The sequence below is a fragment of the Bradyrhizobium barranii subsp. apii genome (assembly GCF_011516635.5).
GTDB classification, from domain to species: Bacteria; Pseudomonadota; Alphaproteobacteria; order Rhizobiales; family Xanthobacteraceae; genus Bradyrhizobium; species Bradyrhizobium barranii.
Map to the genome: position 1 here is coordinate 5,037,166 of NZ_CP096255.1, position 223,415 is coordinate 5,260,580.

General features: G+C 63.8%; 212 protein-coding genes, 2 tRNA genes and 11 pseudogenes (2 of these 225 only partly in view). 115 read left to right on the forward strand and 110 right to left on the reverse strand.

All coding sequences use genetic code 11. From position 1 onward, the window contains the following. Both HAP41_RS23890 and HAP41_RS23895 read left to right on the forward strand, forming a co-directional pair. A protein-coding gene (locus HAP41_RS23890) for an MIP/aquaporin family protein (RefSeq protein WP_071917433.1) crosses the window boundary here: on the forward strand, nucleotides 1-142 show its 3' end. The gene continues 668 nt to the left of window position 1, outside the view; only the last 142 of its 810 coding nucleotides appear in the window; its start codon lies beyond the left edge, outside the window; its stop codon occupies nucleotides 140-142. A 12-nt stretch (nucleotides 143-154) separates the two neighbouring features. Further along, nucleotides 155-442 (forward strand): MarC family protein, encoded by a 288-nt coding sequence (locus HAP41_RS23895; RefSeq protein WP_166096758.1) that lies wholly within the window; start codon nucleotides 155-157, stop codon nucleotides 440-442. 3 nt (nucleotides 443-445) lie between these two features. Here HAP41_RS23895 and HAP41_RS23900 read toward each other — a convergent pair whose 3' ends face one another. Genes HAP41_RS23900 through tnpA (HAP41_RS23915) form a run of 4 tightly spaced genes read right to left on the reverse strand, consistent with a single transcriptional unit; the run spans nucleotide 446 to nucleotide 3,431 of the window. After that, nucleotides 446-1,048, reverse strand: a complete 603-nt coding sequence (locus HAP41_RS23900; protein WP_166055583.1) for a plasmid pRiA4b ORF-3 family protein — start codon at nucleotides 1,046-1,048, stop codon at nucleotides 446-448. Beyond that, on the reverse strand, nucleotides 1,045-2,610 hold the full coding sequence (gene tnpC, locus HAP41_RS23905) for an IS66 family transposase (protein WP_166055670.1): 1,566 nt from the start codon (nucleotides 2,608-2,610) through the stop codon (nucleotides 1,045-1,047). Before tnpC (HAP41_RS23905) ends, HAP41_RS23900 begins: the two co-directional genes overlap by 4 nt. Before the next feature lie 51 nt (nucleotides 2,611-2,661). Next, nucleotides 2,662-3,015, reverse strand: coding sequence for an IS66 family insertion sequence element accessory protein TnpB (gene tnpB / locus HAP41_RS23910; RefSeq protein ID WP_166065968.1), 354 nt, complete (start codon nucleotides 3,013-3,015; stop codon nucleotides 2,662-2,664). Further along, nucleotides 3,009-3,431 (reverse strand): IS66-like element accessory protein TnpA, encoded by a 423-nt coding sequence (gene tnpA / locus HAP41_RS23915; RefSeq protein ID WP_166055731.1) that lies wholly within the window; start codon nucleotides 3,429-3,431, stop codon nucleotides 3,009-3,011. The genes tnpB (HAP41_RS23910) and tnpA (HAP41_RS23915) overlap by 7 nt, the downstream gene beginning before the upstream one ends. 98 nt (nucleotides 3,432-3,529) lie before the next feature. Between tnpA (HAP41_RS23915) and HAP41_RS23920 the strand changes: the two genes are divergently transcribed. Then, entirely contained in the window at nucleotides 3,530-3,931 is a 402-nt protein-coding gene (locus HAP41_RS23920) for a MarC family protein (protein ID WP_248577109.1), read from the forward strand. Between the two features lie 339 nt (nucleotides 3,932-4,270). Here the strand turns inward: HAP41_RS23920 and istB are convergent, their stop codons facing one another. From istB to HAP41_RS23935, 3 genes are all read right to left on the reverse strand, one after another. Then, complete coding sequence (gene istB / locus HAP41_RS23925; RefSeq protein WP_166063422.1) at nucleotides 4,271-5,032, reverse strand: IS21-like element helper ATPase IstB; 762 nt, start codon at nucleotides 5,030-5,032, stop codon at nucleotides 4,271-4,273. Nucleotides 5,033-5,048: 16 nt separating this feature from the next. After that, the gene (istA, locus tag HAP41_RS23930) at nucleotides 5,049-6,590 is read right to left on the reverse strand and encodes an IS21 family transposase (RefSeq protein WP_166096740.1); all 1,542 of its coding nucleotides are present in this window, start codon (nucleotides 6,588-6,590) and stop codon (nucleotides 5,049-5,051) included. 128 nt (nucleotides 6,591-6,718) lie between these two features. Further along, on the reverse strand, nucleotides 6,719-8,176 hold the full coding sequence (locus HAP41_RS23935) for an outer membrane protein (protein ID WP_224580759.1): 1,458 nt from the start codon (nucleotides 8,174-8,176) through the stop codon (nucleotides 6,719-6,721). Between the two features lie 951 nt (nucleotides 8,177-9,127). Here HAP41_RS23935 and HAP41_RS23940 point away from each other — a divergent pair. Then, entirely contained in the window at nucleotides 9,128-10,144 is a 1,017-nt protein-coding gene (locus HAP41_RS23940; RefSeq protein ID WP_166105819.1) for a SphA family protein, read from the forward strand. A 282-nt stretch (nucleotides 10,145-10,426) separates the two neighbouring features. Here HAP41_RS23940 and HAP41_RS23945 read toward each other — a convergent pair whose 3' ends face one another. After that, the gene (locus tag HAP41_RS23945; protein ID WP_166096733.1) at nucleotides 10,427-11,431 is read right to left on the reverse strand and encodes an ATP-binding protein; all 1,005 of its coding nucleotides are present in this window, start codon (nucleotides 11,429-11,431) and stop codon (nucleotides 10,427-10,429) included. A 181-nt stretch (nucleotides 11,432-11,612) separates the two neighbouring features. On the opposite strand from HAP41_RS23945, the gene yajC reads away from it, so the two are divergent. From yajC to HAP41_RS23975, 6 genes are read left to right on the forward strand one after another with little or no spacing between them, the layout of a single operon-like run. Next, nucleotides 11,613-11,987 (forward strand): preprotein translocase subunit YajC, encoded by a 375-nt coding sequence (yajC, locus tag HAP41_RS23950; RefSeq protein ID WP_071913636.1) that lies wholly within the window; start codon nucleotides 11,613-11,615, stop codon nucleotides 11,985-11,987. A 46-nt stretch (nucleotides 11,988-12,033) separates the two neighbouring features. Further along, nucleotides 12,034-13,638: a protein translocase subunit SecD gene (gene secD / locus HAP41_RS23955; RefSeq protein ID WP_071913639.1), complete on the forward strand. Its 1,605-nt coding sequence runs from the start codon at nucleotides 12,034-12,036 to the stop codon at nucleotides 13,636-13,638. Nucleotides 13,639-13,649: 11 nt separating this feature from the next. After that, complete coding sequence (gene secF, locus HAP41_RS23960; protein WP_028152341.1) at nucleotides 13,650-14,669, forward strand: protein translocase subunit SecF; 1,020 nt, start codon at nucleotides 13,650-13,652, stop codon at nucleotides 14,667-14,669. Nucleotides 14,670-14,729: 60 nt separating this feature from the next. Continuing rightward, nucleotides 14,730-15,113 (forward strand): Mth938-like domain-containing protein, encoded by a 384-nt coding sequence (locus HAP41_RS23965; protein WP_028152342.1) that lies wholly within the window; start codon nucleotides 14,730-14,732, stop codon nucleotides 15,111-15,113. After that, on the forward strand, nucleotides 15,110-15,973 hold the full coding sequence (locus tag HAP41_RS23970; protein ID WP_166096729.1) for a phytoene/squalene synthase family protein: 864 nt from the start codon (nucleotides 15,110-15,112) through the stop codon (nucleotides 15,971-15,973). Before HAP41_RS23965 ends, HAP41_RS23970 begins: the two co-directional genes overlap by 4 nt. A 45-nt stretch (nucleotides 15,974-16,018) precedes the next feature. Then, nucleotides 16,019-17,263 (forward strand): threonine ammonia-lyase, encoded by a 1,245-nt coding sequence (locus HAP41_RS23975; RefSeq protein ID WP_166096727.1) that lies wholly within the window; start codon nucleotides 16,019-16,021, stop codon nucleotides 17,261-17,263. Nucleotides 17,264-17,274: 11 nt separating this feature from the next. Here HAP41_RS23975 and HAP41_RS23980 read toward each other — a convergent pair whose 3' ends face one another. Further along, complete coding sequence (locus tag HAP41_RS23980; RefSeq protein ID WP_166096725.1) at nucleotides 17,275-18,453, reverse strand: aminotransferase class V-fold PLP-dependent enzyme; 1,179 nt, start codon at nucleotides 18,451-18,453, stop codon at nucleotides 17,275-17,277. Between the two features lie 201 nt (nucleotides 18,454-18,654). Here HAP41_RS23980 and HAP41_RS23985 point away from each other — a divergent pair, with 201 nt between their 5' ends. The 5 genes from HAP41_RS23985 to HAP41_RS24005 all read left to right on the forward strand — a co-directional run bounded on the left by HAP41_RS23985 (nucleotide 18,655) and on the right by HAP41_RS24005 (nucleotide 23,826). Continuing rightward, nucleotides 18,655-19,611, forward strand: coding sequence for a LysR family transcriptional regulator (locus HAP41_RS23985; protein WP_224517269.1), 957 nt, complete (start codon nucleotides 18,655-18,657; stop codon nucleotides 19,609-19,611). Between the two features lie 113 nt (nucleotides 19,612-19,724). Then, entirely contained in the window at nucleotides 19,725-20,918 is a 1,194-nt protein-coding gene (locus HAP41_RS23990) for a CaiB/BaiF CoA transferase family protein (protein WP_166096723.1), read from the forward strand. Beyond that, nucleotides 20,915-21,856 carry a hydroxymethylglutaryl-CoA lyase gene (locus HAP41_RS23995; RefSeq protein WP_166096718.1) on the forward strand — a complete coding sequence of 314 codons (942 nt, stop codon included), beginning with the start codon at nucleotides 20,915-20,917 and terminating at the stop codon, nucleotides 21,854-21,856. The genes HAP41_RS23990 and HAP41_RS23995 overlap by 4 nt, the downstream gene beginning before the upstream one ends. 39 nt (nucleotides 21,857-21,895) lie before the next feature. Then, nucleotides 21,896-23,230 carry an MFS transporter gene (locus HAP41_RS24000; protein WP_038944190.1) on the forward strand — a complete coding sequence of 445 codons (1,335 nt, stop codon included), beginning with the start codon at nucleotides 21,896-21,898 and terminating at the stop codon, nucleotides 23,228-23,230. Between the two features lie 122 nt (nucleotides 23,231-23,352). Then, nucleotides 23,353-23,826, forward strand: coding sequence for a VOC family protein (locus HAP41_RS24005; RefSeq protein ID WP_166096715.1), 474 nt, complete (start codon nucleotides 23,353-23,355; stop codon nucleotides 23,824-23,826). A 12-nt stretch (nucleotides 23,827-23,838) separates the two neighbouring features. Here the strand turns inward: HAP41_RS24005 and HAP41_RS24010 are convergent, their stop codons facing one another. The 4 genes from HAP41_RS24010 to HAP41_RS24025 all read right to left on the reverse strand — a co-directional run bounded on the left by HAP41_RS24010 (nucleotide 23,839) and on the right by HAP41_RS24025 (nucleotide 27,303). Beyond that, nucleotides 23,839-24,402: a CAP domain-containing protein gene (locus HAP41_RS24010; RefSeq protein ID WP_166096708.1), complete on the reverse strand. Its 564-nt coding sequence runs from the start codon at nucleotides 24,400-24,402 to the stop codon at nucleotides 23,839-23,841. 91 nt (nucleotides 24,403-24,493) lie between these two features. Beyond that, nucleotides 24,494-25,588, reverse strand: a complete 1,095-nt coding sequence (locus tag HAP41_RS24015; RefSeq protein WP_166096705.1) for a serine/threonine protein kinase — start codon at nucleotides 25,586-25,588, stop codon at nucleotides 24,494-24,496. An 8-nt stretch (nucleotides 25,589-25,596) separates the two neighbouring features. After that, nucleotides 25,597-27,024, reverse strand: coding sequence for a methylenetetrahydrofolate--tRNA-(uracil(54)-C(5))-methyltransferase (FADH(2)-oxidizing) TrmFO (trmFO, locus tag HAP41_RS24020; RefSeq protein WP_166096699.1), 1,428 nt, complete (start codon nucleotides 27,022-27,024; stop codon nucleotides 25,597-25,599). A 126-nt stretch (nucleotides 27,025-27,150) separates the two neighbouring features. Further along, nucleotides 27,151-27,303: a DUF1127 domain-containing protein gene (locus tag HAP41_RS24025; RefSeq protein ID WP_007590701.1), complete on the reverse strand. Its 153-nt coding sequence runs from the start codon at nucleotides 27,301-27,303 to the stop codon at nucleotides 27,151-27,153. Between the two features lie 640 nt (nucleotides 27,304-27,943). Here HAP41_RS24025 and HAP41_RS24030 point away from each other — a divergent pair. Beyond that, on the forward strand, nucleotides 27,944-28,270 hold the full coding sequence (locus tag HAP41_RS24030) for a hypothetical protein (protein WP_028152352.1): 327 nt from the start codon (nucleotides 27,944-27,946) through the stop codon (nucleotides 28,268-28,270). A gap of 60 nt (nucleotides 28,271-28,330) precedes the next feature. Here the strand turns inward: HAP41_RS24030 and HAP41_RS24035 are convergent, their stop codons facing one another. Beyond that, a complete protein-coding gene (locus HAP41_RS24035) occupies nucleotides 28,331-29,155 on the reverse strand; it encodes a lytic murein transglycosylase (protein ID WP_166096696.1) in 825 nt (274 codons plus the stop codon). 135 nt (nucleotides 29,156-29,290) lie between these two features. Then, entirely contained in the window at nucleotides 29,291-30,199 is a 909-nt protein-coding gene (locus HAP41_RS24040) for a DUF2189 domain-containing protein (RefSeq protein WP_063983141.1), read from the reverse strand. Nucleotides 30,200-30,531: 332 nt separating this feature from the next. Here HAP41_RS24040 and HAP41_RS24045 point away from each other — a divergent pair, with 332 nt between their 5' ends. After that, nucleotides 30,532-30,930, forward strand: coding sequence for a DUF3597 domain-containing protein (locus tag HAP41_RS24045; RefSeq protein WP_028156132.1), 399 nt, complete (start codon nucleotides 30,532-30,534; stop codon nucleotides 30,928-30,930). 55 nt (nucleotides 30,931-30,985) lie between these two features. On the opposite strand, the gene HAP41_RS24050 is transcribed toward HAP41_RS24045, so the two are convergent. Continuing rightward, a complete protein-coding gene (locus HAP41_RS24050; protein ID WP_014495087.1) occupies nucleotides 30,986-31,255 on the reverse strand; it encodes a GNAT family N-acetyltransferase in 270 nt (89 codons plus the stop codon). Nucleotides 31,256-31,359: 104 nt separating this feature from the next. On the opposite strand from HAP41_RS24050, the gene HAP41_RS24055 reads away from it, so the two are divergent. Together HAP41_RS24055 and HAP41_RS24060 are read left to right on the forward strand one after the other, a co-directional pair. Next, complete coding sequence (locus HAP41_RS24055) at nucleotides 31,360-32,295, forward strand: tetratricopeptide repeat protein (RefSeq protein WP_166096692.1); 936 nt, start codon at nucleotides 31,360-31,362, stop codon at nucleotides 32,293-32,295. Nucleotides 32,296-32,497: 202 nt separating this feature from the next. Next, nucleotides 32,498-32,896 (forward strand): SPW repeat protein, encoded by a 399-nt coding sequence (locus HAP41_RS24060; RefSeq protein WP_166096688.1) that lies wholly within the window; start codon nucleotides 32,498-32,500, stop codon nucleotides 32,894-32,896. Nucleotides 32,897-32,943: 47 nt separating this feature from the next. On the opposite strand, the gene HAP41_RS24065 is transcribed toward HAP41_RS24060, so the two are convergent. From HAP41_RS24065 to HAP41_RS24075, 3 genes are all read right to left on the reverse strand, one after another. Continuing rightward, nucleotides 32,944-33,219, reverse strand: coding sequence for a GNAT family N-acetyltransferase (locus tag HAP41_RS24065; RefSeq protein WP_135213723.1), 276 nt, complete (start codon nucleotides 33,217-33,219; stop codon nucleotides 32,944-32,946). Between the two features lie 11 nt (nucleotides 33,220-33,230). Further along, nucleotides 33,231-33,746, reverse strand: coding sequence for a DUF3828 domain-containing protein (locus tag HAP41_RS24070; RefSeq protein ID WP_166096683.1), 516 nt, complete (start codon nucleotides 33,744-33,746; stop codon nucleotides 33,231-33,233). A gap of 92 nt (nucleotides 33,747-33,838) precedes the next feature. Beyond that, on the reverse strand, nucleotides 33,839-34,201 hold the full coding sequence (locus tag HAP41_RS24075; protein ID WP_014495092.1) for a hypothetical protein: 363 nt from the start codon (nucleotides 34,199-34,201) through the stop codon (nucleotides 33,839-33,841). Nucleotides 34,202-34,295: 94 nt separating this feature from the next. Between HAP41_RS24075 and HAP41_RS24080 the strand changes: the two genes are divergently transcribed. The 3 genes from HAP41_RS24080 to HAP41_RS24090 all read left to right on the forward strand — a co-directional run bounded on the left by HAP41_RS24080 (nucleotide 34,296) and on the right by HAP41_RS24090 (nucleotide 37,376). Further along, nucleotides 34,296-34,793, forward strand: a complete 498-nt coding sequence (locus tag HAP41_RS24080) for a hypothetical protein (RefSeq protein ID WP_166096681.1) — start codon at nucleotides 34,296-34,298, stop codon at nucleotides 34,791-34,793. 105 nt (nucleotides 34,794-34,898) lie between these two features. Beyond that, the gene (locus tag HAP41_RS24085) at nucleotides 34,899-36,506 is read left to right on the forward strand and encodes an acyl-CoA synthetase (protein WP_166096678.1); all 1,608 of its coding nucleotides are present in this window, start codon (nucleotides 34,899-34,901) and stop codon (nucleotides 36,504-36,506) included. Between the two features lie 9 nt (nucleotides 36,507-36,515). Then, nucleotides 36,516-37,376 carry a PCC domain-containing protein gene (locus tag HAP41_RS24090; RefSeq protein WP_166096675.1) on the forward strand — a complete coding sequence of 287 codons (861 nt, stop codon included), beginning with the start codon at nucleotides 36,516-36,518 and terminating at the stop codon, nucleotides 37,374-37,376. A 16-nt stretch (nucleotides 37,377-37,392) separates the two neighbouring features. Here the strand turns inward: HAP41_RS24090 and HAP41_RS24095 are convergent. Further along, a pseudogene (locus HAP41_RS24095) lies at nucleotides 37,393-38,787 on the reverse strand (DUF1217 domain-containing protein); the annotation flags it as partial. A 124-nt stretch (nucleotides 38,788-38,911) separates the two neighbouring features. Here HAP41_RS24095 and HAP41_RS24100 point away from each other — a divergent pair. Further along, entirely contained in the window at nucleotides 38,912-40,255 is a 1,344-nt protein-coding gene (locus HAP41_RS24100; protein WP_166096673.1) for an IS1380 family transposase, read from the forward strand. Between the two features lie 161 nt (nucleotides 40,256-40,416). Here HAP41_RS24100 and HAP41_RS24105 read toward each other — a convergent pair. Then, nucleotides 40,417-41,091 (reverse strand): annotated as a pseudogene (locus HAP41_RS24105) (DUF1217 domain-containing protein); the annotation flags it as partial. A gap of 265 nt (nucleotides 41,092-41,356) precedes the next feature. On the opposite strand from HAP41_RS24105, the gene HAP41_RS24110 reads away from it, so the two are divergent. From HAP41_RS24110 to HAP41_RS24120, 3 genes are all read left to right on the forward strand, one after another. Beyond that, entirely contained in the window at nucleotides 41,357-42,124 is a 768-nt protein-coding gene (locus tag HAP41_RS24110; protein WP_135213716.1) for an AAA family ATPase, read from the forward strand. A 954-nt stretch (nucleotides 42,125-43,078) separates the two neighbouring features. After that, entirely contained in the window at nucleotides 43,079-43,648 is a 570-nt protein-coding gene (locus tag HAP41_RS24115; protein WP_166096670.1) for an SRPBCC family protein, read from the forward strand. Nucleotides 43,649-43,650: 2 nt separating this feature from the next. Further along, nucleotides 43,651-44,604 carry a YVTN family beta-propeller repeat protein gene (locus HAP41_RS24120; protein ID WP_135213715.1) on the forward strand — a complete coding sequence of 318 codons (954 nt, stop codon included), beginning with the start codon at nucleotides 43,651-43,653 and terminating at the stop codon, nucleotides 44,602-44,604. A gap of 82 nt (nucleotides 44,605-44,686) precedes the next feature. Here HAP41_RS24120 and HAP41_RS24125 read toward each other — a convergent pair whose 3' ends face one another. The 7 genes from HAP41_RS24125 to HAP41_RS24155 form a co-directional block, all read right to left on the reverse strand. Further along, complete coding sequence (locus HAP41_RS24125; RefSeq protein WP_166096666.1) at nucleotides 44,687-45,622, reverse strand: nucleoside hydrolase; 936 nt, start codon at nucleotides 45,620-45,622, stop codon at nucleotides 44,687-44,689. 37 nt (nucleotides 45,623-45,659) lie between these two features. Continuing rightward, a complete protein-coding gene (locus tag HAP41_RS24130) occupies nucleotides 45,660-46,301 on the reverse strand; it encodes an HAD-IA family hydrolase (protein ID WP_135213713.1) in 642 nt (213 codons plus the stop codon). Nucleotides 46,302-46,445: 144 nt separating this feature from the next. Further along, a complete protein-coding gene (locus HAP41_RS24135) occupies nucleotides 46,446-46,778 on the reverse strand; it encodes a hypothetical protein (protein ID WP_135213712.1) in 333 nt (110 codons plus the stop codon). Nucleotides 46,779-46,823: 45 nt separating this feature from the next. Continuing rightward, on the reverse strand, nucleotides 46,824-49,802 hold the full coding sequence (uvrA, locus tag HAP41_RS24140; RefSeq protein ID WP_166096661.1) for an excinuclease ABC subunit UvrA: 2,979 nt from the start codon (nucleotides 49,800-49,802) through the stop codon (nucleotides 46,824-46,826). Nucleotides 49,803-50,106: 304 nt separating this feature from the next. Then, a complete protein-coding gene (locus tag HAP41_RS24145; protein WP_166096658.1) occupies nucleotides 50,107-50,862 on the reverse strand; it encodes an outer membrane protein in 756 nt (251 codons plus the stop codon). A 144-nt stretch (nucleotides 50,863-51,006) separates the two neighbouring features. Further along, entirely contained in the window at nucleotides 51,007-51,696 is a 690-nt protein-coding gene (locus HAP41_RS24150; RefSeq protein ID WP_166096657.1) for an outer membrane protein, read from the reverse strand. Nucleotides 51,697-51,929: 233 nt separating this feature from the next. Continuing rightward, the gene (locus HAP41_RS24155) at nucleotides 51,930-52,691 is read right to left on the reverse strand and encodes an outer membrane protein (protein ID WP_166096656.1); all 762 of its coding nucleotides are present in this window, start codon (nucleotides 52,689-52,691) and stop codon (nucleotides 51,930-51,932) included. Nucleotides 52,692-53,140: 449 nt separating this feature from the next. Between HAP41_RS24155 and HAP41_RS24160 the strand changes: the two genes are divergently transcribed. From HAP41_RS24160 to gyrA, 3 genes are all read left to right on the forward strand, one after another. Further along, entirely contained in the window at nucleotides 53,141-53,647 is a 507-nt protein-coding gene (locus tag HAP41_RS24160) for a single-stranded DNA-binding protein (RefSeq protein ID WP_166096655.1), read from the forward strand. Nucleotides 53,648-53,849: 202 nt separating this feature from the next. Further along, nucleotides 53,850-54,248, forward strand: a complete 399-nt coding sequence (locus tag HAP41_RS24165) for a DUF2306 domain-containing protein (protein WP_166096654.1) — start codon at nucleotides 53,850-53,852, stop codon at nucleotides 54,246-54,248. A 168-nt stretch (nucleotides 54,249-54,416) separates the two neighbouring features. Next, the gene (gene gyrA, locus HAP41_RS24170; protein WP_166096653.1) at nucleotides 54,417-57,155 is read left to right on the forward strand and encodes a DNA gyrase subunit A; all 2,739 of its coding nucleotides are present in this window, start codon (nucleotides 54,417-54,419) and stop codon (nucleotides 57,153-57,155) included. 88 nt (nucleotides 57,156-57,243) lie between these two features. Here gyrA and HAP41_RS24175 read toward each other — a convergent pair whose 3' ends face one another. Genes HAP41_RS24175 through HAP41_RS24185 form a run of 3 tightly spaced genes read right to left on the reverse strand, consistent with a single transcriptional unit; the run spans nucleotide 57,244 to nucleotide 59,880 of the window. Further along, nucleotides 57,244-57,438, reverse strand: coding sequence for a hypothetical protein (locus tag HAP41_RS24175; protein WP_166096652.1), 195 nt, complete (start codon nucleotides 57,436-57,438; stop codon nucleotides 57,244-57,246). Further along, nucleotides 57,435-58,598 carry a PepSY-associated TM helix domain-containing protein gene (locus tag HAP41_RS24180; protein WP_166096651.1) on the reverse strand — a complete coding sequence of 388 codons (1,164 nt, stop codon included), beginning with the start codon at nucleotides 58,596-58,598 and terminating at the stop codon, nucleotides 57,435-57,437. The genes HAP41_RS24175 and HAP41_RS24180 overlap by 4 nt, the downstream gene beginning before the upstream one ends. Before the next feature lie 4 nt (nucleotides 58,599-58,602). Beyond that, nucleotides 58,603-59,880 (reverse strand): TonB-dependent siderophore receptor, encoded by a 1,278-nt coding sequence (locus HAP41_RS24185; protein ID WP_349770475.1) that lies wholly within the window; start codon nucleotides 59,878-59,880, stop codon nucleotides 58,603-58,605. A 247-nt stretch (nucleotides 59,881-60,127) separates the two neighbouring features. On the opposite strand from HAP41_RS24185, the gene HAP41_RS24190 reads away from it, so the two are divergent. Further along, the gene (locus HAP41_RS24190) at nucleotides 60,128-60,367 is read left to right on the forward strand and encodes a hypothetical protein (RefSeq protein ID WP_248577110.1); all 240 of its coding nucleotides are present in this window, start codon (nucleotides 60,128-60,130) and stop codon (nucleotides 60,365-60,367) included. Here the strand turns inward: HAP41_RS24190 and HAP41_RS24195 are convergent, their stop codons facing one another. From HAP41_RS24195 to HAP41_RS24205, 3 genes are all read right to left on the reverse strand, one after another. Further along, entirely contained in the window at nucleotides 60,368-60,901 is a 534-nt protein-coding gene (locus HAP41_RS24195) for a TonB-dependent receptor plug domain-containing protein (RefSeq protein ID WP_248577111.1), read from the reverse strand. Between the two features lie 468 nt (nucleotides 60,902-61,369). Further along, nucleotides 61,370-63,223 carry a potassium transporter Kup gene (locus HAP41_RS24200; RefSeq protein ID WP_166096648.1) on the reverse strand — a complete coding sequence of 618 codons (1,854 nt, stop codon included), beginning with the start codon at nucleotides 63,221-63,223 and terminating at the stop codon, nucleotides 61,370-61,372. 192 nt (nucleotides 63,224-63,415) lie between these two features. Then, nucleotides 63,416-63,673, reverse strand: a complete 258-nt coding sequence (locus tag HAP41_RS24205) for a hypothetical protein (RefSeq protein WP_135213706.1) — start codon at nucleotides 63,671-63,673, stop codon at nucleotides 63,416-63,418. A gap of 249 nt (nucleotides 63,674-63,922) precedes the next feature. Here HAP41_RS24205 and coaD point away from each other — a divergent pair, with 249 nt between their 5' ends. From coaD to queA, 5 genes are all read left to right on the forward strand, one after another. After that, on the forward strand, nucleotides 63,923-64,420 hold the full coding sequence (coaD, locus tag HAP41_RS24210) for a pantetheine-phosphate adenylyltransferase (protein WP_085404698.1): 498 nt from the start codon (nucleotides 63,923-63,925) through the stop codon (nucleotides 64,418-64,420). 37 nt (nucleotides 64,421-64,457) lie between these two features. Next, a complete protein-coding gene (locus HAP41_RS24215; RefSeq protein ID WP_063983168.1) occupies nucleotides 64,458-65,033 on the forward strand; it encodes a peptidylprolyl isomerase in 576 nt (191 codons plus the stop codon). A 9-nt stretch (nucleotides 65,034-65,042) separates the two neighbouring features. Beyond that, nucleotides 65,043-65,453: a UCP034077 family protein gene (locus HAP41_RS24220; RefSeq protein WP_063983169.1), complete on the forward strand. Its 411-nt coding sequence runs from the start codon at nucleotides 65,043-65,045 to the stop codon at nucleotides 65,451-65,453. Beyond that, on the forward strand, nucleotides 65,450-65,914 hold the full coding sequence (locus HAP41_RS24225; protein ID WP_071913717.1) for a peptidylprolyl isomerase: 465 nt from the start codon (nucleotides 65,450-65,452) through the stop codon (nucleotides 65,912-65,914). The genes HAP41_RS24220 and HAP41_RS24225 overlap by 4 nt, the downstream gene beginning before the upstream one ends. 143 nt (nucleotides 65,915-66,057) lie before the next feature. Then, on the forward strand, nucleotides 66,058-67,131 hold the full coding sequence (gene queA / locus HAP41_RS24230; protein WP_166096647.1) for a tRNA preQ1(34) S-adenosylmethionine ribosyltransferase-isomerase QueA: 1,074 nt from the start codon (nucleotides 66,058-66,060) through the stop codon (nucleotides 67,129-67,131). 96 nt (nucleotides 67,132-67,227) lie between these two features. On the opposite strand, the gene HAP41_RS24235 is transcribed toward queA, so the two are convergent. From HAP41_RS24235 to HAP41_RS24250, 4 genes and pseudogenes are all read right to left on the reverse strand, one after another. Continuing rightward, on the reverse strand, nucleotides 67,228-68,265 hold the full coding sequence (locus HAP41_RS24235; protein ID WP_166096646.1) for an aspartate-semialdehyde dehydrogenase: 1,038 nt from the start codon (nucleotides 68,263-68,265) through the stop codon (nucleotides 67,228-67,230). 218 nt (nucleotides 68,266-68,483) lie between these two features. Continuing rightward, on the reverse strand, nucleotides 68,484-69,086 hold the full coding sequence (locus HAP41_RS24240; RefSeq protein WP_166105817.1) for a PepSY domain-containing protein: 603 nt from the start codon (nucleotides 69,084-69,086) through the stop codon (nucleotides 68,484-68,486). Nucleotides 69,087-69,337: 251 nt separating this feature from the next. Continuing rightward, nucleotides 69,338-70,084 carry a TetR/AcrR family transcriptional regulator gene (locus HAP41_RS24245; protein WP_166105815.1) on the reverse strand — a complete coding sequence of 249 codons (747 nt, stop codon included), beginning with the start codon at nucleotides 70,082-70,084 and terminating at the stop codon, nucleotides 69,338-69,340. Between the two features lie 135 nt (nucleotides 70,085-70,219). Beyond that, nucleotides 70,220-71,373, reverse strand: a pseudogene (locus HAP41_RS24250) (patatin-like phospholipase family protein). Nucleotides 71,374-71,616: 243 nt separating this feature from the next. Here HAP41_RS24250 and tgt point away from each other — a divergent pair. Continuing rightward, nucleotides 71,617-72,765, forward strand: a complete 1,149-nt coding sequence (gene tgt / locus HAP41_RS24255) for a tRNA guanosine(34) transglycosylase Tgt (RefSeq protein WP_038932997.1) — start codon at nucleotides 71,617-71,619, stop codon at nucleotides 72,763-72,765. On the opposite strand, the gene HAP41_RS24260 is transcribed toward tgt, so the two are convergent. Next, a complete protein-coding gene (locus HAP41_RS24260) occupies nucleotides 72,766-72,984 on the reverse strand; it encodes a hypothetical protein (protein ID WP_028152106.1) in 219 nt (72 codons plus the stop codon). It lies immediately after the preceding gene. A gap of 223 nt (nucleotides 72,985-73,207) precedes the next feature. Between HAP41_RS24260 and cysK the strand changes: the two genes are divergently transcribed. Next, complete coding sequence (cysK, locus tag HAP41_RS24265) at nucleotides 73,208-74,185, forward strand: cysteine synthase A (RefSeq protein WP_166096645.1); 978 nt, start codon at nucleotides 73,208-73,210, stop codon at nucleotides 74,183-74,185. Between the two features lie 3 nt (nucleotides 74,186-74,188). Next, the gene (locus HAP41_RS24270) at nucleotides 74,189-74,428 is read left to right on the forward strand and encodes a BrnA antitoxin family protein (protein ID WP_028152108.1); all 240 of its coding nucleotides are present in this window, start codon (nucleotides 74,189-74,191) and stop codon (nucleotides 74,426-74,428) included. A gap of 43 nt (nucleotides 74,429-74,471) precedes the next feature. Here HAP41_RS24270 and HAP41_RS24275 read toward each other — a convergent pair whose 3' ends face one another. The 5 genes from HAP41_RS24275 to solA all read right to left on the reverse strand — a co-directional run bounded on the left by HAP41_RS24275 (nucleotide 74,472) and on the right by solA (nucleotide 78,975). After that, the gene (locus tag HAP41_RS24275) at nucleotides 74,472-75,224 is read right to left on the reverse strand and encodes an amino acid ABC transporter ATP-binding protein (protein ID WP_038955459.1); all 753 of its coding nucleotides are present in this window, start codon (nucleotides 75,222-75,224) and stop codon (nucleotides 74,472-74,474) included. A gap of 11 nt (nucleotides 75,225-75,235) precedes the next feature. After that, nucleotides 75,236-76,078 carry an amino acid ABC transporter permease gene (locus HAP41_RS24280; protein WP_166096644.1) on the reverse strand — a complete coding sequence of 281 codons (843 nt, stop codon included), beginning with the start codon at nucleotides 76,076-76,078 and terminating at the stop codon, nucleotides 75,236-75,238. Next, nucleotides 76,075-76,818, reverse strand: a complete 744-nt coding sequence (locus HAP41_RS24285; protein ID WP_166096643.1) for an amino acid ABC transporter permease — start codon at nucleotides 76,816-76,818, stop codon at nucleotides 76,075-76,077. The genes HAP41_RS24280 and HAP41_RS24285 overlap by 4 nt, the downstream gene beginning before the upstream one ends. Before the next feature lie 98 nt (nucleotides 76,819-76,916). Next, nucleotides 76,917-77,729, reverse strand: a complete 813-nt coding sequence (locus HAP41_RS24290) for a transporter substrate-binding domain-containing protein (protein WP_135213698.1) — start codon at nucleotides 77,727-77,729, stop codon at nucleotides 76,917-76,919. 76 nt (nucleotides 77,730-77,805) lie between these two features. Further along, nucleotides 77,806-78,975 carry an N-methyl-L-tryptophan oxidase gene (gene solA / locus HAP41_RS24295; RefSeq protein WP_166096642.1) on the reverse strand — a complete coding sequence of 390 codons (1,170 nt, stop codon included), beginning with the start codon at nucleotides 78,973-78,975 and terminating at the stop codon, nucleotides 77,806-77,808. Nucleotides 78,976-79,166: 191 nt separating this feature from the next. Here solA and HAP41_RS24300 point away from each other — a divergent pair, with 191 nt between their 5' ends. Next, nucleotides 79,167-80,060 carry a LysR family transcriptional regulator gene (locus HAP41_RS24300; RefSeq protein ID WP_231142047.1) on the forward strand — a complete coding sequence of 298 codons (894 nt, stop codon included), beginning with the start codon at nucleotides 79,167-79,169 and terminating at the stop codon, nucleotides 80,058-80,060. Nucleotides 80,061-80,127: 67 nt separating this feature from the next. On the opposite strand, the gene HAP41_RS24305 is transcribed toward HAP41_RS24300, so the two are convergent. Both HAP41_RS24305 and HAP41_RS24310 read right to left on the reverse strand, forming a co-directional pair. Further along, entirely contained in the window at nucleotides 80,128-81,555 is a 1,428-nt protein-coding gene (locus HAP41_RS24305) for a caspase family protein (RefSeq protein ID WP_135213696.1), read from the reverse strand. A gap of 205 nt (nucleotides 81,556-81,760) precedes the next feature. Continuing rightward, complete coding sequence (locus tag HAP41_RS24310) at nucleotides 81,761-82,636, reverse strand: DMT family transporter (protein WP_166096641.1); 876 nt, start codon at nucleotides 82,634-82,636, stop codon at nucleotides 81,761-81,763. Nucleotides 82,637-82,783: 147 nt separating this feature from the next. On the opposite strand from HAP41_RS24310, the gene HAP41_RS24315 reads away from it, so the two are divergent. After that, nucleotides 82,784-83,182: a RidA family protein gene (locus HAP41_RS24315; protein WP_038955466.1), complete on the forward strand. Its 399-nt coding sequence runs from the start codon at nucleotides 82,784-82,786 to the stop codon at nucleotides 83,180-83,182. 59 nt (nucleotides 83,183-83,241) lie between these two features. Here HAP41_RS24315 and HAP41_RS24320 read toward each other — a convergent pair whose 3' ends face one another. The 3 genes from HAP41_RS24320 to HAP41_RS24330 all read right to left on the reverse strand — a co-directional run bounded on the left by HAP41_RS24320 (nucleotide 83,242) and on the right by HAP41_RS24330 (nucleotide 84,860). After that, nucleotides 83,242-83,787, reverse strand: coding sequence for a hypothetical protein (locus tag HAP41_RS24320; RefSeq protein WP_085404715.1), 546 nt, complete (start codon nucleotides 83,785-83,787; stop codon nucleotides 83,242-83,244). Then, nucleotides 83,732-84,076: a hypothetical protein gene (locus HAP41_RS24325; RefSeq protein ID WP_166096640.1), complete on the reverse strand. Its 345-nt coding sequence runs from the start codon at nucleotides 84,074-84,076 to the stop codon at nucleotides 83,732-83,734. Before HAP41_RS24325 ends, HAP41_RS24320 begins: the two co-directional genes overlap by 56 nt. Before the next feature lie 196 nt (nucleotides 84,077-84,272). Next, complete coding sequence (locus HAP41_RS24330; protein WP_085404716.1) at nucleotides 84,273-84,860, reverse strand: formyltransferase family protein; 588 nt, start codon at nucleotides 84,858-84,860, stop codon at nucleotides 84,273-84,275. Nucleotides 84,861-85,051: 191 nt separating this feature from the next. Between HAP41_RS24330 and HAP41_RS24335 the strand changes: the two genes are divergently transcribed. Both HAP41_RS24335 and HAP41_RS24340 read left to right on the forward strand, forming a co-directional pair. Then, nucleotides 85,052-85,336 (forward strand): hypothetical protein, encoded by a 285-nt coding sequence (locus tag HAP41_RS24335; RefSeq protein ID WP_166096639.1) that lies wholly within the window; start codon nucleotides 85,052-85,054, stop codon nucleotides 85,334-85,336. A 337-nt stretch (nucleotides 85,337-85,673) separates the two neighbouring features. Next, on the forward strand, nucleotides 85,674-85,907 hold the full coding sequence (locus HAP41_RS24340; protein WP_063986360.1) for a hypothetical protein: 234 nt from the start codon (nucleotides 85,674-85,676) through the stop codon (nucleotides 85,905-85,907). 5 nt (nucleotides 85,908-85,912) lie between these two features. Here the strand turns inward: HAP41_RS24340 and HAP41_RS24345 are convergent, their stop codons facing one another. Then, the gene (locus HAP41_RS24345) at nucleotides 85,913-86,215 is read right to left on the reverse strand and encodes a hypothetical protein (RefSeq protein ID WP_063983186.1); all 303 of its coding nucleotides are present in this window, start codon (nucleotides 86,213-86,215) and stop codon (nucleotides 85,913-85,915) included. Between the two features lie 206 nt (nucleotides 86,216-86,421). Here HAP41_RS24345 and HAP41_RS24350 point away from each other — a divergent pair, with 206 nt between their 5' ends. Continuing rightward, nucleotides 86,422-86,634 (forward strand): hypothetical protein, encoded by a 213-nt coding sequence (locus tag HAP41_RS24350; protein ID WP_166096638.1) that lies wholly within the window; start codon nucleotides 86,422-86,424, stop codon nucleotides 86,632-86,634. Nucleotides 86,635-86,640: 6 nt separating this feature from the next. Here the strand turns inward: HAP41_RS24350 and HAP41_RS24355 are convergent, their stop codons facing one another. Then, nucleotides 86,641-88,686, reverse strand: coding sequence for an acetoacetate--CoA ligase (locus HAP41_RS24355; RefSeq protein ID WP_166096637.1), 2,046 nt, complete (start codon nucleotides 88,684-88,686; stop codon nucleotides 86,641-86,643). Between the two features lie 292 nt (nucleotides 88,687-88,978). Beyond that, a complete protein-coding gene (locus tag HAP41_RS24360) occupies nucleotides 88,979-89,203 on the reverse strand; it encodes a hypothetical protein (protein ID WP_166096636.1) in 225 nt (74 codons plus the stop codon). Between the two features lie 256 nt (nucleotides 89,204-89,459). On the opposite strand from HAP41_RS24360, the gene HAP41_RS24365 reads away from it, so the two are divergent. From HAP41_RS24365 to HAP41_RS24375, 3 genes are all read left to right on the forward strand, one after another. After that, nucleotides 89,460-90,179: an outer membrane protein gene (locus tag HAP41_RS24365; protein ID WP_166096635.1), complete on the forward strand. Its 720-nt coding sequence runs from the start codon at nucleotides 89,460-89,462 to the stop codon at nucleotides 90,177-90,179. A gap of 190 nt (nucleotides 90,180-90,369) precedes the next feature. After that, nucleotides 90,370-91,455 (forward strand): AI-2E family transporter, encoded by a 1,086-nt coding sequence (locus tag HAP41_RS24370; RefSeq protein ID WP_063983192.1) that lies wholly within the window; start codon nucleotides 90,370-90,372, stop codon nucleotides 91,453-91,455. 97 nt (nucleotides 91,456-91,552) lie between these two features. Further along, nucleotides 91,553-91,945 (forward strand): NUDIX hydrolase, encoded by a 393-nt coding sequence (locus HAP41_RS24375; RefSeq protein WP_028152127.1) that lies wholly within the window; start codon nucleotides 91,553-91,555, stop codon nucleotides 91,943-91,945. Between the two features lie 137 nt (nucleotides 91,946-92,082). On the opposite strand, the gene HAP41_RS24380 is transcribed toward HAP41_RS24375, so the two are convergent. The 3 genes from HAP41_RS24380 to HAP41_RS24390 form a co-directional block, all read right to left on the reverse strand. Next, a complete protein-coding gene (locus tag HAP41_RS24380) occupies nucleotides 92,083-92,325 on the reverse strand; it encodes a hypothetical protein (RefSeq protein ID WP_063983193.1) in 243 nt (80 codons plus the stop codon). A 193-nt stretch (nucleotides 92,326-92,518) separates the two neighbouring features. Then, nucleotides 92,519-92,761 carry a hypothetical protein gene (locus tag HAP41_RS24385; protein WP_028152129.1) on the reverse strand — a complete coding sequence of 81 codons (243 nt, stop codon included), beginning with the start codon at nucleotides 92,759-92,761 and terminating at the stop codon, nucleotides 92,519-92,521. Nucleotides 92,762-93,434: 673 nt separating this feature from the next. Beyond that, nucleotides 93,435-93,725, reverse strand: a complete 291-nt coding sequence (locus tag HAP41_RS24390; protein WP_166049901.1) for a hypothetical protein — start codon at nucleotides 93,723-93,725, stop codon at nucleotides 93,435-93,437. A gap of 97 nt (nucleotides 93,726-93,822) precedes the next feature. Between HAP41_RS24390 and HAP41_RS24395 the strand changes: the two genes are divergently transcribed. Further along, complete coding sequence (locus HAP41_RS24395) at nucleotides 93,823-94,191, forward strand: hypothetical protein (RefSeq protein WP_049807936.1); 369 nt, start codon at nucleotides 93,823-93,825, stop codon at nucleotides 94,189-94,191. An 87-nt stretch (nucleotides 94,192-94,278) separates the two neighbouring features. Here the strand turns inward: HAP41_RS24395 and HAP41_RS24400 are convergent, their stop codons facing one another. After that, nucleotides 94,279-94,449, reverse strand: a complete 171-nt coding sequence (locus HAP41_RS24400) for a hypothetical protein (RefSeq protein ID WP_166096634.1) — start codon at nucleotides 94,447-94,449, stop codon at nucleotides 94,279-94,281. A 271-nt stretch (nucleotides 94,450-94,720) separates the two neighbouring features. Here HAP41_RS24400 and HAP41_RS24405 point away from each other — a divergent pair, with 271 nt between their 5' ends. Together HAP41_RS24405 and HAP41_RS24410 are read left to right on the forward strand one after the other, a co-directional pair. Beyond that, nucleotides 94,721-95,389: a hypothetical protein gene (locus HAP41_RS24405; RefSeq protein WP_166096633.1), complete on the forward strand. Its 669-nt coding sequence runs from the start codon at nucleotides 94,721-94,723 to the stop codon at nucleotides 95,387-95,389. 428 nt (nucleotides 95,390-95,817) lie between these two features. Next, the gene (locus tag HAP41_RS24410; protein ID WP_166096632.1) at nucleotides 95,818-96,042 is read left to right on the forward strand and encodes a hypothetical protein; all 225 of its coding nucleotides are present in this window, start codon (nucleotides 95,818-95,820) and stop codon (nucleotides 96,040-96,042) included. Between the two features lie 351 nt (nucleotides 96,043-96,393). Here HAP41_RS24410 and HAP41_RS24415 read toward each other — a convergent pair whose 3' ends face one another. Together HAP41_RS24415 and HAP41_RS24420 are read right to left on the reverse strand one after the other, a co-directional pair. Beyond that, a complete protein-coding gene (locus tag HAP41_RS24415) occupies nucleotides 96,394-96,681 on the reverse strand; it encodes a hypothetical protein (protein WP_166096631.1) in 288 nt (95 codons plus the stop codon). 188 nt (nucleotides 96,682-96,869) lie between these two features. Continuing rightward, complete coding sequence (locus tag HAP41_RS24420) at nucleotides 96,870-97,142, reverse strand: hypothetical protein (RefSeq protein WP_166096630.1); 273 nt, start codon at nucleotides 97,140-97,142, stop codon at nucleotides 96,870-96,872. A gap of 474 nt (nucleotides 97,143-97,616) precedes the next feature. On the opposite strand from HAP41_RS24420, the gene HAP41_RS24425 reads away from it, so the two are divergent. After that, nucleotides 97,617-97,814, forward strand: coding sequence for a hypothetical protein (locus HAP41_RS24425; RefSeq protein WP_224580757.1), 198 nt, complete (start codon nucleotides 97,617-97,619; stop codon nucleotides 97,812-97,814). A 364-nt stretch (nucleotides 97,815-98,178) separates the two neighbouring features. On the opposite strand, the gene HAP41_RS24430 is transcribed toward HAP41_RS24425, so the two are convergent. From HAP41_RS24430 to HAP41_RS24440, 3 genes are all read right to left on the reverse strand, one after another. Continuing rightward, nucleotides 98,179-98,254 (reverse strand) — tRNA-Lys (locus tag HAP41_RS24430). A gap of 327 nt (nucleotides 98,255-98,581) precedes the next feature. After that, nucleotides 98,582-101,251: a glycosyltransferase gene (locus HAP41_RS24435; RefSeq protein ID WP_166096629.1), complete on the reverse strand. Its 2,670-nt coding sequence runs from the start codon at nucleotides 101,249-101,251 to the stop codon at nucleotides 98,582-98,584. Nucleotides 101,252-101,465: 214 nt separating this feature from the next. Continuing rightward, a complete protein-coding gene (locus tag HAP41_RS24440) occupies nucleotides 101,466-102,062 on the reverse strand; it encodes a beta-1-3, beta-1-6-glucan biosynthesis protein (protein WP_135213684.1) in 597 nt (198 codons plus the stop codon). Between the two features lie 222 nt (nucleotides 102,063-102,284). Here HAP41_RS24440 and HAP41_RS24445 point away from each other — a divergent pair, with 222 nt between their 5' ends. Continuing rightward, a complete protein-coding gene (locus HAP41_RS24445) occupies nucleotides 102,285-103,949 on the forward strand; it encodes a glycoside hydrolase family 17 protein (protein ID WP_135213683.1) in 1,665 nt (554 codons plus the stop codon). On the opposite strand, the gene HAP41_RS24450 is transcribed toward HAP41_RS24445, so the two are convergent. Beyond that, on the reverse strand, nucleotides 103,909-104,289 hold the full coding sequence (locus HAP41_RS24450) for a hypothetical protein (protein WP_028147889.1): 381 nt from the start codon (nucleotides 104,287-104,289) through the stop codon (nucleotides 103,909-103,911). The two genes, HAP41_RS24445 and HAP41_RS24450, sit on opposite strands and share 41 nt — an antisense overlap. 146 nt (nucleotides 104,290-104,435) lie before the next feature. Beyond that, on the reverse strand, nucleotides 104,436-105,806 hold the full coding sequence (locus tag HAP41_RS24455) for a hypothetical protein (protein WP_166096627.1): 1,371 nt from the start codon (nucleotides 105,804-105,806) through the stop codon (nucleotides 104,436-104,438). A 171-nt stretch (nucleotides 105,807-105,977) separates the two neighbouring features. Between HAP41_RS24455 and glmU the strand changes: the two genes are divergently transcribed. Continuing rightward, nucleotides 105,978-107,345 (forward strand): bifunctional UDP-N-acetylglucosamine diphosphorylase/glucosamine-1-phosphate N-acetyltransferase GlmU, encoded by a 1,368-nt coding sequence (glmU, locus tag HAP41_RS24460; protein ID WP_166096626.1) that lies wholly within the window; start codon nucleotides 105,978-105,980, stop codon nucleotides 107,343-107,345. A 206-nt stretch (nucleotides 107,346-107,551) separates the two neighbouring features. On the opposite strand, the gene HAP41_RS24465 is transcribed toward glmU, so the two are convergent. Beyond that, nucleotides 107,552-107,770 carry a hypothetical protein gene (locus tag HAP41_RS24465; protein WP_071913760.1) on the reverse strand — a complete coding sequence of 73 codons (219 nt, stop codon included), beginning with the start codon at nucleotides 107,768-107,770 and terminating at the stop codon, nucleotides 107,552-107,554. A 220-nt stretch (nucleotides 107,771-107,990) separates the two neighbouring features. On the opposite strand from HAP41_RS24465, the gene glmS reads away from it, so the two are divergent. The 3 genes from glmS (at nucleotide 107,991) to HAP41_RS24480 (ending at nucleotide 111,640) form a co-directional block, all read left to right on the forward strand. Further along, complete coding sequence (glmS, locus tag HAP41_RS24470) at nucleotides 107,991-109,817, forward strand: glutamine--fructose-6-phosphate transaminase (isomerizing) (protein ID WP_166096625.1); 1,827 nt, start codon at nucleotides 107,991-107,993, stop codon at nucleotides 109,815-109,817. Nucleotides 109,818-109,906: 89 nt separating this feature from the next. After that, nucleotides 109,907-110,677, forward strand: coding sequence for a DUF502 domain-containing protein (locus HAP41_RS24475; RefSeq protein WP_135213679.1), 771 nt, complete (start codon nucleotides 109,907-109,909; stop codon nucleotides 110,675-110,677). Nucleotides 110,678-110,782: 105 nt separating this feature from the next. Next, nucleotides 110,783-111,640 carry an NAD(P)-dependent oxidoreductase gene (locus HAP41_RS24480; protein WP_135213678.1) on the forward strand — a complete coding sequence of 286 codons (858 nt, stop codon included), beginning with the start codon at nucleotides 110,783-110,785 and terminating at the stop codon, nucleotides 111,638-111,640. A gap of 28 nt (nucleotides 111,641-111,668) precedes the next feature. On the opposite strand, the gene HAP41_RS24485 is transcribed toward HAP41_RS24480, so the two are convergent. After that, a complete protein-coding gene (locus HAP41_RS24485) occupies nucleotides 111,669-112,106 on the reverse strand; it encodes a P-loop NTPase family protein (protein ID WP_224580756.1) in 438 nt (145 codons plus the stop codon). Nucleotides 112,107-112,406: 300 nt separating this feature from the next. Between HAP41_RS24485 and panE the strand changes: the two are divergent. Continuing rightward, nucleotides 112,407-113,335, forward strand: a pseudogene (panE, locus tag HAP41_RS50375) (2-dehydropantoate 2-reductase). Here panE and recG read toward each other — a convergent pair. Beyond that, the gene (recG, locus tag HAP41_RS24500) at nucleotides 113,332-115,440 is read right to left on the reverse strand and encodes an ATP-dependent DNA helicase RecG (protein WP_135213676.1); all 2,109 of its coding nucleotides are present in this window, start codon (nucleotides 115,438-115,440) and stop codon (nucleotides 113,332-113,334) included. The pseudogene panE and the gene recG sit on opposite strands and share 4 nt — an antisense overlap. A gap of 185 nt (nucleotides 115,441-115,625) precedes the next feature. Here recG and HAP41_RS24505 point away from each other — a divergent pair, with 185 nt between their 5' ends. The 3 genes from HAP41_RS24505 (at nucleotide 115,626) to HAP41_RS24515 (ending at nucleotide 120,858) form a co-directional block, all read left to right on the forward strand. After that, nucleotides 115,626-115,916: an FAD assembly factor SdhE gene (locus HAP41_RS24505; RefSeq protein ID WP_028147879.1), complete on the forward strand. Its 291-nt coding sequence runs from the start codon at nucleotides 115,626-115,628 to the stop codon at nucleotides 115,914-115,916. Further along, nucleotides 115,913-119,431, forward strand: coding sequence for a transcription-repair coupling factor (mfd, locus tag HAP41_RS24510; RefSeq protein ID WP_166096624.1), 3,519 nt, complete (start codon nucleotides 115,913-115,915; stop codon nucleotides 119,429-119,431). Before HAP41_RS24505 ends, mfd begins: the two co-directional genes overlap by 4 nt. Before the next feature lie 296 nt (nucleotides 119,432-119,727). Next, nucleotides 119,728-120,858, forward strand: coding sequence for an acyl-CoA desaturase (locus HAP41_RS24515; RefSeq protein WP_166105811.1), 1,131 nt, complete (start codon nucleotides 119,728-119,730; stop codon nucleotides 120,856-120,858). 55 nt (nucleotides 120,859-120,913) lie between these two features. Here HAP41_RS24515 and HAP41_RS24520 read toward each other — a convergent pair whose 3' ends face one another. The 3 genes from HAP41_RS24520 to HAP41_RS24530 form a co-directional block, all read right to left on the reverse strand. Beyond that, complete coding sequence (locus tag HAP41_RS24520; protein ID WP_166096623.1) at nucleotides 120,914-122,137, reverse strand: GGDEF domain-containing protein; 1,224 nt, start codon at nucleotides 122,135-122,137, stop codon at nucleotides 120,914-120,916. Nucleotides 122,138-122,221: 84 nt separating this feature from the next. Beyond that, nucleotides 122,222-123,724, reverse strand: coding sequence for a class I adenylate-forming enzyme family protein (locus HAP41_RS24525; RefSeq protein WP_166096622.1), 1,503 nt, complete (start codon nucleotides 123,722-123,724; stop codon nucleotides 122,222-122,224). 4 nt (nucleotides 123,725-123,728) lie between these two features. Continuing rightward, the gene (locus tag HAP41_RS24530) at nucleotides 123,729-125,576 is read right to left on the reverse strand and encodes an extracellular solute-binding protein (protein ID WP_166096621.1); all 1,848 of its coding nucleotides are present in this window, start codon (nucleotides 125,574-125,576) and stop codon (nucleotides 123,729-123,731) included. 270 nt (nucleotides 125,577-125,846) lie between these two features. Between HAP41_RS24530 and HAP41_RS24535 the strand changes: the two genes are divergently transcribed. Then, nucleotides 125,847-126,671 (forward strand): invasion associated locus B family protein, encoded by an 825-nt coding sequence (locus HAP41_RS24535; protein WP_166096620.1) that lies wholly within the window; start codon nucleotides 125,847-125,849, stop codon nucleotides 126,669-126,671. Nucleotides 126,672-126,767: 96 nt separating this feature from the next. Here the strand turns inward: HAP41_RS24535 and hspQ are convergent, their stop codons facing one another. Beyond that, nucleotides 126,768-127,100 carry a heat shock protein HspQ gene (gene hspQ, locus HAP41_RS24540; protein WP_014495177.1) on the reverse strand — a complete coding sequence of 111 codons (333 nt, stop codon included), beginning with the start codon at nucleotides 127,098-127,100 and terminating at the stop codon, nucleotides 126,768-126,770. 106 nt (nucleotides 127,101-127,206) lie between these two features. On the opposite strand from hspQ, the gene HAP41_RS24545 reads away from it, so the two are divergent. Beyond that, complete coding sequence (locus HAP41_RS24545; protein ID WP_166096619.1) at nucleotides 127,207-128,160, forward strand: AEC family transporter; 954 nt, start codon at nucleotides 127,207-127,209, stop codon at nucleotides 128,158-128,160. Between the two features lie 6 nt (nucleotides 128,161-128,166). Here the strand turns inward: HAP41_RS24545 and HAP41_RS24550 are convergent, their stop codons facing one another. Beyond that, nucleotides 128,167-129,351, reverse strand: a complete 1,185-nt coding sequence (locus tag HAP41_RS24550; RefSeq protein ID WP_166096618.1) for a UbiH/UbiF family hydroxylase — start codon at nucleotides 129,349-129,351, stop codon at nucleotides 128,167-128,169. Between the two features lie 87 nt (nucleotides 129,352-129,438). Between HAP41_RS24550 and pcsA the strand changes: the two genes are divergently transcribed. From pcsA to HAP41_RS24565, 3 genes are all read left to right on the forward strand, one after another. Then, nucleotides 129,439-130,206: a phosphatidylcholine synthase gene (pcsA, locus tag HAP41_RS24555; protein WP_071917447.1), complete on the forward strand. Its 768-nt coding sequence runs from the start codon at nucleotides 129,439-129,441 to the stop codon at nucleotides 130,204-130,206. Continuing rightward, nucleotides 130,203-130,937: a TerC family protein gene (locus HAP41_RS24560; protein WP_063983222.1), complete on the forward strand. Its 735-nt coding sequence runs from the start codon at nucleotides 130,203-130,205 to the stop codon at nucleotides 130,935-130,937. Before pcsA ends, HAP41_RS24560 begins: the two co-directional genes overlap by 4 nt. 81 nt (nucleotides 130,938-131,018) lie before the next feature. Then, entirely contained in the window at nucleotides 131,019-131,993 is a 975-nt protein-coding gene (locus HAP41_RS24565) for a quinone oxidoreductase family protein (RefSeq protein WP_014495182.1), read from the forward strand. A 105-nt stretch (nucleotides 131,994-132,098) separates the two neighbouring features. On the opposite strand, the gene HAP41_RS24570 is transcribed toward HAP41_RS24565, so the two are convergent. Together HAP41_RS24570 and HAP41_RS24575 are read right to left on the reverse strand one after the other, a co-directional pair. Then, nucleotides 132,099-133,289 (reverse strand): acetylornithine transaminase, encoded by a 1,191-nt coding sequence (locus HAP41_RS24570; RefSeq protein ID WP_135213668.1) that lies wholly within the window; start codon nucleotides 133,287-133,289, stop codon nucleotides 132,099-132,101. A gap of 287 nt (nucleotides 133,290-133,576) precedes the next feature. Continuing rightward, a complete protein-coding gene (locus HAP41_RS24575) occupies nucleotides 133,577-134,734 on the reverse strand; it encodes a tetratricopeptide repeat protein (RefSeq protein ID WP_224580755.1) in 1,158 nt (385 codons plus the stop codon). Nucleotides 134,735-134,858: 124 nt separating this feature from the next. Here HAP41_RS24575 and HAP41_RS24580 point away from each other — a divergent pair, with 124 nt between their 5' ends. From HAP41_RS24580 to HAP41_RS50070, 5 genes and pseudogenes are all read left to right on the forward strand, one after another. Then, nucleotides 134,859-135,800 carry a hypothetical protein gene (locus HAP41_RS24580; protein WP_063986364.1) on the forward strand — a complete coding sequence of 314 codons (942 nt, stop codon included), beginning with the start codon at nucleotides 134,859-134,861 and terminating at the stop codon, nucleotides 135,798-135,800. Nucleotides 135,801-135,842: 42 nt separating this feature from the next. Next, on the forward strand, nucleotides 135,843-136,610 hold the full coding sequence (locus HAP41_RS24585) for an SH3 domain-containing protein (RefSeq protein ID WP_166096616.1): 768 nt from the start codon (nucleotides 135,843-135,845) through the stop codon (nucleotides 136,608-136,610). A gap of 142 nt (nucleotides 136,611-136,752) precedes the next feature. Then, nucleotides 136,753-137,184, forward strand: a complete 432-nt coding sequence (locus HAP41_RS24590; RefSeq protein ID WP_166096615.1) for a MerR family transcriptional regulator — start codon at nucleotides 136,753-136,755, stop codon at nucleotides 137,182-137,184. After that, nucleotides 137,117-137,536, forward strand: a complete 420-nt coding sequence (locus tag HAP41_RS24595) for a carboxymuconolactone decarboxylase family protein (RefSeq protein ID WP_014495189.1) — start codon at nucleotides 137,117-137,119, stop codon at nucleotides 137,534-137,536. The genes HAP41_RS24590 and HAP41_RS24595 overlap by 68 nt, the downstream gene beginning before the upstream one ends. Further along, nucleotides 137,533-137,658 (forward strand): annotated as a pseudogene (locus HAP41_RS50070) (hypothetical protein); the annotation flags it as partial. The gene HAP41_RS24595 and the pseudogene HAP41_RS50070, both read left to right, overlap by 4 nt. Before the next feature lie 206 nt (nucleotides 137,659-137,864). On the opposite strand, the gene rimO reads toward HAP41_RS50070, so the two are convergent. Continuing rightward, nucleotides 137,865-139,190 (reverse strand): 30S ribosomal protein S12 methylthiotransferase RimO, encoded by a 1,326-nt coding sequence (rimO, locus tag HAP41_RS24600; RefSeq protein ID WP_166096614.1) that lies wholly within the window; start codon nucleotides 139,188-139,190, stop codon nucleotides 137,865-137,867. 111 nt (nucleotides 139,191-139,301) lie between these two features. On the opposite strand from rimO, the gene HAP41_RS24605 reads away from it, so the two are divergent. The 5 genes from HAP41_RS24605 (at nucleotide 139,302) to HAP41_RS24625 (ending at nucleotide 145,256) form a co-directional block, all read left to right on the forward strand. Then, on the forward strand, nucleotides 139,302-139,892 hold the full coding sequence (locus tag HAP41_RS24605) for an ANTAR domain-containing response regulator (RefSeq protein ID WP_027536156.1): 591 nt from the start codon (nucleotides 139,302-139,304) through the stop codon (nucleotides 139,890-139,892). After that, nucleotides 139,889-141,052, forward strand: a complete 1,164-nt coding sequence (locus tag HAP41_RS24610) for a CmpA/NrtA family ABC transporter substrate-binding protein (RefSeq protein WP_166096613.1) — start codon at nucleotides 139,889-139,891, stop codon at nucleotides 141,050-141,052. The genes HAP41_RS24605 and HAP41_RS24610 overlap by 4 nt, the downstream gene beginning before the upstream one ends. Nucleotides 141,053-141,385: 333 nt before the next feature. Beyond that, complete coding sequence (locus HAP41_RS24615; RefSeq protein WP_166096612.1) at nucleotides 141,386-143,167, forward strand: NirA family protein; 1,782 nt, start codon at nucleotides 141,386-141,388, stop codon at nucleotides 143,165-143,167. Continuing rightward, nucleotides 143,164-144,771 (forward strand): sulfite reductase subunit alpha, encoded by a 1,608-nt coding sequence (locus HAP41_RS24620; protein ID WP_166096611.1) that lies wholly within the window; start codon nucleotides 143,164-143,166, stop codon nucleotides 144,769-144,771. The genes HAP41_RS24615 and HAP41_RS24620 overlap by 4 nt, the downstream gene beginning before the upstream one ends. A gap of 332 nt (nucleotides 144,772-145,103) precedes the next feature. Then, nucleotides 145,104-145,256 (forward strand): hypothetical protein, encoded by a 153-nt coding sequence (locus HAP41_RS24625; RefSeq protein WP_014495196.1) that lies wholly within the window; start codon nucleotides 145,104-145,106, stop codon nucleotides 145,254-145,256. Here the strand turns inward: HAP41_RS24625 and HAP41_RS24630 are convergent, their stop codons facing one another. The 3 genes and pseudogenes from HAP41_RS24630 to HAP41_RS24640 all read right to left on the reverse strand — a co-directional run bounded on the left by HAP41_RS24630 (nucleotide 145,257) and on the right by HAP41_RS24640 (nucleotide 147,821). After that, a complete protein-coding gene (locus HAP41_RS24630; protein ID WP_166096610.1) occupies nucleotides 145,257-146,027 on the reverse strand; it encodes a LamB/YcsF family protein in 771 nt (256 codons plus the stop codon). A 32-nt stretch (nucleotides 146,028-146,059) separates the two neighbouring features. After that, a complete protein-coding gene (locus tag HAP41_RS24635; protein ID WP_166096609.1) occupies nucleotides 146,060-147,097 on the reverse strand; it encodes a 5-oxoprolinase subunit C family protein in 1,038 nt (345 codons plus the stop codon). Continuing rightward, nucleotides 147,094-147,821: pseudogene (locus tag HAP41_RS24640) on the reverse strand (5-oxoprolinase subunit B family protein). Before HAP41_RS24640 ends, HAP41_RS24635 begins: the two are co-directional and overlap by 4 nt. A gap of 258 nt (nucleotides 147,822-148,079) precedes the next feature. Here HAP41_RS24640 and HAP41_RS24645 point away from each other — a divergent pair. Together HAP41_RS24645 and HAP41_RS24650 are read left to right on the forward strand one after the other, a co-directional pair. Further along, nucleotides 148,080-148,778, forward strand: a complete 699-nt coding sequence (locus tag HAP41_RS24645) for a ribonuclease activity regulator RraA (RefSeq protein ID WP_166096608.1) — start codon at nucleotides 148,080-148,082, stop codon at nucleotides 148,776-148,778. An 18-nt stretch (nucleotides 148,779-148,796) separates the two neighbouring features. Continuing rightward, nucleotides 148,797-149,201, forward strand: a complete 405-nt coding sequence (locus HAP41_RS24650; protein WP_014495201.1) for a (R)-mandelonitrile lyase — start codon at nucleotides 148,797-148,799, stop codon at nucleotides 149,199-149,201. Between the two features lie 142 nt (nucleotides 149,202-149,343). Here the strand turns inward: HAP41_RS24650 and HAP41_RS24655 are convergent, their stop codons facing one another. Both HAP41_RS24655 and HAP41_RS24660 read right to left on the reverse strand, forming a co-directional pair. Further along, on the reverse strand, nucleotides 149,344-149,700 hold the full coding sequence (locus HAP41_RS24655) for a hypothetical protein (RefSeq protein ID WP_166096607.1): 357 nt from the start codon (nucleotides 149,698-149,700) through the stop codon (nucleotides 149,344-149,346). A gap of 182 nt (nucleotides 149,701-149,882) precedes the next feature. Further along, the gene (locus HAP41_RS24660; RefSeq protein WP_166096606.1) at nucleotides 149,883-150,770 is read right to left on the reverse strand and encodes a DUF2147 domain-containing protein; all 888 of its coding nucleotides are present in this window, start codon (nucleotides 150,768-150,770) and stop codon (nucleotides 149,883-149,885) included. 318 nt (nucleotides 150,771-151,088) lie between these two features. Between HAP41_RS24660 and HAP41_RS24665 the strand changes: the two genes are divergently transcribed. Next, complete coding sequence (locus HAP41_RS24665; RefSeq protein WP_321576649.1) at nucleotides 151,089-151,982, forward strand: alpha/beta hydrolase family protein; 894 nt, start codon at nucleotides 151,089-151,091, stop codon at nucleotides 151,980-151,982. A gap of 16 nt (nucleotides 151,983-151,998) precedes the next feature. On the opposite strand, the gene HAP41_RS24670 is transcribed toward HAP41_RS24665, so the two are convergent. After that, nucleotides 151,999-152,781: a transporter substrate-binding domain-containing protein gene (locus HAP41_RS24670; protein ID WP_166096604.1), complete on the reverse strand. Its 783-nt coding sequence runs from the start codon at nucleotides 152,779-152,781 to the stop codon at nucleotides 151,999-152,001. 113 nt (nucleotides 152,782-152,894) lie between these two features. On the opposite strand from HAP41_RS24670, the pseudogene HAP41_RS24675 reads away from it, so the two are divergent. Next, nucleotides 152,895-153,399: pseudogene (locus HAP41_RS24675) on the forward strand (DUF1993 domain-containing protein). Here HAP41_RS24675 and HAP41_RS24680 read toward each other — a convergent pair. The 6 genes from HAP41_RS24680 to HAP41_RS24705 all read right to left on the reverse strand — a co-directional run bounded on the left by HAP41_RS24680 (nucleotide 153,396) and on the right by HAP41_RS24705 (nucleotide 159,516). After that, a complete protein-coding gene (locus HAP41_RS24680; RefSeq protein ID WP_166096603.1) occupies nucleotides 153,396-153,878 on the reverse strand; it encodes a hypothetical protein in 483 nt (160 codons plus the stop codon). The pseudogene HAP41_RS24675 and the gene HAP41_RS24680 overlap by 4 nt on opposite strands. A gap of 168 nt (nucleotides 153,879-154,046) precedes the next feature. Beyond that, complete coding sequence (locus tag HAP41_RS24685; RefSeq protein WP_166096602.1) at nucleotides 154,047-155,036, reverse strand: hydroxyacid dehydrogenase; 990 nt, start codon at nucleotides 155,034-155,036, stop codon at nucleotides 154,047-154,049. Nucleotides 155,037-155,070: 34 nt separating this feature from the next. Continuing rightward, on the reverse strand, nucleotides 155,071-156,171 hold the full coding sequence (locus HAP41_RS24690) for an ABC transporter ATP-binding protein (protein ID WP_071913821.1): 1,101 nt from the start codon (nucleotides 156,169-156,171) through the stop codon (nucleotides 155,071-155,073). 6 nt (nucleotides 156,172-156,177) lie between these two features. After that, nucleotides 156,178-157,089, reverse strand: coding sequence for a carbohydrate ABC transporter permease (locus tag HAP41_RS24695; RefSeq protein WP_071913823.1), 912 nt, complete (start codon nucleotides 157,087-157,089; stop codon nucleotides 156,178-156,180). After that, nucleotides 157,089-158,027 carry a carbohydrate ABC transporter permease gene (locus HAP41_RS24700; RefSeq protein WP_063983244.1) on the reverse strand — a complete coding sequence of 313 codons (939 nt, stop codon included), beginning with the start codon at nucleotides 158,025-158,027 and terminating at the stop codon, nucleotides 157,089-157,091. The genes HAP41_RS24695 and HAP41_RS24700 overlap by 1 nt, the downstream gene beginning before the upstream one ends. Before the next feature lie 148 nt (nucleotides 158,028-158,175). Next, complete coding sequence (locus HAP41_RS24705; protein WP_063983245.1) at nucleotides 158,176-159,516, reverse strand: ABC transporter substrate-binding protein; 1,341 nt, start codon at nucleotides 159,514-159,516, stop codon at nucleotides 158,176-158,178. A 483-nt stretch (nucleotides 159,517-159,999) separates the two neighbouring features. Between HAP41_RS24705 and HAP41_RS24710 the strand changes: the two genes are divergently transcribed. Beyond that, nucleotides 160,000-160,779: a Spy/CpxP family protein refolding chaperone gene (locus HAP41_RS24710; protein WP_166096601.1), complete on the forward strand. Its 780-nt coding sequence runs from the start codon at nucleotides 160,000-160,002 to the stop codon at nucleotides 160,777-160,779. A gap of 111 nt (nucleotides 160,780-160,890) precedes the next feature. Further along, nucleotides 160,891-161,268 (forward strand): response regulator, encoded by a 378-nt coding sequence (locus HAP41_RS24715; RefSeq protein WP_063983247.1) that lies wholly within the window; start codon nucleotides 160,891-160,893, stop codon nucleotides 161,266-161,268. A 95-nt stretch (nucleotides 161,269-161,363) separates the two neighbouring features. Here HAP41_RS24715 and HAP41_RS24720 read toward each other — a convergent pair whose 3' ends face one another. From HAP41_RS24720 to glk, 3 genes are all read right to left on the reverse strand, one after another. Continuing rightward, nucleotides 161,364-161,519: a hypothetical protein gene (locus HAP41_RS24720; RefSeq protein ID WP_166096600.1), complete on the reverse strand. Its 156-nt coding sequence runs from the start codon at nucleotides 161,517-161,519 to the stop codon at nucleotides 161,364-161,366. A gap of 146 nt (nucleotides 161,520-161,665) precedes the next feature. Beyond that, nucleotides 161,666-161,869, reverse strand: coding sequence for a hypothetical protein (locus HAP41_RS24725; protein ID WP_014495215.1), 204 nt, complete (start codon nucleotides 161,867-161,869; stop codon nucleotides 161,666-161,668). A 139-nt stretch (nucleotides 161,870-162,008) separates the two neighbouring features. Further along, nucleotides 162,009-162,995: a glucokinase gene (gene glk, locus HAP41_RS24730; protein WP_166096599.1), complete on the reverse strand. Its 987-nt coding sequence runs from the start codon at nucleotides 162,993-162,995 to the stop codon at nucleotides 162,009-162,011. A 257-nt stretch (nucleotides 162,996-163,252) separates the two neighbouring features. Between glk and pncA the strand changes: the two genes are divergently transcribed. The 9 genes and pseudogenes from pncA (at nucleotide 163,253) to HAP41_RS24775 (ending at nucleotide 173,892) form a co-directional block, all read left to right on the forward strand. Further along, complete coding sequence (pncA, locus tag HAP41_RS24735) at nucleotides 163,253-163,888, forward strand: bifunctional nicotinamidase/pyrazinamidase (RefSeq protein ID WP_166105809.1); 636 nt, start codon at nucleotides 163,253-163,255, stop codon at nucleotides 163,886-163,888. A gap of 7 nt (nucleotides 163,889-163,895) precedes the next feature. Continuing rightward, nucleotides 163,896-165,011, forward strand: coding sequence for an alpha/beta fold hydrolase (locus HAP41_RS24740; RefSeq protein WP_166096598.1), 1,116 nt, complete (start codon nucleotides 163,896-163,898; stop codon nucleotides 165,009-165,011). A 151-nt stretch (nucleotides 165,012-165,162) separates the two neighbouring features. Further along, complete coding sequence (locus HAP41_RS24745; RefSeq protein WP_166096597.1) at nucleotides 165,163-167,196, forward strand: NAD(+) synthase; 2,034 nt, start codon at nucleotides 165,163-165,165, stop codon at nucleotides 167,194-167,196. A 472-nt stretch (nucleotides 167,197-167,668) separates the two neighbouring features. Further along, the gene (locus tag HAP41_RS24750; protein WP_063983251.1) at nucleotides 167,669-168,484 is read left to right on the forward strand and encodes a sugar phosphate isomerase/epimerase family protein; all 816 of its coding nucleotides are present in this window, start codon (nucleotides 167,669-167,671) and stop codon (nucleotides 168,482-168,484) included. Between the two features lie 30 nt (nucleotides 168,485-168,514). After that, complete coding sequence (locus HAP41_RS24755; protein WP_166096596.1) at nucleotides 168,515-170,152, forward strand: ABC transporter substrate-binding protein; 1,638 nt, start codon at nucleotides 168,515-168,517, stop codon at nucleotides 170,150-170,152. 3 nt (nucleotides 170,153-170,155) lie between these two features. Next, nucleotides 170,156-171,139, forward strand: a complete 984-nt coding sequence (locus HAP41_RS24760) for an ABC transporter ATP-binding protein (RefSeq protein ID WP_166105807.1) — start codon at nucleotides 170,156-170,158, stop codon at nucleotides 171,137-171,139. After that, a pseudogene (locus HAP41_RS24765) lies at nucleotides 171,136-172,125 on the forward strand (ABC transporter ATP-binding protein); the annotation flags it as partial. The gene HAP41_RS24760 and the pseudogene HAP41_RS24765, both read left to right, overlap by 4 nt. Before the next feature lie 19 nt (nucleotides 172,126-172,144). Next, entirely contained in the window at nucleotides 172,145-173,035 is an 891-nt protein-coding gene (locus HAP41_RS24770) for an ABC transporter permease (protein ID WP_175618413.1), read from the forward strand. Beyond that, nucleotides 173,032-173,892 (forward strand): ABC transporter permease, encoded by an 861-nt coding sequence (locus HAP41_RS24775; RefSeq protein ID WP_166096595.1) that lies wholly within the window; start codon nucleotides 173,032-173,034, stop codon nucleotides 173,890-173,892. The genes HAP41_RS24770 and HAP41_RS24775 overlap by 4 nt, the downstream gene beginning before the upstream one ends. A 33-nt stretch (nucleotides 173,893-173,925) precedes the next feature. Here the strand turns inward: HAP41_RS24775 and HAP41_RS24780 are convergent, their stop codons facing one another. Together HAP41_RS24780 and HAP41_RS24785 are read right to left on the reverse strand one after the other, a co-directional pair. Then, nucleotides 173,926-175,302 carry a SagB/ThcOx family dehydrogenase gene (locus tag HAP41_RS24780; RefSeq protein ID WP_166105803.1) on the reverse strand — a complete coding sequence of 459 codons (1,377 nt, stop codon included), beginning with the start codon at nucleotides 175,300-175,302 and terminating at the stop codon, nucleotides 173,926-173,928. A 95-nt stretch (nucleotides 175,303-175,397) separates the two neighbouring features. Beyond that, entirely contained in the window at nucleotides 175,398-177,644 is a 2,247-nt protein-coding gene (locus HAP41_RS24785) for a TOMM precursor leader peptide-binding protein (protein WP_166096594.1), read from the reverse strand. A gap of 917 nt (nucleotides 177,645-178,561) precedes the next feature. On the opposite strand from HAP41_RS24785, the gene HAP41_RS24790 reads away from it, so the two are divergent. The 3 genes from HAP41_RS24790 to HAP41_RS24800 all read left to right on the forward strand — a co-directional run bounded on the left by HAP41_RS24790 (nucleotide 178,562) and on the right by HAP41_RS24800 (nucleotide 182,028). Beyond that, a complete protein-coding gene (locus HAP41_RS24790) occupies nucleotides 178,562-179,431 on the forward strand; it encodes a VOC family protein (RefSeq protein WP_224580753.1) in 870 nt (289 codons plus the stop codon). Between the two features lie 201 nt (nucleotides 179,432-179,632). Beyond that, nucleotides 179,633-181,483: a dihydroxy-acid dehydratase gene (gene ilvD / locus HAP41_RS24795; RefSeq protein ID WP_166096592.1), complete on the forward strand. Its 1,851-nt coding sequence runs from the start codon at nucleotides 179,633-179,635 to the stop codon at nucleotides 181,481-181,483. A 221-nt stretch (nucleotides 181,484-181,704) separates the two neighbouring features. Then, nucleotides 181,705-182,028 carry a hypothetical protein gene (locus HAP41_RS24800; protein WP_071913852.1) on the forward strand — a complete coding sequence of 108 codons (324 nt, stop codon included), beginning with the start codon at nucleotides 181,705-181,707 and terminating at the stop codon, nucleotides 182,026-182,028. A gap of 349 nt (nucleotides 182,029-182,377) precedes the next feature. Here the strand turns inward: HAP41_RS24800 and HAP41_RS24805 are convergent, their stop codons facing one another. Then, a complete protein-coding gene (locus HAP41_RS24805) occupies nucleotides 182,378-182,899 on the reverse strand; it encodes a GNAT family N-acetyltransferase (RefSeq protein ID WP_063986368.1) in 522 nt (173 codons plus the stop codon). Between the two features lie 151 nt (nucleotides 182,900-183,050). Here HAP41_RS24805 and HAP41_RS24810 point away from each other — a divergent pair, with 151 nt between their 5' ends. Genes HAP41_RS24810 through fabI form a run of 4 tightly spaced genes read left to right on the forward strand, consistent with a single transcriptional unit; the run spans nucleotide 183,051 to nucleotide 188,270 of the window. Continuing rightward, a complete protein-coding gene (locus tag HAP41_RS24810; protein ID WP_166096591.1) occupies nucleotides 183,051-185,273 on the forward strand; it encodes a DUF3141 domain-containing protein in 2,223 nt (740 codons plus the stop codon). 29 nt (nucleotides 185,274-185,302) lie between these two features. Continuing rightward, nucleotides 185,303-186,265 (forward strand): phosphate acetyltransferase, encoded by a 963-nt coding sequence (locus HAP41_RS24815; protein ID WP_166096590.1) that lies wholly within the window; start codon nucleotides 185,303-185,305, stop codon nucleotides 186,263-186,265. 5 nt (nucleotides 186,266-186,270) lie between these two features. Further along, nucleotides 186,271-187,485, forward strand: a complete 1,215-nt coding sequence (locus HAP41_RS24820) for an acetate/propionate family kinase (protein ID WP_166096589.1) — start codon at nucleotides 186,271-186,273, stop codon at nucleotides 187,483-187,485. After that, complete coding sequence (fabI, locus tag HAP41_RS24825; protein WP_166096588.1) at nucleotides 187,482-188,270, forward strand: enoyl-ACP reductase FabI; 789 nt, start codon at nucleotides 187,482-187,484, stop codon at nucleotides 188,268-188,270. The genes HAP41_RS24820 and fabI overlap by 4 nt, the downstream gene beginning before the upstream one ends. Nucleotides 188,271-188,276: 6 nt before the next feature. Here the strand turns inward: fabI and HAP41_RS24830 are convergent, their stop codons facing one another. The 5 genes from HAP41_RS24830 to HAP41_RS24850 form a co-directional block, all read right to left on the reverse strand. After that, the gene (locus HAP41_RS24830) at nucleotides 188,277-188,735 is read right to left on the reverse strand and encodes a MaoC family dehydratase (protein ID WP_071913863.1); all 459 of its coding nucleotides are present in this window, start codon (nucleotides 188,733-188,735) and stop codon (nucleotides 188,277-188,279) included. A 13-nt stretch (nucleotides 188,736-188,748) separates the two neighbouring features. Then, nucleotides 188,749-189,399, reverse strand: a complete 651-nt coding sequence (locus HAP41_RS24835) for a 3-oxoacid CoA-transferase subunit B (RefSeq protein WP_166096587.1) — start codon at nucleotides 189,397-189,399, stop codon at nucleotides 188,749-188,751. A 4-nt stretch (nucleotides 189,400-189,403) separates the two neighbouring features. After that, nucleotides 189,404-190,051: a CoA transferase subunit A gene (locus HAP41_RS24840; RefSeq protein ID WP_063983266.1), complete on the reverse strand. Its 648-nt coding sequence runs from the start codon at nucleotides 190,049-190,051 to the stop codon at nucleotides 189,404-189,406. Nucleotides 190,052-190,144: 93 nt separating this feature from the next. Next, the gene (locus HAP41_RS24845) at nucleotides 190,145-190,741 is read right to left on the reverse strand and encodes a hypothetical protein (protein WP_166096586.1); all 597 of its coding nucleotides are present in this window, start codon (nucleotides 190,739-190,741) and stop codon (nucleotides 190,145-190,147) included. Continuing rightward, complete coding sequence (locus HAP41_RS24850) at nucleotides 190,738-191,664, reverse strand: alpha/beta fold hydrolase (RefSeq protein ID WP_166096585.1); 927 nt, start codon at nucleotides 191,662-191,664, stop codon at nucleotides 190,738-190,740. The genes HAP41_RS24845 and HAP41_RS24850 overlap by 4 nt, the downstream gene beginning before the upstream one ends. 132 nt (nucleotides 191,665-191,796) lie before the next feature. On the opposite strand from HAP41_RS24850, the gene HAP41_RS24855 reads away from it, so the two are divergent. The 9 genes and pseudogenes from HAP41_RS24855 to HAP41_RS24890 form a co-directional block, all read left to right on the forward strand. Beyond that, the gene (locus tag HAP41_RS24855) at nucleotides 191,797-194,304 is read left to right on the forward strand and encodes an alpha/beta hydrolase (protein WP_166096584.1); all 2,508 of its coding nucleotides are present in this window, start codon (nucleotides 191,797-191,799) and stop codon (nucleotides 194,302-194,304) included. A gap of 9 nt (nucleotides 194,305-194,313) precedes the next feature. Further along, entirely contained in the window at nucleotides 194,314-195,177 is an 864-nt protein-coding gene (locus tag HAP41_RS24860; protein ID WP_166096583.1) for an alpha/beta fold hydrolase, read from the forward strand. 27 nt (nucleotides 195,178-195,204) lie between these two features. Further along, the gene (locus tag HAP41_RS24865; protein ID WP_166096582.1) at nucleotides 195,205-195,555 is read left to right on the forward strand and encodes a phasin; all 351 of its coding nucleotides are present in this window, start codon (nucleotides 195,205-195,207) and stop codon (nucleotides 195,553-195,555) included. Nucleotides 195,556-195,604: 49 nt separating this feature from the next. Next, complete coding sequence (locus tag HAP41_RS24870; protein ID WP_166096581.1) at nucleotides 195,605-195,781, forward strand: hypothetical protein; 177 nt, start codon at nucleotides 195,605-195,607, stop codon at nucleotides 195,779-195,781. Between the two features lie 16 nt (nucleotides 195,782-195,797). After that, nucleotides 195,798-195,932 (forward strand): hypothetical protein, encoded by a 135-nt coding sequence (locus tag HAP41_RS50075; RefSeq protein WP_256478221.1) that lies wholly within the window; start codon nucleotides 195,798-195,800, stop codon nucleotides 195,930-195,932. A gap of 24 nt (nucleotides 195,933-195,956) precedes the next feature. Then, nucleotides 195,957-196,457: a MarC family protein gene (locus tag HAP41_RS24875; RefSeq protein ID WP_224580752.1), complete on the forward strand. Its 501-nt coding sequence runs from the start codon at nucleotides 195,957-195,959 to the stop codon at nucleotides 196,455-196,457. Nucleotides 196,458-196,504: 47 nt separating this feature from the next. After that, on the forward strand, nucleotides 196,505-196,963 hold the full coding sequence (gene tnpA / locus HAP41_RS24880; protein ID WP_166073826.1) for an IS66-like element accessory protein TnpA: 459 nt from the start codon (nucleotides 196,505-196,507) through the stop codon (nucleotides 196,961-196,963). Further along, complete coding sequence (gene tnpB / locus HAP41_RS24885; protein WP_166073804.1) at nucleotides 196,956-197,309, forward strand: IS66 family insertion sequence element accessory protein TnpB; 354 nt, start codon at nucleotides 196,956-196,958, stop codon at nucleotides 197,307-197,309. The genes tnpA (HAP41_RS24880) and tnpB (HAP41_RS24885) overlap by 8 nt, the downstream gene beginning before the upstream one ends. A 52-nt stretch (nucleotides 197,310-197,361) precedes the next feature. After that, a pseudogene (locus HAP41_RS24890) lies at nucleotides 197,362-198,066 on the forward strand (transposase); the annotation flags it as partial. A gap of 39 nt (nucleotides 198,067-198,105) precedes the next feature. On the opposite strand, the gene HAP41_RS24895 reads toward HAP41_RS24890, so the two are convergent. The 4 genes from HAP41_RS24895 to tnpA (HAP41_RS24910) are packed head-to-tail and all read right to left on the reverse strand — an operon-like array spanning nucleotide 198,106 to nucleotide 201,091. Continuing rightward, the gene (locus HAP41_RS24895) at nucleotides 198,106-198,708 is read right to left on the reverse strand and encodes a plasmid pRiA4b ORF-3 family protein (RefSeq protein WP_166055583.1); all 603 of its coding nucleotides are present in this window, start codon (nucleotides 198,706-198,708) and stop codon (nucleotides 198,106-198,108) included. After that, on the reverse strand, nucleotides 198,705-200,270 hold the full coding sequence (tnpC, locus tag HAP41_RS24900; RefSeq protein ID WP_166055670.1) for an IS66 family transposase: 1,566 nt from the start codon (nucleotides 200,268-200,270) through the stop codon (nucleotides 198,705-198,707). Before tnpC (HAP41_RS24900) ends, HAP41_RS24895 begins: the two co-directional genes overlap by 4 nt. 51 nt (nucleotides 200,271-200,321) lie before the next feature. Further along, nucleotides 200,322-200,675, reverse strand: coding sequence for an IS66 family insertion sequence element accessory protein TnpB (gene tnpB / locus HAP41_RS24905; protein ID WP_166065968.1), 354 nt, complete (start codon nucleotides 200,673-200,675; stop codon nucleotides 200,322-200,324). After that, nucleotides 200,669-201,091, reverse strand: coding sequence for an IS66-like element accessory protein TnpA (gene tnpA, locus HAP41_RS24910; RefSeq protein ID WP_166055731.1), 423 nt, complete (start codon nucleotides 201,089-201,091; stop codon nucleotides 200,669-200,671). The genes tnpB (HAP41_RS24905) and tnpA (HAP41_RS24910) overlap by 7 nt, the downstream gene beginning before the upstream one ends. 89 nt (nucleotides 201,092-201,180) lie before the next feature. On the opposite strand from tnpA (HAP41_RS24910), the pseudogene tnpC (HAP41_RS24915) reads away from it, so the two are divergent. The 5 genes and pseudogenes from tnpC (HAP41_RS24915) to HAP41_RS24935 form a co-directional block, all read left to right on the forward strand. Further along, nucleotides 201,181-202,056 (forward strand): annotated as a pseudogene (gene tnpC / locus HAP41_RS24915) (IS66 family transposase); the annotation flags it as partial. A gap of 98 nt (nucleotides 202,057-202,154) precedes the next feature. Next, complete coding sequence (locus tag HAP41_RS24920; RefSeq protein ID WP_248577112.1) at nucleotides 202,155-202,418, forward strand: MarC family protein; 264 nt, start codon at nucleotides 202,155-202,157, stop codon at nucleotides 202,416-202,418. Between the two features lie 622 nt (nucleotides 202,419-203,040). Continuing rightward, nucleotides 203,041-204,066 (forward strand): NAD(P)-binding domain-containing protein, encoded by a 1,026-nt coding sequence (locus HAP41_RS24925; RefSeq protein WP_206706233.1) that lies wholly within the window; start codon nucleotides 203,041-203,043, stop codon nucleotides 204,064-204,066. After that, a complete protein-coding gene (locus HAP41_RS24930; protein WP_206706234.1) occupies nucleotides 204,063-204,659 on the forward strand; it encodes a hypothetical protein in 597 nt (198 codons plus the stop codon). Before HAP41_RS24925 ends, HAP41_RS24930 begins: the two co-directional genes overlap by 4 nt. 204 nt (nucleotides 204,660-204,863) lie before the next feature. After that, on the forward strand, nucleotides 204,864-205,055 hold the full coding sequence (locus HAP41_RS24935) for a hypothetical protein (RefSeq protein ID WP_063983274.1): 192 nt from the start codon (nucleotides 204,864-204,866) through the stop codon (nucleotides 205,053-205,055). A gap of 211 nt (nucleotides 205,056-205,266) precedes the next feature. Here HAP41_RS24935 and HAP41_RS24940 read toward each other — a convergent pair. The 9 genes and pseudogenes from HAP41_RS24940 to HAP41_RS24980 all read right to left on the reverse strand — a co-directional run bounded on the left by HAP41_RS24940 (nucleotide 205,267) and on the right by HAP41_RS24980 (nucleotide 215,921). After that, nucleotides 205,267-206,102 (reverse strand): annotated as a pseudogene (locus HAP41_RS24940) (IS5 family transposase). After that, complete coding sequence (locus HAP41_RS24945) at nucleotides 206,039-209,440, reverse strand: AAA family ATPase (protein ID WP_166096580.1); 3,402 nt, start codon at nucleotides 209,438-209,440, stop codon at nucleotides 206,039-206,041. Before HAP41_RS24945 ends, HAP41_RS24940 begins: the two are co-directional and overlap by 64 nt. An 808-nt stretch (nucleotides 209,441-210,248) precedes the next feature. Beyond that, entirely contained in the window at nucleotides 210,249-210,509 is a 261-nt protein-coding gene (locus HAP41_RS24950) for a DUF3551 domain-containing protein (protein ID WP_071917452.1), read from the reverse strand. A 75-nt stretch (nucleotides 210,510-210,584) separates the two neighbouring features. Next, complete coding sequence (locus HAP41_RS24955; protein WP_166053956.1) at nucleotides 210,585-211,931, reverse strand: IS5 family transposase; 1,347 nt, start codon at nucleotides 211,929-211,931, stop codon at nucleotides 210,585-210,587. Nucleotides 211,932-212,338: 407 nt separating this feature from the next. Then, a complete protein-coding gene (locus tag HAP41_RS24960; protein ID WP_166061603.1) occupies nucleotides 212,339-213,565 on the reverse strand; it encodes an IS91 family transposase in 1,227 nt (408 codons plus the stop codon). A 20-nt stretch (nucleotides 213,566-213,585) separates the two neighbouring features. Continuing rightward, nucleotides 213,586-214,446: a tyrosine-type recombinase/integrase gene (locus HAP41_RS24965; RefSeq protein ID WP_029085027.1), complete on the reverse strand. Its 861-nt coding sequence runs from the start codon at nucleotides 214,444-214,446 to the stop codon at nucleotides 213,586-213,588. Between the two features lie 448 nt (nucleotides 214,447-214,894). Continuing rightward, nucleotides 214,895-215,167 (reverse strand): hypothetical protein, encoded by a 273-nt coding sequence (locus HAP41_RS24970; protein ID WP_166096579.1) that lies wholly within the window; start codon nucleotides 215,165-215,167, stop codon nucleotides 214,895-214,897. 42 nt (nucleotides 215,168-215,209) lie between these two features. Then, nucleotides 215,210-215,470, reverse strand: a complete 261-nt coding sequence (locus HAP41_RS24975) for a hypothetical protein (RefSeq protein WP_166096578.1) — start codon at nucleotides 215,468-215,470, stop codon at nucleotides 215,210-215,212. Nucleotides 215,471-215,831: 361 nt separating this feature from the next. Beyond that, a tRNA-Ser gene (locus HAP41_RS24980) sits at nucleotides 215,832-215,921 on the reverse strand. Between the two features lie 469 nt (nucleotides 215,922-216,390). Here HAP41_RS24980 and HAP41_RS24985 point away from each other — a divergent pair. The 5 genes in view from HAP41_RS24985 to HAP41_RS25005 are tightly spaced (at most 18 nt apart) and all read left to right on the forward strand, a layout consistent with a single transcriptional unit that may run on beyond the window. Next, on the forward strand, nucleotides 216,391-218,481 hold the full coding sequence (locus HAP41_RS24985) for a tyrosinase family protein (protein WP_224580750.1): 2,091 nt from the start codon (nucleotides 216,391-216,393) through the stop codon (nucleotides 218,479-218,481). An 18-nt stretch (nucleotides 218,482-218,499) separates the two neighbouring features. Further along, a complete protein-coding gene (locus HAP41_RS24990) occupies nucleotides 218,500-220,779 on the forward strand; it encodes a LodA/GoxA family CTQ-dependent oxidase (RefSeq protein ID WP_166096576.1) in 2,280 nt (759 codons plus the stop codon). Continuing rightward, the gene (locus tag HAP41_RS24995; RefSeq protein WP_014495276.1) at nucleotides 220,776-221,192 is read left to right on the forward strand and encodes a hypothetical protein; all 417 of its coding nucleotides are present in this window, start codon (nucleotides 220,776-220,778) and stop codon (nucleotides 221,190-221,192) included. Before HAP41_RS24990 ends, HAP41_RS24995 begins: the two co-directional genes overlap by 4 nt. A 2-nt stretch (nucleotides 221,193-221,194) precedes the next feature. Further along, nucleotides 221,195-222,328: a tryptophan 7-halogenase gene (locus tag HAP41_RS25000; protein ID WP_175618085.1), complete on the forward strand. Its 1,134-nt coding sequence runs from the start codon at nucleotides 221,195-221,197 to the stop codon at nucleotides 222,326-222,328. A 10-nt stretch (nucleotides 222,329-222,338) separates the two neighbouring features. Then, nucleotides 222,339-223,415: the 5' portion of a multicopper oxidase family protein gene (locus HAP41_RS25005; protein ID WP_166096575.1), read on the forward strand. Its footprint extends 1,131 nt past the window's final position; only the first 1,077 of its 2,208 coding nucleotides appear in the window; its start codon is at nucleotides 222,339-222,341; its stop codon lies off the right edge, out of view.

Below are 223,415 nucleotides of genomic sequence, written 5' to 3' on the forward strand. Positions count from 1 at the left end.
GTATGTCGCAGGTCCACTCGTGGGTGCAGTTCTCGCAGTGGGTGCAGCATGGGTGCTCCGCGGTGCCGGCGGCGGCCGCGCGGGCTCAGGTGCGGCACAGGGGAGCCTTTTCACCGAAGTCGAGCACCCGGAGAAAGGGTGAGGCGCAGGCATAATGGGTCATGAACTCTCGCTGTTCGTGGGTACGTTCGCGACCTTGCTCGCGATAATAAATCCGTTCGAGGTCCTGCCGGTCTATCTGAAGATGCTGGAAGGCAAGGACGCCGCCACACATCGCAAGGTGGCATGGAAAGCTTGCCTCTATGCGCTGCTTCTATCTCTCTTTTTCTTGATCTTCGGAACGCTGATCCTACGCTTGTTCGGCGTGCCGCTGAGCATGGTCCGCATCGTCGGCGGGATCATCCGTAAGCGTAGCTCTGCGGCCCTTTTGAATGGCGCTTGACGCCTATTTTGTTCGCGTGGCGCGTCGCCGCGGCTTCCTTGTGTCGGACAACGCGTTGACGGCGGCTTCGAGTGCCTTCCGGTCGACGACGTTGGGATCGAACCGCTCCGGGCCCCAGAGGCGCATGTGTCCGTGCTCGGGATGGGCGGGGTCGCTGATGGCGGCGAGGTATTCGGCATAGCCTGGCGCACCGCCGACGTCTTCCGGAGGACAACGACCGGCGGCCTCGAGCAGGAAGGGAAGCCCCTCCGTCGTGGTGTTCTCGAACCATTTTTCGAGCTTGATCACATGGTCCCAGCTGTCGCCGAAGTCATAGAGATAGTGGATCGTCTTGGCGCCGGTCTCGCGAACGATATCGCACAGCCGCGCTTTGCGGGCATCCATGGGCTGGTGACCGTAATCATTGTCGGGGTCGGGAATCCCCCAATGTGCCTCACCAGCAAAGAACTCGAAGAGGTGACTGTTCGTCCAGCCGAATGCCTCCTGAAGCGTCAGATGCAGCCGATCAAGGCGCAGGGTGACGGGTACGACAAGGCGACGCATCACCTCCGGCTTCACATCCTTGAGGGTCACCTTGATCCGGACCGCGGTCGTGTTCAGGCTCATGCCGCCAGCCTCGGATCGCGTGTATGCATCGTATAGGTCGACGCCCAGGGAAGCAGTTCGTCCAGTCGCGCTGCAGGCCAACCATTGACGAGCTTGGCGAGAACGTCAGCGAGCCAGTGCTCGGCACTGACGCCATTGAGCTTACAGGTCTCAATGAGCGAAGCCAGCAATGCCCAATTCCCGGCGCCTTCGTCGCAACCGGCAAAAAGAGAGTTCTTGGCGTTGAGCTTGATCGGTCGCATCGCACGCTCGACAGCATTCGTGTCCATTTCGATGCGCCCATCATCAAGATAGAGCGTCAGGCCGTCCCAATGACGTAGTGCATAGCGCAAAGCCTTCGCCGTGTCGCTCTTCTGCGCAAGGTGATCGAGCTTGGCCTCAAACCACTGCTTCAAGGCTGCAACCAGAGGCCGGGTATGCGCTTGTCGGCCAGCACGGCGCTCGTCCGCAGATCGGCCGCGGAGGGCCTTCTCGACCGCGTAAAGCTGGGCGATGCGCTCAAGAGCCTCGCGGGCAACCGGAGCTGGCGCAGGCGCAGCCTCCCGCTCGATCTTCACAAACTGGCGCCGCAGATGCGACCAGCAGAAGGCGAGCGTCCCGGACAGGGCGTCCGCACGCGTCTCTCGGGTCATGGTCTTGTAAGCCTGATAGCCGTCGCAGTGGATGATGCCGCGATAGCCCTCCAGCAGCCGCAAGCCATGAACGGCGCCGCGGCCCGGTGCATAGGCATAGACTACCCCAGGCGGATCAGGTCCGGCCCAAGGCCTGTCATCGCGTGACAGCGCCCAGAAGTAGCCGGTTTTTGTTCTGCCGCGCCCCGGATCCAGCACCGGCGCCGGGGTCTCATCGACACAGAGCTTCGAGGAGGCGAGCAGAAGCTGGCGCAGACGATGCCACACGGGCTTCAATTCCTGGGCGGCATAGCCGACCCAGAAGGCGAGCGTGGAACGATCCAGCGCTATTCCGTGCGTCGCCAGCATCTGCGCCTGGCGGTAAAGCGGCAAATGCCAGTGATACTTGGCATCGATCACATGCGCGACCAGCCGCTCGGTGGGCAATCCTCCCCTGATCAATCGCTCGGGAGCCGCGTGCTGCAGGACGACGCCATGACAGGCGCGGCAGGCCAGCTTGGGACGGCGGGTGATGATGACGCGATACTGCGCCGGAACGACGTCGAGCCTCTGGCTCTCATCCTGACCAATCTCGAAGAGGTTGCCCTTACAAGACGGGCAGCAGCTCTCGGCCGGCATCATAGTCTCGATGACGCGCGGCAAATGCTCCGGCAGCTGACCACGGTTGGCTCTGCGCGCGGCAGCTCTCTTCTCGCCTGTTTTGGGATTGGCACGATTCTCGGCGGCTTCGAGAGCCGCAACGGCCTGATCGATATCCTCCAGAACAAGCTGCAGCTGATCAGCGTCCAGCTTTTCCGAGGACCGACCGAACTGCGCATCTTTCGCAAGCTTGAGCAACCGCTCGAGCCGGGCGCAGCGATCCAGCAGAGCCGCGGCAAAGGCACGCAACTCGGCTGGATCGCTCGGTAGCTCATCAGGCAAATCACTCATTGGCCCGAGCTTGCCATGCTTCGCGTCACGATGCAGCGATGATTTGCATTTTTACGCAAGCGCTTTCGGCTGCGGGATCCGAGGCGCGTGCATGCGCGTCCAATCCATGCCGGCCAGCAGTGCTGACAGCTGGGCCCCATTCATCCGCATCACACCGGCCACGATGGGTGGCCATTTGAAGCCGCTGCCATCGAGCCGCTTCCAGTACATCACAAGGCCGCTGCCATCCCAGACGACGATCTTCACCCGATCGGCGCGCTTCGCACGGAACACCACCGCCACGCCCTTCATCGGGTCATGGCCCAGCGTATCCTTCGCCAGCAGCGCCAAGCCCTCTGCACCCTTCCTGAAGTCCACAGGTTGCGTCGCCACGTAGATCATGAGGCTCGCCGGCATCGTCAGCATGAACGTGTCCGTCGCAGCGCAATGAACACATCGCTCAACGCAGCAAGGCCAGGCGCCCCGCGCACCTCCACGCGCGCGCCCTGGAACTCAACCGTAACAATGGCTGCTTCCGGCGAACCGGAGGGCTCTGCGGCCGCAGGCAACGCTAATTCCGACACCACCGGCACGAACGACAGCGTGTCCGCCGACGCCGGCAATACCAACTGGCCCAAACGCGCCCGGCGCCGCCAATCATGCACCTGCTGGGGCCGGCAGCCATGGCGACGAGCGACGTCTGTTACAACCGCCCCCGGTTCGAGGCTTTCCGCCGCAATCTGCGCCTTCAAATCATCCGGCCAGCGCTTTCGACCTGCGCCAGCGAACACTTCAATACGCGGTGACAACGGTCGTCTTATGTCGTCAGAATGGTCGTCCATTGTGAGCACCCTTCCAGAAGATGACTCTTCTAACGGTGCTCTCAAGACTCCGCACAAACAATCAGACGGGCCTCGGCGCTACGCTTACGATCATCCTGATGAAGATCGGCTTTGAACTATTTTCACCATCCGCTTCCGGTGGCGTGATTCCGGCCAGCGGCGCGGATCAGAGCGGTAACATAGCTTTCGTGCCGCTTGCGATGCCGCTCATGTGCGGACCAGGCGCTATCGCCACCATCCTCGGCATGACTGCCACGATTAAGCGATCATCAGCGGAACTGGCCTCTTTCATAGCGATCGTCGTGGCTATTTTCGCGACGATGGTCGTCACCTACCTGTGTCTGGCATATGCCGGGAAACTTTTCGACAAGCTCGGCGCAATGGGGATCGATGCTATCACCCGAATAGTTGGCTTCTTCGTCTCTGCGATGGGCGTTGCGCTGATCTTCGACGGTATCATCGAGGCATTGCAGACGCATGGTGTGACGATTCTGCGTTGAACTAGCTGTTGGTGGCGCCACGCAAATTCCGGGGCGATCTTGACCTCGGATGTATTCTGCCAATCGGAGATTTGTTCTGAACCGAACCGAGTCCGAGGTGGACCGTATTACGCGGCGTCGGGAAGTTGTCCGCCCACAGTACAAAGGACGCGATCATCCACTTCGGACACCGAGACACAAGTCTCGTTGCGCACCAGGTTGCCGTGTCAATTAACCGGGAACAGCAACGCGACAGTAGTTTGCATATTTCAGTGATCGTGAGCAGCGATTTCGCGCGATCATGAGCGCCGAATTCAGACGATCGTGAGCAGCCTCGCTCCGGCCGAGGCGGTGATAGGGTCAGCGTTCTGGCTGCTCGTCAAGGGTGATGGTTTTGGCGTTGCGTTTTCGCATGCTTTCGCCAGCAAGCTGGAGGCGGTGAGCGTTGTGGACGAGGCGATCCAGAATCGCGTCGCCTAGCGTGGGATCTCCGATAACTTCGTGCCATGTGTCCACAGGGAGTTGGCTGGTTACGATGGTGGAGGAGCGGCCATGGCGATCGTCAAGGATTTCCAGTAGATCGCGCCGCTCGGCAGCGGTGAGCACCGACAATCCCCAATCATCCAAAATCAGAACCTGGGCGCGGCCAAGGGTTTTGAGCAAGCGGGCATAACGTCCATCGCCCCGCGCGAGCCCCAACGCTTCGAACAATCTTGGGACGCGGTGATAGAGGACCGAGCGATTATCTCGGCAGGCCTTGTGGCCGAGGGCACAGGCTAACCAACTTTTGCCCAATCCGGTCGCCCCGGTTATGAGCAAATTCTCGTGGCGATCGATCCAGTCGCCGCTGGCGAGCTTGGCGAAGACGGCCCGGTCGATACCCCGCGGCGTGCGCAAATCGACGTCCTCCACGCAGGCATTCTGGCGGAGCGAGGCCAGCTTGAGGCGCGTGGTGAGCCGCCTGGTGTCGCGTTCCGCCGCTTCCCGGTCGACCAGCAGGCCGATGCGATCTTCGAACGGCAAGGCTTCGAGATCAGGCGATCGTCGCTGCTCCTCGAAGGCCTTGGCCATGCCGCTCAAGCCGAGCTCGATCAGGCGTTCGTGGGTGGGATGGTTGAGCATACAGGTCTCCTTGGCTTCAGTGAAAATAATCGCGGCCGCGGATGTTGCCGTGGCGCAGGGGTTGGTGTTCGGAGGGCTCGTCGAGAAAGGTACGATCCAGACCGTTCTGGAGGATGGAGCGGATCGAGGCGACGGATCGCGCCTTGATCAGAATGCCGCGCCGGCAGGCCGCTTCGACGCGCTCCGCGCTGTAGCTTTTGACCAGTGACAGAATGCCGAGGCAGGTGCGAAAGCCTTGCTCGGGATGCGGCCGGGCCGCGATCACGGCCTGGAAGAAGGCGGCGGTCGACGGACCGATCCGCTCGCCGGCGACGATCACTCCGGCGGGCGTCCATTGACCGTAGCGCCGATGGGCGCTGGGCATATGGTCGGCGATGGTGGTGTGGCCCCGCCGGTTGGGCGCGCGGGCGTGGCTGGCGATCCTGCGGCCGTTGTGGAAGATCTCGACCGTTCTGTCATCGATGCGTGCGTCGACAAGCTCACGGATGAGCCGATACGGCGCGGAATACCAGTGTCCATCGATCTCGATATGATAGTCGGGGCCGATCCGGCATCGCTTCCAGCGTGCGAAAGCGTAAGCCTGGTCCGGCAGCTTTGTAAGCTTGGGCTTGTCGAGCTCGGCGAACAGTTCGGCGCGACTGGCGCCAAAGTCGCGCATCTGCCTTGCATTGAGTTCGACGACGAGTGTTTTGATGGCTGCGTTCAGCTCCGCCAACGAAAAGAAGCGTTGGTTGCGCAGCCGCGCCAGAATCCATCGCTGGGCGACTTGCACCGCAACTTCGACCTTTTCCTTATCTTTTGGGCGCCGCGGCCGGGCTGCGAGAATGGCCGTGCCGTAATGGCTCGCCATCTCGGCATAGGTTCGGTTGAGGCCGGGATCGTGGCGGTCGGGATTGGTGACGGCGGCCTTGAGATTGTCGCAGACTACGAATGTCGGCACGCCGCCGAGGAAGGCGAAAAGATTGATGTGGACCCGGATCCAGTCGGCGAGCCCCTCGCTTGGACAGGCCTCGGCATAGGTATAGTTGGAGGCGCCCATCGCCGCGACGAACAGCTTCATCGACTGCACTTCCCCGTTTGAGGGATCGATGACGTCGATGGTGTCGCCGGCGAAATCCACGAAAACCTTCTCGCCGCCCAGATGCGTCTGCCGCATCGAAGGCCGGGCTCGCCCCTTCCAGGCCTCGTACGTCGTGCAGAACCAGGTGTAGCCGAAGCCATCGGGATGGGTGGCGCGATACTCGTCCCACAGCAGCCGACGGGTCACGTTGCGTCGGCGCAGCTCCTTGTCGACATAGCCCCAGTCGGGAACGGCCCGCTGGGGGCTCTGCGACGCAGGCCTCGGCGCCGGGAAAAGCAGCAGCTCCAGGTCCTCGTCGCTCATTCCGGCCGGCAACGGCCACTTCAGCCCGGCAGCCCCGGCTCGGCGTAGATAGCTGTGCACGGCGCCGTTGCTGATGCCCAAGGTGCGCGCGATGGCTCGCTCCGGCAAGCCTTGAACATGTTTTAAGCGGAGAACCTCTTTGATCCGGCGCATCGACAATCTCTGGGTGGGCATCGGCCTTCCTCGTTCACTGACGAGGCAGTTCCTAAGCCGGTTGAGTTGTCGGCCGAAGCGGGCTGAGTTGCTGAAAAGCTGCTCACGATCCCGCGAAATCCGTGCTCACGATCGTCTGAAATCTCTGCTCACGATCCCCTGAAATCCGTGCTCACGATCCCGCGAAACATGCAAGTAGTTCGCAGGGACCAGGCCGGAGCGCCGGTCGGACGTATCACGTTGTAATAGGCTTGAATCGATGCGTTGATCGGTTGATCACCCACTCTGAAAACCCGACCGATACCGCCGCCGACCGGCACTGTCCACCGCTCCCCCGACGCCGCGAGCCAATCCGCGGTGATGATGGGTGATGTGTTCAGGTACCAGCCGTGCGCCATGTTGTAGTTGGCGAAGGGCTGGGCGAGGAAGGCGTTGACAGGCGGTCGCAGCGGATTGCCGCCGACCGACCACTGGTTATTGAGCAATACACCGATCACCCAATGTGGCGGCGTGACCACTAACACGGCCGTTGGGCCGAACAAGAATTTACCGGTCCCGAGGATGGGATCGTTTGCGGACGGAACGGTGAAGACTGGTCCCACGCCCCAGATCAGCGGCCCGGGATGCACGGGGGACACAAACAACGATTGAGTAATGTCGCCAATCCCGTTGGTGTTGCTGTCGAAGAACGGACTTGGCTGGCTCACCAACGGAATGATGGTACGTGAGATTACGTTCCAGTCATCGTTTAAATGCATGGGCACGACGGGTTGAATGTTGAGTACTTCCTGGGTGCGATTGAATGGTCCGGTATTGAAATTGGTGTTGCTCTGAAACGGCACGCTGACCAAATCCGCGATCGGGTTTTGTGATTTCTTCTGTAGATCTTCGTCGTCCGAAGGCTCGTGGGAATGCTTCGGCGCCTCGGCCTCCGCAGGAAGGCCGCTTTCGAATTTATAATTGATGCCAGCTTTGACCATTTGAAGGTCGCGGTTCAAAGCGACCGAGGGGACGGTGGGAGAACGCCAGTTCGATAGCCCAAGATAATCGTATTCGAGTTTGACGGTCCAATGCGACTTGAAGCCGTATTCGATGCCAGCGCCCGCCAACCAGCCGGTGTTCGTGCTGGTCCCGTTCCAAGCGGCGCCGGGGAGGTTCAAAGTAGCGCTGCTGTTGACCCAGCCGCCGCCAAGCTTGGCGAATACGAGCCATCGATCATCCACGAGGCCGACACGGCCCGCCACGGTGCCGATCCAGTGCTGGTCTACAAAGGCTAATGTCGGAGCAGGAAAGACCGGATGACCGAAGCCGGCTCCATCGAACTCACCTTCGACACCAAACAGAAAGTGGCCGGCCTGGAAGTTATAGCCCGCCTGCACGCCTCCAACGAATTCGGTCAGGCCGCCATACAGATTGTTGCCGGGAATGTTCAGGCTGCCGTTGGACCATCCCCCACCGAAGTTGGCACCAACATAAAACCCTCCCCAATTGTACAATGGTGCCGCGATTGGTGCTTTGTATATCGGAGCTTTGACAGGCAGATCGGACGCAAGAGCGGGTCCGCTCAACAATCCTGCCGCGATGCAAATGAGGAAAACTCTCTGCACTGTCGCCTCCTCAAGGTCGGCCACAACTCGCAAACATATGACCAAGAAGGTCTCTGACCAATCAACTTGTTTGACCTGCATCAAGCCTAGCTTGCAATGTCGATGCAGGTGACATTTCGGCAACAACGAAATTGAGGATCTTCGTGCCGCTTCGTGTTCTTTAAGTGAACATTGTTGTCTGACTTTGCGATCGTCTCCTGTTTGAGAACGCGCTGGGCGATCTGGCAGTGAAGCATTGGAATTTGTGCCCATGGCGGTCATCAGCACCGCAATAGAAGTTTCGGCTAGCGAGGAGGTTGCTGCGTAGCCGGCTTCCCCACGCCTTGGCCGTACAGGGCCTTGGCGTAATCGCCTCTGGCGTGAGCATCGACGGCATCCTCGAATGGGCGATCGGCCACGGGTGCGGCGAAGACTGGCGCTAGAACGACGCCGACGAGCGTGAGCTTGAGGTTCATCGTCTGGCAACTTTGCTCTTGGTCACACTCGATTACCAATAAGCAGTCGTGAGGCTCAATATGCGACCTAGCAACGGCTGGCATCGCGTTGCAGCAAGAGACGCCGGCGAACGGCGATGCGAGCTTGTTTTTTTTCACTCGTTGGTGGGGGTCCGAAAATAGAATCGGTGGCACAAACTGCATACCCAACATTTCCAGCTATGAGAGGGTTGCAGTAGATCTGCCGTGGCGCCCGATCGGACTTGGGTTACCGAATGTGGCTCTTTGGTCGCAGCATTGATCTTTCTTGCGATAGATCTATCCCCGTTGAATTTTACATGATGAGCCCCGATCGCCCCGGGGGTACGCTGTCGCCGGATTGTATTCGGAGGTAACACATCTTACGAGGCACGACATGACAGTGAGCATTGCACTGGCGGCGGGGCAGAGTGAGCGATCGAAATCAGCACGTCGCCGCAGACTTGGCGTTGCTGCATTCGTCTTGACGTCCGCGATCATGGGTTTTTCCCATTGCGCGTTGGCCGATGAAGGCGGCGTCAGCTTCTGGGTCCCCGGTTTTTTTGGAAGCTTGGCGGCTACACCGCTGCAGCCGGGTTGGTCGCTGACGAATATCTACTATCACACCTCCGTATCCGCCGGCGCCGACGTCGCGCGTGCGCGTGAATTCACGCTCAATAGGGTTCCGGTCAACGGCACCCTCAATGCAAATCTGAATCTGAACGTCAACGCCACGGGCGATCTTGGCTTTGTGCTCCCGACCTATGTATTCGCGACGCCGGTGCTCGGCGGTCAGGCGTCGGTGTCCCTCCTGGGAGCCTATGGTGTCGTCGGCACCAGCTTGGCAGGGACTTTGTCCGGTGTGATCTCGGCGCCGCCGCTCGCCGCTGTTCCCTTCGCGCGGTCCGACACCATCAGCGACACCACATGGGGCTTTGGGGATGTGGCGCCGGTATTCCAATTGCGCTGGAACGCCGGCGTCCACAACTACATGACCTATATCATGGGCGACATCCCGGTTGGCGCTTACCAATCCACGCGCCTGTCGAATATAGGCATCGGACACGGCGCGATCGACGCCGGCGGCGGCTACACCTATTTCAATCCGCAGACCGGCCACGAATTCTCCGGCGTGCTCGGCTTCACCTACAATTTCAAGAACACCGCAACGCAGTATCAGAATGGCGTCGACATGCACTTCGACTGGGGTGCATCGCAATTCCTGTCGAAGCAGGTCATGGTTGGCCTCGTGGGCTATGTCTACAAGGAACTCGGCTGCGACAGCGGTTCAGGTGACCGTGTCGGCTGCTTCCAGTCCCAAGTGGTCGGCATCGGCCCCCAGATTGGATTCCTGTTTCCGGTCGGCGACATGCAGGGCTATCTCAATTTAAAGGCTTACGGTGAGTTCGCTGCGGAAAACCGGCCATCAGGCTGGAATACCTGGGTCACCTTCTCTATCTCGCCGCCCGCGCCCGGAGCACCTCCGACGACAAAGCCCATCGTTAGAAAATTCTAGCAGCTATCAAGCTGCGGCTGTCAGTTTGCTGATCATTCTTTGCAACACGCGGGCAACCGGTGGCACCTGGTCCCCGTCGAAGCTCGCTCCGGTGACCACCACCGAGGCCGTAGTGCCGGCGCGTAGCAGGCGTCGCCTTCGCGCGCGATTCCTTTGCGATCTCGCCCGCCGCGCCTGAAAGTACCGTCACGCCGACCCGGCACATGGTGACGAAGCAAGGCACGCGCCCTTGACCCCCGCCTTCGAGGAAGTGCGGCACGTAGCCGGGTGGCGATCCGACCGCTAATTCACCGTCAGCTTCACGCCGAGCCGCCCCGCAAGCTCCTGCACGAACTGCCAGGCAACGCGGCCCGAGCGGGAGCCGCGCGTCGTCGACCATTCCAGCGCCTCGCGCTCCAGCGCCTCGTCATCGACCTCAATGCCGAAATGGCTGCAATAGCCCCGCACCATGGCGAGATATTCGTCCTGGCTGCAGCGGTGGAAGCCGAGCCACAGGCCGAAGCGATCCGACAACGAGACCTTCTCCTCGACCGCTTCGCCGGGATTGATCGCGGTCGAACGTTCGTTCTCGATCATCTCGCGCGCCAGCAGATGGCGGCGGTTGGAAGTGGCGTAGAGGATGACGTTCTCGGGCCGGCCCTCGATGCCGCCTTCGAGCACCGCCTTGAGCGACTTGTAGGACGCATCATTGCCGTCGAAGGAGAGGTCGTCGCAGAACACGATGAAGTAGAAGGACGAGGCGCGCAGCTGCTCCATCAGCGCGGGCAGGCTCTCGATGTCCTCGCGGTGGATCTCGATCAGCTTCAGCTTGTCGGAGGGCTTGCGTTCCGCGTTGATGCTGGCATGCGCCGCCTTCACCAGCGACGACTTGCCCATGCCGCGCGCACCCCAGAGCAGGGCATTGTTGGCCGGCAGGCCGTTGGCGAAACGCTCGGTGTTCTCCATCAGGATGTCGCGCATCCGGTCGACGCCCTTCAGCAGGAACAGCTCGACGCGGCTGACCCGCGGCACCGCAGCGAGGCGGCCGTCGGGGTGCCAGACATAGGCGTCCGCCCGCTCGAACGATTCGCGTTCGACGGCCGGCTTGCCCTGGGCGGCGAGGTGCGCCGCGATCGTCTCCAGCGCGCGGACGATACGATCCTGGGAGAGGTCCGGGGCTGCCTTGGCGACTGCCTTGTCAACTGCCTTGGGTGTTGCCTTGGGACGTTTTGCCGCGACGCGGGCTGGCATCCTGGCAGGGGTACGGGGGCCTTTGCCGGCCGGGCTTTTGCTTGGTTTTTTGGGCATGTCCGAAGTTCCTGAGAATGCAGCCTTATCGGGCCTGAGGCCGCGCCGCAAGATGGCCAAATCGACGGTCTGGCAGCGTTGCAATTGGGGCAATGGCCGCTATAGTCCGCGCGAATTTGACCGAACCGGTCGCCTTTGAGGGCCTGACCGGTTTTCCCCCGTTTCCACGAGGATCGTCCGAATGTTCATTACCCCTGCGTATGCCCAGGCCGCGGGCGCCGGCGACACCAACAGCATGTTGATGTCGCTGCTGCCGTTCGCCCTGATCTTCGTGATTATGTACTTCCTGATTCTGCGCCCGCAGCAGAAGAAGGTGCGCGACCATGCCGACCTCGTGAAGAACATCCGCCGCGGCGACACCGTCGTGACCTCGGGCGGCCTCGTCGGCAAGGTCACCAAGGTCGTCGACGACGACCAGATCGAGTTCGAGATTTCCGACGGCGTGCGCGTGCGGCAGATGCGCCAGATGATCTCGGGCGTGCGCGCGAAGGGCGAGCCGGCGAAGGAATCCAAGGATAGCAAGGAAGCCGCCAAGGACGACGCCGCGTCGAAGTGAGCGCTTCCGCGAGCATCCCAATCTCCTGATCTGACAGGTCCAGTCGATGTTGTATTTCACGCGGTGGAAGGCGCTCGGGATTATCCTGACGGCGCTGATCGTGTGCCTCTGCGCGGTGCCGAACTTCTTCCCTGAAGCGCAGGTCAAGACCTGGCCCGCCTGGGCGCAGCGCCGGCTCGTGCTCGGCCTCGATCTCCAGGGGGGCTCCTATCTGCTGCTCGAGGTCGATTCGAGCTATGTGAAGAAGGAGAGGCTGGACCAGGTCCGCGACGACGTCCGCCGGACGCTGCGCGATGCCAAGATCGGATTCACCGGCGGCGTGACCGTGCGCAACGACGCGGCCGAGGTTCGCATCACCAAGGAATCCGACGTGCAGCCGGCGCTCGCCAAGCTGCGCGAGCTGTCCCAGCCACTGGGCGGACTGATGGGATCCAGCGGTCAGCGCGACCTTGAGGTGACCGATGCCGGCGGCGGCGTGATCCGCCTGGCGATTCCGCAGGCTGCGATGCTCGACCGCATGCGCAAGACCATCGAGCAGTCGATCCAGATCGTCGAGCGCCGCGTCAACGAGCTCGGCACCGTCGAACCGGTCATCCAGCGCCAGGGCAACGACCGCATTCTGGTGCAGGTCCCCGGACTTCAGGATCCGACCCGCCTGAAGGAATTGCTCGGCAAGACCGCGAAGATGGAATTCCGCATGGTCGATGCGTCCGTGCCGCCGGATCAGGCTCAGCAGGGCAGGTTGCCGCCGGAATCCGAGCTGCTGATGAGCGCCTCGCCGCCGCCCACGCCCTATGTGGTCAAGAAGCAGGTGCTGGTCGCCGGTGGCGACCTGACCGACGCCCAGGCGAGCTTCGATCAGCGGACGGGTGAGCCGGTCGTCAGCTTCAAGTTCAACACCTCGGGCGCGCGCAAGTTCGCGCAGGCCACGCAGGAAAACGTCGGGCTGCCCTTCGCGATCGTGCTCGACAACAAGGTGATCTCGGCGCCCGTCATCCGCGAGCCCATCACCGGTGGTCAGGGCCAGATCTCCGGCAATTTCACGGTGCAATCGGCCAACGATCTCGCGATCCTGTTGCGCGCCGGCGCGCTTCCGGCCCCGCTCACGGTGGTCGAGGAGCGCACCGTCGGTCCGGGCCTCGGCCAGGACTCGATCGAGAAGGGTGAGCTTGCGGCTTACGTCGGCTCGATCCTCGTCATCATCTTCATGCTGCTGACCTACCGGCTGTTCGGCGTGTTCGCGAACATCGCGGTGGCGATCAACGTCGCCATGATCTTCGGCCTGTTGTCGCTGCTCAACGCCACGCTGACGCTGCCCGGCATCGCCGGCATCGTGCTCACCGTCGGCATCGCGGTCGACTCCAACGTGCTGATCTACGAGCGCATCCGTGAGGAGCTGCGGGGTGGCCGCAATGCGATTTCGGCGATCGACGCCGGATTCAAGCGGGCGCTTGCGACCATCCTCGATTCCAACATCACCACTTTCATTGCCGCCGCCGTGCTGTTCTACATCGGCACCGGCCCGGTGCGCGGCTTTGCCGTGACGCTCGGCATCGGCATCATCACCACGGTGTTCACCGCCTTCACGCTGACCCGGCTGATCGTAGCCTGGTGGGTGCGGTGGAAGCGGCCGCAGAGCGTGCCGATCTAGGAGCTAAGACCGTGACTCACTACGTTCTCATCGGGCTTGGCATTCTCATTGCCGTTCTCACCGTGGTCGCAGCGCTCGGGCTGCTGCCGTCGCTGCGCATCGTCCCGGACGATACGCATTTCGACTTCACGCGCTTCCGCCGGATCAGCTTCCCGATCTCGGCGGCGCTGTCGATCGTCGCGATCACGCTGTTCTTCACCCATGGCCTGAATTTCGGCATCGACTTCCGCGGCGGCACGCTGCTGGAAGTGCAGGCCAAGTCCGGCGCCGCCGACATCGCCGCGATGCGGACGACGCTCGATGCCTTGCATCTCGGCGAAGTCCAGTTGCAGCAGTTCGGCGGCCCCGAGAACGTCCTGATCCGCGTCGCGGAGCAGCCGGGCGGCGACGCTGCCCAGCAGGAAGCCGTGCAGAAGGTGCGCGGCGCGCTCGGCGATTCCGTCGAATATCGCCGCGTCGAGGTGGTGGGACCGCGCGTGTCCGGCGAGCTGCTGGCCTACGGCATGCTCGGCCTGATGCTCGCGATCGTCTCGATCCTGATCTACCTCTGGTTCCGCTTCGAATGGCAGTTCGCGCTCGGCGCCATGATCGCTAACGTGCACGACATCGTGCTGACGATCGGCTTCATGTCGATCAGCCAGGTCGATTTCGACCTGACCAGCATCGCGGCCCTTCTGACCATTCTGGGCTATTCGCTCAACGACACCGTCGTCATCTACGACCGTATCCGCGAAATGCTGCGCCGCTACAAGAAGATGCCGATGCCGCAGCTGCTCAACGAGTCGATCAATTCGACCCTGTCGCGTTCGATCATCACCCACTTCACCGTGACGTTGGCGCTGCTGGCTCTGCTGCTGTTCGGCGGCCATGCCATCCACAGCTTCACCGCGGTGATGATGTTCGGCGTGGTGCTGGTCGGCACCTATACCTCGATCTTCATCGCGGCCCCGATCCTGATCTATCTCGGCGTCGGCGAGCATCGCGAAGATGCGCCCGATACGGCTACGCCGGCGAAGAAAAACAAGGCATGATCCGAACCGCATGCCCTCGCAGGCGTTTGCGAGGGCAGTAAGCTCATTCGGACGAAGCACATGGCCGGCGATCCCAACGCACCGCATTTTCCCCGCTCGGCGCCGATCGAAGCCTATGGCAAGGGCGGCTTCGCCTTTGCCGGCATGTCGCATCGGGGATCGCTGCTCTGCCTGCCCGACGCGATCTGGGCCTGGGACGTGACGGACCCGACGAAGATCGACCGCTATTCGCTGGATCGCGTCTTCACGGCGGCCAACAGCATCGACACGCTTCTGATCGGCACCGGAACCGGCGTCTGGTTGCCGCCGCCGGACCTGCGGCAGGCGCTGAAGGCGGTGAGGGTGGTGCTGGATACGATGCAGACCGGTCCCGCCGTGCGCACCTACAACATCATGATCGGCGAGCGGCGCCGCGTCGCGGCCGCGCTGATCGCCGTGCCATGAGCAGCGCTGCGCCTCCGGCCGATTCCGTCGCCTTCTGCGCCGGCCTCGTGCGCAGCCATGACTTTCCGCGCTATGCCGCAACGCTGTTTGCGCCGGCCGCCGAGCGCCAGGCGCTGCTGGCGCTCTATGCCTTCAATGTCGAGATCGTCCGCGTCCGCGACCAGGTGAGCCAGCCCTTGCCCGGCGAAATCCGCCTGCAATGGTGGACCGACATGCTGTCGGGCCACGTCCACGGCAGCGCCGAGGGCAACCCGGTGGCGGCGGAGCTATTGCGTGCGATCAGCGATTTCGACCTGCCGGTCGAGCCGTTGTCGCTGCTCGCCGACGAGCATCAGTTCGATCTCTACAACGATCCGATGCCGACCATGGCGGCTCTGGAGGGCTATCTGGACGCGACCTGTTCGGCATTGTTTGCCCTCGCGGCGCGGGTCATGGCGCCGCCTTCGGAGGCGGCCGAGCATGTCGCAAGGCATGCCGGGCTCGCCCAGGGCATCGCGCAGGTGATTGCGAATCTGCCGCGCGACTCGGCGCACCGGCAACTGTTCCTGCCGCAGCAGCTGCTGGCGGCCCATGGCTGCGAGATGGAGGACGTGTTCGCCGGCAAGGAGACGCCGAATCTGCATGCGGTGCTGGGCCAGCTCGTGGGCGAAGCCGAGCAGCATTTGACGACGGCCTTGTCGCTGTTGCCGGAGGTGCCGGCGCCGGCACGGCCAGCGTTTCTGCTGCTGAGCCAGGTGCGGGGTGACCTCAAGCGCCTGTCGCAACCCGGGCGCAATCCGTTTGCGCCGCAGCCCCCGTCGCGGCTGCGCACGCTATGGACGCTGTGGCGGGCTTCACGTTCCCGGGAATTTACCAAATAGCGGCCGGCTTATCGCCTCAAACGGCCAAATGCTCTATGCTGTCCTATGGCTGAGTTGTCCCAAAATACATCCCCCGATCTCAGTGGCTTGCCGGTCGCTCTGGGCGACATCCATGCCGCCGCCGACACCATCCGCGGCGCCGTCGTCGAGACGCCGTGCAGCTACAGCCGCACGCTGAGCAACATCTGCGGCTGCGACATCTGGCTGAAATTCGAAAACCTCCAGTTCACCTCCTCGTTCAAGGAGCGGGGTGCGCTCAACCGGCTGACCGCGCTGACGCCGGAGGAGCGTGCGCGCGGTGTCATCGCGATGTCGGCGGGCAACCACGCGCAGGGCGTCGCCTATCACGCCAAGCGGCTCGGCATTCCCGCCACCATCGTCATGCCGGTCGGCACGCCCATGGTGAAGGTCGAGAACACCAAGCACCACGGCGCCGAGGTGGTGGTGACGGGCGCGACGCTGGAGGAGGCGGCCACGTATGCGCGCAGCCATGGCGAGGCCCGCGGCATGATCTTCGTCCACCCCTACGACGACCCGCTCGTCATCGCGGGGCAGGGCACTGTCGGGCTCGAGATGCTGAAGGCGGTGCCGGAGCTCGATACGCTGGTGGTCCCGATCGGCGGCGGCGGCCTGATCAGCGGTATCGGCATTGCCGCGAAATCGATCAAGCCGACAGTGCGGATTCTTGGCGTCGAGGCCTGGCTTTACCCCTCGATGTACAACGCCATCCATGACGGCAATCTGCCGGCGCGCGGCGACACGCTCGCCGAAGGCATCGCGGTGAAATCGCCGGGCAAGATCACGACCGAGATCGTCCGCCGCCTCGTCGACGACATCGCGCTGGTGAACGAAGCCGAGCTCGAGCGTGCGGTCGCGACCCTGATCTCGATCGAGAAGACCGTCGTCGAGGGCGCCGGCGCCGCCGGGCTTGCCGCGCTGATGTCCGATACGTCCCGCTTCGCCGGCCAGAAGGTCGGCCTCGTCCTGAGCGGCGGCAACATCGACACGCGGTTGATCGCATCCGTCCTGACGCGTGAGCTGGCGCGGGAGGGTCGGCTGACCCAGTTGTCGCTCGATATCCCCGATCGGCCGGGGCAATTGGCTGCCGTCGCCTCACTGCTGGCCGAGGCCGGCGCCAACATCATCGAGGTCTCGCATCAGCGGACCTTCTCCGACCTGCCGGCCAAGGCGACGCTGCTTCAGCTCGTCATCGAGACCCGCGACAGCGCGCATCTGGACGAGGTCATGGCCAAGCTCGGCGCATCCGGACTGAGCGCGCGCTGCACCTGAGCGGCGCGCCGCTATCGCGGCGCCAAACCCGCGAGGTGGCCGATCAGCCGGTCGATCTCGGCTTCCGTGTTGTAGTAATGCGGGGAGGCCCGCACGACCGGTGGCAGCGAGCGGATTTCGGCATCGATACGGGTGCTCCCCGGATCTGAAGCGCCGATGGTGATGCCTGCCGCAGCGGCGCTTCTGACGATGGCGTCCGCCTCATACCCATCCAGCGTGAAGCTGACGATGGCGCCCGGTGCGCGTCCGAGGTCGCGAATAGTCACGCCGCGAACGGAGGCGAGGCCGCCGCGAAGACGGTCCGCAAGCAGACGGCAGCGCTGTTCGATCGGGCCGAGACCGATATCGAGCGCGTAATCGACGGCGGCTCCGAGACCGAGCCGCGCTGCGTAATTGTTCTCCCAGGTCTCGAAACGGCGGGCATCGTCACGGAGCCGATATTCACCGCGCGAGACCCAGGGCGCGGCGAAGTGATCGATCATCGGCGGCTCGAGCCGTTGCATCATCGCGCGGCGGACGTAGAGAAAGCCCGTGCCGCGCGGGCCGCGGAGGAATTTGCGCCCCGTCGCCGACAACATGTCACAGCCGACGGCTTCGACGTCGACCGTCATCTGGCCGACCGCCTGGCAGGCGTCGAGCAGATAGGGAATCCCGTGCGCCCGCGCGATCTTGCCGATCGCCGCCGCGGGATTGACCAATCCGCCATTGGTCGGAACCCAGGTGATGGCGATCAGCTTCACGCGTTCGTCGATCATGCGCTCGAGCGCATGGACGTCGAGTTCGCCGCTGGCATCGCTCGGCACGACATCGATGATCGCGCCCGTGCGCCTTGCGACCTGAAGAAACGCGACGTAGTTGGCAGCGTATTCCGCTTCTGCGGTCAGAATCCGATCACCCTGGCGAAACGGAATCGCGTAGAACGCCATCTGCCAGGCAATTGTCGCGTTCTCCATGAGGGCGATCTCGTCGGGGGCGGCATTCAGCACGCGCGCTACGGAGCCGTAGACCGCATCGAGCCGATCGGACTCGCGGTCGGCAGCGGCATAACCTCCGATCTCGCCCTCCAGATCGATGTGGTCCTTCATTGCCGCGACGACGGCAGTTGGCATGAGGGCCGCGCCGGCATTGTGGAGATAAGCGAGGCGGGAGGCGGCCGGGGTGTCGGAACGTATCCGGTCGATGTCGATCAATGCTGGTCTCCGCCTCTGCTGTCCCGATCCCATGAATTAGGCGCGTTGACGAGCGCGAGCAAGCTCATGTGCAGCTTGGAACAAAATGGCGGATTATTGCCTCGTCTTGGTATCGGATTCCAAATCGGCGGCCGTTCTCCCCGGATTTTGAGAAACCCGGTGACTTCGGACGTTATATCTTCCCGGATCGGGAAACAGACCATGCAAGAGAAGACGCAATCCCGCTCAATGACCGGGACGCCCAGGACCAACATCACCCGACGGATCGACCTCACGACCCTCAGGCTGTTCATCGCCATCTGTGAGGAGGGCAATTTGACGCGCGCCTCGCAGCGCGAGGCGATCGCGCCCTCTGCTGTCAGCAAACGCATGCATGACCTCGAGGAGGTACTCGAGGTCGCGCTGTTCGAGCGGCATCCGAACGGCATGGCGCTGACGCCGGCCGGTGAATCGCTGCTGCATCATGCGCGCGTGACGCTGCTCAACGTCGAGAAGATCGCCGTCGACATGGCCGAGCATGCACGCGGCGTGCGCGGGCATGTACGGATGCTGGCCAATCTGTCGTCGATCGTCGAATTCCTTCCCGACGATCTGCCCGGCTTCTTTCGCTCCCACGAGCTGGTGCGGCTCGATCTGCAGGAGCGCCCCAGCGCCGATGTCGTTCGCGGCGTCGAGGAGGGCGTGGCCGAAATCGGCATCTGCTCGGCAGACGTGTCGACGCGCGGGCTGGAGCGGTTCTCCTATCGGCGGGACCGCCTCGTTATCGTGGTGCGATCCGATCATCCGCTAGCGTCGGCAAGAGACGTTTCGTTCGCCGACACACTCGACTACGACCATGTCGGCCTGTTTGCGACCAGCTCGATCTATCTGCGCTCGCAATACACCGCGCAGCAGATCGGCAAGTCGATCCGGTTGCGGGTCCACGTCCCGGGTTTTGATGCGGTGTGCCGGATGGTGCAGGCCGGCATGGGCATCGGCCTCATTCCCGACCGTGCGTTCGAGGTCCTCAGTCACGGCATGAATCTGACGGCCGTTGAGTTGAGCGACGACTGGGCCGATCGCGAACTGGTGCTGGTGGCCAGGGATCCCGCGGGATTGTCGGCGACAAGCCAGTTGATGCTCGATCATCTGCGATTGCCCGGAACCAAACCTCACTGATGGCGGCCTTCGTGTCGTTCGTCATCCGCGAACGCGTGTTCATCAAAGGATATTGGACTTAGGGGCCTGCGCTCGGCGACACCACGATCAAAGACGATCGAGGAGCGCCAGACGTGGACGGACCATTATCCGGAATACGAGTCGTCGAATTCGGAACTTTGATCGCGGCACCATTTGCCGCGCGGCTCTTTGCTGAGTTCGGCGCCGAGGTCATCAAGATCGAGCAGCCTGGCAGTGGCGATCCCCTGCGCAGATGGCGCAAGCTGCATCAGGGCACCTCGCTCTGGTGGTACCTGCAATCCCGCAACAAGAAATCAATCGCGATCGATCTGAAATCGCCTGATGGACGCGACGTCGCACTGCGTCTGGCCGCGCAAGCCGACGTCGTGATCGAGAACTTCAAACCGGGCAGCCTCGAGAAACTCGGCCTCGGCTGGGATGTGCTCTCAAAGCTCAATCCGGACCTGACACTGGTCCGCATCTCCGGCTACGGGCAGACCGGCCCTTACCGCGACCGCTCCGGGTTCGGCGCGATCGGCGAAGCTATGGGTGGGCTGCGCTTCACCACCGGCGATCCCGACAGTCCGCCGGCCCGGGTCGGCATCAGTATCGGCGACAGCCTTGCGTCGCTTCATGGCGTGATCGGCGCGCTGATGTCGCTGCTTCGTGTCAAGACGGGGCAGGGGCGAGGGCAGGTGGTCGACGTCTCGCTCTACGAGAGCGTGTTCAACCTGATGGAGAGTCTCGTCCCCGAATATGACCTCATGGGTCATGTCAGGACCCGTACCGGCGGCGCCCTGCCGGGCATCAGTCCATCCAATACATATCCCAGCTCCGACGGGCGCCATGTCGTGATCGCCGGCAACAGCGACGCGATCTTCAAGCGCTTGATGCTGGTCATCGGGCGGCCGGACCTTGCCGACGATCCGGCCCTTGCCAGCAATGACGGACGTGTCCGCGGCAACGCCTTGCTCGATGCTGCCATCGCTGCATGGACCTCGGAGCGAACGATGGACGAGATCCTCGCACGCCTCGATGCGGCCGACGTTCCCGCGGGCCGGATCTATTCTGTCGCGGACATCGTCGAGGACCCCCATTACGCCGCCCGTGACATGATCCTGCCGACCGAGCTGCCGGGCGACGTCACCGTAAAGATGCCGGGCATCGCGCCAAAGCTCTCCGACACCCCGGGCGCCGTCAAATGGCCTGGCCCGACGCTGGGACAGCATACCGACGAGGTGCTCGCAGGCCTCGGCTTGCAGGCAGGCGATATCGCGCAGCTGCGCCGGAGCGGAGCGGTGCAATGACGGCAACGGCACCGGACATCCTGATCCAGGAGGTCGCTCCGCGCGACGGCCTTCAGATCGAAGCGAAATGGGTCGAAACCAGCGAAAAAATCCGGCTGATCAATTCGCTCTCTGCGATCGGCTTCAGTCGCATCGAGGTCTCGTCATTCGTGTCAGCGGCGGCCGTGCCGTCGCTGCGCGACGCCACGGACGTCTTCACCGGCATCGAGCGGCGGCCATGCACGATCTATACGGCGCTGATCCCGAACCGGACGGGTTCTGAGCTGGCGCTGGCCGCACGCGCCGACGAGCTCAATTTCGTGATGTCGGCGAGCGAGACGCACAACCGTGCCAACATGAACATGACGCATGCGGTGTCGCTGGCGTCGCTCGGCGAGATCGTGAAGCCGGCCCATGCAGGCGGCGCGTTGGTCAACGCGACGGTTGCGACGGCGTTCGGCTGTCCGTTCGAAGGCCTGCAGCCTCTCGAGAAGGTGCTCGATATCGTCAAGCGCTATCTCGATCTCGGGGTCGACGGCGTCACGCTCGCCGATACCACGGGCATGGCCAATCCCAATCAGGTCTCGCAGCTGGTGGCCGAGGTCTTGATGCTGGTCCCTGCGGACATGCTCACGCTTCACTTCCACAACACGCGCGGTCTTGGGCTGGTTAACGTCCTCGCGGCCTATGACACCGGCGCGCGCCGCTTTGACGCCGCGCTGGGCGGCCTCGGCGGATGTCCATTTGCGCCGGGTGCCACCGGCAATGTCTGTACCGAAGACCTCGTCAATCTCTGCCACGAGACGGGCTTGCGAACCGGTCTCGACCTGCAGCGCTTGATCGATCTCTCGTTCCGGTTGCCTGGACTGGTCGGACATGAGGTGCCGGGACAGGTCGCCAAGGCCGGCCGTCCCCTCGATCTGCATCCCATACCCGAGCGGCTGCGACGCTCGGGCTGATCGACCGCTATCAAAATTCAAAACACATTGGAGGAAACCATGACGATTGCCACGGCGGCGACTGCCGACCTCGATACTGGACTCACAGAGCATCAGGTCATCAAGAAGATTGCGTGGCGGCTGATGCCGCTGATCATTGTCTGCTACTTCTTTGCGTTCTTCGACCGCGTCAACATCAGCTTCGCCAAGGCTGCGCTCCAGGCCGATCTCGGCCTCAGCAACACCGCCTACGGATTTGGCGCCAGCCTGTTCGTCGTTGGTTACGTCCTGCTGGAGGTGCCGAGCAACATGCTGCTCTATCGCTTTGGCGCGCGGCGCTGGATCGCCCGCATCATGATTTCCTGGGGGCTGGCGACGGCGGCGATGGTCTTCGTTCATAGCGAGTGGCAATTCTATGCGCTGCGCTTCGTGATCGGCGCCATGGAGGCGGGATTTGCGCCCGGCATTCTCTATTACCTGACACTCTGGTTTCCAAAATCGCATCGCGGCCGCATGACGTCGGTGTTTTTTCTCGCCACTGCATTTTCGGGGATCATCGGCGCACCGATCTCGGGTCTCATCCTCAACTACCTGAACGGGCTGCACGGTCTGGCCGGTTGGCAATGGCTGTTTCTGGCCGGCGGCATTCCCTGCGTTGCGCTGGGCTTCGTTGTGCTGCTGCGCTTCGACGACGGGATCGAGCAGGCCGAATGGTTGAGCGACGACGAGCGCCGGTTGATCTCGGTTCAGCTGGACCGCCAGAAGAGCGAGATCGGCGAGCATTCGGCATGGCGCTCGCTGCTCATGCCCGGCGTGCTGCTGCTCGGATTCATCTACTTCCTGATCCAGATCGCCTCCTACGGCCTCAATTTCTGGGCGCCGGACCTGATCAAGGCGGCCGGCGGAGGCAGTGCAGCCGCGATCGGCTTCCTGACCGCCGTACCCTATATCTGCGGCGCCATCTGCATGATCGTCGTAGGCCGATTGTCGGATGCATCGGGCGAGCGCCCGAAATTTGTCGCAGCCTTGATTCTGACCGCGGCCGTGGGCTTCTTCGCGTCCGGTGCATTCGACAGGAACGTCGTCACGCTGGTTGGCGCGCTCGCCATTCTTGGTGCCGGCGTGGTTGCGGCCATTCCGACATTCTGGACGCTGCCTCCGAAAATTCTCACCGGTGCGGGGGCGGCGAGCGGGATCGCGCTCATCAACACGCTGGGGCAGGTCGGCGGCATCGTCAGCCCGGTCATGGTTGGCTCGGTCAAGGATGTGACCGGCAGCACCACACCCGCGCTCTATGTCATCGGCGGCTTGTGCGTGCTCTGTGCGTTGCTGCTGCTGACGGTTCTTCCGCGAGACCTGAAAGCCAGGGACGTGGCGGAACCCCGGGTCGCATAGGCCGCGGCATTGGCGCGCCTTGGTGAGGCGCATTCAAGAGGGTATCCAGGCGAAAGACATCACACCGCCGTCCATTCTCAATGGATGGCGGTGTGATGGCCCGGAACCGAAGGGGACGCGCAATGGCGAAGAACACGATTTGCCTCTGGTACGACAAGGACGCCGAGACGGCCGCCCGCTTCTATGCCGAAACATTTCCCGATAGCGCCGTAAGCGCCGTCCATCACGCGCCCAGCGATTACCCCTCCGGCAGGGCGGGCGATGTGCTGACCGTCGAGTTTACGGTTGCCGGCGTTGCCTGTCTCGGCCTCAACGGCGGTCCGATTTTCAAGCACAACGAGGCTTTCTCGTTCCAGATCGCGACCGACGATCAGGAGGAGACCGACCGCTACTGGAACGCCATCATCGGCAATGGCGGGCAGGAGAGCGCCTGCGGCTGGTGCAAGGACAGATGGGGCCTCTCCTGGCAGATCACGCCGCGGGTGTTGACCGAGGCACTGGCGGCCGGCGGTGCCGAGGCAAAGCGCGCCTTCGATGCAATGATGGGGATGACGAAGATCGATGTCGCCGCGATCGAGGCCGCGCGCCGCGGCTGAAATTATCTCGCCTCAGATACAGAGGCCGAGCAGCTTGACGTGGCAGCCGCTGGATTTGGGCTTGCTGGCGGGCGCGGCCTCGCGCTTCACGGCAACCAGCGGCTCCTCGTCCTTCTTGCCTTTACCTTTGCCCTTGCCCTTCGGCTCGTAGTCGCCCGCGATCACCATGGCCCAATAGGTTCGCTTGCCGCGGGCATTCTTGGCGCTGGCGATGCCGACGCGGGAGGCGTTGTGCAGCAGCAGGTTCTTGCGATGCCCGGATGAGTCGATCCACTGTCCCAGCGTCTTCTCGAAATTGTCGTAGCCGTAGGCGATGTTCTCGGCCGCGCGGCCCGCGCCGGCCGGTGCGACGCGCCGGTTGAACGGGCCGAGCGCGTCGTGGCTGAGGTCGTCCTTCGCCGCCATCGCGCGGGCCTGGTCCATGGCGATGCGGTCGAGGATCGAATCGCGGACGACGCGGACTTCACCGTTCTTAAGGCGAAAGCTGGAGATCAGCTCGGCCGGGGAGTCGGCCATCGCGGGCGCGGCCGCGAGCAGCAGAAGGCCAGCGATCACGCTGCCAACCACACGATGCATCATCATCCCCCGAATGCCCATGACCCGCCGCCCAAATGCTCCGATCGCTTCTCTATCGCCAATGTGGACGCTTCAAGGCGCGAGCAACCCGTCAGCTCGCCGGCAGGTCGGCCTCGAAGTTGAAACGGTCCCGCAGGTTCTTCCGCTGTTCCAGGATGTCCTTGAGGAAGGCGCGGTCCTGGTCGTTCTTCATCATCGGCTCGATCAGGTCGAGCTGGTTCATGGCGACCAGTTGCAGGATCTCGGTTCGCGGCTTGCCGCTGGTATCGCGGGGCAGCGCGTGTACGACCTGGATGTGCTCCGGCGGCTTGGGACCCTTGGCGGCCGAAAGCTCGCTGCGAAGCTCGCCTTCAAGCGAGGCCTGATCGGCCTCGACGAAGGCATAGAGCCCGACGCCGGAGCGGCGGTCGGCGAAGGCGACGATGGCGGTGTCGCGCACGGCCGGGTTCTTGCGGATCAGCTCGGCCAGCACCGGCGCGTCGTTGACCAGCCGGCGGCCGCCACCCTCGCGGTCGGTGAAGTTGAACAGGCCGCGCGTGATCGCGCGATAGACCTTCTTGCCGGTCGCGAGCCACAGGCTGGCGGCGAATGATTTCTTCGCCAGGATCTTTCGCTCGCGCGGCGTCAGCGCCTCGGGTGCATAGGAACGCTTGTGCTTGAGCAGATGCCGCAGGTCCTCATAGGCGAGGAGGCGGTAGAGCCGGCCACGTCGGTTGAAGCAGGCCGCGAGCTGGAAGTCGGTCACGTAGGCGCGGCCGTCGCGGCCGACCAGCCAGTTCTGCTCCTTGGCGAGATCGTTGTGGCAGATGCCGGCGCGACGCAACCGGCGTAGCGCCACCTTGGCCGAGCGGAAATAGGCGAGGTCGCCATGCGGCTTGGCGAGATGGAGCGCGACGCCGTCGACAAAGCCGCGCACGAGTGCCCGGCGGCCGGCCCACAGCAAATCGGGGCCGACATTGAGGCCTTTGGCCAGCGCCAGCGCGTGCTTCTCACGCGCGAAGAGGTGGCGCGCCAGGGGAAATGACCACCACGGCACTTCGTCGAGCCGGCGCAGCACGGCGTCGACCTCGCCGCTGTCACCGCGGAAGCGGCCGCGCTCGACGGTCGAGAACACGTCGCGCTTGAGCAGCACGCCCTCGGTCCAGCGCGCCGACAGTGTCGCGGCGTCGTCTTTGGGAAGACTCATCGAAAAACTCACGCGGCTGCGGCGATGCGCAGGTGATCGGCGATCCAGCGATCGAGATCGGCGAGCGCCAGCGCGCTCATCGCCTGCTTCTTGGCCACCGTTTTCTCGTTGCCGCGCAGGCGGGTGCCGTCGGGCTTCTTCGTCGGAGCATTCGCAAGCGGCGGGAACAGGCCGAAATTGATGTTCATCGGCTGGAACGAGCGCGTACCGGGCTCGATGGTCTCGATATGGCCGCCGGTGATGTGACCGAGCAGCGATCCCAGTGCCGTCGTAGCAGGCGGGCTCGCCAGCGTTTCGCCGCGCGCATCCGCTGCCGCATAGAGACCGGCGATCAGGCCGACGCTGGCGGATTCCACATAGCCCTCGCAGCCGGTCATCTGACCGGCAAAGCGCAGCCGCGGCTGCGCGCGCAGGCGCAGCTGGCCGTCGAGCAGCTTTGGCGAATTGAGGAAGGTGTTGCGATGCAGGCCGCCGAGGCGGGCGAATTCGGCCTTCTCCAGCCCCGGAATGCTGCGGAAGATGCGCTGCTGTTCGCCGTATTTCAGCTTCGTCTGGAATCCGACGATGTTGTAGAGCGTGCCGAGCTTGTTGTCCTGGCGCAGCTGCACGATGGCGTAGGCCTTCGTGGTGGGATCGTGCGGATTGGTGAGGCCGACCGGCTTCATCGGGCCGTGGCGCAACGTCTCGGGGCCGCGCTCCGCCATCACCTCGATCGGCAGGCAGCCGTCGAAATAGGGCGTGTTGGTCTCCCATTCCTTGAACTCGGTCTTCTCGCCCGCGATCAGCGCGGCGACGAAGCCGTCATACTGCTCCTTGGTCATGGGGCAGTTGATGTAGTCGGCGCCGGTGCCGCCGGGACCGACCTTGTCATAGCGCGACTGGAACCAGGCCACCGACATGTCGATGGACTCGCGATGCACGATCGGCGCGATCGCGTCGAAGAAGGCGAGCGCGTTCTCGTCGGTGAGCTCGCGAATGGCGTCCGCGAGTGGCGCGGAGGTGAGGGGGCCGGTCGCAACGATGACGTTGCTCCAGTCGGCCGGCGGCAGGCCTGAAACCTCGCCGCGGGCGATCTCGATCAGGGGGTGGTCGTTGAGCGCCTTGGTGACGGCCGCCGAGAAGCCGTCGCGGTCGACCGCGAGCGCGCCGCCGGCGGGCACCTGGTTGGCGTCCGCCGCGCGCATGATCAGCGAGCCGAGCCGGCGCATTTCGGCGTGCAGCAGGCCGACAGCGTTGTTAGCGGCGTCGTCCGAGCGGAACGAATTGGAGCAGACGAGCTCGGCGAGCCCATCGGTGCGGTGCGCTTCGGTCATGCGGTCCGGCCGCATCTCGTGCAGCACCACGGGCACGCCGGATTGGGCGACCTGCCAGGCGGCTTCGGAACCGGCAAGGCCGGCGCCGATCACGTGCACAATGTTGGATTGGGGTCCTGTCATGGGGCGGACAGGTAGCGCTTTTCGGCGGTCAGTGGAATCGCCGAGATGGAGTTTTCTGCCATCAGAAACGACAACGCCCGCACGAGGCGGGCGCTATCGGTTCGTCCGGTGAAGGGCTGAACGAAATCAGCCCTGATACTGACCGGCGGCAACGCGCGGGATGTCCGAGCGATCGAGGCCGATGTCGGCCAGTTCGCGATCGCTGAGCTGGGACAGCTCGGCAACATTGCGCTGATAGTCCCGGAAAGCCTGGATCATGCGGATGAGCGAGAGCAGCATTGGTAGTCTCCTGTAGTTCGATTCAGCCCTTGCCCGAGCCTCATCGTTGAAATGAATATAGGTGAGAGTGGTGCAGTGCGAAAGTTCCGATGTTGCGATGCAGCTAAGCGCGAGGTGCATAGCGGTGGTAACGGACGATTAACCCGGGAGCACTCTCGCCTAAAGGGTAGGCGAAATAGGGAATGCTTTGCCATAAATCACCGTGAATTCACGGGTTTACTGCAACCACTCTCGCTACCGGTGAAATGGAAATAGGTAGGGTTCCAACTGTTCTCAAGGCGATCAGTCAGCGCCTGCGCCCAAGTCTCGCATGCGCGAATCGCATGATAGCGGAACTATAGATATGAATATAAATTCATTCATATGTGGGGCACTATGCGACCGGGTCCCGACGATCCAACTCGCTTTGGGCTGGCGGATCACCAGACGGCCAGGCGTGAAGCCTGCCGAAACCCACCAAGCCTCGTTTCAGACCGCAACCGCCTCTCTGGTGCGGTGCACACACGCCGAGCGTGTGGCGTTCATTACAAGGGTGTAATGAAAATCAGAAATTTTGCATGGTGCCTCTGCGCCGCACGCAACATCACGCAATTCTCGCGAGGAATTTATTGCGGCAAGTTGCCGCGCCCGGAGGAAAGTCATGTCGCAGATTCTGGCAATGTCGCTGGTTCTGTCCCAAGAACAAGAGAAGGAAAGTAACATCATGACGAAGTTACTCGGGGTTATCGCAATTGCCGCCGTCGCGTTCGCCGTCGCGCCGGCCCAGGCTGCCAAGCACGCCATGGGCGGTTGCAGCTCGGCCAACCTGGAGAAGACGGAGACCGCGATCGAGAACATGGCCGACGGCGACAGCAAGTTCGTAGCGCAGAAGGAGATCGCGGCTGCGCAGGACGCGCTTCTCAACGGCAAAATGGGTGTGTGCGGCGCGCACCTGAACAAGGCGATGAACGCCACCATGGGGAAGTAAACGCACCAAGAGAGGGCCGATCGCCGGGCGATCGGCCCTACGCGTCTTGTCGGGCGCTATTTAAGGGGCGCGTGCGAGCTGGGTCGCGAAATAGGCGACGGTCTTGGAGTAGACTTCGCTCTTGTTCCACTGCTGCAATACCGCAAAATTCGGACTGCCCGGCTGCCAATCCTTGCCGCGCTGCCAGCCATAGCCGGCGAGATAATTGGCGGTGGAGGCGAGCACGTCGGGCGCGTTGTGCAAGAGGTCGCGCTTGCCATTGCCGTCGAAATCGACGGCGTATTTCATCCAGGACGACGGCATGAACTGGGTCTGGCCGAGCTCGCCGGCCCATGCGCCCTTCATGTCGGCGGGGGCGAGGTCGCCGCGCTGGACGATGCGTAGCGCATCCAAGAGCTCGGCACGAAACTGTTCGGAGCGGCGGCAATCATAGGCCAGCGTTGCCAGCGAGCGGATGGTGGCGAACTTGCCGGTGTTGACGCCGAAATCGGTCTCGAGACCCCAGATCGCGACCAGCACCTCGCCCGGCACGCCGTAGGTCTGTTCGATGCGGGACAGCACCGAGCCGTACTGCTTCATCATGTTGGAGCCGCGCTGCATACGCGGCGGCACCATGCGGCCGGAGAACTCCTCGAAGGTCTGGGTGAAGACTTTTTGCGAGCGGTCCCGGTTGAGCACGCTCTGATCGAGCGTCACGCCGGCAAGCCCGGCGGCAACGGCCTGCTGCGAGACGCCCTTGGCCGTGGCGTCGGCTTTGAAGTCCGCGAGCCAGGCGTCGAAATTGCCCGAGCCGCAGGCAACAGCGGCGAGGGCTGGCTGGGCGGTTAGGATTGACGCGGAAAGGGCGAGGGCTGCGAGAGCGAGACGAGAAATCGTCGGGGTCATCAGATGAAATGGATTCCGTGAAGTGATCTGACCGGCGGGCGCAATTTCGATTGTAACCGCGGCCAAAGCAAGGCGTATGACAGCACGCAATCCTGCCCGAGCCGAGCCCGGACAGGATCGCATGTCACGATACCGTCAGGCGTCCGTCCGATTGCGCCAGGGGAAGAGGTTGGCGGGGAAGTCGGCGGCCGGCTTGCGCGGGCGATGCGGCGGGGGCGGCACCGGACGTGCGCCGGGCTCCGAGACGATCACCTTGCGGTAGAGGTGCCAGGTGGCATGGCCGAGCAGGGGGATCACCACGGCAAGGCCAAGGAACGCCGGAATCGTGCCGAGCGCGAGCAGCACCGCCACGATCAGGCCCCAGGCTGCCATCGGCACCGGGTTCTTGGCGACGACGCGCAGCGACGTCACCATCGCCTCGAACGCGCCGGCATGGCGGTCGAGCATCAAGGGGAACGACACGGCGCTGATGCAGAGCGCGGCAAGTGCAAACAGGAAGCCGGTGCCGCAGCCGACCAGGATCAGCCACCAGCCTTGCTGGGTCGTCAGCACGCGCGTCATGAAATCAGAGATCCCGGTCGCGCCCTCATAGCCGAACGCCGCGACATAGATCGCCTGAGCGGTCGCAACCCAGGTCACGAACAGAGCGAGCAGCAGGGTGCCGAGACCGAGCATGGCGCCGAACGAAGGCGAGCGCAGCACCTCCATGGCATTCCAGGCGCTGGCCTCCTCATAACGTTCGCGCCGGCTGGAGAGCTCATAGAGACCGAGCGCGGCGAACGGGCCGATCAGCGCGAAGCCTGCGGCCAGTGGGAACAACAGCGGTAGCACCGAATAGCCCATCACCGCGCGGGCGAGCACGAGGCCCAGCACCGGATAGATCACGCAGAGGATGATGGCGTGGCTCGGCACCGCCTTGAAATCTTCCCAGCCGCGCCTGAGCGCGTCGTGCAGATCGGACAGTTGGATGGTTCGGATCACCGGTCCAGCCGCATCCGCGGGCTGGGCCACAGTGGGGACATTGCCCGGGTAGAGTGTGGCCATGGTCGCTAGCTCCCTTGCCATGCAGCCGAATTCGGCGCCGGCAACGGCGCAAGCGGCCGCTTTTCTGAGTTTCGCGATTCCGGCCAGACGCGAATTCCGGACGTCATCGCGAACTGAAAGTGGAGCGTACGCCCATTTCCGAGTCCTGTCCCACACGCTTGGTTGAGATTCGATGCCGCACCGCAACCTCAACGATGTCATTCGGTCGTCATTTCGCCGCAGATAAGCTGATGCTGGTTGTCGGTTCGCAGAACTTCGCGGGCGTAACGCAGTAACTTCGTTTATAAGTGCCACTCAAGGCCCTTCCAACGGATCCTTTTCGGGGAGAAGACATGAGCATTTTCGGGAAAATCATGGGCGCGATCTTCGGCAGCCATCCGGCTTCCGCCGCACCCGCAGGTGGCGCACCCTCGGGTAGCGCGCCCGCCAGCGCCGCGCCGGGCGGATCGGCGCCTGCTGCCGCGCCGATGGCAACCGTGGACGTTGCGGCCATCGTCGACAAGCTGGTCGCTGCCCAGAAGGAGAAGCTGGAATGGCGCACCTCGATCGTCGACCTCATGAAGGCGCTCGACATCGACTCCAGCCTTGCCGCGCGCAAGGACCTCGCCAAGGAGCTCGGCTACAGCGGTGACATGAACGACTCGGCGAGCATGAACGTCTGGCTGCACAAGCAGGTGATGTCCAAGCTCGCCGCCAATGGCGGCAAGCTGCCGCCGGAGATCAAGCACTGACCGATTGTTCGGTCGTAAGCCAAGGGGGCCCGCGATCTCGCGGGCCCTTTTGCATTCAGGCGACGAGGTCTGCTTCCTCCGGATGCCTGTCGAGATAGTCGACGACGAAGCCGCAGCCGGCGATCACCTTCTTGCCGTCACGGCGGATCAAGTCCAGCGCGCCCTTGACCAGCTCGGATGCAATGCCGCGGCCGCGTAGCGCGCGCGGCGTCTCGGTATGGGTGATGATCACGGCCGACGGCGTCAGCCGGTAATTGGCGAAGGCGATTTCGTTGCCCGCATCGAGCTCGAAGCGACTCCTGTCCTTGTTGTCCCGTACCGCCATGCCAGATCCCTTCGAAGCGCTGCGTGTTCTCTGATCTAGGCGCCTGAACCGGCCCTTGCCAAGGTGCGACCAAGGGAGGTTGCCGCAGGGGAGATATCCGGAAAATGCGTGTCCCGCTCAGCCTCTTGGCGCTGCTTGCGGCGCTCGTCTCGACCGCGCCTGTGTCGGCTGCGGCCGAAGGCGCCCCGGCCTGGGAGGCCTGCGTCGGGCTGACCAGCACGCCGGACGCGCGGATCAAAGCCTGCTCGACCGTGATCGATACCAGGAGCGAGAGCGGGCAGAGGCTCGCCGGCGCCTATTGCAATCGCGGCCATGGGCTCACCGAGAAACGCGAACTCGACGCCGCGCTGTCCGATCTCGACGAGGCAGTCCGGCTCGATCCCGGCTATGCCTGCGCCTACAACAATCGCGGCCGCGTCTACGGCTTCAAGCGCGACTATGATCGTGCCATCGCCGAATACGACCAGGCCATCAAGCTCGATCCGTCGCTGGCGCTGGCCTACAGCAACCGCGGGGAGGCCCGTTTCAACAAGGGCGACCTCGACGGCGCCATTGCCGATTTCGACGCGGCGATCGAGCGCGATCCCCACTATGTCACCGCCTACGCCAACCGCGGCTTCGTCTACGCCCGCAAGCACGACACGGCGCACGCGCTTGCGGACTACAGCATGCGGATCAAGCTGGCACCGGATCTGATTGCCTATATCGACCGCGGCAACGTCTACCGCGACAGCGAGCAGCTCGATCAGGCCGCCGCCGACTACGGCGAGGCGATCCGCGTCGCGCCGACCGACGCACGCGGCTGGCGCAATCGCGGCATGATCCGGCTCTATCGGGGCGACAACAAGGGCGGCCTCGCCGACTACGACAAGGCGCTGCAATACGATCCCTCCGACGTGTTCTCCTGGAACAACCGCGGCCAGGCCAGGCTGCGCCTCGGCGACAGGCAGGGCGCGATTGCCGACTTCAGGAAGGCGCTGGAATTGCGTCCAGGCCTGCCGTCCGCCCATGATGCACTGCAGAAGCTTGGGGCTCTGTAGCGAGCGTTCGATCAACGCGTGAGCCATAATTCGCTAATGCCGCCTCGCTGGCAAAAAACATCAGTCCGTCTTGCAATCGTGCACCCGGTTCCCCACGTCTCGTTACAGGACATACGCCCGAATGCGGCCGGCACGGTCGCTAGACATTCGGAGTGTCATGATCGCCAGCCGCTGACGTATGCCTCTTTTGGAGGAGGGTACGATGTCGGACTTTAGTTTCATCAAAACTCATCGAACATGGGAAGATTGGTGCGGGGTGCTGCTCGGCGCGCTGATTGTCGCATCGCCGTGGTTCCCCATCCAGGATCACTCGCCGATCGTCGAACGCCAGACGATGATCTTGAACACGGTCGCAATCGGCCTCGTCGTATTTGGCCTGAGCCAGCTCGAATATGTCGCGTTGCAGCGCTGGCAGGAGGTGGCGACGATCCTGGTCGGGCTGTGGCTTATCGTCTCGCCCTATGTGTTCGGTTATTCCGGCGAAGGTTTTCTCCGGATCTACCATACGAGTCTGGGAGCGGTAGCGGTGATCCTCGGCGTGCTCCAGCTGTGGCAGGACTGGGATCTGAGTGACCAGGATATGCTGAAGCATGGGCAATAGGCGGTAGATTTGAGCAGGCCTGCCGCGCGCTCGGCGGCCTGCGCTCGCTATCTCTTCACCAAATCCGCATACTCCGGATGTTTCTCGATCCACGCCTTCACGAACGGGCATTGCGGGATCAGTTTCAAGCCGGCCGCGCGGACCCGGTCGAGCGCGCCTTGCACCAGCTTCGAGCCGACGCCCTTGCCACCGAGCTCTTTCGGCACGTCGGTATGCTCGAAGGTGATGACGTTGCCGTCGAGCTTGTAGTGTTCAGTCGCGAGATGGCCCTCCACCTCCAGCTCGAAGCGATGATCGGCCTTGTTATCGATGACGTCGCTCATGGTGTCTCCCGTCAGGTCTTCAACGAGTCCGCCAGCATCTTGCGGATCGACCAGGCCTCGCCGTCGGACGAGCCCTTGATGTCGTCGATCCGCCAGCTGTTGGCCTCGCGCACGAAGTCATAACGCACGATCTGGTCGGCGGGTTTGCGGTCGTTGCGATGGCCGGCGATGGTCACCGCGATCGTCGCCTTGTCGGCCTCCATCTTCTCTGCGTCAACCTTGAAGGATTTCACGTCCGGTTCCTGCGAGTTGGTGACAGGATCGAAATCGACCGGACCAACGTCGCCCTTCGGCGTATGCGCATCCGCCTTGGCCCACAGCGCGACCAGCGCCCTCGAGAGATATCTTGTTTTGGCCGCCTTGTTCTCGATGACGAAGGCGCCGCCGCCATCGCCTTTGCCCTTGGCTGCGCGCGTGTAGATGGCGGTCAGGATCGCGACGGGATCGCTGGAGGCAGGCATCACGGCGAATGCCGGGGCGGCGGTGGCAAGCAGAGAGGCGGCGACGAAGGTCCGACGGGTGAGCATGAAATGTCCCTGAGATAATGACGTGCGACCGCATGGCCGGAGCGGCCGGCGTCAGCGCGTATCTCTGTAGACCGATGGCGCGGCCGCTCGGTTCAATCGGTCGCTTTGGCGAGCCTGGAATCTTCAGATTGCGGCTGCGGGCGGAGGCAACCCTGGCAGATGACGAGGGAGCGGGTGACCTTGGCGTCCTGCTCGGCCTCGATCCCGTCCTGGGCCTGCCACCATTCCTTCGAATAGGGCTGAAGTCCGGCTTGCGACCTGTTGCGCTCGGAGCCGGCGTCGGCGCGCGTGGCACGCGGAGCCCCGGAACGTGGCTGGTTGGGATCCTCGCCGGCGCCGTCCCAGGCATAGCGCGCAGGCTTGAAGGCGGGGTCGGCGGAGAGGTGCGCCTGAGGCGCCACGGCACATCCGGCGAGCGCCAGCGACAACAGGAGGAAGGCGGGCGCTTTGACCATGATGCGGCACTCTGTACGCGAGAACTGGCTGAGGTTGCGCCGATCATGTTTAAAATTCCCTGAACGGTCGCGGCCGCGCCGGCGACAAACGCGAATGCGATATCTGATCCTCCTGCTCACACTGCTCGCCACCGCTGCGCGCGCCGATGATGCAAAACCGTTCAATCCGGCCGATTATCCGCCCGGCGTGCAGCAGGCGCTGCGCTACGCCAATGAGGAATGCGACAGCCAGGACGGTGGCCTGGTGACCTTCGCGCCGGACACCGTGCGCAAGATCGACCTGACCGGGGACGGCCGTGAGGATTACATCGTCGATTTCCGCGACACCAAATGCGGGGAGCGCGAGACCACCTATTGCGGAACCGGCGGCTGCGTCATGAACGTCCTGGTGACTCTGCCCGATGGCAGCGTGCGCCCCGTGTTCGACGGCTATGTCCGCAGCTACAGGATTTTGCCGCCGCCGATGAAGCGTGGCGCGGCGCGCACCATTCGTTTCGATCTGCACGGCAGCTATTGCGGCGGTTTCGGTGCGCAGGCCTGCTGGAAGGAGAAGGCCATCACGGCGACGCCGTTTGCGTTCAAGCAGCCGTAGGGCAGATGCGCGACCGGCGGCCTTGCTACACCGCATTCGATGGCGATAAATGGGCTGCAAGGAGCGGGCGGCTCGTGCGCCGCCCGCCGTCGAAGAGGAAGCCCGATGCAGCCCCTGCGCATGTCCCGCCGCGTCATGAATCTCGCTCACATGCTGACCCAGAATGCGCGGCGGCATGGGTCGCGTCCTGGTTTCGTCTGGGGTGACAAATCCTGGACCTGGCGCGAGATCGATGCGCAGGTCTCGGCGCTGGCCGCCGCACTCGCCGCGCGCGGCATCGCCAAGGGCGACCGCATCCTCGTCCATTCCAAGAACGGCGACGAGATGTTCTTCTCGATGTTCGCCGCGTTCCGGCTCGGTGCGGTCTGGGTGCCCACCAATTTCCGCCTGATGCCGGATGAGGTCACCTATCTCGCGCAGGCCTCCGGCGCGAAGGCGTTCCTGTGCCACGTCGATTTTCCCGAGCACGCCTCAGCCGTGAAGGGCGGTGCGCTGGAGTTCACCTGGAGCGTCGACGGCAAGGGCTCGTTCGGAGAGCGCTCGGTGGCGGAAGCCATCGCCTCGCAGGCCGGTGCAAGCGTTGCGAACGTCGCCGTCGAGCACGATGATCCCTGCTGGTTCTTCTTCACCTCCGGCACCACCGGCCGCTCCAAGGCCGCGGTGCTGACCCACGGCCAGATGGGTTTTGTCGTCACCAACCATCTCGCCGATCTCACCCCCGGCGTCACGGAAGCGGATGCGTCGCTGGTGGTGGCGCCGCTGTCGCACGGCGCCGGCGTCCATCAGCTGGTGCAGACCGCCCGCGGCGTATGCACCGTCCTGCTGCCGACGGAGAAATTCGACATCAACGAGGCGTTCCGCCTGATCGAGGCGCATCGGGTCAGCAATCTCTTCACGGTGCCGACGATCCTGAAGATGATGGTCGAGCATCCGGCCGCCGACAAATACGATCATTCCTCGCTGCGTCACGTGATCTATGCCGGCGCGCCGATGTACCGCGAGGACCAGAAGGCCGCGCTGAAGAAGCTCGGCAAGGTCATCGTGCAGTATTTTGGCCTCGGCGAAGTCACCGGCAACATCACCGTGCTGCCGGCGGCGCTGCATGATCCCGAGGACGGACCTTATGCGAAGATCGGCACCTGCGGCTTCGAGCGCACGGCCATGCAGGTCTCGATCCAGGACGACGAGGGCAGCGAGCTGGCCGCCAACCAGAGCGGCGAGATCTGCGTGATCGGGCCTGCCGTGCTCGCCGGCTACTACGACAACCCCGAGGCCAATGCCAAGGCGTTCCGCGACGGCTGGTTCCGCACCGGCGACCTCGGCCACATGGACGAGGAAGGGTTCGTCTACATCACGGGACGGGCCTCCGACATGTACATCTCCGGTGGCTCCAACATCTATCCGCGCGAGATCGAGGAGAAGATCTTGACGCATCCCGCGGTCGGCGAGGTTGCCGTGCTCGGCGTGCCCGATGCGACCTGGGGCGAGGTCGGCGTCGCCGTCTGCGTCGCGCGCGAAGGCGAGAAGCCGGTGAGCGAAGCCGAGATGGCTGCGTTCCTCCTGCCGAAGGTGCCGCGCTACAAGATGCCGAAGCGATTCTTCTTCTGGGAGGCGTTGCCGAAGTCCGGCTATGGCAAGATCCCGAAGCGCATGGTGCGCGATGAACTCGAGGCGCGCGGGCTGCTCGATCTCGACAACAAGCAGGTGGGCTGAGCATACGCGATGCGAAGTATCAAGCAGCCGGGCGCGCCTGTCGCCGAACGCATCCAATGGGTCGAGGCGAGGGGGCGCGCATTCTCGTTTAGGGTCGAAGCGGGTCTGCCGCTGCTCGAAGCCGCGCGGCGTGGTTTTGCGGCAGAGGGGTTTGCCAGTGGCGTGCTGAATTTTGGCAGCGCTGCACTCGGACCATTCGCATACGTGATGCCGGCGCTGTCGAAGACAGGTGAGAACGCGGCGTTCTACAGTGACACTTTTCGCCCCAGCGGCGTGACGCGGACGAAACTCGGCTGCATGACGCTCGGAATGCGCGATGGCGCCCCGTTCTTTCATTGCCACGGGCTCTGGACGGAGGCGGACGGCAAGGCAAGCGGCGGCCACATGCTGCCGGACGAGACTGTTGTCGCCGAGCCGTTCGAGGTCGAAGCGTTCGGCATCGACGGCGCGATGTTCACCGCGGAGCCCGATCCCGAGACCAATTTCAAGCTGTTCGGACCGGTGCCCGGCGTGAGCACCGGCGCGCGCACCACAAGCCGCGCCTTCGCGCTGCGGCTGCGGCCCAACCAGGATTTTGCCGGCTGCCTCGAAGCGTTCTGCCGCGCGCATGGCATCGCACGCGCGAAGATTCACGGCGGCGTCGGTTCGACCATCGGCGCGCGCTTCACCCATGGCGGGGTGACCGAGCCGTTCGCGACCGAGCTCGCCGTGACAGCGGGGACGATCGCACAGGGCAGTTCGGGCGCACCGGAGGCGGCGCTCGACATTGCCCTGATCGACTACACTGGCGGCATTGCGGAGGGCCGTCTGATCCGTGGGGATAATCCCGTGCTGATGACCATGGAGCTGGCGCTCGAGGTGTTGGGCTAGTACCGGCGAGCGATCATCAGTGAGCACGCAGCTTGGCGATGGCCAAGAACGTGGATTCACTTATCCCCGATATGCCTGAGCTCGATCCTTGAAAGAGGTTGAGCAAGGGAGATTGACGCTGGCCGATGCTCTCGCCGTTTCTGACGTCATGCATGGCGGAGAACCGGCTCAACAGTTTTTCAACCTTCGCCGGATCGGAAAGATCCTTGATCTTCATGAATTTGTCCACGACCTTGGCTTGCTGATCGATCTGCATCGAGGCCATCGAGTCAGGCAAATCGAAGGTGGTCCTGAACACCTCCGAAAGAGCCTTGTCGGCAAGGATGTCGTATGCGGACGTGATTTCTCCCGCCTTTCGCTGGAAATAGAGCGCAAGGCGTACGCCGGGATTCGTATCCCCCTGCTGCTGCTCCAGGCTTTGCTGGAGATAGTTCGCCTGTGTTTCCCGGAATTGATCTCTCTTCTGAGGACCCATCATCGGGAGGCGCGCGACGTTACCCTTGCTGTCGAAGTTGAACGATGCCACGATTTCGGCAAAGCGAGGATCGCTCTGCGTGTTCGCGAAGCTCTTTGGGTTGTTCAGGTCGGAGCTGAAGATCTTCTTGAGAAATTCGGTGCTGACCTTCTTGGGTTCCAAACCCTTGGCCAAGAGAATGAAATCGACCATCGGCCTGTTTGCGAGAAGGTCGGAAACGCTGTCGATGCCTGCGATTGCCTCTTGATAAGCCGTCGCATCTTTCGTGGCTAGTGCCCGAATTGCCTTCTCCTGCTGAGGGCTTGCCTGTTTCAGCGCGGCAACGACGTATTCTCTCGCGATCTGAAGGACCTGAGCCGAGTCTTGAGCCACCAAGGGGGTCGTCAGATTGCCTTTTGCGTCGAAGTTGAAGGCGCGTGCGAGCTCTACGTACCGATTGTCCTTGAGGGTATAGACGTAGCTCTTGGGGTCGTTGACGTCGCTTTCGAGGACTGCCTTGATCGTCGCCTTCGAGACCATTCCGGGATCGAGGCCGACGGCGCCCAGCGCAAAATCATACACGCTAGGTGTCGATACGAACGCCTGGACTGAATTGATCTTGCTGAGGTCCGTTCTGAATTGCTTGATCGCCAAAGCTTCGTATATCGGGCTTGCCGCCGAATAGACGGCGGCCTTGCTGTCGTCGAACCGCTTTTTCGTGATCGCGACATTTGCGGCAGTCTGGGCGGACACGCCTGACGGAAGCGACCCGTCGGGCGAGAACTCGAACGCGCCGGCCAGGTCTACAAACCCGCCAATCGTCGCTATCTGGTCACTGAGGCTGGAAATGCTTTTCGTATATGACTCCAGGTGACTTTTTTCGACCAGGATCTGGATGTTAAACTGGGTCACGTCGGCGCCCGGTTGCGATAGTTGGGCCTTGTAACCGGTTATCTTTAGCCCGCCTTATTCGCGAGAGGGCGCCTGAGAGGCTGGCGAGCGTGGTGTAAAGCGCTGATGCGGCGTAGGATTCGGTTGCGAAGCCAACCCCATCACCTCAACCGCGAACGCCACGCCCGCCATGACCGATGATACGATTCTGCCCTTCTCGTTTCCAGCCGTTCACGCCAAGAAAGTCACAGCTGCCTTCGATGGTGGACGCCTAACCTCGAATGGGGGCGTGATGCTTCTGGCGATGGCCGAGCGGCGTCTCGGTTTGGCCGACAATTTGGCCCGGGTGTTCCCGGATCGGCGCGATCCGACGCGGGTCGTGCACAGCCTTGTCGATATGTTCCGCGCGCGCATGTTCGCGATCTGCTGCGGCTACGAGGACGCCGACGACCTCGATCATCTGCGGTCCGATCCCGCATTCAAGCTGGCCTGCGGACGGCTGCCGGACAGCGGTCGCGATCTGTGTTCCCAACCGACGCTGTCGCGTCTGGAGAATGCTCCGCGCCTGCGCGACGTGATCCGACTGACCTACACTTTGGTCGACGCATGGATGGATAGCTACCCGCGCGAGCCGGCATCCGTCACGCTCGACATCAATGATACCTGCGATGTCGTCCACGGCCATCAGCAGCTCTCGCTGTTCAACGCTCATTATGACGAACGCTGCTTCCTGCCGATCCACGTCTACGACACGGAGAAGAGCCGGCCCGTGGCGGTCGTGCTGCGGCCCGGCAAGACGCCGGGCGGCGTCGAGGTGCGTGCCCATCTGCGCCGCCTGATACGGCATATCCGGACGCGGTGGCACAAGACGCGAATTACGTTCCGTGGCGACGGGCACTATGCTCGGCCGGAGGCCATGACCTGGTGCGAGAACAACGGCATCGACTACATCTTCGGTCTGTCCGGTACCAAGCCTCTCGCCAGAAAAGTCGACGAGGTCGCCGACGACATTCGCACGCGACGCGCCATCGAGAACCTGCCTGTTCTGCGCGGCTATACCGAGACGCGCCACAAGGCAAAGTCCTGGGATCACGAACGGCGCACTGTCGCCCGTATTGAGGCGACGATGCTCGGCCTCGACATCCGCTTCGTCGTCACCAGCCTCGATGTCGGCTCGGCCGAGTGGATCTACGACAGCCTGTATTGCGCGCGCGGCCAAGCCGAAAATCTGATCAAGCTGCATAAGACGCAGCTCGCCTCCGATCGCACCAGTTGCCGTTCGGCGCTCGCCAACCAGGTCCGTCTCGTTCTCCACACCGCCGCTTATTGGTTGATGCTTACCGTGCGCGGCGCCATTCCCAAAGTCCGGGAATTGGCCGCCGCCGAGTTCGCGACGCTGCGTCTTCGTCTCTTGAAAATCGCAGCCCGGGTCGTCGAAACCGCGAGCCGCATTCGCCTTGCGTTCGCCGCGGCATGCCCCGAAGCCGACCTCTTCCGCAGCTTGCCCGGCGCGCTGCTCCCGCTCGGCCCGTAACCGACCGGGCCTGCGCCCGCTCACCCGCCCCACTCCTCCAACGCGTACAAAACAGCTTGATGTAGAACCCGGTGACAAAAGGCCGGACGGTCACCCACGCCAGCCGCCAGCCCCAGTCAGACGTCAAGAACGACCGTGCTCTCGTGAATAGATCGGGTTAGATCAGCGGCGCTGGCGTCCGATTTGGCTTGAGCAAGCTGGGCGTTGAGGCCGGTCAACTGAGAAGCGAAGGTGGTGTTGACGTAGCTATTTGGATCGGACGGATCGCTGCGCAAGACCTGACTTATCGTGTCACCCGGCCACTTGCTTTGATCGATCCCGTATGCCGAGTAGACATAGTTGCGAAGACGGTCGTTGTTCAGGAGTTGGTCTGCACTGCTGATCTTGCCGATTTCAGCGCTGTAGTAATTCGAGTCTGCGGCAAGCGCATCGACCTGGCTCTTCTTGGTCGTCGTGTACAGACCGATCATCTCGTCGGTCTGGTCTCCCGATTGGGCAACTGGCGTGGCACTGCCATTGAAGGAGAATGCCGCGGCAAACTCCCGGTAGCGCTTGTCTACCAACTTGTTGACGAAGCTCTTTGGGTCGGAGAGGTCGCTCTCCAGCACCTTCTTCATGAAAGCCTTGGCGTAGGCCATGTCTTCCAGGCCATATGCCTTCATCGCATAATGATACAGGCGATAATCTTTCATAAGATCATCGACGGTCCGCACCTTGCCGATGTTGGCTTTGTAATAGGCGGATTCTCGCGCGACATCGGGTTGCTGTTCAACCCGCGTCAGGGACTGCTTGAGATGGTGCGCAATGTAGTTGTAGCTGAAATACGTTGATACCATCGCGCATTCCTCGCGGCTCTACGGTCCTGGACTTCCGTCAATCATTGCCGGGTCGCGGGGTGGGGGCTGGCCTCATGCCAGCAAGCTGTCTCGCAGCAACGTTTTCTTAAGGCGATTCTTCGCTGCAATCTTAGGTTTTAATTTGCGTCCAAGTGACGCATGCCGGGTTTTGTTGCTGTATGTTTCTCAGGTGCTGCTTTCGCGAGGATTGTGTTCCTGATATGTTCCAGTCGAAATATCGACCGGAGTGGGTTGGAAGCAGAGCATGAGCCGACGAAGCAATCGCACCATCAACCTGCCGGCGCCGTATCTGAAGCGGGTCTGGCTCGATCCGTCGCGAGTTCACGATCGCGAGGCATATCCGTTTTGCCTGCCCATCTTCCCGGATGATTTCGAGCTCAACTTCGACGCCGCCATCACGATCATCGTCGGAGAGAATGGCACCGGGAAGTCGACGATCCTCGAGGGTATCGCAGCGCTTGCCGGCTACGACGATGCGGGTGGAGGCAAGGGCTACATGCCCGTCGACCATTCCGAAGCGCGGGAGAAGATGGGCGGCCAGCTTTCCAGGGCCTTGCGCGCAAGCTGGCTGCCGAAGATCGCCAACGGCTGGTTTTTTCGCGCCGAGAGTTTTTTCTCGGTCGCGCGATATCTCGACGAGGCCGCACGTGATGCCGGCCAGGCCGGCCCCGACTTCCTGTCGCATTCCCATGGCGAAGGTTTTCTGCGCTTCTTCGAGGAGCGCTGCCAGCGCCAGGGCATCTTCATCTTCGACGAGCCGGAATCGGCGCTGTCGCCGGCGCGTCAGATCGAATTCCTGAAGCTCTTGCGACGCATGGACGAGTCCCGCATCTGCCAGGTCATCATGGCAACCCATGCGCCTCTGCTGATGGCCTATCCAAACGCGAGACTGTTGCGGTTGGGCAAATACGGCCTGGAGCCGACGACGGTGGAGCAAACCGATCATTACCGGGTGATGCGCGAGTTCTGTGACGATCCGCGCGGGTTCGTGGAGGCGACACTGGCGGAGTAGGCGAGGGCGCGCTCCCACGGCACTCGCTCTTCTCGTGTCCCGGACGCGCTGCAGCGCGTAGCGGTGCGGCGCAGAGCAGGGACTCACGCAGTCACACGCTCGCTGATGCATGGGCCCCGGCTCTGCAGCGCACCGCCGCACTGGACGATGCTGCGCATCGCCAGGGAAGCGCTGCGCTGCGTCCGGGGCACGCGAGCAGCTTCTATCTTTGCATTCGAATTCAAATCGCACGCACGGATTCGCATCCTCGCGGCACGATCTGCCCGAGCTCTGCTGTATTCATCGCCCCCAAAAGTGCCGAGGGCGCGGGGAAGGCCGGGTGCCGGCTGGCACCCGCGGTCCACTGTGCGGAAATTGCGCTACGAAGTTTGCACAGTGGCATACAGGTGAAGCCAAACATCCGGCCTTCCCTGCGCAGTGGTTTTACGGCTTATGCCGAGCTCTCCCCGGGGAGCGATGCACTATTGCCCCCGTCGCCTTGCGGATGACTGATGTGCGGGCCCGGTCGGGCCGCCACATCACCGCAAGACTTGGCGCACAGGCTCCGGGCGCCAGGACGGCACGGTTTTACCGTACACAGGCTGCACCGGTCGTGTGCGCGCGGCGTTCGCTCACGGTTGCCCGCCCTGCAAACCACCTTCGCGCCGACGCCGCCTGCGTCCACCACGTCCCACCCCGCGTGTCGTGACGATCGCGATAACGCCCCTCGGCCCGGGGTGGGATGGCTTTCTATATGATAATCCGAAATGCGGATAAAGAGAATTATTTCTGCGTGGTGCGGTTGACCCGCCCATTGGGTGTTTTGCCCGACGGGCGGCGCAAGGGGTTGTGGGACGCGCGAGCGCGCGCCGCAACGCCGCCATGAACAGGTCTCCCCACGGCCGCAAAATGCGCTACCATGATCGCAGCGCGCCTCAAGTCGCGCACGATCCACGAGACGCATGAGGAAACGAGATGAGGGGGACGATTGGACGGCGCATGGTCATGGGCGCGGTGCTGACTGCCGCGGGCGCGGTGGCTTTGACGGCGGCGTTTGGCCCGGCTTGGGCACATGGGCCGACCCGGCAGAAGGTGCGCGAATCCATCGAGATCAACGCGCCGCCGGCCAAGGTGTGGGCCGCGATCGGCAATTTCCAGGACATGAGCTGGCTGCCGCCTGTCACCAAGACCGAGGGCGAGAAGGGCAATGAGATCGAAGCGACGCGGCGGCTGACCCTGACGGGAGGCGCCACCGTCGATGAGGAACTCTACAAGTTCGACGCTGCCGCGATGACCTATTCCTACCGGATCACCAAGGTGGACGTGAAGGTGCTGCCGGTCACCAATTATTCCTCGACGCTGACGGTGACGCCGAGCGCCGACGGCAAGGGCGCGACGCTGGAATGGGCGGGCGCGTTCTACCGCGGCTTCCCCAACAACGATCCGCCGCCGGAGCTCAGCGACGAGGCCGCGGTGAAGGCGGTGAAGGGGCTCTATCAGGCCGGCCTCGAAGCGCTGAAGAAGAAGATCGAGAGCGGAAGCTGACCGTGCGGGCGCGGATCCTGGCGGCGCTCGCCGCCAGCCTTTGCGCTGCCAGTATTGGCAGCGCGTCCGCCGAAGAGGCGTTCGTCACCAACCAGCTCAGCGACGATCTGATGGTCGTGGACCTCGCGACATCGCGCAGCGTCGCGACCATCCCGATCGGCGGCAAGCCGGCCGGCGTGGCCGTCAGCGCGGATGGGCGCTTTGCCTATGTCACGAGCCCCGACGCCAAGGCGGTGACCGTGGTCGACGCCGCAACGCGGCAGGTCTCGGGGCGGATCGAGGTCGGCGGCGGGCCGCTCGGCATTGCCGTGACGCCCGATGGCAAGACGGTCTACGTCGCGGACTGGTATGCGGCGGCAGTGCGGGTGATCGATACGGCCTCGCGCAGTATCACGGCCAGCATCGCGGTCGGCGCATCCCCGTCCGGCCTCGCGGTGACGCCTGATGGCAGGCTGCTGCTCTCGGCGGACCGCGACGACGACAGCGTCTCGGTGGTCGATACCGCGACGCGTGAGCGCAGGGCGACCATCAAGGTCGGGACCCGTCCGTTCGGCGTCACCATCGATGCCGAGGGAAAACGCGCCTACACCGCCAATGTCGGCTCCAACGACGTCTCGGTGATCGACATCGCCGCGAGCCAAGAGATCGGCCGCGTGCCGGTCGGGATGCGTCCTTATGCGGTGGCGCTGACGCAAGGGCGCGGCTTCGTCACCGACCAATATGGCGGCACCGTCAGCGTGTTCGACCTGGCGACGCTGAAGCCGGTCAAGCGGATCAATGTCGGCGACTATCCCGAAGGCATCAATGTGACCGCCGACGGCAAGCGCGTCATCGTCGCCTGCTGGGAGAGCAACACATTGAGCATCATCGATGCCACCGAGCTGAAGGTGATCGGCGAGGTCAAGACCGGCGACGGCCCGCGCGCGTTCGGGGCGTTCCTGCGTAGGACGGAGTAGGGGGCGCGGAGCATCTGTAGCCTGCATGGAGCGAAGCGGAATGCGGGGACACTTTCCCGGATTGCGCTTCGCTCCATCCGGGCTACGGCGCTAAACCACTCTTAGATCCGGCAAACGCCTTCAACTTCAGGAAAAAGTCCTTCAGGATCGGGTTGCGATCCACATAGGTCACGTAGCGGATCGGATGCCGCCGGCGATCGATGCTCCACGTGATCTGATCCGTGAGAACCGGAGCCGGCACGATCACGCTCGGCGCCCAATCGGGATTGAGAAGCCAGCCGGCCGGCGCCATGTCCCAGATCTCCTTGGCCCAGCCCAGATGGTCGGACGAATAGTCCTTGAAGCGCATGGCGAGGAACGCGCCGATGCTGCCATGCGGTTCGACGTAGCGCTCGATCTCCGGCACCGTGCTGTGAAGGTGCGAGGTGACGCCCTTGCATGGCACGAGCACGAGCGGCACGCCGCTGTCGAACAGCACCTGCGCGCCGCCGACGTCCTGCTTGAGGTTGAACTCGATCGTGTGCGGCCATTCCAGCGCGTGACCGCCAAGCCAGACCACCACCACGCGGTCGATGATGTCGGGGGCCTCGAGCAGTGCCGAGGCGACTTTGCTGATGGCGCCGATGGCAATGACGTAGAGCGGATTGTCTGGGGAGCCTGCGCGCGCCCGGGCCACGAGGTCGTTGACGGCGGGGGCCGCCTGCGCCGTCTTGCCGGGACCGACATAGTCGGTGACGCCGCGATGGACGAGGCCGTCCGGCGCGACGTTGAGGCGCTCCAGCAGGCGAAGGATTTCCTGGTAGCTCAGCTCCATGCCGTGGCCGGGACTGTCGGCGCGTGTGTTGAAGAACGGCGCGGCGTAGATCGCCTCGACGTCGAACCGGTCCTTCGACAGCAGCATCTGCACCAGCGCGAACTGATCGTCGATCTCGTTGTAGGTGTCGGTGTCGAGCACCACGCGCACCTTGCCGACCGGCGGCTCCAGGAGTTTGAGGCGGGCTGCGTCCGAGAGTGTCATCACCGTCTCCTTGGGCCGGGGGGGGCTCGATTGCGGATCAGGCCTTGAGCGAAATCCGGCAGACCACGTCTGCGATCTCATCCATCTGCGCGAACATGTGATCGGGCGCAAGCGCCCGCAGCGCCGCCGGCGCGGCGTAGCCCCAACTCACCGCGCCGCAGGCAATCCCTACCGCGCGCGCCGCCTCGATGTCGCGGACCTCGTCGCCGATCGCGATCACGCGGCCTGGCTCCACGCCCGCGCGCCGGATCACGCGGCGGAATTTCGCGGGCTTGCCGAACAGCGACGCCGCGCAGTCGAAATGCGCGAACAGGGCGGCGGACTCGCCGAGCTTCTCGCGCGCATTGGCTTCGCTATCCGACGTCACCAGCGCGAGCTGCACGCCGTTCCCGGCCAGCGTCTGCAGCATCGTCTCGACGCCGGCGAATAGGGGAATCTCCGCCGCCGCCTCCGCCTTCAGCCGCCGCGCATGCCGCGCGATCGCCGGCAGCTTCCACAGCGGCACCTCGAGCCGGGCGAGGATCTCGCGCGACGAGGCATGTCGCAGCGCTTCGATTTCGTCATCCGCGACGCGGCGAAAATTGAAGCGATCGGCGACATCGTTGATGGTGCGCAGGAACCACGGAAAGCTGTCGGCCAGTGTGCCGTCGAGATCGAAGATGGCGAGGGAGTAGTGCATGGAGGAGGTTTTGGAGTTCGCTGACAAACGAGACGTGGCGGCTATTATTTAGAAGAATTCGAGGACACCCATGCGACACGAGCGCATTGAAATCAACCCTGCGATCATGGCCGGCAAGCCCGTCAGCCGTGGGACGCATGTGCGTCACCGCAACCTGCGCACGTGAACATTGATGTCGAGATCGATGTTGCTGACGCAGGTCTGAGTAGTCCGGTGAGAGCCGCCCTCGTGCCAGGGGCCATCGCGCGTGCGGGCGTTGGTGATATTGGCGAGCTTCAGGCATCGCCATTGCGGCAGCGGTCCGCTGCTCTCGCCGCCAAATTGCCAGGCGAGGACGGCTTCCTCACCCATCTTGTTGGTGCCGATGATGTGGGGGCAGAGCTCGCGATAACGCCCCTCGTAGATGCAGGTTACCTGCTGCTCGGCGAGGATTGCCTTGCGGAAGAGCATGTAGGTGCGGCTGGGCATCGCGGACACTTGCAGCCTTTCCCCGATGATCCCGCGGACGAGGCGGAATGAACTCTACTCCGCCGCCTCGCTCGTGCTCCTCCGCTTCGGCTTCCGTGCCTTCTTCAGCACCGGCTCCAGGAACTTCCCCGTGTAGCTCCGCGGCGCTTTCGCGATGTCCTCCGGCGGGCCCCAGGCGACGATCTCGCCGCCGCCGTCGCCGCCTTCGGGGCCGAGGTCGATGACCCAGTCGGCCGTCTTGATGACTTCGAGATTGTGCTCGATGACGACGACCGTGTTGCCCTGTGCGACGAGCTCGTGCAGCACCTCAAGCAGCTTCTTGACGTCGTGGAAGTGCAGGCCGGTGGTCGGCTCGTCCAGGATGTAGAGCGTGCGGCCGGTGGCGCGCTTCGACAGCTCCTTCGCGAGCTTGACGCGCTGGGCTTCGCCGCCCGACAGGGTCGTCGCCTGCTGGCCGACATGGATGTAATCGAGCCCGACGCGGTGCAGGGTCTGGAAGGTCTCGCGCACGCGCGGCACCGCCTTGAAGAAGTCGGCGGCTTCCTCGACGGTCATGTCGAGCACGTCGGCGATGCTCTTGCCCTTGAACAGGACCTCCAGCGTCTCGCGGTTGTAACGCTTGCCCTTGCAGACGTCGCAGGTGACGTAGACGTCGGGCAGGAAGTGCATCTCGATCTTGATGACGCCGTCGCCCTGGCAGGCCTCGCAGCGGCCGCCCTTGACGTTGAAGGAGAAGCGGCCGGGCTCGTAGCCGCGCGCCTTCGCTTCGGGCAGGCCGGCGAACCATTCGCGGATCGGCGTGAAGGCGCCGGTATAGGTCGCGGGGTTCGAGCGCGGGGTGCGGCCGATCGGCGACTGGTCGATGTCGATGATCTTGTCGATGTGCTCGAGGCCCTCGATGCGATCGTGGGGTGCGGCGCCTTCGCTAGCGTTGTTCAGCTTGCGGGCGATGGCCTTGTAGAGCGTGTCGATCAGCAGCGTCGACTTGCCGCCGCCGGAGACGCCGGTGACGGCCGTGAACAGGCCCAGCGGAATCTCGGCCGTGACGTTCTTGAGGTTGTTGCCGCGCGCGTTGACCACCTTGATGGTGCGGCGATGGTTCGGCGGGCGCCGCTCCGGCACCTCGACCTCGAGCTCGCCGGTGAGATATTTGCCGGTGAGCGATTTCGGGTTGCGCATGATCTCGGCGGGCGTGCCTTCGGCGACGATGTTGCCGCCATGCATGCCGGCGCCGGGCCCGATGTCGAGGACGTAGTCGGCAAGCAGGATCGCGTCCTCGTCATGCTCGACCACGATCACGGTGTTGCCGAGGTCGCGCAGGCGCTTCAGCGTATCGAGCAGGCGGGCGTTGTCGCGCTGGTGCAGGCCGATCGAGGGCTCGTCCAGCACGTAGAGCACGCCAGTCAGTCCCGAGCCGATCTGCGAGGCGAGGCGGATGCGCTGGCTCTCGCCGCCGGACAGCGTGCCGGAGGAGCGGGACAGAGTGAGGTAGTTGAGGCCGACGTCGAGCAGGAAGGTGAGGCGCTCGCGAATCTCCTTGAGGATGCGGCCGGCGATCTCGTTCTGCTGCGTGTTCAGCGCCTCGGGCACGGTCTCGAACCATTCGCCGGCCTTCCTGACCGACAGCTCCGAGATCTCGCCGATATGCTTGCCGCCGATCTTGACGCAGAGCGCCTCGGGCTTCAGCCGGAAACCCTTGCAGCCTTCGCAGGGGACGTCGTGGAAATATTTTGCGAGCTCCTCGCGCGCCCACTCGCTCTCGGTCTCGCGATAGCGGCGGTTGATGTTGGTGATGACGCCCTCGAACGGCTTCTTGGTGTCGTAGGAGCGGACGCCGTCCTCGTAGGAGAACTTGATCTCGTCCTCGCCCGAGCCAAGGAGGATCGCGTTCTGCGTCTTCTTCGGCAGATCCTTCCATTTGGTGGTCAGGGTGAACTTGTAGTGCTTGCCGAGCGCCGTCAGCGTCTGAATATAGTAAGGCGATGACGACTTGGCCCAGGGCGCGATCGCGCCCTTGCCGATGGCGAGCTCCTTGTCGGGGATGACGAGGTCCTCGTCGACATGCTGCTCGACGCCGAGGCCGCCGCAGGCCGGGCAGGCGCCGTAGGGATTGTTGAACGAGAATAGGCGCGGCTCGATCTCCGGAATCGTGAAGCCGGAGACGGGGCAAGCGAATTTTTCCGAGAACAGGATGCGCTCAGGCCCGCTCTTGTCGTGGATTTTTGCGGTCTTCTTCTTCTCCTCGACGGGCGCAGCCGCTGCAGGCGCATCGGCGAACTCGACGACGGCGAGGCCCTCCGCGAGCTTCAGCGCGGTCTCAAAGCTTTCGGCGAGGCGCTGGCCGATGTCGGCGCGCACCACGATGCGGTCGACCACGACGTCGATGTCGTGCGGAAATTTCTTGTCGAGCGTCGGCGCCTCCGCGAGCTCATGGAAGGTGCCGTCGATCTTGACGCGCTGAAAACCCTTCTTGAGCCATTCGGCGAGTTCCTTGCGGTACTCGCCCTTGCGGCCGCGCACGACCGGGGCGAGCAGATAGAGGCGGGTGCCTTCGGGCAGCGCCAGCACGCGGTCGACCATCTGCGAGACGGTCTGGCTCTCGATCGGCAGACCCGTGGCGGGCGAATAGGGCACGCCGACGCGCGCCCAGAGCAGGCGCATGTAGTCGTAGATCTCGGTGACGGTGCCGACGGTCGAGCGCGGGTTCTTCGAGGTCGTCTTCTGCTCGATCGAGATCGCCGGCGACAGGCCGTCGATCTGGTCGACATCAGGCTTCTGCATCATCTCCAGGAACTGGCGCGCATAGGCCGACAGCGATTCGACGTAGCGGCGCTGGCCCTCCGCATAGATGGTGTCGAAGGCGAGCGAGGATTTGCCGGAGCCTGACAGCCCGGTGAACACCACCAGCTTGTCGCGGGGAATCTCGACGTCGACATTCTTGAGGTTGTGCTCGCGCGCGCCACGAACCGTAATTGCGCGCAGGCTGGATCCCGCGTTCTGCTGTTGGCGCTTCGCCTTGATCACTTCATCCATCCGAGTTGCCCTCAAGGAACCCCAAAGGTGCGCGATCGCGCCAACAAAAAAGGCGCGCGTCGCCCGGAACCGGGATCGGCGCCGATGGGTATGGCAGCGAACGTAGGAAGAACGGGGACGGATTTCCAGTGGCGTGTGCGAATCGTCAACGGATTGTTGGCGCGCTGGCGGCATCTGGCAGGAGCAGGGCCCCCGGAACATGCGAAGGGCCGGCGCGAGGCCAGCCCTTCGTTCGCGTTTGAATGCGGATTTGGGGCAATCCGCACATGATCAGGACTTGGAGGTTCCTGAGGGAAGCTTGGTCTCAGTATTTGGCGACGACCGGGCCGCCCCAGCGGTAATTGATGCGGATCAGGCCCATGTCGATATCCTGGCCGATCCGGTCGGTGCGCGGGGCGAAGCCGCCGACGAGCGTTGCGAAGTCGGCGCTGTGATGGCCGAGGAAGACATGGTTGTACTCGCCGCCGACCGACCAGTTCTCGGCAAAGCCCCATTCCACGCCGATGCCGATGGTGTAGCCCCAGCGGGTCTGGTTGACGCTGTTGAACACCGCGGCCGGGACGCCGGGGACGAAGGTGTCGTACTTGTCGTGCGCCACCGCGGCGCCGGCCTTGCCATAGAAGAGCAGGTTGTTGACGGCGTAGCCCATCTGGCCAGTGAACAGGCCGAAGCTGTCGATCTTGGTCTGGTTGGTGAACAGCGGCAGCGCCACGCTGACATTGCTGCCCTTGAAGTCGGCCCAGTTGCCCTGGCCCTCGATGCCGAACACCCAACGCGACTTCTGCCAGCGATAACCGAGCTGTCCGCCGACCGTGCCACCGCCCGCATTGTGACAGCCTTCGCCAACGGCCGGATCGACAGCGATGCCGAGCGCGCGGGTCACGCCCCAGCAGGCATGGGCCAAGCCGCCGCCGCCGTTGATGCCGGCATAGATGCCGCTCCAGTCATAGACGGGAACGGCGGCCGCCGGCGCCTTGTAGATCGGGAGATCGGCGGCGGTAGCCGGCGCGACCGCACCGAGTGCGAACAGGCTGACCGCAGCCAGCATCCACGTCTTCATGTCACGTCCCCAACTCGCCAAAGCCATTAGCGGACGCCTTGCGCGCGCCTCACGACTCCAAGACGGTTGGGTGCACCCTCGCGCGAAAACAAAAAGGCCGGCGCAAGGCCGGCCTTTCGTAACGCGGTGCGTTGGAAGCGAAGCTCAGTACTTCGCGACCACCGGGCCCCCGAAGTGATAGTTCACGCCGACCTGCACGGTGTGGAAGTTGAGCGTGCCGGTGGGCAGGGCGCCCGAGAAGTAGGTCTCGCCGCCGAGGCTGCGATAGAGGTACTCGCCCTTGACCGACCACTGCGGAGCGAAGAACGCCTCGACGCCCGCGCCGACGGTCCAGCCGGAGTGCCACTTGCTGTCCGACGCGGTCAGGCCGAGAGCGGAGAGGGTGATCTTGTTGTCGATCCAGGCGTAGCCGCCGGTGCCGTAGAACAGGACCTGATTGACGGCGTAGCCGATACGGCCGCGCACGGTGCCCATGGCATCGGTCTTCGAGCTCGCCGTTGCGGTCACAACGCCGAATCCGGGAACAACAGTGGCGCCGGTCGCCGAAGCGCTGACGTCAGCCCAGGAACCATCAGCCTCGACGCCGAACACGACGTTGCCGGTCTGCCAGTTGTAGCCGGCGGTGCCGCCGACGAAGCCACCCTTCATCTTCGGGTCGCCGGAACCGTTTTCCCAGGCGCCGCCGCCGACGATACCGAGGTAGAAGCCGGTCCAGTTGTAGATCGAGGCCACCGCCACCGGAGCCTTGGTGTAGGGGCGCGCCGCGAGATCAGCGGCCGAAGCCGGAGCAGCGAGAGCGAACAAACAGGCCGAAGCCAACAAAACCTTCTTCATTTTCAAACTAATCCCAGTCCCGGTTTCTGTTTTTGCCTTCCGTGCGTTCGGAAGGACATCGGACGCCGTGGTCCAACTGATGTCGTGCTTACACGAGCAAAGCCGCAAGTTGTGTCTCCCAAAAGCCACAATAATCGCAAAACGTAACGGTGACTGACCTATAATTCCCGTTGCCCACGCAAAAAGGCCGGCGCGAGGCCGGCCTTTGATCTCCAAGCGATTTCAGAGGGATGTCAGTATCTTGCGATCATCGGGCCGCCCCAGCGATAGTTCACGCGGACGAGGCCGATATCGACGTCCTGGCTGATGCGATCGGAGCGTGTGGCAACGCCGAGCGGGGCGAAATTGCCGGATCCGGTGAAGCCGATGGTGCGGTTGCCGAGGAAGATGTGGTCGTATTCGAAACCCACGGTCCAGTTCGGGGCGAATCCGAACTCGACGCCCGCACCCACGGTGCCGCCCCAACGGGTCTCGTTGGCCCGGTCGAACTCGAGGCCGCTGGCGACGTCGAAGCTGCGGTAGCGATCGCTGACGACGGCGCCGCCGCCCTTCACGTAGACTAGGACGTTGTTCCAGGCGTAACCGACCTGACCGGTAATCAGGCCGAAGGCGTTGATCTTCGAACGATCGCGCAGGCCGCTGATCGCACTGATGTTGTCACCCGAGAAATCGGCCCAGTTGCCCTGGCCTTCGAAGCCGAACACCCCGTTGGCTGACTGCCAGCGGTAGCCGACCTGGCCGCCGACCGTGCCGCCGGTCGCGTTGTGGCAGCCTTCGCCTACGAGAACGCCACCGCCGATATCGACGTCCCAGCACTTGTGGCTGGTGCCGCCGCCGCCGTTGATACCGATGTAGAAGCCGCTCCAGTCGTAGATGGTCGCGATCATCGGTGCTGGAGCCTTGGTGTAGGGACGCGCAGCGAGATCTGCCGCGCTTGCGGGAGCCGACAGCCCCAACGCGATTGCACCAATAGTACCAATCAAAATCTTATTCATTGCAGTCCCCCCAGTTTCTGACCGCTTTTCGAAGTCCCCGAAGCGGCTGATCAGGCGCGACGCCTATAAGAATCTAATTCCGCAGCAAGCGTAGCTTAGGCGGGAGGCGGAGTCCGTCTCCGGAATGCAACAGTCGGGCGGCATCTGAACTGCTTCTAACTTGATGAATGTTAAGCTGTTTCGCCGTCCTCAGGAATTCGGGGAAATTCCATTTGGCGCAGGCCGTCTTTGTGCATCGCGGTGCCGTCTTGCCAACGCAACAAGGTGAGGGGTGTCATAAGAACAAATCTGGAACGAACCGGCCAGGGGTGCTATATGTGGGGATAAGTGGAGGGGTGACGGGCCGATCCGTCCGCGCAAGCGTATAGGGTCGCGTCAACAGGTTGCAGAGGACGCGGGCGCGTCCCGGGCCTTCTAAAATTCAGTGGCATTCGGAGTGGAGAGCGGCGATGGCGGGAAGCGTCAACAAGGTCATTCTGGTTGGAAATCTCGGCAAGGATCCCGAAATCCGCCGCACCCAGGACGGGCGGCCGATCGCGAATTTGAGCATCGCCACCTCGGAGACCTGGCGCGACAAGAATAGCGGCGAGCGCAAGGAAAAGACCGAGTGGCATCGCGTCGTGATCTTCAATGAAGGGCTCTGCAAGGTCGCCGAGCAGTACCTGAAGAAGGGCGCGAAGGTTTACATCGAGGGCGCGCTCCAGACCCGCAAATGGACCGACCAGAGCGGCGCCGAGAAGTACTCCACCGAGGTCGTGCTCCAGGGCTTCAACTCGACCCTGACGATGCTCGACGGCCGCGGCGGCGGTGGAGGCGGCAGCTTCGGCGACGAGCCGGGCGGCGATTTCGGCTCCTCCGGTCCCGTCAGCAGCGCGCCGCGCCGTGCCGTTGCCGCCGGTGGTGGCGGTGGTGGTGGTGGCCGCAACAGCGACATGGACGACGATATCCCGTTCTGAGGCGGGCGGGGGCGCTTCGCCCCTGATGTCACCTTGCTCGCGTAAAACGACAGGATTCCTTACCAATTGACGGGCAAAGCTCGGTTTTTGCGGGCTTGCCTCATGTGCTGCCTCAAGCCTTTGACGAGGCGTGATGTGAATGGTATTAACTTGATGTTAATCCTATTCACATGGGTCGGCCGTCGATCGGAGAAAGCCCTGCATGAGCGTTGCGCCACTGCTTGAGGCTGCTCCAGCGATCCCGCTGCACGCCTTTGCCGCCATGGCCGCCTTCGTGCTCGGCCTCGTTCAGTTTGCCGCCCCCAAGGGCACGCTGCCGCACCGGACGATCGGCTGGATCTGGGTGGGGCTCATGGCGGTCGTTGCGGCATCGTCGTTCTGGATCCACCAGATCCGCCTGGTCGGGCCGTTCAGCCCGATCCATCTCCTATCGATCTTCACGCTGGTGATGCTGCCGCTCGCGGTGTGGCGGGCGCACACCCACCGGGTCGCCGATCACCGGCGCATCATGATCATGACGTTCGTCGGCGCGCTCGTCATTGCCGGGCTGTTCACGCTCGTGCCTGGACGGATCATGCACCGGGTGATTTTCGGAGCCTAGGACGTGGTTCCATGCGGCTCATTCCGGCTTCGCTCGATGCAGTGGTGCTGAGCTCGTAAGTCTCTGGAAAAACAGTCGGAAAAACCGCTTCCCCAGACCTCGCAAGGGTGGTTATCAGGGGGGCGATGCGCTATATGATTCCCAGATAAAATCTCACCGGATTTCCCCTTGGCTGACGACGACAACAAGCCCGGCGACCAGCCGGCGCAACCCTCGGACATTCGTCCCGTTTCCATCTACGAGGAGATGAAGAAGTCCTACCTCGATTACGCGATGAGCGTGATCGTGGCGCGTGCGCTGCCCGATGCGCGCGACGGGTTGAAGCCGGTTCATCGCCGCATCCTCTACTCGATGAACGAGCAGGGGCACACGCCCGACAAGAAGTACGTCAAGTCGGCGCGCGTGGTCGGTGACGTCATCGGTAAATATCATCCGCATGGCGACCAGTCGATCTACGACGCCATGGTCCGGATGGCGCAGGACTTCTCGATGCGCGTGCCGCTCATCGACGGCCAGGGCAATTTCGGCTCGGTCGACGGCGATCCCCCGGCCGCCTATCGGTACACCGAAGCGCGACTGACGAAGGTGGCGTTGGCTCTGCTGGCCGACATCGACAAGGACACCGTCGACTTCCAGCCGAACTACGACAACAACGAAACCGAGCCGTCGGTCCTGCCGGCCAAGTTCCCGAACCTCCTGGTCAACGGGGCGGGCGGCATCGCGGTCGGCATGGCCACCAACATCCCGCCGCACAATCTCGGCGAGGTCATCGACGCCTGCGTCGCGTTGATCGACAATCCTGCGCTCACCATCGAGGAACTCATCAACATCGTTCCGGGACCGGATTTCCCGACCGGCGGCGTCATTCTCGGACGCGCGGGCATCCGCGCCGCCTACCACCTCGGCCGCGGCTCCATCGTCATGCGCGGCAAGGTCGCGATCGAGACCATCCGCAAGGAGCGCGAGGCGATCATCATCACCGAGATTCCCTACCAGGTGAACAAGGCGACGATGGTCGAGCGCATCGCCGAGCTGGTCAAGGAAAAGAAGATCGAGGGCATCGGCGACCTGCGCGATGAATCCGACCGCGACGGCTACCGCGTCGTCATCGAATTGAAGCGCGACGCCGTGCCGGATGTGGTGCTGAATCAGCTGTACCGATTCACGCCGCTGCAGACGAGCTTCGGCGTCAACATGGTGGCGCTCGACAGCGGCCGTCCGCGGATCATGCATCTGAAGGACCTGCTGGCGATCTTCGTCGACTTCCGCGAGCGGGTCGTCACGCGTCGCACCAAGTTCCTGCTCGCCAAGGCGCGCGATCGCGCCCACATCCTGGTTGGTCTGGCGATCGCGGTCGCGAATATCGACGAGATGATCCGCGTCATCCGGACCTCGCCCGACCCGACCACTGCCCGCGACACCCTGATGTCGCGCGACTGGCCGGCACGGGACGTCGAGGACATGCTGACGCTGATCGACGATCCGCGTCACCGCATTAGCGAGGACGGCACGATCCGGCTGTCGATGGAGCAGGCGAGGGCCATTCTCGATCTGCGCCTTCAGCGCCTCACCGCGCTCGGCCGTGATGAAATCCGCGACGAGCTCGACAAGCTCGCGGGCGAGATCGCCGATTATCTCGACATCCTGCGCTCGCGCGCCCGCGTGCTGGGCATCATCAAGACCGAGCTCGCCGAGGTGAAGGCCGAGTTCGCGACCCCGCGCCGCACCGTGATCATCGAGCAGGAGGGCGAGGTCGAGGACGAGGACCTGATCCAGCGCGAGGACATGGTCGTCACCGTCTCCCACGCCGGCTACGTCAAGCGCGTGCCGCTGTCCGCCTACCGGGCGCAGCGCCGCGGCGGCAAGGGCCGCGCCGGCATGCAGACCCGCGACGAGGATTTCGTCAGCCGCCTGTTCGTGGCGTCGACGCACACACCGGTGCTGTTCTTCTCGTCGCGCGGCCAGGTCTACAAGGAGAAGGTGTGGCGCCTGCCGATGGCCGCGCCGAACGCGCGCGGCAAGGCGCTGATCAACATCCTGCCGCTGGAGCAGGGCGAGCGCATCACCACCATCATGCCGCTGCCGGAGGATGAATCGACCTGGGGCAACCTGGACGTGATGTTCGCCACCACCGGCGGCAACGTCCGGCGCAACAAGCTGTCCGACTTCGTCGACGTCCGCCGCTCCGGCATCATCGCCATGAAGCTCGATGAGAATGAAGCGATCGTGGACGTGCAGATCTGCACCGAGCACGACGACGTGCTTTTGACCGGCGCCGGCGGCCAGTGCATCCGCTTCCCCGTCACCGACGTGCGCGTCTTCACCGGGCGCACCTCGATGGGTGTGCGCGGCATTGCGCTCGGCGAGGGCGACAAAGTGATCTCGCTGGCGATCCTGCGCCATGTCGAGACCTCTTCGGACGAACGCTCGGCCTATTTGAAGATGCGCCGCGCCGTCGCCGGCGAGGCCACGACCGAGGAGCCCGCAGTGGATGCCGAGGCCGAGGAGACTTCCGGCAGCTTCCAGCTTCCGCAGGAGCGCTATATCGAGATGTCGGCGGCCGAGCAGGTCGTGCTCACCGTCTCCGTCAACGGCTACGGCAAGCGGACCTCGTCCTACGAGTACCGCACCACCGGCCGTGGCGGCAAAGGTATCGTCGCCATGAGCGTCAACAACCGCAACGGCAATCTGGTGGCCTCCTTCCCCGTGGAAGACGCCGACCAGATCATGCTGGTCACCGACAAGGGCCAGCTCATCCGCTGCCCGGTCGAAGGCATCCGCGTCGCCGGCCGCTCGACCCAGGGCGTGATCGTGTTCGACACCGCCGAGGACGAGCACGTCGTCTCGGTCGAGCACATCACGGAAGAGGCCGAGAGCGGCAATGGCGAGAACGGGAACGGTTCGTAGATCGAGCCGATCCCGTCAGGTGTCGTCCCCGTTGACGGTTGCAATCAACCGGATAGGTCCGGCACGGCACAACGCACCGGTGTCCGGCCTATGATCCTGGAAGATGCGGCTGGCGCGATGCCTTCCAGCCGAGCACGGCCAGCGGAATTGCCAGTGCTGCCCAGGACAGCGCGTCCCAGCCATCGTCGCCGAACAGCGCCGACGCCAGCCCGACAAGGATGAGCCCCCCGAGCAGGAGCGGCCAGCGAAAGATCTCCTCCATGGTGTGGCGCTCGCGCTTCATGGACGGATCCCGGATGTCGCTACGACAGGCGGCCCGTCCTGAGCGCGCGTGGGGACGCGAGGCGATTTGCGCTTGCCGAGCCAGAGATAGACGCCGCTGGCAAGCACGACGATGGCGGCAAGATCGAACAGCGCCCAGATGATCTTCAGCGGCAGGCTGCCGTAGTCCCCGAAATGAAGCGGGCGCGATACCTGCAACGCCCTGAGATACCACGGCAGGCCACGCGCGGTGACGAGCTGCCCGGTTTCGGCGTCGAGCATCGCGGGCGTGAACAGGCGCGAGGTGATCGGCGTCGTGCCCTTGGTCCAGACGATGAAGTGCCGTGGTGTCCCGAACCGTGCGACCGTCGGAACGATGATGCTGGCCGGCGTATTGCCGTCGAGCGCCCGACGTGCTGCGGCCATGACGTCGTCGACGTCGGCCCATTTCGCAAGCGGCGGCTTGCCCAGATGCGGCGCGATCAGCTCCGGCATCACCTCCGCGCGCCAGGCGGAGAACAGCGGCAACGATATCGTGTTGATGACACCGGTGACGCCGACGGCAAGCAGCCATATGAGAGTCACTCCGCCGATCAGATTGTGCAGGTCGAGCCATTTGACCCGCGACGCGCCGATACGACGCACCGTGCCGAAGTTGAGCCGGCGCATGAAGGGCGCGTAGAGCACGATGCCGGAAACGATCGCGATGACAAACAACAGGCCCATGACGCCGAGAAACAGTTCACCCGGCAACCCCAAGAACATGTCGCGGTGGAATATGCGGATGGCGCTCATCAGGCCGCCCTGCTGCGTGTCTTCGCCGATCAGTTCCGCGGTCCTGGAATCGAATGACAGCTTCAGGAAACGTTGGCCGGGGGGAGCTTCGGGCGTAGCCGAGAGGAATACGTTGACGACGTTGGCGCGATCGTCGTCCCAGCCGAGCACCTGGAGGTAGCGCTGCGGATAGCGCGCCTTGGCGGCGTCGACCAGCCGGCTTAACGGAGCCTGCGGAGTATCCGCCGGGAGCTCTCGGGCCGAGGCTTCCGACTTGAAGAGCTCGTCGATCTCGTCATGAAAGATCAGCGGCAGCCCGGTGATGCAAAGCATCAGGAGGAATAGCGTGCAGACAAGGCTGGTCCATTTGTGGACCAGCGACCACCATTTGACTGACTGTGCTGTCATCCCCTCACCACCGGTAGGTCAGCGTCGCCAGCACCGTGCGCCCCAGCGCCCAGCGGCAGCCGCCGGCCGTGCATAACGAGACATAGGTCTTGTCGAACACGTTGTTGACGTTCACCGCCGCACTGAGGCCCTTCCACTGCTGATACCGCATCCCGAAATCATAGGACAGCACCGCATCGAACACCGTGCTGGCCGGCACCGTGGCGGCGGGCAGGAAGACGCCCGGCACGATGGTCGGAACCGTCAGATTGTTGGCGTTGGTCGTGTACATGTCGTGGACGTAGCGGACGCCGCCGCCGAAGCCGAAGCCGGTGGCAGGACCGCCCTGCACCAGATAGTTGGCCCAGAGCGAGGCGGTGTGCATCGGGACGTTGGCGAGCCGCTTGCCGAAATTGACGTCCTGGGGCGAACTGATCCGGTTGTCGAGATAGGAGTACTGCCCGCGCAGGCTCAGGCCGGGCAGGGGGCTGCCGACGACGGACCCTTCGAACCCGCGCGAGCTGACCTCGCCGACCTGCGCCGTGGTGTTGGCGGGAATGCCGGGGCCACTGATGACGGTTGCGACGTTTTGCTGCTTGAGGTCGTAGACCGCGGCCGTGAACGTCAGATTGGTCCCGACCGGCTGATACTTCACGCCGCCTTCGTACTGTTCGCCGGTGGTCGGCTTGAACGGCTGACCGTTGAGCAGCGTGCCGACCGAGGTCGGCTGGAACGAAGTCGAGTAGCTGACATAGGGCGCAATGCCGCTGTCGAAATTGTAGATCGCGCCAATGCGGCCGGTTGGCTTCTGGTCGTCGTTCAGGACGCGAACGCCGGTGTTCTGCGCCAGGGTATTACCCTCGGCCCAGTCGTAGCGGACTCCGCCGAGCACGGTGAGCCGGCCGAGCCTGGCCTCGTCCTGGACGTAGAGGCCGCGCTGCGACAGGTGCTGGTCGAGGTTCTGGAAGAGCGCCGTGGGGACGGCGATGTTCTGCGTGTAGTTCGGCGCCAGGATGTCGAGCGTGTTGGTGGCCGCGAAGCGGGCGAGATTGTTGAAGTCGAACCGCTGGTAGTCGAGGCCGGCGAGCACCGTGTGCTGCAGCGGTCCCATGTTGAACTTGGCCTGGAGCTGGTTGTCGGCAGCGAATGTGTCGAGGTTCTCGTTGGTCGAGAAGTAGCTCCGGTTGATCGTGCGGCCGTCGACCAGCCGGAGCGTGCCGCCCGCGCCCGTCGTCGTGAACCCGCCGGGCTGCACCTCGACATAGCTGAGCTCATTGTGCAGGTAGCGTACGTTCTGGCGCACCGTGAAGACGTCGTCGAAACGATGCTCGAACTCGTGCGGTTGCCTGCTTGTATTTGAGAGTCTCGTAGTTGAGATCGCCGGCAAAGAAATTGCGCGGGATCTGCCCGAACGTCCCCGGCACCAGCGTGCCCTGGATCGGCAAGAGCGCGAAGGCACCACCCTTCGGGTCCTGCCGGTAGCTCGTCAGGAAGGTGATGGTGGTGTCGATACTCGGACGCCACGTCCAGGCCGGCGCGATCGAAAATCTTTGCTCGCCGATATTGTCGACCTGGGTGTCGGCGTTGAGGCCGATACCGGTGACGCGGTAGAGCAGCGTCTTGTCCTTGTCGACGGGGCCGCCGACATCGAAGGCGCCCTGGATCCGGTTGAACGAGCCGGTTTGCAGGGAGACTTCTCCGAACGGATTTTCAGTCGGGCGCTTGCTGACGAGGTTGAGGATGCCGCCCGGGCGAGGCGGCGCCGTAGAGAATTGACGCCGGCCCGGTGATCACCTCGGGCGCTCGAGCAAATAGGGATCGACCCGCGGCGCACCGAACGGTCCGCCCTGGAGCCGCAGCCCGTCCAGATATGTTTCGAGGCTGAAGCCGCGCGCGCTGACGTTCTGAAAGCGGAAATCGGTATCGTTGCTGAAATAGATTCCTGGCGCGTAGCGCAAGAGGTCGCGGACGCTCTGGGCGCGCCGCACGTCCATTTCTTCCCTTGTGATGACGGTAATGGACGCTGGCGTCGACATGATCGGTGAATCCGTCTTGGTCGCGCCCGAGGCGCGCGTTGCGACGGATCCGTTCGTCCCGGCATTGACGCGCGCTGCTGTTCCCACCAGCGCTTGAGGCTCCGGCTGTACTGTCGAACGGTTGGCCTGTTGAGCGGACCGCTGGCTCGCACTGCGCCGCGCCGATGCGTTGCGCCGGACCTGGACCGGACGTTGCGCGCGCTGAACGGGTGCGTCGACCGTCACCGGCGGCAACGCGGATGCACCGGATTGGCCAGTGTTCTGCGCGTTCACCGGCGTGACGGCCATCAGCAAGCAGCCGAGCGTGAGTGCGCTGGCTGTGCTCTTGAAAGTGTTCCTTAAAAAATAGTCCGCACGACCACGCAGTCCGTGTCCATCGCATTCCATGTCAGCGCCCCATCCGGCGATCGCCGCGCCGGCGGGATGATCCTTCTGACCTCACGCGACTTCGCACCCGCGCGCGTGTTAGATGGCGACATTGCGAGCGTCGAGTTGGACGAATTTTGAATCACTCGAAACGTCATAATTGGAGACATTCTTAGAACTTCTAAAAAAGCGAAGCTAACTGATCGACAAAACATTGGAATTTGTTGCTGCGTATGTCTGGCGATGGGCCAGACAAGATTGAGGTGCGCGCGAATATCGCACACTCCCGGGTAAGCGGGCGTGACGAGCTCTACCTGTCGGTGATCGGCATCTCATCGAGACGCGTGGTGCGAATCCTGCCTTGCCCTGAACGGGCGATCCACACGATGATCAGATCTCCAACTCGGTCCCGAACTCAACCACCTGCCTGGTTGGCACGCCGAAGAACGCGGCGGAGCGTTCGGCGTTGCGCTGGAGGAAGGCGAACAGGCCTTCGCGCCAGACCCACATGCCCGGAATGTCCTCGCTCGGGATGATGGTTTCGCGGCCGACATAGTAGGTGATGTCGGAGAGGTCGATGCCGGGCAGCTTGCCCTGGCGGCAGGCGAGCGTTAGGCCCGCATAGATCGTCGGGTTCTGCATGAAACCGTAATGCAGGACCACGCGGGTGATGCCGGGAACGATCTCGATCACCTCGGCACGGTCTTCATCGTTGATGTGCGGGGATTCCTCGATCAGCACGGTGACGAGGACGATGCGCTCATGCAGCACGTGGTTGTGCTTGACGAATTGCGTCAGCGCCAGCGGCACGCCGCGCGGCGCGGATGCCAGGAAGACGGCGGTCCCGGGCAGTCTGGCGCGGCACTTGTTGACCGCGGTCTCGATCAGGTCCTCCTCGGGCTGGCGCAGCTTCGCGCGCGCCGCCTCGACCAGCTTCACGCCGCTGCGCCAGGTCAGCATCATGAAGGCGACGAGGGCCGCGAGCAGCAGCGGAAACCAGCCGCCCTCGAACAGCTTGATCGAATTGGCCGAGAAGAAGATCACGTCGATCACGAAGAAGAAGCCGTTGACGGCGACCACGATCCACGGCGAATAGCCCCACTGGATCGCGACCAGGGCCGCGAGCAGCGTGGTGATCGCCATCAGCAGCGACACCGCGATGCCGTAGGCGCCGGCGAGCGCTTCCGAGGTGCCGAAGCTCAGGACCGCGCCGAGCGTTGCGGCAGCGAGCAGCCAGTTCACCAGCGGCACGTAGATCTGGCCCATCGCATGGCTCGTGGTGTGGCGGATCTGCATGCGCGGCAGGAAGCCGAGCTGGATCGATTGCTGGGTCAGCGAGAACACGCCGGAGATGATCGCCTGCGAGGCGATCACGGTCGCGAGCGCCGAGAAGGCGACCAGCGGATAGTGCAGGGCGTCCGGGCAGAGCTGAAAGAAGGGGTTCTCGATCATCGCGGGATCGGTGATCAGCAGCGCGGCCTGCCCAAAATAGTTCAGCACCAACGCGGGCAGGCAGATCGCGAACCAGGCGAGCCGGATCGGGAAGCGGCCGAAATGCCCCATGTCGGCGTACATGGCTTCGCCGCCGGTCACCGCCAGGAAGGCGGCGCCGAGGATCGCGAAGGAGATGTGGAAGTCCTGGTGGATCAGGAAGTTGAAGGCATAGAGCGGGCTCAGTGCCGCGAGCACGGCCGGGGCCTTGACGATGCCGTGGACGCCGAGCGCGGCCAGCACGAAGAACCAGGCCAGCATCACCGGCCCGAAGATGCGGCCGATGAAGCCCGTGCCCTGCTTCTGGATCATGAACAGCCCGATCAGGATGGCGACGGTGATGGGCACGACGACCGGCGCGAGCGAGGGCGCATCGACCTTGAGGCCTTCGATGGCTGAGAGCACCGAGATGGCCGGGGTGATCGCGCCGTCGCCATAGAGTAGGGCGGCGCCGACGAGGCCGACCACCAGGAGATGCGCGCGCCAGGTGCCGGACTGGGCGTGGCGGGCGTGGAGCAGCGCCAGCAGCGCGACGATGCCGCCTTCGCCGCGATTGTCCGCGCGCAGGATCAGAAGCGCATATTTCAGCGAGATGATCAGCAGCAGGGCCCAGAGGATCAGCGAGGCAACGCCCAGGACAGCGTCGGGAGTCAGCGTAGCGCCATGGGCGGCCGCCTTGGCGGCTTCCTTCAGGGCGTAGAGGGGGCTGGTGCCGATATCGCCATAGACCACCCCGAGGGCGCCCATGGTCATGGCAATTGGCAGAGGGTCAGGGTGATGGCCGGAAACGACTGCGGGCGTACTGGACAAGGTCGACCCCCCGATGGGATCGCGCCCGCCGGGCCATTCCGACGGGCGCGAATATCAGACAGTCTGCGACGGGACGTCGCAAATATCCATGGGATTTATCTCGGGGTCTATATGACGCGAAGCTGACAGGTTCGACTACGGGGTCCGGTCGGCGGTCACGAGACGCGCCTCGCGGATATTGGCCTTGGTGCCGGCCTGACGCAGGCAGGACGCCTCGAAGTTTGGCCAGGCCTGCTGCGAGCAGTCCTTGCCGACGGTGCGGATATCGAGGCGGTCGCTCTTGGCCAGCGGCTGCGGGACGCTCGCTTCGACGGACGGAGCGAAACCGGGAAGGACGGTGAGAGCGGCGGCAACAAACGCGGCAATAGCGACGGCCGAGATGGTCTTGATCATTGACGGTCCCCTGTGATGCGGCCGCTACGCCCAGTTGTGCGGCCCGTCATTCGTTGGGTGGATTAGTAACCATGGCCAGTTTCCGGACGTCTTCGCGGACGCCCGAAATGGTTTCGTTCGCACTTCGTTTTGTTTCATGGCCGTCCCGAGGACGAAACAATTCGGGGAATTCCGACTCGGCGCCGCCGAAAAACCGGCAGGGAACCCGTCTGGCTTGCCGGGCCGGGCCGGGCGCGGTAGGACGGGGACATGCCGCGTATCGCCTTCTATCCGGGTTCCTTTGACCCCATCACCAACGGCCATCTGGACGTGGTCCGGAACAGTGTACCCCTGTGCGATCGGCTCGTGGTCGCGATCGGGGTCCATCCCGGCAAGAAGCCGCTGTTCTCAACCGAGGAGCGGCTCAAGATGCTCCATGACGTCTGCGGGCCGGTCGCGGCCCAGGTCGGCTGTACGCTTGAGGCCGTGACCTACGACGATCTTGCGGTCACCGCGGCACGCAGGCACGGCGCGACTGTCATGATTCGGGGTCTGCGCGATGGCACCGACCTCGACTACGAGATGCAACTCGCCGGGATGAACGGCGCCATGGCGCCCGACGTCCAAACCGTGTTCCTGCCGGCCTCTCCGGCCGTCCGCCCAATTACCGGCACGTTGGTGCGTCAAATCGCGGCCATGGGCGGAGATATCTCGACCTTCGTGCCGCCGCTCGTCGCCAACCTGCTCAAGGCCAAATTCGCCGGATAACGGCGCAATTCTTCATCCTACCTGATCCGGAGTTCTCATGATCCGTCGTCTCGCAATTCTTGCCACGATCTTTGCCGCGCTCTTCAGCGCGGTCCCGGCGGTGGCGCAGCAATTGCCGGCCAATCTCGACAAGGCCAACGCCATCGTCATCGACACCACCAAGGGCCGCATCGTCATCAAGCTGCGGACCGACATTGCGCCTCAGCATGCCGAGCGCATCAAGCAGCTCGCGCGCGAGGGCTATTACAACAACGTGCCGTTCCATCGCGTCATGGACGGCTTCATGGCCCAGACCGGCGACGGCGAGAAATTCAACGGCACCGGCGGCTCGAAATATCCGAACCTGAAACAGGAATTCTCCAAGGTTCATTTCGCCCGCGGCATCGTCGGGATGGCGCGGCGCGGCGACAGCGTCGACAGTGCCAACTCGCAGTTCTTCATCATGTTCGCGGACGGCGGCAGCCTCGACAACCAGTACACCGTGATCGGCGAGGTCGTGCAGGGCATGGACGTCGTCGACAAGCTGAAGAAGGCACCGCCCGGTTCGGCCGGCGGTGCCGTCACCGATCCCGACAAGATGGTGAAGGTCCAGGTCGCTTCCGACATCAAATAGGATGGGGCCATGGCGCGCTATGGCAATAGGCTTCTGCTGGCTGCCGCGCTGCTGCTTTCAGGCGTTTCCGGCGCGGCCGCCGGAGACGCAGAGGTCAACACCATCCAGGACATCTTCCAGCACTTGCGGACCTGCTGGAAGCCGCCGCCGCCCAGCAAGGCTCGCCCTATCGACATCACCGTCGTCGTGAGCTTTAACCGGGCCGGAAACATTTTGGGCCATCCGAGGATTACCTATGAATCCGCGGAGGCCTCCGACAATGACCGGCTGCAATACCGGGTCGCCGTGATGGAGGCGCTGCAACGCTGCACGCCGATGCCATTTACCGATGCAATGGCCGGCGCCGCCGCGGGACGTCCATTCGCGATCCAGTTCCGTAACCGGAAGACTTCACCCCCAACGCAAGAGAGACGAGCATGAGCGTCACCGAAAACACCCTGATCCTCGAGACCACGCAGGGCCCCGTCACCATCGAGATGCGGCCCGATCTCGCGCCCGGCCACGTCGCGCGCATCAAGGAACTGGTCCGCGAGGGCTTTTACGACGGCATCGTGTTCCACCGCGTGATCGAGGGCTTCATGGCGCAGACCGGCTGCCCGCAGGGCACCGGCACCGGCGGCTCCGGCAAGAAGCTGAAGGCGGAATTCAACAAGGAACCGCATGTGCGCGGCACCACCTCGATGGCCCGCGCCGCCAGCCCCGATTCCGGCGACAGCCAGTTCTTCATCGTCTTCGACGACGCCCGCTTCCTCGACAACCAGTACACGGTGTGGGGCAAGGTCACCGAGGGCATGGAGAACGTCGACAAGATCAAGCGCGGCGAGCCCGTCCAGAACCCCGACAAGATCGTCAAGGCGCGGATGGCCGCGGACGCGGAGTAACCGCTCAACCCTCATCCTGAGGAGCGCGGAACGCGCGCCTCGAAGGATGAAGGCCCCGCTGTTGCAGCTCGGCCTTCATGGTTCGAGACGGCGCGACGCGCCTCCTCACCATGAGGGTCTGACTGCGTGGCGCTGAGCCCGACATGCGCACTGATCTCTTCGATTTCGATCTGCCCGCCGAGCGCATCGCGTTGCGCCCGGCGAGCCCGCGCGACTCCGCGAAGATGCTGGTCGTGGAAGGCGGCGCGCTGCGCGACCAGCTCATTTCCGAGCTGCCGCAATGGCTGAAGGCGGGCGACCAGCTCGTCGTCAACGACACCAAGGTGATTGCGGCGCAGCTCAAGGGCCGCCGCATCGGCCGCGAGACCGAGCCCAAGATCGAGGCGACGCTGATCAAGCGCCTCGACGGCTCGCGCTGGCAGGCACTGGTGAAGCCGGCAAAAAAGCTCGTGGCAGGCGACCGCATCCGCTTCGGCAACGAGGGCAAGGTTTGCCTGCTCGGCCATCTCGACGCCGAGGTCGAGGCCAAGGGCACCGATGGTGAAGTGACACTGTCATTCTCGTTTCACGGCCCGGCGCTGGATCAGGCGATCGAAGATCTCGGCAGCCCGCCGCTGCCGCCCTATATCGCCTCGAAGCGCACGCCCGACGATCAGGACCTCGCGGACTACCAGACCATGTTTGCTGCGAACGAAGGCGCCGTCGCGGCTCCCACCGCGGGCCTGCATTTCACCCCGGCGCTGGAGCAGGCGCTGCGCGACCGCGGCGTCGGCATCAATCGCGTCACGCTGCACGTCGGGGCAGGGACGTTCCTGCCGGTGAAGGTGGACGACACCGAAGGCCACAAGATGCATGCCGAGTGGGGGACGATCTCGGCCGAGACGGCGGAGCGGCTCAACACCGCACGGCAGAATGGCGGGCGCATCATCGCCGTCGGCACGACGTCACTGCGGCTGCTCGAAAGCGCGGCCAGCGAGGACGGCACCATCCAGCCGTTTGCGGCCGAGACGTCGATCTTCATCACCCCCGGCTATCGCTTCCGTGCCGTCGATGTCCTGCTGACCAATTTCCATTTGCCGAAGTCGACGCTGTTCATGCTGGTGTCGGCGTTCTCCGGGCTCGAAGCGATGCAGCAGGCGTATGCGCACGCGATCGCGAGTGGCTATCGGTTCTATTCGTACGGGGATGCGTGCTTGTTGTTTCGCGCCGAGCCGTAGGGTGGGCAAAGGCGCGTAGCGCCGTGCCCACCATCTATCCGCATATTTCAGGTCGATTGGTGGGCACGCTTCGCTTTGCCCACCCTACGACACCGGTTACGCCATCACACGCTGCGGCAACAGCTCCGCGATCTGCACCGCGTTCAGCGCGGCGCCCTTGAGCAGCTGGTCCGCTGCCACGAACATCGAGATCGAATGCCCTGAGGGATCGCTGAGATCCTTGCGGATGCGGCCGACCAGGACGTCGTCCTGGCCCGACGCGTCGATCGGCATCGGGAAGTAGTTCTTCACGCGGTCGTCGACGAGCTTCACGCCGGGCGCCTGCGCCATGATGGCACGGACCTGGTCCTCGCTGATCGGCTTCTCGCATTCGAAGGTGACGGCCTCGCAATGGGCGCGCAGCACCGGTACGCGGACGCAGGTGACGCCGATCGCGATCTTCTCGTCCTCGAAGATCTTGCGGGTTTCCTTGATGACCTTGGTCTCTTCGTCGTTGTAGCCGGTTTCAGGGTCGACGGCCGTGTTGTGATTGAAGAGATTGAAGGCGTAGGGGTGCGGCATCACCTTGGGCGTATAGACCTGCCTGTTGAGATTGGCGCGGGTGGACTCGACGAGCTCGTCCATCGCGGCGGCGCCGGCGCCCGAGGCCGCCTGGTAGGTCGAGATGATGACGCGCTTGATGCGGTTCTTCTGGTGGATCGGCCAGAGCGGCACCAGCGCGGTGATGGCGGCGCAATTCGGGTTCGCGATGATGCCCTTGTGGTCGCGGATGCGGTTCGCGTTGATCTCGGGGATCACCAGCGGCACGTTCGGGTCCATGCGGAAGGCGGAGGAGTTGTCGACCACGACGGCGCCGGCCTTGACCGCTACAGGCGCGAACTTCTTGGAGATGCTGCCGCCGGCGGAGAACAGCGCGATGTCGACGCCCTCGAAGGCGCGCTCGGTAAGCTCCTCGATGACGACGTCCTGCCCGCGGAACGATACCGTCTTGCCGGCCGAGCGGGCGCTTGCGAGCGCCTTGAGCTTACCGACGCGAAAGCCGCGCTTGTCCATGGTGGCGATGAATTCGGCGCCCACCGCACCGGTGACGCCGACAATCGCGACGACGGGATCGTTACTCACATTCTCCTCCATTGCATTGAGCTGAAGACAACAAAAAAGCCCCGGACCAGAGGTCGGAGCTTCGGTAGAGTGGATTGCGTTTAAGTCGACGACCTACGCGCGCACGCCTCCCCGGGCCCCGAAGGCCGTGGTGGTTTTAGTCGTGCGTTTGGTGGTCGTGAACATGGCGGCGACTTATGCGGGAGAGTTTCGCGCCCGTCAATGGCTTTTCGGCGGGATTGTGGCCGCCGCTATTTCGCCCGGGCGCCCGGCGGCTCCAGGATGACCTCCTTGAGGTTGTCGCCGCTGATGACGACGATCGCGAAATTCAGCCGGCCGCGTTCGCGCACCAGTCCGCCGCTGATCGCCTTGCCCGATGCCGCACGTTCGGCGACGTGCATGGCATCCGCAAGGCGGTGCTTGATGGCACCGAGCGCTGCGAGGTTGCTGCGGTCGTCGAGATCGAGTTCGGCGAGGGGGAGGGCGGCTTCGCCGCCGACGAACTCGCCGGTTGCGGCGTTGATGGTGTGGCGCCAGATGCGGTCGTTGTGCAGGGTCTTCACCCGGTAGACCGGCACGCCGGAGGCTCCGTCGAAACTCACATCCGCCGTCGTGGCACCGGCATGACGGGCTTCCGCAATCGCCATGGCCTGGCCGATCGAGATCGACGAGCTGCGGAATCGTTCGATTTCGCGGCTGACCGCTTGGCGGTCTGCTTCGGCATCACCATCTGTGTCGCCGTGAAGCGCGGTCGGCGTGCCCGTGGTGACGATCGCCCGCGCCGGCGCGGCAAGAAGCAGCGCGGGCAAGGCGATCGCAAGTAATCGCAAGGTCAATCGTTTGGCTGTCGTCATGCTCGAAACCCTCGGCCAGCGAGTGTGCCGGATGATCGTAAAGAATTCGCGGCCGACCTTGGGCATCGGCCGGCCGCGGAGCGTCGCAGCGGGCTGGACCCGGCACGGCGATCTTGGGCGGTACGGACCCCTTTGGGGCTGGTGAAAAAGCGGTCCGTATCGCTTATAACTAAACCATACCGTATCGTTTTGTTTTGGTCAACGACGCGGGCGTAACGTCGAAGGGGAAACGTCGCGACCTCACGGAATTGTCAGCGGGACGGGCGCCGCCGCTGTGTGCCCTTTGCGGGGCTCTGGATGCGGTCTGCTGGTCCCAGCGCACCGGCCAGGAACAGCTTGATCGCCGCGCGCATGCGCTTCTCGGCGGCCTTCAATTCCAGCGCCGTGCCGAACGTCGCCAGGCGGTGGGTGTGACCGACGACGACGTCGAGGAACACCTCTGCCGCGATCGTGGTGTCGTCGACGTCGAGTGCGCCCTGCGCCACCAGACGGTCGAAGAAGCGGGCCGTGGTGGCGACGGCCTTCAGCCAGCCTTCCTCCTTGCCGAGCTTGGCGATGTCGGGGAAGTTGATGGCCTGCGACGTCATCATACGGCTGAATGCGACGGCATCGGGCCCGCAGGTGAAGGTCAGCATCTCGCGCCCGATCTCGACCAGCCGCTGCTCGACGGAAATGTCCGAGGCGCTGGAGAGCTGCGTCTCGGCGGCTGCCGATAGCGGCGCAAGCCAGCGCGCGATTTCGCGCCTCAGCACGGCGGCAAACAGGCCGCGCTTGTCCCCGTAACGGGAATAGACGGTGGGTTTGCTGACCCGAGCGGCTTCCGCGACCGCGTCGAGCGAGGTCGCGTCGAAGCCGCGATCCAGGAACAGGCGGGTGGCGACCTCGATCAGCCGCTGATCGCGCTCGATCGCAGCGGTTTTCGTCGGGCGGCCGCCGCGTGATTTCGGCACCTCGCGCCGTGGCGTTGCCGGCTTTGTCCTGGTCGCAGTCAATCCCATGCCCAATGATTCCTGCGCGCTTCTAATCGTCGTCATTCGCTCTATATCGCGCAGGAGCGGGGGCGTCATCGCGAATCTGGCCGAATTGGCCGTATCGTCAACGGTTTCGGCACGGTCTCGTTCCGTCACGAGAGATCACGGCAGCTTCGAAGTCCAGGCCTGGCCGGAGGCAGCCTTCTCGTATCCGTACTGATACAGCGCCCGCATATAGGCGGTGTCGAACCCTTCCGAAGGCGGCGCGGGGTAATCGCGCGCGATGTAGGAGAGGTGGAAGCCGAGATTGTTGCGCTTGGCGAAATCATAGGTCGAGAAGATGATCGAGCGCGTCTGCGACTGGGTGATCGACGACAGGCTGCGCGAGGCGACGTCGATGGTGCTGTTGGACACGAGCTCGAAATTGCGTTCGATCTTCTTGTTGACGAGGATGTAGATGTTCATCCGCGCGTTGCCGGGCAGGCGGTCCTGGGAGAGCAGGGCTTCCGGCAGCGTCAGCACCGGCGCGGTCACGCCGCCGTCGACATGCATCTCCTGAAATCTGCGGCCCTGGCCTTCGGCGTCGATCATGATGGGCGGAAACACCAGGGGAATGCTGGCGGAAGCCGCCATCACGTCGCGAAACAGTTTTAGCGCCTCGGGTGTTCCGACCGCTGCGATCTTGCCCATGTCCCAGATGGCGGTCCGCTGGGTGTCGAGATCGGTGGTCACCACCAGCAGCTTTCGGCCCTTGGCATTTTCACGCGCGACCTGCGCCATGATCTCCGGCCCGACATAGCGGGCGACGAGCTCGCGCAGCCGCGTGTTGCCGAACAGGCCGGACCCGAACAGCACACGCATGATGCTGGGATCGTTCAGGAGGCTCTCCGCGATGCCGCTGGTGTAGACCTCCCTCAGCGTGTCATCATACTGCGAGCCGAGGAACGCAAAGGGCGCGATCAGGCCGCCGGTGCTCACGCCCGAGACGACCGAGAAGGTGGGACGGGTTCTGGCAGCGGTCCAGCCGCTCAGCACGCCGACGCCATAGGCGCCATCGGCGCCGCCGCCGGAAAGCGCCAGATAGGACTTCGTCGCGGTGCTGGTGTCCTTCTCGAAGCTGAATTTCGTGACGGGCTCGTCGGCGTAGCGGCGCAAGCCGTCGATATCGAGCACGCGCGACGTGCTGGCCTCAGCGGCCGTATAGGCGTGCGGGGCAGGGAGGTGCAGGCGCCGAGTGCCAAGCTGCATACCAGAACCAGGAATCCGGTCAGGCGGACGCCTGTCTGTCTGATCCAGCCGCGCGAGGGGCCGGACATTTCGGTCGAACATGAAGCGGAGGGCATTGTCGGTGGCTGGCGATCACACAAATACTGCCGCCGGCAAAATTCACCGCGGCATCTCGTCCAGCCCCGCGCAAAAACTACACTGTATCGTTTTGTTTGGCAAGCGCGCCGGGCGATCAAGTCGGCGTCAAATGTGTCCCGCTCTGAGCCACAAGCCGGCTCTGGCGTGGTCCGAGCGGGTTGATCAGCCTCTTCCGACACGCAATAAGCACGACCATGAATCTTCCTGACACCGGTCTACCCAATCACTTCGAGCTGCTCGCCACCGATGGCGCCGCGCGCACCGGGCGCCTGACCACGCCGCATGGCGTGGTGCGGACGCCGGCCTTCATGCCGGTCGGAACCGCCGGCGCCATGAAGGGCATGCACTGGCGCGAGGTGCGCGAGGCCGGCGCCGACATCGTGCTCGGCAACACCTATCATCTGATGCTGCGTCCCGGCGCCGAGCGGATCTCGGCGCTCGGCGGCCTGCAGCGGTTCACCGGCTGGAACGGGCCGATGCTGACGGATTCCGGCGGCTTCCAGGTGATGTCGCTGTCGGACCTGCGCAAGGTCACCGAGAACGCCGTCACATTCCGTTCGCATATCGACGGCGCCAAGGTCGAGCTGTCACCGGAGCGCTCGATCGAGGTGCAGCGCTTCCTAGGCTCCGACATTGCCATGCAGATGGACGAATGCGTGCGGCTGCCGGCCGAGCGGGACGACATCGAACGGGCGATGCGGCTGTCGCTGCGCTGGGCCGAGCGAAGCAAGCGCGCCTTCGAGAGTGCGCCGGACGGCTACATGCTGTTCGGTATCGTGCAGGGCGGCGACGTGCCGCAGCTTCGTCACGCCAGCGCCGAAGGCCTCGTTGCAATCGGTTTCCACGGCTATGCGATCGGCGGTCTTGCCGTCGGCGAGCCACAGGCGGTCATGCTGGCGATGATCGACGAGACCGCACCGATGCTGCCGAGAGAGCGGCCGCGCTACCTGATGGGCGTCGGCACGCCCGATGACATCCTCGAAGCGGTCAAGCGCGGCATCGACATGTTCGATTGCGTGATGCCGACGCGCAATGGCCGTCATGGCGTTGCCTTCACGCGCTTCGGCCAGGTCAATTTGCGCAACGCGCGCCACGCCGACGATCCGCGTCCGCTCGACGAAGAGAGTTCCTGGCCGTCGGCGCGCAACTACGCGCGCGCCTACCTGCATCATCTCGTCAAGGCGGGCGAGACGCTGGGAGCCATGCTGCTCTCCGAGATCAATATCGCCTACTACCAGTTCCTGATGCAGGGCATCAGGGACGCGATCGCACACGGGACGTTCGACGAGTTCTACCAGCGTACGCGCCAGGACTGGGCGAGGGGCGACATCGCCCCGCGCTAGTCAGTTGCAGACGATCCGCTGCTTGACGGCGTGCTTGGTCACGAAGCCGTAGCCGCAATTGTCGCAGGTCCAGAGATAGCTGATCATATGGTCGGAGATGTAGGCGGATGCTTCGGCGGCGACCATCGAGTCGGCGCAGACGGCGCAGGTCGGCAACTCGCTGCAACGCGGGGCGCGGTGATGTGCGACGGTCGACAACACTTCAGCGACTGCTGACATCGTGGTGACCTCTCTGCTTTGAGACCTAAGTCTAACATAGACCGAATCAGTTGACGAGGTCGCAACACAAATGCGTTGGTTTTCTGATAATTACAGCTCACGCGATTTTGCGATGCAGCGTATTTAACATGTGCCGCATTGTCGCTTGCGTGTCGTCCCAAGCTGTCCGTTACTGCGCAAGAGACGCTGCAGAAACAGAAATTGTCGTCACAGGGAGTTCATCATGGACGCATCGTCCAACACGGGTGCAGCGCACCAGCCCGGCCGCGGCCGGATCTACTCTTCGATCGTCGAGGCCTTTGGCGACACGCCGATCGTGCGCTTGCAGCGGCTGCCGGGCATGCACGGCGTCAACGCGACGATTTTGGCAAAACTTGAATATTTCAATCCCGCCGCGAGCGTGAAGGATCGCATCGGCGCGGCCATGATCATCGCGATGGAGAAGGCCGGCATCGTCAAGCCTGACACCGTGCTGATCGAGCCGACCTCGGGTAACACCGGCATCGCGCTCGCCTTTGTCGCGGCCTCGCGCGGTTACCGGCTCAAGCTGGTGATGCCGGAATCGATGTCGATCGAGCGGCGCAAGATGCTCGCCTTTCTCGGCGCAGAGCTGGTGCTGACGCCGGCGGCACAGGGCATGAAGGGCGCGATCGCGACCGCCGAGGAGCTCCTGAAGACGACACCGAATTCGGTCATGCCGCAGCAGTTCAAGAACCTCGCCAATCCCGAGGTGCACCGCCGTACCACCGCCGAGGAGATCTGGAACGACACCGGCGGCAACGTCGATATCTTCGTCGCCGGCGTCGGCACCGGCGGTACCATCACCGGCGTCGGCCAGGTGCTCAAGCCACGCAAGCCGTCCTTGCGGGTGGTGGCGGTCGAGCCGGAGGAAAGCCCGGTGCTCTCAGGCGGCCAGCACACGCCGCACAAGATCCAGGGCATCGGCGCCGGCTTCGTGCCCGACATCCTCGACCGCTCGGTGATTGACGAGATCGTGAAGATCAACTCGACGACCGCGATCGAGACCACCCGGGCGCTGGCGCGGCATGAGGGCATTCCCGGCGGCATCTCCTCGGGCGCGGCGATCGCAGCTGCGCTCCAGATCGGCAAGCGGCCGGAAGCTGCGGGAAAAACCATTCTGGCTATAGTGCCGTCCTTCTCCGAGCGGTATCTTTCGACGGCTCTGTTTGAGGGAATCTAGGACATGACGGATCAACCGAGGCGGCCGCGCACGCTTGGCGATGCGCGGTCGGAGGCCGAGGCGGCGTTCAAGAAGGTGACCGCCAAGGTCGCCGTGGCGCCACCGAAGCCGAACGTGGCGCCGGGAATCAAGGAGCAGGTCACGCTGCGCATCGACCAGGACGTGCTGGAGTTCTTCCAGCAGGGCGGTCCCGGCTGGCAGGACCGCATCAACGAGGCGCTGCGCAAGGCGGCGGGGAAGTAGCGCCTCCTGCCCAGGGGCGCCGAAGGGCGGCGCGCCGGCGAACTCAGAGGACCTGCGACAGAAACCGCTGCGTTCGCTCGTCCTTGGCCGCCGTAAACAAGGCTTCCGGCGGCCCGTGCTCGACGATCACACCGCGGTCGGTGAAGTAGACGTGATCGGCGACCTCACGCGCGAAGTTCATCTCATGGGTGACGAGGAGGCATGTCATGCCATCCTCGGCAAGCTCCCGGATGGTGACCAGGACCTCCTTGACCGTTTCCGGATCGAGGGCGGCCGTAACTTCGTCGAACAGCATGATGTCCGGTCGCATCGCCAGCGAGCGGGCGATGGCCACGCGCTGCTGCTGTCCGCCGGAGAGCTCGCCGGGATAGGTATCCTCCTTCCCCGCGAGCCGAACCTTGGCAAGCAGCGCCCGGGCGCGCGCTTCGACCTCGGCACGCTTCTGGCCGAGAACATGGATCGGCGCCATCATCACGTTCTGGAGCGCGGTCTTGTGCGGGAAAAGATTGTACTGCTGGAAGACCATCCCGACCTTGCGGCGCAGCGCCAGCTTGTCGAGCCTGGGATCGGACACCTCGATGCCTTCGATCTGAATGCTGCCGGACGAGATCGGCTGAAGGGCATTGATGCAGCGGATCAGCGTGGATTTCCCTGATCCGGACGGGCCGATGATACAGATCACCTCGCTCTTTTTGACCGACAGGCTGATGCCTTTCAGGACCTCGAGAGCTCCGAACGACTTTCTGACGTCGACGCATTGGACGATGGGCTGATCCGGAGTCCAGCTCGTGGCCATGCACTGCTCCCTCAGCGTATGCGGAACCGACGCTCGAGACGCGCGGTCCAGAGGTTGATCGGATAACAGTAGAGAAAGAAACACAGCAGCGCGAAACCGTAGAGCGGAGCGAACAGCTCCGGCCTGCCGCCTTCGGCGGCATGCACCTGCGCAGTCAGAGTGAGCATTTCCGAAACACCGACGATCGATGCCAGCACCGTCGACATCGCGACCAGCGCATAGACGTTCATCCAGGGCGGCAGCATGCGCTTGATGCACTGTGGCAGCATGATCAGCCACATCGTCTGGCGCCGCGTGAACGAGAGCGATTCCGCCGCCTCCCATTGCGTCGACGGAATGGAGCGGACGGCACCGCGCACGACCTCGGCGACGTTCGCCATGACCGGCAATGCGAAGCCCACCGTCGCCTTGATCCAGTCCGGCAAGGGGATGGTCGTCTTGAAGAGGGTGACCTGGAAGGGCACCAGAAACATGACGAAGAACAGCAGCACCAGCCAGGGTGCGTTGCGGAAGAATTGAGTCAGGAGCCAGCTGACGGCGGCGAGCGGTCGAAACTCCGACAACAACCCCAGACCCAGGCCAAGCCCGGCGATGGTCCCCAGCAGCATGGCCAGCAGGGAGATCAGGATGTTGAAGGCGAACCCGCGCAGCAGCAGCGGCGACCACTTCACAATGACTTGCAGCGGGGACAGCACCGCCGGTCCGGTCTGCGCCCACGCGGTGGACGCGGCCATGATGGCGCAGAAACCGAGGATCGCGGCGGCCAGCGGGCCGATCCGAACGGACATCCGGGTCGGCACGGGACGATACGGCAGAAGGACGGCAAGCCTGTGCTCGGGCTGGGCGCCTTTCATCGGGCGTATCCCGGGATGCGCATCGCCCGCTCCCAGCGATGCATCAGCCAGACGAGGACGCCGACAAGGATGCCGTAGGTCGCCAGCAATACGACCATCATTTCGAAGACGTTCTGCGATTCCGACCAGACCTGCTTGACCGCATACAGCGTCTCGGGAACGGCGATCGCGTAGGCGAGGGTGGTCGTCTTGAGCAGGTTGACGAGGTTGTTGTTCAGTGCGGGAAGGCAGACGCGAATGGCCAGCGGAAGGACGATATGGACGTAAGCCTTAAGGCGCGTGTATCCGAGCGCCTCCGCGGCTTCCAGCGTCGTCCTCGGCACCGCCTCGATGCCTGAGCGGAAGATTTCGACGTTGAAGGCGCCCGCGAACAGCGACAGAGAAATGATGGCCCATTGGACGTTGCTCAGCAGCGGAACGCGCATGCCTGCCGCCTCGACGGCCGGGAGCATGGTGCCGAGGCCGAAATAGAAAAAGAAGATCTGGACCAGCGGCGGCGTGTTGCGGAACACCACCACGAAAGCATTGACGGGCAACCGCAGCAGCATGGACGGACTGCCTTGCAGCAAGGCGCCGACCGCGCCGATGATCAGGCTCAGCAGGATGGTCGTGACACTCAGAAGCAACGTCATCTTGAGCCCGCCGAAATAGCGGTCCCAATCGTAGGCATCGTAGAATACGGAGAAATTCAGCCCCGTCGTTTCGTAGAGCCGTTGAAACCAGTCGCCGATTTCGTGCATTTTGCGCGACACCAAACTGTTGAGGCGATGCCTCGTATCAGTGCATTGGCTCGACCTGTTCGGAGCGCAAGACGGATCTGGCGCTCCGCTCTGCGCGTCTATTTGTCCTTGTATTGCTCGTGCATGAGCAGCGAATACTCGGTCGGCGTAATGCCCCACTTCTTTTCCGCTGCCACGATGAAGCCGGTCTTCATCCAGTCCTTTGTCATATCTTCGAGCAGCTTCTGAAGGCTGGAATTATCGAGCGCGACAGCGATCATCCATGGCGATGGCAAAATACCTTTCAGGGGCAAGTCGTAGTCCGCCTTCCACTCGTCCTCGAGCAGCTTGCCTTGCAGGAAGGTCTGATCGTAGACATAGCCGATGCAGTTGCCCTGCTTCATGGCGAACAGAGGCTTCTCCGAGCCGTCAAACGCAACGATTTCGGGGCCGTAGGATTTGGCAACGTCCTTGTTGTACCAGGCCCCCGACGTTGCACAGACGGGTTTTCCCTTGAGCTCGGCCCAGTCCTTGATGCCGGACTTCTTGTTGAGAAGGATGTTCACATAGTCCGAATAGTACAGCGGCTCGATGGCTTGAACCACGCGACGGCGTTCCGGCCTGTCCGACATGGTCGCGATCAGCAGGTCGACCTTTCCCTGCTGAAGAAATTCGATCCTGTTGGAGGCCGCGACCGGAACGAGTTCGAGTTTGACGCCGAGGCGTTTGGCAATGTCTGCGGCGAGATCCGGCTCGATGCCGACCACGTTTCCCGTGGGATCGCGGAAGCCGAAGGGCTTGTAGTCAGCCTTGACGCCGACATTCAACGTGCCGCGCTGCTTGATGGCATCGACGCCATCGGCGGCTTGGGCACTGCCAAGCATCAGCAGCGCCGCGATGCCTGTCATCATGGAACGGACAATGTCTCTCATCGGATGACGCCTCCAGGATTGTGATCACGACGCGCGTTGAGCGCGCTTGTTCAAGATACAAGGCTCGTGCCAAACGTCACGAAAAACGGGAGATGGAGAATGGGCTGAGGTCGATCGCGCTTCGACCGCCGGTCACCATCCCGGCGACGACGTTGCCGATACCTGCCGAGTGCTTGAAGCCGTGGCCCGAGCACGCCGAGACGACACAAATCCGGTCCTGGTCGGGATGGCGGTCGATGATGAAGCCCCGATCGGGCGTCACCGTGTAGATGCAGGCAGCCGCCTGCGCGACGCGCGGCGTGGCGCCGGCGAGCCGCCCCGCGACGTGCTTCCGGTACATTTCAGCCGATTCCGCGGGATCGACGGTGCGGTCGATGGCGTCGGCCGTCGTGTTGGTCTCGTACTGCTCGGTCGCGACCTTGAGACGACGATCGCCAGGCAGCGGCGGGAAGCCGTAGAGGTAGTCGACATCCGTCGCGCCATGCATCCAGATGAACACAGGGGCGTCGGCGCGATACGCGCTGGTATCGTCGAGCTCGTACCAATGCAGCACCTGCCGCTTCACCGTGAGCACGCGATCAAACGGCGCGCCGAGCAGGTGGGAATTCCAGCCGCCTGCCGACACCACCACCTGGTCCGCCTCGAATGTGCCCGAGGACGTTTCCACCCGAACGGCGGGGCCGCGCTGCGCGATCGAGAGAACCTCGACTCCCGTGCGGATCGTTGCGCCGAGCTGCTCCGCGCGCGTCAGCTGCGCCTTGATGCAGCGCTCCGGAAAAACGTACCCTCCGCCGGGTTCGTAATAGGCCTTCTCGTTGCCCTGGAGATTCAGGAACTGCGGGAAGCGATGAGCCACCTCTCGCCCGTCGATCACTTCATGCGCGATGCCGAAGTCACGCGCGGCCCCAATCGAGCGCGCGACGAAATCCGGCTTGCCGTGGTGCGACGTCTCGCCGACACCGGGCGCTATGACGACGAGGCCGCATGGGTTCAGCAGCTCGGCAGACGTCTCGGCTTCGAGCTCACGCCAGATCCGGTGCGTATCCAGCACCAGGGGCACGTAATCGCGGCCTTCGCCGACCGCCTGCCGGGTGATGCGGGTTTCGCCGTGGCTGGATCCCATCGTGTGGGGCGGGGCAAAGCGATCGAGGCCAACCGCCTTTACCCCTCGCTTGGCCAGTTGATAGAGGGCCGCGCTGCCCATGGCACCGAGGCCGATCACCAGAATATCCGCTTGCTCGCTCATGGATCGGGACTGCTCAATTGTTAGGACAATCCGAAGTCTGCTTTCGGATGCGGCTCTCCTACAAGGATAATTCATATAATGAAGGCAATTTGCATGTTAATATGACTTCTGCTTAAGCTATGGATATGACGCCACCTGTTCCAGACTTGCGAAGCTTGCAGATTGTCGCTGCCGTCGCGGAGTCCGGCAGCATGCTTCAGGCGTCCCGTCAGTTCGGGATGACGCAATCAGCGGTTTCTCAGGCTGTGCGGCGGGCCGAGGCCTCGATCGGCGTCGCGTTCTTCAACCGTAGCCGGAGGCCGCTTACATTGACGCGGGCGGGTCGCATCCTTGCTGGCCGTGTTCGCGATCTGAATCGCGACTTTGACACGTTACTCAGCGCACTCCGGGACGCAGCGAAACTGCCTGAGCGTGTCGATCTGAGGCTCGGCCTCATCGACTCCTATGCCGCCACGGTCGGCGCACACCTCGTCAAGGAGCTCATGACGGGCGAGGTCGCACTGAGTCTGTCCGTTTGGTCGGGCCTTGCTCACTCGCATGCCGAGGCGCTGGTCCACCGAACGATCGACGCGGCGATCACATGCGATGCGATGGATGACCTGTATGATATCGAGCGCTTCCCGTTTTACCGCGAGCCAAATCTGCTGGTGGTGCCGCGCGGATTGGAAGCCGAATTTGCTGACCTTGATTTGCGGGAGATCCTGACCCGGCATCGCCTGGTCCGGTACAGCGAACGCTCCTATGCAGGCGCTCAGGTCGAGCGCCACCTGAGCCGTTTGGGCATTCGCCCACCGCGGGCCTTTGAGTTTGACACCTCGGACAGCCTGGTCGCCATGGTCGCCACCGGGATGGGCGTAGCGATCACCACGCCGCTGTGTCTGTTGCAGGGGCTCGCTCACGCTGGTCAAGTCAGCGCTCTCCCTCTGCCGGGCCCCGGATTTTTTCGTGAGCTGCTTCTGGTGACCCGCCGTGGCGATCTCTCATCACTGGCGCCGCGCATCGCGGAGATGGCTCGGACGAGCATTACGATGCAGGCGATGCCGCGGATCCGGACGCTAGTGCCTTGGTTCACCCAAGATTACTAGCCATTGCCACCACGAAAAAGGCCCGGCTCTCGCCGGGCCTTTTTGCGTTTTGGAGCCGGGTCCCGCCTCAGCGGCGGAACATGCCGCCCATCATGCCGCCGACGACACCGCCGACGAAGGCCGCGCCGGCATCGCCGCCGCCGCTGTTGCGATGCTGAACCGGTGCGCCGCTCTGGGCCTGGGCCGGGGCAGCACGCCGGGCCGGCTTCGCGCTGTCGTCGCTCGCGGTGGCCGGCGCGGCCGCCACGATCTCGGACAGCAGGGCCTTGTGCTGGAGCTTGTTGAGGTAGCCGGTCGACGGATAGCCGCGGGCGGCCTGCCAGCGCTTCAGCACCGAGCGGGTCTCGTCGGTGAAGGCACCGGTCACCTTGGTGTCGAAGCCGAGCCCGGTCAGGCGGCGCTGCACGTCGCGGCGCTGGCCCTTGTCGAGGCCGATCTGGTCCTCGGTGAGCTGGGTGGAGTCGTCGGTGAAGGTGGCGGGATCGATCCCGGAGTTCAGATTGCGGGTCGCCGTGGACGGGCCGCTCTTGATCGCCGCAAGCCGCGCCAGCGCCAGCGCCTTGAACTGGCCGTTCGGATAGGCCGAGAGATAGGCGTTGAGCTCTTCCGGCTTGTTGGATTCCTTGACCGAGCGCCAGTACTCGAGCTCGACACCGTCGGAGCTGCTCGCTGCCGCCGGCACGTTTCCGGAAGCGGTCGGGGCTGCGTTGGCAACCTGCGTCTGCTGCGACGGGTTGAGATAGACCGCGCCGATCAGGTTGGTGTGGCCCCAGGGAAGCTGGCCCTTACGGGTCTCTTCGTTGACCTGGGCGCGCACCGACGTCATCGCCTGCTGGATCTCGACGCCGGGCTTGGTGATGTTGTCGATCAGTGCGCGTGTGAACGGGCTGTTGTTGCCCTCCTGGCCGTCGAGCGCGGTCTGGCCCGGGCCGGTGGCGAACGCGATCAGCGTGCCTTCGCCCGACTTCATCTCGGCAAGACCGCTCTGCACGTTGACGCTGCGCGTTGCCGAGTTCGACTTGATCTTGGCGGCGAACGGATTGTCGCGGCAGGCATCGAGGAAGACGAGCTTGACCTTGGCGTCGCCCATGGTCTGCTCGAGCGTCAGGTCGATATTGATGGCTGCGCCGAGCTTGACGTCCATCTCCGACTTGATGTCGGCGTCGACGGGCAGGAGGTAGTTGCTGCCGCTGACGGCGATGCCGTGGCCGGCGTAATAGAACACTGCGACATCGGAGCCTTGCGCCTTGCGGCCGAAGTCCAGGAGCTTCTCCGTCATCTGGTCGCGGGTGAGGTTGGATCCTTCGATCACCTCGAAGCCGACATTGCGCAGGGTCGCCGCCATCGCCTTGGCGTCGATCGGCGGGTTCGGCAATTGTGCGACGTTCTTGTAGGAGCCGTTGCCGACGACGAAGGCGACACGGCGGTCGGCCTTCGCGGCACTGACCGACAGTGCCATGCACATCAGCGAAACGAGCAGGGTGAGAGTGCGCATCTGAAATCCCCAACAGAATCGAATTGCAGGCAGCAACAAATTGGCAACGAACCTACACGAAGTGCCCGACTTCGCGCCACCAAAACGGCAGTACGTCGTATTCAACCCGCTGCTGTGTGGCCGAATGTGCACGATGGAAAGACCCTCCAACGTGATCCAGATCACACGGCCACTTCGTTTTTGTCGCGTGAGGCTGCGCGCGGGTTCACTGCGCGCGGGCGGGAACCGGGGCAGTCGGCTTCAGGTTCAGGAGATTGCCGCACAGGATCAGCGTCGCGCCGAGCACGGTCCAGGCGTCGAGCCGCTCCGAATACAGCAGCCAGCCGACAGTCGCGGTGAGCGGCACCCGCAGGAAGTCCATCGGCACCACGATGGTTGCATCCGCGTAGCGGAGCGCGCTGGCGAGGCAATGGTGCGAGAATGTGCCGCAGACCCCGATGACGAAGAGCCATCCCCAGAGAGTGGTTGACGGCCAGGTCCAGACATAGAGCGTCGGCAGCAGGCCCACGACCATCTGCACGACGATCATCCAGAACAGGATCGACAATGCGCTCTCGGTCCGGGTCAGCGATTTCGCCAAGATCATGGAAATGCTGAAGCCGATCGCGGCCCCTGGTGCGATCAGCTGTCCCGGATTGATCTCGCCGGTGGCGGGCCGCACGATCATGACGACGCCGACGATGCCGAGCGCGATGGCGGCGATCTTCCAGACGGTCATGCGCTCGGACAGGAACGTTGCGGCCAGCACCGCAGTCCAGATCGGCATGGTGAATTCGATCGCGACGACCTGGCCGATCCCGATCAGCGTCAGTGCGTAGAACCAGCCGAGCTGAGCGAAATAATGGACCCCGTTGCGCGCGAGGTGCTGGGGCAGGCGTTTGGTCGCGACCGCCTTGAAACCGCCGGCCCGGTAGATGATCGGCAGCAGCAGCGTGAAGCCGATCACCGAGCGCACTTCCATGATCTGGAAGACGTTCAGCTCGCGCGTGGTCTCGCGGCCGGCAACCGCCATGACCAGCATCAGCGCCAGCCAGCCGGCCATCCACAGTGCAGCCATCGTTTTGGACGGTGTCCCAGTCATCGTTGCTGGTGCGGGCGATCGAGCCTGAGGGGAGGGCCGGTATCGGCGACATCGCCGGCGTTTGCAACGGCCAAAACTGCGGATGCAGCGATGCAGGGCGGCGTGCTAAGGCATCATTGAACAACAAGAAAAGGGAGATCTTCGCTCATGCAAATCTTGCAGCCGGCTGAATGGAAGAAACCGCGGGGCTTTTCTCACGGCGTGGTGGCCGAAGGGCCTGGCCGCTGGGTGGTGCTGGCCGGGCAGACCGGCGGCGACGAGACCGGCAATTACGCGCCTGACATGGCGGCGCAGGTCGCAACCGCGCTGAAGCGGATCATCAAGCTCCTTGGCGAGGCCGGAGCCGGTCCGGAGCACATCGTCCGCCTGACCTGGTACCTGACCAGCCGCAGCGAATATGAGGCCGCGGGCGCCGGCATCGGCGCGGCCTGGAAGGAAACGCTGGGGCGCAATTTTCCGCCCTCGACGCTGCTCTACATCGGCGGTCTCGTGGACGAGCGCGCCAAGGTCGAAATCGAGGTTACGGCGTTCGTGCCGAACGCATAAAACGCATAAAAAAAGCCCCGGCGGAATCGCCGGGGCTTTTGGCTTGAACGCGGTCCGCCTTAGCGCGACAGCGAGATGTTGGCGCCGCGGAACTGGCTGTCCGCGCGCATCGTGACGCTCTGCTTGTTGCCGGACGTCTTCAGCGTGATGTTGGCGTTGAAGCCGGCGGTTGAGGCGACCAGCTCGTAGTTTCCGCCGGCACCGCGGCCCTGGAGCGAGCCGGAGATGTTGCGGCTGGCCTCGGACCAGCTGCCGCCAATAGTGCCGCCTTCAGCCCTGACGTTGGCGCCGAGATTGAACTTGTAGGCGTCGCTGGCGCAGGTCAGCGACATCTCCATCGTCGGTCCGATCGGGGCGTATCTGGCCCGGCAGCGGATCCGCTCGGTCGAGCCGTCATCGAGCGTGACGGTGCCGGCACCGCTCCAGCTCCCCGCCAGCGGGGCGAACGGGCCGGACTGGGCCTGGCTCTCAGAGTTGGCGATCCCCGCCGCAAACAAAACGGCGGCCGCGATCAGCAGCCGCCGGCTCACGACGCTGATCCCGAATTTCTTACTGGCGCGATGCTTCCCACCGCCCACTGCACGGTATGCCTGCAGATGCTCCATTCCACTTCCCCGATCCGGCGTTGCCGCTGAGTTGACCGCTGGCATATGCACCATTGATCGAAACTTTCACAAGTCCCCCGCTGCCGATGGTGCCGGAAACGTTAGCGCCGGGCGCGGTGATCTTGCCGTCGGCAACCGTCAGCATGGAGCTCGCGGTCGGCTCGCAGGTACCGCTCTTGGTCACGATGGTGACATGCCAGTTGCCGTCATAGGGGGTCTGGGCGAAAGCGGGAGCGGCGAGGGTGATAACTGAAGCGGCACAGAATGCCGTAATGCGACCAAAACGCATGAATTCCGTCCTTGAATCTGTCTGATATGCTGACGCTTATTCGGCCCAAATGTGACGGAAATTTGTTGCATTGCCAAAGCGAAAATTGTTCCAGTGGAAACAATAGTTTATTTGTGTTTCCGGCTCCAATTTTCGAAGCAGAATCAACGCGCCTTCACGTTAAGGGTAAACGTCAGGAGAGGACTCAGGGAACGACTCACGAAAGACTTGGCGCCAAGGTCGCGAACTGCTCGTCCTGAACCTTGGAGGGCAGCGCCTTGTGGACCTTGACGTAGTCGATCACGTCGGCCAGCAGCTTGAGGCCGAGCGGAGCGAGCGCGCGCTCCCAGAGTTCGCGAGCCGTCTCGCCCTTCTTGACGAAGCACCAGTCCTGGGCGGCGATGGCGCCGGCGTCCATGCGGTCGGCAAGATGATAGATCGTGCCGCCGGCGATCGGATCGCCTTCCTTGATGGTCCATTCCACCGCGGCTTTGCCCCGATGACGCGGCAGCAGCGAGGGATGATAGCCGATCCCGCCGTACTTCGCGGCGGCCAGGGCGTCCTTGCCGATCCGGGCGTGGCTGTGGGCGGTGATGATCAGGTCGGTGTCGGGGCCGATTTCGGAGGCGACCACCAGCTTCGGATTGGCCTGGACCGTCACCTCGATGCCAGCCGCCTTGGCGCTCGCCGCGAGGCGATCCTCGGCGTCGGCCACGACGACCCGCACGATCGGGACGCCGTGCTCCCGGAGCATGTTCAGGGTGGTCACGCCGAAATGGCGGGAGCCGACGAGGGTAATGCGCATGGGTGTCCGATCCGTCTCGCAACTGCGTCATCCCCCGATAACACGTCGGTGCGTCCTGTCACCAGCCGCGGGCGGTTTGTGCCGGTTATCAACAATGCACCGGGCGCGGGGGCGCGACGGGCTCCGCGATTGCGCAGCTGGCTGTTCCGGTGCTTCCATGCGCGTATGGCACCGTAATCAGGAGCGAGCGCATGCGAAGAGCGTGGTTTTTCCTTCTCGCGGCACGGAGTGTGGCCACGCCCGCGCGCGCCGGCGGCCCGTACCCGGCGGTCCCGCCCGAGGTCGGGGTGGCGCCGTTCATCGGTCCGACGTGGGATGCCTATCGTTGCGTTGAAGGGCCGGTCTACAATTTCTACCACGGCGCCTATTACGGCGGGGAGCCGCCCGCACTCTATCGCGGCTACGCCTACAGGCCGTACTACCGCTACAGCGCCTACCGCAGGCTGCCGCGCAAGTATTTTTGCGTCACGGATTAGCGTTGCCGGGCGGCCACATCGACAGCAAATGATGTATCCGCCGGTTCCTCTGTTTCATTTCTAACATAAGCAGCCCCCGTGTGCCGCTAGAATGCACCAACCGGGGCTGGCCAAATTTGATTCCGAATCCGTTTTCGAACCCGGCTTTGGCCGCTGGCGAGTGATCGCCAGCGGCTTTTCATGCCGGCGCCATCACGAAATCATCAAACGGTAACGCGTTCTCAACCTGCCTGTCGTATCGACGAATCCGTCGCGGATTTGTATTGCGTACCGCGACACCAAAAATGTCCCGCCGGCGCGGGCGCGCCGCGTGGGCTTTTTTGCCGGGACCGATTTCATGCCGAGCGCAATTGAGCAGATCGTGGACGCCTATGTGCGGCTGAAGAACCGCCGTGGGCTCGACGAGCTGATGATGCACAGGCAGCGGCTCGCGGTCGATCTGAAGAGCAGGTCCGGCTATGATTTCAGCCTGCCGATCGGCAAGATCGACGAGGAGATCGCGATCATCGAGGAGGGGCTCAGCCGGCTGAAGGCTCAGTCTCCGGATTCCCGCGGGATACGTCCGATCTGACGCGCTCAGTCGCGCCGGCCACCGTCGATGACGGTGAACAGCGGCCGTGCCTGGGTCGGCTCGACCAGAAGTTCCTCCACCAGCGCGGTTGCCGCATCGACATATTTGCGCGTCGGTTTGTCGAGCTCACGTTTGGCCTCGTCGTCGAGCGCGACCTTTGCGGCCTCGACCAGCTTGCGCATGCGCGCCGCATGGTCGTCGCCCGCCGTCAGCGTCGCGCGCGCCAGCGAGCGCAGCACGAACAGTTCGCCTTCGAGGCGGAGCAGGCGGTCGTTGAGCCTGGAGAGGACTGCGTTGAGATCGGCCATAGCTGCTGTTCGTCGCGGAGGATCCATCCTGATCTAGCGGCGATCGGTGAACGGAATCCAAACGCCATTGGCGCAATTGGGTTGATCTCCGGCGTCTCCTGGCAGCAGCGATGCCGCCGATGTGAGACATCGTGACGTTGCGACGCATCGTTCCAGCGTGGTTCCCGCACCACATGGTGCCCGGGTGGACGTCTGGAGCACGTATGATGCGGTCTATCCTGGCTTTGGTCCTCCTGATTTCAACATGCGCATGGGCGGCTGCCGCGCCGGCGCATCATGCCCGCCCGCGCCATCACGTCGCCGTCCATCTGCCCGAGGACGCGCCGGTCCCGCCCGGCTGGTACAAATTTCCCGGGTGGCCGCCGATCCCGCCGTCCGAGAACAGGAATCTCGATCCCTCCAATTTCGGCGGCGGTTGATCGAAGCTACGCCGCGGTTCGGGCGAGATAATCGCGGGCGAAGGCGAGATACCAGTCGAGGCAGGCGGGATTGGCCATCGCCTCCCTGTTGATGACCTTTTCGACGGGCTGGCCCAGCAGCAGCTTCTTGATCGGCAGCTCCTGCTTCTTGCCCGAGAGCGTGCGCGGGATCTCGGCGACGGCAAAGATCTCGTTCGGCAGGAATCGCCGGGACAGGCCGGCCTCGATCGCCTTGTTGATCCTGGCCTGCATCGCAGCGTCGAAGGCTGTGCCCTCGCGCAGCACCACGAACAGCGGCATGTAGCTGTCGCGGCCGAGATATTCGAGGTCGACGACGAGGCTATCCAGCACCTCCGGCAGCGCTTCGATCGCGGAATAGAGCTCGCTCGTGCCCATGCGCAGGCCGTGCCGGTTGATGGTCGCATCGCTGCGGCCATAGATGATGCAGGAGCCGTCCGGATTGACCTTGAGCCAGTCACCGTGCCGCCACACCGGCCCGCGGCCGCTGCCGTCGAAATTGTCCGGATAGGTCTCGAAATAGCTGGCGCGATAGCGCGCATCGCCCTTGTCGTTCCAGAAGCGGAGCGGCATCGAGGGCATCGGCTCGGTACAGACGAGCTCGCCGACCTCGTCGATGACGGCGCGGCCCTGCTCGCTGAAGGCTTCGACCGCCGCGCCGAGCAGGCGGCATTGCATCGCGCCCGGCGTCTGCGGCAATTCGCGGTTGCCGCCGATGAAGGCGCCGGCGAAATCAGTGCCGCCGGAGATGTTCGCCCACCAGATGTCGGCCTGCGCCTTGCTGCCGTTGATTTTCGACAACGCCGCGAAGCGATCGTTGAACCAGGCTTGCGTATCGGCGCTGAGCGGCGAGCCGGTCGAGCCGAGGCAACGCAGCCGCGACAGATCGCCGGCCGCAGTGAGATCGATCTCGGCCTTGGCGCAGTTGGCGAAGAACGCCGCGCCGGCGCCGAAGAAGGTCGCTTTTGACTGTGCCACGAACCGCCACAGCGTGGTCCAGTCCGGCTTGTCCTTGGTGCCGCCCGGGCTGCCGTCGAAGATGCAGCAGGTGGTGCCGCTGAGCAGGCCGCCGACCTGCGAATTCCACATGATCCAGCCGGTCGAAGAGTACCAGTGATAGCGCTCGCCGAACGAGTTCGCGTGGTAGGAGCAACCGAGGTCGTTGTGCAGGCCCAGCAGCGCCAGCACCACGATGACGATCCCGCCATGGCCGTGCACGATCGGTTTCGGCAGGCCGGTGGTGCCGCTGGAATAGACGATCCAGAGCGGATGATCGAACGGCAGCCAGGCCGGCTCGAACGCGTCGATCGCGGCGCCTGTCCTTGCGGCGATGTCGGCGAGCCGGGCGTCCGGCGCTGCGGGCGCGGCCTCGCTGTGCAGGATGACGTGCTCGACCGTCGGCAGCGATCGCCGCAGCTCCGCGACGACGTCCTTGCGATCATGCCGGCGGCCGGCATAGGTGACGGCATCGCAGGCGATCAGCACCTTCGGCTCGATCTGCTTGAAGCGGTCGATCACGGCGGGCGCAGCCATGTCGGGCGCGCAGACGCTCCAGACCGCGCCGATGCTGGCGCTCGCCAGGAACGCGATGATGGTTTCGGGGATGTTGGGCAGATAGGCCGCGATCCGGTCACCGGGCTTGATGCCCTTCTCCTTCAGATGCAGCGCGAGCGCCGCCGCCTTGCGCCGCAGCTCCGGCCAGCTCGTTTCGTTGAGCTTGCCGTCCTCGCCGCTACTGACGATCGCGGGCAGGCCGGCGGCGTCGGCGGCCTCGACATGCCGGAACACCTGCCGCGCATAGTTGACCTGCGCGCCGGGAAACCACACCGCGCCCGGCATCTTGCGCTCGGTCATCACGGCCGCAAACGGCGTCGGCGATTGCAGATCGTAATAGTCCCAGATGCTGCGCCAGAAGCCGTCGAGATCGCGCACCGACCACTGCCGCATCTCCTCGTAATTCGCGAAGGAAAGTCCACGCTGCTCGGCGAGCCAGTTGCGATAGAGTGCGATCTGGGGAACGAAGGGTGCGGTCATTGCGTGTCGGATTCTGTTGCGGGGAGGAAAGTCTATCCTGCGCCGCAGAGTAGCAGAAGCCATAGTTCGCGCAGACTGCGATGACGTCAGTAGTGGGTCTGCGAGCACCAGCAGCACGTTGGAGTGGCGCAACACGTTTACTTCAATGGATTCGTCATCGCGAGCGTCGCGAAGCAATCCAGACCGTCGCCGCGGAAAGCCTCTGGATTGCTTCGCTACGCTCGCAATGACGGCGTGGAGGCGGGCCGTCGCCTCAATTGGGCTGCGGTACCGAGACCATTGCTGGCGCCTGTCACTGCACGCCCGCCCACCGCCTTCCGAACACCGGCGGTTTTGTCTTCACCGCTTGCCAGCCGAAGAAGTGATGCTTGCCGGACCAGGTGTGCACCACGCCGCTGCAGATGCTGCACTTGAAGCTGCCGGTGTGGGCTTCGCTGTGCTCTTCCCGTGTCGCGGTGTAGTTCATGCTGCAACCCGCGCAGGTGAATTCTTCGGTCGTCCAGATGCTGTTGGCCATTGCACATCAGTGTTTTTGAATGTTGGCGAGAAGCGTAGGTGCGGGGATTTGCATCGGCGTAAACTGACCTCGGGAAATCCGGTTAATCGCCGTTAGCCAAACCGGGCTCCGGTCGCGGCGTTGCAGGAGCTTCCCGGGTCTGACGAGCGCCCGTCAGTCCAAATCGCGTCGCCGATTGGTCCAAGCGCGTGCGTGATCCCACAGCTAGATTTCATCGTCGCCTCGGTCGGAGGGCGGACAATTTGGGGGTGAGATCATGCGGAAGAAACTGGTTTTGGCGTCTGCGCTGCTGTCATTGGCAACGCCGGCATTTGCAGCTGACATCATTGCGCCCGCGCCGGTCAAAGCGCCGGTGGCGGCCCAGATCTTCAGCTGGACCGGCTTCTACATCGGCGCGCATGGCGGCGGCGCCTGGAGCAAATGGACTGGCATCGACCCGACCGATCCGACAGCGACCTGGAGCTCGGTGACGGCCAGCGGCGGCGTGGTCGGCGGCCAGATCGGCGGCAATTACCAGATCAGCAATTTCGTGGTGGGCCTCGAGGGCACCGGCGCCTGGTCCAGCGTCACACTCAATGCCGGCGGCCCGTTCGGTGGCGGTGCCGGCTTCAACCTGTCGCTGAAGAACGACTACATCGCCACGGTCGCCGGCCGTTTCGGCGTCGCCTTCGACCGCGTGCTGCTCTACGCCAAGGGTGGCGCGGCCTTCACCCGCGACAAGTATAGCGTCAACAACGGCCTTGCCGGCCCGCTCGCCGGTTCCGCCTCGGGCAGCTTCAATCGCACCGGCTGGCTTGCCGGCGGCGGCATCGAGTGGATGTTCATGCCGAACTGGTCGGTGCGGGCCGAGTACAACTATATGGGCTTCGGCACGATCACCGAGCAGCCGGTGACGACAGGCAATCTGGTGGCGACTCCAGCCAATGTGAAGCTGAACATCCAGACCGGCACGGTGGGCGTGAACTACCACTTCTGAGCGGACGGAGCGCCACCGCTCGGCCGACTGGACCAACCCGTTCGGCGACAGCTGATGCCGCGCCGGGCGGCGCAGCGGTCCGATCCCTTGCGCCGCCGCGGGTCCGGTCGTCTTGACGCCGGATGCGCGGCTGGCAATAACGCTTTGCCGCGCAAGTGTCGGAACCCGCGTCAATGCCGCAAGGAAAGGCGTGCCCGTGAAAAGTCTCCGTCAGCTCCTGACGGGAGAGGACATCATCCAGCTCCTGATCCGGGTCGGCCTGCTTGGCCTGCTGATCATCTGGACCTTCCTGATCATCCGCCCGTTCGTGCCGATCCTGGCCTGGAGCGCCGTGCTCGCGGTCGCGTTCTATCCGGCCTTCAGCTGGGTCGCCAAGATCCTCGGCGGCCGCCCGAAGACTGCGGCCGCGATCCTCACCCTGATCACGCTCGGCATCGTCATTGGCCCGGCGACCTGGCTCGGCCTCAGCGCGGTGGACGGTGCGCGCGAACTGGCGAAGCAGCTCGGCACCGGCGACCTCGCGCTGCAGTCGGCGCCGGAGCAGCTCAAGTCGTGGCCGGTGGTCGGCCCTTGGCTCTACGATCTCTGGGATCAGGCCTACAACAACATCCGTGCGGTGCTGCGCGAGGTCGCGCCCTATCTCCAGCCGCTGGCGGGACCCCTGTTGTCGCTTGCGGGCGATGCGAGCCTCGGCACGCTCCAGTTTCTGGTCTCGGTGTTCGTCGCCGGCTTCCTGTTTCCGCATGGGCCGCGGCTGGTTGCGGCCGGGCGCGGCTTCCTGTTTCGCATCGTGCCCGAGCAGAGCGAGCATTTTCTCGAGCTTGGTGGCGCCACCATCCGCGCCGTGGCGCAAGGCGTGATCGGCGTCGCCATTGTGCAGGCGCTGCTCGCCGGCATCGGCTTCAAGATGGCAGCCGTGCCGAGCGCCGGCCTGCTCGCCTTCATCGTGCTATTGCTGTCGATCGTGCAGATCGGCGCGTTCCTGGTGATCCTGCCGGTGATCATCTGGATCTGGACCGCCAAGGACGTCACCACGGCGCTGCTGCTCACCGTGTTTCTCGTCCTCGTCGGCTTCATCGACACCATGTTGAAGCCGCTGGTGATGGGGCGCGGCCTCACCACGCCGACCATCGTGATCTTCGTCGGCGTGATCGGCGGCACGCTCGCCCACGGCATCGTCGGCCTGTTCATCGGGCCGATCATCCTGTCGGTGGCCTGGGAGTTGATGATGGCCTGGATCAGGACCGAGGACCGGGCGGCGGCGAGCGAAAGCTGAGCTGCTCGCACGGGCTGTGGTCAAAGCGCCCCGCGAACTTGTCTATTCAACTAGACAAGTTACGATAGGGCGATTCTGTTTTCGATCTACGGCAGTAATGGCGAAGTCTTCCAAGCTGGTTGCCGCAAAACGCGGCAAGGTATTGTTGGTCAGACGGCGGTCGGACGGCCTGTGGATGTTCCCGGGCGGCCGCAAGCGTTCGCGCGAGTCCGACAAGGACTGCCTGCGGCGGGAGATCAAGGAGGAGCTGCCCAAGCTGAAGCTCGGCCGGATCAGCCTGTGGAAGGAAGTGACGGCCAGGAATAAGCGCTCCGGTCGCAAGATGAGCGACGCGATCTTCATCGCCAAGGGTGCCAAGGGCAGGCTCGAGATCGGCGACAAGAAGGAGATCGACCGGGCCGCCTGGCAGAAGCCGCGCGGCATCCGCCTGACGCCGACCTCGCGCTACATCCGCGATCGGCTGTTTCCGAGCAAGCCGCGGCGCCAGTGAGGAGGGGGGCCGCGTCTTCGCGGCGCCGGTGCGACAAATCGCCCGCTGGTCCACAACACGAGCCCGAAATCGACAGATCATCGTGCGGTCAGGTCGGCCTACGGTCGTGGTCTGATCGAGACGGCCCCAGCCAGCCGCTATTGCTTGACCGCCAGCGTGTCCAGGCAGTGGTTGAGATAGACGGTGCGATCCCTGGGCAGCACCTTGTCGAGATCCGCCTTCAGTGCGCATTCGCGTTGCCGCATCTGCTCGGCCCGGCGCTTCTCGGCCGCCTCGCGATATTCGGGGGCAACCTTGTTGGGATCGACCAGCGCCTGCGCGCGGGCGGGAGCAGTCACGGCGAGCGCGATGGCGGCGATGATGATAATGAACTGCTTCAAATGAGCCTCCGTAAAAGGGCTCATGCTAGCGCGAGGGTAGCGAGGGCTCAAACGGCAAGTACGGTGGGACGACCGATAGCGCAGCCTGCGTCCGAGAGGCTGTCGGCGGAGTCGGTTTTTCAACGACCCGAAGTCGGCCAAGTGAAGTGGGGTAAGTGAAGTCGGCCAAGCGAAATCGGCCAGTGAAGTCCATTCACTTCGAGGCGTGGTCGATCTTGTGCCCGAGATGCCCGGTGTCGTGATCGCGACGCAATTGGCTCAGCGAGGTCTCGTTCAATTGATGCAAGACCTCGCTGAGCGGGGTCGCATCGGGATAACCGGCCGCAAATGCCTTTCCGTAGATCTTCCGCAACGTACCGACCAGCGTGTTGCCATGCTTCTTGCTGATCGCGCCATCCTTGTCCCGATGGCGGCCGTCCAGGCCCGGTTCCTTCATGTGGTCCTCCCTGTGCGGCGTCTTGAGCGCCTGGAGAGAGCGTGCTCCCAAACGAATTGGTTGGCAACGGTGCGGCGCGCGGGAGTTGAGCGGCGGTTCGCTCCATCGCGAGAGCGTCGCGTTCGCGCTTCGCTCTCCTAGCTGTGAAGCCGCGTCAGATCGCGGTGGGACGGTCGGCGTACTACATGAGCGGAAGCGGACTCGATTGGAGCCGATGCGATGCGTCTTGTTTTGGCCCTGGGCCTCTCGATCGTCTTGTGCACGTCTGCAGACGCCGCGCACCGCGCTCGTGCGCACAATCCCGCGACACGCCATCCCCCGGTCGATCGTTTCGGCACGGAAGGGAATCCTCGCGTGCGCTTCGCGGTCCCCGGCTGGAGCGATGAAGCAACGGCGCGCTGGCTCAATAATGCCTCGTCCAACGTCGGCCGAGGCGGATAGCCACACCCGGACGTGGGTGCGGGAAGATCGGAGGAGCCGTGTGAACCAGTTCACACTCGCGCTTCGAGACCGGTGCTATGAAGGCCTCATTGCTTTTACCGATTGATATTTTGAAAACGCCCCAGCGCTCCCTACCAGGCGCTGGGGTTTTCATTTCGATCACGGTCACTGCTCGCGAAGCGTGATCGGACCGGGCGGATGATTTCTGAAAAGTGCCGAGGGGCGGGCGCGACTAAGCGGCTTGCTCCTCAAACGAGGTGTAGACCTGCCCAGCCGGATCGACGATCTGAACGTCCCAGCACCCGTCTTCGACGAGCTCTCTGGCCTTCTTGAGGGCGGCCGCGAGTGACAGCCGCTTGAGGCTGACGACGCCTGCCGTGTCGAAACCGCTGATTTCAAACATGCCGTTCCTCCGGTTTTCCTGAATCTTACACCTTTCGAGGGCGTTGTCTCCCGGCTTTTGTGGCAAGGCCCTTGGAACTGCAGACAGCTGCAGCGTCCAGTGCCGCGCGGTGGCCGCCATCGTGCCATCGGCCGACCCTGATGGTCGTGGCGCTCCCGTCGCGTTCAGGCGTCATTCAGAGGGGTTGTCTATCTTGCGGCCTTGGAGGACCGCTTCGATGTTGATCACTACTATTGCGACAATCCTTGCTCTTCATGGCGGTGCAACGGCGCCTGCCGCAGCTGTCGAACGCCCGCTCGAGGTGCAGTATCGCGGCGTACCGAGGCATCCGCCGCCGTGCGGCGATCATTGGGATCAGAGCGCCCGCGACGGGATGTGCTATCCCAACGGCTATCTCCGTCCCGAAGACCAGGCGGCGCTGCAGGGATACTATCAGGGCCCGCGGCCTTACTATGGAATGCGCCGGCGTCCGGTGCCATGCGGGCACGGCGCTGACGTCGATATCCGCGACGGTGTCTGCTACCCCAACGGCACGGTTCCACTACAATTCCAGGACCGGCCAGAGAATTATTATCGGCGGTACTGAGAGACGGGCCGTCAGGCGCACGGCCGAGTTTGCTCTCGATCAGTGTGCTCTTGATGAGCTAGCCGCGGAGCCGGCCCAGCGCCACGACTAAGCGGCCTGCTCCTCAAACGAGGTGTGTACGCGTCCCGTTGGATCGACGATCTGAACGTCCCAGCACCCGTCTTCGACAAGCTCTCTGGCCTTCTTGAGGGCGGCCGCGAGTGACAGCCGCTTGAGGCTGACGACGCCTGCCGTGTCGAAACCGCTGATTTCAAACATGCCGTTCCTCCGGTTCTCCTGAATCTTACACCTTTCAGGGGCCTTGTCTCTCGGCTTTGGTGCTTCGAAGCAGGCTGCCGCGTGACTCATTCGGTCGCATAGCCCCCCGTAATCGGCCGGGGCGGCCGGGCCTGCCAGGCGGCCATGTCGCTAACGTGGAATTAATCCAAAATGCCCACAATTTTAGGCAGTTGTAGGTGGGTGCTGCGTAGAGGAGCCGTCGCGAGGACGTTCCGGCGTCGGCTTCCTGTTGCTCGCTCATTTGAGGTCAATGGACATGACCACGACATCCGAGGCGCAAGGCCTCGTCGAACAACTCGACCCCGCGGCGCTCGCGCTCGCAGTCGCAGCACTCGAGCCCGCAGCCCCGGAAGCTGCGGCATCGAGCAAGCGGTCCAGCCGGAAATCGGTCCTGGCACTGTCGGTGTGTGCCTTGGCCATCAATGGTGCGGCGGCGATCTATACATTGCCGGCTGATTTTCCGTCGCCGAATCTCAGCAGTTTGGCTGAACTGCTTCCGCGCCGGGAAGCTTCCACGCCAAAGGCGGATCCGGTTGTTGCTGCCTTGAAGGACATTCAGTCGGCCCAGCAGCAACACACGGCTTCGCTGCAGGAGAGCAACCACGCCTTGCAGCAAAATGCAGCTCTGCTGCAGCAGGATTCAATGGTGCTGCTGTCTCGGCGACAGAGCATCACGGACGAACGGGTCGATGTGAGGAAGATATCTTCACAACTGTCCACGCTCATCGCGAAGGTCGATACTCTGCAAAATGCGATGATGTCGGACGTCACGTCCTCGATCCGAAAAGCGAACGCGCGCTATGGACTGTCGGCAGCGATGCGGAAGCGGATGGTTCGGCAGTCGAAGTCTGTCGGGCCGGTTTCAGTTGGGGGAGCGCCGCTGAGTGTGCCGGCTGCGACGTCGGCTCCGGAAAGCTGAAGATAGTTCAAGCGAAGCTGTTGGCACTACTGGCCCTCGAGTTCACGTTGGCCGGTCTTCTTGTCATGCCAAGCAGGACACGATGGCAAGCACGACGTCGGCGCCCAGGTCCCCTGAGTACATCGTGAAAAGGATGCCAGCGCCAAGAACAACAGCAAAAACCTTGAGAATAATCATTTTGCGATCCCCTCGTGGGTAACGCGAGACTGGACCCGGATTGTTTCCTGAGTGCTTCGCGTGATGCGGCGAATGGTTTCATTCACCGAGGCGTTATCCGTGAGGGGGCCGCTCGACTTAGAGGCCGCAACAGGGGCTGCTGCGCCCCGATGCATTTTCGAGATCAAGCCCGGGGGGGGCATCGCAATCGAACTGGCGCGCGCCAACGGTGACTTCAAAACTCTCTCGCAAGAGCGAGCGCAAGGTCTCAGTTGCTCCGTTCCGACCTCCAGCCGGTTTCCCGATGTGAAATGGTGGCGGTGATATCGACATCTCTGCCGGCCGACTGGCGCCAGGCCGCCACGCCGAAACACACCGTCAGCGTCAATGTCGTCAGCAATAGCAGCACGGACAGAAACTGGCTCACGCACATCCCCAGCAAGATCACGCGCCAACGCGCGCACATCTGGTTGATTCGGAAAATGCAGCCCGACTGACCTAGGGAGCGTTTTCCCCAAGGTTGCAGACCCGTGGACCAACACTCGTAGCCCTTGAGCCACCGCGCTCAGGAGCCGGCTCTGCACGCCCCAGGCTTCTGCGCTTCACAAGAATTGGCCGGCGATTGCCGTCGCCACGGCATAAGCTTTGGCTGGATGCTCGATGGCAGCCTCGCCGGCCGTCGCTCTATGATAGAGGCGATTGTTGGAGGCGGTGACTTTACATCGCTGTAGATCCCGTCCGACCGACCAAATTGGAATCGCAGCCCTAGATCTCGCGATGGAATTAGCTGGCAACGCAGCGAAGCGCTGACCCGCCGGTTCGCGCTGGCGGCCCCCCTTTAGAATTCGCTAGTTGGGGGGGCTGCCGCTCTTGGCCTTGGACGAATGTTTCACTACCGGTTTGGCCGGCGTGGCCGGCTTCTTCGCTTCGTCGCCGCGGGCAGTTCCCCACGGATCGACTGCCTTCTGGTTGGGAACATTGCCGAGGGAGCGTTGATAGGCGCGCTCGGCCCGAATGTCGTCCGCCTTCTCGGCCTCCGTCTTGTCCTTGGACTCGCCGTACATTGGAACATGGTCCTGAGCCAATGCGGTCTGTGCGATCAGGGCGAACATGACAGCGACGGCGATTTTGCGCATCGAGAAACTCCCGGTTCTGTGACTAGCATAACATCGCGCCGATTGCGGCATCAATGCATCGGAGCGGCGTCCGGTAACGGCTGATGACGCATCGCCGCCGGTTGAAGCGGTAGAGATAAGCCCGCCGACTCACAAGGTCGGCGGGGTTCTCTTGCGGGGCAGGCTAGTCATCATCCGCCGACGAGCCGTTAGTTCGCTAGTTGAGCGCGCGCCTGTTTGACATTGCGTGAGACGACACGATCGTAGGCCGATAAAGCGGCATCGGTCGCTAACTCAACCATTTCTCGATAGGCGCCGTCGTTCGTTTGAGTGAAGCTTTCGTGGATTGCTCTGGCAAGCTGTTCGTCTGAAACGGCGTCTCCCGGGGCCGCTCGTCCGGTGAGTCGGCTATACAGATTCAAGCGATACACGTCGGCGGCGATTTGCCAGGCCCAATCCTCCAGTCCCAGTTGTTGAACCACCCGATCGACCCCTTGCTCTACGCGCAGAAAAATTAGGGTAGTCGACGCTGGGCATAGAAAAAACTAACTCAGGTTAGAAAAAAATCTGCCCTACAAATTCAGGTGGAAGCCGCCGCTCGAGGCGCGCGCCGGTTCAGGCGCTAACAAATACGCCGCCGGGCTCTAATACATTTTCCCGGCGGCGGTGTTCATTTCCAGCCCCGAGATGGGAACTAACAAAAACCTCGGATAGAGATTTTACGTACGAAACCTGGGAAGGTTTCAGGCTGCCGGTTCACGCTGGCGGGCCTTGGCAGGCCCTGCAAACTCCTGTTGATGTGGCCGAGGAAGCTGTCACATTACTTTGACAGACAGGTGCCAATTTGGAAGGCGCTGGGATTTCAGAGCCCAGACCGGAATACGCGGCGAACGCTGCCAAGCGAATATATTCCGCTTGTGCAGCGTTCAGTATCCTCTCAATTTCGGGAGTTCGGCGTGTTTGATGCTGAAATGACTGCGCTGCTCAGGGCGGTGCTCGATGAAGTTTGCGAAAATATTCCTGTAAGCGAGACGGGCGCCAGAGCGTACGTTGCTTCGAAGCTGCTCGATGCCGCGGCACATGAACAGTTCTCAACCGACGCGTTGAAAGCAGCGGGTCGCAAGGCCCTGAGCCCACCAACGATGTGGCGCTGATTATCCGCTCCACATCACTCGATCACATCGTATTCGAAGGCGACGCCCTCCGGGTCGTTCTCCTCAAACCATCGTTCCGCGGCGCCCACCGTCGCGAAGACCTTGATGTGATCGATGTCGTCGACCTACTTGGGGTGTTGCGCCGGCCCTAGTGGGGCTCTTTCGCGCGCATGGAGCGCATCTGCCCGGATCTGGCGGACGGGGAGGGCGTGCTGCCGCTTGAGCGCGCCGGCCTAGTGGCGATCGCGAGCAATTGCCGCGCTGCCTTCCTCGACGCTCAGATCGGCAATCAATTTGCCAACACAGTGCCCACACACGGCTTTTTCGGTCGGCTTGTGATTTCGCTTAAGTCATTGTTTTGGCTTGGTGAGCGCGCTGGGGCTCGAACCCAGGACCCCGTGATTAAAAGTCACGTGCTCTACCGGCTGAGCTACGCGCTCCCATGGCCGCTGATAGCTTTCAATATCGATCGCCATCGTCTTCGGACATTCGAGAAGCATGTCTTGCCGCTGCCTCAACTGGCGTCGCGGGGAAAAACCGGCTGTTTCCGGATCATGCTTTCGGCCCGCGCTGTGTAGGGGGACGGGGCGCTGAGGTCAATAGTGCGAGTGGCGGCCCAAACTCTTGGCGGAGGCGGGGATTCGCTCGCGCTTTCCGCCGCTTAGACCGGAATTTTCAACCCGATTGGCGGCCCGCTATCCACGCCGAACAGCGCCGGTGGCTTGCCGGCGCGGAGGTTTCACCCGCGCCGAGAGGCCGTTCGTCCGTCAGTTCGCTTCCCGCCGGACTTCGCTCGGCACCGGTTGCGGCGTGCCGGCGGGGGTCGGCAGGGCCACGGGGCGCAGGCCGATCAGTTCGGCGGTGCGGATCGCGCTGTCGCGCCAGAACTGGAACGAGTTGATGCGGCTGAGCTCGAGGATCGCGATCGCGACCGCGGCCAGGAACGGCAGGCTTTGCAGCAGCAGGACGCCGGCGAAGATGTAGATCTCGGTGATCTGGCGATAGCTGTTGGAGGCGATCAGCACGCCGGCGCCGATCACCAGCAGGGTGCCGATCACGGCCTCCCAGAACGCCTGGAACTCGATCGACATCCTGGACAGGCCGCCCTTGGAGGTGCGCGCGAACGCGATGTGCTCGGTGATCAACCCCTGCGCGACCGCGCGCGACACCGTCCATTGCACGCTCATCGCGGCGATCATCGCGCCCATCATCTGGCCGGGCTTGATCGCGACGCGCGCGCGGTACATCGACAGGAAGTGCGCGAGCGAGACGATGAAGGCGCCGATGATCGGCAGCGTCAGAATCTTGTCGGGGATGGCGATGTCGGCGAAGGCGACGATCGGCACCCAGATGAGATTGAGCAGCGCCACCACCACGCCGAGGCTCTCGGCGCCGAGCCAGTTCAGCCAGCCCAAGCCATATTCGCGCTTCTGATCGGGCGTCAGCCGACTGCGGCCGGGCAGGAAGTTCCGCCAGTGCTTCTTCACGATCTGGAGGCCGCCATAGGCCCAGCGGTGACGCTGCTTCTTGAAGGCCTCGTAGGTGTCGGGCAGCAAGCCCTGGCCGTAGCGATGATTGGTGTAGTGGGTGGTCCAGCCGAGTTGCTGGATCGCGAGGCCGAGATCGCTGTCCTCGCAGATCGTGTCGGACGACCAGCCGCCGGCCATGTCCATCGCGGCGCGGCGGATCAGGCACATCGTGCCGTGCACGATGATGGCGTTGGCCTCGTTGCGCTGGACCATGCCGATGTCGAAGAAGCCGGCATATTCGCCGTTCATGATGTAGTGCATGATCGACAGGTCGCCGTCGCGATGCTCCTGCGGCGCCTGCACGAGGCCAACGCGCGGGTCGGCGAAAGCAGGCACGAGGTCCTTCAGCCAGTCGGGATCGACGACATAGTCGGCATCGAGGATGCCGATGATCTCGGCATCGACGGCGGTGCGATCCATCGCGATCCGCAGCGCACCGGCCTTGAAGCCCTGCACCTTCTCGGCGTTGATGAACTTGAAGCGTTCACCGAGCGCGCGGCAATGGTCCTGGATCGGCTGCCAGAACGCGGGATCGGGCGTGTTGTTGATGATGACGACGCATTCGTAGTTCGGATAGTTCAGCCGCGACAGCGCATCGAGCGTCTGCTTCAGCATCTCGACCGGCTCGAAATAGGCGGGGATGTGGATCGAGACCTTCGGGTAGTAATTCTCGGGAACGTTCTCGACCGGCTTGCTCTTGGAGAGCAGCCGCTGCGGCGGCCGGCCCAAGGCCACTGCCGCGATCTCGTCGACGCGCGCCATCGCGATGAGGACAAGGGGAACAAGCAGGATCATGCCGAGCGTGAGCGCGAAGGCCGAGCCGAAGATGAAATAGTGGTCATTCCAGAACGCGAACACGGTCGCGGCCCAGGCGCCGACGCCGTTGGCGGTCGCCGATAGCAGGAACGCCTGCCTGGCGGTCGGCCGTTCCAGCCGCAGGATCGGCAGCGACAGGAGGATGCCGACCAGCAGCGCAATTCCCATCAGCTTCCAGTAGTCGGGATTCTCGACCGGGCCGGTCCAGGCGAATTTCGGCTCGCGGCTGGCGTTGAGGATGCCCCAGTACGGGCCGACGCCGCCCTCGAAATATTTCCAGGGCTGATCGATGGCTTCGACGATGTTGTATTCCATGCCGATGGCTTCGGCGCGGCTAACGAAGTTGCGCAGGGTCAGCGCCTGCTGGAACGGACCGGGGTCGGCGTTGCGAAGGTTGTAGCCCTGGCTCGGCCAGCCGAATTCGGCGATCACGATGCGCTTGCCCGGGAACAGGTTGCGCAACAGGTTGTAGCGATCGACGGCCTGGTCGACGGCCTGGTCCGAGCGGAAGTTTTCCCAATAGGGCAGCACGTGGGCGGCGATGAAGTCGACGTTGGAGGCAAGGTCGGGATTGTCGCGCCAGATGTTCCAGATCTCGCCGGTCGTGACGGGCACGCGGACCGAGCCCTTCACCTTCTTGATCATGTCGATGAGGTCTTCGACCTTCTGCTCGCCGCGGTAGATCACCTCGTTGCCGACCACGACGCCGACGACGTTGCTGTTCTTGCGGGCGAGTTCGATGGCGGCCTTGATCTCGCGCTCGTTGCGATCCTTGTCCTTGTCGATCCAGGCGCCGACGGTGACCTTGAGGCCGAACTCGGCCGCGATCGGCGGCACCAGCTCCACGCCGCCGGTGGACGAATAGAGACGGATCGCGCGCGTCATCGTCGACAGCGTCTTCAGGTCGGCGCGGATTTTCTCGACGGTGGGGATGTTGTCGATGTCGGGGTGCGCCGCGCCTTCGAACGGGGCGTAGGAGACGCTGGGCAGCAGGCCCTTGAAGTCGGGCGCGGGTTCCTTGTCGCGCAGGACTCCCCAGATGCCGGCGTGAAGCACGGACACAAGCAACAGAACGGCGGCGACAACGCGCATCGCGGCTAAACCAAAAGGGGCTGAGGTGGCAGGGAAGCGGATCCGACCCCGAGATCCGACCGAGTCCGCGGCAAATGGAGCATACCTCTGCCGCGCGGTTTCACAACTGTCATGGCCTCATGACCGTATGAGGGCATGACAGTTTCGGAATGTGCGGCAGTGCCAACCGCTTCTATCGCCGATCGTTCCTGAACGGCGGCTGAAACGATCGCGGCTATTTCGAGGGCGCCGGTGTCGGGCTTGCCGCAGGCGCGGGGCTCGCGGCCGGCTGCGGGGCCTGCGAATTGCCCGTGGTTGGCGCCGCCGGCTGGGAGGCGCTGGCTGACGCCTGCTGCGGCTGGGATGCCGGGTTGATCCAGCAGGCGTGCACGCGGCTGTCCAGGGTCTCGGCGACCTTGGGATCGATCTGGCCGCCAAAGCGGGTCAGGCAGCGGAAGGCGGCCTGGATGTGGCCGCCGGGGCAGCCGAAGCGGTCGTAGAGGTCGAGATGGCGGAACGCGGTATCGAGGTCGTCGCGCCACATCAGCCGCACCACGCGCCGGCCGAGCCAGACGCATTCGGGGTTGCCGGCCGGGCCGTTGATGACCTGGGCTGCTTCGGCGAACTCGTCGGTGCGGCGCTGGTTCTGGGCGGCGTCCTTGGCGGCGGCATCGGCGGGCTGGGTGGCTGCCTTGCCCTGGTCCGGGGCGGGCGTGCCGCTCTGGGCGGAGGCGCCACCGAGACCGACCATCACGACCAGGGAGGAGACGGCCAAGGTGGCGGCGAACTGCCGCAGGACCGCATTTCGTAACTCGAACACCCGTTGCCGCATGAATTCCCCAATATATCAGCTGACCGCCCGCGCCAGGACCTCGCGGACTCGCCGGTGATGGCGTCCAAATGGGTCCCCAATGCGGCGGCAAAGTCCTGCCGAGTCCATGACCTGAATTTGAAATTTTGTCCAGCAAAGTCACGATCCTAGGCCTCTGTCGAACGGCCGCAGGTAAATTCCTCGGGGGAGGGAAGGATCCATCCCGGACACACCCCTTGGCAGATGGCGCGTGAGCAGGTAATCGACGGCACCTCGCGGAGGACGGAACCGATTTCTCTTCGTACGCCACTGGCGCTTCTGCTCGTTTCACTGGGTGCGATTGCTGCCGTGTGGTGGTGGCTGGCCACGCCAATCACGCTCGCGCGCGCCCCGATCGACCCGGCCGACAAGGTCCAATGCGTCTCCTATGCGCCGTTCCGCGGGGAACAGTCGCCGCTGAACGCGTGGACCCATATCGAGGCCGACCAAATCGAGCAGGATTTGCGCCAGCTCAAGGAGATCACCGACTGCGTCCGCACCTATTCGATGGAGAACGGGCTCGACCAGGTGCCGGCGATCGCCGCCAAGGTCGGCGGGCTGAAGGTGCTCCAGGGCATCTGGCTCTCCAGCAACCGCGCCAAGAATTTTGAGCAGGCCGCGCTCGCCGTCCGCCTCTCCAAGGAATTTCCCGGCATCATCACCAGCGTCATCGTCGGCAACGAGGTGCTGTTGCGCGGCGAGATGACGACCGCGGACCTCGTCTCCATCATCCGCTCGGTGAAGGCGCAGGTCAGCGTGCCCGTCACCTATGCCGACGTCTGGGAGTTCTGGCTCAGGAATCGCGAGGTCTATGACGCCGTCGACTTCGTCACGATCCACATCCTGCCTTATTGGGAGGATGTTCCGGTGAAGGCGAAGTTCGCAGCGAGCCATGTCGAGGCGATCCGCGAGCGCATGGCGGTCGCGTTCCCCGGCAAGGAGATCCTGATCGGCGAAACCGGCTGGCCCAGCGAAGGGCGCATGCGCGAGGGCGCGCTGCCGTCGCGCACCAACCAGGCGCGCGTCGTCTCGGAAATCCTGGGCCTGGCGAAAGCAAACAAGTTTCGCGTCAATCTGATCGAGTCCTATGACCAGCCCTGGAAGCGCAAGCTGGAAGGCACCGTCGGCGGCTATTGGGGCCTGTACGACTCGGTGCGCCGGAACCTGAAATATCCGCCGGGCCAGCCGATCAGCAATTTCCCGTACTGGAAATGGTACATGGGCGCCGGCATGGGCCTCTGCGTGCTGGTGTTCGCGGTCGCCGGCCTCACGCTGCGCAGGCGGCCGTGGACGCCGCGCTTCTCGGCCTGGCTCGGCGTCGCGATCTCGGCGACGTCAGCGGGCACCCTGCTCGGGATCGGCGCCGACAAGATGTACTATGAGAGTTACGGCATCGGCGGCTGGCTGCACTGGGGCGCGCTGCTTCTGGCCGGCATCCTGTCGCCGATCTTCTGCTCGCAGGCGATGGTGATCGGCCGCAGCCTTCCGACCTTCCTCGATCTGCTCGGCCCGCGCGAGGGCCGCAAATGGTCGAAGCTCACCGCCGTGCTCGGCCTGACGCTGGCGGTGACCGCGGTGATCGCGGCGCAGACCGCGCTCGCCTTCGTGTTCGACTCGCGCTACCACGACTTCCCCTACGCCTCGCTGACGATGGCGGTGGTGCCGTTCGCGGTGCTGATGCTGAACCGGCCGCAGATCGGCCAGCGTCCGATCGCGGAATCGGTATTCGCGGGCCTGCTCACGCTGGCGGCCGCCTATGTGCTGTTCAACGAGGGCCGCGAGAACTGGCAGTCGCTGTGGACCTGCGCGATCTACTTGCTGTTCGCGTTCACGCTGTGGCGGGCGCGGGCCGAGCAAATCCAAGAATGAACAGGCCGATCGCAAGGCCCGACAGCACGACATTGTAGAGCACGATGCCGAGGCCGGCGGCGACGATGCCGACGGTCAGCAGCACGATCGACGGCCGCATCAGGTTCAGCGTCGCAACCACCAGCGCGACGATGCCGAACACCGAATTCTTGAACAGCACCGTCGAGACTGTGCGCGCCTTGCAGATCAGCGTCTGCAGGCCAGCGTCACAGGCGAGGCCGACGGTCGAGTTCTCGATGCCGAGATAGCGCAGATAGATCGCATAGCCGACGGACACGAAACCGACGACGATCAGGAACTGCACCTGGTAGGGCGTGAGGCGGAAGGGCTTTTTTGTCATGGGCGCAATATGGTCGGGATGACGGGAGGGGGCAACAGGCGAGGTGGATATTTCTGATCGCTTGCGCTGTTCGACGAGTCATTGGTCGACGGCCATTGACGCCCCAATTTGATGAGAGGCCGCAGTGATCTAACTCGTCCGCGTTCCTACCGCCTGAAGAACGACGACAGCGTCGATCCCGCCGAGGCCGTCTCCGGCTTCGCCGGTGCGGCCGGCGGCTGAGGCGCGGGTGCAGGCGCGGGCTCCTCGCGCTTCGACGAGCGTTTTGAGGAGTAGCTGCGGCGGCGCTTCTCCGGTTTGGCGCCAGGAGCGGGCGCTGGCGCAGTCTCGGCTTGCGGGACGGCGTCCTGGTTCTTGTCCGCGTTCTTCTCCTGAACCCGGTCCTGAGTCTTCTCTTGTCCCTTCTCCGATCCGCCGCGCATCGACAGCCGCTGGCCGTCGAACACGGTGGTCTCGCAATGGCGGTCGCTTTCGGCAAGGCCCGCGCAGAGCTTTGCGGCGGCGGCGGCATTGATCAGCGGGCCGGCGCCCAAGCGGAGCTGCATGCCGAGGCCGGTGTTGCCTTCCTTGATCATGATGATCGGCCGCAGCGCCGCGACCTCCGGATTGGACTTGATCAGGCCGCGCCAGAGCGCGCGCAGGCCGTCGAGCGAGTTGGCGCCACCGAGGTCGATGGCGAAGCGCGTCTGCTGGACAGCGATCGCGGGGGCCTCGCTCTCGGCCGTCTCCGGCGGCTTGGCTGGCGCCGCGGCGACCTCGGTCGGGGTGGGCGCCTGTTCGGGCTTCTTCTCGGCGGCCTTCTCCGTCGTCTCGGGCTGCGTCAGCTTCGATGCGGCGGGATCGGGTGGCGCCATGATCGACTTGGATGGCACCAGCGGAAGCATGGGCAGTGCCGACGTTGTCAGCGGCGACTGCGATACCAGCGAGGCCATGGCGGCGTTCTGCGGCGGCGGGATCAACTGATCCTTTGCGGCCTCCTTCACAGCGTCTTTTGTCGGCTCCTTCGCCTGGTCCTTCGCGGCTCCCGCGCGCGGCTTGTCACTCGAGGGAGCCGGCGTGGAGGCGACCGGCGCGACGCTAGGCGCCGCGGGCTGCGCGTCAGGCGCCGGCGCGTCCTGCGGTTTCGCGCTCTGCTTGGCGATGGCGCCGGTGACGGAATCCATCCCTTGCTCGAGCACGGTGACGCGCGAATAGAGCCGGTCCCGATCGGTGTTCAGCGTCTCGATGGCGGAGGCGAGGCGGCGGGCCTCGTTCTGGCTCTCCTTGGTCAGCATCTGGAGCCGGTCGGCCTGGCGCGACAGATCGGCGGACGCAACCTGGTCACGGCGCCAGCCGAGCTGGGCCTGATTGGCCATCACGGCCATCACGACAGCGCCGACGGCAACCACGCCCCACGCGCCCAGCCGCCACATCATGCTGCGGTCGACCGCGCTTTCCTCGGCCAGAATCCCGGAGAACAGCCCGCCGGTCTCCTTGGTCCCGAAGGCGTCCGCCAGTGGGTCGGAATCCTTTGCCATGAACGTTAAGTGCCCAGCCCCGAGCTGCTTCCCCGAATCAATCAGGGAACATTAACAGGAAAACCCCGTCGCACTTGAATTCCGGGCGTTTGCGGGGGTAGCAAGGCGACAGCTCATGACGGCATCGGCCTGGCGCCGCCCGTTGATTCGGCCATGTTTGACAGGATTTCGATGACCGCCCGTTCCAGCCTCACGATCGTACTCGCCGCCGGCGAAGGCACGCGCATGCGATCGAACCTGCCGAAAGTGCTGCATCCGGTCGCCCACCAGAGCCTGCTCGCGCACGTGCTCGCCGCCACACCGAAGGGAACCGGCACCTCGCTCGCCGTCGTGATCGGCCCCGACCATCAGGCGGGCGGGGACGAGGCGAAACGTATCCGTCCCGATGCGCTCACCTTCGTGCAGGCAGAACGGCTCGGCACCGCGCATGCGGTGCTGGCGGCGCGCGAGGCGATTGCGCGGGGCGCCGACGATCTGCTGATTGCCTTCGGCGACACGCCGCTGATCTCGGCCGAGACCTTTGCGCGGCTGCGCGCGCCGCTCGCGAAGGGCGCAGCAATCGCCGCGCTCGGCTTTCGCGCCGCCGATCCCACCGGCTATGGCCGCTTCATCGTCGAGGGCGACCGTCTGGTCGCGATCCGCGAGCATGCCGATGCCAGCGCGGAAGAGCGCAAGATCGATCTGTGCAATGCCGGCCTGATGGCGATCGACGGGCGCCGTGCACTCGCGATCCTCGACAAGATCGGCAATGCGAATTCGAAGGGCGAGTATTATCTGACCGACGCGGTCGGCGTCGTTCGTGAACAGGGATGGGAGGCCGTCGTGATCGAGACCAGCGAGGACGAGGTGCGCGGCATCAACACCAAGGCGCAGCTCGCGGAGGCCGAAGGCGTGATGCAGGCGCGCTTGCGCAAAGCGGCGATGGAAGCAGGCGTCACGCTGATCGCGCCCGAGACCGTTTATCTGTCCGCCGATACCGTGTTCGGCAATGACGTCACCATCGAGCCGTTCGTGGTGATCGGTCCGGGCGTGTCGATCGCCGACGGCACGGTGATCCATTCCTTCTCGCATATCGTGCAGACCACGCTCGGCAAGAACGTCTCGATCGGCCCCTATGCGCGGCTGCGACCCGGCACCTCGCTCGGCGACGGCGCGCGGATCGGCAATTTCGTCGAGACCAAGGCCGCGACGCTGGAGGCCGGCGTCAAGGTCAACCATCTCTCCTACATTGGTGACGCCACCATCGGCGCCAATTCCAACATCGGCGCCGGCACCATCACCTGCAACTACGACGGCTTCAAGAAGCACAAGACGATCATCGGGCAGGGTGCCTTCGTGGGCACCAACTCTTCTCTCGTCGCGCCCGTGAAGATCGGCAACGGCGCCTATATCGGCTCGGGCTCGGTGATCACGCGCGATGTGCCCGACGACGCCATGGCGCTGGAGCGCAACCAGCAGACCATCAGGGAAGGCGGCGCCGCGCGCTATCGCGAGATGAAGACCGGCGGCAAGAAGCCGGAAAAGAAGCCGGAGAACTGAGCGCCAACTGCCGTGTCCTCTCGCTTTGTGCGCGATCTCTTCAGTTTTCTGATCGACACATTCGTCACGGGGATGGGGCGACTGCTGCTGCGGGAGTGAACGAGTACGATCCGCCCGAGATTTTGGCCCTCGTCATCGGGCTGGCGTTCTGGGCGCTCCTCATTTCCCTCGTCTGGGCCGTGAAGCTGGGGTGGTAGGGCGCGCCGCTATTCGTCGTCGGAGAATTCCGAGAAGATCGCGCGCGTCAGGCGCCAGCCGCGCGGCTTTGCCCGTTTCGCAGGTTCTCCGGCGGCGTGCTTGACGAAGACGGGCTTGCTTTCCTTGCCGCGCTGGGGCGGCGGCCAATGCGCAAGGTGCGTGCCAGTGGTCTCGCTGGCGCGCAAGAACGTCGATGACAGACCTTTGCGGTCGGATGAGCCTTTCATGGCCTTATTCTCCTGTCCCGGAATCGTTGGCCAAACTTGTTGACAAGGAGTTAATGCGCGCGGTTTAAGGCCGGCCAATTCGACGCAGTCGAAGCCGGATGCGAAACGGTGCTGTCTCAATCAGCAATAATTATTGAGTATCTGGTTCCTTAGGAACTTCGCTAAAGACCGAGCGGATCGTTTAGGCGATTTTTCGACGATTTGGGGGATATTGATCCGCATGTGCGGGATTGTCGGCATTCTCGGGCGCACGCCGGTTGCAGAGCAATTGGTGGATTCGCTCAAACGTCTTGAATATCGCGGCTACGACTCCGCGGGCGTCGCCACGCTCGAAGGCAAGCATCTCGAGCGCCGCCGCGCCGAGGGCAAGCTGAAGAACCTGGAGAAGCGTCTCGAAGCCGAGCCGCTCAAAGGCACAACCGGCATCGGCCACACCCGCTGGGCCACCCACGGCAAGCCGACCGTCAACAATGCCCATCCGCACGCGACCGAACGCGTTGCCGTGGTCCACAACGGCATCATTGAGAATTTCCGCGAGCTGCGCGAGGAGCTCGAGAAAAAGGGCACGGTGTTCCACACCGAGACCGACACCGAGATCGTGCTGCATCTCGTGGACGATCTGCTCACGCGCGGCAACAAGCCCGTGGAAGCGGTGAAGCTGACGCTGGCGCGGCTGCGTGGCGCCTTCGCGCTCGGCTTCATCTTCGCCGGTGACGACGACCTCATGATCGGCGCCCGCAACGGCCCGCCGCTCGCGATCGGATATGGCGACGGCGAGATGTATCTCGGCTCCGATGCCATCGCGCTCGGCCCCTTCACCGACACGATCAGCTATCTCGAAGACGGCGACTGGGTCGTGCTGACGCGCAAGGGCGCCACGGTCTTCGACAAGGACGGCCACGCCGTCCAGCGCGAGAAGATCAAGCACGCCGCCTCGACCTCGCTGGTCGACAAGGCCAATTACCGCCACTTCATGGCGAAGGAAATCCACGAGCAGCCGGAAGTGGTCGGCCACACGCTAGCGCGCTATGTCGACATGGCGACCGAGCGCGTCTCGCTGCCGGTCAAGCTGCCGTTCGACTTCAAGAGCATCCAGCGCATCAACATCACCGCCTGCGGCACCGCGAGCTACGCCGGCTTCGTCGCGAAATACTGGTTCGAACGCTTTGCGCGCGTGCCGGTCGAGGTCGATGTCGCCTCCGAATTCCGCTACCGCGAGGCGCCGTTGCGCAAGGGCGATCTCGCCATCTTCATCTCGCAGTCGGGCGAGACCGCCGACACGCTGGCCGCGCTGCGCTATGCCAAGGCTGAGGGCGTGCACACGGTGGCCGTCGTCAACGTGCCGACCTCGACGATCGCGCGCGAGAGCGAGACCGTGCTGCAGACGCTCGCCGGCCCCGAGATCGGCGTCGCCTCGACCAAGGCCTTCACCTGCCAGCTCATGGTGCTGGCAAATCTTGCGATCGCGGCCGGCACGGCCCGCGGCGAATTGTCCGACGAGGACGAGACCAAGCTCGTTCATGGCCTTGTCGAGATCCCGCGCCTGATGTCGGACGCGCTCACCACCGAGCTCCAGATCGAGAAGCTCGCGCGTGAGATCGCCAAATCGCGCGACGTGCTCTATCTCGGCCGCGGCACCAGCTTCCCGCTCGCGCTCGAAGGCGCGCTGAAGCTGAAGGAGATCTCCTATATCCATGCCGAGGGCTATGCCGCCGGCGAGCTGAAGCACGGGCCGATCGCGCTGATCGACGAGACCATGCCGGTCGTCGTCATCGCCCCCTATGACCGCGTGTTCGAAAAGACCGTCTCCAACATGCAGGAGGTTGCCGCCCGCGGCGGCAGAATCATCCTGATGACGGACGCCAAAGGCGCGGAGGAGGCGACCGTCGAGTCCCTCGTCACCATCGTCATGCCCGACATGGCGGCCGCGTTCACACCGATGGTCTATGCCGTCCCCGTTCAGCTGCTCGCCTATCATACGGCGGTCATCATGGGCACCGACGTCGACCAGCCGCGCAACCTCGCGAAATCGGTGACCGTGGAATAGGCAGAAGGGATCAGGCCGGAACGCTAGGTAGTCTTCCAAAACCTGCTAGAAGACCCTAGCTTGAGTGCAGCGACCGACCTGGAACCCGAATGACCCCCCGCGACGACGCGCCTGCGCCGCTTGATCCCATCCCGGAACCGCATACCGGCCTGATGGGCCGCTTCCGCAATTATTTTCTGACCGGCCTCGTCGTGACGGGGCCAATTGCCATCACGCTGTATCTGGTCTGGTGGTTCGTCACCTGGGTTGACGGCGTGGTGCGGCCGTTCGTGCCGCTGGCCTACCGGCCCGAAACCTATCTGCCGTATGTCGTTCCAGGTTGGGGACTGATTGTCGCATTCTTCACGCTGACGCTGGTCGGCTTCCTCGCGGCCAACCTGATCGGCCGGACGCTGGTCGATATCGGCGAAACCTTCCTCGGCCGCATCCCGGCGGTGCGCGCCATCTATCGCGGCCTGAAGCAGGTGTTCGAGACGCTGTTCTCGGGCAAGGGCTCGAGCTTCCGCAAAGTCGGCCTGGTCGAGTTTCCGTCGCCGGGAATGTGGTCGATCGTGCTGATCTCGCAGTCGCCGAATGAAGAGGTCGCGCGCAGCCTGCCGGGGCAGGAGGAGCACGTCTCCGTATTCCTGCCGTGCTCGCCGAACCCGACCACGGGCTTCTTCTTCTACGTGCCCAAGAGCAAGATCGTCGAAGTCGACATGAGCACCGAGGACGCCGCGACCCTGATCATGTCGGCCGGCGTGGTGCAGCCGGGCTTGGCGCCGGACCCGAAGAAGGCCGCCGCGCTCGCGGGCATGGCGAACGCCGCGCGCATCGCCAACGCGTCGGCGCTCCAGCCCCAGCCTGCGAAGGTGGAGTAGGGCCATTCCCGTTTCGGATGGCCGCATTCACGCAAGCACTTTCGTCCTCTGCTAGTCTTCCGGTTGAATTGAGCGCCTCGCTCGGAATTCGACCTGGAGTGCATGATGACGAAGACCATTGCGATCCTCGCGCCCGGCGCCATGGGCAGCGCCGTGGCCCGCCGCCTCGGCGAAAACGGTGCGCGCGTGCTGACATCGTTGAAGGGGCGCAGCGAGGCGACGCAAAAGCGCGCCGCGGATGCCGGCATGATCGGCGCCGAGGACGACGCGATCGTGGAGGCCGACATCATCCTTTCGATCGTGCCGCCGGGCGAAGCCGTGGCTTTGGCCGAACGCCTGGCCGCGCTGATCGTCCGGCGCGAGAAGAAGCCCATCGTCGTCGACTGCAACGCGGTCAATGTCGATACCGTTCAAAGAATCGAGGAGATCATCGGCTCGGCGCAGGCGCCGTTCGTCGATGGCGGCATCATCGGCTTCCCGCCGCAGCCCGGCAGCAAGAGCCCGGCTTTCTACCTGTCCGGCGAGTACGCTGGGGATCTCGCGGTGCTGAAGGATCTCGGGCTCGACGTGCGGATTGTCGAGGGACCCGTCGGCGCGGCCTCCGCGCTGAAGATGTCCTATGCCGGTATCGTCAAGGGCCTGGCCGGCATCGGCTCGGCCATGGTGGTCGCGGCCACGAAAGCGGGCGCGGCCGATGCGCTGCGCGACGAGCTCGCGCTGAGCCAGCCCGCGGTCCTGGCCCGGCTCGAAGTCGCGCTGCCGGACATGATCCCGAAGGCCTATCGCTGGGTCGCGGAGATGCGGGAGATCTCGGGTTTCCTCGGGCCCGACCATCCGGCGAGCCAGATCTACGAAGGCTTTGCACGCTGGTTCGAGCACCTCGCCGCGGATGCGAATGGCGAAGCGGTGGATGCGGCACTGCTGAAGGCCTTCGCAGCGCGTGTCGCGCAGAAGAAGGCCTGACCGTCCAGTCCGACGTCACGGCGATGGATCACTCGCCGTGCACTGAAACCGACTCCAGAAAACCCTGGATGTCCCGGTCGCGTCTCAGGCGCACGACCGGGACATCGGGGCCATATTGAAGGCGCTCGGCCTCGATGACGGGCACGCGCTCGGTGTCGTAGCGCCACGCCTCCTTCATCAGTTTCCAGTCGAACTGTTCCGGACATCCCTCGGGCAGATCGGGTCGCGTCGTGTCGCGATCGAACGCGGAGCGCCAGAGAATGCGCCACTGGCAGAGCCAGCGTGGGCGGTCGATGACGACCAGGGTGTCGGCACGCGCAAGCGTGAGATCGAAGGCGAGCCCCGAGAAGCTGCCGTCGATGACCCATGCGTCGCCCGCGATCTCCTCCGCGACGCGTAGACGGAAGCTGGCCTTGTCGGATGGCTTCCATCCCGGCCGCCAGTAGAGCACGTCGAGATGCACCACGGGCAGTCCAAGCTTCCGCCCGAGACTTCGGGAGAGGCTCGTCTTTCCGCTTCCCTGAGAACCGACGACGATGACCCTGCGCATGAGCGCAAGGTTTCATAAAGTCGACCGCGGCGAAAGGGTGAGTCTTCTGAATCGGCTCTATCCACTTCGTCATTGCGAGCGCAGCGAAGCAATCCAGCCTGTCTCCGTGGGAAGATTCTGGATTGCTTCGCTGCGCTCGCAATGACGGGGAGGAGACGCCGCACGCCCCGTCTGCTATCGTTTCTGCGGAGACAGATGGATGCAATCGGAGTTCGAATGAGAGTGCTGGTGATCGGCGCAGGCGCGCTTGGAGGCTATTACGGAGCTCGCCTGGTCCGAGCGGGCGGCGACGTGACCTTTCTGGTGCGAGCGAAGCGTGCCGAGCAATTGCGGCGGAATGGATTGCAGGTCGCGAGTCCGCATGGCGACTTTGCCGTACAGCCGAAGATCATCTTGGCAGACGATCTCAAGGAGACATTCGACGTCGTGCTCGTCGGGGTGAAATCCTACTCGCTCGACGATGCGATGGCCCAGTTTGCCCGGCAGTTGGCGCCGATACGATGATCCTGCCGATCCTCAACGGGTTGAAACATATCGACACCTTGACCGCGAAGTTCGGTGCAGCGCGCGTCCTCGGCGGGTTGGCGAACGTCAGCGCCGGCCTCGATGCGGATGGTCGTGTCGTTCAGTTCATGGCCAATCAGACCATCGTCTTCGGCGAGACCAACGGGGCGCTGAGCGAGCGTGCGCTCGCGCTGGAAACATTGCTCCATGTCCCCGGCATCGACGTGCGCGCCAGCGAAGCGATCATGCAGGACATGTGGGAAAAGTTCGTCCAGCTCAGCACGCTCGCTGGCATCACTTGCCTGATGCGCGCAAGTATCGGCGACATCCTGGCGGTGCCGAACGGCGAGCAGTCCATTTTCCGGCTGTTCGCGGAATGCTGTGCCGTTGCAACGGCGTCGGGTTTTGAGCCGCGCGCTCCGTTCATCGAGTTTGACCGAAAGCTCTTCACCACCTTGGACTCGCCGCTCAAGGCCTCGATGTTGCGCGATATCGAGCGTGGTTCGGTTACCGAAGCGGAGCATATCCTGGGCGATATGGCCAATCGCGCCCGCACGCTCGGTATCGATACGCCGCTGCTGGATCTGGCCCGCGCGCATGTGGCGGCTTATGAGGTCGGACGCCGAAGAGCAGCAGGCTAACCCGCCCCGATCAGCGGGATCGCTTCGTCCCGCTCGTAGAGATACAGCAGGCACCGTAGCGCCTCGCCGCGCTCGCCCTTCAGCTTCGGATCGTCTTTGAGGATCCGCAGCGCCTCGTCTCTAGCCTGGGTGATGAGCTGGCCGTGCACCTCCGACCGCGCGATGCGGTAGCCCGGCAGGCCGCTCTGGCGCACGCCGAGCACATCGCCTTCGCCGCGCAGCTTCAAATCTTCCTCGGCGATGCGAAAACCGTCGGTGGTCTCGCGGATCACCTTCAGACGTGCCTTCGACATCTCGCCAAGCGGCTCCGAGTAGAGAAGGAGGCAGGTCGAGGCTTCCGAGCCGCGACCGATGCGGCCGCGCAACTGGTGCAGCTGGGCAAGGCCAAACCGTTCGGCGTTCTCGATCACCATGATGGTCGCGGCCGGCACGTCGACGCCGACCTCGACCACGGTGGTCGCAACCAGAAGGCCGATCTCATGGGCGGCGAACTGGCCCATCACGCGGTCCTTCTCGGTGCCCTTCATCTGGCCGTGGACGAGGCCGACGCGGTCGCCGAAACGCTTTTGCAAGCTCTCGAAGCGTTTGGTCGCATTGGTCAGGTGCTCGGTGCCTTCGGCCTCGGATTCCTCGACCAGCGGGCAGATCCAGTAGACCAGCTTGCCCGCCTCCAAGGCCCGGCCGATGCTGTCCGTGACCTCATTGAGGCGGCTCATCGATATGGTGCGGGTCTCGATCGGCTGGCGGCCGGCGGGCTTCTCGCGCAACTCGGAGATGTCCATGTCGCCGAAATAGGTTAGCACCAGCGTGCGCGGGATCGGCGTCGCACTCAGCACCAGCACATCGACGGCGGCGCCCTTCGAGGTCAGCGCGAGGCGTTCGCGCACCCCGAACCGATGCTGCTCGTCGACGACGGCCAGGGCGAGATCGTTGAAGATCACGTCGTCCTGGATCAGCGCATGGGTGCCGACGAGGAGATTGATCTCGCCGGCTTCGAGTTGTGCCAACAGCTCGCGCCGCTCCTTGCCCTTCTCGCGGCCGGTGAGGATGGCCACGCGCAGCCCTGCGCGCTCCGCGAGCGGGGCGATGGTCTTGATGTGCTGCCGCGCCAAAATTTCCGTCGGCGCCATCAGCGCGGCCTGCTTGCCGACTTCGGCGACGGCGGCGGCCGCCAGCAGCGCCACCACGGTTTTGCCCGAGCCGACATCGCCCTGAAGCAGGCGCAGCATGCGCACGGGTTGTTGCAGATCGTTCGCGATCGCGGCGGTCGCTTCTCGCTGCGACGACGTCAATGCATAGGGCAGGGCGTCGATGATCTTGTTGCGCAAGTGACCGTCGCCGGCGTTGCGGACGCCGGCCGGGCGGCGCAATTGCGCGCGGATCAGGGCCAGCGCGAGCTGGCCGGCCAAAAGCTCGTCGAAGGCGAGGCGCGACCAGTAGGGCTTTTCGGGCAGGATGTCGGTGAGCTCGACCGGCTGATGCACGCGGCTGAGCGCCTCGGTGACCGTCGGAAAACTGCAGCGGCGCATCACCTCCGGGCTGATCCATTCCGGCAGGGCGGGCAGCTTCTGCAGCGCTTGCGCGACCGCGCGTCGCAGCGAGCCGAGCGCCAGACCCGTGGTCAGCGGATAGACCGGGTCGATGCCCGAGAGCTTCGAGATCGCCTCTTCGTCGAGCACGCGGTCGGGATGCACGATCTGCGGGATGCCGTCATACATCTGCAGTGTGCCCGAGACGTAGCGCTTCTCGCCCATCGGCAGCAGCTTTTCGACATAGCCGGGCTTGGCGCGGAAGAAGGTCAGCACGACGTCGCCGGTGTCGTCGCTGGCGTAGACGAGATAGGGCGCCCGGGCGTTGCGCGGCGGAGGCGGGCGATGGCGATCGACGGTGACCTCCAGCGTCACCATGGTTCCCTGGACGGCGTCGCGGATCTTTGGCCGCGCACGGCGGTCGATGACCTGGCTCGGCAAATGCAGCAGCAGGTCAATCAGGCGCGGCGTCTCATTGCGGCTGAGCAGGTACTGCAGCAGCTTGTCCTGCTTCGGACCGACGCCGGGCAGGCTGGTCACGGGAGCAAACAGCGGATTGAGCAGGCTGGGGCGCATCAGGCGAATCTAGGATCGTTTCGGCCCGTCATGCCCGGCTTTATGCCGGGCATCCACGGCTTTTTTCGCGGCGCCCGCGCGGGCAGCGGGCCATGCCAAATCGAGGGCTGACAGGGGCGGTCCGAGTGGCTATATCACCCCGGCCCGGCACGTCCGGGCTTTCTGCGTTTGACTGGATCTGAGACATGACGGGAACGACACGATCGAGCAACGGGCTGGACGATCGCCGCAAGCGGCTTCTGTTCCGCTGCTGGCACCGCGGCACGCGCGAGATGGACCTGATCCTGGGCCGCTTCGCGGATGCCGAGATCGGCAATCTGTCCGATGACGAGCTGACCGAGCTCGAGACCCTGCTCGAGGAGTCCGATCCCGATCTCTATGCCGCCATCACCGGTGACAAGGTGCTGCCAGCTGATGTCACCGGCGCGCTGTTTGCCCGCATCAAGGCGTTCCCGATTACGGACGGCGATTTATGAAACAGGGGATGAAGTCGCCGGCCGAGCTGCTCACGCCCGGCCGCGCGCTGACGCTTGCCAATGTTGCCGAGGGCGCCGAGGGCCTCGTCATCTCCGATCTGGCCCGCGCCATCGCGGCGCGGCCGAAGAAACCGGCCGTCAGCCTCGCCGTGGTCTGCCGCGACGGTGCGCGAATGCAGCAGCTCGAGCGCGCGCTGCAATTCTTCGCGCCCGATTTGCCGGTGCTGACCTTTCCGGCCTGGGACTGCCAGCCCTATGACCGCGTCTCGCCGCATGGCGGCATCCTGGCGCAGCGCCTGACCACACTGGCGCGGCTTGCGCCGCTGACCGGCAGCGACAAGCCGCTGATCGTGCTGACCACGGTGAACGCAATCGTGCAGCGCGTCCCTGCGCGCGAACTCGTCGCCGCGCAGGCACTGTCGGTTGCGCCGGGCAATGTGGTGCCGATGGACACCATCATCGCCTGGCTCGAGCACAACGGCTACAACCGCTCCTCGACCGTGCGCGAGCCCGGCGAATATGCCGTGCGCGGCGGTATCCTGGATCTGTTTCCGGCCGGCCTCGACCAGCCGGTCCGCTTCGACTTCTTCGGCGACAGCCTGGAATCGATCCGCTCCTTCGACGCCGAGACCCAGCGCACGATGCTCGATATGCGCTCGCTCGACCTCGTGCCGATCTCGGAATTCCAGCTCGTCACCGACACCATCCGCCGCTTCCGCATGGGCTATGTCGCCGAGTTCGGCGCGCCCGAGCGCGACGACGCGCTGTACGAGGCCGTCAGCGAGGGCCGCCGCCATCCCGGCATGGAGCACTGGCTGCCGCTGTTCCAGGACCGGATGGACACGCTGTTCGACTATCTGCAAGGCGCAGCCATAGCGATCGAGCCGCAGGCCGAGGACGCCGTTCGCGAGCGTTTCAAGCAGATCCAGGATTACTACGAAGCCCGCCGCGATGCGATGGAGCATCCCGGCGGCGGTGCCATCTACAAGCCGCTGCCGCCCGACAGGCTCTATCTCACCGACGAGGAATGGACCAGGCGCGAAAGCGAGATGTCGCTGGTGCGGCTGACGCAGTTTTCGGTTCCGGCCGATGGTGCGTCGATCGTCGATGCCGGCGCGCGCAAGGGCCGCGACTTCGCACCCGAACGCAACGACGCCACCGTCAACGTGTTCGAGTCCGTCGTCGGCCACGTGATGGCGCTGCATGCCCAGCGCAAGAAGGTCGTGATCGCACTCTGGAGCGAGGGATCGCGCGACCGCATGACCTCGATGCTGCGCGACCACAAGCTGACCCATACCACCAGCGTCAACGCCTGGCGGACGGTGCAGGCGACCCCGCGCAACGAGACCATGCTCGCCGTGCTCGGCCTGGAGGCCGGGTTCGAGACCGATGAGATCGCGCTGATCAGCGAGCAGGACATCCTCGGCGACCGCCTGGTGCGGCCGCGCAAGGCCAGCCGCAAGCTCGACAATTTCATCTCGGAGGTGACGAGCCTCACCGCCGGCGACATCGTCGTCCATGCCGACCACGGCATCGGCCGCTTCATCGGCTTGCAAACCCTCGACGTCGCCGGCGCGCCGCATGACTGTCTTGAGCTGCATTACGCCGCCGACGCAAAACTGTTTCTGCCGGTCGAGAACATCGAGCTGCTGTCGCGCTACGGCTCCGACCAGACCGCGGTCGAGCTGGATCGTCTGGGCGGCAGCGGCTGGCAGACCCGCAAGGCGAAGCTCAAGAATCGCATCCGCGAGATCGCGGGCGAATTGATCAAGATCGCCGCCGCGCGCCATTTGCACGAGGCGCCAAAGCTGCCGGTGCAGCCGGGCCTCTATGACGAGTTCTGCGCGCGCTTCCCCTACGACGAGACCGAGGACCAGTTAGGGGCCATCGAATCCACGCTGAAGGACCTCGAGCTCGGCCGTCCGATGGACCGGCTGATCTGCGGCGACGTCGGCTTCGGTAAGACCGAGGTGGCCTTGCGCGCGGCCTTTGCCGTCGCGCTCGAAGGCAAGCAGGTCGCGGTCGTGGTGCCGACCACGCTGCTCGCCCGCCAGCACCACAAGACCTTCACCGACCGCTTCAAGGGCTTTCCAGTGAACGTGGCGCAGGCCTCGCGCCTGGTCCCGACCAAAGAGCTGAACCTGGTCAAGAAGGGCATTGCCGACGGCTCGGTCGACATCGTCGTCGGCACCCACGCGCTGCTCGGCAAGGCGATCAAGTTCCGCGATCTCGGCCTCGTCATCGTCGACGAGGAGCAGCATTTTGGCGTCACCCACAAGGAACGGCTGAAGGCGCTTCGCTCCGAGGTGCACGTGCTGACGCTGTCGGCGACGCCGATCCCGCGCACGCTGCAACTGGCGTTGACCGGCGTCCGCGAGCTCTCGATCATCGCATCGCCCCCGGTCGATCGCCTCGCGGTCCGCACCTTCGTTGCCCCGCACGATCCGCTAATGATCCGCGAGGCGCTGCTGCGCGAACGCTATCGCGGCGGCCAGGCGTTCTACGTGGTGCCGCGCATCGACGACCTCGCCGAGGTCAAGGACTTCCTCGACAAGAACGTGCCGGAGATGAAGGTCGCGGTCGCGCACGGCCAGATGCCGCCCGCGGTGATCGAGGACATCATGACCGCCTTCTACGACGGCAAGTTCGACATCCTGCTGTCGACCACCATCGTGGAATCCGGCCTCGACATTCCCAACGCCAACACCCTGATCGTGCACCGTGCCGACATGTTCGGCCTGGCGCAGCTGTATCAGCTCCGCGGCCGCGTCGGCCGCTCCAAGCTGCGAGCCTATGCGCTGTTCACGCTGCCGGCGCAGCAGAAGATCACCGCGCAGGCCGAGCGCCGGCTCACCGTGTTGCAATCGCTGGAGACGCTGGGCGCGGGCTTCCAGCTCGCCTCGCACGACCTCGACATCCGCGGCGCCGGCAACCTGCTCGGCGAGGAGCAGTCCGGCCACATCAAGGAAGTCGGCTTCGAGCTCTACCAGTCGATGCTGGAGGAGGCGATCGTCAACCTCAAGGCCGGCGTGTCCGAGCCCGCCGCCGACCGCTGGTCGCCCTCGATCACCATCGGCATGCCCGTGCTCATTCCGGAAGACTATGTCGGCGACCTCTCGGTGCGGCTGTCGCTGTACCGGCGGCTCGCCGATCTCGACACCGAGGAGGAGATCGAGAACTTTGGCGCCGAGATGCGCGACCGTTTCGGCGTGCTGCCCGACGAGGTGCGCTATCTGTTCAAGGTCGCCGCGATCAAGGCGTTCTGCCGCACGGCCAATGTCGGGAAGATCGACGCCGGTCCGAAGGGCGCCGTCATCGCCTTCCGCGACAATTCGTTCGCCCACCCCGATCGCCTGGTGTCGTTCATCCGCAGCTATGGCCAGGCCGCCAAGGTGCGGCCGGACATGAAGGTGGTGTTCCTGCAGGACTGGGAGACGCCGGAAGAGCGGCTCGCCGGCACCACGGAGATCATGCGGCAGCTGGCACAGCTCGCGCAGAGCAAGAAGGCGGCGTAATTGTTCCGAGCGCCACCGGAGCGGTGCTTGGATACAAGACAGCGGCATATGGCCACTTGCGGAATGATCGAACGACAGCCATGTACGATTCGTCGAGTTCGGCCGACGATTTGGCCTCGCCGCTGATAGCGTGCCCGACTGATGACCTGATTCGTGTGACCCGCGACTGGTTTACCGGCCGCGGGTTTTTTGTACCGCAAAGCGGGGCTGCCCCGCCCATTGAAACTTCTGAGGTCGCGAGCGTGTCTATCAATATCGATTCAGGCCAGGAACACGGTGACGAACACGACGACGTCATGTATCCGCAGGTCCTGCCGTTCATATTGGTCCACGCGGGATGCGTCGCGGCGATCTGGTCGGGCGTCTCGTGGCAAGCCGTTACCATTTGCGCGGTTCTGTACTGGTTGCGCATGTTTGCGATCACCGCCGGCTATCACCGGTATTTCTCGCATCGGGCTTACGCGACCAGCCGGGTGTTTCAGTTCATCCTGGCCTTCCTGGCCCAGAGCAGCGCTCAGAAAAGCGTCCTCTGGTGGGCTGCCAAACATCGCCATCATCATCTTCACTCGGATACGGCGCAGGATGTGCATTCGCCCCGGCACAAGGGCTTCCTCTACAGTCATCTCGGCTGGATCTTCTACCGGCAGCACGATGCAACCGACCTGGTGAAAGTATCGGATCTGGCGTCGTATCCCGAGTTGATGTGGCTGCACAAACTGGAGCTTCTGCCGGCGTTCGTGCTCGCGGGCCTCTGCTTCCTCATTGCGGGGTGGTCAGGGCTCGTGGTCGGCTTCCTCTGGAGCACGGTGCTCGTGTATCACGGCACGTTCTGCATCAACTCCCTCGCACATGTTCACGGCCGCAGGCGGTATGTGACCGGCGACGATTCCCGCAACAACTGGCTGCTCGCTCTCGTCACGATGGGTGAGGGGTGGCACAACAATCACCACGCCTATCAGGCCAGTGCTCGACAGGGCTTCCACTGGTACGAGATTGATCTCACCTATTATATCCTGGTGGCCTTGTCCTGGCTCGGGATTGTCCGGGATCTGAAGATGCCGCCCAAGCAGGTCCTGCGCAATGAACATCGGTTGGGATCACGCGCGATCAAGCAAGCGGCCGAGCAGCTCGCCGCTCGCTTCAATCCTGAACACATCGCACTGGCGATCAAGACGTCGATCCATGAGACCGAATTGTCGGTCCGGGACGCGATCATTCTGTTGCAGCAGCGTGCCGATTTGCGTCTGTCCAGCATGCCGACTCGCGACCAGTTGCTGGCTGAAGCGCAGCGCATGTTCGCAAAGACGATGTCGCTGGACGACATCGTCGACCGGGCCCACGAGCTCCTGAACGAGACTGTCGGCTTCCTCCTGGCCACTCCCGCTCTGGCGGCCGCGCCGAAATCGGGCGCGAATGGCGGCGCTTAGCGCCACGTTGCCCGGACAAGGGGCGCGGACGAGATCAGGGATTGCTGGCGCGCGACTACGACGCCGCGCGCGACGCGTCGGCTGAGAGACGCCCGAGCAGCGACCGCGCCGTATCCGACGGCGACAGCGAGTCCACGCTGACGACGGGATCGCTGCGCATCTCGTACTTGCCATTGGAGGTGTGCCGCATCACCGCCGACAGGCGGCGGGCGATCATGTGGGCGGTGCGGAAGTCGGTCTCGGCGAACACGACGACGACGGAGCCGTCTTTCTGCGCCACGCCAAAATCCATCTGCCGCATCAGGCGGCTCAGGATCCGCGCTGCGTCGAGCTGGGCGCGGGAATTGCCGGGCTCGAAGGCGAAACGCGCCACGGAGAGGCCGCCGCCGCGGGCAAGAGCCTGCTCGACCGCCTTGGCGAAATCGCGGGCAAAAGCTTCCACCGTGAGCAGGCCGCTGCGCGGATCGAGCCAGCCGCCGGCATCGATCGAGCGCAGCGTGCGGCTCAGTTGCGCTTCCATCGCGTGCTGGCGGATCAGCGGCAGCGCGTTGGCGGCGACCTTCGCCGGCTCGCCCGGGATCAGCTCGAGATTGGGCAGGTCGTAAGTCTGCGCGAGCTGGTGCGCGGTGACAACCACGGGCAGGCTGCGGAATCGGGTGTCTTCGGCGAGCACCGTGAGGAAGGCGTCGGTGACGCGCGCGGTAAAACCTTCGGCGAGTACGACGCCATCGATGTCGCGGGTGTTGAGATGCTTGGCAGCGGCCTCGATCGAGAGCGCGCCGACGACCCCGACGCGTTCGCCGAGTGCGACCGAGAGCGCAGGATAAGCTGCGCCGCGGCCGATCAGGAGCACCGTCGCATCGCGGGCCGGATCCCCCTCTGGCAACCCAACTTTCGCGTCCGGCAGCCGGCGCAGAACCGTCGCATGGAGAGTCCGTACGCGCAGCGCGGCGCGGAGCCGCGCGACGAGACGATCGGAATTGCCGCCGCGCGAGGAGAACGGCAGGGCGTTCTGCGGCAGCGTGCCCGCAGCATCGAGTGCCACGAACGGCAGGTAGGGCGATTGGTCCGCGATCTTCCTGGCGAGCGGCGCAAGGCAGGGCTCGTGCCCGGCATGCATCGCGGCGAGAACCGCGGCCGGCTGCACCTGCTCGACCGCGCGCGCCGCGCTGGCCCAGTCGGCGTCGACGACGGGAAACAGACGGGCCTCGTCCAGTGCCGCAATGAAAGGCGGCCGCTGGGCGTTGGACACAAACAGGATCGGGCCCGCCTGGGACATCGCAAACTCTGATCACGCAACAGATGCTGCGCAATCTAGTCCGGTTGCCTTAATGCAGCGTCAATGGATGGGTCGAAACTGCGCTTAAACCGGCCCGGAGCGGTCGCGAAAAGCCTCGACCATCAGGGGGTTAAGCCCGAGTTCATTGAGCGCTTCGCGGGCGCGGCCATTGTCTTGCGCCCGTCCTGCGAGCCGGTGACCCGAGAGCCGGTCGGGCAGCGCGGTGAGCAGGGCGCCCTGGCCGAGCCGGCGCGCCCATTCCTGGAGATCGTTGGACAGGAAGCGGTAGCCGCCGACGGCCATGATGCCGGAGGGCGGTGCGGTGATGCAGATCGCGCCGCTCGGACGGTCGAGCCGCGCGGCATAGCCGGTGTCGACATAATCGCGCGGCGGCTGCGCCGTTAGCGTGTCGCCGACCGGCTGCGGCGGTGCGTAGGCCGCGATCGGCACCATCGCTCCGCGCAGGCCGAGCGTGCCCCTGGGTGTCAGCAGGATCTCGCCGGCGATGGAGGAACCGGACTGCTCGCGCGGGGCGCCGTGCGGTCCGGGCATCACCGCAACAGGCATGCCGTCCTCGCCGCGGCGGGCGCCGAACAGCCCGGCCTCGCCGAACAGATAGACGTCGGTCAGCGGTGCATGCGGCGCGATCCAGGCATCGCTTGCCGCCACCTGCTCGGGCGCGCGCCAGAGGCCGATGACGTTGCGCAAGCTCGGCATCCGCGCCGCGAGATCGGCATCGCCGAGCCGCAGCGCGAGCTGCGCGGGGGCGATCAGCACCTCGCATTCGTGCTCGTTGATTTGCTGTTCCAGCACGTCGTTCTCGAAGGGATGATGCAGCGCCAGCGTGCCGCCGCAGAGCAGCCACACCGCGAGCGAGGAGGCGAGGCCTGCGAACGACATCGGCGTGAACGCCGCCATCACGGTCGCGCCCTGCTTGATGTCGGCTTCCAGCGACATCGCAAGCCCGCCGGCGATCAGGCTGAAATGCGGCCGCGGCACCGGGCGAAAGCCTTCCGCGGTGACGTCGAAGGAGATCATCGCCGCCTTGCGGCCGTCCTGGATCACGGCGCGCGTGGTGCCCGGCGGGCGGGCCAGCACGTCGTCGAGCGAGGCCATGCCCTCGGGCAGGTCGGCGCCGAAACCGCAGACGTAGCGGATCGAGAAGGCCTCCGCGGCGGCATGCATCGCGAGGTCGGAATAGCTGACGCCGTCGACCTTGCTCATGGTGACGATGGCGCGCGCCGCGGTGCGGTTCAGCGCGGCGCTCAGTTCCGCATGGCGCCAGAGCAGCGGCAGCACGGCGACGACGAGCCCGGCGCGATGCGCGGCGAGCACCGTCAGCACGAACTCGACCGTAGCAGGCAGCTGGATCGCGATGACGGAATTGGCCGGCAGGCCCGATTCGACGAAATGCGCCGACAGGGCCTCGATGGCGGTGTCGGCCTCGGCGTAGGTCATCCGCCGCGGCTGGTGGCCGGTCACGCGAGCCTTGTTGAGGGGATCGAGCAGAGCGGGCGCATGCGGTTGCCGCATCAGCGTGCGCTGAAACAGCGTGTCGAGCGTCGGCGATACGGCTGGCTGATTCACGGCGTCACTTCGCTTGCGGCTGCCCCTTCGACCACCAGGTCTCCGGCAGGTAGCCGGACAGCGCGATGGCCTTTGGCCGTTCTATCCGATTCCAGCGCGCGATCCATTGCTCGGATACGTTAAACAGAGGGATTGTATAGAAACCGGAGATCAAGGCACGGTCGAGCGCCCGCACCGCCGAGACGAAGGCCGTGTGATCACGGGCCTCGAGGAGGGCGTCGATCATGGCGTCGACGGCGGGATCTTTGGCGCCCATGTAGTTGCGGGTGCCCGGATTGTCGGCGGCCGCACTCCCCCAATAGAAATACTGCTCGTTGCCGGGCGACAGCGACTGGTCCCAGCGGTTCTGGATCATGTCGAACTCGTAGCCGAGCCGGCGCTGGTCGAACTGCACGGGATCGACCGCGCGAACGCTCGGCTCGATGCCGGCGCGCTTGAGGTCGCGCTGGAACGCGAGCGCGATGCGCTCCTGGTCGCGGGTCGTCACCAGCATCTCGAAGGTGAAGGGGGCCTTTGTCGCGCGGTTACGCAGCACGGTGCCGTCGAGATCGTAGCCGGCGTCCGACAGGAGCTTGAGTGCCGCGCGCAGCGTCGTCCGGTCGCGCCCCGAGCCGTCGGTGACGGGCAGGCGGTAGCTGCCGTCCATGACGTCGGGGGGGATCTGCGCGGCGAAGGGCTTTAGCAGCTCGCGTTCGCGCGCATCCGCAGGCCGGCCATAGGCCGACAGGTCGGAGCCGGCGAAATAGCCCGCAACGCGCGAATAGAGTCCGAAGAAGTAGTTGCGGTTGACCAGCTCGAAATCGAACAGCAGCGTCAGTGCCCGGCGCACGCGGATGTCGGCGAAGATCGGACGGCGCGTGTTGAACACCAGGAATTCGGAAGGCTGCGGCACGCCGGGCTTGATGGTGTCGCGGATCACTTCGCCGCTTTTGGCGGCTGGAAAGTCGTAACCGTCGTGCCAGCGCAGCGGCTCGTGCTCGACGCGGAAATCATAGAGGCCGCGCTTGAAGGCTTCGAACTGGCCATTGGCCTCGCGAAAATAGTCGAGCCTGATCTCGTCGAAATTGTAGAGCCCGCGATTGATGGGCAGGTCGCGACCCCAATAGTCGGGATTGCGGGTCAAGGTCACGCTGGCGCCGGGCTTCACCGCCATGATCCGATACGGGCCCGAGCCGATCGGGCCGGTCAGCGTCGTCTCCTCGAAGGTTGCGACATCCACTGCATGCTTCGGCAGGATCGGCATCAGGCCGAGGATCAGCGGCAATTCCCGGTCGTTGGCGCCAGCCAGGTCGAAGCGGACGGTGAGAGGGTCGGGCGCCTCGGCCTTGGCGACCTTGGCGTAATATTGCCGATGGTTGGGGCGGCCGTGATCGCGCAGCAGCTGCCAGGAGAACAGCACATCCTCCGCCAGGACCGGCTTGCCGTCGGAGAAGCGGGCGCGGGGATCGAGGCGGAACGTGACAAAGCTCCGCGCGTCATCGGTCTCGACCGATCTGGCGAGCAGGCCGTAGAGCGTGAACGCCTCGTCATTGCCGCGTGCGAGCAGGCTCTCGACCACATAGTTCCGCACCGGCTGCACGGCCAATCCCCTGACGATGAAGGGATTGAGGCTGTCGAAGGTGCCGAGAATGCCCCAGGTGAGCCGGCCGCCCTTGGGGGCATCAGGGTTGGCGTAGGGCATGTGGGTGAAATCGGCCGGCATCGCCGGCTTGCCGTGCATCGCGATGGCATGGGCTTCCCCAGCCCCTGCGCCGCTTGCGGAGAGCGCGGAGGCGAGGACGAAGGCGAGAAGACCGAGGCGGATGCCAAGGCCCTCAAGAAGGCCCTCGAGAAGGCGCTGGAACATGGACATCGGCACACGTTGATTCGAGGACCTGCGGGCCTGAATCCTATCACAAGGAATTTCACGGATAGCAGGCCCAGGAGCGGTTCAAGGCGTGGCCAAAGACGCTTGTCGGCATTGATCTTTTCGTCGGCCACGTTAAGAAGGCACGCAATCGCGCAAGAGCGTCGAGCCCGTCACTTATCCGCCTCAATTGACGGGGAGAGAGCCGCGCCAGGCGGCTCGGTTCGGCGCTTCGGAGCGGTTCGGGCACTTCCCGTTCAGAAAGGGTTTTCCGCAATGAATTTCCGTTACTTGGCCGCGTCCGTCCGGCCGCGCGGGCGACTTTTCGCCCTGTTGACGGCGACGGCGTTGGTCGTCCCGTTTGCTGCTGAGGCCCAGGCTCCCGCGCCGGCCCCCGGCGCGCCTGCCGCGCCCAAGGCGGCCCCGAAAGCCGCGCCGAAGGCTGCCCCCAAGGCTCCGGCACCGGCTGCCCAGGCTCCCGCCCAGCCGGCTCCCGCGCAGGGCGCTCCGGCGCAGCAGGGCGCCGCGGCCCAGCCGGCCGATCAGCAGATCCAGCTGATCTACGCCCCCTGGACCAAGTTCTGCCTCAAGGGCCAGGACGCCAACGCCAAGCAGGTCTGCTTCACCGGCAAGGACGGCCGTATCGAATCGGGCCAGCCGGTCATCGCGGCCGTGATCATCGAGCCGGAAGGCGAGCCCAAGAAGATCCTGCGCGTGACGCTGCCGCTCGGCATGCAGCTCGTGCACGGCACCCGCATCATCGTGGACAACAATGCGCCGTTGCAGAGCCCCTACGTCATCTGCTTCCAGAATGGCTGCATGTCCGACTACGAGGCCACGCCCGAGCTCATCGGCAACATGAAGAAGGGCCAAAACCTCGTTGTCCAGGCGATCAATGCCAACGGCGCACCCTTGACGCTGCCGCTGCCGCTCGCCGGCGAATTCCAGAAGGCCTATGACGGTCCGCCGACCGATCCGAAGGTGTTCGAGGAAACCCAGAAGAAGCTTCAGGAAGAGCTTCAGAAGAAGGCCGACGAGCAGCGCAAGAAGCTCGAGCAGAACGGTGGCGCGCCCGGCGCGGCTCCGGCCGGTCAGAAGTAAGCGGGCTAAAATCCCGGACATGAAAAAGGCGCTCGGTTCGAGCGCCTTTTTTGCTGGCCGCTTGATGGCGGCAAAACTCAGTTCAAGCGCGCTGGCTCAGTTCAGCGACGGATTGCGCGGGCGATAGCCGCCGGTTTTGTCCTTGATGAAGATCTCCGCAACCTGGGAATGGCGGATCGGCTCGCCGGAATCGTCAGGCACCAGATTCTGCTCGGAGACATAGGCGACGTATTCCGACTCCGCGTTCTCCGCGAGCAGGTGGTAGAACGGCTGGTCCTTGTGAGGCCGCACCTCTTCGGGAATCGACAGCCACCACTCCTCGGTGTTGTTGAATTCCGGATCGATGTCGAAGATCACCCCCCGGAACGAGAAGATCCGGTGGCGAACGACCTGTCCGATCTGGAATTTGGCGGTCCTCGCTTTAATCATTCCCCGTCGATAGACCAGGATTGTGGCCGATGCTAGTGCCCTGACCTGGAATTGACCTTCGACTAAGGGGTGGATAGCCCCCAAATCTTCAGAAAACACTTCATCAATGATCGATATCCTCAATCTGGCGCTACCTTATTTCGGCTTGATCTTTGTTGGATTCGCTTGCGGCAAGGCCAAGTCGCTACCGGAATCAGGCCTCGCCTGGATGAACTTCTTCCTGCTCTACGTGTCGCTGCCGGCGCTGCTGTTCGCGATCATGTCGAAGACGCCGTTTGCGGAATTGAACAACCCGCCGTTCCTGGTCGCGACCACGCTGTCGACGGTTGCGGCATTCACCCTGGCGCTGGTCGTGGGCAAGGTTCTGGGACGGCTGACGCTGCGCGAGGCGACGCTTGCGGGCCTCTCCGGCGGCTATGGCAATATCGGCTACATGGGGCCGGGGCTGGCGCTCGCTGTGCTTGGACCGAAGGCCTCGGCGCCGACCGCGCTGATCTTCTGCTGCGACAGCATCTTCCTGTTCACGATCGTGCCGCTGCTGATCGAGCTCTCCGACCGCGACCATCCCTCGCTGGTCCATGCCTTAGGCGTGGTGCTGAAGCAGATCGTGCTCAACCCGCTGATCATGTCGGCCTGCTTTGGCGCGGCCGTGGCGGCGCTTCATATCGAGCTGCCGGTCGCACTCGATCGCACCATCACGTTCCTTCAGAACGCAGCCGCACCGACCGCGCTGTTCGTGCTCGGCGTGACCGTGGCGCTCCGCCCGTTCAACCGGGTGCCGTGGGAGGTGCCGGGCGTGATCGCCGTGAAGCTCTTGATCCACCCGCTCGCCGCGTTCGGCCTGATGCTGGCGTTCGGACCGTTCGCGCAGCCCTGGGCCGCGACCGCCGTGCTGATGGCCTCGCTGCCGCCGGCGCTCAACGTGTTCGTGATCGCGCGGCAGAACGACGCCTGGATCGAATCCGCCTCCGTCGCGGTGCTGCTCGGGACCTTCGCGTCAGTGGTCACTCTGACCAGCGTGATGTGGGCGATCCAGACTGGCCGGCTGGCGTTTCCGTAAGCGAGCCTACCGCCGCCACGTCGGGGTCAGGCCCTCGCGCATGGCGAAGCGCCGCAGCGGGCCGATGGCGCCGAGCAGGTGCATGCCGACCGCGCGGACCGGCTGGAGCGGCAGGAAGTCGTTGAGCAGGGAGCGGTTGGCGATGTCGATCGCAAACGTGCGGCTCAGAATATCCGGACGCCGCGCCCGGTCGTAGCGCTTGAGCACGTCGGGCGCGCCGGGATCCTGGCCTGCAGCGATGGCTTCGCCCGCGAGCCTGGCGATATCAGCGGCATCGCGCAGACCAAGGTTGAGGCCCTGGGCGCCGATCGGCGGGACCACATGGGCGGCTTCGCCGACCAGCGCGATGCGGTCGCGCCCGAAGGATTTTGGACGTTCGATCGCCAGCGGGAATAGGTTGCGGCCCGGCTCGACCGTCATGCGTCCCAAAATGGAATGCGACTGCTTCTCGATCGCGCCGGACAGCTCCGCGTCGCTCAAGCCGCGAAGCCGCTCGGCCTCGGCGGGGGCCGAGACCCAGACGATGCTGGAGCGGTCGCCGGGCAGGGGCACGAACACGCAAGGGCCATGCGGCGTGTGGAACTCGGTCGAGACGTTGCGATGCGGGCGCGCGTGGCCGACGTTGAAGGTCAGCGCGGTCTGCGTCAGGTCGCGTCGCGTCACCGCGATGCCGGCGGCTTCCCGGCACAGCGAGTGCCGGCCGTCGGCGCCGACCACGAGCCGGGCCGAGAGGAATTCAGCGGACGCCGTGCGGATCGCGACGTCGTCGGCTTCGATGACGACGCTTTCGGCCTCGTCATCGCAACGGACGAGGTTGGGCAACTCGGCCGCGCGTTCTTCCATCGCCAGCATCAGCGAGCGGTTGTCGATATTGTAGCCGAAGGCGTCGAGCGCGATTTCGTGGCAGGAGAAACGGACCTCCGGCGCCCGGAACAGCCGGCCGGTGTCGTCGGCGAGGCGCATGATTTCGAGCGCGGCCGCCTTGCCCTTGCAGCGCGGCCAGACGTCGAGGCTCTCCAGGAGATCGATGGAGGCGCCGAGCAGGGCGGTGGTGCGGTTGTCGGCGTAGGGCATGCGCCGCGCCACCAGCGCGGTCCGCGCGCCGGCCTGCGCCAGTGCGATGGCGGCCGCCAGTCCCGCCGGTCCGCCGCCGATCACGGCCGCGTCATGGAGTGTCGATGCATCTGTCATGGAACGACAATTGACATGCTGCGCGGCAAATTCAAGCCCGGCTATATTTCCTTGATTTTATGGCGAATTGTGCGACCGCGCGCCGCAATGGCGGATGTGCAAACCGGTCTCATTCTGATAGCAGAAGCCATGGATACCCAAGAGGATTCCCTGAAGCCGAGACCGGCGATCCGCGCCGCGGCCTTCTCGGTCCACATCTTCACCGCATTCGGCGCGGCCATCGCGCTGCTGGCGATGCTGGAGGCCGTGCGCGAGCATTGGGCTGCGATGTTTCAGTGGCTGGGCGTTGCCCTGATCATCGATGCGATCGACGGGCCGATCGCCCGCCTGCTGAAGGTCAAGGATGTGCAGCCGAACTGGTCGGGAGACGTGCTCGATCTCGTGGTCGACTTCGTCACCTATGTGTTCGTGCCGGCCTATGCGATCGTGGCGAGCGGGCTGTTGCTGCCGGTGGCCGCGCCGCTGCTCGGCATCGCCATCATCGTCACCAGCGCATTATATTTCGCCGATCTGCGCATGAAGGCGGACGACAATCATTTCCGCGGCTTTCCGGCGCTGTGGAATGCGGCGGCGTTCTATCTGTTCCTGCTGCACTGGCCGCCGCTGGTATCGACGCTGCTGGTCGCGGCGCTTGTCGTGCTGACCTTCGTGCCGTTCCACGTGCTGCATCCGGTGCGGGTGGTTCGGCTGCGCTGGCTGACGATGTCGCTGATCGCGATCTGGGCCGTGCTCGGCCTCTATGTGCTGGAGATGGATTTTCGCGTCGGCACCGGCGTGACGATCGTGCTCTGCGCCATCGCACTCTGGATCAGCTTCAGCGACGCCTTGATCCGCCTGGCAAGATCCTTCGCATGATGCACCTCCTCACTAGTCCTGAAGCCTGGGCCGCGCTGCTCACCTTGACCGCGCTCGAGATCGTGCTCGGCATCGACAACGTCATCTTCCTGTCGGTGATCGTCTCGCGCATCCCCGAGAAGCAGGCCCACCGCGCCCGCCAGATCGGGCTCGCGCTGGCGCTGATCTTCCGCATCATCCTGCTTAGCCTGCTGGTCTGGCTGATCGGCCTGACCGCGCCGGTGTTTTCGTTTTCAGGTTACGGCTTCTCCTGGCGCGATCTCATCCTGATCGGCGGCGGCCTGTTCCTGATCGCCAAGGCGACGCACGAGATCCACGCCGAGGTCGAAGCCGATGACGGCGAGGGCGATCGGGAGTCCGGAGGCAGCGCGTTCTTCTGGGTGATCGTCCAGATCATCGTCATCGACATCGTGTTCTCCCTGGACTCGATCATCACCGCGATCGGCATGGCGCAGGACATCGAGATCATGATCGCGGCGGTCGTGATCGCCTGCCTGATCATGTACATTTCATCGGGGCCGGTGTCGCGGTTCGTCGCGGAGCATCCGACCACCAAGATGCTGGCGCTGGCGTTCCTGGTGCTGATCGGCGTCGCGCTGGTCGCGGACGGATTCCAATTCCACATTCCGCGCGGCTACATCTACTTCGCAATTGCGTTCTCGGCGGCGGTGGAATTCTTCAACGTGCTGGCGAAGCGCAACCGCAGGAAAGTCCGCAAGTCGTCCGTTTAGCCGTTCCAATCTGGGTCGAGTTGACAAGGCGGGCGCGATGTCTTTCGCTCAGCGGCGAGAAGACCGAGAGGAGGTCAGGTGATGACCAAAGCCGTCCGTGTGCACAAGGTCGGAGGCCCCGAAGCCCTGGTCTATGAGAGCGTCGATGTCCCGGCGCCGGCTTCCGGCGAGGTGCGCATCCGCCAGCATGCGGTCGGGTTGAACTTCATCGACGTCTATTATCGCACCGGCCTCTACAAGGCGCCGGGGCTGCCCTTCATCGCCGGCAACGAGGCCTCGGGCGAGGTCATCGCCGTCGGGCCCGGCGTGACACATTTCCATCCCGGCGACCGCGTGGCCTACTACCACAATCTCGGTGCCTATACCGGCGAGCGCAACATCCCCTGGGAGAAGCTGGTCAAGCTGCCCGACCACATCACGCACGAGCAGGGCGCCGTGCTGATGCTGAAGGGGCTGACGGTCTGGTATCTCCTGCACAAGACCTTCAAGGTCGAGCCGCACCATCGCGTGCTGATCCATGCCGCGGCCGGCGGCATCGGCCTGTTGGCCTGCCAATGGGCGAGGGCGCTTGGCGCGCACGTCATCGGCACCGTCGGCTCGCGCGAGAAGGCGGAGCTTGCGGAGGCAAATGGCTGCGACCACGTCATCCTCTACAACGAGGAGGATTTCGTCGCGCGCGTGAAGCAGATCAGCCGCAACGAGGGCTGCGACGTCGTCTATGACGGCGTCGGCAAGGCGACCTTCCCGGGCTCGCTGTCCTGCCTGAAGCCGCGCGGCATGTTCGTCTCGTTCGGCAATGCCTCGGGGCCCGTGCCGCCGTTTTCGATCGCCGAGCTCAACAATCACGGCTCCCTGTTTGCGACGCGGCCGAAGCTCAACGACTACGTCGGCACGCGCAAGGAGCTGCTGGAAGGCGCCGACACGCTGTTCGCCGCCGTCATCAACGGCAAGCTGCACGTGCCGATCAACCACGCCTACGCGCTCAAGGACGCCGCCAAGGCGCATATCGATCTCGAAAGCCGCAAGACCACCGGCGCGTCGATCCTGAAGCCGTAGTCTCTCGTCATCCTCGGCTCCCGAGTCCCGGACGCGCCGCAGCGTGAAACGCTGCTGCGCAGAGCCGAAGGGGCGCTGCGCTGCGTCCGGGGCACGAGACTGGCCTCACGCCACCCGTCTTGCCGCGCCGGCCCTGGTCAAAATCCCGTCGAGACAATCGATCATCTCGACGATCTCGGCCCGCGTGACGTTCAGCGCCGGCATGAAGCGCAGCGTGTCGAGCTGCGGCGCGTTCAGGAGCACGCCGGCCTCGAACGCCTGCGCGACGATGCCTGGCGCGATCGGCAGCTTGAGGTCGAGCGCGAGCAGGAGGCCACGTCCCCGGACGCCGCCGAGGCCGTGCCGGGCCGAGACCTTCTGCAACTCGCTTTCGAGCAGCAGGCCGGTCTCGGTGACCGTCTTCAGGAAGTCGGGCTTGCTGATCTCTTCCAGCACCGCGAGCCCTGCCGCGCACATGATCGGGTTGCCGTTGAAGGTCCCGCCTTGATCGCCGTGCTCGAAGCAGGAGGCACGTTCGGTTGCCAGCAGGGCTGCGAGCGGCACGCCACCGCCGATGCCCTTGCCAAGCGTCATGATGTCGGGCGCGATGCCTGTGTGCTCGTAGTGGAAGAGTTTTCCGGTCCGGCCCATGCCGGTCTGGATCTCGTCAAAAATGAGCAGCAGGCCGTGCGCTTCGGTGAGCGCGCGCAGTTCCTTCAGGAACTGATCGGTTGCGGGCCACACGCCGGACTCGCCCTGGATCGGCTCCAGCATCACCGCGACGGTGTTGTCGTTGATCAGCTCCTCGACCGAGGCGATGTCGTTCAGCTTCGCCTTCTTGAAGCCGGCGACCTTCGGCTCGAACAGCGGTTCGAACGCCTTCTTCCCCGAGGCCGACATCGTCGCCAGCGTCCGGCCGTGGAAGCCGCCTGCGAAGCTGATGATATCGAACGCGCCGTTCCTGTGCAGGCTGCCGTATTTACGCGCGAGCTTGATCGCGCCCTCGTTGGCTTCCGCGCCCGAGTTGGCAAAGAACACCTGGTCGAACGCGCTGTTTGCGACAAGCCGCTCGGCAAGCTTCAGGCTCGGCTCGTTGTAGAACGCCGGGCTCGGCGTCAGCAGCCGCTTGGCCTGCGCGGAAAGCGCATCGGCGATCGCGGGCGGGGAGTGACCGAGGCAGTTCACGGCCCAGCCCTGCACGAAATCGAGATAGCGCTTGCGGCTGTCGTCCCAGAGGTAGGAGCCGGCGCCGCGGACGAACACGGCCTTGGGCCGTGCGGTGATGTCCATCAGCGCGTCATACGGATGCGTGGTCATGTCGAACTCCTGTGGGGACGGGGGTGGAAAAGGGGCGCAAAAAGCAGAAAGGCCGCACCTTGCGGGTGCGGCCTTTCTCGAAAACTCGGCTGAATTCAGTGGTTCAGCGGCGTCGTCGGACATGGCGCACCCTCTCGTCGTCGCGGAAGCGACGGCGGAGCATTTCGGTGCGCTGATGGGTCCGAGCGTTGATCATGGGGCGGGTCCCTACAGCCGAAGGGCAGGGCTTGTCAAGCGGGCGTTTTGAAGAACACCCGTCCGGCGTGCATCGGCGAGATGGGAGCACGTCACTGAACGCAGTAGCGCGCAAAACTGTCCGCGATGCCGGCGTTGATTGCCTTGGCGGCCGCGATGTCTTGCTCAGCGCCTTCGCTGTCGCCCTTCTTTCGCTTCGCCAGTCCGCGGCCGTAGAGGGAGCCGTCGAGCTCAGGCTTTGCGCTCAGCGCCGCGTCGTAATCCGCAATCGCCGCGTCGAGATTGCCGAGCTTCAGATACGTGAGGGCGCTGCTGTCCAGCGTATAGGGGTCGTTGGGAGCCATCCGCAGCGACTGCTCGCAATCGGCCAGCGCCTCCTGCAGGCGGCCAAGGATCGCACGCGTCATGCAACGCGAATTGAACACGCCCGGATAGCTCGCATTGGCCTTGATCGAGCGATCGTAATCCTCCAGCGCCTGCGCATAGTCGTGGGTGTCGAAATACATGTTCGCGCGCGCAAAGAAATCGCGATCGTTGTTCGGACTGAGCTGAAGCGATTTTGCGAAGTCGGCCAGCGCACGCGCACGGTCGCCGCGGTCGCGGAAGACTCGTGCGCGGTTGCCGTAGGCCGGGCCGTAATTCGGGTCGAGCTTGATCGAGAGATCGAAATCCGCCAGTGCGCGAGCGTCGTCGCCATGGTTGCGATAGGCAGTGCCGCGATTGAAATAGGCCAGCGCAAATTTAGGGTCGAGCTTGATGGCCTGATCGTAGTCGGCCATCGCATGCTCGTAGTCGTTCTTGTGGATGTGGGAATTGCCGCGGTTGTTGTAGTAGAGCGCGTCGCGGGAATTCAGCCGAATCGCGCGCGTGTAGTCGGCAATGGCGTGGTCGGTGTCGCCGAGATCGTCATGGGCGATGCCGCGATTGTACCAGAGGTCGGCGTCTTTCGGATCGAGATCGATGGCACGGTTGAAGTCCGCCAGGGCACGCTCCGTGTCGCCTTTTCGCCGAAACATCTCGCCGCGATTGGCCAGCGCCCGCACATTCGAGGGATCGGCCTTGAGCACGGCCGAGCAGCCGGCGATGCGCTGGTCCTCGCGGTCCCCGTCGTCGTCGCTATAGCACCATTGGCGTGCCTGCGCGGCTGACGGCGATCGCGCGGTGGCGGGGGCGGACAGGGCGAACACGGCCATTGCGATGCCGATCGCAGACAGCTTGAAGAGAATCCTTGACGTTTCAGTGTGTTTCATTGTTTTCCACATCGAAACCATTGCGCCTCTAGCGCGTTTGTGATCGAAGGACGCGACTTGGTTCGAACCGAATGCATCACGGGTCAGACCAAGAAGGCGGGACCAACCAGATAGTTTGAAGACCTTGTCCGATACGCCTTACCCGATCGACCTCGACAGCATTCGCGGCGCGTTTCCGCCGGGCATCGAGGCGCCATCCCTGCTGGTCGACTTTGCCGATTGGCTGAACGGGCGCCCCTGGGGCAGCGTCGGCCGTTTCTCCCTGCAAGGCCAGTTCTCCGATCAGGCGCCGATCTTCGACGGCAGTCCCTTGCGCGACAGGTTTTCACTGTTCATGCGGCTGCCGGATGGCTCGGCCGTCGGCGGCTGGTATGGCGCGGGTCTTGATCGCGACAATCCGCCGATCGTGGGGCTGGGCTCCGAGGGCGATTACGAGCTGCTCGCGCCGAGCCTCGACGGCTTGCTGGCGAAGCTGACGTCGCAGCAATTTGACAAGGCCTGGAGCGATCTCAAGCCGCATGACGAGGTCGAGTGCCAGACCGACGAGCTCGCGAAATGGCTTGCCGGGCAGCCGATCGGCGACAAGGCGGCATGTGACGACGGCGCCGCGGAGCTTCCCGATTTCCGCGGCTTCGTGGAAAAATGGAGCCGGGATCGCGAAGACTATTGGGCCAATCATCGCTTGATGGCCGAGCTCGGCTGGCGGCTCGCCGCGCATCTGCCCAAGGGCAAGAAGCCCTGGGACAAGACCCGCTTCGAGGTCGCGATCGTCGGCAAGCAGTACGAGGCCCGCGTCCTGACCCTCGGCCCGCAGCCGTTCGAGGAGGCCGCCTCGATCGAATCGCTGCTGCGCGATCTGCGCGAGGAGATGCGCAAGGCACAGCCCGAACTCGGGCTGTGGCACGCGATGAAATTCGGCCTCTATGTCGACGGCCGCGTCATGCCGAACTTCGAATACGATGTGCGTCCGATCATCGGCGGCGAGCCGGCGCAGCTCTCCGAAGCAAAGGCCGATCTCGCGCGCGCCCCGCGCCCGGAGCGGTGGGTGCCGAAATGGCTGGCGTGACGGAACACCGTCAGAATCCCGTCACGGAGCCGTGCAATCAGGTTGCTGATTGAATTAGCTTCTCGTCGGGGTAGTTCGCTGATGCGCGGCCTTTGTCACCGGTTGATTGTCGCGATCCTGCTGATGTCAGCGGCCTCGGCCGCGGACGCGCAAACCGAGCTCGTGGAAAGCGCCGTTGCCGACCTTCCGATCGTGCTGGCCACCGATCCCGCGCTCACGCGGCCCCACGTGATCACACCGGACGAAAAGAAAAACAGCGATGAGGCCGATGCTGGCGGCGTTATTCTCACCTACGTTTTTGAAACGAAGCTTCGCCTTCGGTCGGAGAGGTACTTCCTGGTTGTCTGCAGCTCCGGCGGTAGTGCCGACTACAATTGCGTATTTAACCTGATTGGAGGCGCGGGCGATCTCTATCAAGACCAGATCGAAGGCCTCCGATTCGAGATACCCGGCGACGGTTGCGTCTACGCCTCCGGTCACGTCAATACGATGTTCGACCATCGACGCAAGTACTGCCTTGACGACGACCGGTTGAAGGAGGTTAACCAGCCGTTTCATTACGTCGGCCTCAAGTCAAAGACGCTGCATGACTTGACGTTCTATTTCGATAAGGCTGCGACGAATGCGGTCGGCACCATTCCGAAGGGTGAGTTCGTTGAGGTGCTCGTCGCAAGCGACCGACGTGAGGAGGACTCGTCCGAGCGCTACCATTTCCTCGTTCGGAACAAGAATGGACTGACTGGTTGGGTCAGTCTGGCCGGAGGTCAGCAAGCGGAAGACATCGAGGGAATCTTTTTTGCCGGCGACTAGTCGCGTCGAACCGGTATTCTTCTGCTGTCGTGCCATCTTGACCTCGCGGGAACGGCACCTTCGATCCCCCTTGCGATCCCCCTTGACTTAGAGTGCGCTCGAAGGGGTATCTGTACGTGCGTCAGTACGAGAACGGGCAAACATGAAGATCGGCGACCTCGCAAAACGAACCGGCTTGTCGACGCACACGTTGCGTTATTATCAGCGCGTCGGGCTGCTGCCATACGCAGACCGGGATCGTTCCGGCCAGCGTTACTTTGACGCATCGATCCTCACATGGATCGCATTCCTCGGTCGGCTCAAGACCACGGGAATGCCGATCCGGGACATGTTGCGTTATGCGGCGCTTCGTGATGAAGGCGATGCCACCGGGCCAGCCCGGCGGCAGATGCTGGAAATTCACCGGGAACAGGTTCGCACGCAGATTGCCGAACTCCAGGAATGCCTGCTCGTCCTTGATACCAAGATCTCCGGTTATGCCGGCGATGAACAGAGGACGAAGGAAAATGACGCACGCCCAAACACAAGCCGAAAGCCGCTTCGATCGCGGCCAGCGGGCCCTGTCACGCATTGACGGCCGAGCCGGCGAAAAGGTCGTCGCCTCACTCGCCGACATCGCTCCGGATTTCGCACGATACGTGATCGAGTTTCCTTTCGGCGACATTTACAGCCGCCCGGACCTCGGCCTGCGCGATCGAGAGATCGCGACGATCGCCGCGCTGACGGCGCTCGGAAATGCCGCGCCTCAGCTCAAAGTGCATATCGAGGCGGGTCTGAACGTCGGGCTGTCTCGCGACGAAATCGTGGAGATCATCATGCAGATGGCCGTCTATGCGGGCTTCCCGGCGGCGGTGAACGGGCTGTTCGCAGCCAAGGAGGTGTTTTCCGCGCATGACGGACGGCAGGCATCGGGAGAAGCGACATGACGAACTTCGAATACGTTGTGCGCCCGACCATCGACGGCGAGCCCGCCAAGCTGACCGAAGCCCAGGCCGATCTCGCCCGCGCCCGACGCCCGGAGCGCTGGGTGCCGAAATGGCTGGTTTGACGGAGCTGTAGCCCAGCGACGGTCTGCTCCCTGCAAGCTTGAGGCACAGAGGCTTCCACAGCGTCATGGCCGGGCTTGTCCCGGCCATCCACGCATTGCCCAGTGGCACGAAGAACGTGGATGCCCGGGACAAGCCCGGGCATGACGACCTTCTTCATATCCGGTTGCAGCGACCCGCAAGAGAGGTGACGCGATCGTTGGCGCCGTCAGAACCCCGCGACGCTGCCGTGCAGGTCGTATTGGTCGGCGCGCTCGATCTTTGCGGTGACGATCTCGCCGACGCGCAACGGGCGGCGGCTGGAGAGATAGACCGCTCCGTCAATCTCGGGCGCGTCGGCCTTGGAGCGGCCTTTTGAAGCCGTCGGGCCGACCTCGTCGATGATGATCTGCTGGCGCGTGCCGACCTTGCGCTTCAGCCGGCGCGCGGAGATCTTCTGCTGGCGGGCCATCAGCGCGTTGTAGCGCTCCTGCTTGATCTCTTCGGGCACGGGGTTCTCGATCGCATTCGACGTCGCACCGGCAACCGGCTCGTATTTGAAGCAGCCGAGGCGATCGATCTCGGCCTCATCCAGCCAGTCGAGCAGATAGGCGAAATCGGCATCGGTCTCACCGGGGAAGCCGACGATGAAGGTCGAACGCAAAGCGAGATCGGGACATTCCTCGCGCCAGCGCTTGATCCGCGCCAGCGTCTTGTCCTGTGCTGCGGGGCGCTTCATCGCCTTCAGCACCTCGGGGCTTGCATGTTGGAATGGGATGTCGAGATAGGGCAGCACCTTGCCCTCGTTCATCAGCGCGATGACTTCGTCGACATGAGGGTAGGGGTAGACATATTGCAGCCGGACCCACGCGCCGAGTTCGCCGAGCTCGCGCGCGAGGTCGAGGAATTTGGCGCGGACCTGGCGATCCCTCCACGGGCTCTCGGCGTATTTGAGATCGACGCCGTAGGCCGAGGTGTCCTGCGAGATCACCAGCAGCTCCTTGACGCCGGCACCGACGAGGCGCTCGGCCTCGCGCAGCACGTCATTGGCCGGACGCGAGACGAGATCGTCGCGCAGCTTCGGGATGATGCAGAAGGTGCAGCGGTTGTTGCAGCCCTCGGAGATCTTCAGATAGGCATAGTGGCGCGGCGTCAGCTTGATGCCCTGCGGCGGCACCAGATCGAGATGCGGATTGTGGGCGGGCGGCAGCGCGCGATGCACGGCGTCCAGCACGCTCTCATATTGCTGCGGGCCGGTGATGGAGAGCACGCCGGGATAGGCTTGCTCGATCTGCTCGGGTTCCGCGCCCATGCAACCGGTCACGATCACTTTGCCGTTCTCGGCCATGGCCTCGCCGATCGCCGAAAGCGATTCCTGCTTGGCACTGTCGAGGAAGCCGCACGTATTGACGATGACGATGTCAGCCCCGTCATGCTTGCGGGCGAGCTCGTAGCCCTCGGCGCGCAGGCGCGTGATGATGCGCTCGGAATCCACCAATGCTTTGGGACACCCGAGCGACACGAAGCTGACCTTGGGCGCAGCCGTCTGATCCATATCCAAATCTGCCTGATTGACAGGCCTGAGCTAGTCCCAATTGCCCATAATTACAACCCTTTGCATCGCCCTCCGGCATGCTATGGATGAATCGCTTGACGTGAGTGGGACATGAGCGCCGAACAGTCGCCTAAAATCGTGATTGTCGACGAAAGCCCGATCCGGGCTGCGATCCTCGAGGAGGGGTTGCGCGAGGCCGGATTCACGCAGATTGTCCATATCCGCGAGATGCAGAGCCTGCTTGCCCGTATTTATGCGGTGGACCCTGATATCATCCTGATCGATCTGGAGAACCCCAGTCGCGACGTGCTGGAGGCGATGTTCCAGGTCAGCCGCGCCGTGAAGCGGCCGATCGCCATGTTCGTGGACCAGAGTGATTCATCCTCGATCCAGGCCTCTGTGGAAGCGGGGGTCTCCGCCTACATCGTCGACGGGCTGAAGAAGGAGCGCATCAAGCCGATCCTCGACCTCTGCGTGTCCCGCTTCAACGCCTTCGCAAAACTCCAGGAGGAGCTGGAGCGCACCAAGTCGCAGCTCGAGGACCGCAAGATCATCGAGAAGGCGAAGGGAATTTTGATGAAGGTCAAGGGCCTCACCGAGGACGAGGCCTACGTGCTGCTGCGCTCCACGGCGATGCGCGAGAAGAAGAAAATCGGCGAGATCGCGCAGTCGATCATCACCGCGTCGGAGATGCTGAAATGACCGGTCCCCTCCGCATCGGGTTCATCCCGCTGGTCGACGCCGCCGCCCTGATCGTCGCCGTCGACAAGGGCTTTGCCGCCGCCGAAGGGCTCGAGGTCGAGCTGGTGCGCGAGGTCTCCTGGTCCAACGTGCGCGACAAGCTCAATATCGGCCTGTTCGACGCCGCGCATCTGCTGGCGCCGGTGGCGATCGCGTCCTCGCTTGGGCTCGGCCACGTCAAGGTGCCGATCGCGGCGCCCTTCAACCTCGGTATCAACGGCAACGCGATCACGGTCTCGCCGGCGCTCCATGCCGCGCTGATGGAGGAGATCGACGGTGACCGCTTCGATCCGCTTGTCACGGCGAAAGCGCTGGCGAAGGTCGTCGCGAAGCGTCGCAAGCTAGGTGCCGATCCGCTGACCTTCGGCATGACCTTCCCGTTCTCGACCCACAATTACCAGCTGCGGTTCTGGATGGCGGCGGCCGGCGTCGATCCGGATGAGGATGTGCGTCTCGTGGTGCTGCCGCCGCCCTACATGGTCGATAGCCTCGCCAATGGCCATGTCGATGCGTTCTGCGTCGGCGCGCCCTGGAACTCGGTCGCGGTCGATCTCGGCATCGGTCACATCCTGCATTTCGTCTCCGACATTCTCGTGCGCGCGGCTGAGAAGGTGCTGGCGGTTCGCCAGGTCTGGGCCGACAAGCATCCGGATGTGGTGGCAGCGCTGGTGCGCGCGGCCGTGAAGGGCGCCGAGTTCATCGAGAACCCCGCGAACCTGTCTGAGGCGGCGCGGATCCTGGCGCAGCCGGAACGGATCGGCGTCGATGCCGAAGTTATCCAGCGAACCCTCACGGGGCGCCTGAAGATTTCTCCCGACGGCACCCTCCGCGAGAGCGGTCGCTATCTCCTGGTCGGACGCGAAGGGGCAGGGCGCCCCGATCCGGTTCAGGCGGCCTGGCTCTATGCGCAGATGGTGCGCTGGGGGCAAACGGCGTTGACGCCTGACGGCGTCAAGACGGCGATGGCCGTGTTCAGGCCCGACCTCTACGACGCAGCCCTCGGTCAGCAATCGCCCGCTGAAGCCCCCGCGGCGTTCGGGGCATTTGCGGGCCCGGCCTTCGATCCCGGCAACATCCGGGGGCATCTGGAGGCCTTCGAGGTCGGACGCTGGAAGGCCTGATTCGGTCCTGCATCGTTTTTGGGCGGAAGAGATCATCGGCTAAACTTTGGGCTGCCTGCTCGAATTTCATGAGAGTTCCGGACCGCGATTTTCCGGGCTCGTCTGTATCCATCTGAAATCAAAGAAATTTTCATTTCATTGAAGCTGGCACGCAACTTGTATGTTGCAGTGCGGCCAGCTTGTCACAGACGCCTGCTGAGCCAAGTCCCGCAGCAACGAAGCTGACCGGACCGTTGGGTGCGCAGCCGGCTTCTTGAGCCAGCCGAGTTCCTCGCGGGTCGCGCAATTTTCCGTCGATGCCACCCGGTGGCTGCAGGAGCTTCGTTACCGACCATGAAAATCGATACGCTCTCAGTCGACTTCTCCGACGAGCAGAAACGCTATCTCGAAGGCTTCACGACCGGTTTGCAGATCAGCCGGGTCGGTCGCGGTCTCGGCGGCAGCGCCAGCAAGGCCAATACCGAGGCCACGGGCCCCGACGCCGTCCACATCAAGGCGCAGGACAAGGTCATCGCAGCTGGCAAGAAGCTCGCCGACCAGGAGAAGTTCAAGCGCGACGAGCATCCCTTCGATGCCTATCCGCGACTGCGGCAGCAGGCGCTCGACAACGCGCCGCCGAGCCCGGCGGACAATTTCCGCTGGCGCTATTACGGCATCTTCTACGTCGCGCCGACGCAGGACTCCTACATGTGCCGGCTGCGCATCCCGAACGGCATCATGAAGCACTGGCAGCTGTCCGGCCTTGCCGATCTCGCCGACGATCTCTGCGGCCCGTACAGTCACGTCACGACGCGGGCCAATCTCCAGCTCCGCGAGATCCCGCCGAAGAACGCGATCAAGCTGATCGAGGGCATCCAGGACCTCGGCCTGTGCTCACGCGGCTCCGGCGCCGACAACATCCGCAACGTGACGGGGACGCCGACGGCCGGCATCGACCCGCAGGAACTGATCGACACGCGCCCCTATGCGCGTGAGTGGCACTACCACATCCTCAACGACCGCTCGCTCTACGGCCTGCCGCGCAAGTTCAACGTCGCCTTCGACGGCGCCGGCAGGATCGCGGTGCTGGAGGAAACCAACGACATCGCCTTCACCGCGTTCGAGGTGAAGGACGGTTTTGGCGTCGAGCCCGGAATCTGGTTCCGCCTTGGTCTCGGCGGCATCACCGGCCACAAGGACTTTGCAAAATACTCCAACATCATCGTCAAGCCGGAGCAGGCCACCGCCGTCGCCGACGCCATCGTGCGCGTGTTCATCGATCACGGTGACCGCACCAACCGCAACAAGGCGCGTTTGAAATACGTGCTCGATGCCATGGGCCACGACGGTTTCCTTAAACTCGTCGAGGAGCGGCTGAAGACCCCGTTCACGCGCGTGCCGGAAGAGGCGTTTGCGCCGCGGCCAGCCGCGGACCGCATGGCGCATATCGGCGTGCACAAGCAGAAGCAGGACGGCTTGAACTGGATCGGCGTCTCGCTGACGCTCGGCAAGATCAGCTGCGATCAGATGCGGGGTTTGGCCAAAGTGGCGCAGGACCTCGGCGACGGCGAGATCCGCCTGACCGTCTGGCAGAACCTGCTGATATCGGGCGTGCGCGACGAGAATGTCGAGCTCGCCATTGCGGCGATCAAGCAGATCGGGCTCGCGGTCGAGGCCTCGCACATCCGCGCCGGCCTGATCGCCTGCACCGGCAGTGCCGGCTGCCGTTTCGCGGCTTCCAATACCAAGCGCAATGCCGCCGAGATCGGCGACTGGTGCGAGCCGCGCGTCGCCATGGACAAGCCGGTCAACATCCACGTCACCGGCTGCCATCATTCCTGCGCGCAGCATTACATCAGCGACATCGGCCTGATCGGAGCGCGCGTGCCGATCAACGACGAAGACACGGTGGACGGCTATCACCTCTTCACCGGCGGCGGGTTCGGTCCCGATGCGGATGTCGGGCAGGAGGTCTATCACGACCTCAAGGCCGAAGACGCGCCGAAGACGGTCGAGGGACTGCTCAAGGCCTATATCGCCCACCGCTCGTCGCCCGACGAGACCTTCCTGTCCTTTGCGCGTCGCCATGACGGCGAAACGCTGCGCAAGCTTGCCGATGCACAGGTGTCCGCATGAACCAGATCACGCCTCCGCCGAAACTCGACATCATTCCCGCCAGCGCCCCGTTCTCCGACGCGCAGCGCTCCTGGCTCAACGGCTTCTTCGCCGGGCTGTTGTCGCCTGATGTGGCCACGCCGCTGTCGGCGGAGCAGGGCGCAGCCGTCATGCAAGCCGGCGACGGCGACGACGGTGAAGCGCCGTGGCACGACCAGACCATGCCGATCGCGGACCGGATGAAGCTCGCCGAAGGCCGTCCCGTGCGCCGCAAGATGATGGCCGCGATGGCGCAGCAGGATTGCGGGCAGTGCGGCTACAATTGCCACGACTATTCGGAGACGATCGCCACCCGCAGCGAAGCACGGCTCAATCTCTGCGTCCCCGGCGGCAAGGAAACCGCGCGGATGCTGAAGTCGCTGTACGAGGAGCTGGACAAGGCGCCGGCGGCCAAGGCGGCCGACAAGGTGGATGCGGTGGCGGCGCCGGCCGTGACGGTGACGATCGCCGAGCCCGGCCGCTCGCGCGACAATCCGATCGCGGCGACATTCCTGTCGCGGCGCCTGCTCAACAAGGGGAAGTCGGAGAAAGAGACCTATCACGTCGAGTTCAATCTCGCCGAGAGCAAGCTCGACTATGTCGTTGGCGATAGTTTTGGCGTGTTCGCACGCAATGAGGTCGGCCTCGTCGATCAGATCATCGCGCTGCTGGGCGCCTCCCACACCACCAAGGTCAACGGCAAGACGTTGCGCGAGGTGCTGATCGACGACGTCTCGCTGTCGCCGGCGCCCGACACGCTGTTCGAGCTGATCTCCTTCATCACCGGCGGCGCGCAGCGCGAGAAGGCGCGGGCGCTGGCACAGGGCGAGGATCCCGATGGCGACGCCGCCACGCTCGATGTCATGGCGGCGCTCCAGAAGTTTTCGGGCACGCGGCCGCATCCGGAGGCCTTCGTCGAGGCGCTGGAGCCGCTCCAGCCGCGGCTGTATTCGATCTCCTCCTCGCACAATGCGACGCCCGGAAAGCTGTCGCTGACGGTGGACTCCGTGCGTTACGTCATCGGCAAGCGCAAGCGGATCGGCGTGGCCTCGACCTTCCTCGGCGAACGCATCGCCGAAGGCGAAAAGCTCAAGGTCTATGTGCAGAAGGCACACGGTTTCGGCCTGCCGCAGGATCCGAAGACGCCTGTCATCATGATCGGCCCCGGCACCGGCATCGCGCCGTTCCGCGCCTTCCTGCTCGACCGCAAGGCGACCGGCGCGCCCGGCAAGAACTGGCTGTTCTTCGGCCATCAGCGCAGCGATTGCGATTTCTTCTATCAGGAAGAGCTCAACGCGATGAAGACCTCGGGGCTGTTGACGCGCATGTCGCTGGCCTGGTCGCGCGACGGCGAGAAGAAGTTCTACGTGCAGGACCGCATGCGCGAGGTCGGCCGCGAGGTGTGGACCTGGCTTGCCGAAGGCGCGCATCTCTACATCTGCGGCGATGCCAAACGCATGGCCAAGGACGTCGAGCGCGCGCTGGTCGACATCGTCGCGCAGTTCGGGGCACGTTCTACGGATGAGGCCGTCAGTTTTGTCGCCGAGCTCAAGAAGACGGGCCGCTTCCAGGCTGACGTCTACTAAGGCGCGAGCCGATCAGCGCAAATCGTCCCGGCGGCGCAACCGCCGGACGTCGCGCCGCTGGGCCGCTTCTACTGTGCATGGGGTTGTTTTCGACAATTTTGTTTGGAGGGGGTCTGAATGCCTTCGCCCGACTGTCATCTCACCGTCATTCGGGCCGGTTCCAGCTGGCTCGGATCTTAACGAATAAGATTCTCGGAACCCTCGGGTGCAGAGAATTTGCGCCTGCGACGGGGCGCCTTCAGAGAACCTCCATCGCTATTTTCGCCGCCATCTTGCCTCCTGCCAGGGGTTGATCCTTCATACTCCCACAAATGGGGCGTTGGAGATCGACCATGCGCGAACTATCGGCGGAAGCCAGGCTGCACTTCTACGCGCGCTCGCTCTCGCGTCGGACTGGGGCGAGCATGCACCACGTTGGGCTCTACAGCGCCTTCGCGGTCATCGCGGCGATCGTGTTCGGCACGCTCTCGGTGCACCCGTTCTGATTACGCCCCGCGCTTGAACGGCGCGACCTCGATCCCCGCATCCTTCAACGCCTGACGCAGAGTGCGCGCGATCTCGACGGCGCCGTGCGTGTCACCGTGAATGCAGACCGTGTCCGTGCGCATCTTGATCACCTTGCCTGTCACCGAGACCACCGCGCCGTCCTGCACCATGCGCACCACGCGATCGGCGATCGCCTTGGCATCGTGCAGCACCGCGCCGGGCTTCTTGCGCGAGACGAGGTTGCCGTCGTCCTCATAGGCGCGGTCGGCGAAGACCTCGTGCACCATCGGCAGATTGGCGTCTTCGCCGGCCTTCACCAGTTTTGAGTTGGCGAGCACGACGAAGATCAGGCTCGGGTCGACCGCCCTGATGCCGGCGGCGATCGCCTTGGCCGTCATGTCGTCCTCGCAGGCGACGTTGGAGAGCGCGCCATGCGCCTTCACATGCGTGACCTTGTGGCCGGCGGCGGTCGCAATCGCCTGCAACGCGCCGATCTGGTAGGCGACGAGGTTCTCGATCTCGGAGGCCTTCAGGCCCGCGATCGGATGCCGGCCGAAACCGTGCAGGTCGCGGTAGCCGGGATGGGCGCCGACCGAGACGCCGCGCGCCTTCGCGAGCTCGACCGTCCGGCGCATGATGTCGGGGTCGCCGGCATGGAAGCCGCAGGCGACGTTGACCGAGCTCGCAAGCTCGATCATCGCGGCGTCGTTGCCCATCTCCCACGCGCCAAAACCTTCGCCGAGGTCGCAATTGAGATCGATCGTCTTCATGGGGTGCTCTCCGCCTCTGGTCGTCTTGTCGCTTACGGCTCCGCCGTGACCTGCCAGGTCCCGGCATCCATGGCGCTCACCGCATAGCCCGCGACATTAGCATCGCTGAGCGCCTCGATGTTCAGCTCGACGGTATCGGAATAGCGCAGGCGATCGGGCAGGTTGCGGATGAGTTGCGCGAACTTGCGCGCCTCCTCCTGCGCCTCGGCCATGGTGACCTCGAGGAAGCGGAACGCGGTTCCCGCCGAGGTCTGCGCGAGGCGGCCGACATCGGCCGTGATCACGGTTGCGATCTTCGGATAACCGCCGGACGTGCCGCGATCCATCATCAGCGCGATCGGCGAGCCGTTGCCGGGCACCTGAATGCTGCCGTTGACGGTGCCGTCGGAGACGATGTTGTGGCCATGCAGATGCTTGATCGCCGGGCCCTCGAGCCGGTAGCCCATGCGGTCGGAGGTTGCCGAGATCTTCCACTCGCTGTCCAGGAACAGCGCCTTGTTGGCGTCGTCGAACTCGTCGTCCTGCGGTCCGAGCAGGACGCGGATCGGGCCTGTTGCAGGCTTCGGCAACTCGATGCGCCGCTCGGGCGCGCCGCTCGCGGCATCGACCGTGAACTCATCGCCGGCCTGCAGCGGGCGCGGATAGGGGCTGCCGAGGCCCGCGCGGGCGTTCACCGCAAGGCTGCCGAACACCAGTTCGCCTTTGATCCCGCCTTCGATCGCCAGATAAGTGAACGCGCCGCCGCGGGCAAAGCCCAGCGTCAGCGTCTCGCCGTCCTTGAGCGTCACTGACGTGTCCATGGCCACCGGCTTACCGGCGACGTCCGCATTGCGCGGCGCGCCTGATATCGCGACGCGCACGGCGCCGTCTTTGGCGGTGAACGTGGCGCCGAACGGGCCGATCTCGACCACGGCCGCGAACGGCTCGTTGCCGACCAGCGTGTTCGCTGCCGCCAGCGAAAGCCGGTCCATGGCACCGCTGACCGTCAGGCCGTAGCGCTGCGCGCCGTGGCGGCCGCCGTCCTGAACGGAGCTTGCGGGACCGATGCTGGCGATCACGAGCCGGCTCATGCGACCACCTGCTCGGCGATGATCTCGCCAGCCTCGGCGGCGCGATCCTGTTCCTCGAAGGTCTTGTGGTCGATGGCAAAAAACGTCACGCGATCACCGGGTTCGGTGAGAAAGGTCGGATTCCGGTGGAGTTGATAGGTTCTGACCGGCGTGCGGCCGAGCAGGTGCCAGCCGCTTGGCGCGGCCAGGCACTGGATTCCGGCCTGGATACCGCCGATCGAGATCGTGCCGGCGGGCGTGAACAGCCGCGGGCTCTGTCGCCGCGACATGTGAAGGGATTTGTCGAGGCCGCTGAGATAGGACCAACCCGGGGTGAAACCGATCATGGCAACGCGGTAGTCGCCGGCGATGTGACGGGCGACGATGTCGTCGGGCGTGGTGTTCAGCGCCTTGGCGACATCCTCGAGGTCGATGCCGTGTTCGCCGCCATAGGCGACGGGAATGCGCCAGCGCCGCGCCTTCGTGGCCGGCGGCAGCGGCTGGCTGGCGAGTGCAAGCAGCTTTTCGCCGAGCGCGTCGAAGCCGATCTTGCCGGGATCGTAATGCACCAGCAGCGAGCGATAGGTGGGTACGGTCTCGGTGATACCGTCGATGGGGCTTGCTGCGAGCGCCTTGTCGAGCGCGAGCACGCGCTCGTTGGCGGCGTCATGGTGCGGCTGAATTCGACCGTGACGGCGCTGTCGCCACTGGGCAGAAGGCGGGGCGGGGGAAGCGTCGCGGCCATGAGCTGTCGAAGGGCTGTCGAAATCGGGCTTCTCAGGAAATGCGGGCTCAGCCTTGAGTTCCGCTTTTCCTTGCTTCGCGTAAATGCGCCCGCAAGTCCAATAAATTAATGCAAGGGGAAACGATAAAGCGTTGTTATCGCGTCGCATAACAGCCCAGCGGCCCTGCGTTCTTGCTGGCTCTTTGGCCCTTGACGCAAGGGCTGCGGCTCGCAAGATGCGCGCGTTCTTTCCCGCCCATCCGGAGCTCGTTCTCGTCCATGTCGCTGTCCCCCGAAGCCCGCAAGACCCTCGCCGGCATCACCACTGCCACCATCACCACGGTCCTGCTGAAGAAGGGCCTGCGCAACGTGTGGATGCGCGGCGCGCGTCCGCTGCGCCCGGGCCTGCCGCGCCTGGTGGGGCCGGCCTTCACGCTGCGCTTCGTACCGGCGCGCGAGGATCTGGCGACGCCGGAATCCTGGTCGTCGCCGATCTCGACCCGCACCGCGATCGAGGCGATGCCGGAGGGCTGTATTGCCGTGGTCGACGCCATGGGCATCACCGATGCCGGCATCTTCGGCGACATCCTCTGTGCGCGCATGATGAAACGCGGCGTCACCGCACTTGTCACCGACGGCGTGGTGCGGGATGTCGAGGGCGTGCTCGGCACCAACCTTCCGGTGTGGTGCGACGGCTATGCCGCGCCGCCCTCCGTGGCGGGCCTCACCTTCGTCGGCTGGGGCGAGCCGATTGGCTGCGGCGGCGTTGCGGTGTTCCCGAACGATATCGTGGTCGCCGACCAGGACGGCTGCGTGCTGATCCCGCAGGCGATGCTCGATCACGTGCTCAATGAGGGCGTCGAGCAGGAGCGATTGGAGGCCTGGATCGTCAACGAGGTGAACAACGGCGCGGTGCTGCCGGGCCTCTATCCCATGAACGCCGAAACCAAGGCGCGCTACGCCGCCAGCAAGAAGTAACAGGAAACGAGGTATCCCATGGAAATCACCGTCGCAGGCACGCGGCCGACCCGCCGCGCGCCCAAGGAAAATTTTACGGGCACCGTGTTGCAGGACCCCGTGATCATGGCGCCGGCGCCGGCGCGGCTGAACTGCTCGCGCGTCACCTTTGAGCCGGGCGCGCGTACCAACTGGCACCACCATCCGCTTGGGCAGACGCTCTACGTGATTTCCGGCGTCGGCCGCGTCCAGACCAAGGGTGGGCCTGTCAAGGAGATCCGTCCCGGTGACACCGTCTGGATTCCGCCGGGTGAACTGCACTGGCACGGCGCCTCGCCCAACAACAGCATGTGCCACATCGCCATGCAGGAGGCGCTCGACGGCGTCTATTCGACCTGGCTGGAGCCGGTGACCGACGCGGAGTACGGCGCGGCGCTGGGCTAATCTCTCGTGCCCCGGATGCAATGCAGCGCGTAAGCGCGGCGTTGCTGATCCGGGGCCCGCAAGCTTCCTCAAAGCTAGTGCCCTTAGGTCCCGGCTCAGCGCAGCAACGCTGCGCGTTGCAGCGCGTCCGGGACGCAGCAAATCACATCCGTTCCGCGGTCCACGTGCCCGTGCACAGGGGGCCGCGCCATGTGCCGGAGCCTGAAGCGCCGCTGAGCCGGCCGAAGCCGACGGCGCGTTTGATCCCGGTGCTCAAGGTGACGTTGATGCTGCCGGCATCGGCCACGCGGCCGGATGCTGAAACCACAGCGCTGCTCGATGCGATCTGACCGTTGCTGATGCCGATCGAGACCGTTGCGCCGTTACCGCAAGTCTCGCTCGATGATGAGATGCGGACATTCCATGCGCCGTCGAAGGTGGAGGTCGCCGCGCCCGCCTGCGTCAGCGGGACGGCGATGGCGACAATGCTGGCGAAGAGACCTTTGCAAAATCCGTTCATGACACGCCCCGTTGGTTGACCATGGGGGGGGATCGTGGCATGAGCGCGGAACCCGCGATGTGAGGGCTGTCACGTGCGCAAGGGGCTCTGTGAGGTGGCGCACTCCGCAAAGAGATCGCGGACAAAAGCAAAGGGGCCCGGATTGCGGGCCCCTTGTCTCGGTTCGAACGTCGAAGCCGGACTCAGTTCACGCGCGTCCAGGTCTGGCCGCCGCAGAACATGCCGCCGAAGGCGCAGCCCTGCACGCGCAGGCGGTCGGTGCCCTTCATTGCGATCGTGGAATCGTAGGTCGAGCCGGAGTTGGGATCGAGGATGCGGCCGGACCATTTCTGATCCTTGTTCTGGTCCTTGCCGGGCTTCATGTTGATCAGGACCTGCTCGCCGTTCTGGTTCGATTTGCTGTCGACCGAATAGCCGCAGAGATTGGTGCCGCATTGCTCGATGCGGACCTTGCCTTCCTTCTCCTCGGTCAGCCAGATGCCGAGCGGTGAATTGAGATCGCGCGTGGGTCCGGCTGCGGGAGCCGGCGGTGCGACGGCAGCCGCCTGAACGGGTGCGGGGGCCGGAGCGGGGGCTGGAGGCGGCGCCGGGGGTGCAGCAGCCACAGTCGGGGCCGGCGGCGGCGCCACGGCGGGCGCTGCCTGCTGCCCGACCGGAGCGGGCGCCGGAGGAGGTGCAGGCGGCGGCAACACGGCCGTTTCGGCCGGCGCGTTGCTGGCGGTTGCGGACGGCGGCGGAGCGGGCGGGGGCGGAACTGGCGGCGGCGCTGCAGCGGCGGGCGCCTGTTCGGTTGCGGGCGGCGCTGCGGCAGGGGCGGGAGCTGGCGCCGGAGCGGCCGGCGGTTGCGGATCAACCTTGGCCTGTTGCGGCGCCTGCTGGCCCGGGGTCGTCTCGTTCTTCTTGGCTTTCTTCGCCTTGCCCTGGCCGGTGTTATCGTAGACGCCGGGGATCTGCACCGTGCCGCGGTCCGGATCGATGCGGATGGTGCGCCCGCCATATTCGAAAGTGTACTGCGCCTGCGCAGCGGTGCTCGCCAAAAGGAATGCGGCCGTGGCCAACAGCTTCCTCATTTCGGTCTCCTGAACAGCTGGTCCCCGTACCGAGGCTTACGCGCCGGTTCGATCGCAAAAAGTGATCTAGATCACTGTTGTCAGTATGAGTCGTGCTCCAGCGGGTTCGGGTTCAATAACGCCGGACTCCGTCCAGAGTTGGACGGCGGCGCGGCGCACCTCTGGACGGGGTATGGGATGGGCAGGTACAACCGTTGTGGTTGAAGCTTCCGAAAGCACACGCTGATGTTCCGGCCGCGGCTTGGCGGACTTATTCTGATCGTAGTCGCTTGCCTTGCTGCGACGCTGGCGCACGCGGCTGGGCTCCGGTTTATCGAAGTGCCGGCGGACGCCGGCGGGCCCGCGCTCACGGGCATGGTGTGGACACCTTGTGCGGCGCCGCCCTCCGAGGTCGCTCTCGACGGCGGTGTCGTCCTGCCGGGCGTGAAGGACTGTCCGGTAGCGGCCAATCGCCTGCCGCTGATTGTCGTGTCGCACGGACGGCGCGGCTCGTTTTTGGGCCACATCGACACGGCGGCCGCATTGGCCGATGCCGGCTTCGTGGTCGCCGCGATCAATCACCCGGGCGACACTGCCAGGGACAGCAGCCGGACCGATGAGTTCTCCGTCCTGGTCGAGCGTCCCGCCGACATGAAGCGGCTTACGGATTTCATGCTCGGCGCCTGGAAGGAAGCGGCGGTCCTGGACCCCAAGCAGGTTGGTTTGTTCGGGTTCTCGCGCGGCGCCTATACCGGTCTCGTCGTGATCGGCGGCAACCCCGATTTCGGCGCGCTCGCTCCGCTTTGCGACGGAGATGCAGCCACGACGCCAAAATGCCAGGCCATTCGCAATGGCCTTGTGCCAACTGAGGCGGCCGTACACGACTCCCGCATCAGAGCTGCCGTGCTGGCGGATCCGCCGCTTTATGAAGGCCTTTTCAACCGGGAGCGCCTCGCCAATGTGACGATCCCGCTTCTCTTATGGCGTTCGGCGTTCGGCGGCGACGGTGTCGTGCCCGCTTCAGTCGATACGCTGGAACAAATGCTTCCCGCGCGCCCTGACTTCCGGATCGTGCCGAACTCGTCGCACTTTTCCTTTCTTGCGCCATGTCCACCCAAGCTGGCCGAAGCCGCGCCGATCCTGTGCACTGATCCGCCCGGGTTCGACAGGAGAGCGTTTCACAGCGCCTTCAACGACGCGGCCGTGAGCTTCTTCCGCACGCATCTGGAGTGACGGACGAGATCGGTCGCTAGTCGAACCAGGCGGCGTAGATCTTCCTGTAGCTGCCGTCCTCCATCGAGATGTGCAGCCATTGGTCGACGAAAGCCTTCAGCGCCATGTCGCGCTGGAGCCAGTAGGCCTTCTCCGAGAAGTCGAACGGCTTTTCGGGATGCACCGCGCAGAGCACGCCGGAATGCTGCTTCTGCTGGTAGCGGGTCTCGGAGGCGTCCGTCATCATCAAATCGGCGTTGCCCTTGGCGATCTCGTCGAAGATCACGGTGTTGTCGGGGAAGACGTTGATCTCGGCATCCTTGATGTTGGCGCGCGCGAACCGCTCGTTGGTGCCGCCGGGATTGACGATGACGCGGGTGCCCTTCCTGTCGATGTCGGCGATGCTCTGGTACTTGCCGACGTCGGCGCAGCGTGCGATCGGCGTCTTGCCTTCGCGCATGATCGGCATCGAGAAGAAGCCCTTCTTCTGCCGGTCGAGCGTAACCGAGACGCCGCCCATGGCGATGTCGAACTGATCGGCCTCGAAGTCCTTCATGAGCTTTGGCCAGGCCGTCGGCACGAATTCGACCTTGACGCCGAGGGCCTTGCCGAGTGCCTCCGCCATGTCGACGTCGAAGCCGCTGAACTGCTGCGTCGCCTTGTCCAGGTAGGTGAAAGGCTTGTAGTCGCCGGTCATACCGACGCGCAAAGTGCCGCGCTTGACGATCTCGTCGAGGCGCGACGGCGCCGGCTGCTGAGCATATGCCGAAAAATTCGCCAGCAGGACCGCGGCCAAAGCCGCCACGATTCGAACGATCATCTCTTTTCCACCCATGCCCGAGCTGTCATTGTGCAGCTCTTGAAACTTGGATTTAGACCAGATGCCCGTCGCTGGCGAGGCGGAATTGAAGGGAATCTAGAGTGACGATTTCGATGTATGACGCCTCGGTCGGCGTCTTCGTGCCGTATCTGCGCAACCTGTCGGCACTGCTGAACAAGGGCGTCGCCTATGCCGAAAGCCGGAAGTTCAATCCGGCCGTCCTGCTCGGCATGCGCATGGCGCCGAACATGTACGATCTGGCGCAGCAGATAGGGGAGGCGTGCCGCCATGCCACGGTCGCGCCGGCCTTGCTGGCCGACCAGGAGCCGGTGGCGCTGCCGGCGCTGGAGCACGACATCGCCGGGCTTCAGGCGCGCATTGCGACGTCAATCGAGTTCATCGAAAGCCTGTCGCGCGCCGAGATCGATAGTGCGGCGGAGCGGAATGTCTTCTTTCAGGCTGAAAAACGGGACCGAGCTGCCCTTCACCGGGCGGACGCTGCTGCTGACGTTCAGCGTCCCGCAATTCTTCTTTCACGTCACGACGTCCTACGACTTGCTCCGGCATGCCGGCGTCGAGCTCGTGAAGCGGGATTTTCTCGGCCCCCGCGAGCGCTAGGCTTCGCCCTTGCGCTCGTAATCGGCGAGCGAGCTGCGGCCGGCGATCTCGCTGCGCAGCTCCTCGAAGCGCCGATGTGCCTCGTCCTCGTGCGCGTCGACGAAATGCACCGCGGCTTCGCTCGTCATCGGGCCGCTGACCACGGGCGCGGACTGCTCGCCGATGGTCTCGTGGACGTAGAACTGGCCGTCATCGCCGCGATGGACCGTCCATTTCAGACGGATCGCCACCATCGGCCCCGGACCGACCTTGCTGTAGCCGTCGGCATCGGTGTGCTCCGGCACCAGCGGCTGCTCCTCGACCACGGGATGCTCGTGCTCGTCGACCACCACATGCTCGTCGGCGATCGGATGCTCGTCGGCGACGACCTGCTCACCGTCGACCACCATTTCGGTCTCGGTCTCGCGGACGGGCTCGGGGTGCTCTAAAATGCTGGCGATGGTTGCCAGCGCGTGGTCGGTCGGGTCGATCTCTGACAAGGGTTCATCCTCCAGCTCGACGCGGCCGGCAAGTCTGTCCCACTGCCGCCGCGACCGGACTTATTACGCGGGTTTGATTAAGGCTGAGTTGGGGCTCGATCTGCACCAAAATGGGACGCATTCTGGCGTTCCGGAGGCGGGCGGATAACCGCCCGCCCGGAGGTCGGCTCAGCCGAGCACGTCCTGGTTGATGATGTTCTGCCGGATGGGATCGCCGTCCAGCACACTCAGGATATTGCGAGCGGTCTGCTCGCTCATGCGGCTCACCGCCTCGACGGTGACGCCGGCGACGTGCGGGGCCATGATGACGTTGGGCAGCGCGAACAGCGCGTTGCTGACCGGCGGCGGCTCCACCTCGAACACGTCGATCCCGGCACCGGCAATCCTGCCGGAGACCAGGGCGTCGTATAGCGCGGCCTCCTTCACGATGCCGCCGCGTGCAGTGTTGATGAGATAGGATTTCGGCTTCATCCGGCCGATCCGCGCCGCATCGAACAGGCCGACGGTCTCCGGCGTCTTCGGGCAATGGATGGTGACGAAGTCGGCGTTGGGCAGCGCTGCGTCGAGATCGGCGACGGGCTCGCAGCCCGCGGCCTTGATCTCGGCGGCAGGCTTGTAGGGATCGTAGACCTGTACCTTCATTTCCATCGCTTGGCAGCGCTTGGCGGTGCGACTGCCGATGCGGCCGAAGCCGATGATCAGCACGGTCTTGCCGTAGAGGTCGAACGGCAGCATGCCGAGCCGGTTGGCCCATTGGCCATCCTTGACGCAGGCGTGCATCTCATTGGCGCGCTTGGCCAGCGTCAGCATCATGAACAGCGCCTGCTCGGCGACCGAGGGCGAGTTGGCGCTGCCCGCCACCATCAGCGGCACCTTGCGGCGGGAGAGGGCGGGCACGTCGACGGCGTCGTAACCGACGCCGATGCGGGTCACCACCTTCATGTCCTTCGAGGCCTCGAGCTCGGTCTCACCGAAGGCGGTGGCACCCAGCGCCACGCCGTGAACCGGCGCGTGGTTCTTCAGCAAGACTTCGAAATCCTTGGCCGAGATCAGGTTCGGAAACTCGACGAGCTCGATATCGTCCCGCTGGGTGAGGACGGCGCGGGCCCCTTGCGACAAAGTTTGTGTAACGAAAATCTTCTTCTTGTTGGTCGCCATCGCTCCCCGCCTGCTTGCGTTTCTTGAGACGGCGTCACAGCACGACGCCGGTGTCTTCGTTTAGCAGGTGCATATTGTTGAGGTCCATCGCCAAACGCATGGGTGCCCCGTCCTTGGCGCCGGCGTTGGGATCGACGCGGCCACAGACGGGCGTGCCGTCGAGGCCGAAATAGACCAGGGTCTCCATCCCCATCGGCTCGGTGACGTCGAGCACGGTGTCGAAGGTCTCGACGCCGGGCCCGAGATGCGCATGCGACTCGGTGAGGTGCTCCGGCCGGAGGCCGAGCAGCAGCTTGTCGGTGCGCGGCAGCGCGTTGTAGCGCGCGGCGCGAGCCTGTGGCAGCGCAAAGGCGATGCGGTCGGTCAAACGGATCTGGAGCGCGCCGCCGACATCCTCCAGCCGGCACGGGATGAAATTCATCGCGGGCGAGCCGATGAAGCCGGCAACGAAGCGCGTCGCCGGCTTGTGGTAGAGTTCGTTGGGCGTGCCGATCTGCTCGATGCGGCCCTTGTTCATCACAACGACGCGGTCAGCCAACGTCATCGCCTCGACCTGGTCGTGAGTGACGTAGACCGTGGTGGTGCGCACCTTCTGGTGCACCTTCTTGATCTCGATCCGCATCTGCACGCGCAGCTTGGCGTCGAGATTGGACAGCGGCTCATCGAACAGGAACACTTTCGGATTGCGCACGATGGCGCGGCCCATCGCGACACGCTGGCGCTGGCCGCCGGAGAGCTGCTTCGGCTTGCGGTCGATCAGGTCGGTGATGTCGAGGAGGCGGGCGGCTTCCGTCACCCGCGCCTTGATCTCGGCCTTGGGAAAGTGCTTCAGGCGCAGCCCGAACGACATGTTCTCCGCGACCGTCATGTGCGGGTAGAGCGCGTAGTTCTGGAACACCATGGCGATGTCGCGATCCTTCGGCGGTACGTCATTGACGACGTCGCCGCCGATCATGATGTCGCCGTCGCTGATGTCCTCGAGGCCCGCGATCATGCGCAGCGTCGTCGACTTGCCGCAGCCCGAAGGCCCAACCAGCACGATGAACTCATGGTCGGCGATGTCCAAGTCGATGCCGCGCACGGCTTCGACATCATCGTAACGCTTGACCACCTTCCGCAATGCAACGTCAGCCATGAGACATCAACCCTTTGTCGCGCCGGCGGTCAGGCCGGCGATGTAGTAGTCCATCAGGAAGGCGTAGATGACCAGCGGCGGAGCTGCGCCGAGCAGCGCGCCGGTCATGATCTGGCCCCAGTTGAAGACGTCGCCCTTGATCAAGGTGGTGGTGATGCCGACCGGGAGCACGAGCTGGTCGATGGACGTCGTGAACACCAGGGGATAGAGGAACTGCGCCCAGGACACCGTGAAGGCGAAGATGGTCGCGGCAATCAGGCCCGGCAGCGCGACCGGAATAAAGATCCGCGTCAGGGTCTGAAGCCACGAGGCGCCGTCGATGATCGCGGCCTCGTCGAGCTCCTTCGGGATCGAGGCGAAATAGCCGATCATGATCCAGGTACAGAACGGCACCGTCAGCGTCGGATAGACGAATAGCAGCACGTACCATCGGTTCAGGAGCGTGATGCCGGTGATGTCCTGAACCAGCGCCAGCATCTTGAACAGCGGGATGAAGAGGAGGCTGTCCGGAACCAGGTAGGTCAGGAACACGCCGGTGGCGAGCGTTGTCGAGCCCCAGAACTTCATCCGCGCGAGCGCGAAGGCCGCAGGGATGCTGATCAGCATGGTGACTATCACAACCACCAGCGACACGATGGTCGAATTCCAGAAGAACCGGAGGAATTGGTTCGACGTCAGTAGTTCGACATAGTTTGCCAGCGTCGGGTGGAACACCCACCACGGATTGGTCGCAGCCGAGATCTCCGCGCTGCTCTTGAGCGAGGTGATCACCATGTAGAGCGGCGGCGTCAGAAAGAAGATCGCAAACAGCACCAGGAAGAAATAGGACCAGCGCAGCGCCCAGGTACGGTCGCGGCTCATGCTGCCATATTTGACCTTGCGCCGGGGGCCGGCCTTGTCGATCGCTATTGTGCTCATCAGGATTCGTTCCCGCGTTTATTGACGTCGCGCAGGATGAAGATCGCTGCGACGGCGAGGATCGGGACCATGAACAGCGAGACGCTGGCGCCGAGCGGAATGTCGTTGCTCTCGATGCCGACCCGGAACGCATAGGTGGCAAAGATCTGGGTCTGGTCGAGAGGCCCGCCTGAGGTCAGGATGCGGACGATGTCGAAATTAGCGAAGGTGACGATCAGCGAGAACAGCGTCGTGATCGCGATGATGTTGCGCATCATCGGCAGCGTCACATACCACATCTTCTGCCACCAATTGGCGCCGTCGATTGCGGCGGCCTCGTAGAGCTGGTCCGGCACCGATTTCAGCGCCGCCAGGTACATGATCAGGAAGAACGGCGCGCCGTACCAGACGTTGACGAGGATGACGGAAAAGCGCGCCCAGGCGGCATTGCCGAGCCAGTTGATGGGACCGATGCCGAAGAAGGAGAGCGTGTAGTTGAAGGCGCTGTAGGAGGGGTCGAACAGCCACAGCCAGGCGAGCGTGCTCATCGCCGGCGGGATTACCCAGGGCACCAGCAGCATGCCGCGCCATTTGCGCTGGCCCTTGGCCGGTATGTTGTGCACCAAATGCGCGACGATGAAGCCAATCAGCGCCTTGAAGAACACGGCGGTGATCGCGAAGATGCAGGACTGCTCCACCACCATCCAGAACGTCTCGCGCTTGAACAGGAAGGTGAAGTTGCCGAAGCCGACGAATTTTTGCATCGACTTGTTCAGCGTCGCGAGGTGGATCGAGAACAGGGCAGGGTAAAGCACGAACAGCGCGATCAGCAGGATCAGCGGCAGCGTCAGGAAGAACGCCACGGTCGATTTCCGCTTCAACGCATTGTGCAGGCCCGTCCGTTTGCGCGCGCTCGCCGTGCGGGCGACGCGACCGTCCTCAACGACGACATCGGCCATGTCGGTGTCCTTGGGTCAAGCTTCCTTGCGGAATGTCCAACGGCGGAGCCGGCACCCGCGTGTCGGCTCGATCTGCTCATTCCATCGAACGGTGGGGTGCCCTGGCGGCTCACGCGGGGATGCGTGAACCGCCGTGGCACACCCCGGCTTAGGTTCGCATGAAGCCTTCACACTCGCCTTCGCCCCAGGCGAGTGCGGTCTCCAACTTTTCGCCCTGCGCAAAGCGCAGCGCCATCTTGGTCAGCGTGGCCTGCGCGTAGATCTGCTGGGCGATCTTCGGCGGCGCCGGAGAGGCCGCAATCGACAGTGTCTGATGATTGTAGGGATTTGGATAGTGATAGAGCGTGCCCTTCGGCGGGCCTACCTCGGCCCAGGTCTTCAGCGTCGTCATCTTCGCATAGGCCGGCAAATCGTATCCGCCGCTCGCCGCGACGAACTTTTCGATCGATGACGGCTGTGACAGAAAAGCCAGAAGGCTCTTGGCCGATGCCTTGTTCTTGGAGAAATTCCAGAGACCCCAGAAATAGGGCAGGAACGGCGCATACCGGCCTTTAGGACCGGAGGGGAAGCCGTGCGTCCAGCATTGCTCGGCGACCTGCGGCGCGTCGCGCCTGGCGACCGCCCAGGCGCTCGGCGGATTCATGATGAGGGCGCCGCGGCCGGAGATCAGCCATTTGTTGTTCGAGGCGTCGTCCCAGGACGGAGCGTCCGGCGGCAGGAAGGCGATCAGCTTCTTGTAATATTCGAGCGCCTGGCGAACCTCATCGGTCTTCACCGTGACATCGCCCTTGGCGTTGACGAGTTCGGCGCCGAACGACTGGAAGATGGCGCCCGCGGTATCGACGCTGTCGGTGGTCTCGCCGAGACCGATTCCGAATGGGAAACCTGCCTTCTGGCAGGCTTCCGCCGCCTTCAGGAATGTATCCATATTCCAGCTATCGGCCTTGGGCGGCGCGCCGACGGGGTACAGTTCCTGGACGTCGATCCCCGCATGCTTCTTCATGAGGTCGATGCGCGAGCAGGGCCCCTTGATCTGGCTCCCCGGGGTTGCCGGGACCGCAAGCCATTTGCCGTTGGCCTTGCCGAGATATTTGACCGTGTCGTTGACCTCACCGTTCTGCTTGATCGCCTCCTCGACCACATCGTTCACCGGTTCAAACTGCTCGGCATACGCATGCGGCCACCAAGTGTACATCTGAAGAATGTCGTGACCGGATTTGGCCTGCGCTTCGGCCGCGACCGTCAACTCGATCTTCTTGTTGTTGCTGGTGATGTAATCGATGGAGACTTCGACCTTCTCCTTTTCAGCCCATTCCTTGACCATGGCGGTGGAGGCGTCGTTGGCACCGGGCACCCAGTGGTCCCAGAAGCCGATCGAGAGTTTGCCGGCGGCGTAAGCGCCGCGGACATAGGGCGCTGTGATCAGCGCTGCGGAGGACATTGCAGTGGCAGCTACAAATTGACGTCGCGTCAGTGTCTTGCGTGACATCTCGTTTCCTCACCTGGATGTTTTATTGTTCTCGCGTTTCCTCTGGCATTCCGAGTTTTGTTTTTGATTTTTGGTTCGCGTTTCTTGGTGCTACGCCTCGCCGTGAAATTGCGCGAAGTGCAGCAAATTGGTAGCGCGATCAGATCATGATTGATCCCGTCTGTCGAGGAAGCCGAACGGCTCGCCGTCTAGAACTAACGTTGCGTCCGGGAACGCGGCAGCGCCGTCTCGCGTCGCGCGCCGGAGGTGAACCTCGGAGGCGCATTTTGCGACGCACACTTCGGGGCAAGGAGCGCGGGACATCTCGTGCGCAATTACGCCGCAGTTTCGAATAAGCCTTCATAACCGCTTCGCGCCAAACAGTTTTCGGGCGTGGACAGCAATTGGCTGCGGCTGGACCGCGAAGCGGCGAAAACGATAGAGTTGCAACCGGCGGGTGGCCCCCACCCGGACAGGACAATCGGATCGACGATGGAGACCAGAATGATCAACCCGGCGCCGCCTGCGCGGCTTCACCTGCGGCGATGGTTCGCGCTGGGCTCCGTGCTCGCGGTGCTGCTGGGCGCCGCCGCCGTTGCGCAGGCGCAAGGCCTGGTCAAGGGCGTTCAGGATGGAGCCGCGGCCGGCAACAAGGCGGCCGGACCCGTTGGCGGCGTGCTGGGCGGTGCGATCGGCGGCGTGGTCGGTGTCTTCACCGGCGTGCTCGGCGTCAACAACCAGCCGGCTCCGGCTGCCAAGGACGCGAGCAAGGATTCCAAGCAGCCGGGCGCCGGCAAGGACAAGGGCGCCAAGGAGACCGCCAAGGCGGGCAAGGGCGCCAAGGCGAGCAAGGAAGCCAGGAATGCGCCGCAGGACAGCAAGGACAATAAGGACGTCACCGTCCTCACCCAGCCCGGCGCGCCGCAACAGTCCGCCGAGCAGATCGTCGCCAACAGCGATTCCTATATCGAGCGGATCAAGACCGAGTTGAACCTGACGCCCGATCAGGAGAAGCACTGGTTCGGCTTCTCGAGCGCAATGCACTATCTGGGGCATAATGGCGCGGAGCGGCTCAACCTGCGGATCGCCCGCGCCAAGCGGGATCCGCCTGACGACATCATCGAGCAGATGCGCAACGAATCGCAATTCCTGATCGACCGCGCCGCCGACCAGCGCAACGTCGCCGATGCCGCCGAGCCGCTTTATTCGAGCCTCGACGACAAGCAGAAGCAGGTCTTCATCCAGGAGATGGTGCGCCTCAGCCACGAGCGCGGGCTGGATTAATCAAGTTGAATCCGATCGCGGGCGTCTGAATTAACGGCGCCCGCCACGAATTCGTGAATCCTCTCCGCATTTCGGGTATGGTTAGCTTCGTAAGCTGACTGCGGGGTTGATATGGCGGACGGACTCTCCGTTTTCCTGGTCGAAGACGAGGCGTTGATCCGGATGATGATGGCCGACATGGTGGAGGAACTCGGCCACCATGTCGTCGCAGAGGCGGACAATGTCCGGGACGCGAGCGCCTTTGCGATGACCGCGCAATACGATTTCGCCATCCTCGACATCAATCTGAAGGGCCTCTACGTCGATCCGGTCGCCGACCTGATCGAGCGCCGCGGCAAGCCGTTTCTGTTCGCCACCGGCTACGGGCCGGAGCTGCTGCCGTCCTTGCTCCGGCGGCGGCCGATCCTGCGCAAGCCGATTTCCCTCGACCAGCTCAAGGTGATGATCGATTCGCTGTTTCCGGGCGCGGTCGCCAAAACTCCTCACTGAGAAGGCTCCTCACCGAGAAGGCGCCGTACCGAGATCGCCAACGAAAATGGCCGCCCGTGAGGGGCGGCCATTTGGCGAAAGAATGTCTCGTCGTCTCAGATCAGGCCGGCGCTGAGGTCGATGCCGCGCGCCATCACGCCGAACGAGGCGACCAGGCCCATGCAGCAGAACAGCAAGATGATCTTGAACGAAGAATCGGCAAAACGGGTTTCGACGGCGACCGGGATCGCGGCAAGCGAAATCATGCTCATGTTCATTCCCCCCTTTGTTGACCCCTGAATTGCATCAGGTAGGGGAAGCTCTTAGAGCAAAAAGTTTGACGCGAGCTTGCGAGGGATCGTTAACGGAATCGCAATCGCTCGCGTGTTTTCGCGAGCAGCGAGCGGTCCCGCAAGTCTCAGTTGCGGCCGTTCTTCAGCACGGTGGCGATGGTATGGGCCGTCATGGCGGCGCGATCAGAGGCGCGCTGCGCGGCCAGCCGGTCGCGGGCCTTTTCCTCGATCAGGAGCTCGATCAGGGCCAGCCGCTTGTCATCGTCGTCCGCCTCGGTCAGCAGGCGGTGATAGCGGTGATAGTCGAAACCGAAGTCCTGCTTACGCATGTCTCGCCCCCGCAACTACGGGAATTGTTTCCCATCGGACACAGTCGGGCAAGCACGATCCTGCGTGGAACCGTGCCTTGTCTGCAATCAGCTGTGTATAGTTAACGGACTGGACGGCGTCGGTGCCGATCGCGGCTCATCAATCCGGATTGTGGTCGGCGAACATCTTCAGGCCGACGAAGCTCGCGTCGGGTTTCGTCACCAGCCTGGTCGGGATATTGCGCAAATAGTCCTGGAAGCGTCCCTTGGCTTCGAAGCGCGCCCGGAACGCGGAAGCAGCAAGGAACTCCGGAAAGCGCGGCACGATCCCGCCGGCGATGTAGACGCCGCCGCGGGCGCCGAAGGTCACCGCGAGATTGCCCGTGACCGAGCCGAGGATGGCGCAAAACATCTCCAGCGTCGCGCGGCTCAGTTCGCAACTGCCCTCCAGGGCGGCCTTGGTGATGGCGGCGGCGTCGCGGTGCGGCACCTGGGCGCCGTCGACCTCCGCCAGCGCCTCGTAGAGGTTTTGCAGGCCGGAGCCCGAAAGCGCGCCGCGCTCGATGGAGACATGACCGAGACGTCGGCGCATGGCCGCGATCACGCGTTCCTCCCGCTCGTTTTCCGCCGGCAAAGTGGCGTGGCCTGCCTCGGTGACGACCGCCAGCCGGGCGCCGTGGCGTTCGACCAGACATGAGACGCCAAAGCCGGTTCCAGGCCCAACCACCAGCAGCGGCTCTCCCGGGAGGCCGTCCTGGCCGCCGAGCGGGATCAAATCGGCAGGCTTCAGGGCGGGCAGGGACCAGGCTACGACCTCGAAATCATTGAGCACATGCACGCTCTCGAAGCCGAGGGCCGGCTGGAGCTCGTTGCCGTCGATGACCCACGGACTGTTGGTCATGACGCAGCGGTTATTGGTCACGGGACCCGCGACGGCCAGCACGGCTCGTTTGGGCTGCTTGCCGCCGGACCGGCGCGCAAGGACGTCGGCGATGGCTTCCCGGACGGTCGGGAAGTCAGCGACCTTCACATAGTCGATGGGCCCGGCCTGGTCGCCGCTGTCCGATGCGCTTTCGCTCAGCGCAAAGCGCGCATTGGTGCCGCCGATATCGGCGAGAAGAATCTGTCCTGTCTTGCCGATACTCATGACTTTGTGGCTGCCGCGCCGTGCAGGCTCGCGGGAACCGTTCCCTCCGCTCCATCCGATCCGCAATTTGCGAACGTCTCTAGAATCCGTCCTTGGGTGAGCCTAGTCAACTCGGACAACGCCAAACCGTTGCATCCCAGGTGCGACGGGCGCGATATCGCCGAATGGGTCGATGGTTGCGAAGCCGCGCGGGAAGATCGACATTGGACGGAGCATTCGGCGCCCGTCGCGCCGGACGGCTGGAACGGGACCTTGCGATGCAGATTTCCGACCGCGACGTGCTGCTGGTGATCGACGTGCAGAACGACTTTTGCACCGGTGGAACGCTCGCCGTTCCCGGCGGCGAGAAGGTTGTCCCGGCCATCAACCGAATTGCCGCAAAATTCACCAATGTGGTGCTGACCCAGGACTGGCATCCGGGCGACCACGTCTCGTTCGCACCGAACCATGTGGGCAAGCAGCCGTTCCAGACCATCGAGCTCGACTACGGCACCCAAGTGCTGTGGCCGACGCACTGCGTGCAAGGCACGGCGGGCGCTGAATTCCATGGGGAGCTCGAAATTATCAGGGCAAACCTCGTGGTGCGCAAAGGTTTTCGTCGCGGCATCGATTCCTATTCGGCGCTGTTCGAGAACGACCACCGGACGCCGACCGGCCTGATCGGCTATTTGCGCGAGCGCGAGCTCAAGACCGTCTTCGTCGCCGGTCTGGCGCTGGATTTCTGTGTTCGCTTCTCGGCGGAAGATGCCCGCAAGGCGGGGTTCGAGGTGGCCGTCATCGAGGACGCATGCCGAGGCATCGATCTCGACGGCTCTGTGGCCGCGACCCATCGGAGTTTTCGCGAGCGCGGTATTTCGATCGTCAGCCTGGATGCCTTGCTGCGAGGACCTTGAGATAGTCATGGTGGAGAAGAGAGGAAAACCGCTGGGTGGATCGGATCGTCCTCCGGATGATCCACTGCTATGGCCGTTTGCGGCGGCGCGGCTCGCGATGGACGCCTGCTTCTGGTGGCTGGAGCGCGATCCGCCGGAACAGGACGCGAGCAATCTGCCGTGGACGACACCCAACACGGTCGCCTTGGAGCTTGCGACCATGCGCCTGCGCGATTGCACGCGGACGCAATCCGGCCAGCCGGCACTGGTCTGCGCGCCCTATGCGCTGCATCGGGCTCTGATCGCCGACTTCGCACCGGGCCACAGCGTGGTGCAGTCCCTGCAGAATGGCGGCATCGATCGGGTGTACCTCACCGACTGGCGCTCGGCCTCGCCGGACATGCGCTATCTCTCGATCGACAGTTATCTCGGCGATCTCAACGTCGCCGTTGACGAAATCGGCGCGCCGGTCGATCTCGTCGGCCTGTGCCAGGGCGGCTGGCTGTCGCTGCTCTATGCGGCGCGCTTTCCCGCCAAGGTGCGGCGGCTGGTGCTGGTGGGGGCGCCCGTCGATCTCTCGATCGATTCCGCGCTGTCCCAGCTAGCTCGCAATGCGCCTGAGGCGCTCTACGACCAGCTCGTGGCGCGCGGCGGCGGCAATGTCAGCGGCGACGAGATGCTGCGCTTCTGGACGAAGGCGCCGAGCCGCGACGACATTGCGGCGGCATTGCAGAGGGATCTCTCGGACGAGGAGGGCGCGGCGCTGCTCGCGCGTTTCGATCGCTGGAATACCGAGACGCTCGACCTGCCCGGCACCTATTATCTGGAGATCGTCAACCGGATCTTCCGGGAGAATCGGATTCCCGGTGGCAACTTCACGGCGCTCGGCCGCGAGGTTGATCTGAAGGACGTCAAGGCGCCGGTCTTCCTGCTGGCCGGGCTCGATGACGACGTCGTGCCGGCCAGACAGGCGCTTGCGACCGCCAGTCTGCTCGGAACGCCGCCGGCCTTCATTGCCGCGGCCTCCGAGCCCAGCAATCATCTCGGCCTGTTCATGGGGGCGCGCACCCACGCCCATGCCTGGCCCCGGATCGCCGAGTGGCTGCGCAACGACCTCTCCGGAGTGCTGGCCCGCAGCGCCTGACCTTGTCAGGTGCTTTGGCCCGGCCGGGCCGGCGAACACGCAAATCCGTTATGCATGACGGCGGATGGCCTGCACGGGGCCCGGTCGATGGGTTACATATCATGGGGAACTGGCGGCTGCGGCCGCGACAAGATTAAGGGTACCGTGCTCGATGAGCTTCCACTCGATCTACGCCCACGGATTTGCGCGCGTGGCGGCCTGTGTCACCGCCTCCCACGTGGCCGATCCCACGGCCAATGCGAAGGCGATCCTGGCGGCGGCAGGCGCTTGCCATGAACAGTCGGTGGCGGTTGCCGTGTTTCCGGAGCTGTGCCTGTCCGGCTACGCGATCGAGGATCTCGTCAAGCAGGACCCGCTGCTCGATGCGGTCGAGCGCGGGCTCGCCTCAATCGTCGAGGCCTCCTCGGCCTTGATGACCGTCCTGATCGTCGGCGCGCCGCTGCGCTTCGGTCATCGCATCTACAATTGCGCCGTCGTCATTCATCGCGGCAACGTCCTTGGTGTCGTGCCCAAGTCTTATCTGCCGACCTATCGCGAATTCTACGAGGGACGGCATTTCGCCTCCGGTGCCGGCGTGGCCGGAGAGACGATCGCGTTTGGCGGGCTGCACGCACCGTTCGGCGTTGACCTCCTGTTCGCGGCCGAGGATGTTCCAGGCCTGATCATCGGCGTCGAGATCTGCGAGGACATGTGGATTCCGGTGACGCCGGCTTCCGAGCTCGCGCTTGCCGGCGCCAGCGTACTGATCAACCTATCCGGCAGCCCGATCACGATCGGCCGGGCGCGCTCGCGCGCACTGCTGTGCCAATCGACATCGGCGCGTTGTCTTGCGGCCTACGTTTATTCCGCCGCCGGGGCAGGGGAATCGACCACGGATCTGGCCTGGGACGGCCAGACCTCGATCTATGAGAATGGCGTGCTGCTGGCCGAGGGCGAGCGGTTCCGCCAGGACGGCCAGATCACATTGGCCGATGTCGATCTCGATCTGCTCAGGCAGGAACGCGCGCTGATGGGCACGTTCGACGATAATCGCCGGCAACGCGAAGCCTTTTTTCGGAAGATCACCTTCGCTCTGAAGGCGCCGGCCACCGACATCGGCTTCCTGCGCAAGATCGAGCGCTTCCCGTTCGTGCCGAGCGACGAAGCCCTGCTCGAGCAGGATTGCTACGAGGCCTACAACATCCAGGTCGCCGGCCTCGTGCAGCGCATGCGCGCGACCGGAACCAAGCGCGTGGTGATCGGCGTCTCGGGCGGGCTCGATTCCACCCACGCCCTGATCGTCGCCGCCAAGGCGGTCGACCTGCTCGGACTGCCGCGCAGCAACATCCTGGCCTACACGATGCCGGGCTTTGCCACCGGCAGCGAGAGCAAGACCAACGCACTGGCGTTGATGAAGGCATTGCAGACGGAGTGGCAGGAGCTCGACATCCGCCCCACGGCGACGCAAATGCTGAAGGACATCGGCCATCCCTTCGGCAAAGGCGAGAAGGTCTACGACATCACGTTCGAGAACGTGCAGGCGGGTCTGCGGACCGACTATCTGTTCCGGCTCGCCAACCATCATGGCGGCATCGTCATCGGAACCGGCGATCTCTCGGAGCTCGCGCTCGGCTGGTGCACCTACGGCGTCGGCGACCAGATGGCGCATTATAGTGTCAACGCCGGGGTGCCGAAGACGCTGATCCAGCACCTGATCCGCTGGGTGATCGCCTCAAAACAGTTCAGCGACGACGTCAACCGGACGCTTACGTCGATCCTGTCGGCCGAAATCTCGCCCGAGCTGGTTCCGGTCAAGCCCGGCGAGAAGCCGCAGAGCACGGAAGCCTCCGTCGGCCCCTACGAGCTGCAGGATTTCAACCTGTTCTACACGCTGCGGTTCGGCATGCGGCCGTCCAAGATCGCCTTCATGGCGCAGCACGCCTGGAATGATGTCGCCAAGGGCGAATGGCCGCTGGCGTTCCCCACCGATAAGCGCAGGGCCTATGATCTGCCGGAGATCCGGCGCTGGCTGGAAGTGTTCCTGCGGCGCTTCTTCGCCTTCAGCCAGTTCAAGCGCTCGGCGATGCCGAACGGGCCGAAGGTTTCGGCCGGCGGCTCATTGTCGCCGCGCGGCGACTGGCGCGCGCCGTCGGATTCCAGCGCGGCGGCATGGCTTGAGGATCTCGAGCGGAACGTTCCGAAGTGATTAGGCAAGACTGATCGGGCAGGGCGCCTCAAAACGACTTCGCGCCGCGCGGCTCATACAGCCGGCGGCGCGAAATTGCGTTCAATCTAGAAAGTTCCGAGGTCCGGAGTGCCTAGGAGTCCGGACCTCGTCACCTTGCCCCAGCCTTTGATCCCCCCGCCCCATGCGGTCCCCCAACCCCATGTAGCGCGATCAGAGGGTGATGCCCCTGGAAGGCCGCCGATCGATGCGCGCGATGTACGCGAAGTATCGTTAGGATTCCATTCCGTGTCACTACGGACACGAACGCGCTTGATGCTGCACACTGGTGCATTTGTCCGCATCTGCTGCGATCGCTGCTGCCTGAATTCGATGCAGGCGATCGGCGGGGATGTCCACATCAGCGCATCGCCGCGGCACCTGCATTTCACGGGCCTGTCACTTAACTGGTCTAGCGCTGCTCCCGTCATCGCTGACGGTCAAGGAGCAAGCCATGTCGAAGCCGGTGTTGGGCGCCGCACTATCCATCAAATCGATCCCCGCCCACCGCGACTGGCTTCTGGAACGGCAGCGCGATCTCGAAATCCAGGATTTTTTCCGCGCGGATTTGCTCGACGGCGATTGGCGGAGTGCGGCCAGCGAGATCAAGCAGATGCTCTCGGGCCATACCGGCCGGCTCGGCATTCACGGCCCGTTCTGGGGCTTCAAGATCGACAGCCATGATCCCTTGATCCGCAAGGCGGTGACGAAGCGCCTGCTCCAGGGCCTCGATGCCGCGGAATTCCTCGGTGCGACGCAGATGGTGATCCATTCACCGTTCACGACCTGGGACCACAACAATCTCGACCTCTATCCCGATAACCGCGGCAATCTCGTCGAACGCGTCAAGACGACGCTTGCCGAGGTGATCGCGCGCGCCGAGACGATCGGCTGCGAGGTCGTCATCGAGAACATCGAGGACAAGGATCCGCGCGACCGCGTGCGCCTCGCCAAGGCGCTCGAAAGCAACAAGGTCCGCGTCTCCCTCGATACCGGCCACGCCAACTACGCCCACATCTCCACCGGCGCACCGCCGGTCGATTACTACGTCGAGACCGCCGGCGACATGCTGACGCATGTGCACCTCCAGGACACCGACGGCTTTGCCGACCGGCACTGGGCGCCGGGCGAAGGCAACATCCCGTGGGTGGCCGTGTTCCGCGCTCTGGGCCGGCTGACCTCCAACCCGCGGCTGATCCTCGAACTCCGCAATCACGACGACGTTCGCGCCGGCGCAGCCCATCTGGCCGCGCTCGGTCTCGCTGAATAACCGGCATCACAAAGGTCAGGGCTTATCGTCATGAGCAAACTCACCCGTCGCACCATCCTGAAGTCCGGCGGCGCTGCCGCGGGCACGCTTCTCCTGCCGCGCTTCGCGATCGGGCAGGCGGACAACCGTCCGTCGGTGACGATCGCCGTGCAGAAGGTGACGAATTCGAACGTGCTCGACGTGCTGCGCGAGCAATCGAACGTCGGCGAGCGCGTGTTCTTCTCCTCGATCTGGGAGGGCCTGATCTCCAAGAACTGGCGTGGCAGCCTGGAGGCCGTGCCGGGCCTCGCCACCGAGTGGCGTCGCATCGACGACCAGACCGTCGAGGTGAAGCTGCGCCAGGGCGTGAAGTTCCACAATAGCGACGAGCTGACGGCCGAAGACGTCGTCTTCACCTTCAGCCGCGAGCGCATGTTCGGCGAGACCGAGGCCAAGAGCCGTTCCACCATCCAGGCCTTCGAGAAGATCCCGACGCCGCGCCCGGGCAAGGAACTGCCGCCTGATGTGCCGGCGGTTGCCCGCCGCATCTGGCCGGACCTCGTGCGCGTCGATGCCGTCGACAAGTACACGGTGCGCTTCTACAACGCGACGCCCGACGTCACGATCGAGGGCCGGCTGTCGCGCTACGGCTCCGACATCATGAACCGCCGCGCCTGGGAGCAGTCCGCGAGCTATCTCGACTGGGCGCGCAAGCCGATCACGACGGGCCCGTACAAGGTCGTCGAACTCAAGCCCGACGTGTCGCTGACCCTCGAGGCGCATGACGAATATTGGGGTGGCCGGCCGCCGCTCAAGCGCATCCGTTTCCTCGAAGTGCCCGAGGTCGCGAGCCGCATCAACGGCCTGCTGTCGGGCGAATACCAGTTCGCCTGCGACATCCCGCCGGACCAGATTGCCGGAATCGAGAAGAACGCAGCGTTCGAAGTGCAGGGCGGCAGCATCCTCAATCACCGCCTGACCGTATTCGACAAGAACCACGCCGTGCTCGCCAATCCCCTGGTGCGGCGCGCCTTCACCCACGCGATCGACCGCCAGGCGATCGTCGACAGCCTGTGGGCGGGCCGGACCCGCGTGCCGAAGGGCCTGCAGTGGGAATTCTACGGTGACATGTTCAACGCCGACTGGAGCGTGCCGGCCTACGATCCGAAGCTCGCGCAGGATCTGTTGAAGCAGGCCAACTACAAGGGCGATCCGATTCCCTATCGCCTGCTCAACAACTACTACACCAACCAGGTTGCGACCGCCCAGGTGCTGGTCGAGATGTGGAAGTCGGTCGGCCTCAACGTCCAGATCGAGACCAAGGAGAACTGGTCGCAGATCATGGAACGTGCGCCGACCCGCGCGGTTCGCGACTGGTCGAACTCGGCTGCCTTCAACGATCCCGTCTCGTCGCTGGTCGCCCAGCACGGCCCGAACGGCCAGCAGCAGCAGATCGGCGAGTGGACCAACGCCGAACTGAACAAGCTTTCGGAGTTCCTGGAGACCTCGACCGACCGGGCCGCCCGCAAGAAGGCGTTCCGCCGCATGCTGGAGATCGCCGAGCGCGAGGATCCCGCCTATACGGTGCTGCACCAGAACGCGACCTTCACCGCGAAGCCGAAGTCGATCAAGTGGAAGGCGTCGCCGGCATTCGCGATGGATTTCCGCGCCGGCAATTTCGAGGCGTAAGTGGTGACGCCGCTGGTCAGCATCCAGGGCCTCAGCGTCGCCTTCAACGGCGTCCCGGTCCTGCGCGGCGTCGATCTCACCTTGCAGAAGGGCGAGGCTCTCGGCCTCGTCGGCGAGTCCGGCTCCGGCAAGTCAGTGACGTGGCTTGCTGCGCTCGGCCTCTTGCCGCGGCATGCAAAAGTCTCGGGCTCCGTGCGGCTCGACGGACGCGAAATCCTCGGCGCACCCACGGGTGAGCTTGACCGGGTGCGGGGCGGGCGGGTCGCCATGATTTTTCAGGACCCCGCAAGCGCACTCAATCCGGTGCTCACCATTCGCAAGCAGCTCTGCGAGGCTTTGGCGCTGCATCGCGCTCTCTCGGGCGAGGCGGTGAGAGCCGAAGCGCGGCGGCTGCTCGATCTCGTCGGCATTCCCGATGCGGCGCGGCGGCTCGAAGCCTATCCGCACGAATTCTCGGGCGGCCAGGTCCAGCGCATCATGATCGCGATGGCGCTGGCCGGAAATCCCGATCTCCTCGTCGCGGACGAGCCGACCACGGCGCTCGACGCCACCATCCAGGCGCAGATTTTGGAGCTGCTCTCGACCATCCGCCGCGAGATGAGCATGGCGATGGTGCTGATCAGCCATGATCTCGGCGTCGTCGCGGAAAACTGCGACCGCGTCGCCGTGATGTATGCCGGCCGCATCGTCGAGCAGGCGCCCGCCAATCAGCTCTTTGCCGATCCGGTGCATCCCTACGCGCAGGGCCTGATCGGCGCACTGCCGCCGCTCGACGGACCGCGTCGACGTCTCACGGCCATTCCGGGGACCGTTCCCGATCCCGCGCACATGCCAAGCGGCTGCGCCTTCGCGCCGCGCTGCGCGCTGGCGGCCGAGCCGTGCGGACTTGCCGTGCCGAGCCTGGCGCCGATCGCGAATGATCGCGTGGTCGCCTGCATCCGGGCTGAAGCTTCGCGCCGTGCGCTGCTCGGGATCGCCGCCGAATGAGCGGGCCGCTCGTCGAGATGTCCTCGATCTCGCGCAGCTACGCGATGCGCTCCGGGATGTTCGGCCGCAGCACAGCGGTTCACGCGGTCGACGGCTTGTCACTTGCGATCCGCAAGGGCGAAACACTGGGCCTCGTCGGCGAGTCCGGCTCGGGCAAATCGACCACGGGTCGTATCGTGCTTGGCCTCGAGCCGCCCGATCGCGGCGAGGTGCGGTTCGACGGCAAGATGATGGCCGCGCCAGGCACGAAGGCGTGGCGCGCGCAGCGGGCGCGCATGCAAATGATCTTCCAGGATCCGCTGGGGGCGCTGGACCGGCGGTTGCCGGTCGCAGCCCAGATCCGCGAACCCCTGGACATTCACGGTCTCGGCACGCCGGCCGAACGCGAGGAGCGTGTCCGCGAATTGCTGCGCGCCGTCGAGCTGACGCCGGCGCATGGCGCGCGCTATCCGGGCGCGCTCTCCGGCGGCCAGCGTCAGCGTATTGTGCTGGCGCGGGCACTGGCGACTAAGCCCGATTTCCTCGTCTGCGACGAGCCGGTCAGTGCGCTCGACGTCTCGATCCAGGCGCAGGTGGTGAACCTGCTTTGCGATCTCCAGGCGCAGCTCGGGTTGACGTTGCTGTTCATCAGCCACGATCTACGCGTTGTCAGGCAGATCAGCAATGTCGTCGCCGTGATGTATCTCGGCCGCATCGTCGAGATCGGCAGCGCCGATGATCTCTTCGCGCGTCCCGAACACCCCTATACGCAGGCGCTGGTCTCGGCGTCACCCGCGCCCGGCCGCCGCAGCGCGGGCCGCATCGTGCTGGCAGGCGATCCGCCGAACCCGGCGGCGCGGCCCCAAGGCTGTGCCTTCCATCCGCGCTGCCCGCGCGCTATCGCGCGCTGCGCGAGCGAGGTCCCGGCGCTGTCGGCCGTCAGCGGTGACAGGCAAGTCGCCTGCCATCTCGTGACGGGGCCGCAGGCCGAGACGCGGGACGCGGCCTCGGATTGGACGCGCGGCGCTGACGATCGTGCTCGTCGTCACCTTCGCCTTCGTTGTGCTGCGCCTCTCCGGCGATCCCGCGCTGATGATCCTGGGACCTGAGGCGCCGCCGGAAGTGCTCGCTGCTTTCCGTAAGGCCTGGGGGCTCGATGATCCCATCTGGTTCCAGTACCTCGACTACTTCGGCGCCATCGCCAAGGGCGAGCTCGGCCGCTCCATGCGCGACGGGCGACCGGCGATCGAGCTCGTGCTGGAGCGGATTCCGGCAACGCTGGCGCTGACGCTGCCGGCCTTCTTCTTCAAGGTCGCCCTCGGCATTCCCGCCGGCATCTACGCGGCGCTGCACCGCGGCTCGGGAATCGATCGCGCCGTGATGATGACGGCGGTCGCCGGCTTCACCGTGCCGAGTTTCGTCCTTGCGCTGCTGCTCGTGCTCGTCTTCGCCGTTCAGCTCGGCTGGTTGCCGTCGGGCGGGCAGGACAGCTGGCGTCACGCCATCCTGCCAATCGTGACACTCAGCCTCGGCGGCGCCGCGGTGCTGGCGCGCTTCACCCGCAGCGCCATGCTGGAGGTGCTGGGCCAGCCCTATATCCGCACCGCCTCGGCCAAGGGCGTGCCGTGGCGCAAGGTGGTGACGTCGCATGCGCTGCCGAACGCGGCGATCCCGACCGTCACCATTCTCGGTTTCATGGTGGGCACGCTGATCGCCGGTGCGGTCGTGGTCGAGAGCGTGTTTGCCTGGCCGGGAGTAGGGCGCCTGCTGGTCGTCGCCGTCGCCAACCGCGACCTCGCCGTCGTGCAGTGCATCCTGTTGCTGGTCGCGATGACCATGGTCACGTCCAATCTGATCGTCGATTTCCTCTACGGCTTCCTCGATCCGCGCCTCCGCGCCAAGGGAGCGCACGCATGACCGATGCGACGCTGAAGGATACGGCTGTCCGCCGCCGCATCAGCCTGCCGGCCATTCCAGTCTCGGTCGGGCTAGCGATCTCCTGGATCGTGGCGATGCTAGTGATCGCGGCGTTCGCCGAGAAAATCGCGCCTTACAGCTTCACCCAGCTCGACCTGCGCAACCGGCTGGCTGCTCCCGGCAATGTCGCGCACTGGCTCGGCACCGACGAGCTTGGCCGCGACGTGCTGTCGCGGCTCCTCGTCTCGATCCGCATCTCGCTGTTGATCGCCTTCGGCGCGACCGCGATCTCGGCGATCGTCGGCACCACGCTCGGCTTCCTTGCCGCGCATTTCCGCGGGGCCGTCGAGCAGTTCGTGCTGATGCTGACCGACTTCCAGGCCAGCATGCCGTTCCTGATCATGGCGCTCGCGGTGCTCGCCTTCTTCGGCAATTCGCTGCCGCTGCTGATCGGCCTGATGGGGCTGTTCGGCTGGGAGCGCTATGCCCGCATCGCCCGCGGCCTCGCCATCTCCGCCAATGCGCAAGGCTATGCCGCGGCCGTCCGCCAGCTCGGTGCGACGCCGTCGCGGATTTACTTGCGCCACATCCTGCCCAACATCGCCTCGACCCTGATCGTTTCGACCACGCTGGTTTTCCCCGAGGTGATCCTGATGGAATCCGGCCTGTCCTTCCTCGGCCTCGGCGTGCAGCCGCCGATGACCAGCCTCGGCAACATGGTCGGCTATGGCCGGGAGTACCTGACCCGGGCGCCCTGGATCATGCTGGCGCCGGCGACCGCCATCGTGATCACCACGCTGGCCGTCTCCGTGATCGGCGACTGGCTGCGCGACCGGCTCGATCCGACCTTGCAATAGGGCGACTGGCCTGACGCCGTCGGACACCCGCTTCTAGCCTTGGACCTCCGGCGTCCTGCCGCGCCCGAGCGCGAATTGACCGACCGGGCCCTCGATATGGAATTCCAACTCCGTCATTTTCGCGAACAGATCGATGTTGGTGCTGCCAATGGCGCAGCCGCCGAGGCCCATATCGGTTGCCGTCAGGTAGAGCGTCTGAATCAGGCTGCCGACATCCTTCAGGATCAGCGAATATGCGATTGAGCTGTATTTCCAGGAGATCCGCCCAAAACGCGCCGCGATCGTGATGAGGATTTGTGGCTGACCCGGCGCGTCCATGGCGAACTGGGCAGCCGCCAAATGCGCCTGGAGTTGTTGGGGGGAGGCGCTGATCGCGACTAGCGCGTGGCTCCCTGCATCGTAGTGGTAGAGCCCGCGCGCAAGCCCGTCGCAGTTCGCGACGGTAAGGTACAATTCCAGCTCGTACGCGCTGCCCGCCGACGGATAAGGCCTTGTGCTGTAGGTGACGTCGGAACCGCCTTCGAAATACGGCTCGCTCTTCCACTCGGACAAGACGCGCGCGCTGGTGTCGAGAAACTGCGCGAGTTCGCCGAGCGTGACCGGATTCTTGTCGTCGAAATCCCGCGTTGAATGGCGTTCGCGCAACAGCTTCGGGAAGCGGGAGTTCGGCTCCGAGGAGGAGAATTTGCGCAGGTCAATCTTGCTGCCGGCCCAGGGCGGACGCACCGCTGGCGACGGCGGAACGATGCCGGCATAGGTGAAGGCGGCGCCGACCGGATTGGCTTGCCGACCCTCCGTGCTCCGCGTGTGAAACACCAGATCGTGGAAATCCCAGAGTACGAGGTTGCCGTCGCCTTCGTTCACCCGCAGGCCTTGTCCGTCTTTCGCATCGAGCTTGAGCAGGATCTGGCTGTCCAGCAACAGTTCGAGCAGATGGAGGGTGGAGGAAGCCACCGTCTGGTTGAGCTTGCCGATCTTCCGGGGCTGCGACAGCGCCGCAAGGGTGGCGGCGATGGCGGGATCGCCAATCCGGAACAACGCGCCGGCGCATGGCGATTCCAGCACCAGCTCGTTGCCGCGCCGACGGAGAAAGGCAAAGCGCGATAGCACAATGGTGTCACGACTGCCCAGCTTCGCGCGCCGCGGCCAGTATTCGGGGACTTGGGGCTCGATGACCACGAAGTCCTGCGTGTTACGCGACGAGGAGAGGCGGTATTCCAGAAGCCCCTGCCCGGCCAGGCGACGTACCAGGGCGTCGACGTCTCTCGCGAGGGCGCTCTTGCCCGCAAAGGACGCGAGCGGAAGGCCGGTGCTCAGATGTCGCGCGCAGTCCATCGCGGCCGCGCTGAATTGTCCGAGGTTGACGGAATAGTCGCCCAGAATGGCGGTGATGTTTCCGTCCGGCTGCATCTGGAGGGAGAAATGATGGCTCAACCGGGCGGCAATGTCTGGCGCGATCTTCCTGGTCGGCTTTTTCCGGGGAGCGCGCACGAAAGAGCAACCCTTCAGGTGTGTGGAAGGAATGAAGTCAGATCGCTTTCCGGTCGCGGCCGGTCCAACAATCCGAGCTTCACCGGCACATCGTAAAGGCGACCCGGTGCGAAACGGCGATAGAAATGACGCAGGCCGGGAACGAGGACTCTGACGACCGGAACCTCGACGTCGGGACGTGTCTGGTCGAGGACGAGGAAATCGTAGCCTGCACGGGCGGCGATCTCGACGCAGGCGACGACCTGGTCACGCGTATTGTCGTGAAGCTTGAGGCTCGGCGCTGGGAGGACGATCGGGTGGTCGCTCGGTGTCAGGAACGGGTAGTCTTCCAGGCGCAGCGGCGTGACACCGTCGAGGGTCGGCTTCTCGCCGCTTGCGCCGCCCATCATGCCGACGGACATAAATTGGGTCAGTTCGGTGAGGGATCGCAGCAGCGCTATATGGCGGTCGAAATGCGCGCCGGAACCGAACTCGATATTCTCGTGTCCATTCTGCATCCAGTGCATGATCGCCACGTAAGTCGGAATGCCGAGGTCCGTGGTGATGTCGAGCACCCACAGCTTGCGCCCGGCTTCCGCAAATTGAGCCTGGAGATCCCGAACATAGAAATCGTCGAATTGCCCGAGATCGACCTCGGCGCGTCGCACCCGGTTGTACCACCAGATCGCGTAGGCATCGCGCTCGATCAGTTCGAGGAAGCCCTGAACGATGGCTTCGTCGCGGGTGTTGCCGGCCGCGCAGCCGTTGGAATCCGTATGAAAGCCGCCATAGAAGAAGTACAGGAGGCCGGTCGGCAGATATTTGAAGCGTTTGTCGCGCAACGACGAGACCGGCGACCACTCGGTCCTCGTCGAGGGATCGAACGGCTCGGGCACCGGATGGGGATCGTCCGGCTGCTGCAGAAACCTGGTCTTGAACTGCGTTTCGCTGAAGAGCTGGACGTCGTTGGGAAGAAGCGCGTCGCCAGGCGCGAAATCGACGAAGCGGCGCGTCGTCCTGATCTCATCGCCCTGGAAAATACCAGAATAGCGTTCGATCGATTCCATCAGCGCGCTTGCCTCACCCTGTTCAGCCGTCGAGCCCTTGCCAAAACTGCCGCCACTCAATCCGGACCTGAGCTGGTCGATGCTGTGGGCCGGCGCGGAGAAATTGTGCTGGGCGAAGTAGTTGGTGTTCATCGGCAGGTCGACGTCGATCCGCTCGAGCCGGGTCACGACCCCTGTCAGTGGGCTCACATGCTTGCGGAAGCGCGACACCGTCGACCGCGACGTCACGGTGCGATATCCACCGCTGGTCATGACGAGCCTCTTGCCCTCGGCAATCTCGACCAGGGCCGGAGATCGGCGCGGGTTGTTCAGCTTCCTGCTGCCGCAGGTCGGACATTGTGGACGTCGCGTCACGTAGTGCTTGGCGATGGCGGCGCCGGTCAGGTCGAAGCTTGCGATGTGATCGCACAAATCGGTGCGAAAATCCGAGGCAATTGCCTTGGCGATCTCGACCGCCGCAAAATGGATTCCAGTCTTGCCGACGCTTTCTCTGACGAGAGGCGACATGGCAACCGCACGCGCCGGTCCCCGGTCAAGAAACCCCTTGATCTCCCGGTTGCGGATCATGCGATCGAACAGGCAGGTCCAGCAGGCGCTCTCGCCCGGTTTGAACATGGGCCCGACCAGCGGAAACGCGCCGGACGGCTGTACCAGCAGCCATGGCGTTTTGCCCGCTACGCGTTCGTGGTTCAATTCGGCGAGCCGCCGGTCGAGATAATTGTTCACCAGCGTGATCGTGAGCTTCGGCGAGCGCTTGGCGATTTGAACACCGAGCTTGCTCAACGCCGCGGTCAGCTCCTTGGCGCCTTTGACGTCAATCGACTCGACCTGCACGGGGCAGTTGCGAAGATTTTGTTCCGCGATCTCCAGGGGCATGCCGAGGCTTGCCAGGAAACCGCCGACGGCGTCGTCGAACGCTTTCGGGGTCCGCGCAACGACATATCGGCGATCGAGCAGCCGCTTGATTGCTTCCTCGATCTTGTCGGCCGGGAAGCGCTTCGAAAGCTGGCGAATGATCTCCGACCCGGCCTTGCCGTGTTGCCCGATCGCAGTGGCGAGGGCGCAGTAGAGCTCGCCGTGCAGGAAGAATTTGCGGTTCTCGGAATAGAGACAAACCGCATCGGGAGGCAGTACGTAAGCGGTGAAGTTCGGTGCAAATCGGAGAATGTCTTTGCGGGTCTGCCGCGCAACGCGGGTCTTGCGAGTTGCAGTCATTGAGTCAGCACGCTGATCCTGTTGCCGTCATGCTAGATCCCCGGCGCAAGATGGAACGTCGCGACGGCGCGCCGGCATTTTCCCAGAGAATTGAAACGAATTCAGCTGTCACCCGCAAGCCGCCGATGCAGGCGTCGTAGCGAAATCAAGCAATTGGCCGGACCCTTTCTTGAGGCCGGCCAATGACCTATCAACCCGTGAATTTGACATTCGGAACGTGCCGGGGTCTAGCACACGCGGCAGCGGCCCCATGATGCGCAGCAACCCGCGCATGATACGGCACATCCCACCACACCAACGCCACAGCCGACAGCACAGCCAACTGCACAACCCGCACATCGGCAACCGACGCCACATCGGCAACCACGGCAAGCCCGACAGCCTCCGCAGCCGCGGCAACCGCCGCATCCGCGCCATGCCAGCTGCACGCGGCTACCGGCGTTTTCCTTGTCGAAGAGATGGAAGGTGGCCAGGCTGACGTCAGCCATTTCCTCTTCATCGAGCGCGATTGCCTGGCCCGTTCCAAGGTGCGGCAATTGTTGTACGTCGGGTGTCGGTACGGCGGACGCCGATGCGCCTCCCGCCAGCGAGAACGTCAACCCTGCGGCTCCGAACGCCGGCACGGCGACTTTGCTTACTCGCTTCTTCCCTTTAGAAGTCTTCTTCGCCTGCCGCATGGTCGAACCTCCGAGCATTGCAAGAAGTATCCCAGCCGCGGTAAGTCTACGCCCAGGAAATAACGCGGGCAACAATTACGCGCACAAAAGCGCGGGGCTGCACGTTCGGGATGTATTCATCTTCATGAACGGCAACCGGCACGGCCGGTTGACACAACGCGTCAACGATCCACGCTCTCGCTACGCGTGCAGCTTGGTGCAGTGCCGCAAGCGCATCCAGGTTTGAACGGAGAGATCGGCGTGGCGGATCAACTCGGACGTGTCGCTTGGTACGAACTGCTGACCACGGACGTCGCGGCGGCGGGCGCATTCTATCGCAAGGTCGTCGGCTGGGGCGTGAAGGATGAATCGACTCCGGAACTGCCTTACACGGTGCTTCGTAGCGGCGACATCCCGCTGGGCGGCCTTATGGATATCCCGGAAGAGGGGCGGAGATCAGGGGCAACGCCGAGATGGATGGGTTACGTCGCTGTCGACGACCTGGACCGGGCTGCCGCGCAGATCAGGCGTCTCGAAGGCACGATCTTTGTGCCGCCGACCGACACCAATATTGGTCGAATAGCAGTCGCTGCCGATCCGCAGAAAGCGACGTTCGGGCTGATCGAGAAACCGACATATGGCCGATGGAAACCGGGCCGGCTGGACGAGCCCGGGCGCGTAGGCTGGCATGAGCTATTGGCCGCCGACCGGACAGTGATCTTCGATTTCTACAGAGAACTATTTGGTTGGCAGAAAGCCGACGCTCAAACCGATCCAGCGGACTGGTATCAATTGTTTTCGGCCGGGGGGCAAACGGTCGGCGGCATGCTGACGAAACTTTCGAGCGTAGCGCAGCCATGTTGGCTGCATTACTTCAATGTCGACGACATCGGCGCTGCGACGAAGCATGTGAATGCTGGTGGAGGCCGGATCCTCCAGGGTCCGATCGAATTGCCTGATGGCTGCTGGATCGCACGATGTGTGGATCCCCAGGGCGCCCTGTTTGCACTGCAGGGTGCCGGGGGTCATGCAGGCATCGAGCCATTCTCGGCCTCGGAAGTCGGGTGGTCCGCCAAGTGGGGCGGCATTGCCTCCCAGGGGAGAATTGTGCTGCCAAAGCCGAAGCGCTAGCTGCTGCAGCGTCCGTCCGGCGCTGGCGCGACCCTGCAATAACCCGCGCCGGGAGCAGGGGAGGCCTGCGCGGGGCCGATCCGGGCCGTTTCGGGGCAAGTTCCCGTTGCGCGCGCCCAGCCCGTGCGCTATCCGGCCGGAAAGGCCTGAGGCGGCTTCCATTTTTCCGCCCGGCTGACCCAACCGAGGACGGAAACCGCCATGCCAGCCTATCGCTCCCGCACCACCACCCACGGCCGCAACATGGCGGGCGCCCGCGGCCTCTGGCGCGCGACGGGCATGAAGGATGCCGATTTCGGCAAGCCGATCATCGCGGTCGTCAACTCCTTCACCCAGTTCGTGCCCGGCCACGTCCACCTCAAGGACCTCGGCCAGCTCGTCGCCCGCGAGATCGAGCAGGCCGGCGGCGTCGCCAAGGAATTCAACACCATCGCGGTCGATGACGGCATCGCCATGGGCCATGATGGCATGCTCTACAGCCTGCCGTCGCGCGAGCTGATCGCCGACAGCGTCGAATACATGGCCAACGCGCATTGCGCCGACGGCCTCGTCTGCATCTCCAACTGCGACAAGATCACGCCCGGCATGCTGATGGCCGCGCTGCGGCTCAACATCCCCGCCGTGTTCGTCTCGGGCGGCCCGATGGAGGCCGGCAAGGTCACGTTGCAGGGCAAGACCAAGGCCGTCGACCTCATCGACGCCATGGTGGCGGCCGCCGACTCCAAGGTCAGCGACGAGGACGTCAAGGTGATCGAGCGCTCTGCGTGTCCGACCTGCGGCTCCTGCTCGGGCATGTTCACGGCCAATTCGATGAATTGCCTGACCGAAGCGCTTGGCCTCGCATTGCCCGGCAACGGCACGGTGGTGGCGACCCATGCAGACCGCAAGCGCCTGTTCGTCGAGGCCGGCCACACCATCGTCGATATCGTGCGCCGCTATTACGAGCAGGACGATGCCTCCGTGCTGCCGCGCAACGTCGCCAACTTCAAGGCGTTCGAGAACGCGATGACGCTGGACATCGCGATGGGCGGCTCGACCAACACCGTGCTGCATCTGCTGGCGGCGGCCCATGAAGGGCAGGTGGAATTCACCATGCAGGACATCGACCGGCTGTCGCGCCGCGTGCCCGTGCTCTGCAAGGTCGCGCCGTCGGTCGCCGACGTCCATGTCGAGGACGTGCATCGCGCCGGCGGCATCATGGGCATTCTGGGCGAGCTCGATCGCGCCGGCCTGATCGACACCTCGGTCTCGACCGTGCACGCGCCGACCATGAACGACGCGCTGGAGCGCTGGGACATCAAGCGCTCCAAGAGCGAGTCGGTCCGTACCTTCTTCCGCGCTTCGCCCGGCGGCATCCCGACGCAGGTCGCCTTCAGCCAGGAGCGCCGTTACGACGAGCTCGATAGCGATCGCGAGAAGGGTGTGGTCCGCAACCTCGAGCATGCCTTCAGCAAGGATGGCGGTCTCGCCGTGCTCTACGGCAACCTCGCGCAGGACGGCTGCATCGTGAAGACCGCGGGCGTGGACGCCTCGATCCTGAAGTTCTCCGGCCCGGCACGCGTGTTCGAAAGCCAGGACGCCGCTGTGGAAGGCATTCTGGGCGGCAAGGTCGTTGCCGGCGAGATCGTGGTCATCATCTACGAAGGCCCGCGCGGCGGCCCCGGCATGCAGGAGATGCTGTATCCGACGAGCTATCTGAAATCGATGGGCCTCGGCAAAGCCTGTGCGCTCGTTACCGACGGACGCTTCTCCGGCGGCTCGTCCGGCCTCTCGATCGGCCATCTGTCGCCGGAAGCGGCGGAAGGCGGCAACATCGGTCTGGTGCGCACCGGCGACCGCATCGCCATCGACATCCCGAACCGCAGCATCAGCCTGGAGGTCTCCGATGAGGAGCTCGCCAAGCGCCGCGCGGCGGAAGAGGCCAAGGGCGATGCCGCCTGGCAGGCGACGGGCCGCAAGCGCAACGTCTCGACCGCGCTTCAGGCTTATGCAGCGCTCACCACCAGCGCCGCACGCGGTGCGGTGCGTGAGGTGAAGCGGCGTACGAAATAAGCGCTGCACCGTCCGCGCCTCGCGCGATGGTCAACAAGTTCTGAACGGCCGGCGCAAGCCGGCCGTTCGCATTAAGGATGCCTCGACGAAGTTCGGCAGCTCAAGATGTTGCAGCTTATAATGCTCGCGACCTTCGCAAATCCATTTTGGGCAACTGGGGCACCACCACAATGTCTCGTACTCTCGCTGTCGTTTTCTCAACGGTCGTCGCCGCGATTTCCATGACGAGCGCGGCCTCCGCCGGCTGCTACAATTGCTACGCGCCGCCGCCGTGCCAGACCTGCTACCAGCAGCAATACGTGCAGCCGCAATACCGCACCGTCGACGAGACCGTGATGGTTTCTCCCGGCGCGACCGTCGCGCACCGTACGCCGGCGCAGTACCGCACCGTGATGGTGCCGCAGACCGTGATGGTGGCACCGCCGAGCGTCCAGTACGAACGCGTCCCGCCGCAATACGCCACGCGCCAGCGCGTCGAGATGGTTTCGCCCGGCTATTCCTATTACGCCCCGGTGCAGATGGGCTGCGCGTCCTGCGGCTACTGAGCCAACGCAGCGACGAAGAGTTTCGGGCGGCGCTCCTTTGGGGGCGCCGTTTTCTTTTGAGGCAGCAAACGAGGCCCGGAAATGGACGCGAATCCAACCGGGCCTCGCAACCGGCGACGCCCTGGGCGGTGTCGCCAGTGTCCGGGATTGCTGAGGGGCGGCGTGTGTCGGCGGCCGACATGTTGCGAAGCTAGACGAACAGGCTGACGCTCGCCTGACAGATCGCGTGCGGCGGAAAATTCAGGCTTGGGGTGAGGGCGCGCGTTTGGAGGTGCCGGTACCAACGGACGGTGGCGCGACGCGCCGCCGCCATTTCTCTCGATGCTGGAGCTCTCGTACCGGCCGCGTATTAGGACAGCTTCAATGCCATGTGAATTACACCGGGTTCGCGGGTCGTTGCTGGCTTGAAGCCAAACTTGTCGAAGACGCGGAGCATCGCCGCGTTCTCCGGTAACACCTCCGCGGTCAACTCCGTCAATCCGGCCTCGCGGGCGATAGCGATCAGATGGCACGTCAGCAGCCCGCCAACGCCACGTCCCTGCCAGGCATCGATCACGACGAAAGCTGCTTCGGCCCGTCCAGGCTCGAATATGACATAGCGACCACCGCCGATGATCATGCTGCGGCTCGCCTCTTCCGTGCACGCAACCAGCGCCACGTGGTTTCTGAAATCGGGTTCCATGAAGAAAGCGCGTTCCCGTTCGGAAAAATGACGCTTCGTCACAAAGAAGCGGCGTTGGAGCGATTGAGCGCTGGTCTCCTCGAGCGCGGCAAGCATGTCGGGCTCATCCTCGGGACGAAGCGCCCGGATATCGACCAATCGTCCGTCGCGTAGTCTCTCCTGGCGGCTGTAATTTGCTGCATCCGGCACTTAAGCTCTCCCGCGGCCCGATTGCGGCGCGCCCCCGCGGGGCGGTTGGTCGATCCCGATTGACGCGAACACCGTCGCCGATCGTTGACCTAAATCAACGTCAGCGACCGCCGACCTTTTTGAATGACCTCGCGCGACGACGAGGTCGAACATGGCGATCAAAGACTTAAAGCTGCCTGATGGCCCAATGTCGGGGCTGGTCGCCTCGGCCGTGGAATACATGGTCGATGCGGGACAGCGTAGCGTCCTGTTCCTGGACATCATGCGCCAGCGTGGCGACCAGTACCGCGAGCACGTCGCCCAGACCGCGCCGCATGTGCTGCAATATGCTGCAGAATTGATCACGGACGGCCGGAAGCTGGACGAACCGGTCAACTACGCGCTGGTGCGCATCATTCCGCCGAAGGATGTTGAGATCGACATGAGCCGGCGTCCGTTCGTCGTGGTCGATCCGCGCGCCGGCCATGGACCCGGCATCGGCGGCTTCAAGGCCGATAGCGAGATCGGCGTCGCCATGAAGGCGGGGCATCCCTGCTACTTCATCGGCTTCCTTCCGGAGCCGATGCCCGGGCAAACCATCGAACGCATTGCGCGCGCGGAAGCGATCTTTATCGAGACCGTCATCAGCCGTCATCCGGACGCCGACGGAAAGCCCTGCGTGATCGGCAATTGTCAGGCCGGCTGGGCCGTCATGATCCTGGCGTCACTGCGGCCGGAATTGTTCGGGCCGCTGATCATCGCCGGTGCGCCGCTGGCCTACTGGGCAGGCGTGCATGGCAAATACCCCATGCGCTATTCCGGCGGCCTGCTGGGCGGAAGCTGGCTCACGGCACTCACGAGCGATCTCGGGGCCGGCAAGTTCGACGGCGCCTGGCTGGTGCAGAATTTCGAGAACCAGAACCCGTCGAATACGCTCTGGACCAAGCAGTACAACGTCTACTCCAAGGTCGATACCGAGGCGGAACGCTATCTCGATTTCGAGCGCTGGTGGGGCGGACACGTCAATCTCAATGCCGAGGAAATCCAGTTCATCGTCGACGAGCTCTTCATCGGCAACAATCTCGCCGCCGGTCGGATCGAGATGTCCGATGGCCAGAAGGTCGATCTGCGCAACATTCGTGCGCCGATCGTGGTGTTCTGCTCCAAGGGCGACAATGTCACCCCTCCGCAGCAGGCGTTGGACTGGATCCTGGACTGCTACGCCGACGTCGACGAGATCAGAGCCTATGGCCAGACCATCGTCTATACCGTTCACGAGAGCATCGGTCATCTCGGCATCTTCGTATCCGGCGGTGTGGCGAAGAAGGAGCACGCTGAGTTCTCCAGCAACATCGACCTGATCGACGTGCTGCCGCCAGGACTCTACGAGGCCACGTTCGAGGCCCGTGGCAACGAGACGCTCAATGCGGATCTTGCGGTAGGCCAGTGGGTGATGCGCTGCGAGGCCCGCACGCTGGATGATATCCGCGCGATGGGCGGAAATTCGCCCGAGGACGAGCGGCGCTTTGCTGCGGCCAAGCGTGTCTCGGAGCTCAATCTCGCTGCCTATCAAAAATTCATGCGGCCGTGGGTGAAGGGCATGGTGACGCCCCAACTCGCGGAATGGGCCCGCAACATGCATCCGCTGCGGCTGCAATACGCGGCGTTCAGCAGCCAGAACCCCTGGATGTCCACGGTCAAATCGGCTGCCGATCGTGTCGAGACAGACCGCAAGCCGGTTTCAAAGGACAATCCATTCCTGGCATTCCAGGAACAAATGTCGAAGCAGATCGTGCACACGCTGGATAGCTGGCGCGATGCGCAGGAGGCGCTGAGCGAGGCCGTCTTCCTCAACCTCTACGGCTCGCCGCTGCTCCAGGCCGCGGTCGGCGTCGACCCTAATTCCGTGCCCTCGCGCCACCGGGAGATGTCGCAGGAGCATCGCGCCATGCTCGCGGCACGGATCGCCGAGCTGAAATCGCACATCGCTGAGGGCGGGCTCCGCGAAGCGGCGCTCCGCGCGCTGCTTTATGTTGGCTCCGCACGCGGCATGGTGGATGAGCGGAGCATCGAGGCGTTGCGGCAGGTTCGGCGTGACCATGCCGGCGCCCGCATGACGCTGTCGGAATTCAAGAAGCTGGTGCGTGAGCAGTTCTTCATGCTGCTTCTCGATCGCGAAGGTGCTCTCGCTGCGATCCCGAAATTGTTGCCCGACGACACCAACCAGCGGCGTGCGGCCTTCGTGGCGATGCGCGAGGTGCTGTCGGCGAGTGAGGACATCACCGGCGAGCGGGCCAATCGCCTGAAGCGCGTCGCCGCGCTCTTCGGTCTGGACGGAGAGGGCGAGTTGACATCGAACGTCGCCCCTTTCGATCCCAAGGCACGGGCGTCGTAACGCGGATTGGCAGGATCGGGAGTGACATCATGTCGGCCGACACGACGCAAACCCAGCCCGGCAGCAAGTACGATAGGTTAATTGCGGCGGCGAAGGGCGCGCCGCCAACGTCGACCATCGTGGTGCATCCTTGCGACGAGACCTCGCTGCGCGGCGCCATCGATAGCGCAAGCGCCGGCATTATCCGGCCTGTGCTCGTCGGGCCCGAGCGGAAGATCAAGGATACTGCCGCCCGGTGCGATCTCGATGTGTCCGGCTTCGAGATCGTTGATGCCGCGCACAGCGACGAATCCGCGGCCAAGGGCGTCGAGCTCATCCATGCCGCCAAAGGCGAGCTGTTGATGAAGGGCAGCCTGCACACCGACGAATTGATGCGGGCCGTCACCGCCAAGACCGGAGGCTTGCGCACCGACCGACGTATCAGCCATGTCTTCGTGATGGATGTGCCTGCCTATGCAGAGACCATCTTCGTGACGGATGCGGCGATCAACATTTTCCCCGATCTCGACGCCAAACGCGACATCATTCAGAATGCGATCGACCTCTACAATCAGGCAGGGTTCGGCAAGACGCCGCGGGTGGCGATTCTGTCTGCCGTCGAGACCGTGACCTCGAAAATCCCCTCGACCATCGAAGCCGCGGCCCTGTGCAAGATGGCCGATCGCGGCCAGATCACCGGCGGCATCCTCGACGGCCCGCTGGCTTTCGACAATGCCATCGATCTGGAGGCCGCGCGGATCAAGGGCATCACATCCGAGGTTGCCGGCCGCGCCCAGATCCTGATGGTTCCGGACCTTGAGTCCGGCAACATGCTCGCCAAGAATCTCGCCTATTTCGCCAAGGCCGATGGCGCCGGCATCGTGCTCGGTGCGCGTGTGCCCGTCGTGCTGACCTCGCGCGCGGATTCGCCACGTGCGCGGATGGCGTCCTGTGCCGTCGCCGCGCTCTATGCTCATGCCCGGCGCCGGAAGGCGCCGACGGTTGCCGCGTGATCGCCATGGATACGATCCTCGTCGTCAATGCCGGCTCGTCCAGTGTGAAGTTTCAGGTCTATGCGATCGAAGGCGACGGTGCGCTTCGTCGTCAGATCAAGGGACAGATGGACGGTATCGGCAGCCGACCGCGTCTGCGGGCAAGTGGCCCGAGCGGCGATCCGATGGCCGATCGGGCTTATCCGATCGAGGCTGTGCCTGATGTTCCGGCGGCGATGGCCGTTGCCGGCGACTGGCTGCGGGACGAACTTCGCGTCACGCCGATCGCGGTCGGTCACCGGGTCGTGCATGGTGGGCCGGACTATTCGCGGCCGGTACTGATCGACCACGGCGTCGTGTCCCGTCTCGAACGATTTGTGACCCTGGCGCCGCTGCACCAGCCCCACAATCTGGCGCCGATCCGTTCGCTGCTGGCGAATTTCCCGACGCTGCCACAGGTTGCCTGCTTCGACACCGCATTTCACCGCACGCATGATGCCGTCGCCGACCATTATGCTATTCCGCATCAACTTCATGCCGAGGGTGTCAGGCGCTATGGCTTTCATGGGCTGTCCTACGAGTATATCGCCCGGACGCTGCCGGGCGTGGCGCCCGATATCGCGAAGCGGCGCGTGATCGTTGCCCATCTCGGCAGCGGCGCGTCGATGTGCGCGCTCAAGGACGGGCGCAGCGTCGAGAGCACCATGGGTTTCACAGCGCTCGATGGCCTGCCGATGGGAACGCGTCCAGGGCAGATTGATCCCGGGGTGGTGATCTATCTCATCTCCGAGAAAGGGATGTCCGCCTCAAACGTGCAGAACTTCCTTTATCGCGACTGCGGATTGAAGGGGCTCTCCGGTGTCAGCAATGACATGCGCGAGCTGGAGGCGAGCGCCGACCCCAAGGCGAAGCTCGCGGTCGACTATTTCGTCTATCGGATCTGTCTCAGTGCCGGCATGCTCGCGGCCGCCTTGCAGGGCCTCGACGCCTTCGTCTTCACGGCCGGGATCGGCGAGAATTCGGCGAACATTCGCGCACGCGTGGTCGAGCAGCTAGGATGGCTCGGCGGCACGCTCGATCCCGTCGAGAACGCGCGTAATTCCAGGCTGATCTCGCGTTCCGACAGCCGCATCCCCGTCTACGTCGTGCCGACCGACGAGGAACTGATGATCGCACAGCATACGCTGTCGCTGTTGATGAACGGACAATCGACCAATCCAAGGCAAGAGAGGGTGTCATGATCCCCGTGTTCCCGGATACAAAGGTTGCCCTGAAGGGCAAGAAAGGCCTCGTCGTCGGCATCGCGAACGACCAGTCCATCGCCTGGGGGTGCGCGAGGGCATTTCGTGCGCTTGGGGCCGATCTGGCCGTCACCTATCTCAACGATCGCGCCAAGAAGCACGTCGAACCGCTCGCGCAGGCGCTGGAAGCGCCGATCTTCATGCCGCTGGACGTGATGACGGAAGGGCAGACCGAGGCGGTGTTCGAGCGGATTGCGAAGGAATGGGGACAGCTCGATTTCCTGCTGCATTCGATCGCCTTCTCGCCGAAGGAGGCGCTCCATGGCCGCGTGGTGGACGTCGGCCGCGATGGCTTCCTTAAGACGATGGACGTCTCTTGCTGGTCATTCCTGCGCATGGCGCATCTCGCCGAGCCGCTGATGAAGAACGGCGGCACGATGTTCACCATGACCTACTATGGCAGCCAGATGGTGGTGGAGAACTACAATATCATGGGCGTGGCGAAAGCGGCGCTTGAAGCGGCCGTCCGCTACGCGGCCGCCGAACTTGGCCCCAAGGGCATCCGCGTGCACGCGATCTCGCCGGGCCCGCTCGCCACGCGCGCGGCGTCAGGTATCCCGGAGTTCGACGAGCTCATGGACAAGGCGCAGTCCAAAGCGCCGGCGCGCAGCCTGGTCAGCATCGACGACGTCGGCAATGCCACCGCGTTCCTGGCGCTGGATGGTGCCAAGCTGATCACCGGGGGCGTTCTCTATATCGATGGCGGGTATCACATCATCGACTGAGCGCCCTCAGCGATAGTGCAGGGCGATCAGCTCGGCGACGCAAGCGGGCTTCTTGCCGCCCTCGATCTCGATCACGAGATGATAGTTGACGCGCAAGCCGTCCGGCGGCACGTCCTCGGTTTCAGCGACGGTGACCCGGCCGCGGAGCTTTGAGCCGGCCGGCACCGGCGCCAGATACCGGATGCGATCCGCGCCATAATTCAGCGTATTGCGCAGCCCTTTCAAACCCATCACGGATCGAATGAATAGTGGAGCAAGCGAGAGCGACAGCAGGCCGTGAGCGATTGTGGTGCCGCCGGGCGCTTCCTTCCTGGCGCGGTCCTGGTCGACATGGATCCATTGCTCGTCACAGGTTGCTTCGGCGAATTTATTGATCCGATCCTGGGTCACTTCGATCCAGTCGCTCGCGCCGATCTCGGTGCCGACCGCGGATTTGATCTCGTTGAAGTCGCTGAATATCCGCATGGTCGTGACCTCGTCAGATCGTCATTTCCGGGATGTTGTCAGGAACGACCAATTCGGCCTCTGTCACCGCCATAACCTCGCCAACGCTGACACCTGGGGCGGTCTCGAGCAGCGTCGCCTTGCCGTCCGCAAAACCGATGACCGCCATGTCGGTCACGACCAGATGGACCGGGCGCGCCGAGGTCAGAGGCAAGTTGCATGTCTTGACGATCTTCGACTTGCCCTTCGCTGCATGTTGCATGGCGACGATGACCCGCTTGGCGCCGCTGACGAGGTCCATCGCCCCGCCCATGCCCGGCACCATCTTGCCCGGGATCATCCAGTTGGCGAGAAGCCCATGCGCATCGACCTGGAGGCCGCCGAGCACGGTGACGTCGACATGGCCGCCGCGGATCAGTCCGAACGACATCGCACTGTCGAAGGTCGCCGCACCCGGGAGCGCGCTGATAGGGCGGCCGCCGGCGTCTGTCAGTGTCGGATGCGCCATGCCTTGTTCGGGAATCGGCCCGGTGCCGATCAGTCCGTTCTCCGACTGAAAGAAGACTTTCAAATCGGCCGGAACGTAATTCGCAACCAGGGTCGGAATGCCGATGCCGAGATTGACAAGGTTTCCGCTCTTCAACTCCCTGGCGACGCGTCGGGCGATGATGATCTGCGGGTCCATGATCTCACCCGTTGGTAATGAGGTAATCGACGAGCGGCGCCGGGGTCACGACGTGATCGGGCGCGATGACACCGACGGGCACTATGTTCTCTGCAGTGACGATGACCGTGTCGGCAGCCATCGCCATGACCGGGTTGAAGTTGCGGGAGGTCAGTGCGTAAGCGAGATTGCCGAGATAGTCGGCGAGAAACGCGTGAACCAGCGCGTACTGCGCCCGCAATGCCGTCTCCAGCAGGAACGGCTTGCCATCCACCTCGATCTGACGCTTGCCTTCGGCAACCAGCGTTCCGACGCCCGTCGGCGTCAGCACCCCGCCGAGGCCACATCCGCCCGCGCGGATGCGTTCGACGAAGGTGCCTTGCGGCACGAGATCGACGGCGATCTGGTTCGCGAGCATCTGCTGCTGCGCTTTCGGATTGAGGCCGATATGCGTTGCCGTCAGCCTTGAGACCAGCGCAGCGTCGAACAGCTTGCCGACGCCTTTGCCGGGAGTGGCAGCGTCATTGCAGATCAGAGACAGGCCGGTCTTGTTCTGCCGCACGAGTTCGTCAAGCAGGCGCTCCGGGGTTCCGACGCCCATAAAGCCGCCGACCATGACGCTCGCACCGGCCGGGATCATCGCAACGGCTTCTTCGACGGAAACGGCCTTCATGGGCGGAACTCCGGTCGGCAGGCGCAGGTGAATACTGGATCGATGTTGGGGGCGGGCAGACTCTCGGCCTTGATCTGCGTCAAGGTTGCCGGGTCATTCGCGCAGGCCAACGCCGACGCCTGCAAGGGTCTCGTGCCAGAGCCTGCGCACCTCGGCGTGCCGCCGTTCGAGCGTCGCGCTGACGGCATCCCGGAAAGGTAAGAGGTCCGGGCCCTTCAGGAACAGAATCTGCGCCTGCAACAGCCGGCCGCTCTCGAACTCGATGCGGCGCAGCGCCATCACGAAGGGATCGTTCGCGTTCGCTTCCGTCGGGAGCAGGGCCGCCGGCCGGATCCCGGCATGAACCGCATGTGCGAGCGTCGCGAGGTGAATGGTCTGCGCGCGGGTGTGGTCGGCGATGCCTTCGATCGGGGCGGGGAGCCAGGCCATCTCCCAGGATGCCGCCATGGGGCCCAGCGCGAGGTCCGGGACCCAGGCGGTCGCGCGCATGAGAAGTGAGACGATCTCGCTCTCGCGATAGAACTGCGCGTTCAATTCGGTCTGCCAGGCGGCATCGAATCTCGCGGGCAGGGCGACGGCGAATTGCCGTGCCAGCGCACCATGCGCAGAAACCAGGAACGCGGCGACCCGCGTCTGCTGGCGCGGCGGCACGCGCCCGTCGGCCTGCAGCGGTCCGAAGAACGCGCTCATGTCGCTGGCCTCTGCACCGGGATCGCGCGCAGATGGTCATAGCCGGCGGGAAACGGCGAAAAGTCTCCGCCGGCATCTTCCGGCGCGATCAAGACCTGCTTGTTGCCCTGCCAGCGGCCAGCCAACACGTCCTCGGCGAAGCGCGCCAACAGGTCGGCAGTTAGTGCAGCCTTTTCGAGCGTAAAGGCGTGATAGGCCCTCGGGATGATGACGAGCGCACTGTCAGGAATTTCCACACGCAACGTCTCGTGCAGCGCCCGCGGCGTGAGGAAGTCGAACTCGCCGTTCAGGATCATGGTCGGGACGGATATTGAGGAGAGCTGCGGCGTCAGCGGCTTGAAGTCGAGGAAAGACTCCATCAGGTTCTGAAGGGCGTACACGTCGTTGACCAGCCAGCCCTGCCGCTTCACGCTGTCGAGCTTGTCCAGCAGCGGCTTCAGCCACTGGTCGGACAGGTTCATCGGCAGCAGCAGATCCTGGAGGTAACCGGTGCCGCCCAGAATGAGGCCGGTGCGCAAGGCGTTGCCGATCAGAAGCAGTTGTGGTGAAAGCTCGGCAAAGCAGCTCATCGGTACAAGGCCCGACAGCCGCGCGCCATGCTCGATGGCATAGCGCAGCGCGATCAGGCCACCGAAACTGATGCCACTGAGGAAGACCGGACTGTCTCCAAGTTCGCCGATCAGGCGATGCAGCACGGCGATGTGGTCGTCCTGATCGATGAACAGCGCGGGCTTGTCGGAGACGCCCTGGCCGAGCAGGTCGAAGGTAGCGACCCGGAACCGCCGTGCGATTAGCGTGTCGCGATACGCGCCCCAAAGCTCGGAATACTGCGTCAGACCGTTAACCAGCACATAGGCAGGCGCATTCGCCGGTCCGTCGAGCTCATAGCGGATACGATATGAGCCATTACTGAGGAAGGGCATTGCGGGGACCGGCCAGCGTGACGATGACCACGATCCTCAACGCAGGCCTGAGGATTCCATTGAGCTAAATCAAACCTCAGGAGGAGGTCCAGCCTAGCGTTCGCGCAAAATACCGCCAGTAGGGAGTTCGTCATGAACGGGAGAAGCGCACTCAAGCGTTGCTTCGTCAGCCTGATCCTGTTGCTGGTCGGCACCGCGCTCGCGGTCGCCCAGCCGTTCACGCGGCGCTCGTCGCAGATGCAGCATGACGGGCTCAAAAAGACCTATGAGATCGCGAACTTCCGGCTTGGCGGCAAGTACGACCTGGCCAATCCCTCCAAATGGGAGAATGGCGGCGAGGGCGGCGTGACGCTGGAATCGCTCGGGGCAGGCAAGCTGCGTACCGGATACATCGCGATCGGCAACGCGCGGCGCAATGCCGCCGGTGAGATTACCAACGCGGTCGTGATCAATTCCTATTATTCCGGCGATTCCACCGATATGTACGAACAGTGGGTCAAGGGCGCGGCCCTGTCGGGCGGCGTCCCGATCATCGGCCCCGGACGGCCGATCGACACCGACCGCTACTACGTCATCATGGTCGACCCGCTGGGCACGTGGGGCGCAAGCAAACCGTCCGACGGCCTCGGCATCAAGTTTCCGCAGTACAGCTACTACGACATGGTGCAGGCGAACTACCGCCTGCTGCGCGACGAGTTGAAGGTGGCGCGCGTCGCGCTTGTCACGGGCGTCTCCATGGGCGGCACCCAGACCTACGTGTGGGGGGTCATGCATCCCGAATATATCGGCGCCCTGATGCCGATCGGCGGCACCACGCAGTCGGACGGTGAAGACCCCGTCGGCAACTGGACCTTCCAGATGATGACGGCCGCGATCGAGGGCGATCCGGTCTGGCAGGCGACCAAGGGTGACTACTACAATCTGCCCAAGGAGAAGCACCCTATGCCGGGTGTGGCGTTCGGCTGGTCGATCCTGGGCATGACGGGCTACGACTTCGGCTTCCGCACGACCCAGAACTGGGCCGCGGTCCAGCCCGAGATATTCTACTGGGATCCGCCGAACGAGAAGGCCGGTCTGAGCGTCACCAACCGTGCCAAGCTCTATGACGCCGTCGATCTCGTCTGGCGCAACCGGGTCGGTGAGACCCATAACGTCAATCCCTATCTCGGCCGCATCCAGTCGCGCACACTGGTGATGCACATCACCAACGACCTCTGGCTGAACTTCAAGCTGGCGCAGAAGGCCGTAGATCGCGTGCCGGGCGCGGACCTGATCGCGCAGGAGAGCCCGGTCGCCCATTACGGCGTGTTCCCGATCATCAACCAGCGCAAGAACGATCCGAAGTTCGTCGCTTTCATGGACGACGTCGCGGCTCTCGATCGCGCGGGGATGTTCGTCGACAAGAATTATCGCGTACCGGGCGTCGCCGTAAACATCGATCCGAGCAAGTCCTTCTGGAAGGACTTCGTGACCTATCCCTATCCGGTCAAATACGCCAACGCCAAGGACAAGATCGGCAACACCTGGCAGATCGGCTACATGGATGAGTATGCCGGCACCGACAAAGATCCCAAGGTCCTCGTCATCATCCACGGCAAGGGCGCATTCGGCGGGCACTATGGCAACATCATGCAATATGCGCTGCGGAGTGGCTTGCGTGTGATCGTGCCGGACTTGCCGAACTACGGCATGTCCGGGCCCGGTAATCTCGATAAGAGCCCGGCGCGCACCATGCAGGATATGCGCGAGGTCATCTACGATCTCGTCGTAAACCAGCTTGGCGTCAAGAAATCCTATTATCTCGGCCACTCGCTGGGCGGTCAGTTCGTCACGGGGTACGCCCTGACCTGGCCAGATGCGGTGCAGGGCCTCGCGCTCGAAGCACCGTCCGGACTCGAGGAATACCCGCGCGACATTACGATCGCGAAAGACAAGAAGGCACCTCTGTTCCAACCGGGACTCGGTCGCGACTTCGACAAGTGGAAGCAGATCTGGGACCAGACCGGCATCCTGGCGGCGGAGAAGGCCCGCGACGAGCAGAGCATTCGTGACTTCTTCTACTTCAAGAAGCGCAACCCCGACACCGGCGTGGTGTCGGCGGCGAAGAGCGGCTACTTCTTCAGCGACAGTGAATATGCGCGCTTCCATACCGAGCAGCGCGTCGGGCTTACCAAGGGCAACCCCAAGGAGCTCGAACAGTGGTGCAACGTCTTCATCTTCGACATCTACACGATCGGAGCCGAGCTCCAGCAGGATGATCCGAAGAACCTTTACGAGCGGGTCACCCAGATCAAGGCGCCGATCTTCCTCGCTTTCGGTGACAAGGAGCCGTTCATCCCGACGCCCGCCTTCAACGGGCTGACCGATCTCGGACGCGACGTCATCACGCCGTTCATGACGCGCATGACCAACGCCGGCAACCGGCCGATGCTCAAGATCTATCCGGAGACCGGGCACTTCATCCACACGGACAATCCGGTGGAATATTCAGCGGACGTCGTGGACTTCGTCACGAAGGGAACGGTCGACACCTCATCCCCCCTTGGCACAGATCGCATGATCAAGGGTTCCGTGGTATCCGCCCTGCCAGTGGCGCCAACACCTCCCGGTGCGGCACCAACCGCCGGTCTCAACAAATAGGATCGGTCTATGCCACGGGTACAGGCGGGTGAAATCGAGCTTGGCTGGCGGGAGTGGGGCCGAGGCGAAGTGACCGTCGTCTTCATCCATGGCAATCTCGCCAGCAAGGACTGGATCGAGCTGGCTGCGCCCTTTTTTCCGACGGGCCTGCGCGTCATCGCCATTGACTGGCGCGGCTGCGGGGACAGCGACCGGCCGAAGCCTGCCGCCGATTATTCGAACTACTCCATGCAGCAGCATGCCGAGGACATGCTGGCGGCACTCGATATGCTCGACATCGGCTATTGCCATCTCGCGACGCATTCGACCGGCGGCATCATCGCCGCCCGCATGCTCTTGATGCAGCCGCAGCGTTTCGGGCGCGTGTTCGCACTCGATCCGGTGACGCCGCTCGGCATGGCTTTCAATGCCGACCAGATCGGCCTGTTTCGGGCGATGATGGCGAGCAAGGATCTGACACGGACGATCATGGCGACCGCGGCGTCCTCGCTGTTCGTGCCCGAGAGCATGGCGCCAAACGCCGTGCCTCGATTTCGGGAGGGATTGAAGGACATCCAGGCGTTGTTCGACCGCATCATCGAGCAGACCTTTGGCGTCTCCGAGGGCATCTGGATCGGAACGCCGGTCAACCTCACGAAGGAAAGAGAGAGCAGAGAGCTCGAGCGCCGCATGCCGGAGCTGAAGCATCCGCATCTGGTGCTATGGGGCGAATGGGACGGCTGGATTCTGCCAGCCGATCTTCACGTCATGGCCGATGCGATGCCGGATTGCCGTCTCGTGATCGTGCCTCGCGTCGGGCACTCGATGAATCTCGAAGTACCCGCGCTCTACGCCGGCTATTTCGGCGCTTGGTTCGGAGGACTTACCGCGTAACTGCTCACACCTGAAGGGAGAGACGTCATGGCAGAGATCAACCTATCCGCAGATAACGTCCGTGCGGCGCTGACCGAGGCACTTGGCCGCCTGCGTAAGGCCAACGCCGACTATTTCGAGATGCTGGAGAAGGGGATCAGTTCGTCGCCACTGCCGATCGCGAACCAGGCGAAGGAGTTTTGCAGTTTCATGCAGCGCAATGTCACAGCGACCCTCGACCTCAGCGACAAGCTGGTCCATGCCAGGGATGTCCAGGACGCGCTCAAGCTTCAAGCCGATTTCTTCCAGGAGCAGATGCGGGCCCTGACCGACCAGACCAAGACCATGGGTGAGGCGGCGATGAAGGCGGCCGGCGGCATGTTCAGTCCGAAGAGCTGAGACTGCAACCACGGTACTGACAGACGCGGTAGCGTCAGAAAGGTCTGGTATGGCCGAGACCAACAAGCTTTCTGTCGAAAAGGCACTCCAGAAGTTGCTTCGCGACGAACCCTTGGAAACGGCGAGCGAGCAACGAGACGAAAAAGCCGAGGCGCTCAGGGAGGAGATCAAGCGCATGCGCGCGCAGAGATCGCGTCTTGAGCGATCACCCGGCAAGGACAAGTGAGATCCGGTATCATCGGATGATGCCCCGGTTTTTCGTCGGCATCCTGGCCCGTGTCGCCAACAGCTGGTCGGTGGCCGTGCTGTTCGAGGTTCTGCGCAAGACGCTCGACAATCTGGCCGATTTCAAAGCGCCCGGCTTCACATGGCCGTAAGCCGAGGAGCGGAGTGGGCGCAGCATGCGTGATATCGCCACATCGGGGCTGGTTGCCGATTTCCTGTTCGGCTTCGGCGCGCTGTTCGCGATCATCAATCCCTACGGACTGGCCTTCATCTTCCTCGACAAGACGAGAGGTCTTTCTGAAGACGAGCGCGCGAGCCTTGCGCTGCGGGTTGCCGGATATGCCTTCGTGGTCCTGCTGGTGTCGCTGTTTCTGGGCAGCCAGATCCTCAACTTCTTCGGCGTGACCATCCCGGCGCTCCGGATTGCCGGCGGCCCCGTAGTCGCAGCGACAGGCTGGTCCATGCTCCACGCACCCTCGGGCCCGGCCGGACCTCACGAGGTCTCGTCCCCCGATCATGCGACCATGAAGCGCATGGCCTTCTTTCCCCTCACAATTCCGCTGACGACCGGGCCGGGAACGATCGCGACAGCCATCGCGATCGGGATTAGCCGCACCAGCAGCCTCGATGCGATGTTCCAGTGTAAGCGCGAATTTCTCCGCACCTTTTGCTTTTGAGAGTCCTGATGCATGAGGTGTCCACCAAAATAGGTGGACACCTTGTGATGAGCGACGATGATCAGAAACTGCGGGTCAGGCTTGTCGGCCGGAACGGTCGCCGGCGCTACGAGGCGGCATCGAAAGAGCGTCTTGTCGCGGCCTGCCTTGAGCCTGGGGTTTCGGTATCGAGGCTTGCACTCGAACATGGGGTCAACGCGAACCTCCTTCGGAAGTGGATCAAGAAGCACAGCGCGACCAGGTCGCTGCCGCCGTCCTCACGCCCGGCGTTCATCCCGGTTCAGCTTGAGGGGAAGTCCGAGCGGGACCTGTCGCGAAAAGACAGCGTGGCGACGGTTGATTTGCCGGCTTACGATGAAGTGCGTGGTTCGGAACCCAAAGGGACTCCAGCTTTTTGTTCTCCGGCCAAAGTGAGCGTGTCGCTGCCGAATGGCGTGAAGCTCGCGCTGGAATGCGGCGATGTGGATGCATTGACGGCGATCATCGGAGCGCTGGGCGATGTTTAGACTGGGCGATGACCTGCAGGTCTATCTGCACCGTGAGCCGATCGACTTCCGGGCTGGCATCAACAGCCTTGCGGTCCTGGTCCAGGAGACGATGGCGCTCGATCCATTCACTCCGGCGGTTTTTGCGTTCTGCAATCGCCGTTGCGACCGGATGAAGCTTCTGTTCTTCGATCGGTCCGGCTTTGTACTGGTCCTGAAGCGGCTGACCGAAGACAGGTTCCGATGGCCGCGCCGCCAGGAGGCGATCGTCACGCTGACGACGGAGCAATTGCACTGGATCCTTGACGGCATCGATATCGATGCGATGGTCCGCCATCCGGTGCGGCAATATCAGGTTGCCGGCTGAGCTCTCGAGTTGAGCGGTTGACGCGTCGGTACGGTTCAGATTCAAGAATTCGATGAATCGAACCGGCGATCCGAGTGTTGAAGTGCTGTTGGCACGCATTGCTGCGCTGCAGGCGGAGAACCATCAACTCGCCGACCGCGTCGCCAAGCTCGAGGAAGAACTGGCGCTGGCACGCCTGCATCGTTTTGCGCCGCGCAGCGAAAAGCATGTTGATCGTCTCTTCAATGAAGCCGAGCAGGCCTCCGATGAGGAGGACGCCGGCAGTGAAACGAACAATATCGCCGAACTTCCGGACACGGGCTTGCCACCCGTCGAAAACACAATGGGAAAGAAGCGCGGCCGCAAGCCGCTGCCGGGGAACCTACCTCGTGAGCGCGTCGAGTATGACCTGTCCGACGATCAGAAGGCGTGTCCTTGCTGCCGTGGCCAGATGCATCGCATGGGCGAGGCTGTCACCGAGCAACTTCATATCGAGGTGAAGGCGAAGGTTTTACAGAATGTGCGCTTCAAATATGCGTGCCGCCATAGCGATCGCACCGGGATCCACGCCCCTGTCGTGACCGCGCCGATGCCGCCGCAACCATTGCCGGGCAGCGTTGCCACGCCCTCGACGCTGGCGTTCGCGCTGGTTCACAAATATGTCGATGGCACGCCGCTCTACCGCCTGGCGCAGGCCTTCGAACGTGCAGGTGTTCCTGTCAGCCGCGGCGCTTTGGGCCACTGGGTGATTGGCTCGAGCGAGAAGCATCTGCATCGTAAGCGTAGCTCTGCGGCCCTTTTGAATGGCGCTTGACGCCTATTTTGTTCGCGTGGCGCGTCGCCGCGGCTTCCTTGTGTCGGACAACGCGTTGACGGCGGCTTCGAGTGCCTTCCGGTCGACGACGTTGGGATCGAACCGCTCCGGGCCCCAGAGGCGCATGTGTCCGTGCTCGGGATGGGCGGGGTCGCTGATGGCGGCGAGGTATTCGGCATAGCCTGGCGCACCGCCGACGTCTTCCGGAGGACAACGACCGGCGGCCTCGAGCAGGAAGGGAAGCCCCTCCGTCGTGGTGTTCTCGAACCATTTTTCGAGCTTGATCACATGGTCCCAGCTGTCGCCGAAGTCATAGAGATAGTGGATCGTCTTGGCGCCGGTCTCGCGAACGATATCGCACAGCCGCGCTTTGCGGGCATCCATGGGCTGGTGACCGTAATCATTGTCGGGGTCGGGAATCCCCCAATGTGCCTCACCAGCAAAGAACTCGAAGAGGTGACTGTTCGTCCAGCCGAATGCCTCCTGAAGCGTCAGATGCAGCCGATCAAGGCGCAGGGTGACGGGTACGACAAGGCGACGCATCACCTCCGGCTTCACATCCTTGAGGGTCACCTTGATCCGGACCGCGGTCGTGTTCAGGCTCATGCCGCCAGCCTCGGATCGCGTGTATGCATCGTATAGGTCGACGCCCAGGGAAGCAGTTCGTCCAGTCGCGCTGCAGGCCAACCATTGACGAGCTTGGCGAGAACGTCAGCGAGCCAGTGCTCGGCACTGACGCCATTGAGCTTACAGGTCTCAATGAGCGAAGCCAGCAATGCCCAATTCCCGGCGCCTTCGTCGCAACCGGCAAAAAGAGAGTTCTTGGCGTTGAGCTTGATCGGTCGCATCGCACGCTCGACAGCATTCGTGTCCATTTCGATGCGCCCATCATCAAGATAGAGCGTCAGGCCGTCCCAATGACGTAGTGCATAGCGCAAAGCCTTCGCCGTGTCGCTCTTCTGCGCAAGGTGATCGAGCTTGGCCTCAAACCACTGCTTCAAGGCTGCAACCAGAGGCCGGGTATGCGCTTGTCGGCCAGCACGGCGCTCGTCCGCAGATCGGCCGCGGAGGGCCTTCTCGACCGCGTAAAGCTGGGCGATGCGCTCAAGAGCCTCGCGGGCAACCGGAGCTGGCGCAGGCGCAGCCTCCCGCTCGATCTTCACAAACTGGCGCCGCAGATGCGACCAGCAGAAGGCGAGCGTCCCGGACAGGGCGTCCGCACGCGTCTCTCGGGTCATGGTCTTGTAAGCCTGATAGCCGTCGCAGTGGATGATGCCGCGATAGCCCTCCAGCAGCCGCAAGCCATGAACGGCGCCGCGGCCCGGTGCATAGGCATAGACTACCCCAGGCGGATCAGGTCCGGCCCAAGGCCTGTCATCGCGTGACAGCGCCCAGAAGTAGCCGGTTTTTGTTCTGCCGCGCCCCGGATCCAGCACCGGCGCCGGGGTCTCATCGACACAGAGCTTCGAGGAGGCGAGCAGAAGCTGGCGCAGACGATGCCACACGGGCTTCAATTCCTGGGCGGCATAGCCGACCCAGAAGGCGAGCGTGGAACGATCCAGCGCTATTCCGTGCGTCGCCAGCATCTGCGCCTGGCGGTAAAGCGGCAAATGCCAGTGATACTTGGCATCGATCACATGCGCGACCAGCCGCTCGGTGGGCAATCCTCCCCTGATCAATCGCTCGGGAGCCGCGTGCTGCAGGACGACGCCATGACAGGCGCGGCAGGCCAGCTTGGGACGGCGGGTGATGATGACGCGATACTGCGCCGGAACGACGTCGAGCCTCTGGCTCTCATCCTGACCAATCTCGAAGAGGTTGCCCTTACAAGACGGGCAGCAGCTCTCGGCCGGCATCATAGTCTCGATGACGCGCGGCAAATGCTCCGGCAGCTGACCACGGTTGGCTCTGCGCGCGGCAGCTCTCTTCTCGCCTGTTTTGGGATTGGCACGATTCTCGGCGGCTTCGAGAGCCGCAACGGCCTGATCGATATCCTCCAGAACAAGCTGCAGCTGATCAGCGTCCAGCTTTTCCGAGGACCGACCGAACTGCGCATCTTTCGCAAGCTTGAGCAACCGCTCGAGCCGGGCGCAGCGATCCAGCAGAGCCGCGGCAAAGGCACGCAACTCGGCTGGATCGCTCGGTAGCTCATCAGGCAAATCACTCATTGGCCCGAGCTTGCCATGCTTCGCGTCACGATGCAGCGATGATTTGCATTTTTACGCAAGCGCTTTCGGCTGCGGGATCCGAGGCGCGTGCATGCGCGTCCAATCCATGCCGGCCAGCAGTGCTGACAGCTGGGCCCCATTCATCCGCATCACACCGGCCACGATGGGTGGCCATTTGAAGCCGCTGCCATCGAGCCGCTTCCAGTACATCACAAGGCCGCTGCCATCCCAGACGACGATCTTCACCCGATCGGCGCGCTTCGCACGGAACACCACCGCCACGCCCTTCATCGGGTCATGGCCCAGCGTATCCTTCGCCAGCAGCGCCAAGCCCTCTGCACCCTTCCTGAAGTCCACAGGTTGCGTCGCCACGTAGATCATGAGGCTCGCCGGCATCGTCAGCATGAACGTGTCCGTCGCAGCGCAATGAACACATCGCTCAACGCAGCAAGGCCAGGCGCCCCGCGCACCTCCACGCGCGCGCCCTGGAACTCAACCGTAACAATGGCTGCTTCCGGCGAACCGGAGGGCTCTGCGGCCGCAGGCAACGCTAATTCCGACACCACCGGCACGAACGACAGCGTGTCCGCCGACGCCGGCAATACCAACTGGCCCAAACGCGCCCGGCGCCGCCAATCATGCACCTGCTGGGGCCGGCAGCCATGGCGACGAGCGACGTCTGTTACAACCGCCCCCGGTTCGAGGCTTTCCGCCGCAATCTGCGCCTTCAAATCATCCGGCCAGCGCTTTCGACCTGCGCCAGCGAACACTTCAATACGCGGTGACAACGGTCGTCTTATGTCGTCAGAATGGTCGTCCATTGTGAGCACCCTTCCAGAAGATGACTCTTCTAACGGTGCTCTCAAGACTCCGCACAAACAATCAGACGGGCCTCGGCGCTACGCTTACTCTGCATCGCATCTACGACGCCCTGAAGCTGCGGCTCAGATCACAACCTCTCATCCATGGCGACGAGACAACGGTTCAGGTCCTCAAGGAGAAGGACAAACGGGCCACCAGCACATCGTACATGTGGGCTTATCGCAGCGGCAAGGGCAGCCACGAGCCGATCGTTCTTCTGGATTATCAGCCGGGCCGCGGCCAAATCCACCCGCAAGCCTTCCTCGGCGATTACCGTGGCATTGTAATGAGTGACGGCTATACCGCATGGCGCACGCTGGAAGGGGCCACCCACATTGGATGCATGGCCCACTCCCGGCGGCGCTTTGTCGATGCCCTCAAAGCCAGGAAGAAGGGCGGCGGTCCGCCCGAGCAAGCGCTGCGGTTCTTTGAACAGCTCTACCGGGTTGAAAGGCGGGCGTGGGACGGAATACCGGAGAAGGGTGAAACACAGGCCTACTGCATTCGCCGCTTCCGCCAGCAACATAGTGTCCCCATCCTCAATGCTCTCAAAGTATGGCTCGATGACATGGCCCCGAAGGTCTTGCCTGACAGCAAGCTCGGCGACGCCGTATCCTACACCCGAAACCAATGGGAATATCTGACGCGCTACACCGGGGACGGCAGCATGCCGATTGACAACAATCTTCTGGAGCGCGACATCAGGGTTTTTGCAACTGGCAGGAAGAGTTGGTTGTTCAGCGATACCGTGGACGGAGCCAAGGCCAGTGCCGTCGTCTATAGCCTGATGCTGACCTGCCGCGCCTCACGTGTCGAGCCGTTAGCGTGGTTGCGCCACGTCCTCACCGAATTGCCTCAGCGCGCCGGCGACGCCGATATTACAGACCTGCTGCCCTTCAACTTCCACAAAGCCGCCACTGCCTGAACGGCTCGGTATCGCCCGATACCAGGGCAATCCATCAAAACCGCCGGCGTGCGAAGAAAATCGCGCTTACGTTCCAGTCATCGATCGTTTCGCTTCTGGTGGCGTTCGCCGTCACCGCGGCGATCTACCATGCCTACCGGAAATCGAGCGCAATGGCGCGCCTGTTCGGCGAGGAGGGCACCAGCGTGGTGACGAAACTGTCGGCTTTCCTGCTGCTCTGCATCGGCGTGCAGATCATCCTCACCGGCGTTTCCGAGGTCGCGCGGTCCATATTGGACAGCGCTCCGCGCGCTATCCAATCGGTGGAAACACGCGGACCGCAACACCAATCGGCCAATGCGACTCCGATGTTGGTCCGGTGATGATCAGGTAGAGTCCGTCTCCATCGGCGTTTGGCGCTCTACCTCGAGCGGTTTGAGCCTTCCAGCCATTCCTCAGGAAAAACCGTCCTCTGAACCCACGGTCAAAAAGCCGCGGTCAGTGATCTGTCACCGCTCCTCCAAACAACGCTAGCCAAGAAGTTGAACTCATTGCAAATTCTGACGATCCGCGCGGAGCTCGCGTACAATGCTACGGTGACGAGCTACGAATGGACCCGCGCAAATTCGGCACTACGCCGATTGGGCGGGCAGGGGACTTCGTCAGGAACGCGGCTAAGCGTGCCGCTATGAGGCTACCTGATGGGCGAGCTAGCCTGAGTCTTTCAGTCGATTGACGCTCAGATCGTCACCGATAGGCGCGTTGATTGTCGATGTTGCGTGTCTCGCGATCGGAGGCAACTGATGGCTCGATCGTCGAGCGGATCAGCATTTGAGTGAGCGCTAGAATAATAGCCCGCTGTCTTGCGGGCCAAAATCGCTCTGTGCGAAGCCCAATGGCGGTCGGGCGGTCGATTTTTCTGCAATCAGACCTGTGATAATGGGACAGAACTAAGCCGAATGGCAAAAGTCATTTCTAACAAGAGCGCAGCGGCAGGAATGTCCCATGAGCGTCTCCCAACTCACGAAGCGCGTTCGACGCGAGCTGACTTATTTGGACTATCCGGCTCGGGAGTGGACCGTCCCGCGATTTATGGACGGAGTGCCGGTTCTGGACGTGCTGGTTGTCGGCGCTGGACAGAGCGGACTGGGTATCGCGTTCGGCTTGAGGCTTGAGCGCATAGCAAACTTCAGGATCATCGATCGTTGCCAGCGCGGTTTCGAAGGACCTTGGCGCAGTTTCGCTCGGATGGAACGGTTGCGGACTCCGAAGGAGGTGACTGGGATTGATTTCGGCGTCCCGAGTCTAACGGTGCGTGCGTGGTACGAGGAAAAATTTGGGCGGCGAGCATGGGGTCGCATAGATACCGTCCCTCGGGAGGTGTGGCGCTCGTATCTGGATTGGTACCGAGACGTCCTGGACCTCCCGGTTGAGAACGAGGTCGAACTAATGTTGATTGAGCCGGCGAATGGCATCTTCCTTGCCCATCTCCGTCGTTCCGAAGGAATTGAGCGGGTGTATGCAAGAAAGATTATTCTTGCGACAGGCTTTGAGGGAAGTGGAAGGTGGGGCGCTCCTAAGTCTCTGGTCGCCCATTTGTCGGCAGATCTTTACGCACATTCGGCCGATGATATCGATTTTCGCAAGCTTGCAGGAAAGCGCATTGGTATCCTTGGTGCCGGGGCATCCGCCTTTGACAACGCAGCTCTCGCACTTGAGGCGGGCGCCGCGCGAGTAGACCTTTGCTTCCGCCGTTCGGAGATGCCGCGGGTCAACCCACTCACTTGGATGAATTTTGCCGGTATGTTGGGCCACTTCGGCGATCTGACGGACCTGGACCGCTGGCGGTTCATGCGTCACATTCTTGAGGAGCTTCCGGTCCCATCCCGCCTACACAGGACGCTTATTGGCGATGCCGCGAGTTTGAGAATTTCGCCTGGCACCCCGACTGCGGATGGAGTTTCATCGACGAAGCTTGCGGTATTGCAAGGGTTCAAAGCAGCAATCGTAGATTCGAATTCGACTTCATGATTTTTGCGAGCGGCGTTGAGGCGGATCTCTCGGCGCGTCCCGAGCTCGCCCTATTCTTTGAACAAATAGCCCTTTGGCGCGACCGCTTCACGCCTCCATCGGGCGAGGAAAGCGAGGCCCTCGCGCGCTATCCCTATTTGGGCCAAGCCTTTGAATTCACGGAGCGGCACCGCGGCACTGCTCCGTTTCTGCGAGGGCTACACAACTTTACGTTCGGAGCGATGCTGAGCCATGGAATATCAGGAGCGGCCATCACGGGGATAAAATATGGAGTGCGGCGGCTCGTAAATGGCATCGCGCGTGATCTGTTTTGCGAGGAGTCGGCAACTTATTACCGAGATCTGCTGTCATACCAGACGCCTGAGTTGCGTACCTTGGACAGTGCATTTGTCTGGTTGAGCCAGCTTGGCAGTGACGCCACTGATTTCGAGAGCTTCGCCAATCAGCTGGATCAACGCCAGTTCGCCACGCTCCGCGCCTTGTTGCAGCGATCAAGGCCCCACGAGAAATCTCCGACTGTAAGGTCTTCCCGACTCGGTCGCACGAAGCGCACCTCGCGACCGGCGCGGCTCAAGAACAAAAAGCGGAAGTGAAATAACGACGGCGTGGTAGCGCGATGTCAGTTGCTACCGCTTTCTCTCGCGCTCACCACGAGGGCCCGTGGGTCGGAAGGCCGATCGAGTATTTCTGGAAGAAATGCCGTTTGACTATAGGTCGATGATATTGGAGAATATTTGTTTCACTGCCTTGCACATATTGATCACGGCCTAACGACCACCACCATCGGGAGGTAAGCAATGGCCTTCATCGCGTTTACGAAGGTGATCGATTTTACGACATTGACCGCCGAGCAGCGAAGACAACTCAAGAGCATTCTTGGAAAGCGCGAGAAGCAGCTCAAGAAGGCAATCAAGGATGTCGAGAGCGCCCTTAGCAAACTTGAACGAACAGGTGGCAAGTCCGGAAAGCGGGCGAAGGGCAGGCGTTGATCGGACGCTGATCAATTTACGTCAGGCATGATGTTGAGCGGTGCTGGTCAACAGCTGCCACGCTTTGGCTCATCTTTCATTCCTGAAACCGATTTCATTCCTGAAACTGAGCGTAGTTCGTCGACGAGATTTCTCGCGTCTGTCAGATCGGGTGTATCCCGACCTTCGGTGAACCAAGTGTATATAGGCTCTAAGAGTCTGTCCGGAAAGATTACCTTGGATTGCATAGCTTTCGCAGCATGAGTCGGATGGAGGCCAGCTTGAGAAAGGCGAGCGCCCTGTGATTGAAGCATTCCCAATCTTTGGACAGTCTTCGGCATCGCCCGAGCCAGGCAAAGGTACGCTCGACGATCCAGCGTTTGGGCAAGACGACGAAACGGTGAGCCTGATCGGAGCGTTTGACGATTTCGAGGTTCACGCGCTTCAGAGCGCTACGCAGCCCCTTCTGGAAATGTGGCCCTTGATATCCGCCGTCGGCGTAGAGCTTCAGAAGAAAGGGATAGAGGCCGAACAACGTTGCCATCAGGAGCACGCCGCTGTCGCGATCCTGGATGTCCGCCGCATGCACGATGGCGTGCATCAAGAGGCCTTGCGTGTCGACGAGAATGTGCCGCTTCTTGCCCTTGATCTTCTTGCCCGCGTCGTAGCCATGGAGATCATGAGGCCCCCTTTTTCAGCGCTTTTCACGCTCTGGCTATCGATGATGGCGGCGGTGGGAGAAGCCTCGCGCTCGGCCCTTTCGCGACATTCGACATAGAGGGCGTGATGAATTTTATCGAGCGTGCCGTTCCAGCTCCACAGATCGAAGTAGCCATACAGCGTCGAGCGCGGCGGCAGGTCCTTGGGGATCGCGCGCCACTGGCAACCTGTGCTCAGGATGTACATCAGCCCGTTGGCAATCTCGCGCAGGTCCACCGTACGCTTGTTGCCGCCGCGCTTGGCCGGCGGGATGCGAGGCGCGATCAGCGCCCACTCCTCGTCGGTCAAGTCGCTCGGATAGCGCAGGCGGCTGCGGTCGTAGCGTGCACGGTTCTCGGTAGTCCACATTGGCGGCGCGTCCCCATCGAATCAGGCCGCTCACCTTGAATCACAACCGATTCATTCGACTCAACATGTTTTGGAACAGACACTAAGAGGGACCAAGCCTCGAAATATCTGCCTTCGTTACTCCAATGCCGCGCGAGACAGATCGAGGCACGCAACTCCCACCAGCGAGCTTGTTGTCGCCGCGCAATCGCCACGGCTCGCTGCAGTGCGGCCTCTGCCTGGTCACGCCTGCCGAGTTTTAGGTTGATGTTGCCCCGAAGACGATACAACTCGGCCTCAAAGAAACTCTCCCCTGTTGTTTCGGCCAGCTGAACGCCTTCGTCCAGCAGGCGCAGTCCAACTTCAAGCTCTCCGAGCTGGGCATGAGCGAAGGCGAGATGGCCCAAATAGAGAGTGCGGCGGCACCGTTCAGAGTTTTGGTAAGTTGCCGTCAAAGCGCCGCGCATCAGTTCGATCCCGATTTGAAGATCCCCTCCTTGGGCTAATAGCGCTCCGCGGAAAAAACGTGCTCTTCGTTCAATTGCCGCAAATTCATGCTCGATGCTGAGCGATATCGCTTCGTCGGCGTGAGCCAAAGCGCGCTTTGCGTCGCCGCCGATTGTGCCCAGAACGACTATGTTCCCCAGGGCCAGGGCCGTCGTAAAGCTTTGTTCCCTCGTTCGAGCAAGAGTTTCAGTACGCTCGACGATTGTTGTAGACTGTTTAGGATAGCCAAGGACCAATAGCGTCGTCGAGAGCCACGCCAGGCTGTTCACCGCGTCATCGACTCCGAAGCGGCGATAGGTCGATATCGTGGCTGGATTGGTTGAGCACAGTGCGAGGGCGCGATCGAGGTGTTCGCGTGCGTCGGCGAAGGCACCCGTGAGATGCAATGATTGTCCAATAAAGCGCGTGGCTAGGACGGCCACGCCGGGATGATCATGCTCTGCGGCCAACGCGAGGCCGTACCGGGCATCCTCCAGCGCTGAGCTATACTCCGCGCGCACACTGTGGGCTAGGTAGCTGCCCCACAGGATCGTCATCCGTTCTTCTAGGCTGACACTTTCGCCTAGCAGCGCGCGAGCCCGTGAGAAGACCCGCGACGTTTCAGCCGCGGCATCGCCCTCAGTTGCGGCGACTGCAGGACCAAGGGCCAGATAGAAATCCAGTTCTTTGCGATCGCGTTGCGGCGAGCTGAGCAGTTGCTGGGTCAGCTCCATTCCTCTCGTGAGATGTTTTACAGCCTCGGCATTGGAGGAGCGCCCGAGCGCGCGCTTTCCGGCCTTGAGCCAATAGTCCGTAGCCTTCTCAAGCATGCCGGCTTCGGTGAAATGGTGCGCAAGGATTTCAGGGTCGTTCACGACGGCATCCTGGAAGCCTTCCTCTAGCACGCGCGCTATTTGCGCATGGAGTTGCCGCCGCCGTGTCTTCAGCAGGCTCTGATAAGCCGCATCCCTCACCAATGCGTGTTTGAAGCTATAAATGGCATCCGGCAGGTCACCTTCGCGGAAAATAAGCCCGGCCTCCTCGAGTTCGGAGAGGGAATGCTGCAACCGTGTTTCCTCTCGAGCGACCACAGCCCGCATCAAGGAATAAGAAAATTCGCGACCGATGGTGGCGCCAATCTGGGCGATCTCCTTCACCGAATGCAGGCGGTCGAGCCGCGCCATCAGGGAGTCGTGAAGGGTTTCCGGGATGGCAAAGGGCGGTAACGGTCCCCCGAGCTGATAGCGATCCTGGCATTCGATCAGAATGCCAGCTTCGAGGACAGCCTTGGTGAGTTCCTCCACGAAGAGCGGATTTCCGTCAGTCTTTGTTACGATCTGCTTCATCACGTCGATCGGAAGCGCTCGGCCATTGGCCACCTGCGTGGCAACACCTTTGACATCATCTGGGTTGAGCCGTCCGAGGACCAGGCTTCCGACATTCGCAAGACCGGTCCAGGGAGGCTCGAACTCTGGTCGAAAGGTAACCAGCGCAAGGATAGACAACTGTCGGGCTCGCTCTACGATGAGGTCGAGCAATTCGAGGGTGGTGTCGTCGGCCCACTGAACATCTTCGATAAGCAACAGGATGGGCTGTTTGCGAGAACGGCTCTCGAATTGATCGAGCAGCGCGGCAAGTGTGCGGCGACGCTGCTGGGCGGGGCTTAGCTGCGGTTTTGGATAACGGCTCGCGAATGGGATCGATAGCAGCTCAGCAAAAAGTGGTACTACCGTCTGAACTTGCGGTGCTCTCAACGAGAGGAGTGCCTCCAGCTTGTCAAGCCGCGTCTCGACGGGATCGTCCGCCTTAAATCCGGCACTCCTTTCCAACTGCTCGACCACGGGATGAAGTGCGCTGTTGGCGTGGTAAGGCGAGCACTGATAACGGAAATGCACGTGTGGTTGATGCTTAGCTGCACGTTCAGCCAGAGCCGCTGCTAAGCGCGATTTCCCGATACCCGGCTCGCCTGAGATGAGAACGATCTGGCCTTCGCCCGTGCGAGCCAAACGTTGACGTTCCAACAAGAACTCCAACTCGGAATCGCGGCCGATGACAGGGGCGAGTTCTGTCGGACGCACCGCCTCAAAGCGGCTCTCGGAAGCCGAGACGCCCTGGACGGCCCACGCGCTCACCGGCTCGCTAATGCCTTTGAGGTGGTGGGCGCCAAGGTCGCGAAGACTAAAGATATCGCCAAGGAGACGACGGGTGGAGTCTGCGACGACCACGGTGTTCGGCTCGACCAAGGCTTGCACGCGAGCCGCGATATTGGGAGCGCCCCCAACCACGGAGTGCTCCCGAAGTTTGCCTTCGCCGCCCAGGTCACCGACTACCACCATGCCGGTAGCGATACCGATACGCACCGCGAGCGGTTCTCCAGCGCGGGTTTCAAGCCGTGCGACAGCAGCAATGATATCGAGCGCAGCTCTTACAGTTCGTTCGGGATCGTCCTCGTGCGCAATGGGATAGCCGAAATACGCAAGAATGCCGTCTCCGCGAAAGTCGGCGAGAAAGCCGTCATAGGAGCGCGTGATACGAGCACAAGCAGCGTGATAGGCATCGATGACGGCGCCCATATCTTCCGGGTCAAGGCGTGCCGTCAGGGCGGTCGAATCGACCAAGTCACAGATCATTACCGTGAGGTGGCGCCGTTCCGCGTATTGCGCAATTGCAGCATTCACGACAGTGGAGGGAAGGCTGGAGGGAAGCGCACTGATCGCATTCACGAGGCGTTTCCGGTCGCCGAGTGGGATGCCAACCTTTTCGAAGTCAACTTCTGTCAATTGCGGCAACACATCGCAATCTATGGCGTTCGCGATGAACAGGGACTCATGTCGTCCTAGGCCCAAACTTTTCAGCCAAGTCCCGATTTCCATGGCAGGACCCTTGTGTGTACGAACAGCTTCAGCGCATCAGAGCCGAATATTTGCTCGTCCTACTTAATTCTATTGGAAGCCATTCAAACGAACAGTTCGGCATGACCGCACCGACAATAGCATGCTGTCGGGTCCGGACATGTGAACAGCCTCGCAATTCGCAGCATCCAAATACCTGCGGAAACGCGCGAGCGCTTCCGGTTCGTGATGATGGTTGCGACCTGGGCGGCCCGTGAAATTGAGCGGACGATACGTCCGTGAAGCCAGGCCCGCCGGCTCACGCGGGCGGCCTACTTCGCGATCCGATATTTCCTGGCCGCCTTGCGCCTTGGTGGTGTATCCGGCGTACGCTGCTTTCCGAGGTCCCAAACAGAGGCAGGAGATAATGTCGGCTACAGAAATCCTAAAGAGCGCGCTCGCGCTAGCCCTTTATACTGCGGCGACAACAACGACGCTCGCAACCGCCCAAGAAGCGACATTTTCAGAAGGCGAGCGACTTGGCCTTGCGGCCTCCAAATGCCCCGATAACGACAAGGCATGCAACAATCGATGTATCTCGAGTTCTCAAACCAAGGGCCGTGTGTGGGGCGACGATGTGCGCGCTTGCATTAGGGGTTGCCGGGTAGGCACCCAAATGAAAGATCAGATATTTGGTTGTATAACGGGCTGCCGTCTTGATCGGATCGTCCGATAGAAGCGCGGTGGTAGCGTCGACACAAGCCGCTAGGGATTGCGGTACCGAAACGCAGGCGGCCCAAGCAGCAACCCGCCGGTTCACGCTGGCGGGCTGAGCGTCTCTCGCAATGCCCTAGTAGGCGCGGCGGCCGTGCCGCCGATAAGCTGCGGGGTTTTCCACGCCCGCGAAGTATGGATTAATGGCGCACTCTGCGGCGCGGCCCGATGCCGAAGCATTGCACTGAGGCAGCGATGTGTAGCTGCAATCGTAATAGTTGGCCCCCGCGCGGTAAACGTGCAGGCAAACCGGAAAGGCCGGATTATACGTCTGAGCTGCCGCCGGCTCTGTTGATGCCATCCCGATTGCCAAAATCGCCAAGGCCGGAGTACGCATTGGAACCTCCATTCGGACATTGAGAACGCGCGCGAAGCTCCACGAGCCAGTACTTCGATCGTACCCCGTCGTCCGTTAAGAATCCGAATTGAGCGGGATGGGACATGTGAACGTGCGCCATATCCGGATCAGGAACAGGTCCAAGAAATCTCTCAGCCAGGCGAGGATGCGGCGGAAGTTGTGGCCTACGGCGGAGAGGACGACGTTGGCGGCGTCTCCTGCGCGGCCTTTGAGGTAGCAGCGCCCGAGGTGACCTTCGGCCTTCAGGTGTCCGATGATGGGCTCGATGGCGGATCGGCGGCGCAACTCGCGCTTGATGATCCCGAAGACGCCGCGCTTCTGGCCGGAGATGAAGACGCGACGTGGATTTTGAGCGTCGTGGCCGCGATACCCCTTGTCGACATAGGCCCGCTCGATCGGACAGCCGGTGAGTGCCTCGGTGCGGTCGATGACGTCGCGCAGGGTGTGACCGTCATACGGATTATCGGGCAGCGCCCTGACGTGTAGCACGAACAGACCGCCGGGAGCTCGGCGGTTGTTGGTGACGATGGAAGCCTTGACGCCGAACTCGTACGGCGCGGAGGCCTTGCCCTTGCCGATGCACTCCACCTCCGGGGCATGGAAAGAATAAAGCTTCCAGCCGCGTTGGCGCTGCTGCTGCGAGCGGATCTGGCTGGCCCGGCCAAGCGGAAGGGCGAACGCCTCCTCCAGGGCTGGCTGGCCGTCGATCTTGCGGCGGATATCGCGGATGATCCGGCCGAGCCTTGAGCGCAGGATACGCAACTGCCGCTGATGCCGCCTGAATTGTTTGGCATGGGCGTAGCGGCCCGCCATCATCGCGGCGGCCTTGGCGATCCGAGAATAGGACTGCCGCAGCCTGACGCCGTGCCTTCTCGCCAGGCGATTGAGCCCCTTGATGGCCGCATGCAGCAGCTTGGCGTCGGTCGGAAAGGTGATGGCCTTTGGCTGCACCGTGGTATCGACCGTGACCCGCTTGAGGTCCTGGCCGCGTAACGCGCCGGCCTCGTGCGCCACCCGCAGGCTCTCGGCCAGCAGCAGTTCCAGCTTGTCGCCGAGCCGCTTGCGCCAATGGCTCAGGTCCGATCGCTCGTGCGGGAAGGCGTGCTGGAAGAACTCTTCGCCGGTGAAGTACTGGAAATACGGGTCGTGGACCCAGCGCTCGCAAATCCCCTCATCGGACAGCCCGTAAATCTGCTTGAGCAACAGCAGCCCGATCATGAAGCGGGTCTCGATCCCCGGCCGGCCGTTCTCGCTGTAGAGCGGCGCGATCTCGCCGTCGATCCAGTCCCAATCGATCTTGCCGGCCAACAGAACCAGCTCGTGCTTCAGATTGATGATCTGGTCCAGCCGCGCCCGGAACAGGTCGTTCGATCCCGTCGTCTTGTGCTTCTTCGGTCGCATCGTCCCCTCCGATGCAACACAGAATCATGGTCCGCTGCGAAAGGGAATCTGGAGGGTTCTGTGAGGTCGCGCTCACGCGAGGGCGCGGCAGGCGCTTATGACGCGACCTCATTGAAGCCGGATTGAACGAAGGCGCGGGAGGCTATTCGCGGTTTTGCAGCTATGGGGATTGTTCGAGATCGCCATGCCCGATCTGCTGGCTCGGCGCGTGAGGCAGAGACACAGGAGTGCGCATCCTGGAAGAGTTGAGATCAGACGCGCTTCGCCTGAGATCGCGATAGGCCTTTTGCTGCATCGGACGGTTGTTGTCGCGCAGTGTGACAGCACGGATTCGACATCGTCCGCGATGATCGAGACGCTGGGAGCGAAATGACGAATGATGATCGTCGTGCACGACATGACTTGGCTCACGATGTGTCGCATCGGAACGGTGATGTTCGAGGGCTGGGGCGTCTGAAGCTATGTCGAAAGCGCTCAATGATGCGCATGACGCCACCACAATCGGGACAGGCAGGAACCTCGGCCCAGGTTTGAGCCTCCGAATCCACAGGCGACGGCTGGCCATCGTTTGGGGCTGTTCGCTCATGATCGAGAAGTTCGCGGCAAAGGGCGAGCTTGGCAGCGCGATGGCGGTTGGCCATGAAGCCGAAGTGGCGGATGCGGTGGAAGCCGTCAGGCGGCGTATGAAGCAGGAAACGGCGAATGAACTCATCGGGCTTGAGATTCATGATCTTTGTCGCGCTGTTTTGGCGATAGTCCTTCCATGAGAAGGCGACATGATCGTCGTCGAGTGCGACGAGCCGGCTGTTGGCGATCGCGACGCGATGGGTGTAGCGGCCGAGATAGGCCAGGACCTGTGCGGGTCCGCCGAAGGGCCGCTTGGCGTAAGCAACCCAGTTGATGCGTCGCATGGCGTCGAGGTGGGCCGCAAAGGCAGCCGGCTCGGCCAGAGCTCCGAGATCGCCGAAGAAACGCAAGGCACCGGAGTTGAAGGCTGCCGACAGACGTTTGAGAAAAAGTGTGCGAAATAGTCTGGACAACGGTTTGACGGCCAGGAAGAAGTTCGGTCGGCAAGCGGTCCAGCGCGCGCCATCGGGCGAGAGGCCGCCACCCGGAACGACGCAATGGACGTGGGGATGATGCATCAGCGTCTGTCCCCAGGTGTGGAGGACGGCGACGCCGCCGATCGCACCGCCGAGCCGGCGTGGATTGGCGGCGAGCGTCGTCATCGCCTCGGCGGCAGCCTTGAACAGGATGGCATAGACGACGGCCTTGTTCTGGAAAGCGATCGCGGCGATCGGTGCGGGAAGTGTAAAGACGACGTGGAAATAGGGAACCGGAAGCAGGTCGGCTTGACGCGCGGCGAGCCACGCGGCTCGGGCTCTCCCCTGACACTTCGGACAGTGCCGATTGCGGCAGGAATTATAGGCAACGCGTGTCGTGCCGCAGTCGTCGCAAGCCTGCATGTGGCCGCCGAGCGCCTCGGTCCGGCACGCAACGATCGCGCTCATCACGCGCCGCTCGACCCGCCCCAGATGACCGGCATGTACACGGCGATAGGCGTCGCCATGCCGGCGCAGAATATCGGCAATCTCGATGGCGGGCCTGTTGGAGCGGATGTCGGAGCGGGTCATGACCCGCATCCCGCTGCGGGTCATCCAGGTGGCGTCACCTCCAGCGACAGGCGATCGAGCGGGCTCTGCGTCGCTCGGATCGTATCGGTGGCGACCTGCGTGTAGCGCGCTGTCGACGACAAATTATTGTGCCCGAGCAAGACCTGGATGATCCGGATATCGGTTCCGTTCTCGAGAAGATGTGTCGCGAAGCTGTGGCGCAGCGTGTGCAGCGTGACGCGCTTGGTCAGGCCCGCAGCCTTCACCGCCGACCGGCAGGCGGCATGCAGCACGGTCTGATCGATCGGATGATCTTCGTCACGACCAGGGAACAGATAAAGCCGCGGCCGGGCGAGCCGCCAGTAGGTGCGCAGGATGCCCAGCAGCTGGGGCGACAGCATCACGTTGCGATCCTTCGCGCCCTTGCCGTGGCGCACCTGGATGACGCCGCGGGCGCTGTCGATGTCTTCGATCCGCAGTCCCGCAACCTCCGAGGCCCTGAGCCCGGCCGCATAGGCGGTGGTGAGCGCGGCGCGGCTCTTCAGGCTCGATACCGCTTCAAGAAACTGAACCACTTCGTCGGCGCTGAGAACGACCGGCAGCTTGCGCGGTTCTCGCGCATAGGGAATGCGCTCTGGGATGAGCGCCTCGCCGAGCGTGACGCCGTAGAAAAACCGTAGCGCACAGACGATCTGGTTCAGCGCCGGCCATGAGATGCCGGTCGAGACCAAATGCACCTGGAAGGCGCGGACGTCTTCCAGCTCTAACCGGTCAGGCGATCGGCCAAAATAGCGGCTGAACTTCGAAACCGCGCTGATGTAGGATCTTTGCGTCGCCGGCGACAGATTGCGGACGGTCATGTCTTCGATCATGCGGCGGCGAAGAGGGCTCAAATCGGCCATCTCGATACTCCTGTCTGAGGGGGTGGGCTCCAACACCCACATCCTCTCAGCCAGGAGGCGATCTATGCCACCTTGCCCCCTACGCCGCGGCAGCGGCTTCGTTCAATCCACAATCGAATTTGCAGGCTTTGGCGGTCTTTACCTCCCAATCCCTGCAATCTCAAACCGTCTCAAATCCGAAAAACAGACTCTCGCTCAATCGCTTAGAGCCTTGTTCACGGACGACTACCCCGCGGAGGTCGCGACTGCGCCTGACGATCGCTACCAGCCCGCTGGTCACGCTGGCGGGCCGTCCCTTCTAAACTTCATTGCGATCGGTTCCGTTCCCGATCTGGAACTATACTGCTTTGGGCACAAGTGGACAGAACTGATTGCCGGTTTTTCCTATGCTCATGACCACCTGGCGACCCCATTACCGCCAAGGTAGCCTCCAAACGGCCCCGGCAACTTAGTCTTTTGCTGGGGCCGCTTTTGCGCTGGTGTCGATCAGCCGGACAGAGGTCCCGCTCTCGTGCAGCTCGAGCCAGCCCTTCTCAACTGCATGCTTGATGCCGGCGCCGAACTCCAACCCGGTGGCCTTGAGCGTGTAGAGAAACGGAGCATTGAGCTTTTCGATGTGAATGCGACCGTCCTGGACAGCTTCAATGGTCTTCGCGAGCTCGACCAGTTTGCGGGCGGCGGCTTCAGGAGCGGCAAAGGCACGTTCGGCGGCGAGTTTCATGCAGATCGACTACCCGATTCTTCGTCCCCAGGCCGTACTGCTTCACCCGCACTTGTGGTTTTTGGTTTTGGCGTGCAGCGCGGTTCGGTCGCCAGTCATCTCAACGACGTAGTCGTCAATGGCGCTCATCAGCTTCTCGCGGTCGGCACGGCGATCCTTCCTGCCAAAGATGAGGTAGTGGCGAAGCCGGCCGAGTTCGGCCAGGTCGGCTGCTACCGCCTCGGCCCGCACTTCTTCCGCGCGCTGACGCATGCGCTCTTGGTGCCAAGCTCTCGCCGCCGCTCTGTTCTCTGCCTTGGTCATGGCGCCATCGAACCGCGGCGCAGGCGAGAGTCAAATTATCGATTCCTAGCGGCGCGGAATGCTCGCGAGCTACTGCCGGTCGTGGGTGTGGATAGATGCGCGACGCCATCGCTGTGATTCAAGGACCGTCTTGTCGCTCCTTCGATGCATCGCGTCGAAACACGACAGTCCATCGCGACGTCGGAAAGCTGATGAGATCGGCGGCGGCATCAGTGTTGGGATCGGGCGTCGCCTCGTCCGAGCTGCGACAAATCGACTCGATCTCACCGCGACGCTTACGGCGCCACCAAGCGACGATTGTACGTTCGATTGTGCGCTGAAGCGAAAACCGCGAGCTAACTAATTGATTTTGTTGATATTTTGGCGGAAGGGGTGGGATTCGAACCCACGGTACCCTTGCGGGCACGCCGGTTTTCAAGACCGGTGCCTTAAACCACTCGGCCACCCTTCCGGACAGAGAATGGTTGTCGCTTAACGCAGTCGACCGCGCAAGGCAACGCGAAGTTGGCGCTTGCGGGGGAAAACCAAGTCCGATGGGGAAACGGGCCGGGAAGGGCGAAGCTCGGCTTCGTCGAGCAGTCGTTCGGCGCGGATTCGCTCCCGGTGTGCCTCGGCTTCGTCCCACGACGACTGGAATGCACGCTGCGCTCAATCGCGCAGCGCTTGATGACCGGACACGTCCGACTGCCGGCGCAGAGCTTGAGCAACGCACTCGTGCTCGCATCCGCCTCATCCGCACGACGCATGGCCAGATCTGTCGTTTAAAGGTTGTATGAAATAGATCACGCAACCTGACAAAAATATTCGCGCCTGCTTCGACGTTGAATGTGCGTGTTTACGTGACATCACCCAAAAGTTGTGCTTAGTCTCCGGCCGCCTTCTTCGTCTTGCTGTCCGGGGCTGGAATGGACACCGAAGCATTGACCGTTGCTTATGCGCGCGTGAAGGCGATCCTGGATGAAGCTGCCGGCGATAGCACTGCTGACTATGGTGGCGCTGGACGGTTCTGGGACAAGGGCGCACAGGCGCTGGAGGCGGCCGAGATCTTCGGCATCAAGATGGTTGCTCCAGTGCCGGAGGGGCACGCCTGCTGCATCCCGCCGCACGCGCGCAGCGACGCGTCCGGATTGATCAAGGGATTGCGCGGTGACGCACCGTTCGACGGCGGCAGGTTCCCGGTGCTGCCATGGGGCGGCAAGCGCGTCGCGCCCGCTGACGTCGACCGCATTGCCGACTGGATCGATGCCGGCTGCCCGGATGATGCGACCAGCGTCGCAGTCGAGCTTGCGCCTGGCAAGCCGGCGAAGACTTTGACGGTGAAGGTGAGCGAGATCGCCGAATTTGCGGTTGCCGCCGACGGCTATTCGCCGGCCGCGGATGCCGGCGAGCCCAGGCGGCGCATGAACATCGACTGCATGAGCGAGCCGCAGCTCGAACGCCTGCGCCGCGGCTTCCGCCGGCTTTACGACCTCGACCACTGGCCGGAAGACCGGCGCAACTACAACAACCAGGCGCTGATCCACCAGAACCATTGCCAGCACGGCTGGGAGCGCTTCCTGCCCTGGCACCGTGCCTATCTCTACGAGTTCGAGCAGAACCTTCAGGACTTCGAGCCCGGGCTGATGCTCCCGTACTGGGACTTCACGATGCCGGAGTACCGGCCGGAGGAGCCGGACAAGGGCCGCATCATTCCGAATTCGATGAAGGCCTATCTCACCGAGGAAGCGGCCGAGACGCTGTTGGCAGCGCTCGACCCGGCGCCGACGGCGGCGCAGAAGAAGGCGATCCTGGCGCTCGCGCATGACCGCGTCACCTTCACCTCACAGCACCGCTTCTTCTGCTACGTCATCAGCAAGATCGGCTATGCGGCCGTCACGCCGGATACTGAGAATGCCAACCGCCAGCGCTTCATCGACGCGCTGCTTCAGTCGAACTCGCTCTGGTATCCGCTGCGCTATCCGGCCGAATATCCCAAGGGACAGACTATCAACCAGGCGATCAACTATCATTACCCGTCGGCCGACGACATCGCCCAGATCCTGAGCCTCAACAATTTCCGCGACTTCGGCGGCGGCAGCATCTACGACGCGGCGTTCGGGTTCCTCGACCAGAATCCGCACAACACCATGCACATCTGGACCGGTGGGCAGAATCCGGATGCAGGGCAGGCGACCTATGTCTGCAAAGATGCCCCGACCGCGGCGGCTGCGTCGCAATCCGACGCCGAGACCACATGTCTGCGCGCGCTCGCCAAGCGCCGCAACGATGCCGTACAGGTCGGCGGGCGCCGTTTCCACGCCCGCTCGGATCTTTATTCGCAGCCGGGCTCCGGCGACATGTTCAGCAACCTGACGGCCTCCTACGATCCCGTGTTCTGGCCGATCCACGTTAATATCGATCGGATCTGGTGGGAGTGGCAGAAGCTCAATCCGAATGCGCTGCCGGCCGATCTCGATTCCGTGCTGTCGCCGTGGAACTACACCATCCGCGACACCCTCGACATCGCGCCGTTCGGCTACGAATACGTCCGCAGCTCGCATTTCATGCCGGTCGGGCTCGAGGCGCCGGTCAGCCGCTTCGTGTCGCAGCCGATCAACGTGCCGCAGGCCGCGCGCAGCTTCAAACGCGCGGAGATCCGCCTGCATCAGGTGCCGCAATTGATGCGCTCCTGCTTCGTGCGCGCCTTCCTGAACGAACCCGGGGCCGACGCCTCGACGCCGATCAAGGGCAATCCGCATTACGCCGGCTACATCTCGATCTTCGGGCATGGGGCCTGCTATGGCGGGCCCGGCCATTGCGATATTCCGCCGCCGCAGCCGCGGCGCTTCGATCAGCGCGGGCGCAGCCACAACACGCCACGCGTCCATCGCATCGACGTCACGGCCGCCGCCAGGCAGGCGCTCAAGAAGAAGGGCCCGCTGCAGATCACGTTGGTCGTGATCGGCGGCGACTACCAGGAGGAGAGGGAGCTTCTGAAGCTGGAAGGCGTGTCGATCAGCTTCCTGGATTGAGAAAGCGGCGGGGAAGTCATGGCGACGTATCGAATCCATCCGGGCATCGGCATCGCGCGCCTGGGCAACAGCGACAGCGAATTCTACCTCGCGCCGGAGACGCCCGCGGCGATGCCGCTCGCCTGCGACAGTTTCGGCAATCCCCTGCACGGCCCCGACGGGGTCACACCTGTCCCGGTCAAGACCTTCAAGGATGCGCAGGGTCGCGTGAAGCGGCAAGCCGCGCGCTTCCAGATCTTCGTCTATGACGACGAGTCCCCGGAAGGCAGGCCGCTGGCGCTCGGCGATGCCGTGGAGGGCGGCGGCAATCATGGTGTGCTCGTCGACATCCAGTGGCGCGTCTATGTCGCCAACAAGAAGGCCTCTTGGTACCCGTTCACCGAGCTCAAGGGCGAGCATGGCTACGCCCCCGGCAGCGCGCGCCGCAACGCCGACATCACCGGCCAGGACCGCGACCTCCTCATCATCGATCCCGGCCCGCGCAGCGTGAACGCGACCACCAACCGGCGCGCGCATTTCGATCGCTCGGGCGGCCCCGGCGGCTATGCCACCACGTTCCCGCCCAGGGGCCTCCAGCCGTTCGACATCGACACGCTGGGCGAGATGATGACCGACAACAAGGGCCGCCTGGTCGTGCTCGGCGGTCACGGCAATTCGGGCATGGACGTCAACGGCAGCTTCGGTCCGAAGATCGAGGACTATGCCAACACCGACGGCTGGTACGACGACATCTCCGATGGGCCGGTGATGGCGCGGCTGATCATGTATTCGAAGCAGGTCGGCCAGACCCGCTACATCGACGTCGAGTTTCCGGCCTGGGTCGTGGTCGGCTACCCGCGCTTCGTCCCTGAGATCCTCGACATGATCACGATGGACGAGGTGCTGTACGATCTCTATGTGCGCCAGTTCGCCACCGATACCGGCATCTATGGGACGCTCGGCACCTATGACGATCCGCAGCAGATCCCGTTCCGCGACGAGGCGGCGCTGCGTCACTGGCAGGCCGGCCGTCTTGCCTGGAATCGCAACTACCGGCCGTGGTTCTATCGCGACATCTGGCCGATCCTGTTCCGGCCGGATGAATTCAGGTATCTGAACGATATCCTTCAGCAATCGAACTACCCGCACGATCAGGCGCAGCGCGGCACGTTCGATCCGGACAAATTATCAAAGACCCCGAAACGCGCGACGCGGCCGACGGAAACGGCGACACCGTCGGATGCACAGTTGCGCGATGCCAGTCAGGGCGAAGCGGTCATGGCGGTGGCGGCGGTCGCAGGTCCGACCCACTATTCCAAGGCCGACGATCCCTACGGACCGATGCGCCGCTTCCTGTTCGATCTGTTGCGCCGTGCGGGCGAGGCCAATTCCTTCCAGGTGCAGGACCGGGCATCGTCGCGCGTCCATTCGCTGCCGCTGATGCCATTGCTGTGCGGCGACAATCCGCTGACCAACGAGACGCCGTCGAAGTTCCTTCATCTCACCCAGTACCAGCTCTTCATCCTCGGCCAGTGGGCGCGCGGCTGGTTCATCAACGAGCAGGAGGAGGGCTGGCTGCCCGACGGTTATTCACCCTTCGCGCCTTATCCGAAGACGCCGCCGAAGACCGGCCGCGAGCTCGACCGCGGCGTGCTCAGCAACGTGCTCGGCGGCGCCTTTTGTCCGGGCGCCGAGCTCGGCTGGGTGATGCGCAATCCTTCGATCTACTGGGCGCCGTATCGCATCAACGCCGATCGCAGCGTCTCGGATTTCCTGCAGAGCGCCGCCCAGGCCAATCAGGACCACGGCACCGTGATTGCGGACCCGACCTTCAACGTCAACTCGCCGCTCAGCCAGGACAACGACTTCGAGACCGGTCTTCAGCCGGGTGACCTCACCAAATATATGGGGCTGCCCTGGCAGTCCGATTTCAACGAGTGCACGACGCAGCCGATCAACATCACCTACGCCGACTGGAACAATCTCTGGCCCGGCAGCGACAATGACGATCGCTTGCGGCGCGACGAGAAGACCTGGACCACGCTGTGGTGGCCGGCGCATCGGCCATTGCAGTCGTTCGAGATCGCCTCGGTCTCGAACGGTAAGCCCAATTACGTCTGGACCACGTGGAGCCGCGGCGTCCCGCAGACGCCGGTCGGCGACCTCAAGATGGTCACCGAGTGGTCGCTGCTCGGTTTCATCGTGCGCAATCCCTACGAGCCGGCCGTCAAGCCCGCCGACAGTTATCAAGGGCCCAAATACATCAGCGTCGAGCGAACAACCGGGTCGCGGCCCGATCCCAAAAGCGAGGCATCATGAGCGACAATCCATTCGTCGGACATTGGACCTATCGCAGCCTGCTCAACGATCCCGACGTCAACACGGCCTTCAACAATCTCGAATTCGGCCGCGGCACGATCGAGATCGTGGACGGGCCGATGCAACTCTTGACCGGCACGATCGGCGGCCCGGGCTGGTCGCTCGCGCTGAAGGGATCGCGCGCCTATGGATCGCCGATGCAGGTGCGTTTCCAGGGCACCGGCGTCGTCGGCGGCGAGGAATGGATCTACGATTATTGGGGCTCGCTGGTGCCGGCCTGGCCCAATGGCGTCGACCAGCGTCCGGCCATCGTCGGCTCGGTGATCCGGACCATCCCGCATAGCGGCGGCTCGCCCGGCACGGTGGCGCCTGCCGGCGTCGTGGCGTCGTTCTACGCAGTCCGGGCCGACTGACCTTGGCCGCGTTCGACATCATCGTTGCAGGCGCAGGTCCAGCCGGCGCGGCCGCTTCCCGCGCGCTTGCGATGTGCGCGCCGGAGCTTCGGGTGGCCGTGATCGCGCCGTCCGAGCGGCGCGGGCGAGGTGAAGGACGGGGCCAGGGACGAGGTGAGGTCTTGTCACCGCTGGTCCAGCCGGTGCTGCGGCAGCTCGGTCTCTGGCCGACTTTCCTGGCGCAGGGCTTTGCGCCGTCGCACCGCACGCTCACCTCCTGGGACCAGGCCGGCCTGACGTCGAGCGAATTGCTACTGGAAGCGCGCGGGCCGTCATGGCGCGTTGACCGCAGGGCGTTCGATGGCTGGCTCACGGCGGAGGGTTGCCGCGCGGCCGAGCGCGTCGATGCGAAGGTCTGTCATCTCGCGCGCGAGGCGGACGGCTGGTCGGTCGCGTGCGACGACGGCAACAGCCATTCGGCCCGATTGGTCATCGATGCCACGGGCCGCGCCCGCGCACTCGCCGACCGCCAGGGGTCGCGGGCGAAAGCGCAGGACCGCCTGATTGCGGCCTATGCCGAGGCGACGACGTCGGGACCGGCGGCACCGGAACTGCTCGTCGAGGCCTTTGAAGACGGCTGGTGGTACACGATGGCACTCGACCAGGGCAGGCGCGCCTTTGCGTGCATGACCGATGCCGATCTCGCGCGTGGCCTCAGGCTGAACACGCCGGACGGCTGGCGCAGAGCTCTCGCCAGGACGCAATTCGTCTCGGCGCTCGCGAGCAAGATCATTCGGCTCGAACCACCCCGCTTGATCCCTGCGGGCAGTCGGTACGCCGCAACGACTGCCGGCTTCCATTTCCTCTGCGCAGGCGATGCCGCGAGCGCTTTTGATCCGATCTCGGGTCATGGCGTGGTCAAGGCCATGCGCTCGGGCGTGTTCGCCGCCTATGCCGCCAGCGATTGCCTCGCGCGCGGTGATGCGGCCGCTCTCGATCGCTACGGCGCGTGGATCGCGCGCGAGGCTGCGGCCTACGCGACGACGCTGAGCGAACACTACGGCAGTGTTTCGCGCTGGCCCGAGCGCCCGTTCTGGCGGCGCCGGCGTGCCGACGCGCCTTCACGCAATCCTTCGAGCAGTCTTCTGGAACAGTAGGGCGGACAACATGATGAAGAGCTTCGCGCGAATTGGTCTTGTCATCGCCGCGCTGGGACCGAGCCTTCCAGCATTCGCGGCGCCGGTTCCCCGTGCTTTCGAGCCGCCGCCGACGCTGCCCGGACAGGGCAATGTCGTGGCCCTGGAGGCCGCGGTGGCGCCGGCCGTCGGCGGTTGCCGGCCGCAAGGATCGATCTCGCGCAGCGGCTCGATCGTCTCGGTGGTGCTCAACTTCGTGCGTGGCCGCTTCTTCATCAACAACCCGGATCCGACCGATCCGCAACCGGATGGCCTCGACCCCGTCGAGCTGCGCTCCTATGGCGGCTGCAAGTCGGGCCCGGCGATCATCGTCAAGCCCGGCGATACGCTGCGCGTCGACCTGATCAACCAGCTCGCGAAGGACGACCCGAGCTGTTTGCCCAATCCTCCGGAGGGGCTGGGCTTGCCGGCGTTGGTCGGGTGCTTCAACACCACCAACCTGCACACGCACGGCCTGCACGTTTCGCCTGCCGGCAACAGCGACAACGTGCTGCTCAACATCGCCCCGCAGACGAAGTTCCCCTATGAGATCAACATCCCCAACGACCATCCGGCGGGGACGTTCTGGTATCACGCCCACCGTCATGGCTCGACGGCCGTGCAGGTGGCGAGCGGCGCCTCGGGCGTGCTGGTCGTCAAGGGCGAGCGTCCCTATACGCCACCGTCGCCGCAGAACCCGAAGCCGATTGCCGATATCGACACGGTCCTGCATGACGTCAACGGCGCCCCGTTCAAGGAGCAGCTCTTCCTGTTTCAGCAGATCGCCTATGCCTGCTTCGCCAACCAGCCGAACCAGCCCGGCGGCCCGTGGCAACAGATCTACACCACGCAGGGACTCTACAACGCCAGCAGTCCGGCAAATATCGCGAACGCGCCGTGGACGTGCCCGCTGGCGACGTCAGGCAATCCGGTAAGCCCCGGCGTCGTCGAGAACTTTGGCTTGCAACTGGACTCATCGTCGATCTGGGACACCAATGGCCGCTTCACCAGCGTCAATGGCATCGTGCAGCCGACGCTCACCGTGCCGGCGGGCGAGATCCAGCGCTGG

Coding starts and splice junctions, on each gene's coding strand:
- HAP41_RS23895 (WP_166096758.1), top strand. CDS start 155: ATGGGTCATGAACTCTCGCTGTTCGTGGGTACGTTCGCGACCTTGCTC.
- HAP41_RS23900 (WP_166055583.1), bottom strand. CDS start 1,048: ATGAGCCTGAACACGACCGCGGTCCGGATCAAGGTGACCCTCAAGGAT.
- tnpC (WP_166055670.1), bottom strand. CDS start 2,610: ATGAGTGATTTGCCTGATGAGCTACCGAGCGATCCAGCCGAGTTGCGT.
- tnpB (WP_166065968.1), bottom strand. CDS start 3,015: ATGCTGACGATGCCGGCGAGCCTCATGATCTACGTGGCGACGCAACCT.
- tnpA (WP_166055731.1), bottom strand. CDS start 3,431: ATGGACGACCATTCTGACGACATAAGACGACCGTTGTCACCGCGTATT.
- HAP41_RS23920 (WP_248577109.1), top strand. CDS start 3,530: ATGAAGATCGGCTTTGAACTATTTTCACCATCCGCTTCCGGTGGCGTG.
- istB (WP_166063422.1), bottom strand. CDS start 5,032: ATGCTCAACCATCCCACCCACGAACGCCTGATCGAGCTCGGCTTGAGC.
- istA (WP_166096740.1), bottom strand. CDS start 6,590: ATGCCCACCCAGAGATTGTCGATGCGCCGGATCAAAGAGGTTCTCCGC.
- HAP41_RS23940 (WP_166105819.1), top strand. CDS start 9,128: ATGGGTTTTTCCCATTGCGCGTTGGCCGATGAAGGCGGCGTCAGCTTC.
- HAP41_RS23945 (WP_166096733.1), bottom strand. CDS start 11,431: ATGCCCAAAAAACCAAGCAAAAGCCCGGCCGGCAAAGGCCCCCGTACC.
- yajC (WP_071913636.1), top strand. CDS start 11,613: ATGTTCATTACCCCTGCGTATGCCCAGGCCGCGGGCGCCGGCGACACC.
- secD (WP_071913639.1), top strand. CDS start 12,034: ATGTTGTATTTCACGCGGTGGAAGGCGCTCGGGATTATCCTGACGGCG.
- HAP41_RS23965 (WP_028152342.1), top strand. CDS start 14,730: ATGGCCGGCGATCCCAACGCACCGCATTTTCCCCGCTCGGCGCCGATC.
- HAP41_RS23970 (WP_166096729.1), top strand. CDS start 15,110: ATGAGCAGCGCTGCGCCTCCGGCCGATTCCGTCGCCTTCTGCGCCGGC.
- HAP41_RS23975 (WP_166096727.1), top strand. CDS start 16,019: ATGGCTGAGTTGTCCCAAAATACATCCCCCGATCTCAGTGGCTTGCCG.
- HAP41_RS23985 (WP_224517269.1), top strand. CDS start 18,655: ATGCAAGAGAAGACGCAATCCCGCTCAATGACCGGGACGCCCAGGACC.
- HAP41_RS23995 (WP_166096718.1), top strand. CDS start 20,915: ATGACGGCAACGGCACCGGACATCCTGATCCAGGAGGTCGCTCCGCGC.
- HAP41_RS24000 (WP_038944190.1), top strand. CDS start 21,896: ATGACGATTGCCACGGCGGCGACTGCCGACCTCGATACTGGACTCACA.
- HAP41_RS24005 (WP_166096715.1), top strand. CDS start 23,353: ATGGCGAAGAACACGATTTGCCTCTGGTACGACAAGGACGCCGAGACG.
- HAP41_RS24010 (WP_166096708.1), bottom strand. CDS start 24,402: ATGCATCGTGTGGTTGGCAGCGTGATCGCTGGCCTTCTGCTGCTCGCG.
- HAP41_RS24015 (WP_166096705.1), bottom strand. CDS start 25,588: ATGAGTCTTCCCAAAGACGACGCCGCGACACTGTCGGCGCGCTGGACC.
- trmFO (WP_166096699.1), bottom strand. CDS start 27,024: ATGACAGGACCCCAATCCAACATTGTGCACGTGATCGGCGCCGGCCTT.
- HAP41_RS24025 (WP_007590701.1), bottom strand. CDS start 27,303: ATGCTGCTCTCGCTCATCCGCATGATCCAGGCTTTCCGGGACTATCAG.
- HAP41_RS24030 (WP_028152352.1), top strand. CDS start 27,944: ATGTCGCAGATTCTGGCAATGTCGCTGGTTCTGTCCCAAGAACAAGAG.
- HAP41_RS24035 (WP_166096696.1), bottom strand. CDS start 29,155: ATGACCCCGACGATTTCTCGTCTCGCTCTCGCAGCCCTCGCCCTTTCC.
- HAP41_RS24040 (WP_063983141.1), bottom strand. CDS start 30,199: ATGGCCACACTCTACCCGGGCAATGTCCCCACTGTGGCCCAGCCCGCG.
- HAP41_RS24045 (WP_028156132.1), top strand. CDS start 30,532: ATGAGCATTTTCGGGAAAATCATGGGCGCGATCTTCGGCAGCCATCCG.
- HAP41_RS24050 (WP_014495087.1), bottom strand. CDS start 31,255: ATGGCGGTACGGGACAACAAGGACAGGAGTCGCTTCGAGCTCGATGCG.
- HAP41_RS24055 (WP_166096692.1), top strand. CDS start 31,360: ATGCGTGTCCCGCTCAGCCTCTTGGCGCTGCTTGCGGCGCTCGTCTCG.
- HAP41_RS24060 (WP_166096688.1), top strand. CDS start 32,498: ATGTCGGACTTTAGTTTCATCAAAACTCATCGAACATGGGAAGATTGG.
- HAP41_RS24065 (WP_135213723.1), bottom strand. CDS start 33,219: ATGAGCGACGTCATCGATAACAAGGCCGATCATCGCTTCGAGCTGGAG.
- HAP41_RS24070 (WP_166096683.1), bottom strand. CDS start 33,746: ATGCTCACCCGTCGGACCTTCGTCGCCGCCTCTCTGCTTGCCACCGCC.
- HAP41_RS24075 (WP_014495092.1), bottom strand. CDS start 34,201: ATGGTCAAAGCGCCCGCCTTCCTCCTGTTGTCGCTGGCGCTCGCCGGA.
- HAP41_RS24080 (WP_166096681.1), top strand. CDS start 34,296: ATGCGATATCTGATCCTCCTGCTCACACTGCTCGCCACCGCTGCGCGC.
- HAP41_RS24085 (WP_166096678.1), top strand. CDS start 34,899: ATGCAGCCCCTGCGCATGTCCCGCCGCGTCATGAATCTCGCTCACATG.
- HAP41_RS24090 (WP_166096675.1), top strand. CDS start 36,516: ATGCGAAGTATCAAGCAGCCGGGCGCGCCTGTCGCCGAACGCATCCAA.
- HAP41_RS24100 (WP_166096673.1), top strand. CDS start 38,912: ATGACCGATGATACGATTCTGCCCTTCTCGTTTCCAGCCGTTCACGCC.
- HAP41_RS24110 (WP_135213716.1), top strand. CDS start 41,357: ATGAGCCGACGAAGCAATCGCACCATCAACCTGCCGGCGCCGTATCTG.
- HAP41_RS24115 (WP_166096670.1), top strand. CDS start 43,079: ATGAGGGGGACGATTGGACGGCGCATGGTCATGGGCGCGGTGCTGACT.
- HAP41_RS24125 (WP_166096666.1), bottom strand. CDS start 45,622: ATGACACTCTCGGACGCAGCCCGCCTCAAACTCCTGGAGCCGCCGGTC.
- HAP41_RS24130 (WP_135213713.1), bottom strand. CDS start 46,301: ATGCACTACTCCCTCGCCATCTTCGATCTCGACGGCACACTGGCCGAC.
- uvrA (WP_166096661.1), bottom strand. CDS start 49,802: ATGGATGAAGTGATCAAGGCGAAGCGCCAACAGCAGAACGCGGGATCC.
- HAP41_RS24145 (WP_166096658.1), bottom strand. CDS start 50,862: ATGAAGACGTGGATGCTGGCTGCGGTCAGCCTGTTCGCACTCGGTGCG.
- HAP41_RS24150 (WP_166096657.1), bottom strand. CDS start 51,696: ATGAAGAAGGTTTTGTTGGCTTCGGCCTGTTTGTTCGCTCTCGCTGCT.
- HAP41_RS24155 (WP_166096656.1), bottom strand. CDS start 52,691: ATGAATAAGATTTTGATTGGTACTATTGGTGCAATCGCGTTGGGGCTG.
- HAP41_RS24160 (WP_166096655.1), top strand. CDS start 53,141: ATGGCGGGAAGCGTCAACAAGGTCATTCTGGTTGGAAATCTCGGCAAG.
- HAP41_RS24165 (WP_166096654.1), top strand. CDS start 53,850: ATGAGCGTTGCGCCACTGCTTGAGGCTGCTCCAGCGATCCCGCTGCAC.
- HAP41_RS24175 (WP_166096652.1), bottom strand. CDS start 57,438: ATGAAGCGCGAGCGCCACACCATGGAGGAGATCTTTCGCTGGCCGCTC.
- HAP41_RS24180 (WP_166096651.1), bottom strand. CDS start 58,598: ATGACAGCACAGTCAGTCAAATGGTGGTCGCTGGTCCACAAATGGACC.
- HAP41_RS24195 (WP_248577111.1), bottom strand. CDS start 60,901: ATGGCCGTCACGCCGGTGAACGCGCAGAACACTGGCCAATCCGGTGCA.
- HAP41_RS24200 (WP_166096648.1), bottom strand. CDS start 63,223: ATGACCATGGGCGCCCTCGGGGTGGTCTATGGCGATATCGGCACCAGC.
- HAP41_RS24205 (WP_135213706.1), bottom strand. CDS start 63,673: ATGATCAAGACCATCTCGGCCGTCGCTATTGCCGCGTTTGTTGCCGCC.
- coaD (WP_085404698.1), top strand. CDS start 63,923: ATGCCGCGTATCGCCTTCTATCCGGGTTCCTTTGACCCCATCACCAAC.
- HAP41_RS24215 (WP_063983168.1), top strand. CDS start 64,458: ATGATCCGTCGTCTCGCAATTCTTGCCACGATCTTTGCCGCGCTCTTC.
- HAP41_RS24220 (WP_063983169.1), top strand. CDS start 65,043: ATGGCGCGCTATGGCAATAGGCTTCTGCTGGCTGCCGCGCTGCTGCTT.
- HAP41_RS24225 (WP_071913717.1), top strand. CDS start 65,450: ATGAGCGTCACCGAAAACACCCTGATCCTCGAGACCACGCAGGGCCCC.
- queA (WP_166096647.1), top strand. CDS start 66,058: ATGCGCACTGATCTCTTCGATTTCGATCTGCCCGCCGAGCGCATCGCG.
- HAP41_RS24235 (WP_166096646.1), bottom strand. CDS start 68,265: ATGGAGGAGAATGTGAGTAACGATCCCGTCGTCGCGATTGTCGGCGTC.
- HAP41_RS24240 (WP_166105817.1), bottom strand. CDS start 69,086: ATGACGACAGCCAAACGATTGACCTTGCGATTACTTGCGATCGCCTTG.
- HAP41_RS24245 (WP_166105815.1), bottom strand. CDS start 70,084: ATGGGATTGACTGCGACCAGGACAAAGCCGGCAACGCCACGGCGCGAG.
- tgt (WP_038932997.1), top strand. CDS start 71,617: ATGAATCTTCCTGACACCGGTCTACCCAATCACTTCGAGCTGCTCGCC.
- HAP41_RS24260 (WP_028152106.1), bottom strand. CDS start 72,984: ATGTCAGCAGTCGCTGAAGTGTTGTCGACCGTCGCACATCACCGCGCC.
- cysK (WP_166096645.1), top strand. CDS start 73,208: ATGGACGCATCGTCCAACACGGGTGCAGCGCACCAGCCCGGCCGCGGC.
- HAP41_RS24270 (WP_028152108.1), top strand. CDS start 74,189: ATGACGGATCAACCGAGGCGGCCGCGCACGCTTGGCGATGCGCGGTCG.
- HAP41_RS24275 (WP_038955459.1), bottom strand. CDS start 75,224: ATGGCCACGAGCTGGACTCCGGATCAGCCCATCGTCCAATGCGTCGAC.
- HAP41_RS24280 (WP_166096644.1), bottom strand. CDS start 76,078: ATGAAAGGCGCCCAGCCCGAGCACAGGCTTGCCGTCCTTCTGCCGTAT.
- HAP41_RS24285 (WP_166096643.1), bottom strand. CDS start 76,818: ATGCACGAAATCGGCGACTGGTTTCAACGGCTCTACGAAACGACGGGG.
- HAP41_RS24290 (WP_135213698.1), bottom strand. CDS start 77,729: ATGAGAGACATTGTCCGTTCCATGATGACAGGCATCGCGGCGCTGCTG.
- solA (WP_166096642.1), bottom strand. CDS start 78,975: ATGAGCGAGCAAGCGGATATTCTGGTGATCGGCCTCGGTGCCATGGGC.
- HAP41_RS24300 (WP_231142047.1), top strand. CDS start 79,167: ATGCTTCAGGCGTCCCGTCAGTTCGGGATGACGCAATCAGCGGTTTCT.
- HAP41_RS24305 (WP_135213696.1), bottom strand. CDS start 81,555: ATGCGCACTCTCACCCTGCTCGTTTCGCTGATGTGCATGGCACTGTCG.
- HAP41_RS24310 (WP_166096641.1), bottom strand. CDS start 82,636: ATGACTGGGACACCGTCCAAAACGATGGCTGCACTGTGGATGGCCGGC.
- HAP41_RS24315 (WP_038955466.1), top strand. CDS start 82,784: ATGCAAATCTTGCAGCCGGCTGAATGGAAGAAACCGCGGGGCTTTTCT.
- HAP41_RS24320 (WP_085404715.1), bottom strand. CDS start 83,787: ATGGAGCATCTGCAGGCATACCGTGCAGTGGGCGGTGGGAAGCATCGC.
- HAP41_RS24325 (WP_166096640.1), bottom strand. CDS start 84,076: ATGCGTTTTGGTCGCATTACGGCATTCTGTGCCGCTTCAGTTATCACC.
- HAP41_RS24330 (WP_085404716.1), bottom strand. CDS start 84,860: ATGCGCATTACCCTCGTCGGCTCCCGCCATTTCGGCGTGACCACCCTG.
- HAP41_RS24335 (WP_166096639.1), top strand. CDS start 85,052: ATGCGAAGAGCGTGGTTTTTCCTTCTCGCGGCACGGAGTGTGGCCACG.
- HAP41_RS24340 (WP_063986360.1), top strand. CDS start 85,674: ATGCCGAGCGCAATTGAGCAGATCGTGGACGCCTATGTGCGGCTGAAG.
- HAP41_RS24345 (WP_063983186.1), bottom strand. CDS start 86,215: ATGGCCGATCTCAACGCAGTCCTCTCCAGGCTCAACGACCGCCTGCTC.
- HAP41_RS24350 (WP_166096638.1), top strand. CDS start 86,422: ATGCGGTCTATCCTGGCTTTGGTCCTCCTGATTTCAACATGCGCATGG.
- HAP41_RS24355 (WP_166096637.1), bottom strand. CDS start 88,686: ATGACCGCACCCTTCGTTCCCCAGATCGCACTCTATCGCAACTGGCTC.
- HAP41_RS24360 (WP_166096636.1), bottom strand. CDS start 89,203: ATGGCCAACAGCATCTGGACGACCGAAGAATTCACCTGCGCGGGTTGC.
- HAP41_RS24365 (WP_166096635.1), top strand. CDS start 89,460: ATGCGGAAGAAACTGGTTTTGGCGTCTGCGCTGCTGTCATTGGCAACG.
- HAP41_RS24375 (WP_028152127.1), top strand. CDS start 91,553: ATGGCGAAGTCTTCCAAGCTGGTTGCCGCAAAACGCGGCAAGGTATTG.
- HAP41_RS24385 (WP_028152129.1), bottom strand. CDS start 92,761: ATGAAGGAACCGGGCCTGGACGGCCGCCATCGGGACAAGGATGGCGCG.
- HAP41_RS24390 (WP_166049901.1), bottom strand. CDS start 93,725: ATGGCGGCCACCGCGCGGCACTGGACGCTGCAGCTGTCTGCAGTTCCA.
- HAP41_RS24395 (WP_049807936.1), top strand. CDS start 93,823: ATGTTGATCACTACTATTGCGACAATCCTTGCTCTTCATGGCGGTGCA.
- HAP41_RS24400 (WP_166096634.1), bottom strand. CDS start 94,449: ATGTTTGAAATCAGCGGTTTCGACACGGCAGGCGTCGTCAGCCTCAAG.
- HAP41_RS24405 (WP_166096633.1), top strand. CDS start 94,721: ATGGACATGACCACGACATCCGAGGCGCAAGGCCTCGTCGAACAACTC.
- HAP41_RS24415 (WP_166096631.1), bottom strand. CDS start 96,681: ATGCGCAAAATCGCCGTCGCTGTCATGTTCGCCCTGATCGCACAGACC.
- HAP41_RS24435 (WP_166096629.1), bottom strand. CDS start 101,251: ATGCGCGTTGTCGCCGCCGTTCTGTTGCTTGTGTCCGTGCTTCACGCC.
- HAP41_RS24440 (WP_135213684.1), bottom strand. CDS start 102,062: ATGCGGCAACGGGTGTTCGAGTTACGAAATGCGGTCCTGCGGCAGTTC.
- HAP41_RS24445 (WP_135213683.1), top strand. CDS start 102,285: ATGGCGCGTGAGCAGGTAATCGACGGCACCTCGCGGAGGACGGAACCG.
- HAP41_RS24450 (WP_028147889.1), bottom strand. CDS start 104,289: ATGACAAAAAAGCCCTTCCGCCTCACGCCCTACCAGGTGCAGTTCCTG.
- HAP41_RS24455 (WP_166096627.1), bottom strand. CDS start 105,806: ATGGCAAAGGATTCCGACCCACTGGCGGACGCCTTCGGGACCAAGGAG.
- glmU (WP_166096626.1), top strand. CDS start 105,978: ATGACCGCCCGTTCCAGCCTCACGATCGTACTCGCCGCCGGCGAAGGC.
- HAP41_RS24465 (WP_071913760.1), bottom strand. CDS start 107,770: ATGAAAGGCTCATCCGACCGCAAAGGTCTGTCATCGACGTTCTTGCGC.
- glmS (WP_166096625.1), top strand. CDS start 107,991: ATGTGCGGGATTGTCGGCATTCTCGGGCGCACGCCGGTTGCAGAGCAA.
- HAP41_RS24475 (WP_135213679.1), top strand. CDS start 109,907: ATGACCCCCCGCGACGACGCGCCTGCGCCGCTTGATCCCATCCCGGAA.
- HAP41_RS24480 (WP_135213678.1), top strand. CDS start 110,783: ATGACGAAGACCATTGCGATCCTCGCGCCCGGCGCCATGGGCAGCGCC.
- recG (WP_135213676.1), bottom strand. CDS start 115,440: ATGCGCCCCAGCCTGCTCAATCCGCTGTTTGCTCCCGTGACCAGCCTG.
- HAP41_RS24505 (WP_028147879.1), top strand. CDS start 115,626: ATGACGGGAACGACACGATCGAGCAACGGGCTGGACGATCGCCGCAAG.
- mfd (WP_166096624.1), top strand. CDS start 115,913: ATGAAACAGGGGATGAAGTCGCCGGCCGAGCTGCTCACGCCCGGCCGC.
- HAP41_RS24515 (WP_166105811.1), top strand. CDS start 119,728: ATGTATCCGCAGGTCCTGCCGTTCATATTGGTCCACGCGGGATGCGTC.
- HAP41_RS24520 (WP_166096623.1), bottom strand. CDS start 122,137: ATGTCCCAGGCGGGCCCGATCCTGTTTGTGTCCAACGCCCAGCGGCCG.
- HAP41_RS24530 (WP_166096621.1), bottom strand. CDS start 125,576: ATGTCCATGTTCCAGCGCCTTCTCGAGGGCCTTCTTGAGGGCCTTGGC.
- HAP41_RS24535 (WP_166096620.1), top strand. CDS start 125,847: ATGAATTTCCGTTACTTGGCCGCGTCCGTCCGGCCGCGCGGGCGACTT.
- hspQ (WP_014495177.1), bottom strand. CDS start 127,100: ATGATTAAAGCGAGGACCGCCAAATTCCAGATCGGACAGGTCGTTCGC.
- HAP41_RS24545 (WP_166096619.1), top strand. CDS start 127,207: ATGATCGATATCCTCAATCTGGCGCTACCTTATTTCGGCTTGATCTTT.
- HAP41_RS24550 (WP_166096618.1), bottom strand. CDS start 129,351: ATGACAGATGCATCGACACTCCATGACGCGGCCGTGATCGGCGGCGGA.
- pcsA (WP_071917447.1), top strand. CDS start 129,439: ATGGCGGATGTGCAAACCGGTCTCATTCTGATAGCAGAAGCCATGGAT.
- HAP41_RS24560 (WP_063983222.1), top strand. CDS start 130,203: ATGATGCACCTCCTCACTAGTCCTGAAGCCTGGGCCGCGCTGCTCACC.
- HAP41_RS24565 (WP_014495182.1), top strand. CDS start 131,019: ATGACCAAAGCCGTCCGTGTGCACAAGGTCGGAGGCCCCGAAGCCCTG.
- HAP41_RS24570 (WP_135213668.1), bottom strand. CDS start 133,289: ATGACCACGCATCCGTATGACGCGCTGATGGACATCACCGCACGGCCC.
- HAP41_RS24575 (WP_224580755.1), bottom strand. CDS start 134,734: ATGAAACACACTGAAACGTCAAGGATTCTCTTCAAGCTGTCTGCGATC.
- HAP41_RS24590 (WP_166096615.1), top strand. CDS start 136,753: ATGAAGATCGGCGACCTCGCAAAACGAACCGGCTTGTCGACGCACACG.
- HAP41_RS24595 (WP_014495189.1), top strand. CDS start 137,117: ATGACGCACGCCCAAACACAAGCCGAAAGCCGCTTCGATCGCGGCCAG.
- rimO (WP_166096614.1), bottom strand. CDS start 139,190: ATGGATCAGACGGCTGCGCCCAAGGTCAGCTTCGTGTCGCTCGGGTGT.
- HAP41_RS24605 (WP_027536156.1), top strand. CDS start 139,302: ATGAGCGCCGAACAGTCGCCTAAAATCGTGATTGTCGACGAAAGCCCG.
- HAP41_RS24610 (WP_166096613.1), top strand. CDS start 139,889: ATGACCGGTCCCCTCCGCATCGGGTTCATCCCGCTGGTCGACGCCGCC.
- HAP41_RS24615 (WP_166096612.1), top strand. CDS start 141,386: ATGAAAATCGATACGCTCTCAGTCGACTTCTCCGACGAGCAGAAACGC.
- HAP41_RS24620 (WP_166096611.1), top strand. CDS start 143,164: ATGAACCAGATCACGCCTCCGCCGAAACTCGACATCATTCCCGCCAGC.
- HAP41_RS24625 (WP_014495196.1), top strand. CDS start 145,104: ATGCGCGAACTATCGGCGGAAGCCAGGCTGCACTTCTACGCGCGCTCG.
- HAP41_RS24630 (WP_166096610.1), bottom strand. CDS start 146,027: ATGAAGACGATCGATCTCAATTGCGACCTCGGCGAAGGTTTTGGCGCG.
- HAP41_RS24635 (WP_166096609.1), bottom strand. CDS start 147,097: ATGAGCCGGCTCGTGATCGCCAGCATCGGTCCCGCAAGCTCCGTTCAG.
- HAP41_RS24645 (WP_166096608.1), top strand. CDS start 148,080: ATGTCGCTGTCCCCCGAAGCCCGCAAGACCCTCGCCGGCATCACCACT.
- HAP41_RS24650 (WP_014495201.1), top strand. CDS start 148,797: ATGGAAATCACCGTCGCAGGCACGCGGCCGACCCGCCGCGCGCCCAAG.
- HAP41_RS24655 (WP_166096607.1), bottom strand. CDS start 149,700: ATGAACGGATTTTGCAAAGGTCTCTTCGCCAGCATTGTCGCCATCGCC.
- HAP41_RS24660 (WP_166096606.1), bottom strand. CDS start 150,770: ATGAGGAAGCTGTTGGCCACGGCCGCATTCCTTTTGGCGAGCACCGCT.
- HAP41_RS24670 (WP_166096604.1), bottom strand. CDS start 152,781: ATGATCGTTCGAATCGTGGCGGCTTTGGCCGCGGTCCTGCTGGCGAAT.
- HAP41_RS24685 (WP_166096602.1), bottom strand. CDS start 155,036: ATGGCGACCAACAAGAAGAAGATTTTCGTTACACAAACTTTGTCGCAA.
- HAP41_RS24690 (WP_071913821.1), bottom strand. CDS start 156,171: ATGGCTGACGTTGCATTGCGGAAGGTGGTCAAGCGTTACGATGATGTC.
- HAP41_RS24695 (WP_071913823.1), bottom strand. CDS start 157,089: ATGAGCACAATAGCGATCGACAAGGCCGGCCCCCGGCGCAAGGTCAAA.
- HAP41_RS24700 (WP_063983244.1), bottom strand. CDS start 158,027: ATGGCCGATGTCGTCGTTGAGGACGGTCGCGTCGCCCGCACGGCGAGC.
- HAP41_RS24705 (WP_063983245.1), bottom strand. CDS start 159,516: ATGTCACGCAAGACACTGACGCGACGTCAATTTGTAGCTGCCACTGCA.
- HAP41_RS24710 (WP_166096601.1), top strand. CDS start 160,000: ATGATCAACCCGGCGCCGCCTGCGCGGCTTCACCTGCGGCGATGGTTC.
- HAP41_RS24715 (WP_063983247.1), top strand. CDS start 160,891: ATGGCGGACGGACTCTCCGTTTTCCTGGTCGAAGACGAGGCGTTGATC.
- HAP41_RS24720 (WP_166096600.1), bottom strand. CDS start 161,519: ATGAGCATGATTTCGCTTGCCGCGATCCCGGTCGCCGTCGAAACCCGT.
- HAP41_RS24725 (WP_014495215.1), bottom strand. CDS start 161,869: ATGCGTAAGCAGGACTTCGGTTTCGACTATCACCGCTATCACCGCCTG.
- glk (WP_166096599.1), bottom strand. CDS start 162,995: ATGAGTATCGGCAAGACAGGACAGATTCTTCTCGCCGATATCGGCGGC.
- pncA (WP_166105809.1), top strand. CDS start 163,253: ATGCAGATTTCCGACCGCGACGTGCTGCTGGTGATCGACGTGCAGAAC.
- HAP41_RS24740 (WP_166096598.1), top strand. CDS start 163,896: ATGGTGGAGAAGAGAGGAAAACCGCTGGGTGGATCGGATCGTCCTCCG.
- HAP41_RS24745 (WP_166096597.1), top strand. CDS start 165,163: ATGAGCTTCCACTCGATCTACGCCCACGGATTTGCGCGCGTGGCGGCC.
- HAP41_RS24750 (WP_063983251.1), top strand. CDS start 167,669: ATGTCGAAGCCGGTGTTGGGCGCCGCACTATCCATCAAATCGATCCCC.
- HAP41_RS24755 (WP_166096596.1), top strand. CDS start 168,515: ATGAGCAAACTCACCCGTCGCACCATCCTGAAGTCCGGCGGCGCTGCC.
- HAP41_RS24775 (WP_166096595.1), top strand. CDS start 173,032: ATGACCGATGCGACGCTGAAGGATACGGCTGTCCGCCGCCGCATCAGC.
- HAP41_RS24780 (WP_166105803.1), bottom strand. CDS start 175,302: ATGCAGCCGGACGGAAACATCACCGCCATTCTGGGCGACTATTCCGTC.
- HAP41_RS24785 (WP_166096594.1), bottom strand. CDS start 177,644: ATGACTGCAACTCGCAAGACCCGCGTTGCGCGGCAGACCCGCAAAGAC.
- ilvD (WP_166096592.1), top strand. CDS start 179,633: ATGCCAGCCTATCGCTCCCGCACCACCACCCACGGCCGCAACATGGCG.
- HAP41_RS24800 (WP_071913852.1), top strand. CDS start 181,705: ATGACGAGCGCGGCCTCCGCCGGCTGCTACAATTGCTACGCGCCGCCG.
- HAP41_RS24810 (WP_166096591.1), top strand. CDS start 183,051: ATGGCGATCAAAGACTTAAAGCTGCCTGATGGCCCAATGTCGGGGCTG.
- HAP41_RS24815 (WP_166096590.1), top strand. CDS start 185,303: ATGTCGGCCGACACGACGCAAACCCAGCCCGGCAGCAAGTACGATAGG.
- HAP41_RS24820 (WP_166096589.1), top strand. CDS start 186,271: ATGGATACGATCCTCGTCGTCAATGCCGGCTCGTCCAGTGTGAAGTTT.
- fabI (WP_166096588.1), top strand. CDS start 187,482: ATGATCCCCGTGTTCCCGGATACAAAGGTTGCCCTGAAGGGCAAGAAA.
- HAP41_RS24830 (WP_071913863.1), bottom strand. CDS start 188,735: ATGCGGATATTCAGCGACTTCAACGAGATCAAATCCGCGGTCGGCACC.
- HAP41_RS24835 (WP_166096587.1), bottom strand. CDS start 189,399: ATGGACCCGCAGATCATCATCGCCCGACGCGTCGCCAGGGAGTTGAAG.
- HAP41_RS24840 (WP_063983266.1), bottom strand. CDS start 190,051: ATGAAGGCCGTTTCCGTCGAAGAAGCCGTTGCGATGATCCCGGCCGGT.
- HAP41_RS24845 (WP_166096586.1), bottom strand. CDS start 190,741: ATGAGCGCGTTCTTCGGACCGCTGCAGGCCGACGGGCGCGTGCCGCCG.
- HAP41_RS24850 (WP_166096585.1), bottom strand. CDS start 191,664: ATGCCCTTCCTCAGTAATGGCTCATATCGTATCCGCTATGAGCTCGAC.
- HAP41_RS24855 (WP_166096584.1), top strand. CDS start 191,797: ATGAACGGGAGAAGCGCACTCAAGCGTTGCTTCGTCAGCCTGATCCTG.
- HAP41_RS24860 (WP_166096583.1), top strand. CDS start 194,314: ATGCCACGGGTACAGGCGGGTGAAATCGAGCTTGGCTGGCGGGAGTGG.
- HAP41_RS24865 (WP_166096582.1), top strand. CDS start 195,205: ATGGCAGAGATCAACCTATCCGCAGATAACGTCCGTGCGGCGCTGACC.
- HAP41_RS24870 (WP_166096581.1), top strand. CDS start 195,605: ATGGCCGAGACCAACAAGCTTTCTGTCGAAAAGGCACTCCAGAAGTTG.
- HAP41_RS50075 (WP_256478221.1), top strand. CDS start 195,798: ATGATGCCCCGGTTTTTCGTCGGCATCCTGGCCCGTGTCGCCAACAGC.
- HAP41_RS24875 (WP_224580752.1), top strand. CDS start 195,957: ATGCGTGATATCGCCACATCGGGGCTGGTTGCCGATTTCCTGTTCGGC.
- tnpA (WP_166073826.1), top strand. CDS start 196,505: ATGAGCGACGATGATCAGAAACTGCGGGTCAGGCTTGTCGGCCGGAAC.
- tnpB (WP_166073804.1), top strand. CDS start 196,956: ATGTTTAGACTGGGCGATGACCTGCAGGTCTATCTGCACCGTGAGCCG.
- HAP41_RS24895 (WP_166055583.1), bottom strand. CDS start 198,708: ATGAGCCTGAACACGACCGCGGTCCGGATCAAGGTGACCCTCAAGGAT.
- tnpC (WP_166055670.1), bottom strand. CDS start 200,270: ATGAGTGATTTGCCTGATGAGCTACCGAGCGATCCAGCCGAGTTGCGT.
- tnpB (WP_166065968.1), bottom strand. CDS start 200,675: ATGCTGACGATGCCGGCGAGCCTCATGATCTACGTGGCGACGCAACCT.
- tnpA (WP_166055731.1), bottom strand. CDS start 201,091: ATGGACGACCATTCTGACGACATAAGACGACCGTTGTCACCGCGTATT.
- HAP41_RS24925 (WP_206706233.1), top strand. CDS start 203,041: ATGAGCGTCTCCCAACTCACGAAGCGCGTTCGACGCGAGCTGACTTAT.
- HAP41_RS24930 (WP_206706234.1), top strand. CDS start 204,063: ATGATTTTTGCGAGCGGCGTTGAGGCGGATCTCTCGGCGCGTCCCGAG.
- HAP41_RS24935 (WP_063983274.1), top strand. CDS start 204,864: ATGGCCTTCATCGCGTTTACGAAGGTGATCGATTTTACGACATTGACC.
- HAP41_RS24945 (WP_166096580.1), bottom strand. CDS start 209,440: ATGGAAATCGGGACTTGGCTGAAAAGTTTGGGCCTAGGACGACATGAG.
- HAP41_RS24950 (WP_071917452.1), bottom strand. CDS start 210,509: ATGCGTACTCCGGCCTTGGCGATTTTGGCAATCGGGATGGCATCAACA.
- HAP41_RS24955 (WP_166053956.1), bottom strand. CDS start 211,931: ATGCGACCGAAGAAGCACAAGACGACGGGATCGAACGACCTGTTCCGG.
- HAP41_RS24960 (WP_166061603.1), bottom strand. CDS start 213,565: ATGACCCGCTCCGACATCCGCTCCAACAGGCCCGCCATCGAGATTGCC.
- HAP41_RS24965 (WP_029085027.1), bottom strand. CDS start 214,446: ATGGCCGATTTGAGCCCTCTTCGCCGCCGCATGATCGAAGACATGACC.
- HAP41_RS24970 (WP_166096579.1), bottom strand. CDS start 215,167: ATGAAACTCGCCGCCGAACGTGCCTTTGCCGCTCCTGAAGCCGCCGCC.
- HAP41_RS24975 (WP_166096578.1), bottom strand. CDS start 215,470: ATGACCAAGGCAGAGAACAGAGCGGCGGCGAGAGCTTGGCACCAAGAG.
- HAP41_RS24990 (WP_166096576.1), top strand. CDS start 218,500: ATGGCGACGTATCGAATCCATCCGGGCATCGGCATCGCGCGCCTGGGC.
- HAP41_RS24995 (WP_014495276.1), top strand. CDS start 220,776: ATGAGCGACAATCCATTCGTCGGACATTGGACCTATCGCAGCCTGCTC.